This is a genomic window from Streptomyces sp. NA04227 (assembly GCF_013364195.1).
Classification (GTDB): domain Bacteria; phylum Actinomycetota; class Actinomycetes; order Streptomycetales; family Streptomycetaceae; genus Streptomyces.
On sequence record NZ_CP054918.1, the window covers coordinates 2,535,199 to 2,765,884 of the forward strand.

The 230,686-nt window shown below is 70.6% G+C and carries 181 protein-coding genes, 3 rRNA genes, 1 other RNA gene and 2 pseudogenes (2 of these 187 running past the window's edge); 60 read left to right on the plus strand and 127 right to left on the minus strand.

The features are described 5' to 3' along the window. The 5 genes from HUT18_RS10680 to HUT18_RS10700 all read right to left on the minus strand — a co-directional run. On the minus strand, positions 1 to 325 hold the 5' end (the start) of the coding sequence (locus HUT18_RS10680; protein ID WP_176099881.1) for an NAD-dependent malic enzyme. It extends 1,106 nt beyond the left edge of the window; 325 of the gene's 1,431 nt are visible here — the first part of the coding sequence; it begins with the start codon at positions 323 to 325; its stop codon lies off the left edge, out of view. Positions 326 to 805: 480 nt separating this feature from the next. Next, the gene (locus HUT18_RS10685) at positions 806 to 3,208 is read right to left on the minus strand and encodes a UvrD-helicase domain-containing protein (protein ID WP_254878972.1); all 2,403 of its coding nucleotides are present in this window, start codon (positions 3,206 to 3,208) and stop codon (positions 806 to 808) included. A gap of 172 nt (positions 3,209 to 3,380) precedes the next feature. Then, a complete protein-coding gene (locus HUT18_RS33665) occupies positions 3,381 to 4,610 on the minus strand; it encodes a zf-HC2 domain-containing protein (protein ID WP_254878522.1) in 1,230 nt (409 codons plus the stop codon). After that, positions 4,607 to 5,122: a sigma-70 family RNA polymerase sigma factor gene (locus tag HUT18_RS10695; protein WP_303246580.1), complete on the minus strand. Its 516-nt coding sequence runs from the start codon at positions 5,120 to 5,122 to the stop codon at positions 4,607 to 4,609. The genes HUT18_RS33665 and HUT18_RS10695 overlap by 4 nt, the downstream gene beginning before the upstream one ends. A 249-nt stretch (positions 5,123 to 5,371) precedes the next feature. Continuing rightward, positions 5,372 to 6,571, minus strand: a complete 1,200-nt coding sequence (locus tag HUT18_RS10700) for a CdaR family transcriptional regulator (protein WP_176099884.1) — start codon at positions 6,569 to 6,571, stop codon at positions 5,372 to 5,374. A 537-nt stretch (positions 6,572 to 7,108) separates the two neighbouring features. On the opposite strand from HUT18_RS10700, the gene HUT18_RS10705 reads away from it, so the two are divergent. Next, the gene (locus HUT18_RS10705) at positions 7,109 to 8,008 is read left to right on the plus strand and encodes an SGNH/GDSL hydrolase family protein (RefSeq protein WP_176099886.1); all 900 of its coding nucleotides are present in this window, start codon (positions 7,109 to 7,111) and stop codon (positions 8,006 to 8,008) included. Positions 8,009 to 8,191: 183 nt separating this feature from the next. Further along, on the plus strand, positions 8,192 to 8,647 hold the full coding sequence (locus tag HUT18_RS10710; protein WP_176099887.1) for a phospholipase: 456 nt from the start codon (positions 8,192 to 8,194) through the stop codon (positions 8,645 to 8,647). Between the two features lie 61 nt (positions 8,648 to 8,708). Here the strand turns inward: HUT18_RS10710 and HUT18_RS10715 are convergent, their stop codons facing one another. The 11 genes from HUT18_RS10715 to ftsE form a co-directional block, all read right to left on the minus strand. After that, positions 8,709 to 9,383 (minus strand): ABATE domain-containing protein, encoded by a 675-nt coding sequence (locus HUT18_RS10715; RefSeq protein WP_176099889.1) that lies wholly within the window; start codon positions 9,381 to 9,383, stop codon positions 8,709 to 8,711. Positions 9,384 to 9,658: 275 nt separating this feature from the next. Further along, entirely contained in the window at positions 9,659 to 10,873 is a 1,215-nt protein-coding gene (locus tag HUT18_RS10720; RefSeq protein WP_176099891.1) for a uroporphyrinogen-III synthase, read from the minus strand. A 119-nt stretch (positions 10,874 to 10,992) separates the two neighbouring features. Continuing rightward, a complete protein-coding gene (locus HUT18_RS10725; protein ID WP_176099893.1) occupies positions 10,993 to 12,396 on the minus strand; it encodes a NarK/NasA family nitrate transporter in 1,404 nt (467 codons plus the stop codon). A 554-nt stretch (positions 12,397 to 12,950) separates the two neighbouring features. Next, positions 12,951 to 14,183 (minus strand): acyltransferase, encoded by a 1,233-nt coding sequence (locus HUT18_RS10730; RefSeq protein ID WP_176099895.1) that lies wholly within the window; start codon positions 14,181 to 14,183, stop codon positions 12,951 to 12,953. Beyond that, positions 14,180 to 16,375, minus strand: coding sequence for a glycosyltransferase (locus tag HUT18_RS10735; RefSeq protein ID WP_176099896.1), 2,196 nt, complete (start codon positions 16,373 to 16,375; stop codon positions 14,180 to 14,182). The genes HUT18_RS10730 and HUT18_RS10735 overlap by 4 nt, the downstream gene beginning before the upstream one ends. Continuing rightward, entirely contained in the window at positions 16,372 to 17,076 is a 705-nt protein-coding gene (locus tag HUT18_RS10740) for a hypothetical protein (protein ID WP_176099898.1), read from the minus strand. The genes HUT18_RS10735 and HUT18_RS10740 overlap by 4 nt, the downstream gene beginning before the upstream one ends. Before the next feature lie 557 nt (positions 17,077 to 17,633). Then, positions 17,634 to 18,003, minus strand: a transfer-messenger RNA (tmRNA) gene (gene ssrA, locus HUT18_RS10745). Between the two features lie 137 nt (positions 18,004 to 18,140). After that, entirely contained in the window at positions 18,141 to 18,620 is a 480-nt protein-coding gene (gene smpB / locus HUT18_RS10750) for an SsrA-binding protein SmpB (protein ID WP_176099900.1), read from the minus strand. Positions 18,621 to 18,638: 18 nt separating this feature from the next. Continuing rightward, on the minus strand, positions 18,639 to 19,814 hold the full coding sequence (locus tag HUT18_RS10755) for a S41 family peptidase (protein ID WP_176099902.1): 1,176 nt from the start codon (positions 19,812 to 19,814) through the stop codon (positions 18,639 to 18,641). Between the two features lie 67 nt (positions 19,815 to 19,881). Next, positions 19,882 to 20,799, minus strand: coding sequence for a permease-like cell division protein FtsX (ftsX, locus tag HUT18_RS10760; RefSeq protein ID WP_176099903.1), 918 nt, complete (start codon positions 20,797 to 20,799; stop codon positions 19,882 to 19,884). 64 nt (positions 20,800 to 20,863) lie between these two features. Beyond that, positions 20,864 to 21,553, minus strand: a complete 690-nt coding sequence (ftsE, locus tag HUT18_RS10765) for a cell division ATP-binding protein FtsE (protein WP_176099905.1) — start codon at positions 21,551 to 21,553, stop codon at positions 20,864 to 20,866. A 360-nt stretch (positions 21,554 to 21,913) separates the two neighbouring features. On the opposite strand from ftsE, the gene HUT18_RS10770 reads away from it, so the two are divergent. Beyond that, positions 21,914 to 22,108, plus strand: a complete 195-nt coding sequence (locus HUT18_RS10770; RefSeq protein ID WP_176099907.1) for a hypothetical protein — start codon at positions 21,914 to 21,916, stop codon at positions 22,106 to 22,108. Between the two features lie 244 nt (positions 22,109 to 22,352). Here the strand turns inward: HUT18_RS10770 and HUT18_RS10775 are convergent, their stop codons facing one another. The 4 genes from HUT18_RS10775 to HUT18_RS10790 form a co-directional block, all read right to left on the minus strand. Next, positions 22,353 to 22,985: an LPXTG cell wall anchor domain-containing protein gene (locus tag HUT18_RS10775; protein WP_176099909.1), complete on the minus strand. Its 633-nt coding sequence runs from the start codon at positions 22,983 to 22,985 to the stop codon at positions 22,353 to 22,355. Between the two features lie 309 nt (positions 22,986 to 23,294). Continuing rightward, positions 23,295 to 24,401: a peptide chain release factor 2 gene (prfB, locus tag HUT18_RS10780; protein ID WP_176099911.1), complete on the minus strand. Its 1,107-nt coding sequence runs from the start codon at positions 24,399 to 24,401 to the stop codon at positions 23,295 to 23,297. A 92-nt stretch (positions 24,402 to 24,493) separates the two neighbouring features. Next, positions 24,494 to 25,792, minus strand: a complete 1,299-nt coding sequence (locus HUT18_RS10785; protein WP_176099912.1) for a serine/threonine-protein kinase — start codon at positions 25,790 to 25,792, stop codon at positions 24,494 to 24,496. Positions 25,793 to 26,133: 341 nt separating this feature from the next. Further along, positions 26,134 to 27,753 carry a serine/threonine-protein kinase gene (locus HUT18_RS10790; protein ID WP_176099914.1) on the minus strand — a complete coding sequence of 540 codons (1,620 nt, stop codon included), beginning with the start codon at positions 27,751 to 27,753 and terminating at the stop codon, positions 26,134 to 26,136. 306 nt (positions 27,754 to 28,059) lie between these two features. Here HUT18_RS10790 and HUT18_RS10795 point away from each other — a divergent pair, with 306 nt between their 5' ends. The 6 genes from HUT18_RS10795 (at position 28,060) to HUT18_RS10820 (ending at position 37,815) form a co-directional block, all read left to right on the plus strand. Further along, on the plus strand, positions 28,060 to 28,344 hold the full coding sequence (locus HUT18_RS10795; RefSeq protein ID WP_176099916.1) for a hypothetical protein: 285 nt from the start codon (positions 28,060 to 28,062) through the stop codon (positions 28,342 to 28,344). Between the two features lie 503 nt (positions 28,345 to 28,847). Then, a complete protein-coding gene (locus HUT18_RS10800; protein WP_176099918.1) occupies positions 28,848 to 32,417 on the plus strand; it encodes an FHA domain-containing protein in 3,570 nt (1,189 codons plus the stop codon). 394 nt (positions 32,418 to 32,811) lie between these two features. Further along, entirely contained in the window at positions 32,812 to 34,206 is a 1,395-nt protein-coding gene (locus HUT18_RS10805; RefSeq protein WP_176099919.1) for an ABC transporter substrate-binding protein, read from the plus strand. Positions 34,207 to 34,213: 7 nt separating this feature from the next. After that, complete coding sequence (locus tag HUT18_RS10810; RefSeq protein WP_176099921.1) at positions 34,214 to 35,563, plus strand: carbohydrate ABC transporter permease; 1,350 nt, start codon at positions 34,214 to 34,216, stop codon at positions 35,561 to 35,563. Then, entirely contained in the window at positions 35,560 to 36,471 is a 912-nt protein-coding gene (locus HUT18_RS10815) for a carbohydrate ABC transporter permease (protein WP_176099923.1), read from the plus strand. Before HUT18_RS10810 ends, HUT18_RS10815 begins: the two co-directional genes overlap by 4 nt. Positions 36,472 to 36,903: 432 nt before the next feature. Next, positions 36,904 to 37,815, plus strand: coding sequence for a class I SAM-dependent methyltransferase (locus HUT18_RS10820; protein WP_176099924.1), 912 nt, complete (start codon positions 36,904 to 36,906; stop codon positions 37,813 to 37,815). Between the two features lie 119 nt (positions 37,816 to 37,934). Here HUT18_RS10820 and HUT18_RS10825 read toward each other — a convergent pair whose 3' ends face one another. After that, the gene (locus HUT18_RS10825; RefSeq protein ID WP_176099933.1) at positions 37,935 to 38,345 is read right to left on the minus strand and encodes an organic hydroperoxide resistance protein; all 411 of its coding nucleotides are present in this window, start codon (positions 38,343 to 38,345) and stop codon (positions 37,935 to 37,937) included. A 189-nt stretch (positions 38,346 to 38,534) separates the two neighbouring features. Here HUT18_RS10825 and HUT18_RS10830 point away from each other — a divergent pair, with 189 nt between their 5' ends. Both HUT18_RS10830 and galE read left to right on the plus strand, forming a co-directional pair. Next, positions 38,535 to 39,002, plus strand: a complete 468-nt coding sequence (locus HUT18_RS10830) for a MarR family winged helix-turn-helix transcriptional regulator (RefSeq protein ID WP_254878974.1) — start codon at positions 38,535 to 38,537, stop codon at positions 39,000 to 39,002. Between the two features lie 98 nt (positions 39,003 to 39,100). Then, positions 39,101 to 40,090 carry a UDP-glucose 4-epimerase GalE gene (gene galE / locus HUT18_RS10835; RefSeq protein WP_176099937.1) on the plus strand — a complete coding sequence of 330 codons (990 nt, stop codon included), beginning with the start codon at positions 39,101 to 39,103 and terminating at the stop codon, positions 40,088 to 40,090. A 90-nt stretch (positions 40,091 to 40,180) separates the two neighbouring features. Here galE and HUT18_RS10840 read toward each other — a convergent pair whose 3' ends face one another. Beyond that, positions 40,181 to 40,969 carry a trans-aconitate 2-methyltransferase gene (locus HUT18_RS10840; protein WP_217710479.1) on the minus strand — a complete coding sequence of 263 codons (789 nt, stop codon included), beginning with the start codon at positions 40,967 to 40,969 and terminating at the stop codon, positions 40,181 to 40,183. A gap of 86 nt (positions 40,970 to 41,055) precedes the next feature. Then, positions 41,056 to 41,664, minus strand: a complete 609-nt coding sequence (locus HUT18_RS10845; protein WP_176099939.1) for a TetR/AcrR family transcriptional regulator — start codon at positions 41,662 to 41,664, stop codon at positions 41,056 to 41,058. Positions 41,665 to 41,871: 207 nt separating this feature from the next. Here HUT18_RS10845 and HUT18_RS10850 point away from each other — a divergent pair, with 207 nt between their 5' ends. Both HUT18_RS10850 and HUT18_RS10855 read left to right on the plus strand, forming a co-directional pair. Further along, a complete protein-coding gene (locus HUT18_RS10850) occupies positions 41,872 to 42,825 on the plus strand; it encodes an ABC transporter permease (protein WP_176099941.1) in 954 nt (317 codons plus the stop codon). 37 nt (positions 42,826 to 42,862) lie between these two features. Beyond that, positions 42,863 to 43,699, plus strand: coding sequence for an ABC transporter ATP-binding protein (locus tag HUT18_RS10855; protein WP_176104426.1), 837 nt, complete (start codon positions 42,863 to 42,865; stop codon positions 43,697 to 43,699). A 164-nt stretch (positions 43,700 to 43,863) separates the two neighbouring features. On the opposite strand, the gene HUT18_RS10860 is transcribed toward HUT18_RS10855, so the two are convergent. The 3 genes from HUT18_RS10860 to HUT18_RS10870 all read right to left on the minus strand — a co-directional run bounded on the left by HUT18_RS10860 (position 43,864) and on the right by HUT18_RS10870 (position 50,681). Beyond that, positions 43,864 to 48,798 (minus strand): NAD-glutamate dehydrogenase, encoded by a 4,935-nt coding sequence (locus tag HUT18_RS10860; RefSeq protein ID WP_176099943.1) that lies wholly within the window; start codon positions 48,796 to 48,798, stop codon positions 43,864 to 43,866. Between the two features lie 536 nt (positions 48,799 to 49,334). Then, positions 49,335 to 50,000 carry an HAD family hydrolase gene (locus HUT18_RS10865; protein ID WP_176099945.1) on the minus strand — a complete coding sequence of 222 codons (666 nt, stop codon included), beginning with the start codon at positions 49,998 to 50,000 and terminating at the stop codon, positions 49,335 to 49,337. A gap of 174 nt (positions 50,001 to 50,174) precedes the next feature. Beyond that, the gene (locus HUT18_RS10870; protein ID WP_176099947.1) at positions 50,175 to 50,681 is read right to left on the minus strand and encodes a hypothetical protein; all 507 of its coding nucleotides are present in this window, start codon (positions 50,679 to 50,681) and stop codon (positions 50,175 to 50,177) included. Between the two features lie 339 nt (positions 50,682 to 51,020). Here HUT18_RS10870 and HUT18_RS33670 point away from each other — a divergent pair, with 339 nt between their 5' ends. Then, on the plus strand, positions 51,021 to 51,917 hold the full coding sequence (locus tag HUT18_RS33670; protein ID WP_254878523.1) for an Rv3235 family protein: 897 nt from the start codon (positions 51,021 to 51,023) through the stop codon (positions 51,915 to 51,917). A gap of 94 nt (positions 51,918 to 52,011) precedes the next feature. On the opposite strand, the gene secA is transcribed toward HUT18_RS33670, so the two are convergent. Beyond that, entirely contained in the window at positions 52,012 to 54,819 is a 2,808-nt protein-coding gene (gene secA, locus HUT18_RS10880) for a preprotein translocase subunit SecA (protein ID WP_176099956.1), read from the minus strand. Between the two features lie 321 nt (positions 54,820 to 55,140). Here secA and HUT18_RS10885 point away from each other — a divergent pair, with 321 nt between their 5' ends. Next, positions 55,141 to 55,728: a GNAT family N-acetyltransferase gene (locus HUT18_RS10885; protein ID WP_176099958.1), complete on the plus strand. Its 588-nt coding sequence runs from the start codon at positions 55,141 to 55,143 to the stop codon at positions 55,726 to 55,728. Positions 55,729 to 55,913: 185 nt separating this feature from the next. After that, a complete protein-coding gene (locus HUT18_RS10890) occupies positions 55,914 to 57,152 on the plus strand; it encodes a winged helix-turn-helix domain-containing protein (protein ID WP_176099960.1) in 1,239 nt (412 codons plus the stop codon). 104 nt (positions 57,153 to 57,256) lie between these two features. Here HUT18_RS10890 and HUT18_RS10895 read toward each other — a convergent pair whose 3' ends face one another. From HUT18_RS10895 to HUT18_RS33675, 3 genes are all read right to left on the minus strand, one after another. Next, positions 57,257 to 58,006 carry a response regulator transcription factor gene (locus HUT18_RS10895; protein ID WP_176099962.1) on the minus strand — a complete coding sequence of 250 codons (750 nt, stop codon included), beginning with the start codon at positions 58,004 to 58,006 and terminating at the stop codon, positions 57,257 to 57,259. 265 nt (positions 58,007 to 58,271) lie between these two features. Next, on the minus strand, positions 58,272 to 59,045 hold the full coding sequence (gene raiA, locus HUT18_RS10900; RefSeq protein WP_176099964.1) for a ribosome-associated translation inhibitor RaiA: 774 nt from the start codon (positions 59,043 to 59,045) through the stop codon (positions 58,272 to 58,274). Between the two features lie 595 nt (positions 59,046 to 59,640). Next, positions 59,641 to 59,811 carry a phosphoribosyltransferase family protein gene (locus tag HUT18_RS33675; protein WP_254878975.1) on the minus strand — a complete coding sequence of 57 codons (171 nt, stop codon included), beginning with the start codon at positions 59,809 to 59,811 and terminating at the stop codon, positions 59,641 to 59,643. Positions 59,812 to 61,466: 1,655 nt separating this feature from the next. Here HUT18_RS33675 and HUT18_RS10910 point away from each other — a divergent pair. After that, a complete protein-coding gene (locus tag HUT18_RS10910; protein ID WP_176099966.1) occupies positions 61,467 to 63,176 on the plus strand; it encodes a carboxylesterase/lipase family protein in 1,710 nt (569 codons plus the stop codon). A 136-nt stretch (positions 63,177 to 63,312) separates the two neighbouring features. On the opposite strand, the gene HUT18_RS10915 is transcribed toward HUT18_RS10910, so the two are convergent. From HUT18_RS10915 to mtnA, 4 genes are all read right to left on the minus strand, one after another. After that, positions 63,313 to 65,067, minus strand: coding sequence for an LpqB family beta-propeller domain-containing protein (locus tag HUT18_RS10915; protein ID WP_176104429.1), 1,755 nt, complete (start codon positions 65,065 to 65,067; stop codon positions 63,313 to 63,315). Positions 65,068 to 65,164: 97 nt separating this feature from the next. Then, the gene (gene mtrB / locus HUT18_RS10920; RefSeq protein WP_254878976.1) at positions 65,165 to 67,354 is read right to left on the minus strand and encodes an MtrAB system histidine kinase MtrB; all 2,190 of its coding nucleotides are present in this window, start codon (positions 67,352 to 67,354) and stop codon (positions 65,165 to 65,167) included. Between the two features lie 445 nt (positions 67,355 to 67,799). Next, on the minus strand, positions 67,800 to 68,489 hold the full coding sequence (mtrA, locus tag HUT18_RS10925) for a two-component system response regulator MtrA (RefSeq protein WP_191870552.1): 690 nt from the start codon (positions 68,487 to 68,489) through the stop codon (positions 67,800 to 67,802). Between the two features lie 4 nt (positions 68,490 to 68,493). Continuing rightward, complete coding sequence (gene mtnA / locus HUT18_RS10930) at positions 68,494 to 69,675, minus strand: S-methyl-5-thioribose-1-phosphate isomerase (RefSeq protein ID WP_176099968.1); 1,182 nt, start codon at positions 69,673 to 69,675, stop codon at positions 68,494 to 68,496. A 140-nt stretch (positions 69,676 to 69,815) separates the two neighbouring features. Between mtnA and HUT18_RS10935 the strand changes: the two genes are divergently transcribed. The 5 genes from HUT18_RS10935 (at position 69,816) to HUT18_RS10955 (ending at position 75,428) form a co-directional block, all read left to right on the plus strand. After that, positions 69,816 to 71,180 (plus strand): glycerophosphoryl diester phosphodiesterase membrane domain-containing protein, encoded by a 1,365-nt coding sequence (locus HUT18_RS10935; RefSeq protein WP_176099969.1) that lies wholly within the window; start codon positions 69,816 to 69,818, stop codon positions 71,178 to 71,180. 4 nt (positions 71,181 to 71,184) lie between these two features. Beyond that, complete coding sequence (locus HUT18_RS10940) at positions 71,185 to 71,901, plus strand: DUF4129 domain-containing protein (protein ID WP_176099971.1); 717 nt, start codon at positions 71,185 to 71,187, stop codon at positions 71,899 to 71,901. Between the two features lie 80 nt (positions 71,902 to 71,981). Then, complete coding sequence (locus tag HUT18_RS10945; protein WP_254878977.1) at positions 71,982 to 73,127, plus strand: DUF4350 domain-containing protein; 1,146 nt, start codon at positions 71,982 to 71,984, stop codon at positions 73,125 to 73,127. After that, positions 73,127 to 74,107: a MoxR family ATPase gene (locus tag HUT18_RS10950; RefSeq protein ID WP_176104430.1), complete on the plus strand. Its 981-nt coding sequence runs from the start codon at positions 73,127 to 73,129 to the stop codon at positions 74,105 to 74,107. The genes HUT18_RS10945 and HUT18_RS10950 overlap by 1 nt, the downstream gene beginning before the upstream one ends. Before the next feature lie 10 nt (positions 74,108 to 74,117). After that, entirely contained in the window at positions 74,118 to 75,428 is a 1,311-nt protein-coding gene (locus tag HUT18_RS10955; protein WP_176099975.1) for a DUF58 domain-containing protein, read from the plus strand. A 138-nt stretch (positions 75,429 to 75,566) separates the two neighbouring features. Here the strand turns inward: HUT18_RS10955 and rrf are convergent. The 4 genes from rrf to HUT18_RS10975 form a co-directional block, all read right to left on the minus strand. Beyond that, positions 75,567 to 75,683 (minus strand): 5S ribosomal RNA (rrf, locus tag HUT18_RS10960). A 93-nt stretch (positions 75,684 to 75,776) separates the two neighbouring features. Then, positions 75,777 to 78,893: ribosomal RNA gene (locus HUT18_RS10965) — 23S ribosomal RNA — on the minus strand. 315 nt (positions 78,894 to 79,208) lie between these two features. Then, positions 79,209 to 80,733: ribosomal RNA gene (locus HUT18_RS10970) — 16S ribosomal RNA — on the minus strand. The 16S, 23S and 5S rRNA genes sit together here, the layout of an rRNA operon. Positions 80,734 to 81,327: 594 nt before the next feature. Further along, entirely contained in the window at positions 81,328 to 82,335 is a 1,008-nt protein-coding gene (locus HUT18_RS10975; protein ID WP_176099977.1) for a stage II sporulation protein M, read from the minus strand. Between the two features lie 95 nt (positions 82,336 to 82,430). On the opposite strand from HUT18_RS10975, the gene HUT18_RS10980 reads away from it, so the two are divergent. Continuing rightward, a complete protein-coding gene (locus HUT18_RS10980) occupies positions 82,431 to 83,498 on the plus strand; it encodes an RDD family protein (RefSeq protein WP_176099979.1) in 1,068 nt (355 codons plus the stop codon). Between the two features lie 18 nt (positions 83,499 to 83,516). Here the strand turns inward: HUT18_RS10980 and HUT18_RS10985 are convergent, their stop codons facing one another. The 8 genes from HUT18_RS10985 to HUT18_RS11020 all read right to left on the minus strand — a co-directional run bounded on the left by HUT18_RS10985 (position 83,517) and on the right by HUT18_RS11020 (position 92,664). Further along, the gene (locus HUT18_RS10985; RefSeq protein WP_176099980.1) at positions 83,517 to 84,131 is read right to left on the minus strand and encodes a hypothetical protein; all 615 of its coding nucleotides are present in this window, start codon (positions 84,129 to 84,131) and stop codon (positions 83,517 to 83,519) included. A gap of 177 nt (positions 84,132 to 84,308) precedes the next feature. Continuing rightward, positions 84,309 to 85,766, minus strand: coding sequence for an adenosylhomocysteinase (gene ahcY / locus HUT18_RS10990; protein WP_176099982.1), 1,458 nt, complete (start codon positions 85,764 to 85,766; stop codon positions 84,309 to 84,311). 312 nt (positions 85,767 to 86,078) lie between these two features. Next, a complete protein-coding gene (locus HUT18_RS10995; protein ID WP_176099984.1) occupies positions 86,079 to 87,059 on the minus strand; it encodes a cation diffusion facilitator family transporter in 981 nt (326 codons plus the stop codon). Between the two features lie 174 nt (positions 87,060 to 87,233). After that, a complete protein-coding gene (gene manA, locus HUT18_RS11000; RefSeq protein WP_176099986.1) occupies positions 87,234 to 88,385 on the minus strand; it encodes a mannose-6-phosphate isomerase, class I in 1,152 nt (383 codons plus the stop codon). A 231-nt stretch (positions 88,386 to 88,616) separates the two neighbouring features. Then, complete coding sequence (locus tag HUT18_RS11005; RefSeq protein WP_176099988.1) at positions 88,617 to 89,744, minus strand: SIS domain-containing protein; 1,128 nt, start codon at positions 89,742 to 89,744, stop codon at positions 88,617 to 88,619. 259 nt (positions 89,745 to 90,003) lie between these two features. Continuing rightward, the gene (locus HUT18_RS11010; RefSeq protein ID WP_176099990.1) at positions 90,004 to 90,174 is read right to left on the minus strand and encodes a Trm112 family protein; all 171 of its coding nucleotides are present in this window, start codon (positions 90,172 to 90,174) and stop codon (positions 90,004 to 90,006) included. Positions 90,175 to 90,430: 256 nt separating this feature from the next. Next, a complete protein-coding gene (locus tag HUT18_RS11015; RefSeq protein ID WP_176099992.1) occupies positions 90,431 to 91,828 on the minus strand; it encodes a phosphomannomutase/phosphoglucomutase in 1,398 nt (465 codons plus the stop codon). A 464-nt stretch (positions 91,829 to 92,292) separates the two neighbouring features. Next, positions 92,293 to 92,664 carry a DUF3499 domain-containing protein gene (locus HUT18_RS11020; RefSeq protein WP_176099994.1) on the minus strand — a complete coding sequence of 124 codons (372 nt, stop codon included), beginning with the start codon at positions 92,662 to 92,664 and terminating at the stop codon, positions 92,293 to 92,295. Between the two features lie 378 nt (positions 92,665 to 93,042). Here HUT18_RS11020 and HUT18_RS11025 point away from each other — a divergent pair, with 378 nt between their 5' ends. Beyond that, a complete protein-coding gene (locus HUT18_RS11025; protein ID WP_176104431.1) occupies positions 93,043 to 93,492 on the plus strand; it encodes a metallopeptidase family protein in 450 nt (149 codons plus the stop codon). 71 nt (positions 93,493 to 93,563) lie between these two features. On the opposite strand, the gene HUT18_RS11030 is transcribed toward HUT18_RS11025, so the two are convergent. From HUT18_RS11030 to HUT18_RS11045, 4 genes are all read right to left on the minus strand, one after another. After that, entirely contained in the window at positions 93,564 to 95,000 is a 1,437-nt protein-coding gene (locus tag HUT18_RS11030; protein ID WP_176099996.1) for an alkaline phosphatase PhoX, read from the minus strand. Positions 95,001 to 95,228: 228 nt separating this feature from the next. Then, positions 95,229 to 96,887, minus strand: a complete 1,659-nt coding sequence (locus HUT18_RS11035; protein WP_254878525.1) for a DUF5719 family protein — start codon at positions 96,885 to 96,887, stop codon at positions 95,229 to 95,231. Further along, positions 96,884 to 101,128, minus strand: coding sequence for a glycosyltransferase family 2 protein (locus HUT18_RS11040; RefSeq protein WP_176099998.1), 4,245 nt, complete (start codon positions 101,126 to 101,128; stop codon positions 96,884 to 96,886). Before HUT18_RS11040 ends, HUT18_RS11035 begins: the two co-directional genes overlap by 4 nt. Positions 101,129 to 101,422: 294 nt before the next feature. Continuing rightward, positions 101,423 to 101,686, minus strand: coding sequence for a WhiB family transcriptional regulator (locus tag HUT18_RS11045; RefSeq protein ID WP_040249407.1), 264 nt, complete (start codon positions 101,684 to 101,686; stop codon positions 101,423 to 101,425). A gap of 700 nt (positions 101,687 to 102,386) precedes the next feature. Here HUT18_RS11045 and HUT18_RS11050 point away from each other — a divergent pair. From HUT18_RS11050 to HUT18_RS11065, 4 genes are all read left to right on the plus strand, one after another. Then, the gene (locus tag HUT18_RS11050; RefSeq protein WP_176100000.1) at positions 102,387 to 102,950 is read left to right on the plus strand and encodes a cysteine dioxygenase family protein; all 564 of its coding nucleotides are present in this window, start codon (positions 102,387 to 102,389) and stop codon (positions 102,948 to 102,950) included. Positions 102,951 to 103,023: 73 nt separating this feature from the next. After that, positions 103,024 to 104,028 (plus strand): 2-phospho-L-lactate transferase, encoded by a 1,005-nt coding sequence (cofD, locus tag HUT18_RS11055; RefSeq protein ID WP_176100001.1) that lies wholly within the window; start codon positions 103,024 to 103,026, stop codon positions 104,026 to 104,028. Next, positions 104,025 to 105,317 carry a coenzyme F420-0:L-glutamate ligase gene (locus tag HUT18_RS11060; RefSeq protein ID WP_176100003.1) on the plus strand — a complete coding sequence of 431 codons (1,293 nt, stop codon included), beginning with the start codon at positions 104,025 to 104,027 and terminating at the stop codon, positions 105,315 to 105,317. The genes cofD and HUT18_RS11060 overlap by 4 nt, the downstream gene beginning before the upstream one ends. 232 nt (positions 105,318 to 105,549) lie before the next feature. Beyond that, a complete protein-coding gene (locus HUT18_RS11065; RefSeq protein WP_254878978.1) occupies positions 105,550 to 106,476 on the plus strand; it encodes a DNA-3-methyladenine glycosylase in 927 nt (308 codons plus the stop codon). Between the two features lie 122 nt (positions 106,477 to 106,598). Here the strand turns inward: HUT18_RS11065 and HUT18_RS11070 are convergent, their stop codons facing one another. Next, the gene (locus HUT18_RS11070; protein WP_254878526.1) at positions 106,599 to 108,029 is read right to left on the minus strand and encodes a peptidoglycan recognition protein; all 1,431 of its coding nucleotides are present in this window, start codon (positions 108,027 to 108,029) and stop codon (positions 106,599 to 106,601) included. 238 nt (positions 108,030 to 108,267) lie between these two features. Between HUT18_RS11070 and HUT18_RS11075 the strand changes: the two genes are divergently transcribed. The 4 genes from HUT18_RS11075 to HUT18_RS11090 all read left to right on the plus strand — a co-directional run bounded on the left by HUT18_RS11075 (position 108,268) and on the right by HUT18_RS11090 (position 114,730). Next, complete coding sequence (locus HUT18_RS11075) at positions 108,268 to 109,023, plus strand: TIGR03089 family protein (RefSeq protein WP_176100004.1); 756 nt, start codon at positions 108,268 to 108,270, stop codon at positions 109,021 to 109,023. A 450-nt stretch (positions 109,024 to 109,473) separates the two neighbouring features. After that, positions 109,474 to 110,652: an LCP family protein gene (locus HUT18_RS11080; RefSeq protein ID WP_254878979.1), complete on the plus strand. Its 1,179-nt coding sequence runs from the start codon at positions 109,474 to 109,476 to the stop codon at positions 110,650 to 110,652. A 546-nt stretch (positions 110,653 to 111,198) separates the two neighbouring features. Next, positions 111,199 to 112,935 carry an LCP family protein gene (locus HUT18_RS11085; RefSeq protein ID WP_176100008.1) on the plus strand — a complete coding sequence of 579 codons (1,737 nt, stop codon included), beginning with the start codon at positions 111,199 to 111,201 and terminating at the stop codon, positions 112,933 to 112,935. Between the two features lie 88 nt (positions 112,936 to 113,023). Further along, positions 113,024 to 114,730 (plus strand): LCP family protein, encoded by a 1,707-nt coding sequence (locus HUT18_RS11090; RefSeq protein ID WP_368661518.1) that lies wholly within the window; start codon positions 113,024 to 113,026, stop codon positions 114,728 to 114,730. Between the two features lie 428 nt (positions 114,731 to 115,158). Here the strand turns inward: HUT18_RS11090 and HUT18_RS11095 are convergent, their stop codons facing one another. Beyond that, the gene (locus HUT18_RS11095) at positions 115,159 to 115,662 is read right to left on the minus strand and encodes a hypothetical protein (RefSeq protein WP_176100010.1); all 504 of its coding nucleotides are present in this window, start codon (positions 115,660 to 115,662) and stop codon (positions 115,159 to 115,161) included. Positions 115,663 to 116,270: 608 nt separating this feature from the next. Here HUT18_RS11095 and HUT18_RS11100 point away from each other — a divergent pair. After that, on the plus strand, positions 116,271 to 117,500 hold the full coding sequence (locus HUT18_RS11100; RefSeq protein ID WP_176100012.1) for a glycoside hydrolase family 64 protein: 1,230 nt from the start codon (positions 116,271 to 116,273) through the stop codon (positions 117,498 to 117,500). A gap of 100 nt (positions 117,501 to 117,600) precedes the next feature. On the opposite strand, the gene HUT18_RS11105 is transcribed toward HUT18_RS11100, so the two are convergent. Then, complete coding sequence (locus HUT18_RS11105) at positions 117,601 to 118,671, minus strand: glycosyltransferase family 2 protein (RefSeq protein ID WP_176100014.1); 1,071 nt, start codon at positions 118,669 to 118,671, stop codon at positions 117,601 to 117,603. Positions 118,672 to 118,990: 319 nt separating this feature from the next. On the opposite strand from HUT18_RS11105, the gene HUT18_RS11110 reads away from it, so the two are divergent. Next, positions 118,991 to 120,508 (plus strand): LCP family protein, encoded by a 1,518-nt coding sequence (locus tag HUT18_RS11110; protein WP_254878528.1) that lies wholly within the window; start codon positions 118,991 to 118,993, stop codon positions 120,506 to 120,508. 523 nt (positions 120,509 to 121,031) lie between these two features. Here the strand turns inward: HUT18_RS11110 and HUT18_RS11115 are convergent. After that, positions 121,032 to 121,583, minus strand: a complete 552-nt coding sequence (locus HUT18_RS11115; RefSeq protein ID WP_176100017.1) for an acyl-CoA thioesterase — start codon at positions 121,581 to 121,583, stop codon at positions 121,032 to 121,034. Positions 121,584 to 121,832: 249 nt separating this feature from the next. Between HUT18_RS11115 and HUT18_RS11120 the strand changes: the two genes are divergently transcribed. Beyond that, entirely contained in the window at positions 121,833 to 123,086 is a 1,254-nt protein-coding gene (locus HUT18_RS11120; protein WP_254878980.1) for an LCP family protein, read from the plus strand. A gap of 121 nt (positions 123,087 to 123,207) precedes the next feature. Here HUT18_RS11120 and HUT18_RS11125 read toward each other — a convergent pair whose 3' ends face one another. Then, positions 123,208 to 124,365, minus strand: coding sequence for an acyl-CoA dehydrogenase family protein (locus HUT18_RS11125; protein ID WP_176100021.1), 1,158 nt, complete (start codon positions 124,363 to 124,365; stop codon positions 123,208 to 123,210). Positions 124,366 to 124,668: 303 nt separating this feature from the next. Between HUT18_RS11125 and HUT18_RS11130 the strand changes: the two genes are divergently transcribed. After that, positions 124,669 to 126,009: a UDP-glucose/GDP-mannose dehydrogenase family protein gene (locus HUT18_RS11130; protein ID WP_176100023.1), complete on the plus strand. Its 1,341-nt coding sequence runs from the start codon at positions 124,669 to 124,671 to the stop codon at positions 126,007 to 126,009. Between the two features lie 58 nt (positions 126,010 to 126,067). Here the strand turns inward: HUT18_RS11130 and HUT18_RS11135 are convergent, their stop codons facing one another. Continuing rightward, a complete protein-coding gene (locus HUT18_RS11135; RefSeq protein WP_176100024.1) occupies positions 126,068 to 127,186 on the minus strand; it encodes an NADH:flavin oxidoreductase in 1,119 nt (372 codons plus the stop codon). Between the two features lie 288 nt (positions 127,187 to 127,474). Beyond that, the gene (locus HUT18_RS11140) at positions 127,475 to 128,659 is read right to left on the minus strand and encodes a dipeptidase (protein ID WP_176100026.1); all 1,185 of its coding nucleotides are present in this window, start codon (positions 128,657 to 128,659) and stop codon (positions 127,475 to 127,477) included. Positions 128,660 to 128,746: 87 nt separating this feature from the next. Here HUT18_RS11140 and HUT18_RS11145 point away from each other — a divergent pair, with 87 nt between their 5' ends. Beyond that, positions 128,747 to 129,301 carry a Uma2 family endonuclease gene (locus tag HUT18_RS11145; RefSeq protein ID WP_254878529.1) on the plus strand — a complete coding sequence of 185 codons (555 nt, stop codon included), beginning with the start codon at positions 128,747 to 128,749 and terminating at the stop codon, positions 129,299 to 129,301. A gap of 49 nt (positions 129,302 to 129,350) precedes the next feature. Here HUT18_RS11145 and HUT18_RS11150 read toward each other — a convergent pair whose 3' ends face one another. Then, positions 129,351 to 129,569 carry a hypothetical protein gene (locus HUT18_RS11150; RefSeq protein WP_176100030.1) on the minus strand — a complete coding sequence of 73 codons (219 nt, stop codon included), beginning with the start codon at positions 129,567 to 129,569 and terminating at the stop codon, positions 129,351 to 129,353. 90 nt (positions 129,570 to 129,659) lie between these two features. Between HUT18_RS11150 and HUT18_RS11155 the strand changes: the two genes are divergently transcribed. Beyond that, the gene (locus tag HUT18_RS11155) at positions 129,660 to 130,046 is read left to right on the plus strand and encodes a hypothetical protein (protein ID WP_176100032.1); all 387 of its coding nucleotides are present in this window, start codon (positions 129,660 to 129,662) and stop codon (positions 130,044 to 130,046) included. Positions 130,047 to 130,109: 63 nt separating this feature from the next. On the opposite strand, the gene HUT18_RS11160 is transcribed toward HUT18_RS11155, so the two are convergent. Further along, the gene (locus tag HUT18_RS11160) at positions 130,110 to 130,319 is read right to left on the minus strand and encodes a DUF397 domain-containing protein (RefSeq protein ID WP_176100033.1); all 210 of its coding nucleotides are present in this window, start codon (positions 130,317 to 130,319) and stop codon (positions 130,110 to 130,112) included. After that, the gene (locus tag HUT18_RS11165; protein ID WP_176100035.1) at positions 130,306 to 131,193 is read right to left on the minus strand and encodes a helix-turn-helix transcriptional regulator; all 888 of its coding nucleotides are present in this window, start codon (positions 131,191 to 131,193) and stop codon (positions 130,306 to 130,308) included. Before HUT18_RS11165 ends, HUT18_RS11160 begins: the two co-directional genes overlap by 14 nt. A gap of 347 nt (positions 131,194 to 131,540) precedes the next feature. Here HUT18_RS11165 and HUT18_RS11170 point away from each other — a divergent pair, with 347 nt between their 5' ends. Beyond that, entirely contained in the window at positions 131,541 to 131,969 is a 429-nt protein-coding gene (locus tag HUT18_RS11170; protein WP_176100037.1) for an ATP-binding protein, read from the plus strand. A gap of 84 nt (positions 131,970 to 132,053) precedes the next feature. Here the strand turns inward: HUT18_RS11170 and purE are convergent, their stop codons facing one another. Together purE and HUT18_RS11180 are read right to left on the minus strand one after the other, a co-directional pair. After that, positions 132,054 to 132,623, minus strand: a complete 570-nt coding sequence (gene purE, locus HUT18_RS11175) for a 5-(carboxyamino)imidazole ribonucleotide mutase (RefSeq protein WP_254878530.1) — start codon at positions 132,621 to 132,623, stop codon at positions 132,054 to 132,056. After that, positions 132,620 to 133,771 (minus strand): 5-(carboxyamino)imidazole ribonucleotide synthase, encoded by a 1,152-nt coding sequence (locus HUT18_RS11180; RefSeq protein ID WP_176100039.1) that lies wholly within the window; start codon positions 133,769 to 133,771, stop codon positions 132,620 to 132,622. The genes purE and HUT18_RS11180 overlap by 4 nt, the downstream gene beginning before the upstream one ends. A gap of 343 nt (positions 133,772 to 134,114) precedes the next feature. On the opposite strand from HUT18_RS11180, the gene HUT18_RS11185 reads away from it, so the two are divergent. After that, positions 134,115 to 134,651 (plus strand): GtrA family protein, encoded by a 537-nt coding sequence (locus tag HUT18_RS11185; RefSeq protein WP_176104437.1) that lies wholly within the window; start codon positions 134,115 to 134,117, stop codon positions 134,649 to 134,651. A 191-nt stretch (positions 134,652 to 134,842) separates the two neighbouring features. On the opposite strand, the pseudogene HUT18_RS11190 reads toward HUT18_RS11185, so the two are convergent. Then, positions 134,843 to 136,066: pseudogene (locus HUT18_RS11190) on the minus strand (ATP-binding protein); the annotation flags it as partial. A 70-nt stretch (positions 136,067 to 136,136) separates the two neighbouring features. Beyond that, positions 136,137 to 136,514 (minus strand): VOC family protein, encoded by a 378-nt coding sequence (locus HUT18_RS11195; protein WP_176100042.1) that lies wholly within the window; start codon positions 136,512 to 136,514, stop codon positions 136,137 to 136,139. Between the two features lie 120 nt (positions 136,515 to 136,634). On the opposite strand from HUT18_RS11195, the gene HUT18_RS11200 reads away from it, so the two are divergent. Continuing rightward, positions 136,635 to 137,039 carry a helix-turn-helix domain-containing protein gene (locus tag HUT18_RS11200; RefSeq protein ID WP_176100044.1) on the plus strand — a complete coding sequence of 135 codons (405 nt, stop codon included), beginning with the start codon at positions 136,635 to 136,637 and terminating at the stop codon, positions 137,037 to 137,039. A gap of 46 nt (positions 137,040 to 137,085) precedes the next feature. On the opposite strand, the gene HUT18_RS11205 is transcribed toward HUT18_RS11200, so the two are convergent. Next, complete coding sequence (locus HUT18_RS11205) at positions 137,086 to 137,763, minus strand: response regulator transcription factor (RefSeq protein WP_176100046.1); 678 nt, start codon at positions 137,761 to 137,763, stop codon at positions 137,086 to 137,088. Positions 137,764 to 138,225: 462 nt separating this feature from the next. Between HUT18_RS11205 and HUT18_RS11210 the strand changes: the two genes are divergently transcribed. Next, positions 138,226 to 139,746, plus strand: coding sequence for a peptide MFS transporter (locus HUT18_RS11210; protein WP_176100048.1), 1,521 nt, complete (start codon positions 138,226 to 138,228; stop codon positions 139,744 to 139,746). A 186-nt stretch (positions 139,747 to 139,932) separates the two neighbouring features. Here the strand turns inward: HUT18_RS11210 and HUT18_RS11215 are convergent, their stop codons facing one another. Together HUT18_RS11215 and HUT18_RS11220 are read right to left on the minus strand one after the other, a co-directional pair. After that, positions 139,933 to 140,442 carry an ATP-binding protein gene (locus HUT18_RS11215; RefSeq protein ID WP_176100049.1) on the minus strand — a complete coding sequence of 170 codons (510 nt, stop codon included), beginning with the start codon at positions 140,440 to 140,442 and terminating at the stop codon, positions 139,933 to 139,935. 187 nt (positions 140,443 to 140,629) lie between these two features. Continuing rightward, positions 140,630 to 141,004: an STAS domain-containing protein gene (locus HUT18_RS11220; protein WP_176100051.1), complete on the minus strand. Its 375-nt coding sequence runs from the start codon at positions 141,002 to 141,004 to the stop codon at positions 140,630 to 140,632. Between the two features lie 240 nt (positions 141,005 to 141,244). Here HUT18_RS11220 and HUT18_RS11225 point away from each other — a divergent pair, with 240 nt between their 5' ends. After that, positions 141,245 to 142,168, plus strand: a complete 924-nt coding sequence (locus tag HUT18_RS11225; RefSeq protein ID WP_176100053.1) for an RNA polymerase sigma factor SigF — start codon at positions 141,245 to 141,247, stop codon at positions 142,166 to 142,168. Positions 142,169 to 142,428: 260 nt separating this feature from the next. On the opposite strand, the gene hutI is transcribed toward HUT18_RS11225, so the two are convergent. The 4 genes from hutI to hutU all read right to left on the minus strand — a co-directional run bounded on the left by hutI (position 142,429) and on the right by hutU (position 148,160). Next, positions 142,429 to 143,598, minus strand: coding sequence for an imidazolonepropionase (gene hutI / locus HUT18_RS11230; protein ID WP_176100054.1), 1,170 nt, complete (start codon positions 143,596 to 143,598; stop codon positions 142,429 to 142,431). A 124-nt stretch (positions 143,599 to 143,722) separates the two neighbouring features. Further along, positions 143,723 to 145,129, minus strand: coding sequence for a formimidoylglutamate deiminase (locus HUT18_RS11235; RefSeq protein ID WP_254878981.1), 1,407 nt, complete (start codon positions 145,127 to 145,129; stop codon positions 143,723 to 143,725). Positions 145,130 to 145,215: 86 nt separating this feature from the next. Beyond that, positions 145,216 to 146,424, minus strand: a complete 1,209-nt coding sequence (locus tag HUT18_RS11240; protein ID WP_176104438.1) for an allantoate amidohydrolase — start codon at positions 146,422 to 146,424, stop codon at positions 145,216 to 145,218. A 62-nt stretch (positions 146,425 to 146,486) separates the two neighbouring features. Beyond that, positions 146,487 to 148,160, minus strand: coding sequence for a urocanate hydratase (hutU, locus tag HUT18_RS11245; protein ID WP_176100056.1), 1,674 nt, complete (start codon positions 148,158 to 148,160; stop codon positions 146,487 to 146,489). Positions 148,161 to 148,330: 170 nt separating this feature from the next. Here hutU and HUT18_RS11250 point away from each other — a divergent pair, with 170 nt between their 5' ends. Next, positions 148,331 to 149,776 carry a diaminopimelate decarboxylase gene (locus HUT18_RS11250; RefSeq protein WP_176100057.1) on the plus strand — a complete coding sequence of 482 codons (1,446 nt, stop codon included), beginning with the start codon at positions 148,331 to 148,333 and terminating at the stop codon, positions 149,774 to 149,776. Positions 149,777 to 149,837: 61 nt separating this feature from the next. Here the strand turns inward: HUT18_RS11250 and HUT18_RS11255 are convergent, their stop codons facing one another. After that, the gene (locus HUT18_RS11255; RefSeq protein WP_176100059.1) at positions 149,838 to 150,701 is read right to left on the minus strand and encodes a MurR/RpiR family transcriptional regulator; all 864 of its coding nucleotides are present in this window, start codon (positions 150,699 to 150,701) and stop codon (positions 149,838 to 149,840) included. A 207-nt stretch (positions 150,702 to 150,908) separates the two neighbouring features. On the opposite strand from HUT18_RS11255, the gene HUT18_RS11260 reads away from it, so the two are divergent. The 3 genes and pseudogenes from HUT18_RS11260 (at position 150,909) to HUT18_RS11270 (ending at position 153,735) form a co-directional block, all read left to right on the plus strand. After that, positions 150,909 to 151,349 carry a hypothetical protein gene (locus HUT18_RS11260; RefSeq protein ID WP_176100061.1) on the plus strand — a complete coding sequence of 147 codons (441 nt, stop codon included), beginning with the start codon at positions 150,909 to 150,911 and terminating at the stop codon, positions 151,347 to 151,349. A gap of 76 nt (positions 151,350 to 151,425) precedes the next feature. Then, positions 151,426 to 152,438: pseudogene (locus HUT18_RS11265) on the plus strand (IS5 family transposase). Positions 152,439 to 152,634: 196 nt separating this feature from the next. Then, on the plus strand, positions 152,635 to 153,735 hold the full coding sequence (locus tag HUT18_RS11270; protein ID WP_176104440.1) for an ABC transporter substrate-binding protein: 1,101 nt from the start codon (positions 152,635 to 152,637) through the stop codon (positions 153,733 to 153,735). 170 nt (positions 153,736 to 153,905) lie between these two features. On the opposite strand, the gene HUT18_RS11275 is transcribed toward HUT18_RS11270, so the two are convergent. Further along, the gene (locus HUT18_RS11275) at positions 153,906 to 154,973 is read right to left on the minus strand and encodes a chitinase (RefSeq protein WP_176100062.1); all 1,068 of its coding nucleotides are present in this window, start codon (positions 154,971 to 154,973) and stop codon (positions 153,906 to 153,908) included. A gap of 303 nt (positions 154,974 to 155,276) precedes the next feature. Continuing rightward, positions 155,277 to 155,831, minus strand: coding sequence for an NlpC/P60 family protein (locus HUT18_RS11280; protein WP_176100064.1), 555 nt, complete (start codon positions 155,829 to 155,831; stop codon positions 155,277 to 155,279). Between the two features lie 151 nt (positions 155,832 to 155,982). Here HUT18_RS11280 and HUT18_RS11285 point away from each other — a divergent pair, with 151 nt between their 5' ends. Further along, positions 155,983 to 157,167 (plus strand): transposase, encoded by a 1,185-nt coding sequence (locus HUT18_RS11285; RefSeq protein ID WP_254878531.1) that lies wholly within the window; start codon positions 155,983 to 155,985, stop codon positions 157,165 to 157,167. 808 nt (positions 157,168 to 157,975) lie between these two features. Here the strand turns inward: HUT18_RS11285 and HUT18_RS11290 are convergent. Then, positions 157,976 to 159,373, minus strand: a complete 1,398-nt coding sequence (locus tag HUT18_RS11290) for a cystathionine beta-synthase (protein WP_176100066.1) — start codon at positions 159,371 to 159,373, stop codon at positions 157,976 to 157,978. Positions 159,374 to 159,621: 248 nt separating this feature from the next. On the opposite strand from HUT18_RS11290, the gene HUT18_RS11295 reads away from it, so the two are divergent. The 3 genes from HUT18_RS11295 (at position 159,622) to HUT18_RS11305 (ending at position 163,436) form a co-directional block, all read left to right on the plus strand. Further along, complete coding sequence (locus tag HUT18_RS11295; RefSeq protein ID WP_176100068.1) at positions 159,622 to 160,821, plus strand: SGNH/GDSL hydrolase family protein; 1,200 nt, start codon at positions 159,622 to 159,624, stop codon at positions 160,819 to 160,821. A gap of 308 nt (positions 160,822 to 161,129) precedes the next feature. Continuing rightward, the gene (locus tag HUT18_RS11300) at positions 161,130 to 162,350 is read left to right on the plus strand and encodes an acetyl-CoA C-acetyltransferase (RefSeq protein ID WP_176100070.1); all 1,221 of its coding nucleotides are present in this window, start codon (positions 161,130 to 161,132) and stop codon (positions 162,348 to 162,350) included. Between the two features lie 267 nt (positions 162,351 to 162,617). Next, complete coding sequence (locus HUT18_RS11305) at positions 162,618 to 163,436, plus strand: hypothetical protein (protein ID WP_176100072.1); 819 nt, start codon at positions 162,618 to 162,620, stop codon at positions 163,434 to 163,436. Positions 163,437 to 163,574: 138 nt separating this feature from the next. Here the strand turns inward: HUT18_RS11305 and HUT18_RS11310 are convergent, their stop codons facing one another. Continuing rightward, positions 163,575 to 163,886: a hypothetical protein gene (locus HUT18_RS11310; protein WP_176100074.1), complete on the minus strand. Its 312-nt coding sequence runs from the start codon at positions 163,884 to 163,886 to the stop codon at positions 163,575 to 163,577. 202 nt (positions 163,887 to 164,088) lie between these two features. On the opposite strand from HUT18_RS11310, the gene HUT18_RS11315 reads away from it, so the two are divergent. Beyond that, positions 164,089 to 164,319 (plus strand): DUF4287 domain-containing protein, encoded by a 231-nt coding sequence (locus HUT18_RS11315; protein ID WP_176100076.1) that lies wholly within the window; start codon positions 164,089 to 164,091, stop codon positions 164,317 to 164,319. A 93-nt stretch (positions 164,320 to 164,412) separates the two neighbouring features. On the opposite strand, the gene HUT18_RS11320 is transcribed toward HUT18_RS11315, so the two are convergent. Continuing rightward, positions 164,413 to 165,345 carry a Bax inhibitor-1/YccA family protein gene (locus HUT18_RS11320; protein ID WP_176100078.1) on the minus strand — a complete coding sequence of 311 codons (933 nt, stop codon included), beginning with the start codon at positions 165,343 to 165,345 and terminating at the stop codon, positions 164,413 to 164,415. Positions 165,346 to 165,586: 241 nt separating this feature from the next. Further along, complete coding sequence (locus tag HUT18_RS11325; protein ID WP_176100080.1) at positions 165,587 to 166,747, minus strand: LuxR C-terminal-related transcriptional regulator; 1,161 nt, start codon at positions 166,745 to 166,747, stop codon at positions 165,587 to 165,589. Between the two features lie 732 nt (positions 166,748 to 167,479). Here HUT18_RS11325 and HUT18_RS11330 point away from each other — a divergent pair. Continuing rightward, complete coding sequence (locus HUT18_RS11330; RefSeq protein WP_254878532.1) at positions 167,480 to 168,007, plus strand: RNA polymerase sigma factor; 528 nt, start codon at positions 167,480 to 167,482, stop codon at positions 168,005 to 168,007. A 196-nt stretch (positions 168,008 to 168,203) separates the two neighbouring features. On the opposite strand, the gene HUT18_RS11335 is transcribed toward HUT18_RS11330, so the two are convergent. The 11 genes from HUT18_RS11335 to HUT18_RS11385 all read right to left on the minus strand — a co-directional run bounded on the left by HUT18_RS11335 (position 168,204) and on the right by HUT18_RS11385 (position 182,317). Beyond that, positions 168,204 to 169,001, minus strand: coding sequence for a 4'-phosphopantetheinyl transferase superfamily protein (locus HUT18_RS11335; RefSeq protein ID WP_176100084.1), 798 nt, complete (start codon positions 168,999 to 169,001; stop codon positions 168,204 to 168,206). Beyond that, positions 168,998 to 171,208, minus strand: coding sequence for an anthranilate synthase component I (locus HUT18_RS11340; protein WP_176100086.1), 2,211 nt, complete (start codon positions 171,206 to 171,208; stop codon positions 168,998 to 169,000). The genes HUT18_RS11335 and HUT18_RS11340 overlap by 4 nt, the downstream gene beginning before the upstream one ends. 63 nt (positions 171,209 to 171,271) lie before the next feature. After that, the gene (locus tag HUT18_RS11345) at positions 171,272 to 172,921 is read right to left on the minus strand and encodes an FAD-dependent monooxygenase (protein WP_176100088.1); all 1,650 of its coding nucleotides are present in this window, start codon (positions 172,919 to 172,921) and stop codon (positions 171,272 to 171,274) included. Between the two features lie 7 nt (positions 172,922 to 172,928). Further along, a complete protein-coding gene (locus tag HUT18_RS11350) occupies positions 172,929 to 174,476 on the minus strand; it encodes a class I adenylate-forming enzyme family protein (RefSeq protein ID WP_176100090.1) in 1,548 nt (515 codons plus the stop codon). Position 174,477: 1 nt separating this feature from the next. Then, complete coding sequence (locus HUT18_RS11355; protein WP_176100092.1) at positions 174,478 to 174,741, minus strand: acyl carrier protein; 264 nt, start codon at positions 174,739 to 174,741, stop codon at positions 174,478 to 174,480. A 162-nt stretch (positions 174,742 to 174,903) separates the two neighbouring features. Next, on the minus strand, positions 174,904 to 177,156 hold the full coding sequence (locus tag HUT18_RS11360) for an MMPL family transporter (protein ID WP_176100094.1): 2,253 nt from the start codon (positions 177,154 to 177,156) through the stop codon (positions 174,904 to 174,906). A 59-nt stretch (positions 177,157 to 177,215) separates the two neighbouring features. Further along, entirely contained in the window at positions 177,216 to 178,226 is a 1,011-nt protein-coding gene (locus tag HUT18_RS11365; protein WP_176100095.1) for a transglutaminase domain-containing protein, read from the minus strand. A 14-nt stretch (positions 178,227 to 178,240) separates the two neighbouring features. After that, positions 178,241 to 179,797, minus strand: coding sequence for a class I adenylate-forming enzyme family protein (locus HUT18_RS11370; protein ID WP_176100097.1), 1,557 nt, complete (start codon positions 179,795 to 179,797; stop codon positions 178,241 to 178,243). Further along, complete coding sequence (locus tag HUT18_RS11375) at positions 179,794 to 180,084, minus strand: acyl carrier protein (protein ID WP_176100099.1); 291 nt, start codon at positions 180,082 to 180,084, stop codon at positions 179,794 to 179,796. Before HUT18_RS11375 ends, HUT18_RS11370 begins: the two co-directional genes overlap by 4 nt. A gap of 115 nt (positions 180,085 to 180,199) precedes the next feature. Next, positions 180,200 to 181,348, minus strand: coding sequence for an SDR family oxidoreductase (locus HUT18_RS11380; protein ID WP_176100101.1), 1,149 nt, complete (start codon positions 181,346 to 181,348; stop codon positions 180,200 to 180,202). A gap of 78 nt (positions 181,349 to 181,426) precedes the next feature. Next, positions 181,427 to 182,317: an alpha/beta fold hydrolase gene (locus HUT18_RS11385; RefSeq protein WP_176100103.1), complete on the minus strand. Its 891-nt coding sequence runs from the start codon at positions 182,315 to 182,317 to the stop codon at positions 181,427 to 181,429. A 573-nt stretch (positions 182,318 to 182,890) separates the two neighbouring features. Here HUT18_RS11385 and HUT18_RS11390 point away from each other — a divergent pair. Then, the gene (locus HUT18_RS11390) at positions 182,891 to 183,844 is read left to right on the plus strand and encodes a helix-turn-helix domain-containing protein (protein ID WP_176100104.1); all 954 of its coding nucleotides are present in this window, start codon (positions 182,891 to 182,893) and stop codon (positions 183,842 to 183,844) included. A 69-nt stretch (positions 183,845 to 183,913) separates the two neighbouring features. On the opposite strand, the gene HUT18_RS11395 is transcribed toward HUT18_RS11390, so the two are convergent. The 20 genes from HUT18_RS11395 to HUT18_RS11490 form a co-directional block, all read right to left on the minus strand. Then, the gene (locus HUT18_RS11395) at positions 183,914 to 184,276 is read right to left on the minus strand and encodes a CU044_2847 family protein (RefSeq protein WP_176100106.1); all 363 of its coding nucleotides are present in this window, start codon (positions 184,274 to 184,276) and stop codon (positions 183,914 to 183,916) included. 114 nt (positions 184,277 to 184,390) lie between these two features. Next, a complete protein-coding gene (locus tag HUT18_RS11400) occupies positions 184,391 to 188,671 on the minus strand; it encodes a trypsin-like peptidase domain-containing protein (protein ID WP_176100108.1) in 4,281 nt (1,426 codons plus the stop codon). A 565-nt stretch (positions 188,672 to 189,236) separates the two neighbouring features. Then, positions 189,237 to 189,548 (minus strand): MazG-like family protein, encoded by a 312-nt coding sequence (locus tag HUT18_RS11405; RefSeq protein ID WP_176100110.1) that lies wholly within the window; start codon positions 189,546 to 189,548, stop codon positions 189,237 to 189,239. Positions 189,549 to 189,566: 18 nt separating this feature from the next. Then, on the minus strand, positions 189,567 to 190,388 hold the full coding sequence (locus HUT18_RS11410) for an endonuclease/exonuclease/phosphatase (RefSeq protein ID WP_254878533.1): 822 nt from the start codon (positions 190,386 to 190,388) through the stop codon (positions 189,567 to 189,569). Positions 190,389 to 190,398: 10 nt separating this feature from the next. Next, positions 190,399 to 190,998 carry a dTMP kinase gene (tmk, locus tag HUT18_RS11415; protein ID WP_176100112.1) on the minus strand — a complete coding sequence of 200 codons (600 nt, stop codon included), beginning with the start codon at positions 190,996 to 190,998 and terminating at the stop codon, positions 190,399 to 190,401. Next, complete coding sequence (locus HUT18_RS11420; RefSeq protein WP_176100113.1) at positions 190,995 to 192,104, minus strand: radical SAM protein; 1,110 nt, start codon at positions 192,102 to 192,104, stop codon at positions 190,995 to 190,997. Before HUT18_RS11420 ends, tmk begins: the two co-directional genes overlap by 4 nt. Before the next feature lie 640 nt (positions 192,105 to 192,744). Next, the gene (locus HUT18_RS11425; protein ID WP_254878535.1) at positions 192,745 to 193,029 is read right to left on the minus strand and encodes a hypothetical protein; all 285 of its coding nucleotides are present in this window, start codon (positions 193,027 to 193,029) and stop codon (positions 192,745 to 192,747) included. Next, entirely contained in the window at positions 193,026 to 193,703 is a 678-nt protein-coding gene (locus HUT18_RS11430) for a hypothetical protein (protein WP_176100115.1), read from the minus strand. Before HUT18_RS11430 ends, HUT18_RS11425 begins: the two co-directional genes overlap by 4 nt. A 59-nt stretch (positions 193,704 to 193,762) precedes the next feature. Beyond that, the gene (locus HUT18_RS11435) at positions 193,763 to 194,017 is read right to left on the minus strand and encodes a hypothetical protein (protein ID WP_176100116.1); all 255 of its coding nucleotides are present in this window, start codon (positions 194,015 to 194,017) and stop codon (positions 193,763 to 193,765) included. Positions 194,018 to 194,295: 278 nt separating this feature from the next. After that, positions 194,296 to 195,525 carry a helix-turn-helix domain-containing protein gene (locus HUT18_RS11440; RefSeq protein WP_176100118.1) on the minus strand — a complete coding sequence of 410 codons (1,230 nt, stop codon included), beginning with the start codon at positions 195,523 to 195,525 and terminating at the stop codon, positions 194,296 to 194,298. A gap of 697 nt (positions 195,526 to 196,222) precedes the next feature. Further along, positions 196,223 to 196,555 carry a hypothetical protein gene (locus HUT18_RS11445; RefSeq protein WP_217710480.1) on the minus strand — a complete coding sequence of 111 codons (333 nt, stop codon included), beginning with the start codon at positions 196,553 to 196,555 and terminating at the stop codon, positions 196,223 to 196,225. Between the two features lie 31 nt (positions 196,556 to 196,586). Beyond that, positions 196,587 to 197,525 (minus strand): peptidoglycan-binding protein, encoded by a 939-nt coding sequence (locus HUT18_RS11450; protein WP_176100120.1) that lies wholly within the window; start codon positions 197,523 to 197,525, stop codon positions 196,587 to 196,589. Positions 197,526 to 197,608: 83 nt separating this feature from the next. After that, entirely contained in the window at positions 197,609 to 197,935 is a 327-nt protein-coding gene (locus tag HUT18_RS11455) for a hypothetical protein (protein WP_176100122.1), read from the minus strand. Positions 197,936 to 197,947: 12 nt separating this feature from the next. Continuing rightward, the gene (locus HUT18_RS11460) at positions 197,948 to 198,904 is read right to left on the minus strand and encodes a hypothetical protein (RefSeq protein WP_176100124.1); all 957 of its coding nucleotides are present in this window, start codon (positions 198,902 to 198,904) and stop codon (positions 197,948 to 197,950) included. 241 nt (positions 198,905 to 199,145) lie between these two features. Continuing rightward, positions 199,146 to 199,868, minus strand: a complete 723-nt coding sequence (locus HUT18_RS11465; RefSeq protein WP_176100126.1) for a hypothetical protein — start codon at positions 199,866 to 199,868, stop codon at positions 199,146 to 199,148. A 529-nt stretch (positions 199,869 to 200,397) separates the two neighbouring features. Further along, the gene (locus HUT18_RS11470; RefSeq protein ID WP_176100127.1) at positions 200,398 to 201,426 is read right to left on the minus strand and encodes a hypothetical protein; all 1,029 of its coding nucleotides are present in this window, start codon (positions 201,424 to 201,426) and stop codon (positions 200,398 to 200,400) included. A 103-nt stretch (positions 201,427 to 201,529) separates the two neighbouring features. Beyond that, on the minus strand, positions 201,530 to 202,960 hold the full coding sequence (locus tag HUT18_RS11475) for a hypothetical protein (protein WP_176100129.1): 1,431 nt from the start codon (positions 202,958 to 202,960) through the stop codon (positions 201,530 to 201,532). Position 202,961: 1 nt separating this feature from the next. Next, positions 202,962 to 206,216 (minus strand): hypothetical protein, encoded by a 3,255-nt coding sequence (locus HUT18_RS11480; RefSeq protein WP_176100130.1) that lies wholly within the window; start codon positions 206,214 to 206,216, stop codon positions 202,962 to 202,964. Between the two features lie 102 nt (positions 206,217 to 206,318). Continuing rightward, a complete protein-coding gene (locus tag HUT18_RS11485; protein ID WP_176100132.1) occupies positions 206,319 to 206,534 on the minus strand; it encodes a hypothetical protein in 216 nt (71 codons plus the stop codon). Between the two features lie 5 nt (positions 206,535 to 206,539). Further along, positions 206,540 to 207,085, minus strand: coding sequence for a hypothetical protein (locus HUT18_RS11490; protein ID WP_176100134.1), 546 nt, complete (start codon positions 207,083 to 207,085; stop codon positions 206,540 to 206,542). Positions 207,086 to 207,222: 137 nt separating this feature from the next. Here HUT18_RS11490 and HUT18_RS11495 point away from each other — a divergent pair, with 137 nt between their 5' ends. Both HUT18_RS11495 and HUT18_RS11500 read left to right on the plus strand, forming a co-directional pair. After that, positions 207,223 to 207,945: a hypothetical protein gene (locus tag HUT18_RS11495; RefSeq protein WP_176100135.1), complete on the plus strand. Its 723-nt coding sequence runs from the start codon at positions 207,223 to 207,225 to the stop codon at positions 207,943 to 207,945. Between the two features lie 94 nt (positions 207,946 to 208,039). After that, positions 208,040 to 208,885, plus strand: coding sequence for an endonuclease/exonuclease/phosphatase family protein (locus HUT18_RS11500; RefSeq protein ID WP_176100136.1), 846 nt, complete (start codon positions 208,040 to 208,042; stop codon positions 208,883 to 208,885). A gap of 9 nt (positions 208,886 to 208,894) precedes the next feature. On the opposite strand, the gene HUT18_RS11505 is transcribed toward HUT18_RS11500, so the two are convergent. Next, positions 208,895 to 209,419 carry a hypothetical protein gene (locus tag HUT18_RS11505; RefSeq protein ID WP_176100138.1) on the minus strand — a complete coding sequence of 175 codons (525 nt, stop codon included), beginning with the start codon at positions 209,417 to 209,419 and terminating at the stop codon, positions 208,895 to 208,897. 179 nt (positions 209,420 to 209,598) lie between these two features. On the opposite strand from HUT18_RS11505, the gene HUT18_RS11510 reads away from it, so the two are divergent. Both HUT18_RS11510 and HUT18_RS11515 read left to right on the plus strand, forming a co-directional pair. Continuing rightward, entirely contained in the window at positions 209,599 to 210,081 is a 483-nt protein-coding gene (locus HUT18_RS11510) for a hypothetical protein (protein ID WP_176100140.1), read from the plus strand. Between the two features lie 16 nt (positions 210,082 to 210,097). Further along, positions 210,098 to 210,736: a 2'-5' RNA ligase family protein gene (locus tag HUT18_RS11515; RefSeq protein WP_176100142.1), complete on the plus strand. Its 639-nt coding sequence runs from the start codon at positions 210,098 to 210,100 to the stop codon at positions 210,734 to 210,736. Positions 210,737 to 210,748: 12 nt separating this feature from the next. On the opposite strand, the gene HUT18_RS11520 is transcribed toward HUT18_RS11515, so the two are convergent. The 14 genes from HUT18_RS11520 to HUT18_RS11585 form a co-directional block, all read right to left on the minus strand. Further along, complete coding sequence (locus tag HUT18_RS11520; protein ID WP_176100144.1) at positions 210,749 to 211,126, minus strand: hypothetical protein; 378 nt, start codon at positions 211,124 to 211,126, stop codon at positions 210,749 to 210,751. Next, entirely contained in the window at positions 211,123 to 211,713 is a 591-nt protein-coding gene (locus HUT18_RS11525) for a hypothetical protein (RefSeq protein WP_176100146.1), read from the minus strand. Before HUT18_RS11525 ends, HUT18_RS11520 begins: the two co-directional genes overlap by 4 nt. A 16-nt stretch (positions 211,714 to 211,729) precedes the next feature. Next, the gene (locus HUT18_RS11530; protein ID WP_176100147.1) at positions 211,730 to 212,557 is read right to left on the minus strand and encodes a hypothetical protein; all 828 of its coding nucleotides are present in this window, start codon (positions 212,555 to 212,557) and stop codon (positions 211,730 to 211,732) included. Further along, positions 212,557 to 213,270: a hypothetical protein gene (locus HUT18_RS11535; protein WP_176100149.1), complete on the minus strand. Its 714-nt coding sequence runs from the start codon at positions 213,268 to 213,270 to the stop codon at positions 212,557 to 212,559. The genes HUT18_RS11530 and HUT18_RS11535 overlap by 1 nt, the downstream gene beginning before the upstream one ends. A 7-nt stretch (positions 213,271 to 213,277) precedes the next feature. Continuing rightward, positions 213,278 to 213,967, minus strand: coding sequence for a hypothetical protein (locus tag HUT18_RS11540; RefSeq protein WP_368661519.1), 690 nt, complete (start codon positions 213,965 to 213,967; stop codon positions 213,278 to 213,280). Positions 213,968 to 214,127: 160 nt separating this feature from the next. Then, the gene (locus HUT18_RS11545; RefSeq protein WP_176100153.1) at positions 214,128 to 216,176 is read right to left on the minus strand and encodes a glycosyltransferase family 4 protein; all 2,049 of its coding nucleotides are present in this window, start codon (positions 216,174 to 216,176) and stop codon (positions 214,128 to 214,130) included. Positions 216,177 to 216,337: 161 nt separating this feature from the next. Next, positions 216,338 to 216,841 carry a hypothetical protein gene (locus HUT18_RS11550; RefSeq protein WP_176100155.1) on the minus strand — a complete coding sequence of 168 codons (504 nt, stop codon included), beginning with the start codon at positions 216,839 to 216,841 and terminating at the stop codon, positions 216,338 to 216,340. A gap of 15 nt (positions 216,842 to 216,856) precedes the next feature. Then, on the minus strand, positions 216,857 to 217,720 hold the full coding sequence (locus HUT18_RS11555) for a cupin (RefSeq protein WP_176100157.1): 864 nt from the start codon (positions 217,718 to 217,720) through the stop codon (positions 216,857 to 216,859). 78 nt (positions 217,721 to 217,798) lie between these two features. Further along, on the minus strand, positions 217,799 to 219,433 hold the full coding sequence (locus HUT18_RS11560) for a major capsid protein (RefSeq protein ID WP_176100158.1): 1,635 nt from the start codon (positions 219,431 to 219,433) through the stop codon (positions 217,799 to 217,801). Positions 219,434 to 219,580: 147 nt separating this feature from the next. After that, a complete protein-coding gene (locus tag HUT18_RS11565) occupies positions 219,581 to 219,808 on the minus strand; it encodes a hypothetical protein (RefSeq protein WP_176100160.1) in 228 nt (75 codons plus the stop codon). Continuing rightward, the gene (locus HUT18_RS11570) at positions 219,808 to 223,596 is read right to left on the minus strand and encodes a phage minor head protein (protein ID WP_176100161.1); all 3,789 of its coding nucleotides are present in this window, start codon (positions 223,594 to 223,596) and stop codon (positions 219,808 to 219,810) included. Before HUT18_RS11570 ends, HUT18_RS11565 begins: the two co-directional genes overlap by 1 nt. Next, entirely contained in the window at positions 223,589 to 223,750 is a 162-nt protein-coding gene (locus HUT18_RS11575) for a hypothetical protein (protein WP_176100163.1), read from the minus strand. Before HUT18_RS11575 ends, HUT18_RS11570 begins: the two co-directional genes overlap by 8 nt. A gap of 74 nt (positions 223,751 to 223,824) precedes the next feature. Next, entirely contained in the window at positions 223,825 to 225,561 is a 1,737-nt protein-coding gene (locus HUT18_RS11580; RefSeq protein ID WP_176100165.1) for a hypothetical protein, read from the minus strand. Beyond that, the gene (locus tag HUT18_RS11585) at positions 225,561 to 225,899 is read right to left on the minus strand and encodes a DUF1360 domain-containing protein (protein WP_176100167.1); all 339 of its coding nucleotides are present in this window, start codon (positions 225,897 to 225,899) and stop codon (positions 225,561 to 225,563) included. Before HUT18_RS11585 ends, HUT18_RS11580 begins: the two co-directional genes overlap by 1 nt. A gap of 663 nt (positions 225,900 to 226,562) precedes the next feature. Between HUT18_RS11585 and HUT18_RS11590 the strand changes: the two genes are divergently transcribed. Next, positions 226,563 to 226,853 carry a hypothetical protein gene (locus HUT18_RS11590; protein WP_176100169.1) on the plus strand — a complete coding sequence of 97 codons (291 nt, stop codon included), beginning with the start codon at positions 226,563 to 226,565 and terminating at the stop codon, positions 226,851 to 226,853. A gap of 170 nt (positions 226,854 to 227,023) precedes the next feature. Next, positions 227,024 to 227,836: an NUDIX domain-containing protein gene (locus HUT18_RS11595; RefSeq protein WP_176100171.1), complete on the plus strand. Its 813-nt coding sequence runs from the start codon at positions 227,024 to 227,026 to the stop codon at positions 227,834 to 227,836. Between the two features lie 98 nt (positions 227,837 to 227,934). Here the strand turns inward: HUT18_RS11595 and HUT18_RS11600 are convergent, their stop codons facing one another. The 3 genes in view from HUT18_RS11600 to HUT18_RS11610 are tightly spaced (at most 6 nt apart) and all read right to left on the minus strand, a layout consistent with a single transcriptional unit that may run on beyond the window. Then, positions 227,935 to 229,518 (minus strand): hypothetical protein, encoded by a 1,584-nt coding sequence (locus tag HUT18_RS11600; RefSeq protein WP_176100173.1) that lies wholly within the window; start codon positions 229,516 to 229,518, stop codon positions 227,935 to 227,937. After that, complete coding sequence (locus tag HUT18_RS11605; protein WP_176100175.1) at positions 229,515 to 230,141, minus strand: hypothetical protein; 627 nt, start codon at positions 230,139 to 230,141, stop codon at positions 229,515 to 229,517. Before HUT18_RS11605 ends, HUT18_RS11600 begins: the two co-directional genes overlap by 4 nt. Before the next feature lie 6 nt (positions 230,142 to 230,147). Continuing rightward, a protein-coding gene (locus HUT18_RS11610) for a hypothetical protein (RefSeq protein WP_176100177.1) crosses the window boundary here: on the minus strand, positions 230,148 to 230,686 show its 3' portion. The gene runs 358 nt beyond the window's last position; only the last 539 of its 897 coding nucleotides appear in the window; the start codon falls outside the window, past its right edge; its stop codon occupies positions 230,148 to 230,150.

Here is a 230,686-nt window from a genome sequence, read left to right on the forward strand (position 1 = left end):
CGTCACGGTTGCGGATCGGATGCTTGGACTGCATCTCGATCTTGCCGCCCAGGTGCATCAGGAAGGTACGGTCCGAGACCTTCCCCAGCGTCACGCCCTCGATGCCGCGCAGCTTCGTCACGATCTCGTCGGCGTGCGCCGTCGACGAAGCGGCGATCGTCACGTCGATACGCAGCTTCTCGTGGCCCGAGGCGGTCACGTCCAGACCCGTGACCGACCCCCCGGACGACTCCACGGCCGTGGTGAGCTGCGAAACGGCCGTACCGCTCGCGGGCACCTCAAGACGGACCGTCATCGAGTAGGAGACGCTGGGCGCCGTTGCCATGACCGACTTCCTCTGCAATCAGCTCTGCGCGCGGGCTTCTCACCGCTGCGCGGGGAATGCCGCGGGGCTCCGCGGTCGCGGGCCGGGCGGCGTTGTCCGATCGTCGCACCTACTGCCCAGTACGTGCTAACGGCACCGGATTGCGTGCGTTCTGTTCCCCGCAGGACAGCGGAAGTCCGGGCGACGGCCACCACCGGGCACGCGCGCACGGGCACACACGCGCACACGCGGGCACACACGCAGGCACACAAAAAAGGTCCGTACCGCCGGGGGCGGAACGGACCTTCCTCGTGCTCACGAGCGTCTCGTGAGAAGTAAGTGACACCGACCCGCCATGCTCGCCTCGCGGCAAGTGGTCGCTCGTAGCGACGAAGGTTGGGCCCGGGGGCTTGGATCGGGCCGGTGCCACATCCACGGTAACAAACGATCCCCGTACGGCCATTCCTGTCACGGAAGTTCCTGTGCGGGGGCGGGGAGGGATCAGTCGCGCAGGAGTGCCGGTACACCCTCCGCGTCCGGGGCGTCGCGGTCCGTGGAGAGGATCGTGAGCTGCTGGGTGGCGCGGGTCATGGCGACGTACAGGGTGCGCAGGCCCACCGGGGTGCCGGTGGACTCCTCGCCCTGGCCCGCGCCGGCGATCTCGGCCGGGGAGACGACCAGGGTCGCGTCGTACTCCAGGCCCTTGGCCTCCAGGCTGCCGAGGGCCACCACGCGGTCGCCGAGCTCGGCCAGCGCCTTGCGCAGGCCGGACCTGCGTTCCATCGCGCCGACCACACCGACGGTGCCGTCCACCTGGTCGAGCAGCCGCCGTGCCTCCTCCCGTACCGCGTGGGCGAGGTCGTCGCCGTCCGGGACGGTGGCGAAGCGCGGGCGCAGGCCGGTGGAGCGGACCGCGCGCGGAGGCTCGGCGCCGGGCAGCGCCAGCGCGAGTACCCGGGCGGCGAGTTCGGCGACCTCGGAGGGGTTGCGGTAGTTGACGGTGAGGCTGAAGCGGCGGGCGCGCGCCGAACGGCCGGTGAGGGCGCGGGTGGTGGCGCCCTGGGCGTGGTGGTCGCCGGTGGGGACGACGGTGCCGAGGGCCTCGTCGCGGGCGGCGGCGGCCTCGTCCGGGTCGGACCAGCTCGACTGGGCCGGGTCGCCGACCACGGTCCAGGTGGCGTGTCGGCCGCGGCGGCCGATCATGCGCCACTGCATGGGCGTCAGGTCCTGTGCCTCGTCGACGATGACGTGGGCGTACTCGGTGCGCTCCTGGGCCAGGCGTTCGGCGCGTTCGCGCTGGGTCTCCTCGCGGCGCGGCATCAGCTCCTCCAGGCCGGTGAGCTGGTCCAGCGGGTCGGCCTCGCGCACCTTACGGGGCCGGGCGGGGGCGCCGAGGATCGCCTGGAGTTCGTCGAGCAGTGCGACGTCGTGCGCGGTCAGCGCCTCGCGGGCCAGGGAACGGGCCAGCCTGCGCGCCTCGTTCTGGTTGAGCACGCGCCGCGACCAGCGGGCCAGGCGGCGCTCGTCGGCCATCGCGGTCAGTACCCGGCGCGGGGTCAGCTCGGGCCACCAGGCGTCCAGGAAGACGAGGAAGGAGTCCTCGGTGCTGACGTCCTCGTCGAAGCCGGAGCGCAGCTCGGCCGCCAGCTCCGGGTCGGTGTGCCGGGAGCCCGCGCCGGACTGCTTCCACAGGGCGTCCAACAGCAGGCGGCGGGCGCGCGGGCGCAGCAGGTTGACGGGGGCGGTGCCGCCGAGCGCGGCGGCACGGATACGGGAGAGTTCCCGGGCGTCGAGTTCGAGGCGGCGGCCGAAGGCGACCACGCGCAGCCGCTCGGGCGCCTCGCCGAGGTCGAGCACCCCGCGGGCCGCCTTGCGCAGCACCTTGACCATCCGGGCCGAGCCCTTGACCCGGGCGGTGGCCGGGGTGTCGTACTCGGTGGCCTCCTCGCCCGGGGCCAGGTCCGGGCCCTCGTAGAGCGAGCCGACGGCGCGGATCGCGACCTGGCCCTCCTCGCCGAGCGAGGGCAGCACGCCCTCGGTGTACGAGACGAGCAGCGGGGTCGGCGAGACGATCAGGATGCCTCCGGCGTAGCGGCGGCGGTCCTGGTAGAGCAGATAGGCGGCGCGGTGCAGGGCGACCGCGGTCTTGCCGGTGCCGGGGCCGCCCTCCACGTACGTCACGGAGGCGGCGGGGGCGCGGATGACCAGGTCCTGCTCGGCCTGGATGGAGGAGACGATGTCCCGCATGGTGTGGCTGCGGGCCTGGCCGAGAGCGGCCATCAGGGCGCCGTCGCCGACCGCGGGCAGGACCTCGCCGCCGAGCCGGGCGGTCAGTTCGGGGCGCATCAGGTCGTCCTCGACGCCGAGCACCTTGCGGCCCTTGGAGCGCACCACGCGTCTGCGCACCACCCGGCCGGGTTCGACCGGGGTGGAGCGGTAGAACGGCGCGGCGGCGGGCGCGCGCCAGTCGATGACCAGCGGCGAGTAGTCGGAGTCCAGGACGCCGATCCGGCCGATGTGCAGGGTCTCGGCGATGTCGGCGGTGTTGTCCTCGCGCACCGCTCCCTCGGCGGGCTCGATCGCGGTGTACGCGCCGTCCGGACCTTTCTTGCCGTCCTTGCCCGCGAGCAGGTCGATGCGCCCGAACAGGAAGTCCTCGAACTCGTTGTTCAGCCGGTTGAGATGGACGCCCGCACGGAAGACCTGGGCGTCCCGCTCGGCGAGCGCGCCCGGGGTGCCGACCTGGCCGCGCTGCGCGGCGTCGTTCATCAGGAACTCGGCCTCGTGGATCTTCTCCTCGAGGCGCCGGTAGACCCGGTCCAGGTGCACCTGCTCCGCGGCGATCTCCCGGTCCCGCAGCGCGGTCCCCTGCTCCTCGGTGCCCGACGGGCCGGCGGCGCCCACCGGCCCCTCACCCGTGGACGTCCCACCAGTGGTTTCGACGGCTTCCTGCGCGGCCAACGAGGCCCCCTTCTGCTGACTCGGCGGCCGTCAACCGTACGCGAAAGGGAGCCCCGGTGCGCACCTCCCCGCCCCGGAAAATCCTGACTAGTACGGGATTCATACGGAAATTCCGTCAGCGATTACGTACCGTCACCAGCATCCGTCCGTCCGAGGTGCGCACCTCGAACCGCTCGATGGCGGTCCGGTCGTACGAGCTGCCGCCCTCGATGCTCAGGTCGGCCGCGGTGGCGGAGTCCTGGCCGGAGCCGTAGTCGCCGGTGCCGTGGCCCGCGCCCGTGCCCGTGCCGCCGTAGGCGCCGTATCCGCCGACCGGTACGGACCAGGTGGACACGGTCTCACGCCGTCCGCTGGTGTCCACCGCGAGCAGCGAGCAGGTCAACGGCCCCTTGACGCCTTTGAGTTGGAGCACCGTGTGAGTACCCCACACCCGGGAGTCCATGCCGATCACGGCCGTCACACGGGTACGGGGGTCGGTGGCCCGGACGGTCCGCTCGACCTCGTCGTCGGTCGGGTCCGGCGAGGGGTCGGGCGGGTACGTCGGATACGGCGGTGGGGTGGGATCGGTGGGCTTCGCCGTGGCCGGGGCGTCCTCGCGGTCCAGGGCGAGGACGGTGAGCGGCACTCCGGCGGCGATCACCGCGGCGGCCGTCGCGAGGGCGAGGGTTCGCCTGCGGCGGCGGGTGCGTTCGGTCGCGACCAGGTGCAGCAGGTCCTCGGCGGAGGGCAGGGGGTGCGAGGGGTGCAGGGGATGCGGAGGATGCAGGGCGTTCGCCGTTGCCGCGGGTTGAGGCATGGGGAGCGCGGTGTCCGGGGCGCTCGGGTCGTGAGCGCCGGGCGCGCGCTCGGTGCCGGGCGCCCTTTCGGTGCCGTCCGTCCTGTCCGCCCTGTCCGTCCTGTCCGTCCCGTACGTCCTGTCCACCCCACCCGTCCCCGGCGCTCCGAACCCTCCGGGCTCGCCCAGCAGGTCGAGCAGCGGACGCAGCGGGCCGAACTCCTCCAGGTGTGCCGCGCAGCGGTCGCAGCCCGCCAGGTGTTCCTCGAAGGCCAGCGACTCGGCCTCGTCCAGCAGCCCCAGGGCGTACGGCCCGACGCTCTCGTGGACCTCTGCCGCCGCACGCGACCCGTACAACTCGTGGGCCCCGTAAGCCTCGTGGGCCCCGTACGTCTCATGAGCCCCGTACGCCTCATGCGGCTCGTACACCGCGTGCGGCCCACGCACCTCATCGGCCCCGTGCGCCTCTCCGGCACCACGGACCCCGTGCGCCTCGTCGTCCGGGCGCCCGCCCTCGCCGTCCGGCCCGCCCGGGGGCCCGTTCTCCGCCCCGCCGTGCTCAGGACTCATCCCGTGACCCCCCGTTCCTCCAGTGCGAGACGCAGGGAACGCAGCGCGTAGAAGACGCGCGAGCGCACCGTGCCGCTCGGTATGCCGAGCACTTGGGCCGCCTCGTTCACCGTACGGCCGAGAAGATACGTCTCCACGAGCACGCCGCGGTGTGCGGGCGTGAGGTCCTGTAACGCGTCGGTGAGGGTCATCAGCGACAGGGCGCGGTCAATCTCGTCCTCGGCGGGGACGCCCTCCAGTGGTTCGGGGGCCACTTCGGCGGGGCGTGCCTGGCGGCTGCGGTGGCCGTCGATGACGATTCTGCGGGCGACGGTCACCAGCCAGGGACGCAGTGAACCCCCTTGCCCGTCAAGGGAGTTGGCGTTGCGCCAGGCGCGGATCAGGGTCTCCTGCACCACGTCCTCGGCGCGCTGGCGGTCACCGGCGACGAGCCGGAGCACATAGGCGTGCAGTGGGCGCGCGTGGTCGCGGTAGAGCGCGCGCATCAGTTCCTCGTCGTGCGTGCCCCGCACGGCCGGTCCCCCGCCCCTGGCCGGGAGGTGCCCACGGGGGCGTTCCTCGGTCACGGCGGCATCCTCCACCACGCACCTCCGCTGTCCCGCCTCGGGTCCGGTCCCCGCGTGGGTACGTACGGACGCGGGGCAGCGTTCAACGCGCGGGAAAATTCCGTACGGACGCGTCGCACGGGCCGGACGCGAGCGCCGGGGCGGCTGCGCCGGACGTACCGAAGGCTCCGGACGAACGGGGGATCCGGTGCGTACTCAGGCGGCCGGGGTGTGCCGCAGGGCCTGGAGGGCGACGGCGAACTCGGCCGTCACGCGCGGGTCGCGCAGCGAGCGGCCGGTCAACTCCTGGATGCGGCGCAACCGGTAGCGGACCGTGTTGGGGTGGCAGTAGAGCCGCCGGGCGGCGCGGGTCATGGAACCGGCGGCCGCGTACCAGTGCTCCAGGGTTTCGAGCAGCCGCTCGCGCTCCATCGGGTCGGTGTCGAGCACCGGGCCGAGGACCGTGCCCGCGATCCGGTGCGCCTCCTCGGGCGCCGCCGCGACCAGCAGGGCCAGGGCATTGTCGTCGAACTGCACGACCCCGGCGCCGGTGATGCCCGCGAGGGCGAGCCGGGCCAGCCGCAGCGCGCGCGGGGTCCGGCGCAGACTGTCGAAGAGCGGGCTGACGCCGATCCGGGACTCGGTGTAGCGGCCGAGCAGTCGCAGCAGCTCCTCCTCGCCGTCGGCGCCCCGCACCACCACGATCCCCACGTGCAGATCGGGCATCAGCCGCCAGGCGGACCGGGTCCGCTCGCCGCTCAGCCGGGCCTCGATGCCGGGCAGGGCTTCAGTGCCGGGCGCCGGTACGTCGGCGGCGACCACGGCGAAGGTTCCCTCGGTGGGCAGTCCGAGTGCCCCGGCCGCCTCCCAGAGGGTGGTGTGGTCGGTCAGCGCACCGGTGAACAGGGCCTCCACCAGGGCGGCCCGTTCGCGCTCGCGCTGGATGAGCCGCCGGGCGGCGGTCTCGCGGTAGGCGTCGCTGGCCGCGGTCGCCAGGCCCTCGTTCACCCACCAGGCGGCGAGGGTGACCACGGTCCGGGAGGTGACGCCCTCGGTCTTGAGCGCGGCCTCGGTCAGTTCGGACCACAGGAAGTGCGAGCCGACCCGGTAGGCGTGCAGCAGTTCGCCGAGCGGGGCGCCCTGCGCGGCCCGCAGCCGTCCGGTGTCCTCGGCCGGTCCCATGTCGGCGAGCTCGGCCAACTCCTCCTGCCCCTCGGCCAGTTGACCGAACACCAGTCGGGTGTTGCGGCGGCAGGAGGCGGTCAGTTCGGCCCAGGGCACCCGCTCCTCGCTGCCGTAGTAGTCGACCTCGGCGCGGATCCGGCGGGCCATCCGGGTACCCAGCGGACCGGCGTGCCGAAGCAGCGTGGCGGCCACCGGAGCGATCTCCGGCGGGGGGTGGGGCAGGCGGCTCATGGGCGCACAGTACCCACGCGAACGCGGCCTGGGCAGGGCCGTTGTACCCGGCGACAAGAGGGACCTGTGGCCCTTGTACGGGGGGACGAAACCGGTGGGTCCCGCCCGCCTCGGAGGGCACGGTCGCCCGGACCGCGCCCGGCCGCACGGACCCCGGATCCTGGCCCTCGGCGGCGTACGGGCGCTTGTACACGGCGAGCACGCAAGGGCCCCGGATTTGTCGTCCCGGACCAAGACGCGGGACCGGCGGCGTCCGCATCCTGGTCGCACCGCAGAGCCGCCGTCCATGTATCCCCCCTCCCACGCATCTGCCCGTTCCGCCTCTCCGGCGGCGGGCGGCGGTTCGCTCCGCCCCCTCTCCGAGCCGTACGACCGTGCGCTCCCCGCCCGACCGCCGACCGCCATCCGGTCGACGGACCGGCCGGGGCCCGCCACCAGGCGAGGTGGCGTTTCCGTATCCGGACCGTGCGGGTGACCCGTGTGTCACCCGCACCTGGTCCACAACAGTCCGAAGTCAGGTCCACAAGGAGGACACCCATGGCACGACACACCCGGCGCGGCCTTCTCGCGGGAGTCACCGCCACCGCCGCACTGGCCGCCGTCTCCCTCGGCATGGGCGGCGCGGCCACCAGCCAGGCCGCCGAGCCCGAGGGCGTCGACTACGTCTCGCTCGGCGACAGTTACAGCGCGGGTTCCGCGATCCTGCCGCTGGCCAGTGGCGCACCGGTCATCTGCGCCCAGTCCGCCAAGAACTACCCGCACCTGCTCGCGAGTTCGCTCGGCCTGAATCTCAAGGACGTGAGCTGTGCGCTGGCCGAGACCAAGCACCTGACCACCTCGCAGTACCCGGGGGTCGCACCGCAGCTCGACGCGGTGGGCTCCGGCACCGATCTGATCACCCTGAACCTGGGCGGCAACGACGGCAACGTCTTCGTCGGTTCGCTGCTCGCCTGCGGCTCCGCCGGTCTCGGCACGGGTGGCAAGGGCAGCCCGTGCAAGGACAAGCACGGCACCGAGTTCGACGACAAGCTCGAGAAGAACACCTACCCGGCCCTGAAGGCCTCGTTGGAGAAGATCCGGGCGAAGGCACCGGACGCCGAGGTGGTCGCGGTCGGCTACCCATGGATCCTGCCCGAGCGGGCGGTGGCGGGCTGCTTCGCCAAACTGCCCATAGCCGAGGGGGACGTGCCCTATATGCGCGCCCTCCAGGCCCACCTCAACGAGGTCGTCGAGCGGGCCGCCCGTGAGACCGGCACCCACTTCGCCGACCTGAGCGAGGCCTCCCAGGACCACGACGCCTGCCGTCCGGCGGGCACCCGCTGGGTCGAGCCCGTCCTGTTCGGCACCAACATCGTTCCGGTCCACCCCAACGCGGCGGGCGAGGCGGGGATGGCGGCTCAGGTGCGGACGGTGATCGAAAGGTCCCAAGTGGGTTGATTCCGAGCACGGTTGACCCTCACGCCTATCCGTGGATCCTGCACGCAAACCCCATCGGGAAAGGAGTTCACCTTCCCTTCACAAACCAAGGGCTGTACGCGCCAGTAACGTGACGGCAATATGTGCGTCCGTCCCCCGGTACGGACCGTGGGGGCATCCCCCACACACGTACGGAGTACACGTATGCGCCGTCGCCTTGCCCTGCCTCTCGCCGCCGCCGCTCTGGCGCTGCCGGCAGCCCTGATCCCGGCCACCTCGGCCTCGGCCGAGGTGGCCGACAAGGACCAGGTCCTCAGTTCCTTCACCCAGTCCGGCAGCGGGAGTTACGACGCCTGGAACTCCGCGCGCGCGGACCAGGGCTCCTGGGCCGAGTACGGCTTCGACTGGTCGACCGACTACTGCAGCTACTCGCCCGACAGCCCGGGCGGTTTCCCCTTCGCGGACTCGTGCGCGCGCCACGACTTCGGCTACCGCAACTACAAGGCGATGGGCACCTTCGAGGCCAACAAGGCACGTCTGGACTCGGCGTTCCTCGGCGACATGAAGCGTGTGTGCAGCGGTTACGACAGCGAGCAGAAGGCGTCCTGCGACAACTACGCCGATCTGTACTACAGCGCCGTCTCCACCTGGGGTTCCTGACCCCGGCCCGGGGGCGGCCGGTCACCACCGGCCGCCTCCGGCCACACCTTCACCACGACTTTCACCACGACCGCGACCGCCCCGCCGGACTTCGGCCCTCGGGGCGGTCGCCGCCGTTCGCGTCCCCGTACGGGGCGCGGCCGAGCGAGGCCGTACGCCTTCGGTGCCGGGCCACGCGTTCCCGGTTGCCGCAGACCTCGCTGGAGCACCACAGACGGCGGCGGCCGCGCGAGGCGTCCAGGTAGATGAGGCGGCAGTTGTCGCCCGCGCATTCCCGGAGCCGGGCGCGGGAGAGCGGGTCGGTGAGCAGGTCCACGGCGTCCCGGGCGAGGACGGCGAGCAGGGCGGCGCAGCCGGGTTCGGCGTGCAGGGCGCGGACCAGGGAGCCGTCGACGCCGCGTACCGCGCGGGGGGCCGGAGGTGACTCACGGGCAAGGGAGTTGACCCGGTCCAGGGCACCGGCCACCGGGGCGGCGCCGTCCACCGCCGCCCGGGCCAGCCGGCCGGTGTGTTCGCGCAGTTCGCGGAAGGCGGTCAGCCAGCCGGGGTCGGCCGCGAGCAGAGCGGTGCCGCGCGGGACCAGGCCCGCCTGGGCGCACCAGGCGCGCAGGCCGAGGACGGAGTCGAGACGTTCGGCGGGGTGGGCCGTGGCCAGGAGGTCGAGACAGATCCGGCCGGTGTCGAAGCGGAACTCGTAGGCGGACGGAAGGGCGCCGAGGACAGGGGTTGTCGACATGGACATGTCACCGCCATTTCGGTGGTCCGGTGCGAGCCGTCTGTCTACAGTGCCCGCCCCGGCGGCCGACCGGAACCCCCGCCACCGCCGTTTCACGCCGCGTACGCACCGCGGCGCGCGCCCCGCCGTCACGCGAGGCGCGCCTACGCCCGCGCGCGGGGCACACACGACGGGCAGCACTCCCCCAGCACAAGCCGGGGCCCGCGCCCGCGCGCGGGCCGGGCGTCCGCTCCCGCGCGCGAGGCACGACCGGGTCGCCCCGGCCGCGCTCACCCCTACGCGTCCGCCGAATCCCCCGTACCGTCCGCGCCATTCGAACCATTCGAACCATCCGAATCGTCCGAACTCCCCGCCTCTCCCGTGTACTTGCTGTCGGCGTGCGGGTCGAGCGCGAGCCGGTAGCCGCGTTTGACCACGGTCTGGATGAGCTTGGGGGCGCCGAGGGAGGTGCGCAGCCGGGCCATGGCGGTCTCGACCGCGTGCTCGTCCTTGCCCGCGCCGGGCAGGGACTTGAGCAGATCGGCGCGCGAGACGACCCAGCCGGGGCGGCGGGCGAGCGCGCGGAGCAGGGCCATTCCGGCGGGCGGTACGGGGCGCAGTTCCTCGTCCACGAGCACCGCGTGGCCGCGGATCTCGACCCGGTGGCCCGCTATCGGCAACACCCGTGCCCGGCCCGGCAGTTCACGGCAGAGCAACTGGACGAGCGGACCCAGTCGGAAGCGCTCCGGAGCGAGCGTGTCGATGCCGTGGGACTGGAGCGGCAGCGAGGTGACCGGGCCGACGCAGACGGCCAGTACGTCGTGCCCGAACGCCTCGACGACGGCGGGGAGTTGGCCGCGTTCCTCGGCGCGCGAGAGCAGCGAGGCGGCGGCCGGCGCACTGGTGAAGGTGACCGCGTCGACCTGGCGGGCCAGCATCGCGTCGAGCAGCCGGTCCACGGGGCCTATGTCCTCCGGCGGCATCCACCGGTACACCGGCACCCCGATGACCTCGGCCCCCGCCTCGCGCAGCGACTCGACGAAGCCGGGCAGCGGTTCGCCGTGCAGCTGTACCGCTATCCGGCGCCCGTCCACACCCTCCTCCAGCAGACGGTCGAGCACCTCGGCCATCGACTCGGAACTGGGCGACCACGTCTCGGTGAGTCCGGCCGCCCGGATCTGGCCCTTGACCTTGGGCCCGCGGGCGAGGAGCTCCACCCTCTCGAGCATGCCGAGGAGTTCGTCCCCGAGCCCCCAGCCCTCGGCGGCCTCCACCCAGCCGCGGAAGCCGATCGCGGTGGTGGCGACCACCACGTCCGGCGCCTGCTCGATGAGGTTCCTCGTCCCTTCGAGGAGTTCGCCGTCGTCGGCGAGCTGGACGATGCGCAGCGCCGGGGCGTGCACCACCGCGGCGCCGCGCCGTTCGAGCAGCGCGATGAGTTCGTCGGCGCGCCGCGCTGCGGTCACTCCGACCGTGAACCCCGCAAGGGGGCCGTGTTCGTTCTCCTGCATGGCTCTCGTCCCGCTCGTCCTGCTCGTCCCGTTCCTACGTCGGCTCAGGCGGCCGAGCCTGCCAACGGGGGGTGACAGGCTCGGATCCCGCACATGTCCGGCGTGTTACGCCTGCGACCTCACACCTTGGCGTACCCGAGTTGCTTCTTCGTACCACTTGCGGCGTTGTCAGGAGTGACAACCTGCTGCGGCCGCCGAAGGTATACGGCCCAGGTGATCACAAAACAGACGGCGTAGAAGGCGAGGAAGGCGACGAAGGCGCCGGTTCCGGTGCCCGCCGTCAGGAAGGACTGGCGGAAGGCCATGTTGATGGCCAGGCCGCCGAGTGCGCCGACCGCGCCGATGAGCCCCATCGCGGCACCGGACAGCCGCCGTCCGTAGGCCGCGGCCTCCTCGCCGGTGAGCCCGAGGGCGAGGGCCTTGGCCTGGAAGATGCCGGGGATCATCTTGTACGTCGAGCCGTTGCCGAGTCCGGTCAGGACGAACAGGGCGATGAAGGCCCCGGTGAACAGGGCGAGCGACTCACGTACCGAGGCGAGCACCACGACCGAGGTCGCGAGGCCCATGGCGACGAAGTTCCACAGCGTGATCCGGGCGCCGCCGTAGCGGTCGGCAAGGGTCCCGCCGACAGGGCGGATCAGCGAGCCGAGCAGCGGTCCGATGAAGGTGATCGAGGCGGCCTGCAGCGGGGTGCGGCCGAACTGGGTCTGCAGGACCAGGCCGAAGGCGAAGCTGTAGCCGATGAAGGAGCCGAAGGATCCCACGTAAAGCAGGGACATGATCCAGGTGTGCGGGTCCCGCGCCGCTTCCTTCGCCGCCCCGGTGTCGTTGCTGACCGAGGTGAGGTTGTCCATGTAGAGGGCGGACAGCACGGCCGCGACCAGGATCAGCGGGATGTAGATGCCGAGCAGGACGCGCGGTCCGCCGTTGGCACCGATCACCGCGAGCGCGACGAGCTGCATCACGGGGACGCCGATGTTGCCGCCGCCCGCGTTCAGACCGAGCGCCCAGCCCTTCTTGCGCAGCGGGAAGAAGGCGTTGATGTTGGTCATCGAGGAGGCGAAGTTGCCGCCGCCGATGCCGGTGAGCAGGGCGCACACCATGAACGTCGTGTACGAGGTGCCGGGCTCCATGACCCAGAACGCGGCCAGCGACGGTATGAGGAGCAGCGAGGCCGCGATGATGGTCCAGTTCCGGCCACCGAACTTGGCGACGGCGAAGGTGTACGGCACCCGTACGACCGCGCCGACCAGGGTCGCCATCGACACCAGGAAGAACTTTCCGGCCGGGTCGATGCCGTACTCGGGGCCCATGAACAGGACGAGCACGGACCACAGCGTCCAGATCGAGAAACCGATGTGCTCGGAGAGGATGGAGAAGAACAGGTTGCGGTGCGCGACCCGCTTGCCGCCCTGCTCCCAGAAGGCCTCGTCCTCGGGGTCCCACGCGTCGATCCAGCGTCCACCCGCTCGCTTCGCCTGGGCGGAGCGGCTCGGGGGCGCGCTCGGGCTCGGGGCTGTCATCTCTCGCCTCCACGGTTTTCGGCTGATGGTCTGAACTTAGAAAGAGGGAGTTTCAGCGCTGTGCCCTGCGGTGACCGTCGGGGAACGTTGACCTCACGGCCGGGGTGAGCGGCCCGTGAGGAAAATGGCCGAGACTGGTGCCCTGGTGGTCACTGCTCAGGGTTGGAGGACACCTGGTCGACGGCCGCGTACCCGGCGGTCAGGGAGCCGCAGGCGCGAAAGCGCGGTCGGTCGGGAATCAGGAACGAGGGGTGGCCGGAACCTACCGGGTCGTGCGCGTCACGCGGACCTCGTCCGCTCGGCCGCGGCCTCCCCGGCACGCGGCCCGCACGATGACCGCCTGGTCAGTCGGATTCACCGACGTCATTGGCATCACCGACGTCATTGACGTCATCGGCGTCACGGGCGAAGACCGCCCTGCCCCCGTCATCGGCGTACACCATGGCCCCCCTCATGGTCGTTGCCCGCCCACGCTACCTCCGCCTCATCCGCCACAAGGCGCACGGGCGATGAACTCCGGCCGTCCGCTTACGACTTGCCGACCCGGCCGCCCTTCACCGCCGGGCACTCCGCCGCCGCGCCTTGGCCACCCGTCCGTCCGGCCAGAGCCGTGGGCGGCGCTTCGCCGCCAGGTCCTCGACCCAGCCGGTCGCGAGCACGGTGAGCGCGAGCAGCGGCCACAGGAACACACACATCCACAGGGTGTACGTGCTGTCCAGGAAGGCGGTGAAGCCGTCGGTGGCGAACGGCAGACCGTAGAGGCGGTCGATCAGCGGGACGGTGGCGAGGATCAGCAGGTTGTGCCAGAGGTAGATGGTCACCGCCCGGTTGTTGGCCAGCGTGACCAGGCGGTCCCAGCGGGCGAGGCGACCCGGCAGCCGATTCCACATCGGCGCGTACGTGAGGAGGATCACCACGAACCCGAAGGACCAGGCGGCCTGGGCGAGCGGGATGTCGTTCAGGTCCCAGCCGTCCGGGCCGCGATGACCGGAGGCCCACCACAGAGCCAGGCCCATGAGCAGCGAGGCCAGCGAGACCGCGAGATACGGCGGCATCCGGCGCAGCGGCCCGCTGCGGTGGCCCATGCCGAGCACCCAGCAGCCGCCGTACACCGCGAAGTCGGTGACGGCGTTGCCGGTCTCGCCGGGGATCTCCACCAGCGAGGTGCCGACCACGGCGGTCAGTGCGAGGGGCGCGAGCAGGGTCGGCCACGGGAAGCGGCGCAGACACCACAGCAGCAGCGGGGAGGCGAGGAGGAACCACAGATAGGCCCGCAGGTACCACAGCGGCCCGGCCGCCTGTTCGGCCCAGGTGGCCTCCAACAGGCCGCCGTCACCGCCCAGTTCGAGGGGGTACGGGGGCGCGCCGAACGGCAGTAGGTACCAGCCGAGGCGCAGCCGGTCCCAGAGGGTCGCACTCCCCCCTTCGGGCGCCGTGTTCCAGCCCGCCGCAAACAGCAGGGCGAGCATCAGGGCGCCGAAGGCCCACAGCGGCGGCAGCAGCCGGCGCAGCCGGGCACGGATCACACCCGCCGCCGGGCGCCGCTCCAGGGAGCGCGCCATCAGCGAACCCGCCAGCGCGAACATGACCCCCATCGACGGGAAGAGCAGCGACAGCCAGCCCCAGCCGAGCAGGTGGTAGAAGGTCACCCTGAGCAGCGCGAGGAAGCGCAGCAGGTCGAAGTAGCGGTCGCGGGCGGGCGGGGCGGCCACGGGCGCCGGACTCGCTTCGCCGACCTCTCCGGTAACCGTCTCGGGCACGGCCGCCCGCTGGATCTGGCTGCTCATCCGACCGGATTCCGTTCTCTCGGAGCCCTGGCCCCCGGGCCCGACCCGGCCACCACCCGGCTCCCGCCCGGCGCCGCCGCGACCGCCCCCGTACGGCGCAGCTTCTGCCAGCGCAGCCGCCCACCGGTGAGTGCCGTTATCCACGACTGGAGGAGGACGACGTACATCAGCTGCCGGTACAGGAGTTGCTGCAACGGCAGCGAGAGAAGCGGAGTCATACGTTCCTTGTCGAGCCGGAACGCGTAGGCGGCGCAAAGGAGTTGGACCCCGAGCACACCGAGCCAGGCGGCCACGGTCTTGCCGGTCGGGCCGAAGACGAGACCGTAGAGCAGGAAGACGTCGATGAGCGGGGCGAGCAGCGGGGCGAGCACCATGAACAGCGAGACCAGCGGGAGCCCGACGCGGCCGAACCGGCCCGAGGGCCCGCGCTCGATCAGCGCGCGCCGGTGCTTCCAGATCGCCTGCATCGTCCCGTACGACCAGCGGTAGCGCTGCGACCAGAGCTGCTGCACGGTCTCCGGGGCCTCGGTCCAGGCGCGGGCGTTCTCCGCGTAGACCACGCGCCAGCCGTCGCGGTGCAGCGCCATGGTGATGTCGGTGTCCTCGGCGAGGGTGTCGTCACTCATGCCGCCGACGCGCTGCAACGCACTGCGGCGGAAGGCACCGACGGCGCCGGGGATGGTCGGCATACAGCGCAGGACGTCGTACATCCGGCGGTCGAGGTTGAAGCCCATCACGTACTCGATGTGCTGCCAGGCCCCGATGAGCGAGTCCTTGTTGCCGACCTTGGCGTTGCCCGCGACGGCGCCCACCCGCGGATCGGCGAAGGGCTGCACCAGCTCGCGCACCGTGGACGGTTCGAAGACGGTGTCGCCGTCCATCATCACGACCAGGTCGTAACGGGCGTTGGCCAGGCCCCTGTTGAGCGCCGCGGGCTTGCCGCCGTTGTGCTGGCGCACCACCCTGACGCCCGGCAGTCCCAGGTCCTCGACGATCCGCGCGGTGCCGTCGCTCGACCCGTCGTCGACCACCACCACCTCGATCGGATGGTCGCTCGCGGTCAGTGAACGGACCGTGTTCTCAATGCACTTGGCCTCGTTGTACGCGGGCACGAGCACCGAGACCGGCTCGGTGACCGGCGGCCCCCAGGCGAAGTCCCTGCGCCGCACCCGGCGGGCGTGCAGCCCGGAGAACAGCAGCATCAGCACGAACCGGCCGATCACCAGGACGCCGACGGCGGCGAGCGCCACCACCAGGGCGCCGGTGAGCGTGTCCGCGGCGGTGACCGCCCAGATCCAGGCCTTGCCCTTCCACAGGCCGAGCCCGGTGACCGGGGTGTGCGCGCTCGGTGCGCCCAGGGCGCCGGTCAGGTTGTCGAAGCGGTAGCCGCGGGCCTGCATCGTCGGCAGAAAGCGGTCGAGCGCGGCGACGGTCTGCGAGCGGTCGCCGCCGGAGTCGTGCATCAGGACGAGGGCGCCCTTGCCGTCCTCGGGCGTGGAGCGCCGCACGATCTCGGCGACACCCGGCCGCCGCCAGTCCTCGCTGTCGGTGTCGTTGACGACGGTGAGGTAGCCGCGGCCGCCGATGTAGCGGGTGACCGGCCAGGTCCGGTTGTCCATGGCGTCCGCGAACGAGGAGTACGGCGGCCGGAACAGCGAGGTCCGCACCCCCGCGGCCCCGGAGAGCGCCAACTGCCCCTGGGACAGCTCCCAGTCGATGCGCTGGTGGGACTGGTAGGAGAGATCGGGGTGGTTGAAGGTGTGCAGGCCGACCTCGTGGCCCTCGTCCACCATCCGCTTCACCAGCTCGGGATGGCGCGAGGTCATGGTGCCGGTGACGAAGAAGACGGCGTGCGCCCGGTGCTTCTTCAGCACGTCGAGCACCTTCGGCGTCCACTGTGGGTCCGGCCCGTCGTCGAAGGTGAGCACGAGCTTCCCGTCCGGCACCCGCAGGCTGCTCTCGCGCCCGTCGCGGGTGTCGATGACCGGCCCGCCGTCCAGGATCTTCTGCGGTACGCGGTCGGTGGGCGCCGGTGGCCGCACCCGGTGGTCGGCGAGGACCTCGCTGTGCACATAGCCGCGCAGCATCAGCATCGCGACGAGCGCGACCAGCAGGGACAGCGGCAGCAGATAGCGCAGCGGAAGCCCACGCCGGGGGGCAGGCGCCCCGGCGCGGGAGGTACGCGTCTTCATCGCCCGGGGCTCTCCGATACGGGCAGGGGCGCGCTGCCGCCGGAGGCGGGCGAGGGCGCCGGGGCCGGAGTGGTGGCCGCGCCGGTCGGGGACGGCCCTGGCGCGCTGGGCTGCACCGGGCCCTCCGGCTCCGGATCGGGGGTAGTACTGGGTCGTGCGGAGGGGGACGCACCGGGACCCGCACCGTCCGCGCTCGCACCGGCCGAGGGCCGGGCCGTCCCCAGCTCGTCGGCCTCGTCCCCGGGCCCCTGCTCCGGGGCCTGCGAGGACGCATCCCCGGAGGGACTGCCCGATTCCGCGGGACCGGGCTCCTCACCCTGTGCCGCCGGCGCTCCGGCGGTCGGCGAGGCACCGGTGACCGGTTCGACCGGCAACTGCGAGGTCTCGACCCGCGCGGGCGGCGCACCGCCCTCGCCGTGCCCCTCGACCGGCAGCCAGGGCGCCCCGGCGTTCCCGGACAACAGGGTCACGGCTATGACGGCCGCGTATCCGGCGCAGGCCAGTCCGACGAGCACGCCCAGGGTGCGGTACGTACGACCACGCCGCCCGCTCTCGTCGACGAACACCGGAGTGTCCGCCCCCGGCAACTCCTCACGATCGAGCAACTCCGCCAACCGGCGCCCCGCGCCGTCGAGTTGGACGGTGACCTCATTGGGATCATGAGTGTGCCCGGGTTGGGCGTCTTCACGCCAGAAATCCATGTGTACGCACATCCCCCCACGGGACAAAAAGCAGCACACATGCGGACGAAGCCGGGCCTTCACTCACGCAGCGGGCCCCCACCCACTCCGCGCGCCCCCCACCGCAACCGCACGTCAATCGGTCCCGAATGTAGCGCACACGACGCCGCCACGCCTTTCACGGAACCAACACCACCCCAAGCCCCTGACCCGCGGCCGGATTTCACCCCCGCCAACCCATACCGTCCCAAGAGCTCCAAATCACTTCATACGCCCGCACCAAAGGCTCACCCTGCGAGACCCCCCGGTCGAAACCCAGCAACAAACAACAAAGCCGCGCCCACCCGGACGCGACCCACCCCCAACGACGACCGATTTCCGTCCCCGCCCAATCCCCCCGCCAGACTCCAACGACCACCCGCGCAGAGGCCGGTGCCCGCCACACGACTTCAACGGCCACTCATCCAACCGAAGGGGGGTGTGGGTGGCGAAACCCCCACAACAGCGAGGCGAAGCCTCGCAAAAACGACGAGGACGACCCGGCCCGCGCTTTCCGCGGGCACAGATCGTCCTCGTCCGAGTGGAGATGGCGGGAATCGAACCCGCGTCCAACGGTGCGGAACCAGGGCTTCTCCGAGCGCAGTTCGCTGTGATTTTCTCAGCCCCGGAGATCACGCGAACAAGTCTCCGACGGGCTCAGTCACTGTTTGATTTCCCTCTCGACCCCGTGACCGGGCCTAGAGGTTTAGTTCCCTAGCTGATGCCAGGATCCGGGTCGGGAACACCCCCGGGCTGACACTTCGCAAGTCGCTACTTAGGCAGCGAGGGCGAAGGAATCGCGCTTGGTATTGGCGATTATTGGTTTCGGCCTGTGGTTTACGAGATCATGGCCGCTTCCTCGGCTCGCTTCCCCTGCTTCGACAGCCGCTGTCGAAACCGATCATCCCCATGTTGAGTTGAAAATCTCCGCCCCTTCATCGAGGGGCCACCCCTGTGTCAGCGGGCAGAGCCATCGTACGTGAACAACGGCGACAGGGGCCACTGTATTCCTGCGGGCCGCCCGCGCACCCGGCTCCCGGCGCGCCTCAGGCCTGCTGCTTGCGCCGTACCGCCGAGATCGCGCGCTCCGTCTCACGGCGGTCCTGCTTCTCGCGCAGGGTCTGCCGCTTGTCGTACTCCTTCTTGCCCCTGGCCAGCGCGATCTCGACCTTGGCCCGGCCGTCCTTGAAGTAGAGCGCCAGCGGCACGATGGTGTGCCCGGTCTCCTGCACCTTCGAGGCCAGCTTGTCGATCTCCGCGCGGTGCAGCAGCAGCTTGCGCTTGCGGCGGGCGCTGTGGTTCGTCCAGGTGCCCTGGCTGTACTCGGGGACGTGGACGTTGTGCAGCCAGGCCTCGTTCCCGTCGAGCTGGACGAAGCCGTCCACGAGGGAGGCTCTGCCCTGGCGCAGCGACTTCACCTCGGTGCCGGTGAGGACGAGACCGGCCTCGTAGGTGTCGATGATGTGGTAGTCGTGCCGCGCCTTCTTGTGCTGCGCGATCAGCTTGCGCCCTTTTTCCTTGGTCATAGTGCGTCCATTTTCGCACTAGGAGGGGTCGCCGAGGCCACTCAATACTGTCTCGGCCCGCTTCTCGGCACCTTCGGCCACCTCAAGGTCGGGTGTGATGCCGCGGTTGTCGACACTGTGACCCGAGGGTGTGCGGTAGTGGCCGACGGTCAGCTCGGCGACGGAGCCGTCCGGCAGTCGGCTCGGCATCTGTACCGAGCCCTTGCCGAAGGTCTTGGTGCCGACCACCACGGCCCGGCCGCGGTCCTGGAGCGCGCCGGTGAGCAGTTCGGCGGCGCTCATGGTGCCGCCGTCGACCAGTGCGACCACCGGCCGGCCGGTGTCCCCGCCCGGCTCGGCGTGCAGGGCCCGCTGCTCGCCCTTGATGTCGTACGTGGCGACCAGACCGCCGTCGAGGAAGGCGGAGGCGGCCCGGGTGGCCTCGGCGACCAGGCCGCCGGAGTTGCCGCGCAGGTCGAGCAGGACCCCGGCGCCCGCGGGTGCCTCGCGCACCGCCTCTCGCACCTTCTCGCCCGAGCCCTTGGTGAAGGAGCCGACCTTGATCCGTACGTCGCCGTCCGTGCCGACCGGTTCGACGGTGACCGGGCTGGTGCGGAGCACGGCCCGCCGCAGGGTCTCCTGCCAGGCGTGGCCTTCGCGCTGCATGCCGAGGGCGACGGTGCTGCCGGGCCGGGCCTCGCCCGCTGCGCCGCGCAGCAGCGCGACCACCTCGGTGACGGGCAGGTCGTCGACCTTGCGGCCGTCCACGCTGCGCAGCCGGTCGCCGGTCCTTATCCCGGCACGCTCGGCGGGGCTGTCCTCGTGCACCCGGGAGACCTCGATGCCGCCGTCCACCGCGCGCCGGGCCCACAGGCCGACACCGGTGTACTCGCCGTCGAGCGCCTTGGCGAACTCCTCGTACTCCTCGGGGGAGTAGACGGCGCTCCAGCGGTCGCCGCTGCGGCTGACCTCCTGCCGGGCCGCCTGTGCGGGCGACTTGCCGTCGGCCAGTGCCTTCGCGGCGGCCTCGTTCACGTCCTCGTCGTGCGCCGCCGGTGAGGTACCCACCGGTGTCGCCGTGCTCTGACCCGACTGCTGGTCACCACCGAAGGCGCCGCCCGCGGCACCCGCCGCGAGGACACCCGCGAAGACCAGAGTCAGAGCGGCTCCGCGGCCGAAGCGGCGGAGCTCGAAGCTGGTATCCGGACCCGACATGGCGGTGAGTCTAGGACAACCCGGTCCGCCACAGGGGGCGTTGTGGACGGTGACGGCCGGGGATGTCTCACACCTTGAGGTACTTGCGCAACGCGAAGAACGCGGCCAACGCGGGCATCAGCAGGCCGATCGCGAGGACGAGCGGCAGCTTGGCCAGCACCGCGTCCCAGCCGATGAAGTTGATGATGTTCAGCTTCTCGGACAGGGCAAGGCCGTTGTCGATGATGAAGTAGCGGCCGAGGACGAGCATGACGCACGCCACACCCGCACCGAAGAGACCGGCGACCGCCGCCTCGGCGATGAACGGCGCCTGGATGTAGAAGCTGGACGCGCCGACGAGCCGCATGATCCCGGTCTCGCGGCGCCTGCTGAACGCGGACACCCGCACCGTGTTCACGATCAGCATCAGCGCCACCACAAGCATCAGCAGCATCACCACGATCGCCGCCCAGTTCATGCCGTTCAGGAGATCGAAGAGGTTGTCGAGCGTCTCCTTCTGGTCCTGCACCGACTGCACGCCGTCCCGGCCGTCGAAGGCGGTGGCGATGACCGCGAACTTCTCCGGGTTCTTGAGCTTGACGCGGAAGGACTGCTGCAACTGGTCCGGGGTCAGGGAGCTGGCCAGCGGGGAGTCGCCGAACTGCTCCTTGTAGTGCTTGTAGGCCTCGTCGCTGGACTCGTAGTAGACCTCGTCGACGACCGGCATCTTCTTCAGATCGGTCTCGATCTTCTTCTTCTGCTCGCTGGTGACCGCGCCCTTGGCGCAGTTGGCGTCCGACTCGGCATCTCCCTTGTTGCACAGGAAGATCGAGACGTTGACCTTGTCGTACCAGTAGCCCTTCATCGTGCTCACCTGGTCGCGCATCAGCAGCGAGCCGCCGAACAGGGCGAGCGAGAGGGCCACGGAGACGATGACCGCGAAGGTCATCGTCAGATTGCGGCGGAGACCGACGCCGATCTCCGACATCACGAACTGGAGGCGCATGGCGTGGATTCAGGCCTTTCCGTGGATCACGTACGCAGATGCTTGGCTGAGGGCGAAGGGGCGCTCAGTGCTGGTAGCCGTAGACGCCGCGCGCCTGGTCGCGGACGAGGCGGCCCTGCTCCAGCTCGATGACGCGCTTGCGCATCTGGTCCACGATGTTCTGGTCGTGCGTGGCCATGACCACGGTGGTGCCCGTGCGGTTGATGCGGTCGAGCAGTTTCATGATGCCAACCGAGGTCTGCGGGTCGAGGTTGCCCGTCGGCTCGTCGGCGATCAGCAGTTTGGGCCGGTTGACGAAGGCGCGGGCGATGGCCACGCGCTGCTGTTCACCACCGGACAGCTCGCCCGGCATCCGGTCCTCCTTGCCGCCAAGACCCACCAGGTCGAGCACCTGCGGCACCGACTTGCGGATCTCGCCGCGGGACTTGCCGATGACCTCCTGCGCGAAGGCCACGTTCTCGGCGACCGTCTTGTTCGGCAGCAGCCGGAAGTCCTGGAACACGGTGCCGAGCTGGCGGCGCATGTGCGGCACCTTCCAGTTCGACAGGCGGGCGAGGTCCTTGCCGAGGACGTGGACCTGGCCGTGACTGGTCCGCTCCTCACGCAGGATGAGCCGCAGAAAGGTGGACTTTCCGGAGCCGGAGGACCCCACCAGGAACACGAACTCGCCACGCTCGACCTCAAGGGAGACTTCCCTGAGTGCGGGACGGTTCTGCTTGGGGTAGACCTTGGAGACGTTGTCGAATCGGATCACAGGTGCGCCTCGGAGCGTCTGGGGCGTCGGGGGTTGGTGAGCGCGACCATACGCGACGCCGGTGTACGTGCGCAGTCCCCGGCCCGACTTGGGCGGAGCTTGCGCGTTTTGTCACCGCTGTGGGCGCCGGTCGGTCCGCCCGTGATCCGCCCGTGAACGTAATCCGGGAAGCGGATTTCGGACGGTGCGTTGCGAGTCGTGGCGGGGAAGGGCGGGGCGTGAGGCGGGCGCCCCCGCGGATCGCGCCGAATTTGACCGGAGCTGGCACAGTGGTAGAGGGAACGGATGCGGTTTCCTGGGCGTTGTGCCCATGCAGAGCCGCAGCGGCTGATCCCGGGCCGCGCGGGAGGAGGAGTGCGCATGACCTACGACAGACTGGTGTGCGCGAACTGTGCGGCACCCGTGAGCGAGGGCCGCTGCCCCGTGTGCCGGGCCAACCGGGAACGGATGCAGCAGGAGGGCGAGGGTCCGTTCGGCGGGCTCAACCCGATGATGCTGATAGCCCTGCTGGCGATCCTGATCGCCACGCTGGCACTGGTCGCGCAGAACGCGTGAGCATCGCCCGAAGGTGAACGCGGGGCACGGTAAGTGAGCGGCGGCGTACGGAATTCGCTACGTAAGTGGACGATTACCGTACGCGTTTGTGCGACCGGGGCACGGAACGGGCCGTACCGGCACAGCATTTGAGAACGCCGAGCTTGAGAACGCGGAACCGAGAACGCAGACGAAGGGCCCGCGGTGACGTCGAGACGTCGCCGCGGGCCCTTTGTCAGCTCTGCCGACCGGGTCGGGTCAGTGCTCAGGCGGCGGTGCGGCCACCCACGAGACGGGGCAGCAGGCGGAAGCCCACGCCACCGGCGATCATGGTGGCGGCGCCGATCACCAGGAAGGTGGTGTTCTCGGCGGCACCGGTCTCGGCCAGCTCGCCGTCGTTGTTGCCCTGCTCGACCGGCTTGGAGCCGGTGTCGGTCAGGTCGTCCTTGCCCGGCTCGTCCGGCGTGGTGCCGCCGTTGTCCGGGTCGGTGTCGTTGCCCGGCTCGCTGGGCTCGTCGGTGGGCGTCGGCTCACCCGGCTCCGAGGGGTCCTCGGTGGGCTCGGACGGCTCCTCGGTGGGCTCGCTGGGCTCCTCCGTCGGCTCCGAGGGCTCCTCGGTGGGCTCGGACGGCTCCTCCGTGGGCTCGGTCGGCTCCTCGGTGGGCTCGGTGGGCTCCTCCGTCGGCTCGGTCGGCTCCTCGGTCGGCTCGGTCGGGATCGAGGTCGGCTCGTCGCCGGGCTCGCCCTCTTCGCACCCGAAGATGCTGCCGAGCAGACCGCAGTCCTGCGCCGTGCCGTCGTCGGCGGAGGCGACACCGGCCGCCGACAGCGAGGCACCGGCGGCGATCACCGCACCAGCGGCGACGCGCGCGATCCGGATCCGCGTCTTCTTGGTCATCTGCTTGCTACCCCCAGTAGCTGAATAGTCCATGGAGCAGCGCTCGGGTCACGGTCTCGAAGCGGCTCAACTGGCCCCCCGGTCACACACGCCCCTGAGATACGCATGCCGCGCGCCAGCCTTTCCCAGTGCGTGAACACCGTCAAGGCCGTTGCGACCGCGATGTCCGGGTTGGGGGCAGTTGCCCACGAACTCTCCACAGGACTGTGACGAATGCCGCAGCAAACAAGGCAACTGCCCCCGGACCAGGGGCAGTTGCCTTGTCGACAAAGCGAGCGAAGCGAACCGGCGTGCGGCGCGCGGCCGTTCCTACTTCTCCTGCTGCTTGCGCCAGCGAATCCCGGCCTCCAGGAAGCCGTCGATCTCACCGTCGAGCACCGACTGCGGGTTGCCCACCTCGAACTCCGTACGCAGGTCCTTGACCATCTGGTACGGGTGCAGGACGTACGAACGCATCTGGTTGCCCCAGGAGTTGCCGCCGTCGCCCTTGAGCGCGTCCATCTTGGCCTGCTCCTCCTGGCGGCGGCGTTCGAGCAGCTTCGCCTGGAGGACGTTCATCGCGGTCGCCTTGTTCTGGATCTGCGAGCGCTCGTTCTGGCAGGAGACCACGATGCCGGTGGGGATGTGCGTCAGCCGGACCGCGGAGTCCGTGGTGTTGACGCCCTGGCCGCCCGGGCCCGAGGAGCGGTAGACGTCCACGCGCAGTTCGGACTCGTCGATCTCGATGTGGTCGGTCTGCTCGACCACCGGCAGCACCTCGACACCCGCGAAGGAGGTCTGACGGCGGCCCTGGTTGTCGAACGGCGAGATGCGCACCAGGCGGTGGGTGCCCTGCTCGACGGAGAGCGTGCCGTAGGCGTAGGGGACCTGGACGGCGAAGGTGGTCGACTTGATGCCGGCCTCTTCCGCGTACGAGGTCTCGTACACCTCGGCCTTGTAGCCGTGCCGCTCGGCCCAGCGCAGGTACATGCGCTGGAGCTGCTCGGCGAAGTCGGCCGCGTCCACGCCGCCCGCCTCGGCCCGGATGTTGACCAGGGCCTCCCGGGAGTCGTACTCGCCGGACAGGAGGGTGCGGACCTCCATCTCGTCGAGCGACTTCTTCACCGCGGCGAGCTCCTGCTCGGCCTCGGCCTGGGTGTCCGGGTCGTCCTCGGCCTCGGCGAGCTCGAAGAGCACCCCGAGGTCGTCGATCCGGCTGCGCAGGGCCTCGGCCTTGCGCACCTCGGCCTGGAGATGGCTCAGCTTGCTGGTGATCTTCTGTGCCGCTTCCGGGTCGTCCCACAGGGACGGCGCGGCCGCCTGCTCCTCGAGCACGGCGATGTCTGCCCTCAGCCTGTCGAGGTCCAGAACGGCCTCGATGGACTCCATGGTCGAGGAGAGGGACTTGAGCTCTTCGGATACGTCGACGACTGCCACGCCCTCCAGCCTAACGGCTGTCGCGGTGGAGCCGCCCCGCCCGTGTGCCGGGGCCGGGAGGCAACCATGTCCGCACGGCTGCCCGCGGGCGCTCAGGGCCCGTCCGGCGCCGAGCTGCCGCTGTCCTGATCCCTGCTGTCGGGCTCGTCGCCGGAGGAGGCGGCCCAGGCGCCGACGCCGACCGCCGCCGCGATGACGACCGAGGCCGCGCCCAGGGTGAGGCGGCGCCTGCGGGCGGCGCCCCGGTTACGGGCCGAGCCGGGGCGCGGGGTGCCCGCCGCGCGCGGGGCGCGGGCGGTGCCGCGTGCGCCCCCGGCCAGTTCGTCGGGCGCCGGGACGCGCATGCTCGTATGGGTGTCCCGGTTGGAGTCCGGGGCCGCGCCCGGGACCAGCGGGACGGCGCCCCGGTGCACGGCCACGGGGCGCGGCGCGTGGGGGTCTGCGCCCTGTGCGGCCGCGCTCTCGCCGGACGCGACGGCGTCGTCGTGGTCGTCGTAGCCCGCGTCGGGCTCGTCGACGTCCAGCGGCGGCATCCCGGCGAGCAGGGGCAGCAGCTCGCGCAGGCGGACGGCGAGCTCGTGCGCCCGCAGCCGGGAGGCCGGGCCCTTGGCCAGGCACTGGATGATCAGCTGCCACAGCTCGTCGGGGATACCGGGCAGCGGGACCACGGTCTCGGTGACATGGCGGCGCAGCACCGCGCCGGGGTGGCCTCCGCCGAACGGCGTGAATCCGGCGAGGAGTTCGTACAGGACGGTGGCCAGGGCGTAGACGTCCACCGAGGCGGTGGGCGGCAGGCCCTCGATGATCTCCGGCGCCAGGTAGTCGGGCGTACCGATGATCTTCGTGGCCGGGGTGCGGCCCTGGCTCGCGGCGCCCTGGGGCACGGCACGGCGGTTGGCGTCGATCAGCTTGGCGATACCGAAGTCGGTCAGCAGGGCCGGGTGCGCACCGGCCGGGCCGAGCGGGCCCTGCATGTCGAGCAGGATGTTCTCCGGCTTCACGTCGCGGTGCACGACCCCGGCCTTGTGCGCGGCGGCCAGGGCCTCGGCGACGTCCGCGGTGATCGCGACGGCGGCCTCGGGGGCGAGTCTGCGCTCGCGCTCCAGCCGGGTGCGCAGATCCGTACCCCGTACGAGGTCCATCACCAGGGCGAGGTCGTGGCCGTCGACGACCAGCTCGTGCACACCGACCACGTGCGGGTGATCGAGGCTGAGCAGAGCCGTCCGTTCCTGCACGAACCTGCCGACGAGCTCCTGGTCGCAGGCGAGGTCCTCACGCAGCGTCTTGATGGCGACGGCCCCCTCGGGACCCTCGCCCAGCCACACCGTGCCCGCGCTGCCGCGACCCAGGATCTGGTTCGCGGTGTACCGGCTGCCGATCTTCCGTGCCAAGACTGCTCCTACCGACGCGGGCCCTCCCCCTCCGGAAGGACGCCTCCCGGAACCCCACGGTCGACAAAACTACGCGCCCCGGAGCCCAACCCGCGCCCCGGAACCCGAAATCACTCCCCGGATGTCGACAAGTCTCCTGATCAAAGCCCCTTTTGGGGCTCTCGGGGGCGGAACTCGGGGCTACGGATGTGGATTCGGGCGCGCAGTACGGAGATGAAAGGGGAGCGGAGTACGGAGATGAGAAACGGATACGAAAGGGCGGCCCGGCATCACTGCCGGGCCGCCCTCGTCCGTTACCGGTGCCTGCTGTGCGCGGTGCACTGTGCGCAGGCGCCATGTGCCTACTGCCCCTGTTTGGTCTTCTCCTCGGCGCCGTTGATCTTGTCCAGGAGGTCCGTGATCTTGTCGACGGAGTCGGTGATCTGGTCCCAGTAGCTCTTGGACGTGCCGATCCAGTCCTGGAGCGGGCTGAACTCCCACACCAGCCAGCTCGCCACGAACAGGAGCACCAACGTGATCAGGCAGCCCTTGAGGCAGCCGAGCCCGGGGATCCGCGCCGGGTTGGCGCTGCGCCTGCGCTCGCGCGGCTGCTGCGGCGGCGCGGGCTGCTGGGGCGGCGCGTAGTGCTGCGGCTGGGGCTGCGGCGCCGGGGCGGGCGCGTACCGCTGCGGCTGGGGCTGAGGGGCCGGGGCGTACTGCTGGGGCTGGGGCGTCTGCCTGCGCTGCGGCTGCTGGGGGCGGGCCGCCTGACGCTGCGGGCGGCGGCGCAGCGGGTCCTGTCCCGGGTCCAGGTACTGCATCTGGGTGTGCTCGTTGCGGTCGCGTGCCGCGCGGAGCTGGTTCTCCCAGGGGTGCGGGCCTTCGGGCTGCCGGGCCGGGCCCTCGCCGGGCGGAACCGGCGGCAGTACGGCCGTGGGGTCGGCGCCGCCGTGCGGGCCCTGGCCGGAGGTCTGCGGCAGCACGCTGGTGGCCGCGTTCGGGTCGTGGCCCGTGTGGCCGAGGACCTGGGTGGGGTCGGCGGCGCCCGGCACCTCCTGCACGGAGGTGGGATCCGGGTCGGGCGCGAGCAGGCCCGCGACGTTCTCCGCGGCGCCGATCTGCTCGGCGGTGGCGTGCACCCCGATGCCCTGGGCGACGACCCGCAGCCCGCGCGCGAGGTTCTCGGCGCTCGGCCGCTGCGCCGGGTCCTTGCGCAGGCAGCGCTCGATCACGGTCCACAGCGGGTCCGGCACGGTGGACGGGCGGCGCGGCTCGGCGCCGATGTGCTGGTGCAGCACTTCGAGTGCGGAACCACCGGCGAACGGCGGCCGCCCGGTGAGCAGTTCGTACAGCAGGATGCCCGCGCCGTAGATGTCCACGGCCGAGGTCTGCGGCCTGCCCTCGGCCGACTCGGGCGCCACGTACGCCGGGGTCCCGACGAACTCCTGGGTCCGGGTCAGCCCCGGAGAGTCGGCGAGGCGCGCGATGCCGAAGTCGGTCAGCATCGGGTGCATCTCGCCGTCGGTCTGCTTCAGCAGCACGTTCGCGGGCTTGAGGTCCCGGTGCACGACACCGTCCGCGTGGCTGGCCGCCAGCGCGTCCGCGATCTGCGCCGTGAGCAGCGAGGCGGCGACCGGGCTGAACGGGCCGTTGTCGCGCAGGTAGCGGTGCAGGTCGGGCCCGTCGATCAGGTCCATGACCAGGGCGAGCAGATCGCCCTCCACGACCAGGTCGCGCACCCGCACGATGTTCTCGTGAGTCAGCCGCATCAGGACCGAGCGCTCGCGCAGGAACCGCATGACGACGTCCGCGTCGCCCGCGAGTTCCTCCTTGAGGACCTTGATGGCCACGGTCTCACCGGGCCGCCCCTGTACGGCCGCCTCCGCGCCCGCGGTCTCCCTCTGGGAGGCCCGCCAGACGGTGCCCGTGGCGCCGCGGCCGAGCGGCTCCTCGAGGATGTACTTGCTGCCTACCGGCCGCACGTCATGCGCTCCCTGCTGATCCGGGTCCGTCTGCTGGGTCTGCCTGCTGGGTCTGCTGGTCTGTCCTGCCCCCTCGCACCCGCTCTTACGTGTGCGAGGGTGATGCCGTTGGTGCTCTGTGGTGCGGTACGCGCCCATGGCACCCGCGCCACGAGACCTCCGGCCCACTCTAGTGGCGCCCGACCAGGCGTCGAACGTACCCGCGATGGGGCCGTCCCGGACACCTGTGCAGGTGAGAGGGCTGGAAAGCGGGTGCCGGAGCCCGCTTCGGACCCCGTATGGGTCCTCTCACGTACGATCTCGGGCATGACCGACACCGCCCCCGGCTATACGCATGTGTTCTCCGTGGAGGCCCGCGCCGAGTACCAGGGGCTCTCCCCGCAGGACCAGGCGCTGGTCGAGCGCGCCATCGGCCTCCTGGAGAAGGACCCCTACCCCGACAAGGGCACCGCGCCGGAGGGCCCCGACGCCCGCCGCGCCTTCATCAACGGCGATCTCTCGCTGCGCTACGGCGTCCACCGTCACCACCTCGTCATCGCGGAGATCAACGGCCGCGCGGACCGCGATTTCCTCTTCGGCGGCGACCGCTGACCTGGGGCGGTTCCGCCTGACGGCCTTGTCCGGCTGCAGGACAGTGCTGCCTGGCCGCCTGTTCTGCCCGTCCGCCTGACAGCCCTGCCCGGCTGATCCCAGCCCGGCCGCTGCCTGGCCTGCGAGCGCCTTCGCTCCCTTGCGCGCTTCTACGCGCCCCTTGCCATTCGCCGCGCTCCCTCCATCTCCCCCTCCCTCTCCATGGACGTCTCCACGGACGTCTCGATGGATGTCTCTACGGATGTCTCTACGGGAAGACGCGGTGACGACCGACGGCGGTTGCCGTGCGGACGGACTCGCCTCGTCGTCGGCGGGGGCGGTCCGCTCCGGCCGGTTGTGGGTACGGACCCGGCCATTGATGATCATTCCTGGTCGTCCGGCGGGCAGGTTGTCCGTGGCAAGTGCGAGGATGCTTCTCTGTACTGGCCTACGTGTCCGGTGGGTTGGGGGATGAGCCGCGTCCCCGCGCAGGGGCACGACGCGCAGAAGGGACCGCCGCATCCATGCAGATCCGGCTGACCGTCCTCGGGCCGCGGTCCGACGTTCCGGGCCAGGAACGGAACGGCGACGTACTGGTGACCGCCCCGGCCGGTACGGCGCTCGCCGCCGTGGCGCCCGCGCTGGTGACGGCGGTCGCGGGCGGTGAGGCCCAGCCGGTCCTGTACGCGGGCGGCCGCCGCCTCGACCCGCAGCGCGCCACGCTCGGCGAACCGCCGCTGACCGACGGGGCGGTACTGCACCTCGGCAGCCCCGGCGCGCAGGGCCCCGACCTCGCGGACGGTGCGGCCCAACTGCACGTCGTGGCCGGGCCGGACGCGGGCGGCGTCCACCTCTTGCACGGCGGACAGATCCTGATCGGACGCAGCGCCGAGGCCGACGTACCCCTGGACGACCCGGACGTCTCCCGGCTGCACTGCGCGATCACGGTGGCCCAGGGCGGCCGGATCACCGTCACCGACCTCGGCTCCACCAACGGCACCGAGGTCGACGGCGCCCCCCTCGGCAGCGAGCCCGTCCCGCTGGCGCCCGGCACCCTGCTGCGTCTGGGCGAGTCGACTCTGCGCCTGGCTCCGGCGGGTGGCCTGGACGCCGTTCTGCACACGGCTCCGGATGGCGAGGGGCATCTGCGGGTGACGTCGGCGGTCGGGGGAACTCCCTCCGCCGGTTCCTCCGGTTCGGCTGTGAACTCCCGTGACGGGCAAGGCACTTCGGAGCAGTTGCCCGGCGCGGCGGTTCCGCACCCGGCTGCCTCCGCCGGCTCGGCCGGGCGGATTCCCCAGGCGCGTACCCCTGCGGACGACGGCACGTGGGCCGGGCCGACTCCGCCCGCTCCCCCGCTCGGTCCGCCGGTACGCAGCGGCCCGGGCGCGCCCGGCGAGAGTGGGCCCACGCGGCACCAGTACGGCGACTCGGTCTGGGACAGCTCCGGTGACGACGGAGGCGCGGCGGGCTTCGGGCGGGCGCCCCAGGGCGGGAACGGGCAGCGCGGTGCGGCGCTGCCCAAAGGCGGGCGCAGGCGTGGACTGGCCGCGTTCGCACGCAAGTTGACCGGTGGCGGTGGCCGCGGCGACACCCCGGCCGAGGACTTCGCGTACGCGCCCGAGGAACCCCGGGGCGCACGGGAGCGGACCGGTCCCGAGGTGTGCCCCGATCCGGCGGCACTGCTCCTGACGGCGCTCGGGCCCGGTACGCGGCTGTGGGAGCGCGGCGCGGGGCATCCGGAGGCGCTCACGGTACGGCTGGGCCTCGCCGAGGCGCCGGTGGGCGGCGGCGGGCGGCCGGTGCCGCTGACCGTCGGGCTGCGGCAGGCGGGCTCGCTGGGCCTCGCGGGTCCACGGGAACGGCTGACCGGTCTCGCCCGCTCGGTACTCGCCCAGCTGGCGGCGCTGCACACCCCCGACCAGCTGGAGATCGTGCTGCTCAGTACCAACCGGGCGGCCCCACAAGGGACTTCGGGCCAGGAACGGACTCCCGCCCCGTCCGGCGGGGCCGACTGGTCCTGGCTCGGCTGGCTCCCCCATGTACGTCCCGGCAACGGCCAGGACTGCCGCCTGCTCCTCGCGTACGACCGCGAGCAGGCCGCCGCCCGCACCGGCGAACTCCTGCGCAGACTGGACGACCGCCTCGCCGACGAGGCCAGGACGCCTGACGTCCCCGCCGCCCCTTCCGTCCTCGGCTCCGGCAGCAGTGTGCTCGTGGTCGACGGTGACCCCGGGTCGGCCACGCTGCGCGCGGCCGTGACGCGTCTGGCGGCCGAGGGCGCGGCCGCGGGGATCCACGTCCTGTGCCTGGCTTCGGTCCCGGCCGCCCAGGCCGGGACCTCGTGGGAGGCGATGTACGAGCAGGCGCGCGGCCTCTCCCCCGCCTTCGACGTCTGCGGCGCCACCGCGTTGCTCACCGGGGATGTCGCGACCACGCTTCAACTGCGGTACGCGGGGCGGGAGTCCGCCGCGAGTGCCCGCCCGAGGGGCTCGGATCACGGGTCCCGGGATCACCTGTCCGGGGACCTGCTGCCCGGGGACCCGCAGTCCCTGGTCTCGCAGTCCCTGGACCCGCAGTCCCTGGACCCACAAGCACCGGACGCGCAGTCCCTGGATACACGGTCCTGGGATGCACGGTCCCTGGATGCTCGGTCCCTGGATGCACAGTCCCCAGATGCACAGCCCCTGGATACACAGCCCCCGAACCCGCAATCCCTGGATCACCGGTCCCGGGTCCCCCACCCCCCACTCACCGGAACCGTCGACGCGGTCTCCCCGGCCTGGGCCGAGCGTTTCGCCCGGGCGCTGGCGCCCCTGCGTACGGACTCGGCGGGCGGCGGTCGGCCGAGGGTCAGTGCGCCGCTGCCCCAAACCGCCCGGCTGCTCGACGAGTTGGGGCTGCAACGGGCCACCCCGGCCTCGCTGCTCGCGCGGTGGGCGTCGGCCGCCGACGACACGGCTTCGCCGGGCGGCCGGGCGCTGGCCGTGCTTGGCGCCGGGCCGCGCGGTCCGGTACCGCTCGACCTGGTGGCCGAGGGCCCGCACGCCGTGATCGCGGGCCCGGCGGGCAGCGGGCGCAGTGAGTTGCTGCGGGCCGTGGCCGCCTCGCTCGCCGCGGCCGAACGTCCGGACCGGCTGGCCGTGGTCCTGGTCGACGGCCGGGACGGGACCGCCGCACCGGCGCGCGGCGAGGGCCTGCGGGCCTGTACCGACCTGCCGCATGTCACCACCCATCTGACCGCCAACGACCCGGTGCGCATGCGGGAGTTCGCCCAGGCGCTGACCGCGGAGCTCAAGCGCCGCGCCGAACTGCTCGGACGTACGGACTTCGCCGAGTGGCACACCGGCGGCGGTACGGACGGCTCGGCCCCGACGCCCGTACCGGCCCCCGGAGCGGGCGCCCCCGTCGGCTCGGGACCTGGCACCCGAGTCCCGTCCCCGAGGCAGGGCCAAGGCGCGACCGGCGCAGGCGGCGCGAGCAGCGCAGGTAGCACGAGCGGGGCGGGCGAGGACCTGGACGCGCCCCCGAGCACCACCCTCCGTCTGCGGCCGCCCGCCCGGGAGTCGCGCCCCGACCCGGGGCCGCCGCTGCCCCGGCTGGTCGTCCTGGTCGACGACGTGGACGTGCTGCTCGCCCCGCCGCTGGGCTCGCCGGGCCGGCCCGCCGCCGGTTCGGTGGTGCGGGCCCTGGAGGCGGTGGCGCGGGACGGCGCACGGCTCGGCGTGCACTTGGTGGCGGTCTGCGCCGCCCAACTGCCCGACTGGGCACCGGTGGTGGAGGCTCCCGTACGGGTGCTGCTCGAAGCGCCCGCGGAGGGTGCCGAGGATCCGGCGCCGGGGCGCGGGCGGCTGCTCGGCCGGGACGGGGCGGCCACGCCGGTGCAGTCGGGGCGGGTGACCGGACGCATTCCGCGTACCGCGACCCTGCGCCCGACCGTCGTACCGCTGGAGTGGGAGCGCATGGGCGATCCGCCCACCCGCAGGCCGGTGCGCGAGCTGGGCAACGGGCCCACCGACCTCGCCCTGCTCGCCAGCGCCCTGGAACGCGCGGCCCGTTCGGTCGACGCGGACCGGGTGCCGTCCCTGCTCTGACCCGGCTCTACCCTGCTCTGATCCTGCTCTGACCGGACTCCGCCCTGCTCCGAGCCCCGCCGCCGGTGCGAGCCCCGCCCTCGGTCCGCCGCGCCCGCCGCACCCGCCGCGAAAGATGAGCTCCGTACGCCTTTTCCGGACCGGATCCGTCCGCTGTCACATCTGGTCCGCCGAGCCCCAAGTGCCCTGTGTGGGCGGTGTTCCACGGCTTGTGGGGGCTTGATCACCGGCGGTGCGGCGCGGTGGGCCCGGGGAGATCACGACCCCGTCACGATCACCGAGTGCGTCACGCGGGCGCTCTTGCCGCCGTCGTCCGCGCGGGCGTACACCAGAGCGCACGGGACACCGCTCGCAGTCACGCGTGAGAGCGCGTGCAAAGGGACACGGGGCAGTCATGCGCACTCATCGTCAGGCACACCACACCGGCCGCGGCCGGAACCGGAACACCTTACGAGCGGGGGCAGTTGTGATCGCGGGCGCGCTCGCGCTGACGCTCGGCGCCTGCGGAGGCGACTCTGACGACGACAAGGACAAGGGCGGCAAGGACGCCAAGGAGAGCGCGCCGAGCGTCCAACTGCCCAAGCTGGACGGCGAGAAGCTCGAAGTCGCCGCGGTGTGGACCGGCGCCGAGCAGGCCAACTTCAAGAAGGTGCTGGACGAGTTCGGCAAGCGGACCGGCGCCGAGGTCACCTTCGTACCGGCGCAGGACCCGATCATCAACTTCCTCGGTTCGAAGATCGCGGGCGGTTCGCCGCCGGACGTGGCGATGCTGCCGCAGGTCGGTGCGATCCAGCAGGCCGTGGACAAGAAGTGGGCCAAGCCGGTCGGCAAGGAGGCGCAGGACCAGCTCGCCAAAAACTACGCGCGTGGCTGGCAGGACCTCGGCAAGATCGGCGGCACGCAGTACGGCGTGTACTTCAAGGCCGCGAACAAGTCCCTGGTCTGGTACAACGCCAAGGTCTTCGAGAACGCGGGCGCCCAGGAACCGAAGACCTGGAAGGACTTCCTGGCCACCTCCCAGACCGTCTACGACTCGGGCGTGACCCCGCTGTCGGTGGGCGGCGCGGACGGCTGGACGCTCACCGACTGGTTCGAGAACATCTACCTCTCGCAGGCCGGGCCCGAGAAGTACGACCAGCTCGCCCAGCACAAGATCAAGTGGACCGACCCGTCCGTGAAGGACGCGCTGACCACCCTCGGTGAACTCTTCGGCAAGAAGGACTACGTGGCGGGCGGCGCGGACGGCGCGCTGCAGACGGAGTTCCCGGCCTCGGTCACCCAGACCTTCACCGGCGGCGAGCAGCCGAAGGCGGGCATGGTCTTCGAGGGCGACTTCGTGGGCATCAACATCGCCGAGACCGACGCCAAGATCGGCACCGACGCGAAGGTCTTCCCGTTCCCGGCGGTCGGCGACAAGGCACCGGTGGTCAGCGGCGGCGACGCGGCCGTCCTCCTGAAGGAGTCGAAGGCGGGCCAGGCACTGCTGACCTTCCTCGCCTCGCCGGACGCCGCCGAGATCTGGGCCGGGCAGGGCGGCTTCCTGTCGCCGAACAAGAACGCGGACCTCGCGGCGTACCCGAACGACGTGCAGCGCTCGATGGCCAAGGCGCTGATCGACGCCGGTGACGACTTCCGCTTCGACATGTCCGACCAGGCCCCGCAGTCCTTCGGCGGCACGCCCGGCAAGGGCGAGTGGAAGGCGCTGCAGGACTTCCTGAAGAACCCGAAGGACGTGGCGGGCACCCAGAAGGCGCTGGAGGCCGACGCGGCCAAGGCGTACAAGGGCTGAGGGGCCGATGAAAACGGCTTCGGCGGGAGGCGCCGCTGCGGCGCCTCCCGCGCCCGTACCGTCGCGCAGGAGCGTGACGGGAACGCGTACCGCCATGGCGGTGCTGTTCCTGCTGCCCACGCTCGTCCTGCTCGGCGCGCTCGTGGTCTACCCGATCGGGTACTCGCTGGTCCGCAGCTTCCTGGACCAGTCCGGAAGCTCCTTCGTGGGCCTGGACAACTACGAGGAGTTGTTCACCGACAGCACCATCCGCACCGCGGTCAAGAACAACCTGATCTGGGTGGTGCTCGGCCCGACGGTGGCCACGGCGCTGGGCCTGATCTTCGCGGTCCTCACCGAGCGGGTGAGCTGGGGAACCGCGTTCAAGCTGATCATCTTCATGCCGATGGCGATCTCGATGCTCGCCTCCGGGATCATCTTCCGGCTCGTCTACGAGCAGGACCCGGACAAGGGCGTGGCCAACGCGGTCTGGGTGGGTGCCCACGACACCTTCGCCGAGTCGTCCGCATTCCCCAAGGCGCACCCGGGCCGTGAGTCGCCGCTGGCCCCGGCGGGCGGCGGCGCGTTCCTCACCAAGGAGCCGGTACGGGCCGGAACTCCCGTACTGCTGCCGCTGGTCGGCGTCGCCCCGGACCAGATGCCGGACGGCACGCTGCCCGCGAAGGCGGCGGCCACCGATCCGGGCCAGGTGACCGGGACGGCCTGGCAGGACTTCACCCGCGGCAAGGGCGTGGGCACCCTCAAGGGCATCGACGGCTCGGAGTCCGGTTACTCGGGCATGCGGGTCGAGGCGGTCAAGGGCGGCGAGGTCGTCGCGTCCACGACCACCGCGGACGACGGCAGCTTCACCCTGCCCAAGGAGGCGGACGGGGCGAAACTGCGGCTGCCCGCCGACAACTTCCGCGAGCCGTACAACGGTGTCGACTGGCTCGGCCCGTCCTTCGTCACCCCGGCCATCATCGGCAGCTACGTATGGATGTGGGCGGGCTTCGCGATGGTCCTGATCGCGGCCGGGCTCGCGGGAGTGCCGAGAGAACTGCTCGAAGCGGCGCGGGTGGACGGCGCCAACGAGTGGCAGGTCTTCCGGCGCATAACGGTGCCGCTGCTCGCGCCGGTGCTCGCGGTCGTCATGGTCACGCTGATGATCAACGTTCTGAAGATCTTCGACCTGGTCTTCATCATCGCGCCGGGCTCCTCGCAGGACGACGCGAACGTCCTGGCGCTCCAGCTCTACCGCTCGGCCTTCTCCGACGACCAGCCGGGTATCGCCAGCGCCATCTCGGTGCTCCTGCTGCTGCTCGTGGTGCCGGTGATGCTCTTCAACATCAGGCGACTGAGGCGGGAGGTACGGCGATGAGCGCACAGAGCGACGTGGCCGGCGGCGTGCCCGTCGTCACCGAGAAGGCCGCGGCGAAGCAGTCGGTGGCCACACGGCTCGCGGCGGCCGCGGGCGGCGGTCTGCTGCGGGTGTTCCTGATCGTGGTCGGCCTGTTCTGGCTGGTGCCGACGGTGGGCCTGCTGCTCGCCTCGCTGCGTACGCCCGAGGACACCGCGGCCAGCGGCTGGTGGAACGTGATCACCGAGCCGTCGAAGATCACCTTCGACAGCTACTCGACCCTGCTCGACAACTCCCAGATCACCGACTCGCTGTGGAACACCGTGCTCATCACGGTGCCCACCACACTGCTGGTCGTGGTGGTGGGCTCGCTGGCCGGATACGCCTTCGCGTGGATGGAGTTCCCGGGCCGCGACTGGTGGTTCCTCGGGGTGGTCGGGCTGCTCGTGGTGCCGGTGCAGGTGGCGCTGCTGCCGATCGCGCGGCTCTTCGGCGACCTCGGCATCTTCGGCTCCATGGTGGGCGTGGTCCTGTTCCACACCGGCTTCGGTCTGCCGTTCGCGGTGTTCCTGCTGCGGAACTTCTTCGCGGAGATCCCCCGGGAGCTCCTGGAGGCGGCGCGGCTCGACGGCGCGGGCGAACTGCGGCTGTTCTTCCGGGTGGTGATGCCGCTCGGCGGGCCCGCGATCGCCTCGCTCGGCATCTTCCAGTTCCTGTGGGTCTGGAACGACATGCTGGTGGCGCTGATCTTCGCGGACGCCGGCAGCCAGCCGATCACGGTGGCCCTGCAGACGCAGGTCCGCCAGTTCGGCAACAACGTCGACGTACTGGCGCCGGGCGCGTTCATCTCCATGGTGATCCCGCTGGCGGTGTTCTTCGCCTTCCAGCGGCAGTTCGTCACGGGTGTGATGGCGGGTGCGGTGAAGTAGCGCACGCCGCGCGGAGTCAAGGGGCGGGGGCGGACCGGACGATCGGTCCGTCCCCGCCCTTTTCGCGTTCCGTGGCCCGGTTGCCGGTATGCGTCCGGCTCGGCCGGGAATGCGTTCACCCGGTTCAGCGGCGCCCGGACGGCGCACGGAAAGGGCGTGAACCCCGCTGAAATGCGCCTTCGAAGCCTCGAACAGCTACTTCACTCTTTCATCTCATCCGATTACCTTGCCGTATTCCTTGAATTCGGGCACCTTTCAGTGAACCGAGCGAATACGCACGTGTGCTGCGGGCCGATGCTGGGCACCCGCCGCCAGAGGTCTCGTCTGCCGCCCGGCAGGGGGATCTCGAGCCCTGAGCGACATGTGTGCACGAAGCGCCACCGGTGCCGAGGCACCCCGCCATTGCCCGGAAAACCCACGTCTGGAGTCCTGATGACCAGCGCCACCACGGAGCTCCCCCGCCCCGCCTCCCTCGCGGAGGTGAAGGGCTGGTTCCGCCCCGTCGACCAGCAGCTGTTCCGATGGTTCCTGTCCCGTCAACTGGACCACGAGCAGCGCGGCGACCTGCTGGAGATGGGCGCCTACATGGGCAAGAGCGCCATTTTCATGGCCTCCTACCTGCGCTCTTCGGAAACGTTCACGGTGTGCGACCTGTTCGACTCCCCGGCGCCGGACGCGGCGAACACCAAGGAGATGAACAAGTCCTACTCCACGCTGACCCGGCGCGCCTTCGAGGCGAATTACCTCTCCTTCCACGAGAAACTCCCCGAGGTGGTCCAGGCCCCGACCTCGGTGGTCCCCGAGCACGTCACCGACGGCTCCTGCCGCTTCGTGCACGTGGACGCCTCACACCTGTACGAGCACGTGCACGGTGACATCGCCGCCGCCCACAAGGCCCTGGTACCCGAGGGCATCGTGTCCCTGGACGACTACCGCGCCGAGCACTGCCCGGGCGTCGCCTTCGCCACCTGGGAGGCCGTCGCGGTGGACGGGCTGCACCCGATCTGCGCGACCGGCACCAAGTTCTACGGGACCTGGGGCGACCCGGAGCCGGTGCGCGAGGCCCTGCTCGCGTGGCTGAAGGGGCGCGGCGACATGTGGCACGAGGTCCAGGGCTTGGGCGAGGAGCGCCTGATCCGTATCGACGGCAAGAAGGCGGCCACGCCGGACCAGCCCGAGTCCAAGCACACGGCGGCCGCACCGCCGGCCCCCGAGCCCAAGCCCGCCCCGGTGGCCGAGCCCGCCGCCGCCCGCCCCGCGATGAACCGCCCGAGCCGCGCCCGGCGCCTGGCCAAGGACATCCTGCCGCCCATCGTCACGCGCGCGGTCCGCCGCAAGCGCTGACCCGGGCGGGCCCGGGAGACAGGCAGCGGCAGAGGCAACAGCGACAACGGCGGAGGCGCCGCCCCGGTCCACGGTGACCGGGGCGGCGCCTCCGCCGTTTCGCGCCCGCGCGGGGTGCCTTACTCGACGACGAGCTCCACCGGGATGTTGCCGCGGGTCGCCTTGGAGTACGGGCAGGTCTGGTGGGCCCGGTGGACGAGGTCCTCGCCGACCGGCCCGGCGAGCGACTCCGGCAGTTCCACCCGCAGGGTGACCTGCAGTCCGAAGCCGTCGCCGTCGTCGCCGATGCCCACTTCGGCGGTCACGGAGATCTCACTGGTGTCCACCTTGGCCTGCCGGCCGACCAGGCCGAGGGCGCTGGCGTAGCAGGCGGCGTACCCGGCGGCGAAGAGCTGCTCGGGGTTGGTGCCCTTGCCGTCGCCGCCCAGGGCGGGCGGGAAGGCGAGCGGCAGATCGAGCTGCCCGTCCGAACTCACGGCCCGCCCCTCACGCCCGTTCGCGGTCGCCACGGCGGTGTACAGCGCGTTCATCCTGATCTCTCCGTCTCGTCGTTCCGGTGCTTCCGTTTCCGTCCTCCCTCCAACCAAAGCACACAATTAAGTTGCGCACAACTAAGTGGCGCCCCGAGTCCTCCCGGCTACCCTGAAGCCATGACCCCGACGACTCCCGCCACGGACACCGCCACGGACGCCTCCCTGGACTCGGTACCGGCCGGGGAGATGCTGCGGCTCGACCGGCAGATCTGCTTCTCCCTGCACGCGGCGGCGCGCGCCTTCAACGGCGTCTACCGCGTCCTGCTGAAGGACCTGGGCCTGACCTATCCGCAGTACCTGGTGATGCTGGTGCTCTGGGAACAGGGCGAGCTGCCCGTCAAGCGCCTGGGCGAGGAGCTACGCCTCGACTCGGGCACCCTCTCGCCGCTCCTCAAGCGCCTGGAGTCGGGCGGGCTGGTCACCCGGGAACGCTCCGCGCGCGACGAGCGCTCGGTCGAGATCCGGCTCACCGAGGAGGGCGAAGCCCTGCGCGAGCGCGCCCTGCTCGTCCCCCGCACCATCGCCGAGGCCACCGGTTTCGACATGGGCGAGATGCGGGAACTGCGCGGCAGCCTGGACCGGTTGATCACCGCCCTGGACGGCGTCGAGCTCACGGCCAAGGGCGCGGGCACCGCCGCGGAGCACTCCGGCTAACGCGCCACGCGAGCCCTGGGTGAACCCTCGGGACCCACCCCGTCTGGCACACTGCCGCACGCACACCCGGACCAACGACACGCAAGGCGGACGAGCGCATGACCTGGCTGATCACGGGCGGAGCCGGATACATCGGGGCGCATGTCGTCCACGCGATGACCGCCGCGGGCGAGGAGACGGTGGTCTACGACGACCTGTCCTCGGGCCGCGCCGAGCGGCTGCCCGAGGGCGTCCCCCTCGTCGAGGGCTCGGTGCTCGACGAGGACCTGCTCGCCCGCACGCTCGGCGGGCGCCGCTTCACCGGCGTCGTCCACCTCGCCGCGAAGAAGCAGGTCGGCGAATCGGTCGAACTGCCGCTGCACTACTACCGCGAGAACGTCGAGGGCCTGCGCACCCTCCTCAAGGCGGTGACCGCGGCGGGCGTCCCCTCCTTCGTCTTCTCCTCCTCCGCGGCCGTGTACGGCATGCCGGAGACGGACTCCGGCCTGGTCACCGAAGAGACCCCGTGCCTGCCGATGTCCCCGTACGGCGAGACCAAGCTGGCCGGTGAGTGGCTGGTCCGCGCCACCGGCCGGGCACACGGGCTCGCGACCGCCGGCCTGCGCTACTTCAACGTGGCGGGCGCGGCGGCCCCCGAGCTGGCCGACACGGGTGTGTTCAACCTGGTCCCGATGGTCTTCGAGAAGCTCACCGAAGGCACCGCGCCCCGTATCTTCGGCGACGACTACCCGACACCGGACGGCACCTGCGTACGCGACTACATCCATGTGGTCGACCTGGCCGAGGCTCATGTGGCCGCCGCCCGGCGGCTGTCGGGCAGCATCGCGGGATCCGATCTCACGGTCAACATCGGCCGCGGGGAAGGCGTTTCGGTCCGCGAGATGATCGACCTCATCAACGAGGTCACCGGTCACGAACTGCCCGCCGAGGTCGCCCCGCGCCGCCCCGGCGACCCGGCCCGTGTCGTCGCCTCGGCCGACCGCGCCCACACCGAACTCGGCTGGAAGGCCCGGCACGACGTCCGCGACATGATCACCTCGGCCTGGTCGGGCTGGCTGCGCAGCCACCCGGAGGCGCGCCGCGACTGAGCGGCGCCCCAGCTCTCGTCGCTCACCACCCCACCTCGCGTCTCTCGCCACCTCGCCCCCGTCGCGGCCAGTCACTCATCGGCTCGCGACTCACCACATCACCCCCATCCGCTCGGGCACCTTGCGCGCCACCAGGTACCCCTGCGGGGTGGGCTCCGTCGGCAGCGGCGCGCATTCCTGGCGCAGCCGTATCTCGAAACCGGCCGCCTCCAGTTCGGCGGTGAGCCGGTCGGGGTCGAGGCGGTGGAAGTCGAGGGAGACCCGGTGGCCGAACGCCTCCTCGTAGTGGACGAGTTCGCGGCCCGCCTGGAAGGCCAGCAGCAGATGGCCGTCCGGGGCGAGGGCACGGTGGAAGCGGGCGAGGACGCCCGGGTGGTCCTCGGGCGGGACGTGGATGAGCGAGTACCAGGCCACCAGACCGGCGAGCGAGTACTCCGGCAGGTCCAGGGTGGTCATGTCGCCCACCTCGAAACGGAGTTCGGGGTGGGCGGCGCGGGCACGGGCCACCATGGCCGGGGACAGGTCGAGTCCGGAGGCGGCCAGTCCGAGCGAGGCGAGGTGTGCGGTGATCCTGCCCGGCCCGCAACCGACCTCGACCACGGCGGGCGCACCGCCGTCGGTTACCGCGGACGCACCACCGCCGGCCACTGCGGGCGCGCCGCCCTCCGCCGCGCCGCCCTCCGCCGTCACGGGAGCACCGGCCTCGCCACCACCACGTATCAGCTCCGCGAAGGCGGCGAGTACCGCGCGCGCGAAGACGTTCCGCTCCAACTCGCCCCGGACGAGGTCGAGATAGCCCGGGACCATGACGTCGTAGGCACTGCGGGTGGCAGTCACGTAGGAAGGCTCGTCGGCCTGGTAGGACTCGCTGTCGATCATGCCCAAGAACGTAACGCGCACCACTGACAACGCGGAGTGACCAGCGGATTCTCGGAGTCTGCGACCGACTCGGGCTCGCCCCGCCGCTACAGCGCCCGCAGCCCCGCCGCGACACTCCCCGCGAGCCGGTCCAGGTAGCCGCCCGGCATGGTGCCGCGGGCGACCACGCCGCGCCAGTAGAGCGGGCCGGAGATCAGGTCGAGGGCGAGGTCCTCGTCGTAGTCGGGGCGCAGTTCGCCGCGGTCGGCGGCGGCGCGGACGATGCCGCTGGCCACACTGTGCTGGCTCTGCCGCAGTGCCGTCTGGAGCGCCTCGGCGATCTCGGGGTTGCGGGCCGCCTCGGCCTGGAGGTCGGGGATCACCTGGGAGGCGACGGGGTGGCGCAGCATCCGGGCCGTCAGCGCGTACAGCAGCCGCAGGTCGCCCTCCAGGCTGCCGGTGTCGGGGGCGGGCAGGCCCTGCACCGCCACCGCGGAGACCACGTCGAGCACGAGTTGCAGCTTCGAGCGCCAGCGGCGGTAGACCGCGGTCTTGCCGACCCCGGCGCGGCGGGCGATGCCCTCGATCGACATCCGGGCGTAGCCGACTGCCGCGAGCTCCTCGAAGACGGCCTCGCGGATGGCCTGCGTGATGTCCTCGCGCAGTACCGCCGCTCCCGCGGGCCGACGCCGTGGCCGGTTTTCGTCTGCGGTCATGCGGTCAGCATAGGGCGTCGCGACGTAACGGTTGCGTCCCGACGTAAATCCGCTCTACTCTCGACGTTGCGACGATACGGGTCCGTCCCGACGAAACGACACCCGGCCGCCACCCGGCCGACACCGGCGCCCCGGACCCCGCGCACCCCGACGCAGCACCCTCGCAGCACCCCTCGTAACGCCGAGCACCGCGGATGTGAGAGCCGGATGAGCCAGGCAGTCAACACCCCAGCCGCCAGCGCGGCCGGACAGCAGTCCGCCGCACCGCCGGGGCCCGGCGGGACCGGTGCCCGCGAGGACGCCGCCGCGCTCGCCGCCCGGTACGGGCTGACGGTCAGTGGTGCGCGTCCGACGCTGCGGGGGTATGTGCGGCAGTTGTGGGGGCGGCGGCATTTCATCGTGGCGTTCTCGCAGGCGAAGCTGACGGCGCAGTACAGCCAGGCGAAGCTGGGGCAGTTGTGGCAGGTGGCGACGCCGCTGCTGAACGCGCTGGTGTACTTCCTGATCTTCGGTCTGATTCTTCAGGCGGACCGGGGTATGGAGCGTGAGGTCTATGTTCCGTTCCTGGTGACGGGCGTGTTCGTGTTCACGTTCACGCAGAGTTCGGTGATGGCCGGGGTGCGGGCGATCGCGGGCAATCTGGGTCTGGTGCGGGCGTTGCACTTCCCGCGGGCGTCGCTGCCGATCTCGTTCTCGTTGCAGCAGCTTCAGCAGTTGCTGTTCTCGATGATCGTGATGGTGGCGGTCGCGATGGCGTTCGGGAGCTTCCCGACGTGGTCGTGGCTGCTGATGGTCCCGGTGCTGGTGCTGCAGTTCTTCTTCAACACGGGCCTCGCGCTGATCATGGCGCGGCTCGGCAGCAAGACCCCCGACCTGGCGCAGCTGATGCCGTTCGTGATGCGCACCTGGATGTATGCCTCGGGTGTCATGTTCTCCATCCCGGTGATGCTGGAGGACAAGCCGCAGTGGGTGGCCGACATCCTTCAGTGGAACCCCGCGGCGGTCTACATGGACCTGATGCGGTTCGCGCTCATCGACGAATACGGCTCCTCGAACCTGCCCCCGCATGTGTGGGCGGTCGCGCTGGGCTGGGCCGTCCTGCTCGCCGTGGGCGGATTCGTGTACTTCTGGAAGGCTGAGGAGAAGTACGGCCGTGGCTGACACCGAGACTCTCAACAACCCGAACCCGAACCCGACCATGAACACGAACCCGCACGCGGCCCGGGCACCGGGCAGCGCCTCGTCCGCGCCCGTGCCCGCGCCCGGTCCGGTGCCCACCGTGATCGCCGACAGCGTGGACATCGTCTACCGCGTGCACGGCGCCGCCACCGGCCGCGGCGCCGCGACGGCCGCGCTCAGCCGGATGCTGCGCGGCGGCCGCTCCGGCTCGGCCCTGGGCATCCGTACCGTCCACGCCGTACGCAAGGTCTCCTTCACCGCCTACCGCGGCGAGGCGATCGGCCTGATCGGCACCAACGGCTCGGGCAAATCAACCCTGTTGAAGGCGGTCGCGGGTCTGCTCCCGGTGGAGAACGGGCGCATCTACACCGACGGGCAGCCCTCGCTGCTCGGCGTCAACGCCGCCCTGATGAACGACCTCACCGGTGAACGCAACGTCCACCTGGGCGGGTTGGCCATGGGCATGTCGCGCGAGCAGATCCGCGAGCGCTACCAGGAGATCGTCGACTTCTCCGGCATCAACGAGAAGGGCGACTTCATCACCCTGCCGATGCGTACGTACTCCTCCGGCATGGCCGCCCGCCTGCGGTTCTCCATCGCCGCCGCCAAGGACCACGACGTCCTCATGATCGACGAGGCCCTCGCCACCGGCGACCGCTCCTTCCAGAAGCGCTCCGAGGCCCGCATCCGCGAACTGCGCAAGGAAGCCGGCACCGTCTTCCTCGTCAGCCACAACAACAAGTCCATCCGCGACACCTGCGACCGCGTCCTGTGGCTGGAACGCGGCGAACTGCGCATGGACGGGCCGACGGCCGAAGTCCTCGCCGAGTACGAGAAGTTCACCAACAAGAAGTAGGAGCGGCGCGGCGGCGGTCAGCACGTCGGGCGGGCAGCGAAATGCGCCCCGTACACGTCAGGAAACGACGTGTACGGGGCGCCTTCGTACGTGCCCTGCCTTGATGCTCGCCTGCGTGCGCGCTGCCACCGGCCCGCGCTCGCGGTCCGGTGGCAGCGCCCCGCTCAGCTGTGCGTGCGCAGCAAGGTGCGCATGGTGCGCATGGCCACCGAGAGGTTGGCCAGGTCGAAGGAGTCCGAGCCCTGGATCTCCTCGAGGGTGGTGCGGGCGCGGGCCAGGATCGCGGAGTTCTTCTCCTCCCACGCCTTGAACCGCTGCTCGGGGGTCGAGTCGCCGTTGCCGACGGCGAGCACGTCCGCGGTGAGCGCCGCGTGCGCCGCGAAGAGGTCCTCGCGGATGGAGGCGCGCGCCATGGACTGCCAGCGGTCGTCGCGGGGCAGTTCGATGATGCGGTCCATCAGCTCGGTGATCTTCAGGCGGTCCCCGAGGTCGTAGTAGACCTCGGCGACGGCCAGCGGCTCCTTGCCCATACGGTCCGCGATCGCCGCGATGTCCAGCGTCGGGAAGGCCGAGGAGAACCCGGCGACGCGCTGGGCCAGTTGGTCCGGCACGCCCGCGTCGGTCAGTTCGTCGCGGATGCGCTGGTACCACTCCAGGTCGGTGCCGCGCAGCAGCTTGGGCAGTTCGTCCCAGACCGCTCGGACACCGGCGCCGAAGAAGTCGACCGTCTCCCGCAACTGGAGCGGCTGCGGCCGGTTGTTGAGCAGCCAGCGGGTGCCGCGCTCGACCAGGCGCCGCGAGTGCAGCCGGATCCGGGTCAGCACATCGGCGGCGACGATGTTGTCCAGCGCCTCCACCGCGTCCCAGACCTCGCCGAGACCGAAGATGGCGCGGGCGGCCATCTGGGCCCGCACGATCTCCTCGAGCGAGGCGCCCGACTCCTCGCGCAGCCGGTGCAGGAAGGTCGAACCACCGGTGTTGACCGTGTCGTTGACCAGGATGGTCGTGACGATCTCGCGGTTCAGCGCGTGCGCGTCGATCTGCTCGGGGAACCGCTCGCGCAGCGCCGTCGGGAAGTAGGCGTGCAGCAGGCTCCGCAGATACGGGTCGTCCGGCAGCGTGGTGTGGATCAGCTCCTGCGCGGCGGTGATCTTCGTGTACGCGAGGAGCACGCTCAGCTCGGGCTGGGTGAGTCCCTTTCCGGCGCTCAGCCGTTCCTTGATCTGCCGGTCGGTGGGCAGGAACTCCAGGGCGCGGTCGAGGTGGCCCTCCTTGGTCAGGCGCCGCATGAACCGCTGGTGGGCGTGGAGCAGCGAGGCCGACTGCGCCTCGGCGTTGGCCAGCGCGGTGTTCTGGGCGTAGTTGTTGCGCAGCACCAGGGCGCCGACCTCGTCGGTCATCTCGGCGAGCAGCTTGTTGCGCTGCTTGACCGTCATGTCCCCTTCGGCGACCAGCGAGTTGAGCAGGATCTTGATGTTCACCTCGTGGTCGGAGGTGTCCACGCCCGCGCTGTTGTCGATGGCGTCGGTGTTGATGTGCCCGCCGTGCAGGGCGAACTCGATCCGGCCCAGCTGGGTGAGACCGAGGTTGCCGCCCTCGCCGACGACCTTGGCGCGCAGCTCGGAACCGTCCACCCGGATCGCGTCGTTGGCCTTGTCACCGACGTCCGCGTTCGACTCCAGCGAGGACTTCACATACGTACCGATGCCGCCGTTCCACAGCAGGTCCACCGGCGCCTGGAGCACCGCCCGCATCAGGTCGGCCGGGGTCATCTTGGTGACCGACTTGTCGATGCCGAGCGCCTCGCGGATGTGCGAGTTGACCTGGATCGCCTTGGCGCTGCGCGGGAAGACGCCGCCGCCCGCGGAGAGCAGGTCGGTGTTGTAGTCGGCCCAGGAGCTGCGCGGCAGTTCGAACAGGCGGCGGCGCTCGGCGTAGGAGACGGCGGCGTCCGGGTTCGGGTCGATGAAGATGTGCCGGTGGTCGAAGGCGGCGACCAGGCGGATGTGCTCGGAGAGCAGCATGCCGTTGCCGAACACGTCGCCGCTCATGTCGCCCACGCCGACCGCGGTGAAGTCCTCGGTCTGGCTGTCGTGGCCGAGCTCGCGGAAGTGGCGCTTGACCGACTCCCAGGCGCCGCGCGCGGTGATGCCCATGCCCTTGTGGTCGTAGCCCGCGCTGCCGCCGGAGGCGAAGGCGTCGCCGAGCCAGAACTCGTAGTTCTCGGCGACCTCGTTGGCAATGTCGGAGAAGGTCGCGGTGCCCTTGTCGGCGGCGACCACCAGGTAGGTGTCGTCCTCGTCGTGGCGGACCACGTCGGCGGGCGGCACGACCTCACCGGCGACCAGGTTGTCGGTGATGTCCAGGAGCGCCGAGATGAAGGTGCGGTAGGCGCCGATGCCCTCGGCGAGCCACGCGTCGCGGTCCACCGCGGGGTCGGGGAGCTGCTTGGCGACGAAGCCGCCCTTGGCGCCCACCGGCACGATGACGGTGTTCTTCACCATCTGCGCCTTCACCAGACCGAGGATCTCGGTACGGAAGTCCTCCCGCCGGTCGGACCAGCGCAGACCGCCGCGCGCGACCTTGCCGAAGCGCAGGTGCACGCCCTCGACGCGGGGCGAGTACACCCAGATCTCGTACGCGGGCCGCGGTGCGGGCAGGTCGGGGATGGCCTGCGGGTCGAACTTCATGGAGACGTAGTTGTGGTGGCCGCCACCGCTCGCCTCCTGGAAGAAGTTGGTGCGCAGCGTCGCCTTGATGACGGTGAGGAAGGAGCGCAGGATGCGGTCCTCGTCGAGGCTCGCGACCTGGTCGAGCGCGCCGTCGAGTTCCTCCAGGAGCCCGTCGGTCAGCTCGGTGCCCGCCCGCTGGTGGTCCGGCGACATCCGCGCCTCGAAGAGCGAGACGAGCAGCCGGGTGGTGTGGACGTTGTTGCGGAGGGTGTCCTCCATGTAGTCCTGGCTGAAGGTGGCCCCGGCCTGCCGCAGGTACTTGGCGTAGGCGCGCAGCACCATCGCCTGGCGCCAGTTGAGCCCGGCGCGCAGTACCAGCTCGTTGAAGCCGTCGTTCTCGGCCTGGCCGGTCCAGGTCGCCTCGAAGGCCTCCTGGAAACGGTCGCGGGCGTCGTCGCCGAAGTAGTCCCCGCCCGTCTGGGCGGTGGGCATGCGCAGACCGAAGTCGTAGATCCAGGCGGTGGACCGGTCCGAGCAGCGCAGCTCGTACGGGCGCTCGTCGGTGACCTCGACGCCCAGGCGATGCAGCACCGGCAGCACCGCGGACAGCGAGATCTGGCCACCCGCGCGGTAGATCTTGAACCGGCGCTCGCCGGGCGCGGCGCCGACCGGCTCGTACAGCGAGAGCGCGAACTCGTCGCCGCCGGCCGCGAGTTGTTCGAGGTGCACCAGGTCGGCGACGCCGGAGCGCGGCGGGTGGTCGGCCTTGTAGCCCTCGGGGAAGGCCTCCGCGTAGCGGCGCGCGAGTTCGGCGGCGCGCTCCTCACCGAGCTCGGCGTACAGGGCCTCGTTGAAGGCGTCCTGCCAGGAGCGGGCGGCCTCGGCGAGCCGGGCCTCGATCCGCTCCTTGTCGGCGTCGCTGAGCTGCGGCAGCTCGGTGCCGGAGGGTACGCGCACCACGAAGTGCAGCCGGGAGAGCACCGATTCGGTGTTCCAGGCGGTGAAGTCGACGGTGCTGCCGCCGAGCTCCTCCTTCAGGATGTCCACGATGCGCAGCCGTACCGCCGTGGTGTAGCGGTCGCGCGGCAGGTAGACCAGCGCCGAGTAGTAGCGCCCGTACTCGTCCTTGCGCAGGTACAGGCGCAGCTTGCGGCGCTCCTGGAGGTACAGGACGCTGGTGACGATCTCGCGCAGCTCGTCGACCGGGGTCTGGAAGAGCTCGTCGCGCGGGTAGGTCTCCAGGATCTGCAGCAGGTCGCGGCCGTCGTGGCTGTTGGGCGAGAAGCCCGCGCCCTCCAGGACCTCCTCGACCTTGCGCCGGATGACCGGCACCCGGCGCACCGACTCGGTGTACGCGGCCGAGGAGAACAGTCCCAGGAAGCGGCGCTCCCCGACGACGTTGCCCTGGCTGTCGAACTTCTTCACGCCCACGTAGTCGAGGTACGAGGGCCGGTGGACGGTGGAGCGGCTGTTCGCCTTGGTCAGGACGAGCAGCTTGTGCTCGCGCGCCTTGGCCCGGGCGTCGGCGGGCAGCCGGCTGAAGGACGGGCTGACGGGGTGGTCCTCGCCCGTGTGGTGCGGGTCGGCGCGCAGGATGCCGAGGCCGGTGCCGGGCACGGCGGCCAGCGAGTCGTCGTCGCGCAGCTCGTACTCGCGGTAGCCGAGGAAGGTGAAGTGGTCGTCGGCGAGCCAGCGCAGCAGTTCGCGGGCCTCCTCGACCTCCTGCTCGCGCAGGTCGTCCGCGGTGGGTTCCTTCGGCAGCTCGACGGCGATGTTCAGCGCCGCGTCGCGCATCTTCTCCCAGTCCTCGACGGCCTCCCGGGCATCCGACAGGACGCGCAGCAGATCGCCGGTGATCTGCTTGAGGTCGCCGCGGTCGGTCTCGCGGTCCGTCTCGACGTGGATCCACGACTCGATCAGGGCGTCGTGCGGCAGTGCCTCGCGAACGGCGGTCCGCTGGGTGCTGAGCACTTCCAGGAGGCGGCCGGTGACGTCGCGGCGGACCACCATCTGCGGGTGGATCACGACGTGGATGCCGCGGTGCTGGCGGGACAGCTCGTTGGTGACGGAGTCGACAAGGAAGGGCATGTCGTCGGTGACCACCTCGACGACGGTGTGGCTGCAGGTCCAGCCGTTCTCCTCGACCGTCGGGGTGTGGACCCGGACGTTCGCGGTGCCCTGGGGGCGATTCTCGGCCAGCCTCAGATGGGAGAACGCGGCCCCGAAGACGTCGTCCGGGTCACGCCCGACGAGGTCCTCCGGGGCGGTGTGGCGGTAGTAGCGCTGGAGAAACGCGAGGACCGCGGCCTGGCCGGTTCCCTCGCCCTCAGCACCGGTCGGGAGATGTCCTCCGACCGGGCTGTTCTCAGCTACCCGGGCGGCCCTGTCGAGCAGCTCGGCTTTGGCTTCGTCCAGCTTCGTCCGCATTGTCCTCTGACTCCTGTCGCGCGCCGTTGCGTGACGTTGAAGGAAATAGTGCTGCACGCACGACACGTCGCCACGGCGCGGAGTGCCCGCTCGGGATCGACGTTATGCCGCGCAGTGCGAGACGCGGGGCGTTCTCGGCCATTTTCCCGGCCCGGCTCCCGCGGGGATCGGCGAAAGCCCGGCGCCGGAGGTCCTCCGTACGCGCCGGGTGCAGCGCAGGGGCGACGGTGCCCCTGCGGGATATCGCACTGATCACGGCCCCTAGGCTATCTCCCCGCCCCGGGACGGCGTCACGAGCCGCATGTGTACAAATACCGGCCCGGAATTTTGACGATCTGCACAGATGCGGCCCCTGTCCACAGGGAGTCGAGCCAACTCCACCCCTGCGTCTCGGCCCCGACACCCCTCCCGGGCTGCGGGACGGGCATCGGTGGCGTCGGGTTCGACCGGTCGGGTGGGTACGCGAGGGCTCGGGGCCGGGCCGTCGGTGGGCGGTGCCTGTCGGTAGCCGGTGCCTGTCGGTGGCGCGGTGTGGTTCAGGCGGCGAGGCGGGTGGCCTCGGCGACGGCTTCGGCCAGGGTGTCCACGACGGGCACCCCCACCGACTCCAGGCTGGCCCTGCTGTGCGAGCCCCCGGTGTAGAGCACCGCGCGGGCCCCCACGTGCGCGGCGGCCACGGCGTCGTCGGCGGCGTCCCCGATGACGACCGTACGGGCCGGGTCGATGTGCGCCAGCGCGGCGAGGTGGCGCACCATCTGCTCCGACTTGCCGCCCATCAGGCTTCCCGTGCGGCCCTCGACCCGCAGGAAGTGCGTGTCGATACCGATCTTGCGTACCAGCGGCACCAGCGAGTCGTGCGGATACATGCTGAGTATCGACTGGCTGTGCCCGGCCGCGCTCCACTCGCCGAGAAGCGCCTCGACGCCCTCGGCGAGCTCGCAGACGGCGCTGTTCAGCGTGTACTGGGCGTGGAAGACGCGGTCCATGGCCGCGAACTCGTCGTCGGTGGGCCGCCGCCCCATCATGCGCTCCTGGAAACGTATGACGGGTACGCAGTACAGCTCGCGGTACCGCTCCAGCGTCAGCGGTCCGATGCCGACCTCGGCGAATGCCGCGTTGGTGGCCCCCACCACGGCGTCCGTGTCGTGGAAGAGCGTGCCGTTCCAGTCCCAGACGATGTGTCCTGCCTGCTTCATCCCCATGCACACGAAAGTACCGGGGCTCTCCGACAGAGCCTCGCCCACCCGGTATGGATCTGGTCACGGCTGGGCGTGTGCGGGGCTCGACGGGGGGCCACTGCGTGCGGCGAGCGGGGGTCGGCCGGTTCGGCGGCGGGCTCGGGGTGACCACGGCTCGGGGCCGCTACGGGCCACGGGTCAGCCCAGCAGGTTCGGGATCTCCTGTGTCGCGTACCAGAGCAGCTCGTGGTCCTCGGCGCCGTCGACGGTGAACTGGGCGTCGTCGTCGCCCTGATCCGCGGCTCCGACCGCGGCCGCGGCGGCGGTGACGTCGGCCCGGGCCTCGTCGGAGTCCACATGGACCGCGGCCGCCTTGGCGAGCGGCACGGCCTCGGCGATCCGCACCTCGCCGAGCGCCGCCGGGTCGAGCCCGCGGTCCGGGTCGGACGGAGCCGTGCCGTCGGGCACGTCCAGGGCGACCACGACCCGGCGGCGTACCGCGTCGGGGTCCAGGGCGAGCTGCCGCAGCGAGGCGAGAGCGGCCCGGCTGAGGGCGGCGTACTCCAGTTCCTCTATGTCGTCCGACAGGTACCACTCGCGCAGGCCGGGGGTCACCGCGTAGGCGGTCAGCGGGCCCGGTCCGAGCTCCCCCGCCTTGAACGCCTCGGCGAGACCGGTGAGAGTCAGGGGAACATAGACACGCATGTCGGCCGCTTTCTGTTCGTGACGGCTGCCCGCCAACTCGCCGACGGACTCCGGGACACGGACTCCGGGACGCAGGGACGAAGACCTCCAGAGTACGTGCCCCGAGTCCCCTTTCGGGGCCGGTCCCACAGCGCCCGCACCCCTCGTCCGTCTTCACCCGACCCCGGTGTGACCTGCGCTCTTCGGCCCGCCGTCACTCTGATAAGTGAATTTTCCCGGGCCGGACGCGACCACGGCCGGGTTGTGGCGGCCCGACGCCCCCTTGGCCAAGATCACCACAAGCGGAACTGCCCGGACTTTCCGGGCCTACCGGCATACGGGGCTCATGACATGACAGACATGACACACATGACAGACACGATCATCACCATCGGGACGACCGGAACGGATGCGGGGGCGCGTGTGGGGGCGGGTGCGGGGAGGAGCGCGGGGAGGAGCGCGGGGGCGGCTGCGGGAGGGGTCGCACGTACCGCGGCGGGGGCGAGTGCGGGGGCCGTCGTACGTACGGCAGCGGCGGCGGGCGCGGGTGCGGGCACAGGAGCAGTCGTACGTACAGCAGCGGCGGCGGACGCGAGTACGGCCACAGGAGCAGTCCTACGTACGGACTCGGGCGCGGTCGTCCGTACGACCACAGCAGCCGGGGCGGGAGCACCGGCGGCGGACGCGTACGTCGGTGCCGGGACCCACGGCGGCGGCGCGGCGCGCGGCGGCGGGAGCGGCCCGCGCGGGTCCGCGCCCGCCATCGCCAAGGTCATGACGCGCAACCGTCGCCGTCCCGGTGCGGGGCTGCGGGCGGGGGCGGGGGCGCGGCCGCCGGGGCGGCGGGACGGGCGGCGGCCTGGTGCCTCGGGTGCGGTGCGGCGGGCGCCCGCGCCCGAGCCGCGGCCCACGGACGTGTTCGCGGAGCGGCTGCTCGCCGTGCTCAGCGGACAGCGTCCGGTGCACTGGATGCTGCGGCACACGGCGGCCTGCGCGTACGACGAACTGGCCCGGCTCGCCGAGCAGTCCCCGTTGCGGGTGTGCGGGCGGCCGCCGGTGGTCCGGGACATCGGCTGGTTCCGTACCGAGGACGGCGCCGTCGAGGCGTTCGCGCGGATCAGCGCCGACGACCGGCTGCGGGCGATGGCCTACCGGCTCGAACAGGGCGAGGATCTGCGCTGGCGCTGCACCGCCGTGGAGATCGGCGCCGTGCCGCGCCAGCGCCCCGCCGGGTCACGGCCCCAGGCCCTGTCCTGAAGCAAGGGACCGGCGGCCCCCGAGGCCACCGGTCCCTTGATGTTTCGTTCTCCGGGCCGCAACCGCCGGGCGCCGCCCGGCAGTTGCCCCGCCACTACTTCTTGCGGCGGCGGCCGCCCTTCTGCTGCTTGCGGCGCTCGGCGCGGGTCAGGCCGTCGGACTCGGAGCGCGCCGAGCCGTCCGTGTCATCGGCGAAGTCGCCCTCGATGACGCCGCCTTCACCGTCGACCGTCGGCGCGGAGAAGTGCAGCCGGTCGGGGCGCTGTGGGGCCTCCAGGCCCTTGGCGCGGATCTCCGGGCGGCCCGCACCGGCCGGGACCGCGTCCTGCTTCGCGGGCGCCGCGTCCTCCACCGGGACCTCCTCGACCTGCTGCTCGACCTGGACCTCCAGGTTGAACAGGTAGCCGACGGACTCCTCCTTGATGCCGTCCATCATGGCGCTGAACATGTCGAAGCCCTCGCGCTGGTACTCGACCAGCGGGTCCTTCTGCGCCATCGCCCGCAGGCCGATGCCCTCCTGGAGGTAGTCCATCTCGTAGAGGTGCTCACGCCACTTGCGGTCCAGGACCGACAGGACCACGCGGCGCTCCAGCTCACGCATGATCTCCGAGCCGAGCTGCGCCTCACGGGCCTCGTACTGCTCGTGGATGTCGTCCTTGATGGCGTCCTCGATGAACTCAGCGGTCAGGCCCGCCCGGTCACCGGCCTCGTCCTCCAGCTCCTCGACGGTGACCTTCACCGGGTAGAGCTGCTTGAACGCGCCCCACAGGCGGTCCAGGTCCCACTCCTCGGCGAAGCCCTCGGCGGTCTCCGCCTGGATGTACGCCTCGATGGTGTCGTCCATGAAGTGCTTGACCTGGTCCTGAAGGTCCTCGCCCTCCAGGACGCGGCGGCGCTCGCCGTAGATGACCTCACGCTGCCGGTTGAGGACCTCGTCGTACTTGAGGACGTTCTTGCGCGTCTCGAAGTTCTGCTGCTCCACCTGCGACTGGGCGGAGGCGATGGCGCGGGTGACCATCTTGTTCTCGATCGGGACGTCGTCGGGGACGTTCGCCATCGACATCACGCGCTCGACCATCTGCGCCTTGAACAGCCGCATCAGGTCGTCGCCGAGCGAGAGGTAGAAGCGGGACTCGCCGGGGTCGCCCTGACGGCCGCTACGGCCGCGGAGCTGGTTGTCGATACGGCGCGACTCGTGGCGCTCGGTGCCCAGGACGTAGAGCCCGCCGAGGTCCTTGACCTCCTCGAACTCCGACTTCACCGCCTGCTCCGCCTTCTTCAGGGCGGCGGGCAGGGCGGCGGCCCACTCCTCGACGTGCTCCACCGGGTCCAGGCCGCGGCCGCGCAGCTCCGTCTCGGCCAGGTCGTCCGGGTTGCCGCCGAGCTTGATGTCCGTACCACGGCCGGCCATGTTCGTGGCCACCGTGACCGCGCCCTTGCGTCCGGCCTGGGCGACGATCGTCGCCTCCCGGTCGTGCTGCTTGGCGTTGAGGACCTCGTGCTTGATGCCGCGCTTGCTGAGCTGCTGGGAGAGGTACTCGGACTTCTCCACGGAGGTGGTGCCGACCAGGATCGGCTGGCCCTGCGCGTGCTTCTCGGCGATGTCGTCGACGACCGCGTCGAACTTGGCGACCTCGGTGCGGTAGATCAGGTCCGACTGGTCCGCACGGATCATCGGCCGGTTGGTCGGGATCGGCACCACACCGAGCTTGTAGATCTGGTGGAACTCGGCGGCCTCGGTCATCGCCGTACCGGTCATGCCGGAAAGCTTGTCGTAGAGGCGGAAGAAGTTCTGCAGGGTGATCGTCGCGAGCGTCTGGTTCTCGTCCTTGATGTCCACCCCTTCCTTCGCCTCGATCGCCTGGTGCATGCCCTCGTTGTAGCGGCGGCCCGCGAGGATACGGCCGGTGTGCTCGTCGACGATCATGACTTCGCCGTCCATGACGACGTAGTCCTTGTCCTTCTTGAACAGCTCCTTCGCCTTGATGGCGTTGTTCAGGTAGCCGACAAGCGGGGTGTTGACCGACTCGTAGAGGTTGTCGATGCCCAGCCAGTCCTCGACCTTGCTGACACCGGACTCGTGGATGGCGACGGTGCGCTTCTTCTCGTCGACCTCGTAGTCCCCGGTCTCCTCGATGCCCTTGAGCTGGTTGCCCGCCTCGCCCTTCTTCAGGCGGGTCACCAGCTTGGCGAAGTCGCCGTACCACTTGGTGGCCTGGTCGGCCGGGCCGGAGATGATCAGCGGCGTACGGGCCTCGTCGACGAGGATGGAGTCGACCTCGTCCACGATCGCGAAGTTGTGGCCGCGCTGGACCAGTTCGTCCTTCGACCAGGCCATGTTGTCGCGCAGGTAGTCAAAGCCGAACTCGTTGTTCGTGCCGTAGGTGATGTCGCAGCCGTACTGCTCGCGGCGCTGCGCCGGCGTCATGTTCGCCAGGATGCAACCGACTTCCAGGCCCAGGAACTTGTGGACCCGGCCCATCATCTCGGAGTCGCGCTCGGCCAGGTAGTCGTTGACCGTGATCAGGTGCACGCCCTTGCCCGACAGGGCGTTGAGATACGCGGGCAGGGTGCCGACCAGGGTCTTGCCCTCACCGGTCTTCATCTCCGCCACATAGCCGTTGTGCAGGGCGGCGCCGCCCATGATCTGCACGTCGTAATGACGCTGGCCGAGCACACGCTTGGCGGCCTCGCGGACCGTGGCGAAGGCCTCCGGCATCAGGTCGTCCAGGCTCTCGCCGTCCGCGCAGCGCTGCTTGTACTCGTCGGTGAGCGCGCGCAGCTCGGCGTCGGAGAGGCCGACGAAGTCCTCTTCGATGGAGTTGACCTGGTCCGCGATGCGGTGCAGCTTGCGCAGGATCTTGCCTTCGCCTGCACGCATGATCTTCGAGAGGACGGACACGGGGGTTGGTCTCCTTGCCGGTCGGGCCTGGCGCGGTCGGTTTCGCTTGTATGCGCTTCGAGCAACGGCCATCGTATGCGAGGACCCCACCGCGCCGGGAGGTCTGCCGCGACGACGACATTTGCCCACGGTACTGGGGCAACGGACACAGGTCTGCAAACGTGCCCACTCATCGAACGCGCGAGCCGGGCCCAAGGTGCCCACCCGGCGCGAAGAGTGATCAGAGGGTCACGCACCGCACCTCACGCGCCCCCTGGCCAGACCGTGCCATGTCGCCGCAACCCCTGGCACGGGCCACCCCCGAACACACACAATCGGCCAATGGAACCCGTCACCCTCGCCACCGGACGCCTGCTGCTGCGCACGGTCGGACCCGACGACGCCACCGCCGTGTACGAGGCCTGCCAGGACCCCGCCATCCAGCGCTGGACCACCATTCCCTCCCCGTATCTGCCCGAGCACGCCGAGGGGTTCACCCGCCGCATGGTCCCCGACGGCTGGCGCGACGGCTCCATGTTCACCTTCGGCGTCTTCCTGCGCGGCCGCGGCGCCGACCACGGCCCGCTCGCCGCGATGCTCGGCATCACCATGCGCGGCCCCGGCACCGGCGAGGTCGGCTACTGGGCCGCCCGCGAGCACCGCGGCCACGGCTACGTCGTCGAAGCCGTGCTTGCCGCCTGCCGCTGGGCCTGCACCGAGGTCGGACTCGACCGCATCGAATGGCGTGCGGAAGTCGGCAACCACGGCTCGCGCGCGACCGCGCTGCGCGCCGGATTCACCATGGAGGGCACCCTGCGCGCGGCCATCGACCACGCCGGACTGCGCCGCGACAGCTGGGTCGGCTCCCTGCTCCCCTCGGACCTCGAACTGCCCGGCACGACCCCCTACGTTCCCGCGCCGAGAGGCTGAACAGGCGCGGTCGCGTTCGCGGTTCGGGCGTTCGCGGTTCGGGCGGTTGAGGGGCGGGCGGTTGAGGGTCCGGCGCGACGGTGGAGGCCGGGTCGACGGAGGCCGGGGCGGGCGCACTGTCCGAGGTGGAGCCGCATCGTCCGAGGTGAAGCCGCACTGTCAGAGGCGGGTCCTAGGGTGCGGTCATGACCACTGAACCGCGTCCGACGACAGAGCTGTCCGCCGACGAGGCACGCCGCATCGCCCTGCGCGCACAGGGCCTGCTCGGCGCGCCCGACCGCAGAGCCTCGGTGCGCGGCATACTCCGTCACCTCGGCGCGGTCCAGCTGGACACCATCTCGGTACTGGCCCGCTCCCACGAACTCGTCCCCTACGCCCGGCTCGGCGCCCTCGGCCGCACCCACGTCGAGGACTCCTACTGGACACCCGACCAGGAACACGGCGAGCGACAGCCGCACGCCTTCGAGTACTGGTCGCACGCCGCCTGCATCCTGCCCCTCGAGGAATGGCCCCACTTCGCCTTCCGCCGCCGCGCCTACCGGGCCCGCCCGCACTGGAACCACGAACTGCCCGACGGCGCGTACGAGCAGGTCATCAAGCAGCTCGCCGAGCAGGGCCCGCTCACCGCCACCGAGTTGGGCGGTGCCAAACGCACCGGCGAGTGGTGGGACTGGTCGGCCGCCAAGGTCGCCGTCGAACGCGCCCTGATGTACGGCGAGGTCGTCTGCACCCAGCGCAAAAGCTGGAAACGGGTGTACGACCTCGCCGAACGCGCCGTGCCCGCGCCCCTGCTGCACGACGAACTCGACGACCGCGAATGCATACGGCGCCTGGTACGCCTCGCCGGACAGTCCCTGGGCGTCGGCACCCGCGCCGACATCGCCGACTACCACCGGCTCAAGGGCGAACAGGTCGACGCGGTCCTCGCCGACTCGGGCCTGGTACCCGTGACGGTTGAGGGCTGGGGCAAACCCGGCGGCGCGGGCCGCGGCTCACGCCCCGGACCCGGCCTGGCCTGGGCGGATCCCGAGGCCCTGCGGACACCGCCGCGCGGTCGGCACCGTACGACCCTGCTCTCCCCGTTCGACTCCCTGATCTGGGAACGCGCCCGCACCGAGCGGATCTTCGGCTTCACCCACCGCCTGGAGGCCTACGTCCCCCGCCCCAAGCGCATCCACGGCTACTTCGCCATGCCGGTCCTCGCGGGCGGCCACCTCGTCGGCCGGGTGGACCCCGGCCGCCAGGGCCACACCCTGCTCGCCAAACAGGTCTCCCTCACCGGCGCCTCCGCCGTACCGCACGTCGCCCGCGCCTTGGCCGAGGCCGCGAGCTGGGTGGACTGCACCCAGGTACGCGTCGAACGGCTGGAGCAGGAGGAGCTGCGGGCGGGGCTGGAGGCGGAGGTGAAGCGGTTGACCGGATGAGGCGTGGTGGGGCTCGCGGCCCTCGTCATCGGCTGGGCCCGCTCGTGGCTCCGGCCGCCGTCGGCGGCCGGTGGCGGTTGGTGGCTGGTGACGGCTGGCGGCGCTCAGCGGATTTCGAGGATCTTTTCGCGCATCGCGTAGACCACCGCTTCCATCCGTGAATGCAGCTGGAGCTTCTCCAGGATGTTGCGCACGTGGTTCTTCACCGTGTTCTCGCTGATGAACAACTCCTTGGCGATGTCACGGTTGTTCATACCGGTCGCGACGAGCTTGAGCACCTCCAGCTCGCGGTCGGTGAGCTTGGGCGCGGGCACCAGACGGCGCTCGTCGGTGCGCTGGATCATCGACTTGAACTCGGTGAGCAGCTTCGAGGCCATGGACGGGCTGATCTGCGACTGCCCGTCGGCGACCGCACGGATCGCGGTGGCCACCTCGTCCGTGGAGATCTCCTTGAGCAGATAGCCCGTGGCCCCTGCCTTGATCGCGTCGTAGAGGTCCGCCTCCTCGTCGCTGATCGTCAGCATGATGATCTTCGCGCTGGGCGCCACCTCCTTGATGGAGGTGCACGCCTCGATCCCGCCGCGCCTGGGCATCCGTACATCCATCAGCACGATGTCCGGCAGCAGATCCGCCGCCTTGTCCACGGCCTCCGCGCCATCCCCCGCCTCCCCCACGACAAGGATGTCCTCCTCGGCCTGGAGCACGATCTCCAGGCCGCGCCGGAAGAGCGCGTGATCGTCCACGACGAGCACCCTGATCGGCTCCTGCCGTGGTGAACCGCCCTGGGGGTCCACGCTCGCGACGCCGCCTAGATCGGCGCCCTGTTCACGCATCGGTCCGAAGCTGTCCGCCATCGTTCCTCCCCCTGAAGGCCATGGCCCTGTCTTCCAGCGCTGCCGGGTCGAAGGCACCAACCCCGGGCGGCAGCACCCCGGTTGGCCTTCCGGTCATGATTCCATGCCCGTACGACAGCGAGGCGACAACAGCATGTGCCCTCCCCCGGAGAGCACCGGCGCACCGGTGCCCCCGCGGACGCGGCAGCGTCCGCGGGGGCACCGGAACGAGGCGGTCACCTTCTTCTTCGCTCTTCTTCGCTTCTTCCTTCGCGTCTGTCCGGCCTCAGTGGCCGATCACGCCGCCTGCCGAGGACATGGAGACGTCCGCCGACCCGGAGGCCTCCGTCACCATCTGGTCGGTGGTGATGTGGATGACGCCGTAGTCGTAGGCGTGACGCCGGTAGACAACGCTCGGTTCCTTCGTCTCGGAGTCGACGAAGAGGTAGAAGTCGTGCCCGACGAGTTCCATCTCGTAGAGCGCCTGGTCGAGCGTCATCGGAGCGGCGATGTGGGTCTTCTCCCGGACGACGAGCGGGCCCTCGCCCTTGACCTCCAGCGGACCCATCCGCTTGACGGGGACGCCGTCGTCGAGCTCCTGCTCGTTCGTGGCGATGCTGCCGTCGGTGTTGAGGTGCGCCGCGTCGGGAACGCGGTCCGCCACCTCCGCCGCAGAGATCCTGCCGGTACCGCGGCGAGTGCGCCGCTTGTCGTGCTGCCTGCGCAGTCGCGCCTCGAGCTTCTCGGTGGCGAGGTCGAGCGCCGCGTACGGGTCGCTGGCAGCCGCCTCCGCCCGGATCACGGGGCCGCGGGAACGGAGCGTGATCTCCACACGCTCACAGCGGTCGTGCTGGCGGGGGTTGGGCTCCTTGGACACCTCGACGTCGAGGCTGATCACCTTGCCGTCGAGCTTCTGGATCTTGTCCAGCTTCAGCTTCTCGGCCACGTGCTTGCGGAACCGCTCGGGTACTTCGGTCTTGCGGCCTTTGACGACGATGTCCACGCAGAACTCCGTTCCCGGAAAGCCCCGCAACGGTGGCGGAGCGTCTCCCTTTCGCACCAGGCCCCGGCGACTTGCGGAGCCTCGGACTCGGTGACTTCCACCTCCTCCTCCCCCGCCGGCGGGATCTCCACCCCACCGGTCCGGGTGATTGCGAGAACCGGAAATTCACTGTCGTGCCCGCGTGCGCGGTCCGGCATTCGGTTGTCGGAGAGATCAGCGGGCCGAGTACGGGACCCGGCCTCCGCCATTCCTCACAACCGAACATATCTCGCCCGGAGGAAGTCGTCACCCTCTCTCGATGTCTACCTCCGTTCGGGTGTAACCGGTCTCTCTCTACCTGCAACGATGCGTGTGGTCGATGGGTTCCTGCGCGGTGATTCCCGCGGCGCGGAACGTGACGGACGGTTTTTCGGCCGGCTGATCCGGACACCTGGGGGCGGGGGCTTCCGGAGGCTTCCAGGGGCGGCTTCCGGGCCGTTGCCGGTGGCTCTGGTCGGGGCGGGGAGCCGTTCCCCGGCAGTTGTCCAAGAGCTTCGCCCCGGGGCGTGAGGCCCGGTTGTGGGGCGGTTGTGGGGCGGTTGTGGGGGTTGCGCTGGTGGGTGGCGATCGCGGTGGGGGTTACCGGCCGGTTGTTGTCCGATGCCGTCGTGGGTCAGTTGTGGGGGTCGAAGTGGTGCGGTTCGCCGGTATGCAGTTCGAAGGCCTCGGGCGGAGCCGCGATCACCGCTGATGCGATGCTCCTTACCCCGGCATCCGCCGACAATGCACGCGCGGCTTCAGCGATCGAGGAACCCGTTGTCAGGAGGTCGTCGACGATGATCACGGTGGGGGTGAGGGTGGGGGTCGGGGTGGCGATTTCGGAAGAGGTGAGGGTTCCGGAGGCGCCAGGTACGGCGAGGGTTCCGGGGGCGTGAATGGCGGGGCTTTGGGCAGGGGGCGGGGTGAAGGCGGAGGTGAGGCGCCGGGGAGGAAGTAGCGCGGAGTCGGGGGCATATTCGCACCTGTGTGCGCACTCATTCGCGGGGGTTTTCGGATGGCTCGCGGTCGGTGTGTACGGGTGCGGTTGCGGCGCGTATCGGTGTGTGCGGGATTGCTTTGTCTGCCCGGGAGTTGAGGGCTGCGGCGCCTGACAATCCCTTTGTGCGTGCGGCCGCATCCTGTGTGTGTCCGGCGGCGTCCAGAGCTGTTTCCTCTCGGCGAAGAAACGAATACCCCTCGCATTCACTTCCAGCGCTCCACGCAAATTCGCCTGCCGCTGACGGGAGTTGAGGCCCGACTGGTCGACGACGGCACGGCGCTGACGGAGTACGGGCAGTACGCGCACGGGGATGCCGGAGGCTCGCAGGTGCCGGGCGGCGGCAAGGGTCATGCGGTGGGTGGGGTGGTGGCCGCGGGATCTCAGGGAGTGGGGGGTGGAGGGGAGGGGGATCAGTACGCAGGGTGGGGTTGGGGTCGAGGTTCGGGTTTGGGTCGAGCTTCGGGTTTGGGTCGAGGTTCGAGTTCGGGTTCGGATTGAGGTCGGGGTCGGGGTCGGGGCTGGGGTGGGGGCCCCTCCCCCTCCCCTCCCCTCCACCCCCGCCGCACCCCTCGCCCGCCCCACGCCCACCGCCCCGCAGCGGCACCCGGTGCTCTCACCGAGGCCCCCGTTTCCCGCCGCCTCCAGCAAGGCCGCACGCACCGACACCGCCAGGGCGCGGCCCAGTGGTACGGCGAGCCCGAGTGCTCCCCGTTCCTTGTGGGCCAGCAACACGGCCCGCACTTCGTCCCGGTACGGCGCGACCGCGTGCGCCACCGGCAGTCCCGGCGGCGCCGGATCGGGACGTACTCGGCTCGCCCTACGTCCGTACAACGCCGACCGGCACCCCTCGCACAGCACCGTGCGTCGCACGCCGCAGCCCGCGCAGTCGGCGGGAAGTACCAGGTCGGCGAAGTCCTGCCAGAGGCTTCGCATGGCTCCACTTTGCGGGGAAAGGGAGTCCCCGGGAAAGGCCTGTGGATAACTCTCGGCATGGACTGGTCACGAGGGGACGTGCTGACGCCAACTCCCTTCCTGAGCGGCGGATACGGCACCAGCGACGCCTCGGAGCGGAACAGCGGTCACCGAGCCGAACCCCTGCCTCCGTCAGCCGCCCGTCCCACACACCACGCCACCGCGTCCACATCCCCAGCCGAACCCCACACGCCGCACCACCACGCCCGCACCCGAACCCACGCACCGCGCCCCGCCTCGCCCGTCCCCAGCCACCCCAACTGCCCGGCATCCCCCGCTCCCCAACCAACCCGCCGGGTTCGGCCCCGCCAAGTTCAGCCCCACCCCATTCGGCCCCGCCGAACCCCACCCCTCCACCCCACACCCCGCCGTACGATCGCCCCGCAAGTGCCCGCGCCACCTCCGCAGTCGACGCAAGCCACCCGCCCGTCCCCGCACGCACTCCCCGGCCCCAGCCACCCACCCCGCCCCACCCCCGCGAGGTCTCCGTGCTCAGCCACCCCCACCAGCCGACGAACACGCCCGACCACGCACCGCCCACCCCTCCCCCTCCCACACCACCGACCGCCCATCACCACACCCCAACTCCCCACGCCCACAAGCCACTCACCCCGGTTTCCGCCCCCACGCGCAGCCTCCGCACCCTCACCCGAGCCACCCTCCGCACCATCCCCCTCACCACCCTCCTCCTCACCGCCTGCTCCACACCCGGCGACGACTCGGCCCGCCCGCCCGGCGCCTCTGCCCCGGCCCTCACCGTCACCACCGACAAAGGCCGGGTGACCGGCACCGAGAAGGACGGCGTACGTCGCTTCCAGGGCATCCCGTACGCGGCGCCGCCGGTGGCGGACCGGCGGTGGCAGCCCCCGGCGCCCGCCGCCGCCTGGCGTGGGGTTCGGCAGGCGACGGCGCCGGGGCCGAAATGCGTGCAGGGAGGGCGCAACGGAGCGCCCGCGCCCGGGAGTTCGGAGGACTGCCTGTACCTGAACGTCACCGCGCCGAGCGAGACGCGGCAGGACCGGCCCCAACCCCGGCCGGTGGTGGTGTGGTTGCACGGCGGGTCGTTCAAGACGGGGTCGGGCGCCGAGTACGACCCGGCGCGCATGGCGCGCGACGGGGACGTCGTGGTGGTCACCGTCAACTCACGCCTGGGCGTCTTCGGCTTCTACGGGCACCCCGGCCTCGACGATCCTGGCGCCTACGGCCTGCAGGACCAACAGGCCGCCCTGCGCTGGGTGAAGGCGAACGCGTCGGCGTTCGGGGGCGATCCCGGGCAGGTGACGCTGATGGGCGAGTCCACGGGTGGCGCGAGCGTGTGCGCACAGCTCGTCTCCCCGCGGTCCGAGGGGCTGTTCCACCGCGCGATCATCCAGAGCGGCGCCTGCCATCAGAACTGGCCGAAGAACATGCTCGGCCCCGCAGCCGCCCCCTGGACCTACTGGGCCTCGCGCTCCACCGTGCGCGAACGCGGCCTGGCGGCGGCCCGTTCGCTGAACTGCCCCGACATCGCCTGCCTGCGCGGCAGAAGCACCAGCGAGGTGCTCCGCCTCAACAACCGCTTCAACCAAGCCGCTTACGGCACCCGCACCCTCCCGCGCCACCCGGCCCGCGCACTCGCCGACGGCGACTTCCACCGCGTGCCGGTCCTGATGGGCACCACCCGCGACGAACACCGCCTGTACGCGGCGCAGTTCGCCGTGGACCGGCCGATCTCCCGTGAGCGGTACGGGGAGTTGCTGCGTACGTCGTTCGGACCGGCCAAGGCGGCTCGCATCGCGCGGCAGTATCCGCCCGGCGACTCACCCGGAATCGCCTGGGCAGCCGTGGGTACGGACCGCACCTGGGTCTGTCCCTCACTCGAGTCGGCACGTCTGATGGCTCGTCATGTTCCGTTGCACGGCTACGAGTTCGCCGATCGTGACGCCCCGGGGCGCGACCTCGACCCCGGTTTCCCACTCGGCGCGTACCACGCCTCGGAACTGCCGTACTTCTTCGATATGCGCGGCATCACTCTCGACGAGTCACAGGCGGAACTGGCCGCGCGCATGCTGCGCCACTGGACGGACTTCGCCAAGTCGGGCTCTCCCGGCGGCACTTGGGACCGTTTCCCGCAGACCATGAGACTGCAACCGGGAGGCGACGCTCCCATCGACGCAGCGGCGGAGCACCACTGCGGATTCTGGTCGTCCCTGCGCTGACACCACCCGATCCGGGCACGGGCCCCAGCTCCCCAGCCTCCCAAGTCCCTTCCCCCGCAACCGAGTTACGACGGAGGGCGGATGCCTGCTGGCTGCTGGCTGCTGGCTGCTGGCTGCTGGCTGCTGGCTGCCCCGCCTACCCCGGATAAACCGGCGCCGTCCCCACCACACCCACCGTCTGCCATGGCGCCCCCAGCGGCAGGCGGACGATGCCGTCGTCGGAGTGGGCGACCAGGGGCTGGCTCTCGTCCTCGGAGGCGGCGATCTCCTCGACGCCGTTCAGGCCGGGTAGTACGCCGCCCTCGGGTGCGGAACCGTCGGCCTGCACGTACCGGATCTGCTGTACGCCGCCTTCCTCGCGGCCGACGACCACGAGCCTGCTGCCACCGGCCCAGGACATCGCCCTGACGTCCTCCATCTGCGGTGCGGCGACCCGGAGTTGGTGTACGGAGGCCTTGATGCTGCCGTCGTCGTCGACGGTGCGGTGGACGCGGCCGACCCGAAGGGTGCGCTTGCCGTCCTGCTCGACGAGCAGCGCGATGCGTACGCCGTCGGCGGCGACCCGCACCGCCTGCACATGTCCCTTGCCGAGTCCGGCGATCCGCACCTCGGACGGTTCGCCCGCGCCGTTGTGCAGGAGGTAGAGGCGGGGCGCGCGCGGATCGCGGTCGGCGACCCACAGGTCGCCGCGCCCGTCCCAGCTCGGCGGCGTCAGACGGTCGTCCTCGGCCTTGGCCCGGCTGGTGACCATCGGGTCGCCGAGTTCGGCGCCCTGGACGAGTGAACCGACGTACAGGGAACGGCCGTCGAGGGAGACACCCGCCGCCTTGTCCTCCTCGCGGGAGACCGCGGCGGCGCGCAGCTTGCGGTCGCCGTCGCCGAACGCGCCGGGTGCCGGGTCGGGCTCGCGACCGGCCGAGGTGCCGAAGAGCCGTACGAGCCGCTGCTGTTTGTCGAGGAAGTACTGGTACCGGGCCTTGCCCGCGCTGCGGTGCGGGGCGACGACCTCGGCTGCTTCGCGGTTGAGGGAGCACAGCGGCGAGCCGTCCGAGCCCAGCAGTTCGACCTCCTTGAGGCCCGCGGGCGTCAAGTCGTCGATACTGAACAGGATTTGGGCGGCCATCATGTGGCACTGGCTCTCGCCGACGGAGTCGGCGTGCGCGCTGAGCGGCACCTCGAGCCTGTTCTGGTCGTCGGGCGCGAGCGCCTTGGTGCCCTTCTGCAGGCCGGTGCCCGGCGGGAAGCTGGAGCGTACGGCCGACGACAGCCACGAGGTGGGCCCTTCGAGCAGGGCGCGCACGGTCTGGGTGACCGGGTCTATGCGTTCGCGTACGTAGACGGGGTCGGAGACGACAGCGGGCTGGCCGTCCTCGGCGCCCACCCCGGACGCGTAGAAGTACTTGCTGACCGAGCGGTAGATCCGCTGGAAGTCGGACTCGCCGAGCACCACTCCGCTCGGCGGCCTGTCTATTCGCCATTCCAGCTTGCCGTCCGCACCCGGCACCTGGGTGAGGTGTACGGCTTCGCTGTACGCGGCGGACCGGTTCGGGGCGTAGGCCCGCTGTGCGTCGACCCGGGCCACGCTGGTGCCGGTGAGCGCGAAGGCTCGTCCGTCACCGTCGCTCTCCGGGTCGCGGGCGACGTCCTGGACGCTGGGGCCGTCCGCGAGCACCGTGGTGGAGCTCTCGGGGCGCCAGTCGCGGGAGGCGTCCTCGGTCAGGTACTTGCGCGCCATCTCGAACCGCGGATCGTCGCTGGTCAGCGCCTCCAGGAAGCCCTGCACGATCTCGGTGGGCGCGGCGCCCTGCGGCGGCGGCATGGCGAAGACACGGACCTGCCCGTCCGGCTGCGGCGAGGCCTCGACCCCGCGTACGTCGCCGTGGTCGGGCATGGTCGCGCAGCCCGCGAGCAGCGTCCCCACACACCCGAGCAGGAGCCATCCCGGCCGTCCGATCGCCCGCGTACGCCGTGCTCGGCGCCCGTCACGGTCAGCGGCCACGACTGCTCTCCTGTTCTGCGGCGGCCCGCTCACGTCCAGCCGCGGCGGTGGGCTCGTAGTCCTCGGACGGAGAATCCTCGGACGCGGAGTCGTCGGACGCGGAGTCGTCGGACACGGGGTCGTCGTACGCGAGGTCGTCGGACGCGAGGTCCTGGGATCGGGAGTCCTGGGACTGAGAGACCTGGCACTGAGAAACCTGGGACTGAGAAACCTCGGACTGAGAAACCTCGGACTGAGAAACCTCGGCTCGGGGCTCCTGGGACTGAGAGTCCCCGGATTCGCGAACTTCGGATGCCCGAGCCTCGGATGTCCGACCCTCCGATGCCCGGCTCTCGGACACAGACACCTCAGAAGCCGCTCCCGCACCCGCAGCCCCCACAGGCCCTGCGGGCCCCACAGCCAACGCCGAAACCGGCGCGTTCTGCCCCTCAGCACCGAGTACGACCGGGCTGCTCTGCGGCACGGTGACCGCGCGGTCGGCGCCGCCGAGGGGCAGGCCCGCTTCGCGCAGCCCGAGGTTGCGCCGCGAGTCGTCGGGTTCGAGCGGGATCGGGGAGCCGCGCAGGGGCTCGTCGGCGGTACGGGGCAGGGTGAGGCGGAACTGCGAGCCGCCGCCGGGCTCGCCCCAGGCCTGGAGCCAGCCGCCGTGCAGCCGGGCGTCCTCCAGGGCGATGGACAGTCCGAGTCCGGTTCCGCCCGTGGTCCTGGCGCGGGCCGGATCGGCCCGCCAGAAGCGGCTGAACACGCGGCTGGCCTCGCCCGGTTTCAGACCGACGCCGTAGTCGCGTACCGCGATGGCCACCGCGCCGCCCGCGGCCGCGAGCCGCACCACGACGTCCTTGCCGTCGCCGTGCTCGACCGCGTTCACCACGAGGTTGCGCAGGACGCGCTCCACCCGCCGGGCGTCCGCCTCGGCGACCACGGGCTGTGCGTCGCCCATGACGCGCACCGTGCTGCCCTTGCGTTCGGCCAGCGGTTCCGCCCCGCCGACGACCCGGCGTACGACCTCTCTGAGGTCTATCGGCTCGGCCTCCAGTGCCGCCGCGCCCGCGTCGAACCGGCTGATCTCCAGCAGGTCGGCGAGCAGCGATTCGAACCGGTCGAGCTGGTCGGCGAGCAGTTCCGCGGAGCGGGAAGTGACCGGGTCGAAGTCCTCGCGGGCCTCGTGGATGACGTCCGCGGCCATCCGTACCGTCGTCAGCGGCGTCCGTAGTTCGTGCGAGACGTCGGAGACGAAGCGCCGTTGCATCCGCGAGAGGTCCTCCAGCTGCTGGATCTTCAGCTGAAGGCTCTGCGCCATCTTGTTGAAGGCCTCGCCGAGGCGGGCGATGTCGTCCTCGCCGGTGACCTTCATACGTTCCTGGAGGCGGCCCGCCGAGAGCCGCTCGGCGATCGAGGCGGCCATCCGTACGGGGGTGACGACCTGGCGCACCACCAGCCAGGCGATCGCCCCGAGCAGGACCACGACGAACAGCCCCGCCGTCGCCAAGGTGCCCTTGACCAGGCTCAGCGACTTCTCCTCCTGCGACAGCGGGAAGAGGTAGTAGAGCTGGTACGGATCGCTGTGCGGGTCGTTGAGGGTCTTGCCGATGACCAGTGCGGGCTGGGGGTCCTGGTCGTCGCCGCCGTAGACGATCCGGGTGTAGCTCTGGAAGGCGCCCGCGCCGTGCCGGACCCGCTCGCGCAGTTCCTCGGGGACGCTGGCGATCGGGTCGACGCCGCCGGAGGCGCGCGGGCCGCGCACGCTGGCGGTCTCCTCCTGGCCGACCGGGCTGAGGGTGACCACGTCGAAGGCGCTCTGGCCGCCGCTGGAGAGCTGCTCGACCAGGTCGTTCATCCACACCGCGGTGTTCTGTTCGGGGCGCCCGTCCGGGTTCGCCCCCTCCGGCGCGCCCTCGCCGGTGCTCGCGGCGTCGGCACGGTCCTTGGCCGCGCGGAAGCCGCCGTCGGCCTGGCTCTGGGACGCCTTCACCTTGGCGTCGAGCAGGCCGTTGCGTACCTGGCCGATGACCACGAACCCGAGCAACAGCACCACGCCGAGCGACATCAGCAGGGTGGTGGCGACGACCTTGACCTGGATGTTCCGCCGCCACAGCCGCACCGCGGGCAGCAGCGGGCGCCGCACCCAGCGCGTGAACAGCCGCAGCACGGGGCTGCCCTGCACGCCGCCCTGAAGCATCAGCCCGGTGTCCAGGAACCGCCCCAGCGAGGGCCCGCCCCGCCCGCCTTTACGCGCCCGGCCGCTCTTCTCCTGGCCTTGGCTTCCGCCCTGGGCGTGATTTCCGCCCTGGCTCTGGGCCTGGCTCCGGTCCCCGCCCACACTCGCGGACGAGGACACGGACTCGGGCACCGACACGGACTCGGGCTCGCGCTCGGACGGGGACATGATCGTGGACTCGGACTCGGGCTTGGACATAGACCTGGACGTAGACGTGGACGTGGGCATGGGCATGGACGGAAGCGCTCGTGACGGCGACGGCAAAGCCGAGGCACGGCCGCCCTTCGCCTCCCCGTGGCCGTCCCCGCCCCCGTCGTACCCGAGCCGGTCGCCCTCAGGCCCGACAGGCCGCCCGGCGCGGGCGCCCGACGCCCCCGCCGCAGCGGCACTGTCGTGCGAGGTCATCTCAGCTCGGTCCGGCCTTGTAGCCGACGCCGCGGACGGTCACCACGATCTCGGGGCGCTCCGGGTCCTTCTCGACCTTGGACCGCAGCCGCTGTACGTGCACATTGACCAGCCGGGTGTCGGCCGCGTGCCGGTAGCCCCAGACCTGTTCCAGGAGCACCTCGCGGGTGAAGACCTGCCACGGCTTGCGCGCGAGGGCGACCAGGAGGTCGAACTCGAGCGGCGTGAGCGCGATCGACTGGCCGTCCCGTTTGACCGAGTGCCCGGCGACGTCGATGACCAGGTCACCGATCGTCAGCTGCTCGGGCGCCGGTTCCTCGGAGCGGCGCAGCCGCGCACGGATCCGCGCCACCAGTTCCTTGGGCTTGAACGGCTTGACGATGTAGTCGTCGGCACCGGACTCCAGGCCGACCACGACATCCACCGTGTCGCTCTTGGCGGTGAGCATCACGATGGGCACGCCGGATTCGGCCCGGATCAGGCGGCATACCTCGATGCCGTCCCGGCCGGGCAGCATCAGATCCAGGAGCACCAGGTCGGGCTTGGTCTCCCGGAACGCGGCCAACGCCTTGTCGCCGTCAGCGACGAACGACGGCTCGAAACCTTCACCACGCAGCACAATCCCGAGCATCTCGGCCAGTGCGGTGTCGTCGTCGACGACAAGGACTCGTCCCTTCATGAATGACATCATCCCATTAGCGAATCGTTATCTGACGTGGCCTGGCACACAGCTCGGCCAGAGCCCCGGCTGTCACGGGCGACACCACGCCCTGTTCGGTGACGATCGCCGTGACCAACTCCGGCGGCGTCACGTCGAATGCGGGGTTGTACGCCTGGGTTCCCAGCGGCGCCACCGCCATCCCACCGCCTGCGGGCACCGGCGCGCCCACCCGAGGCGCTGTGACCTCTGTCACTTCCTGCGCCGCGCGCTGTTCCACCTCGATCGAGGCACCGTCCGCGGTGTCCAGGTCCACCGTCGTCAGAGGCGCCACCACAAGGAACGGCACATGGTGATAACGGGCCAGAACGGCCAGCGGATACGTACCGACCTTGTTGGCCACCGAGCCGTCGGCGGCGATCCGGTCCGCGCCGACCAGGACGGCGTCCACCTCCCCGGCCGAGAACAGCGAGCCCGCCGCGTTGTCGGTGAGCAGCGTGTACGGCATGCCCGCACGCGCCGCCTCCCACGCGGTCAGCCGCGCGCCCTGCAACAGCGGCCGGGTCTCGTCGACCCAGAGCCTGCGCAGCCGCCCCCGGTCGTGCGCCGCGTGCGCCACCGCGAGGGCGGTGCCGCGCCCGCCGGAGACCAGCGCGCCCGTATTGCAGTGGGTGAGCAGACGGTGGGTACCGCCCGGCAGCAGCTCGGCGAGCAGCGCGAGGCCGTGTTCGGCCATACGCTCGCTGGCCTCGGCGTCCTCCTGGTGCAGCGCCCGCGCGGCGGACAGGGCGGCCCGCGCCCCCGCCGCACGCCGTGCCTCCTCCCCGTGCGCTCCCCGCGCCTCCTGCGCGTCGAACTCGGCCAGCCCCCGGTGATGGGCCTCCAGCGCCCGGCGCACCCCCACCGCCAGGTTGACCGCGGTGGGACGGGCGGCCGCCAGGGCATCGGCGGCCTCCTCCACGTCGAAGCCGCGGGCGGCGGCGAGCGCCACCCCGTAGGCGCCCGCGATACCGAGGACGGGGGCGCCGCGCACCACCAGCGCGCGGATCGCCTCCACCAGGGAGGGCACGTCCGTGCAGAGGTACTCGGCCTCCTCGGCCGGAAGCCTGGTCTGGTCGAGAAGCACCAGTACGGGGCCCTCGGGGGGCTCGGCCCAGCGGATCGTGGACAGGGGGGCCATCGCCGCATCCGCGGGTGAACGCGCTTCGTGATCAGCCATCCGCACAGTCTGCCCGGTCGCCGCACGACAAATGAAGGTGCGCTGCCCCGGCAGCACCCCGTCGCACCACGGACGGCCCATGGCACGATGGGCGCCAACCCGCCGCCATTCGTGCGAACGGGCATCGAGAAGGAGCGACGATGAACGACTCTCCGGGCTGGGCCTCGCCCGGATCCTCTCCCTCCGACGGCCAGGAACCCGGCGCGTCCGACGGCCAGGAACCCGGCGCGTCCGACGGGCAGGAGCCCGGCGCGTCCGGTGCGGACGCGCCCTCCGGCTCGAACGGCCCCTCCTCGAAGTGGTCCGGCAACCAGCCTCCGCCCGGTCAGTGGACCGCCCCCGGTGGGCAGTCCCCGCAGGGCAACCCGCCCCCGCCGCCCGCCGGTTGGGGCTCCGCGCCCGGCGGCCCGCCCCCCGGAGCGCCCGGCGGCTGGGGAGGCCAGGGCGGTGGACCCGGCTGGGGCGGCGGCCCCGCGGGACCCGGCCCCGGTTGGGGCGGCGGTCCCGGCTTCGGCGGCTGGGGCGGACCGCCGCCCGCGGCCAAGCCCGGCGTGATCCCGCTGCGCCCGCTCGGCGTCGGCGAGATCCTCGACGGCGCGGTGGCCACCATGCGCAAGCACTGGCGCACGGTCCTCGGCATCGCCCTGGCCGTCGCCGTGGTCACCGAGGTCGCCGTGGTCCTGCTCCAGGGCCTCTACCTCAACGACCTGACCGACACTTCCGCCCTGGAGGACGAGTCGGCCAGCCTCGAAGAGGTCACCGACGCGATGGGCGAGGCCCTCCTCGGCTCCGGCATCGTGCTGCTGATCTCGCTGCTCGGCACGATCGTCGCGACCGCGCTGCTGACCACCGTCACCAGCCGCGCCGTCATCGGCCGCTCCGTGAGCACCGCTCAGGCCTGGCAGGACGCCCGGCCGCAGGTGCTGCGCCTGCTCGGACTGACCCTGCTGCTGCCGCTCATCGCACTGACCGTGGTCCTGGTGGGCATGCTGCCCGGCATCCTCGTCGCGGCGACGGCCGGCGGCGACGGCGCGATCGGGCTGATGGTGCTCGGCGGAATCGCGGCCGGTGGCGTCGCGGTCTGGCTGACCGTACGTTTCTCGCTGGCCTCGCCCGCGCTGATGCTGGAGAAGCAGAGCATCGGCAAGGCGATGCGACGCTCCGTCAAACTCGTCCAGGGCTCCTGGTGGCGGGTGTTCGGCATCCTGGTGCTCGGCGCGATCATCGCCAATGTGCTCACCTCGATCATCGTGATCCCCTTCACGCTGATCGCGGGCGCGGTGGGCGAGGGCGGCGTGGACAGCTTCCTGAGCAGCAGCTCGGACGACTACAGCTGGACGTTCCTGATCGTCCAGGGCGTCGGCTCGGTCATCGGCACCACGCTGAGCCTGCCGATCTCCGCCGGTGTGACCGTGCTTCTCTACATCGACCAGCGCATCCGGCGCGAAGCCCTCGACCTCGAACTGGGCCGCGCCGCGGGCGTCCAGGGCTACACCGGGAGCTGACCACGTGACGGTGACGGGGGGCCTGTTCGCGGCGGCGCCGCTCCTCGGCGTCTCCGGCGAGGAGCCGCCGGTGACCGACCCGCGTGTCCCGGCGCGGGAGGCCGCCCGGCGCGAACTGTCCGAGCGCGAGTACCGCGAGCACGAACCCGGACTCGTCCAGCGCGCCCTGGACGCGTTCTGGGACTGGCTGAACGACATCCTGGGCACCGCCTCCGGCGCCACCCCCGGCGGCGGGCTCGGTCTGACGGTCGTCGTACTGGCCGTACTCGCCCTGCTCGGCCTGCTCTGGTGGCGCCTGGGCACCCCGCGCCGCACCCCCGCCGCCGCCTCCGGCGCCGCCCTGTTCACGGACCGGCCCCGCAGCGCCGCCGAACACCGGGCCGCCGCCGAGGCACACGCCGCCCAGGCCCACTGGAACCAGGCCGTCCAGGAACGCATGCGCGCCCTCGTCCGCGCCCTCGAGGAACGCGCCCTGCTCGAACCGCGTCCCGGCCGCACCGCCGACGAGTGCGCCGACGAGGCGAGCCGCCCCCTGCCCGCGTTCGGGGAACGGCTGCGCGCGGCGGCCCGCAGCTTCGACGACGTCGCATACGGCGGCCGCACCGCCACCCGTTCCTCGTACGAGCAACTCGCCGCCCTCGACCACGAGGTGGAGCGCGCCAAGCCCGAACTCTCCGCCGCCGGGAACACCTCCGGCGGCCCCTGGAAGGCGGTCCGGTGACCGCGCCCGCCGCGCCCCCCGCGACCGCCCCCGCCGCCGGTTCGCCGACCGATCCCACCGCTGCGCCGACCTCGCTCGCGCTGACGCCGCGCGGGCTCTGGCGGCGCGCCCGCGGACTGCTGATCGCGCTCGCCCTGCTCCTGGTCGCCGCCGTGGCCATCGCCGCCGTACGCTCCGGCGCGGAGCACGGCCGGCTCGACCCGCGCGCCGCCGATCCGCGCGGCAGCCGCGCCGTCGCCCAACTCCTCGCCGACCGCGGGGTGTCCACCCGCGTCGTCACCACCACCGCCGAGGCCGAGGCAGCCGCCGGAGCGGACACGACCCTGCTCGTCGCCCGGCCCGACCTGCTCACCGCGACCCAGCAGCGCCGCCTCGCCGGGCTCGACGACCGCGGCCGCACCGTACTCGTCGCCCCGGGACCCTCCGCCGTCGGCAGACTCGCCCCCGGGACGACCGCGGACGCCTCCCCCAGCCTCGACTCCGTACTGTCGCCCGGCTGTGCCCTTCCCGCCGCCCGCCGCGCGGGCACCGCGGACATCGGCGGCCTGCGCTACCGCACCACGACCCCCGGCGCCGACCGCTGCTACCGGGACGAGGGCCACGCCTCCCTGCTGCGGCTGCCCGCGGCAGACGCCCGCGGCGACACCGTCGTACTCGGCTCCCCCGACATCCTCTTCAACGAACACCTCGACGAGCACGGCAACGCCTCGCTCGCCCTGCAACTCCTCGGCTCCCGGCCCCACTTGGTCTGGTACCTCCCCTCACCGTCCGACTCCGCCGCCGACACCGACGAACGCGGATTCTTCGACCTGGTCCCCTCCGGCTGGCTCTGGGGCACCCTGCAACTGACCCTCGCCGCCGTCCTCGCCGCCCTCTGGCGCGGCCGCCGCTTCGGCCGCCTGGTCCCCGAACGCCTGCCCGTCGCGGTACGCGCCTCCGAAACCACCGAGGGCCGCGCCCGCCTCTACCACCGCACCCAGGCCCGCGACCGCGCCGCCTCGGCCCTTCGCTCCGCCACCCGCTCCCGTCTCGCTCCCCTCCTCGGTCTCGCCCCCTCCCGGGCACACACACCCGAGGCCCTGCTTCCCGCCCTGGCCGCCCGGCTCCCCGCACCCGGCCAGGACCCCGCCACCCTGCTCTTCGGACCGCCGCCCGCCGACGACGCGGCGCTCGTCCGGCTCGCCGATCACCTCGACGCCCTCGAAAGAGAGGTACGCGTTTCATGATGGACCCGACCACTGACAACGCAGCCGACAACGCCGCCGCCCGCGCCTCCCTGGAGCGGCTGCGCGCCGAGATCGGCAAGGCCGTGGTCGGCCAGGACCCCGCCGTCACCGGCCTCGTCGTCGCCCTGCTGTGCCGCGGCCACGTCCTGCTCGAAGGCGTCCCCGGAGTCGCCAAGACCCTTCTCGTACGAGCACTGGCGGCGAGCCTCCAACTCGACTCCAAGCGGGTCCAGTTCACGCCCGACCTGATGCCCGGCGACATCACCGGCTCGCTCGTCTACGACGCCCGCACCGCCGAGTTCTCCTTCCAGCCCGGCCCCGTCTTCACCAACCTGTTGCTCGCCGACGAGATCAACCGGACCCCGCCGAAGACCCAGTCCTCCCTCCTGGAAGCCATGGAGGAACGCCAGGTCACCGTCGACGGCACCGCCCGCCCGCTGCCCGAACCGTTCCTGGTGGCCGCCACCCAGAACCCCGTCGAGTACGAGGGCACCTACCCCCTCCCCGAAGCACAGCTCGACCGCTTCCTGCTCAAGCTCACCGTTCCGCTGCCCTCCCGGCAGGACGAGATCGACGTCCTCACCCGGCACGCCTCCGGCTTCAACCCGCGCGACCTGCAAGCCGCCGGCGTACGCCCGGTCGCGAGCGCCGCAGACCTGGAAGCCGCGCGCGCCGCCGTCGCGAAGACCTCCGTCTCGCCCGACATCACCGGCTACGTCGTCGACATCTGCCGCGCCACCCGCGAATCGCCCTCCCTCACCCTCGGCGTCTCCCCGCGCGGCGCGACCGCCCTCCTTGCCACCGCCCGCGCCTGGGCCTGGCTGACCGGCCGCGACTACGTCATCCCCGACGACGTCAAAGCGCTCGCCCTGCCCACCCTGCGCCACCGCGTCCAGCTGCGCCCCGAGGCCGAGATGGAAGGCGTCACCGCCGACTCCGTCATCACCTCGATCCTCAGCCACGTCCCCGTACCCCGCTGACCGAGGAGCCATGGCACCCACCGGACGCGCCGCACTCCTCGCGGCACTCGGCACCCTCCCCGTCGGCCTGCTCGCACCGAGCTGGACGGGCATCCTCGCCGTCGACGGCGCCGTCGCCCTCGCCTGCGCCTGCGACGCCGCACTCGCCGCCCCCGTACGCCGCCTCGGCCTCACCCGCTCCGGCGACACCTCGGTACGCCTCGGCGACAGCGCCGACGTCACGCTCACCGTCACGAACACCTCCCGCCGACGCCTGCGCGCCCGCATCCGCGACGCCTGGCCGCCGAGCAGCTGGCAGCCCGGCACCGAGACCGCCGCCTCCCGGCACACCCTGGACGTGCCCCCCGGCGAGCGCCGCCGCCTCACCACCCGCCTGCGGCCCACCCGCCGCGGCGACCGCACCGCGGACCGCGTCACCGTCCGCTCCTACGGTCCGCTCGGCCTGTTCGCCCGCCAGGGCAGCCACGAAGTCCCCTGGACCGTGCGCGTCCTGCCCCCGTTCACCAGCCGCAAGCACCTGCCGTCGAAGCTGGCCAGGCTCCGCGAACTCGACGGCCGCACCAGCCTGCTCACCCGCGGCGAGGGCACCGAGTTCGACAGCCTGCGCGAATACGTGCCCGGCGACGACACCCGCTCCATCGACTGGCGCGCCACCGCCCGGCAATCGACCCTCGCGGTACGCACCTGGCGGCCCGAACGGGACCGGCACATCCTCCTGGTCCTCGACACCGGCCGCACCTCCGCGGGCCGCGTCGGCGACATCCCCCGTCTCGACGCCGCCCTGGACGCCGCACTGCTCCTCGCGGCCCTCGCCTCCCGCGCCGGTGACCGCGTGGACCTGCTCGCCTACGACCGTCGCGTACGCGCCCTGGTCCAGGGCAAGGCCGCCGGCCAGCTGCTGCCCGCCCTGGTCAACGCCATGGCCCCACTGGAACCCGAACTCGTCGAGACCGACGCCCGCGGCCTGTCCGCCGCCGCCCTGCGCTCGGCCCCGCGCCGCTCCCTGATCGTCCTGTTCACCAGCCTGGACCCCGCCCCCGTCGAAGAGGGCCTGCTACCGGTACTCAGCAGCCTCACCGACCGGCACACCGTCCTGCTCGCCTCCGTCGCGGACCCGCACATCGCCCTCATGTCCGCGGGACGCGGCAGTACGGAATCCGTCTACGGCGCCGCCTCGGCCGCCCAGTCCGAAGCCGACCGCCACCGCACCGCGGAACGCCTGACCCGCCACGGCGTCCACGTCGTCGACGCCCTTCCGGACACTCTGGCCCCCGCCCTCGCCGACGCCTACCTGTCCCTCAAGGCCTCGGGCCGCCTCTGATCCGACGATTACAGGGGTGGACCCCGAGAACCCGAAAAAGGGTCCGGAAACGGCTCCGGGAAAATGGTCTAGAAATGCGGAAAGCCCCCGTACCGTATCCCGGCACAGGGGCTCACACGCATTATTCTTCTAAAGTTAGTTCGGCGGCGTCCTACTCTCCCACAGGGTCCCCCCTGCAGTACCATCGGCGCTGTAAGGCTTAGCTTCCGGGTTCGGAATGTAACCGGGCGTTTCCCTCACGCTATGACCACCGAAACACTATGAAACACCAACCAGTATCACACCCAAACAATATGGGTGTGGAGGTTGTTCGTGGTTTCAGAACCAACACAGTGGACGCGAGCAACTGAGGACAAGCCCTCGGCCTATTAGTACCAGTCAACTCCACCCCTTACAGGGCTTCCATATCTGGCCTATCAACCCAGTCGTCTACTGGGAGCCTTACCCTCTCAAGGAGGTGGGAATACTCATCTCGAAGCAGGCTTCCCGCTTAGATGCTTTCAGCGGTTATCCCTCCCGAACGTAGCCAACCAGCCATGCCCTTGGCAGAACAACTGGCACACCAGAGGTTCGTCCGTCCCGGTCCTCTCGTACTAGGGACAGCCCTTCTCAATATTCCTACGCGCACAGCGGATAGGGACCGAACTGTCTCACGACGTTCTAAACCCAGCTCGCGTACCGCTTTAATGGGCGAACAGCCCAACCCTTGGGACCGACTCCAGCCCCAGGATGCGACGAGCCGACATCGAGGTGCCAAACCATCCCGTCGATATGGACTCTTGGGGAAGATCAGCCTGTTATCCCCGGGGTACCTTTTATCCGTTGAGCGACGGCGCTTCCACAAGCCACCGCCGGATCACTAGTCCCGACTTTCGTCCCTGCTCGACCCGTCGGTCTCACAGTCAAGCTCCCTTGTGCACTTACACTCAACACCTGATTACCAACCAGGCTGAGGGAACCTTTGGGCGCCTCCGTTACCCTTTAGGAGGCAACCGCCCCAGTTAAACTACCCATCAGACACTGTCCCTGATCCGGATCACGGACCCAGGTTAGACATCCAGCACGACCAGAGTGGTATTTCAACAACGACTCCCCCTGAACTGGCGTCCAGAGTTCACAGTCTCCCACCTATCCTACACAAGCCGAACCGAACACCAATATCAAACTGTAGTAAAGGTCCCGGGGTCTTTCCGTCCTGCTGCGCGAAACGAGCATCTTTACTCGTAGTGCAATTTCACCGGGCCTATGGTTGAGACAGTCGAGAAGTCGTTACGCCATTCGTGCAGGTCGGAACTTACCCGACAAGGAATTTCGCTACCTTAGGATGGTTATAGTTACCACCGCCGTTTACTGGCGCTTAAGTTCTCAGCTTCGCCACACCGAAATGTGACTAACCGGTCCCCTTAACGTTCCAGCACCGGGCAGGCGTCAGTCCGTATACATCGCCTTACGGCTTCGCACGGACCTGTGTTTTTAGTAAACAGTCGCTTCTCGCTGGTCTCTGCGGCCACCCCCAGCTCAGAGCGCGAAGCTCATCACCAGAAATGGCCCCCCTTCTCCCGAAGTTACGGGGGCATTTTGCCGAGTTCCTTAACCATAGTTCACCCGAACGCCTCGGTATTCTCTACCTGACCACCTGAGTCGGTTTAGGGTACGGGCCGCCATAAAACTCGCTAGAGGCTTTTCTCGACAGCATAGGATCATCCACTTCACCACAATCGGCTCGGCATCAGGTCTCACCCACGTGCCATCCGGATTTACCTAGATGACGGGCTACACCCTTACCCCGGGACAACCACCGCCCGGGATGGACTACCTTCCTGCGTCACCCCATCACTCACCTACTACCAGCTCGGGTCACCGGCTCCACCACTTTCCATTCCCCGAAGGGTCCGGAACGGCTTCACGGGCTTAGCATCACTGGATTCAATGTTTGACGCTCTACAGCGGGTACCGGAATATCAACCGGTTATCCATCGACTACGCCTGTCGGCCTCGCCTTAGGTCCCGACTTACCCTGGGCAGATCAGCTTGACCCAGGAACCCTTAGTCAATCGGCGCAAACGTTTCTCACGTTTGTATCGCTACTCATGCCTGCATTCTCACTCGTGAACCGTCCACCACTGCCTTCCGGCGCGGCTTCACCCGGCACACGACGCTCCCCTACCCATCACAGCCTCCGTTGGGAGTATTGCTGCAATGACACGACTTCGGCGGTACGCTTGAGCCCCGCTACATTGTCGGCGCGGAATCACTTGACCAGTGAGCTATTACGCACTCTTTCAAGGATGGCTGCTTCTAAGCCAACCTCCTGGTTGTCTCTGCGACTCCACATCCTTTCCCACTTAGCGTACGCTTAGGGGCCTTAGTCGATGCTCTGGGCTGTTTCCCTCTCGACCATGGAGCTTATCCCCCACAGTCTCACTGCCGCGCTCTCACTTACCGGCATTCGGAGTTTGGCTAAGGTCAGTAACCCGGTAGGGCCCATCGCCTATCCAGTGCTCTACCTCCGGCAAGAAACACACGACGCTGCACCTAAATGCATTTCGGGGAGAACCAGCTATCACGGAGTTTGATTGGCCTTTCACCCCTAACCACAGGTCATCCCCCAGGTTTTCAACCCTGGTGGGTTCGGTCCTCCACGAAGTCTTACCTCCGCTTCAACCTGCCCATGGCTAGATCACTCCGCTTCGGGTCTTGAGCGCGCTACTAAACCGCCCTATTCGGACTCGCTTTCGCTACGGCTTCCCCACACGGGTTAACCTCGCAACACACCGCAAACTCGCAGGCTCATTCTTCAAAAGGCACGCAGTCACGAGACACACAAAGTGTGTCCGACGCTCCCACGGCTTGTAGGCACACGGTTTCAGGTACTATTTCACTCCCCTCCCGGGGTACTTTTCACCATTCCCTCACGGTACTATCCGCTATCGGTCACCAGGGAATATTTAGGCTTAGCGGGTGGTCCCGCCAGATTCACACGGGATTTCTCGGGCCCCGTGCTACTTGGGTGTCTCTCAAACGAGCCGCTAATGTTTCAGCTACGGGGGTCTTACCCTCTACGCCGGACCTTTCGCATGTCCTTCGCCTACATCAACGGTTTCTGACTCGTCCTGCCGCCGGCAGACGACAGAAGAGAGATCCCACAACACCCCAAGCGCAACCCCTGCCGGGTCTCACACGCTTGAGGTTTAGCCTCATCCAGTTTCGCTCGCCACTACTCCCGGAATCACGGTTGTTTTCTCTTCCTGCGGGTACTGAGATGTTTCACTTCCCCGCGTTCCCTCCACATGCCCTATGTGTTCAGGCAAGGGTGACAGCCCATGACGACTGCCGGGTTTCCCCATTCGGACACCCCCGGATCACAGCTCGGTTGACAGCTCCCCGGGGCCTATCGTGGCCTCCCACGTCCTTCATCGGTTCCTGGTGCCAAGGCATCCACCGTGCGCCCTTAAAAACTTGGCCACAGATGCTCGCGTCCACTGTGCAGTTCTCAAACAACGACCAACCACCCACCACCCCGAACCAGAGTCCGAGTTCACTGGGGCCGGCATACCGAAGGGCGAGCTCACGCTCGCACCCTCAGACACCCAACAGCGCGCCCGGCACAGCCAGTTGACGATCTCCACGTTCCACGCTCCGAAGAGCAGTACTAGTGAACCCATCCAACTGTCTGTGCCGAATAGTCAACGTTCCACCCATGAGCGACCATCGCAGGACGTTCGCCTGCGTTATGGCTCTGGACCACCAAGCAAGCTTGGCGGCCTAGATGCTCCTTAGAAAGGAGGTGATCCAGCCGCACCTTCCGGTACGGCTACCTTGTTACGACTTCGTCCCAATCGCCAGTCCCACCTTCGACAGCTCCCTCCACAAGGGTTGGGCCACCGGCTTCGGGTGTTACCGACTTTCGTGACGTGACGGGCGGTGTGTACAAGGCCCGGGAACGTATTCACCGCAGCAATGCTGATCTGCGATTACTAGCGACTCCGACTTCATGGGGTCGAGTTGCAGACCCCAATCCGAACTGAGACCGGCTTTTTGAGATTCGCTCCACCTCGCGGTATCGCAGCTCATTGTACCGGCCATTGTAGCACGTGTGCAGCCCAAGACATAAGGGGCATGATGACTTGACGTCGTCCCCACCTTCCTCCGAGTTGACCCCGGCGGTCTCCCGTGAGTCCCCAGCACCACAAGGGCCTGCTGGCAACACGGGACAAGGGTTGCGCTCGTTGCGGGACTTAACCCAACATCTCACGACACGAGCTGACGACAGCCATGCACCACCTGTACACCGACCACAAGGGGGCGACCATCTCTGGCCGTTTCCGGTGTATGTCAAGCCTTGGTAAGGTTCTTCGCGTTGCGTCGAATTAAGCCACATGCTCCGCCGCTTGTGCGGGCCCCCGTCAATTCCTTTGAGTTTTAGCCTTGCGGCCGTACTCCCCAGGCGGGGCACTTAATGCGTTAGCTGCGGCACGGACAACGTGGAATGTTGCCCACACCTAGTGCCCACCGTTTACGGCGTGGACTACCAGGGTATCTAATCCTGTTCGCTCCCCACGCTTTCGCTCCTCAGCGTCAGTATCGGCCCAGAGATCCGCCTTCGCCACCGGTGTTCCTCCTGATATCTGCGCATTTCACCGCTACACCAGGAATTCCGATCTCCCCTACCGAACTCTAGCCTGCCCGTATCGACTGCAGACCCGGGGTTAAGCCCCGGGCTTTCACAACCGACGTGACAAGCCGCCTACGAGCTCTTTACGCCCAATAATTCCGGACAACGCTTGCGCCCTACGTATTACCGCGGCTGCTGGCACGTAGTTAGCCGGCGCTTCTTCTGCAGGTACCGTCACTTTCGCTTCTTCCCTGCTGAAAGAGGTTTACAACCCGAAGGCCGTCATCCCTCACGCGGCGTCGCTGCATCAGGCTTTCGCCCATTGTGCAATATTCCCCACTGCTGCCTCCCGTAGGAGTCTGGGCCGTGTCTCAGTCCCAGTGTGGCCGGTCGCCCTCTCAGGCCGGCTACCCGTCGTCGCCTTGGTGAGCCACTACCTCACCAACAAGCTGATAGGCCGCGGGCTCATCCTGCACCGCCGGAGCTTTCAACCCTCTCCCATGCGAGAGAGGGTGTTATCCGGTATTAGACCCCGTTTCCAGGGCTTGTCCCAGAGTGCAGGGCAGATTGCCCACGTGTTACTCACCCGTTCGCCACTAATCCACCACCGAAGCGGCTTCATCGTTCGACTTGCATGTGTTAAGCACGCCGCCAGCGTTCGTCCTGAGCCAGGATCAAACTCTCCGTGAATGTTTTCCCGTAATCGGGATGACACATCACGAGAGCGGTGCGAGAGCAAGGAATAATCGCTCTCGCACACAGCGTCCTCGCTGTGTTTTCTTCAAAGGAACCTCGCCCCAGCTAATGCTGGAGACGGGGTATCAACATATCTGGCGTTGACTTTTGGCACGCTGTTGAGTTCTCAAGGAACGGACGCTTCCTTTGTACTCACCCAAGCTTTTCTCTCGGGCTTTCCTCCGGGCGCTTCCCTTCGGTGTTCCAGACTCTACCAGACCGTTTTCCCGTCCCGTTACCGGTCCGAATTTCGATCCAGTGGCCTCTGGAAGGCCTTTGCCTATTCGCTCGCCTTGCGGCTCCCTTTCGGCTGAACCGACTTTATCAGAGGTTTTCCACCGGATTGACCGGGAGAGAGTGTCTGACAAATCGGAGAAGCTCCGTTGGAACTGAATCCGTGGAGCGATAGATGTTCTCAATGTACCGATGAGTGAGCGCCATCACGCTCTGCTCTAGGCAACTGTTCAAATCTACCTCCTCGCACCACCCGTGTCAACGGTTGCTGCGAGGTGTAGAGGACATTAGCAGCTCTGGACCGGCCGACGCACATCAGGCGGCCAGTGGCACGCTCGCGCTTCGTTCCGAGGCCTCCACGTCACCCGTCTCGCCCCGCCGTACCGCCCTGCGCCCCAGGCCGTACACGTAGAGGAGGAAGACAGCCTCGGCGACGACCCCGATGGTGATGCGGGCCCAGGTGGGCAGGCCGGACGGAGTCACGAAGCCCTCGATGGCGCCCGAGACGAAGAGCACCAGGGCGAGGCCGATGGCCATGCCCAGCGCGGAACGGCCCTCTTCGGCCAGGGCGGCGCGGCGGGTGCGGGGGCCCGGGTCGATGACGGTCCAGCCGAGCCGCAGCCCGGTACCGGCGGCGACGAAGACGGCCGTGAGTTCGAGGAGGCCGTGCGGGAGGACCAGGCCGAGGAAGGTGTCCAGGCGTCCGGCCGAGGACATCAGACCGATGCCGACGCCGAGGTTGAGCATGTTCTGGAAGAGGATCCAGATCACCGGCAGGCACAGGAAGGCGCCGAGGACCAGGCACATGGCGGCGGCCTGGGCGTTGTTCGTCCAGACCTGGGCGGCGAAGGAGGTCGCGGGGTGGCTGGAATAGTAGGTCTCGTATTCGCCGCCGGGCCGGGTCATCTGGCGCAGTTCGTCCGGTGCCCCGATCGTCGCCTGTACCTCGGGGTGCGTACCGATCCACCAGCCCAGCAGCGCCGCGACAGCGGTGGAGAGCAGTGCGGTGGGCACCCACCAGTGGCGGCTGCGGTACACGGCGGCGGGAAAACCCTCGAGCAGGAAGCGGGTCACATCGCGCCACGAGGCGCGGCGGGTTCCGGTGACCGTGCTGCGGGCCCGTGCCACGAGCTGGGTCAGTCGGCCGGTGAGCTGGGGGTCGTGGGCGCTGGACTGGATCAGGGAGAGATGGGTGGCGGCCCGTTGGTAGAGGACGACGAGTTCGTCGGCCTCGGCTCCGGTGAGGCGTCGGCGGCGGCGCAGCAGCGCGTCGAGCCGGTCCCACTCCGGTCGGTGGGCGGCGACGAAGACGTCGAGGTCCATCGGCTGCTGCTCCTCGGGCTGCGTGCGGCGCTGTGCGGCTCAGCTTGGCAGACTGGCGGTACGAGGGGCAGGGCAGGGCGGAGGAGGGTGGGGGCATGACGGAGTTCGTGACGGGTGAGGCGGTCGCGCTGGAGTTGCGGCCGGCACGGTTGCCGAGCCGTGCGCTGGCGGTGCTGCTCGATCTGGTGGTCGTCCTCACGGCGTTCGCGCTCGTACTCGCGGGGCTCGCCGCGGCCACGGCCTCGCTGGACGAGGCCGCGCAGGCCGCGATAGCGGTGGCGGCGTTTCTGCTGCTGCTCGTGGGGGTGCCGATAGCGGTGGAGACGTTGAGCCACGGGCGTTCGCTCGGGAAGCTCGCGTTCGGGCTGCGGGTGGTGCGGGACGACGGCGGGCCGATCCGGTTCCGGCATGCGCTGGTGCGCGGGGCGATGGGGATGGTCGAGATCCTCATGACGATGGGCGTGGTGGCCTGTATCGCCTCGTTCGTCTCGGCGCGGGGGCGGCGGCTGGGCGATGTATTCGCGGGCACGCTGGTGGTAAGGGAGCGGATTCCGGCCGCGCGGGCCGGTTTCGTACCTCCTCCGCCGCCGCAGGTGGCCGGGATGTTCGCGGGGCTCGATCTGTCGGGTGTGCCGGACTCCGTGTGGCTGGGGGTGCGCCAGTATCTGGGGCGTATGAACCAGCTCGACCGGCAGATCAGTTGGTCGATGGCCACACGGCTGGCCGGTGAGCTGGCCGCCCGGACGAGTGCCTCGGTGCCGCACGGCATGCCGCCCGCCATGTTCCTGGCGTCGGTACTCCAGGAACGTCAGGCCAGGGACGCGCAGCGGGCGTTCGGCGGTTTCGCGGGGCCGCAGGGATTCGCGCCCGGGCCGCAGCCGTACGGATCAGGCCCACAGCCGTACGGTCCAGGTCCGCAGCCTTACGGGCCGACTCCGACGTACGGGTCGGCTCCGGCGTACGGTCCGCCGACCATCACTCAGCCCCCGGCCGGTCCACCTTCCACCGGCCCTTCCCCTTCCCCTTCCCCGTTCCCGGCCGCGTCGTCCCCTTCCCCGGCCGCGTCCGCGCCTCCGGCGACGTCCCCGGCCTCGGCCCCGTCCCCATCCCCGGACGGCGAACAGCCGCCTCCTCCCTCCACCGGGTTCGCCCCTCCCTCTTGAGAGGGGGCGTACGCCCCCTCAGCCGAAGGAAGACGGCGGCGACTCCAGGTCCTCCAGCTCGATTCCGGGGGCGGCGAGGACCACGTCGCCGGTGAGGTGGACGGTCTGTTGTTCGCCGGTGTCCAGGGCTGTGACCTGGTAGGTGTCCACGGTCAGGGGGCCGCTGTCAGAGGCGTGTGCTTCGCTCGTGAGCAGGGCCCAGGACTGGTCGAGAGTACGAGGGGCGAGCACGGGATCCGTGAGGGCGACGAGCCGGACACGGGTCGCGGGAGCGCCCGGAGTGAGTTTCAGCAGGCGTGCGGTGGCGATGAGGAACGCCGGTGAGGTGCCGGTGAAGGCGTGGGCGGGTGCGTTGCCCTCGGTGGCGTGGGTGCCGGTGGGATCGGTGCGCACCCAGGTCACGCCGTCGATGGCGGCGCCCCTCACCTGCCACTGGGACGCGTGCAGTTCGAGGCGGATGGGGCGTCCGAGGGCGTCCAGGGCCAGGTCGACGGAGCCGGTGTCGGTGCCGTCGGGTCCGGTGCGCCGGGCGACGTAGCGCCAGCCGGAGGGTCCGGGGGCGCAGTGGAAGTGTTCCTCGCCGAGGGGGGTGTGATCGTGGGTGTCGTACAGGGAGTAGCGGCCGCGGGGCATGGCGTGCGGGTCCTTGTCGGCTGGTTCGGCCGGTGCGCGGCCTTGCTGGGTGCTGCGGCTCCCGGGCGGGCGGGTGCCCGCGGGGGCGCCGGGACGAGGGCAGGCCCCCGCCGAAGGTGGCGAGGGCCTGCACAGGGCCGTCCGCCGGACCCGGGGCTGTCGGGTCCGGTGGGGCGGTCAGTAGCGGTAGTGGTCCGACTTGTACGGACCCTCGACCTCGACGCCGATGTACGAGGCCTGCTCGGGACGGAGCGTGGTGAGCTTGACCCCGAGGGCGGCCAGGTGGAGGCGGGCGACCTTCTCGTCGAGGTGCTTGGGCAGCACGTAGACGTCGGTCGGGTACTCGTCGGGCTTGGTGAACAGCTCGATCTGGGCCAGGGTCTGGTCCGCGAAGCTGTTGGACATCACGAACGAGGGGTGGCCGGTCGCGTTGCCCAGGTTGAGCAGGCGGCCCTCGGACAGCAGGATGATCTTCTTGCCGTCCTTGAAGGTCCAGGTGTGGACCTGCGGCTTGATCTCGTCCTTGACGATGCCCTCGATCTTGGCGAGGCCGGCCATGTCGATCTCGTTGTCGAAGTGGCCGATGTTGCCCACGATGGCCTGGTGCTTCATCTTGGCCATGTCGGCGGCCATGATGATGTCCTTGTTGCCGGTCGTGGTGATGAAGATGTCGGCGGTCTCGACGACGTCCTCGAGCGTGGTCACCTGGTAGCCGTCCATCGCCGCCTGGAGGGCGCAGATGGGGTCGATCTCGGTGATGATCACGCGGGCGCCCTGGCCGCGGAGCGACTCGGCGCAGCCCTTGCCGACGTCGCCGTAGCCGCAGACGACGGCGGTCTTGCCGCCGATGAGGGTGTCGGTGGCGCGGTTGATGCCGTCGACGAGGGAGTGGCGGCAGCCGTACTTGTTGTCGAACTTCGACTTGGTGACGGCGTCGTTGACGTTGATCGCGGGGAACAGCAGGTCCCCGTCGCGGTGCATCTCGTACAGGCGGTGGACGCCGGTGGTGGTCTCCTCGGTCACGCCGCGGATCTCCGAGGCGAGCTCGGTCCACTTCTGCGGCGTCTCGGCCACGGTGCGGGTGAGCAGTTCGAGGATGACGCGGTGCTCGTCGCTCTCGGCGGTGTCGGGCGAGGGGACCTTGCCGTCCTTCTCGTACTCGACGCCCTTGTGCACGAGGAGGGTGGCGTCACCACCGTCGTCGAGGATCATGTTCGGGCCGCCGGTGGCCGTGCCGGGCCAGGTCAGCGCCTGCTCCGTGCACCACCAGTACTCCTCGAGCGTCTCGCCCTTCCAGGCGAAGACGGGCACGCCCTGCGGGTTGTCGGCGGTGCCGTTCGGGCCGACCGCGACGGCGGCGGCGGCGTGGTCCTGGGTGGAGAAGATGTTGCAGGAGGCCCAGCGGACCTGGGCGCCGAGGGCGACCAGGGTCTCGATCAGTACGGCGGTCTGCACGGTCATGTGCAGGGAGCCGGTGACACGGGCGCCCTTCAGGGGCTGGGTGGCGGCGTACTCCTCGCGGATCGCCATCAGGCCGGGCATCTCGTGCTCGGCGAGGCTGATCTCCTTGCGGCCGAAGTCTGCCAGGGCAAGGTCGGCGACCTTGAAGTCCTGTCGGTTGTCGACAGTCGTCATGTCGAGCTGCTCCTCGTGATGGGTCGAGGGTGGGTACGGCTGGCTGAGCGGCGGCGGACACAGGCAGAGCTGTGGCCGGGCGCACGCAAAGCAGTCCGTCGGAGGCCCTCTCTCCCTCGGCCGGCCCGCACTGCGGGTCGCCCGACCGCCATCAGCAGCGACGTCTGGCTCTGGTCACGAATCTACACCGATCGCCCCAGCCGTCATCAGCCCGCCCCGGGAATTCGTGCCCCTCCGACGGCCGCGGGAGCGCGGAAAGTGGCGCCATTTCCGGCATTCCGTCGTATCGGCTCCGGGCCGGGCGGCCGAGGGTCAGTGCCCCGGGTCGCCGTCGGCCGGACCGCCCGGGCCGGCCTTGGGGTCGGTGCCCGCGGCGGCGCGGGTCTCGCTGTAGATGTCCGGCTCCAGGTAGATCACGCGGGCGATGGGGACGTCGGTGCGGATGCGGGCCTCGGCGGCGTCGATGGCCTGGGCGACCTGGTCGGCGGTGTCGCTGCCGCGGACCGCGATCTTGGCGGCGACGAGGAGTTCCTCGGGGCCGAGGTGCAGCGTGCGCATGTGGATGATGCCGGTGACCGTCTCGCCGTCGACGACCGCCTTCTCGATCTTGTCGACGTCTTCGGTGCCCGCGGCCTCGCCGAGGAGCAGCGACTTGGTCTCGGCGGCGAGGATGATCGCGATGGCGATGAGCAGGACACCGATGCACAGCGTGCCGATGCCGTCCCAGACGCCGTCGCCGGTGGCGAGGGCGAGGCTGACGCCGCCGAGCGCGAGGATCAGACCGACCAGGGCGCCGAGGTCCTCCAGGAGGACGACGGGCAGCTCGGGCGCCTTGGCCCGGCGGACGAACTGGGTCCACGTGAGCTTGCCGCGCAGCGCGTTGGACTCCTTGATGGCGGTACGGAAGGAGAAGGTCTCGGCGATGATCGCGAAGACCAGGACGCCGACCGGCCAGTACCAGTGGTCGATGTCGTGCGGGTGCTTGATCTTCTCGTAGCCCTCGTAGATCGCGAACATGCCGCCGACCGAGAACAGCACGATGGAGACGAGGAAGGCGTAGATGTAGCGCTCGCGGCCGTAGCCGAAGGGGTGTTTGGGGGTCGCCTCGCGTTGGGCCTTCTTGCCGCCGAGCAGCAGCAGGCCCTGGTTGCCGGAGTCGGCGAGCGAGTGCACGGACTCCGCGAGCATCGAGGACGATCCACTGAAGACGAACGCCACGAACTTCGCCACCGCGATGGCGAGGTTGGCCGCGAGCGCCGCCACGATCGCCTTGGTGCCGCCTGAAGCACTCATGTGTTCCCGAAGTCCCTTCGTACGTGACGCACTTCGCCGGTGCCCCGCGAGTGGGGCTGCCGCGCCGTGCCTGTCGCCGTTCCGGAATTTTGCCCGGCCTTTGCGGTGGGCCATTGTTGCAGCCCCGGCACCCGGGTGGGTTCAGGCCACCCGGGTTAACCGGAACGTAAGGGCTCAGGCGACGACGGTGGCCCGGAAAAGTGTGCCGGTTCCGGACACTTCGGCGCTCTCCCCGGCGGTCACGAAGAGCGACTCGCCCGGGACGAGGGTTTCTTCGCCGACCTGTACGCGCCCGGCGGTGCACAGCAGGATCTGCGGCAGCGGGGCGCTCAGGTCACGGGCGGCGCCGCTCTCGGGCAGCACGTAGCGGGAGAGCCGGAACTCGTCGATCGGGGTCTCGTAGACCTCGGCGCCGTCGGTACCGGCCTCGGGCCGCAGAACGCCCGCGTCGCCGGACTCGAAGCGCACGATACGCAGCAGTTCGGGGACGTCGACGTGCTTGGGGGTGAGGCCGCAGCGCAGGACGTTGTCCGAGTTGGCCATGATCTCGACGCCGAGGCCCTCGATGTAGGCGTGCGGGATGCCCGCGCCCAGGTAGAGGGCCTCGCCGGGCTGGAGCGTGACGTGGTTGAGCAGCATGCCCGCGAGGACGCCCGGGTCGCCCGGGAAGTGGTGGGCGAGGGTGGCGTAGGGCGCGTAGGCACCGCCGAGGCGCTCGGCGGCGGCCGCGGCCTCGGCGACGGTGGCCGCCATCTCCTCGGGGTCGGCGCTCAGCAGTGCCGTGAGCACCTCGCGCAGCGCGGCCTCTTCGGGGTGCGCGTGCAGCAGGTCGACGTAGGGCTTGAGGGAGTCGACGCCGAGCCCGGCGATCAGGTCGGCGGCGGCGACCGGGTGCTGGAATCCGCACAGCCCCTCGAACGGCGTGAGCGCGCAGATCAGTTCGGGCTTGTGGTTGGCGTCCTTGTAGTTGCGGTGCGGGGCGTCGAGGGGCACGCCGCGCCGCTCCTCCTCGGCGAAGCCTTCCTGGGCCTGGCCGAGGTCGGGGTGGACCTGGAGGGAGAGCGGGGCTCCGGCGGCGAGGACCTTCAGGAGGAAGGGCAGCCGGGGCCCGAACTTGGCGACGGCGGCGGAGCCCAGGGCGGCCTCGGGGTCGGCGTCGATGACCTCGTTGAGCGGCCCGCGCGCGGTGCGCGAGGGGGCTCCGGGGTGGGCGCCCATCCACATCTCCGCCTGCGGCTCTCCGGTCGGCTCCACGCCGAGCAGCTCGGGCAGGGCGGTGGCCGAACCCCAGGCGTAGGGGCGGACGGTGTTCGCGAGACGGTACATGGGGGGCTCTTTCTCTTCACGAGGTTCGGACGGCCCGGCCCCGGGGCTCGGCGCCCACGGGCCGCGGGCCTCGGACGTCCTGCCCACGGGGTGCCGACGGCACGCCTTGCGTCACCGCCCGGAGGGTCTGACGGCGGCGCTCGCGCACCGGCCCGTGACGCCGTCGCGCTCCGGGACCCCGGTCCTGGGGACCGCGGGGCGGTGCCTGCGGCCCGCCGGGTGGTGTCAAGATCAGACCCCCGAGGCGAGCGCCAGGTAAACGGCGGCGAAATCGGTGATGGCGATCAGTTCCGCGAGGCGTTCCAGTTCGCCGCCCTCGCCGGGTTCGAGTTCGCTGATCGCGGTGTCGTGGCCGAGGGCGAGTTCGCGGGCGGCGGGGGCCGCGCTCAGGCCGCCGGGCAGCGAGTCGCGCAGCAGCACCACGCGGGCCCGCAGCGCCTGGGCCTCCTCGACCCGGTCACGGAAGAAGTCGTCCGGGTCGCCCCCGGCGGCGAGCGCCCCGGTGAGCAGGGCGCCGTGCGCGGGCAGGGCCTCGGGCAGTTCGGAGGTGAGGGCGGGGCGGCCCGCGAGTTCGGCGAGCGCCCCGGCGAAGCGGCGCCCGGCCGGGCCCGCGCACAGGCCCTCGGTCCAGATCAGCGGGAGGGCGTCGGCGAGTTCGGCGGCCAAGCTCTTGGCCGGGTTGTGGTACGTGGCGATCGCGGGCCCGCAGCGCTGGGCGGTCTGGTCGAGCCGGTCGGCGACCTTGGCGAGTTCCTCGGCGGGCGCGGTGATCAGACCGGTCCGGTCGAGCAGTGCGAGCAGCGGGGTGAGCAGGGCCCACAGCGCGCCGGGCGCGGAGGCAGCGCCGACCTCTTCCTCCTCGTACGGCGCGGTGGCCATCGGCACCGCGAGGCCGTGCACCGTTTCGACGGCCTCGGTCAGCGGTGAGCCGTGCGGGGCGACCGCGACGACGCTGCAGCCGCGCCGGTAGGCCTGGTCGGCGAGGACGGCGAGTCCGGGTTCGGTGCCGTCGGGGGTGGCGATGAGCAGGACGTCGACGGGGCCCGCCCAGCCGGGCAGCGCCCAGCGCAGGGCGCCCGGCGCCGGGGCGACGCCGGTGGCGTGCAGTCTGGTGACCGGGCAGCCCACGCCCGCGAGGCGGCCGAGCAGGTCGGCGGCGCAGATCGCGGCGGCGCCCGGGCCCGCGATGAGTACGGCGCGCGGCCGTCCCTCGGGTTGCAGCTCGGCGATGCCCGCCTCGGCGGCGTGCCGCAGCGCGGTACGCACCCGCGCCCCGGCCTCGGCCGCTCCGCGCAACAGCCCGCGCCGGTCGGCACGGGCGAGCGCCTCGGGATCCTCAAGGAGGGTTTCGTCCAGCATGACGGGGCCTTCCTCGGCCGTCCGCGTCCCCGATTCGCACCCCCGGTCCGGTGGTCCGCCGCGGCTGCTGCTGTGCCTCGGCGGCCCGGTCCGCCCGGTGCGTCCTGGGCTCGCGCTTCCTCGGCCGTGCGTAGTGGGCCGTGCGGTGCGGGCCTCGTGTGGCGGTCTCGTTGCGGGCCTTGGGTACGTACGACGTGCGTACGGCGTATGTACCGGCGGCGGGCGTGCCCCTGGACGGGACGTCGCGCGAAAGGACGCCCTAGGCGGGGCGGCGGGCCTCGTCGACCAGGAGTACGGGGATGCCGTCGCGGACCGGGTAGGCGAGCGCGCAGTCCTTGCCCGTGCAGACCAGTTCGCCGTCCTGCTCTTCGAGCGCGGAGTGGCAGGCCGGGCAGGCGAGGATCTCCAGGAGGCCGGCTTCCAGCGGCATGGGGTGTCCCTTCGGAGGAGCAGCACTGAGGCCACACGGGTGCGGCCTGGTCAGAGTACCGCTGTGGGCCCTTGTGCGCCGGGCCAGCCCGCCGTCACGGAGGGGCGGGCTCGGGTGCTTTCGCCGCCGCCGGGCGCGGCCGCTGTTCGCGGCCTCGCCGGTGGGGAGCCGAACCGATGGGGAGCCGGGGCGATGGAGGACAGGCCGGTGGAGGACAGGCCGGTGGAAGTCGTCCCCACCGGCCCGCCCCGTGTACTCAGCCCCGGACGAGCGCGAGCACCTCGTCGCGCACCTTCGCCAGGGTGGCCTCGTCGCGGGCCTCGACGTTCAGGCGCAGCAGCGGCTCGGTGTTGGAGGCGCGCAGGTTGAACCACCAGTCCTCGGCGGTGACGGTGAGTCCGTCGAGCTCGTCGAGGGTGAGGCCCTCGCGGCCCTCGTACGCGGACTTCACGGCGGCGGCGCTGGCGGCCTGGTCGGCGACGGTGGAGTTGATCTCGCCGGAGCCCGCGTAGCGGTCGTACTGCGCCACCAGCGCGGACAGCGGCTCGTCCTGGCCGCCGAGCGCGGCGAGGACGTGCAGGGCGGCGAGCATGCCGGTGTCGGCGTTCCAGAAGTCGCGGAAGTAGTAGTGCGCGGAGTGCTCGCCGCCGAAGATCGCGCCGGTACGGGCCATCTCGGCCTTGATGAACGAGTGGCCGACCCGGGTGCGCACCGGGGTGCCGCCGCACTCGCGCACCACCTCGGGCACCGACCAGGAGGTGATCAGGTTGTGGATGACGGTGCCGGTGCCGCCGTTCCTGGCGAGTTCGCGGGCGGCGACGAGCGCGGTCACCGCGGAGGGCGAGACGGGGTCGCCGTTCTGGTCGACGACGAAGCAGCGGTCGGCGTCGCCGTCGAAGGCGAGGCCGAGGTCGGCGCGCTCGGCGCGCACCCGCTCCTGGAGGTCGACGATGTTCTTCGGGTCGAGCGGGTTGGCCTCGTGGTTCGGGAAGGTGCCGTCGAGCTCGAAGTACATCGGCACCAGCTCGATCGGCAGGCCCTCGAAGACGGTGGGCACGGTGTGGCCGCCCATGCCGTTGCCCGCGTCGACGACGACCTTGACCTTGTCGCCGCCGGTCCGCTGCCCGGCCGCCGGGGGCCGGATGCCGGAGAGGTCGACCAGCGAGCGCAGGTGCGCCGCGTAGTCGGTGAGGGTCTCGCGGCGGGTGACGGTGCCCGGCTTCTCGACCGGCTCGGGGGCGCCCGAGGCGAGCCAGCCCTCCACCAGTTCGCGGATCTCGGCGAGCCCGGTGTCCTGGCCGACCGGCGCGGCACCGGCCCGGCACATCTTGATGCCGTTGTACTGCGCCGGGTTGTGCGAGGCGGTGAACATGGCGCCCGGCAGGTTCAGCGCGCCCGAGGCGTAGTAGAGCTGGTCCGTCGAGCAGAGGCCGATCTCGGTGACGTCGGCGCCCCGGCCGGCGGCACCGCGGGCGAAGGCCCCGGACAGGCCGGGCGAGGACGGCCGCATGTCGTGGCCCGTGACGATCGCGTCGGCGCCGGTCACCTGGACGAAGGCCGCGCCGAAGAGTTCGGCGAGTGGCTCGTCCCACTGATCCGGAACCACCCCGCGTACGTCGTACGCCTTCACGATCTGCGAAAGATCAGCAGCCACGGCCGAGCCCTTCTGGAGTTCCTGTGGTCACGGCCAAACTACCCGTTTCCGTTCCGGGACCCCTGTTGGCCTGTGGACAACTCCCGTTGCGGGCAGTTCGGCCTGGCACCGGACAAAGCACCGCATGTAAGGCGACACAAATACGGTCAACTCACCCATACGTTCCCTGTGTTCACTGTCGCGTAAGCGCAACGCCGGGAAAAGTACCCGGCCAGGAAACGGATCCGAGCGCCAAACGTACGCAACTGGAAACGTTCCGGAGGCTGTTGAGGGGGTGCTGGGCGGTGCTGCCGGAGGGCTGGGCGCGGTTGTACTGCCCGGCGCCACCGTCCGCCCGGTGCCGGTCGCGTCGACCATGCCCACCGGATACGGAAGCCGTGGACGAACAGCCGGTGGAGGCACGGCAGTTGACGACACGGCCGCCGAGGGGGGTGCGCGGTAGGAGGGGCGGACTGGCCGCCGGTTCAGGAGTCCGGAGAGCGCAGTACGCGGAGGTGGCCACGGCGGGCGACCTCCATCGGGTCGGCGGTGCGGCCGCCGCCCGCCTCCGCGGCGCGCTCCTGTGGGCGCGCCGCCTCGCGTACGGCGTTGGCGAGGGCTTCGAGATCGTCACCGCTCGGCCGGGTCGGCGCGGAGGCATCCGCGAGGCGGACGACCTCCCAGCCGCGGGGGGCGGTCAGCCGTTCCGAGTGCTCGGCGCACAGGTCGTAGCAGTGGGGTTCGGCGTAGGTGGCGAGCGGACCGAGGACGGCCGTCGAGTCCGCGTAGACGTACGTCAGCGTCGCTACGGCGGGACGGCCGCAAGCGGTGCGCGAACAGCGACGTACAGGGCTCACGACGTTGGACGGTACCGCACTCCTGAGCGGGCCGCGACGACTCTCCCCGAGCTCACTCCACCGTGTCGTCGTGCGTGTGTGCCACCTTTCGCGGCCCCGGCCACCGCACCCACCTGGCGCTACCAGGACATGTCACCACCACGACCGAGCGAGACCGGTCATCAAGGGGGCGGGTTCTTGCCAATCGGCTCGCCCGCGACGGGCAGGACCGATACCGGATCGAGCCCAAGAGCGACTGGAACGGTCGGGATGCGACAAGGGCCCGCGGCATACGGTCGCGCCGTACCGGAGGGTGCGGGCAGGGCACCGGCGGCTGTTCCGGCGGCGTACACCGTGATGTCGGCAGCTCACGCCCGCGGGGACTACGCTTCGTCGGTGATGGACAACCCCGTACCGCCGCCCCCGTCCGAGCCGCGGCCTCGCCGTCGCGACCGTCACGGCAGAGGCATGCGCGGCCCCGTCGCGCCGCCGCAGGTGCCGCTGTCGGCGCCGCGCGCGCAGGTCTTCGCCGATCTCGTACAGGATTCCGTGGAGCGCCTGGAGCGGCGCTGGCCGCAGCTCGCGGAGGTCGAGTTCCTGGTGGTCGAGGTGCCGCGTCTGGACCGGGAGGCCGACGGGCTCGACGGGCAGTCGGTGCCGCTGGGCGGCATCGTCCCGGCCCGCGAGGGGCGGCCCGGGCGGATCGTCGTCTACCGGCGGCCCGTGGAGATCCGTACCAAGAGTCGCGAGGAGCGCGCCGAGCTGGTGCACGAGGTCGTCGTGGAGCAGGTCGCCGAACTCCTCGGCCTTACCCCGGAGACCGTCGACCCGCGCTACGGCGAGGACTGAGAACTCCGAGGGCGCCGGGTCCGGTTCCGGCCGCGCGGCAAGGCGCACGACCGGAACCGTCTGCCGCTACGTCACCGTCGCCAGGGACCGGTCACCGCGAAGGTCGTGCCCGGGTTGTAGACGTTCACGTACATGGTGTCGCCGTCCGGGGCGAAGGTGACTCCGGCGAGCTCGCCCCACTCCGGCTCGTCGTCGGTGCCGAGGTTCTGGCGGTTGCGGGCCATGGGGTACACCTCGCCGCGCCGGGTGAGGCCGTAGACGTGCTGGGCGCCGTCGCCGTCCTCGCAGATCATCAGGCCGCCGCCGGACGCCAGGCAGATGTTGTCCGGGGACTCGCCGGGCAGTTGGATGTCGGTGTCCGGGCCGAAGACGATCACCAGGGTGAGCCTGCGCGCCTCGGGGTCGTACCGCCAGACCTGCCCGAAGTGGTCGGCCCCCGAACCGTCCTCGCTGCGGGCGAAGGACGAGACGAAGTAGACGCAACTCCCGCCCCAGTAACAGCCCTCCAGCTTCTGGGCGTGGGTGATGCCGCCCGCGCCGAAGTCCTGGAACCGGATCGGGGTGGACTTGGCCAGCGGGTCGGGGACGTCGATCCACTCGATGTGCTCGAAGACGGTGCCGGTCTCCTGGACGGTGGACAGGTCCGGCACCCCGGGCACCCGCATCGCCTGGAGGCGGCCGCCCGCGCGCAGCGAACCACGCCCGCCCTCGGGCCGGTTGGGCAGGAAACGGTAGAAGAGGCCGAAGGGCTTCTCGAAGGCGTCCTCGGTCTCGTAGACGATGCCGCGCCGGGGGTCGACCGCGATCGCCTCGTGCTGGAAGCGGCCCATGTCGGTCAGCGGTACGGCGCCCGAGCCGTGCGGGTCGGCGGGGTCGACCTCGAAGATGAAGCCGTGGTCCTTGGTGTAGCCGTTGGTGCCGGCCTTGTCCTCGGTCTCCTCGCAGGTCAGCCAGGTGCCCCAAGGGGTGGGCCCGCCCGCGCAGTTGACCGCGGTGCCCGCGATGGCGACGCGTTCGTCGAGGACCTTTCCGTCCCGGCCGAGCGTCAGCGCGGTGCAGCCGCCCTTGCCCGCGGGGTCGTAGGTGAGGCCGTCGACGGTCGGGACCTGGATCTTGGCATCGGCGCGGTTCTCGTGGTTGCGCACGAGGTGAACGCGGCCGCGCGCGCCCTGAAGGGCCGTCATGCCGTCGCAGTTGCTGGGCACCTTGCCCTCGCCGGAGCGCAGCCGGTCGCCCTCGCGGGACAGCACCCGATAGCGGAAACCTTCCGGCAGGTCGAGCAACCCCTTGGGGTCGGGGACGAGCGGGCCGTAACCGCCGCGCCCCTGCGGCTGGGCGAGGGCGGTACCCGCGAAGAGTTCACCGAGGCTCCCGGTGAAGGCGAGCGCGGCGCCCACCGCGCCGGTGCGGGCAAGCACCTGACGGCGGCTCGCACCGGCCGGGGCGGGAGAATTCACGGTCTCGGCGGGCTCGGGCGGCTGCGAAGACGTCGATGACGTACGGGACATGGGAAAACCTCCTGTTGGCGGACAGGAAATGACATGGAGATAACGCCCGTGTGTATCACGCCGCTGGTCCCACGGGAACCGGACGCGACATCCCGCCCCTGACGTACCGCCAGTCACACCCGGGGTGTCCCCCGAGCGCCGCAGTCCGGCGCCCGCCGCCGTTCACGGCCTTCACGGGAGACGCGCCCGTCCCCGTACTCCCGTCTCGATCCGGGGCAGACGGCGGTCTCAGTCCCGCGGCCGCCCCTGCACCACCGACAGGTCCTCCGCCGCCTCCGGTACCGACACCGTGCCCCGGTCGTCGGACAGGGTCTGCACGGTGAACATCGGGACGCCGTCCTCGGGGGCCTCGTACATCCGGGAGGCGTAGACGGCGCCGCCGGACACACGCTCCACGGTCAGGGCGTACGTGCCCTTCAGGCCCTCGGGCCGCGGCGGGGTCACCGCGAGGGTGCTGCCCCGCTTGACCGTGTAGACCTCGCTCGCCGAGGTGCCGCCCTCGCTGCCCGCCGAGGCGGTCACCCTGACCTTGGCGCCCTCGCCCGGCGCGACCAGCGACAGGCTGGTGCCCTTGGCGTGGTTCCCGGCCACCGAGGCACGGTCACCGACCGCCGGGCTCGCCGGGATGAACGCCGTCTCCTGCTTTCCGCCGTTGCCACGGACGATCCGTACCGCCGCGACCACCGGGACGGAGTCGTCCGTGGGTTCGAGCAGCAGCGAGCCCGGCTGGCCGCGGGTGATGTCCGGCAGGTCGGTGGAGGCGGTCATGCCCGCCTTGACGTGCAGGGACTCGTGTCCGGCCGGGGTGATCGAGCCGGTGGGTGTGGCCAGGCGGAGCCGCAGGTCGGCGTCGTCCTCGCCGGGCGCGAAGATGACCAGCCGCGCCGAGATGGTGTCCTTGGGCAGACCGGGCAGCACCAGGCTGCCCGCGGGGGCGCCCGCGGCGGGCAGCCAGTCGCCGCCGAGTTCGTCGTCGGCGCTGTGCACTGCCGCGGAGACCCGGCCGCTGCGCACCGCGACATGGGCGGTCACGGTCTCCTCGGCGCTCTCGCTCAGGGTGGAGAGCAGCAGCGGTACCGAACCGTGCGGCGGGACCTGGATGTCCTCGCCCGCCTGGGACTTGAGCTGTCCGTCGGGACCGTAGAGCTCGATGTCCACGATCGCGGCGGAGTCGTCCGGGTTGGTCACATGGACGTAGTCGCTGCGGGACTCGGCGGTACTGACGGCCGGGAACCAGAAGTCGGTGTCCGGCGCCGAGCAGGTGACACCGGAGATGCCGCGGCCGGTGCCCGCCGCCACCTCGGTCGTCTGCTGCACCGTCCAGCCCGGCGCGAGCCGCCCCTCGGCGGTACCGATCAACGCGGGCTCCGAGCCGCCGGAGACCTGGTGCTCCACCGGCTTGCCGGGTTCCTTGACGTCGAGCACGGGCTTCGGCGCGGCGCCACCGTCCCGCGCGGCCTCGCCCTTACGGGAGTCCTCGCGGCGGTCGCCCTTGCCGTCCTCGCTCCGGTCCTTGCCGTCCCCGTCCTTCGGGTCGTCCTTGGCGTCGTCCTTGGAATCGTCTTTCGGACGCTCGTCGTCCTTACCCGTGTCGGCGCCGTCGTCGGCCGACTTCCTTTCGGCGGGGACGAGTTGGGCCCTGCCGCCGTCCTCGGCGCCCTTCACCACAGGGGTGAAGGAGGAGTACGCGGTCTCGGCGAGGTCGGAGTTGCCGGGTGTCGGGCAGAGCAGGCTGCTGCGCTCCACGGGCAGCCGCGCGGGGGCCTCGGCCCGCTCGGCCGACTCCTCGGGAGCCGCGAGCGCGGCCACGCCGGTGAGGACGAGCAGCGCCCCGGTGACCGCGAACAACGGCAGGGGCAGGGACAGGGGCAGGCTCTTGCGGTTCACTGCTGGCTCCCGTCGGAACGCTCACTGTCGTTGCCATGGCCCTCGGGCCCTTGGCCGGGCGACGGCTCGCCACCGGCGGCGCCGCCCGCGCCATAGGCGGTGTCGTACCCCGCGCCGTACCCGGCCCCGGGGTCGTACCGCCCGCCCGCGTACGCGTCCGGCTGGTACGTCTCGGCCTGGTACGCCTCGGCCTGGTACTGCACGCCCTCGTAGCTCTGCTGGTACGTCCCGGTGGCGTACGGGTCCTGCTGTCCGTACTGGCCGTCGTTGGGATACTGCTCCCCGAACTGAGCCTGTCCCGGGTCGAATTGGCCCTGACCGGCTTCGAACTGCCCCTGGCCAGGCTCGAATTGCCCCTGGCTGGACGCGAACTGCCCCTGACTCGCCTCGAATTGGGGCTGGCCCGCCTCGAATTGACCCTGCTGCTCCCCGTACTGCCCCTGGCCGTACGTCCCGTAGTCCTCGACCTGCGGCAACTGCTCGGTTCCGTAGGGCTGTTGGGGCGTGTAGGCGGGCGGCGCCGGGGGCGCGGGCGGTACGGAGCCCGAGGACTGTCCCGGGATCACGGGAGCCTGCGGGGGCGCGGCCGGTGGCTGCGGCGGCATCGCGGGGGCGGGCGGCGGTGTGGCGGGGGCTGAGGGGGCGGGGGCCGTGGGGGCGGCGTGCGCCGAAGTCCCCTGATCCGTCGGGCCGTTGGCGCCTGGTCCGGTTCCGGGGCCTGCGCTCGGGTCGGCGTCCACCGCGAGGTCCGTACCGCCGTGCCCGGCGAAGTCCGTATCGCCGTGCCCGGAAAGGCCCGCGCCCGCAGCCCCGTGCGGAGCTGCTGCCGCGTGCGGGGCCCCTGCCGCGTACGCGGCCGTTCCGGCCTGCGCCTCTCCCCCGGCCCCGCCTCCGGCCTCCGCCTCCGCTTCGGCCTGGGCCCGGAGCCTGCGCGCCCTGCGGCCCTCGCCGGCGACGGCCTGGGCGGGCACCACGGGCTCCTCGGGCAGGTCGTCGTCGACGTCGCGGCGGCGGCCCGGCAGGGCCATGACGACCAGAACGAGGGCGAGGAAGGCCTGGACGAAGAGCCAGCCGGTGTGGCCCGCCGAGTCCTCGTAGGTGACGTCCAAGGTGCCGCCGGTGGCGGGGAGTTCGAAGCCCTGGGCCCAGTCGTCGAGGGTGACCTTGGTCAGCGGGCGGCCGTCGAGCGTGGCCTGCCAGCCCTCGTCGGCGGTGTCGGCGAGCCGAAGGACACGGCCCTCGCCGCCCTTGGGCAGTTCGGTGTGCAGGTCGACGGGGCCCGCGGCGACCGGCAGCGGCTCGCCGGACTTGGGCACCACGACGGCACGGGCGACCTGTCGGTCCACCCGCCACAGGGCGCTGCCGTCCTGCTGGCTGAGGCGGGTCAGGCCGGGGGTGGCGTCAAGGACCCGGCTCATCTCGCGCGGGGCCCCGTCCCGTACCAGGACGTAGCGCACCGCGAACCCGCCGAGCTGGTCGGCCTGGTTGGCGCCGGAGCCAGCGACGAGGTTGGCGACGACCTTGTCGAGGTGGGTGTTGCGGTCGGCGGCGTCGGTGAGTTCGGCGTCGGCCATGCGCGCGCCGGAGCCGCGCAGCAGCGTGTAGGCGACCTCGGCGGGCGAGTCGCTGCCGAGGACGAGGGTGCGGGGCTGGTCGCGGGTACTGCTCTCCTCGGCCACGAAGGCCGGGACCTGTACCGGGTCACGGCGCTCCAGCGGGCCGTCGGCGCCGTCCGTCATCCAGCCGAGCGCGGCGATCAGCGGGCCGAGGGCGGCGGCCAGTGCGATGAGCGCGGCGACCGGCTGGCGCCAGCCGAAGCTCTGCTCGGCGACCCGGCCGCGCGCGCCCTCGGCGCCGAGTACGGCCGCGGCGAGCAGGGCGATGCCGTACACCAGGGTGGCCGGGCCCGCCCAGGCCGAGCGGTTGGCGAGGACCGCGAACAGGAAGCCGGTCAGGGCGACGGCCCAGGCCACGCGGATCGCGAACTGCCGCTCGCCGCGCAGCAGTGCGGCGAGGGCCGCGAGGAGGAAGCCGATCAGGAGCAGTCCGCCGACGGTGCCCGGGCCGCCCGGCGAGGCGCCGAGCAGATCGGTCACCGAGGCCGCGCCCTCGCCGTACTCCAGACCGGCCTCGCGGAAGAAGCCGAACGGGAGCAGCGAGAGCGACCAGGGTGCGAGCACCAGAAGGGGGGAGCCGAGGGCGGCCACGAACCGGGGCCCGTAGGCGCGCAGTTCGGTGCGGCGCAGCACCAGGACGGCGAGGCCCAGGACCAGGGCCACCGGCCAGACGAGCGGGGTGAAGGCGGTGGTGACGGTGAGCAGCAGCGCGTACGCACAGGTCGCGCGCCAGCTGCCGCGGCCGCCGGAGGTCAGTCCGGCGGCGGCGGTGCCCGCGCGGGCGAGCAGCGGCAGCAGGATCGCGAGGACGGCGGTGCCGATGCGGCCGCCCGCGAGCGCGCCGGTGGCGGCGGGCAGGAAGGCGTAGGCGACGGCGCCCCAGGCGCGCAGCAGTCGCGAGCCGACCAGCGGCCGGGACGCGAAGTACGCGCTGAATCCGGCGAGCGGGACGGAGCAGACCAGGAGCACTGTCACGGCGAGCCCGGTGGAGCCGAGGAACGCCGTGGCGAGCAGGGCCACAAGGGCGAGGTAGGGCGGTGCGGTCTGGGTGCCGCCGGTGCCGACCGGATGCCAGCCGTCGGCGTACCGCGACCACTGGTCCGTGGCGTCGCCCGGCGCGGGCAGCATGGCCCCGCCGGTGAGCGCGCCGCTGCCGAGCAGCGAGCGGCAGGCGATCAGCGAGACGAAGAGCAGGACGAAGAAGAGCACCGGACCGGGTTTGCGGGCGATGCGCTTGAGCCGTGCGAACTGTTCGACCTGGACGAAGTCGTCGTCCTCGCCGGGTCCCGACTCGACCGCGCCGCCGTGCCGTCCGGCGGCGAGCACCTCGGGGTCGGAGCGTCCGACGAGGTTGCTCGCGACCTGTTCCACCGTCAGCCGCACGGTGGCGCCGGGCGGCGGGAACAGCGGCCGCAGTTCGCCCTTGTCCAGTACGGAGCCCTGGCGCCTGCGGCGCCCGGCGAGGATGCGCTCGGGCCGCAGCAGTACCGCGAGGAGTCCGGCGATCTCGTCCACCGCCTGGCCGGGCACCTTGCCAACCAGATAGGCGAGGGTGCGCACCAGGGTGCCGAGAACGAGGCGCAGCAGCACCCAGGGCAGTACGGCGCCACGGGAGTTGACGAGCAGGGTGTGGACGGCGCCCGCCTTGTCGACGCGGTGCGGGCTGGCGCCGGAGCGGCCGAAGCGCCCGGGGGTCGTGGCGGTGCGGCCCACGCAGTCGACGGTGCGCCGCTCGCGCGAGGCGGCCTCGGCGTGCCGGACCACGGCGTCGGGAGCGATGAGCACCCGGTGGCCCGCGTCGTGCGCGCGCCAGCACAGGTCGACGTCGTCGCGCATCAGCGGCAGCCTGCGGTCGAAGCCGCCGAGCTGCTCGTAGACGTCGCGCCGGATCAGCATGCCCGCGGTGGACACGGAGAGCACCGGGCGTACGTGGTCGTGCTGGCCCTGGTCCTGTTCGCGGCGGTCCAGGCCGGTCCAGCGGCGGCCGCTGTGGGCGATCGAGACGCCGACTTCGAGCAGTTGCCTGCGGTCGTACCAGCCGCGCAGCTTGGGTCCGACGATCGCGACGTCATTGCCGAGTTCGCGTTCGGCCTCCACCACGCGCAGCAGTTCGGCCAGCGCGTCGGGCTCGGGCGCGCAGTCGTCGTGCAGCAGCCACAACCACTGCTCGGGCTCCCCGTGAGGGAGTTCGGGCATGTCGTAGGCCTCGTCGCGCCAGGTCCGGGTGACCGGGTCCCAGCCGCTGGGGCGCTTGAGGTACGGCAGGTCGTCGGGGGTGAGCGCACCGGCGGTGCGGGCGGCCTCGTCGACGGCGGCGCCGAAGCCGGTGCGCCGGGCCAGGTGCAGGACGCGTTCGTCGCCGAGGGTTTCGCCGACCAGCCGGGCGGAGTCGTCGGCGCTGCCGGTGTCGGCGGCGACGGCGTTCTGTACCGGCCGTTCCTGGCCGAGGAGTCCGGACAGGGCCTCGGGCAGCCATCGGGCGCCGTCGTGCGAGACCAGGACGGCGGTGACCACGTGGCGCGGGAACTCGGGCGCGCGGGTGGGGTCGGACAGCGGCCTGCGGACGGGATCGAGGCCCGCGGAGGCCGGATCGTGATGGGCTGCCGTGTGGCTGTGCGCAAACATCGCGGGACGGGCCCCGGTTCGGTGGACTGCGGTGGACGCCCGGCCCCGCTGGGCGCCGCGCGTACTCGGACGAGGGCCCACACTAACGGCTGCAAAACACCTCGGCCCGCCGCCTGTGGACAACCAGGTGCGACGGGCCGTGCGTTACGACGAGGTGTGTGGCTTTTGGTCAAGGCGGCCGGACTTCGGCCGGGGCGCGCGCCGGGCGCGCGGGCGTCCGCGACGCGAGCCCCCGGCAGCGGCCGGGCCCACGGCGCCGGGCGGGTCAGCGGTGAAGCGGAGGCCCGGGCCGTCTCAGACGGCGGCCTTCTTCAGGCGGCGGCGCTCGCGCTCGGACAGGCCGCCCCAGATGCCGAAGCGTTCGTCGTTGGCGAGCGCGTATTCAAGGCATTCGGAACGGACTTCGCAGGCCAGGCACACCTTTTTGGCCTCCCTGGTGGAGCCGCCCTTCTCGGGGAAGAAGGATTCGGGGTCGGTCTGCGCGCATAGCGCGCGTTCCTGCCAGCCGAGCTCCTCCTCGGCCTCGTCGACCAGCAGTTCCTCAAACAGCTCGGTCATGTGCGCCCCTCGTCCGTCTTTGCGTCCCCGCGATGTCGTCGTTCTGGTCATTTTTCGGCCGAACGACACGAGTGAAATTACAAGTGTGCGGCTCCGAGCGAGTCAAGCCGAGATCTGCTAATGAGCCCGTTATTCACTCTCCGGAACCAGCACAGCACGGTAAGTGTTGATATCCGCCTAAACTCTGACACATCACCCTGGCCGATTTACACCCTTCTCACTCCCGTACGTCCACGCCATCGGCGGAGCCGTACGAGAAGAGAAACGCGCCGGGTACCGGTCACGTTCCGCTGCGTACGCCTGTCCGGACAACCTCCCGCCAGCAGAAGCGGAAGGAGTCGCGGCCGGGCCGTACGACACGCCGGTAGAGCGCCATTTCTCCCCGTGGGCACCGCACAAACCTTTCGGCGGTCACTGCGACCGGATGGGGTGAAACATGTCCCACAAAGCGGGGTGTGAGTTGACACGGAAGGTGTGAGCCGCTGTCCTTGTGGGCATGCTCGCGCCTTCGGCCATCACCCCGACCCGCACCGCCGGGTCCCCTGATGCTGCCCTCACGCGCCACAGCTGTCGCTGTTGCTGTCCCTGCTGTTGAGCCGTCCCGCTCCGGCATCCCACCGCCCACAGTCCCGGGCGGACTCCCGCGCCCGTTAACGGCGCATCCGTGACACTCCCGCATCGGCCGAGGACACCCGTACCCATGAACAGCGACAGCGACCTGCAGATCGCCGGCGACCTGCTCGAAGTGCTCCACCTCCTGCAGCCCGCCCCTGAGCACCCCTCCACGGTGGGCGGCTTCGTGGGTCTCGCGCGCTCGATCGCCGCGGACACCGCGCGGTGGCGGCACTTGGTGCGCTACGACGCCACCACCCGCTGGTACCACCGGCTCAGCACCGGGCCCGGCTACGAGATCTGGCTGCTCTCCTGGGTGCCCGGCCAGCGCAGCGGGCTGCACGACCACGGTGCCTCCAGCGGCGTACTGACCGTCCTGGAAGGGCAGTTGACCGAGCGCACCCCGCGCCGCGACCGGGTGCTCGGCACCGGCGCCCAGCGGGTGTTCGCGCCGGGTTACGTCCACGAGGTCGTCAACGACTCCCTCGAAGGAGCGGTCAGCCTGCACATCTACTTCCCGGGCCTGACCGAGATGCCGATGGTCCCCGCGGACGGCCGCGCCGGTGCCGCGGACCAGGCGCCGCACCACGACGCCGCACCCGCCGCCCGCTGCGCCGCGCACCCCGGGCCGGAGCCCGCGCCGGTCCGCTGAGGCACGTGCCCGCAAGGGACGGCACCCGGCGGCCACGGGCCGTGCTGTCGGTGCGGGCTGACACACTGCACGCATGCGCATTGTGGTTCTGGCAGGCGGCATCGGCGGTGCCCGGTTCCTGCGTGGTCTGAAGAAGGCGGCACCCGAGGCCGAGATCACCGTCATCGGCAACACCGCCGACGACATTCATCTCTTCGGGCTCAAGGTCTGTCCCGACCTCGACACGGTGATGTACACCCTCGGCGGCGGCATCAACGAGGAGCAGGGCTGGGGCCGCTCGGAGGAGACCTTCCGCGTCAAGGAGGAGCTCGCGGCCTACGGCGTGGGCCCCGACTGGTTCGGTCTGGGCGACCGCGACTTCGCCACCCACATCGTGCGTACGCAGATGCTCGGCGCGGGCTTCCCGCTCAGCGCCGTCACCGAGGCGCTCTGCGACCGGTGGCAGCCCGGCGTACGGCTGATCCCGATGACCGACGACCGGGTCGAGACGCATGTGGCCGTCGAACTCGACGGCGAGCGGCGGGCGGTGCACTTCCAGGAGTACTGGGTGCGGCTGCGCGCCTCGAAGCCCGCGCTCGCGGTGGTGCCGGTCGGCGCGGAGCAGGCCAAGCCCGCGCCGGGGGTCCTGGAGGCGCTCGCCGAGGCGGACGTGGTGCTGCTGCCGCCGTCCAACCCGGTCGTCAGCGTGGGCACGATCCTCGCCGTGCCCGGGATCCGCGAGGCCGTCGCGGGAGCGGCGGCGCCGGTGGTCGGTCTGTCGCCGATCGTCGGGGACGCGCCGGTGCGCGGGATGGCCGACAAGGTGCTCGCGGCGGTCGGGGTCGAGTCCAGCGCCGCGGCGGTCGCCGAGCACTACGGACACCGTGGGGCGGCCGCGCCGCAGGGCGACACCGAGGGGCCCGAGAAGGCGGGGCTGCTCGACGGCTGGCTCGTCGACACCGTGGACGCCGGTCTCGTGGAGCGCGTCGAGTCGGCGGGGATCCGCTGCCGCGCCGTACCGCTGCTGATGTCGGACCTGGACGCCACCGCGCGGATGGCCACCGAGGCGCTGGCGCTGGCCGAGGAGGTCCGCGGGTGAACTCCTACCGGGTCTGGGCCCTTTCCGGGATTCCCGAGGTCCGCCCCGGCGACGACCTCGTCAAGCTGATCGCCGCCACCTCACCCGCACTGGTGGACGGCGATGTCCTGCTCGTCACCTCGAAGATCGTCTCCAAGGCCGAGGGCCGCGTCGTCGAGGCGGCGGACCGCGAGGCCGCCATCGACGCCGAGACGGTACGGGTGGTCGCGCGCCGCGGGACGCTGCGGATCGTCGAGAACCGGCAGGGCCTGGTGATGGCCGCGGCCGGGGTCGACGCCTCCAACACCCCCGCGGGCACCGTGCTGCTGCTGCCCGAGGACCCCGACGCCTCCGCCCGCGCCCTGCGCACAGGTCTGCGCGACACCCTCGGCGTGGACGTCGGCGTGATCCTCACCGACACCGTCGGGCGGCCCTGGCGCTCCGGGCTCACCGACGTCGCGATCGGCGCGGCCGGGGTACGCGTCCTGGACGACCTGCGCGGCGGCACCGACGCGCACGGCAACCCGCTCAGCGCCACCGTGGTGGCCACCGCCGACGAACTCGCCGCCGCCGCCGACCTGGTGAAGGGCAAGGCCTCCGGCTGCCCGGTCGCGGTGGTGCGCGGCCTGGGCCACACCGTCGGCGAGACCACGGCGGGCGGCCGTGACCTGGTCCGGCTCGCCCGCGACGACATGTTCCGCCTCGGCACCTCCGAGGCCATCCGCGCGGCGGTCACCCAGCGGCGCACGGTACGGGAGTTCACCGACGAGCCGGTCGACCCCGGCGCCGTCCGCCGCGCGGTCGCCGCCGCCGTCACCGCACCCGCCCCGCACCACACCACGCCCTGGCGCTTCGTCCTCCTGGAGTCCGCCGCCGCGCGCACCCGGCTGCTCGACGCGATGCGGGACGCCTGGATCGCGGACCTGCGCCGCGACGGCAAGAGCGAGGAGTCCATCGCCAAGCGGGTACGCCGCGGCGAGGTGCTGCGCCGGGCCCCGTACCTGGTGGTGCCCTGCCTGGTGACGGACGGCGCGCACCACTACGGCGATCCGCGCCGGGACGCCGCCGAGCGGGAGATGTTCGTGGTGGCGGCCGGTGCGGGCGTGCAGAACCTCCTGGTGACGCTCGCCGCCGAACGGCTCGGCTCCGCCTGGGTCTCCTCGACCATGTTCTGCCGCGAGGTGGTCCGCGAGGTGCTCGAACTCCCCGCGGACTGGGACCCGATGGGTGCCATCGCCGTCGGCCACCCGGCGAGCGACCCGGCGCCGCGGCCGGGCCGGGATCCGGAGGACTTCGTACGGGTGCGGTAGGCAGCCCACCCGCGGACCTCACGCCGCACTTCTCCCCCATCTCCCACTCCGCCCGCCCACCGACCCGAAGGACCGGACCCCAGCCGTGGCAGGACGTTTCGCCCCGCGCAGCACGCCGGGCACCGGTGCGCCCGGTGGCGGCAGCGGCAGCCCGACCACCCGGACGACGGTGCGCGGCGGGCACGTCCCGGTGCCCGCCGCCCGGCGCGCCGCTGCGGACGGCACGGCGGACATGCGGCAGCGGAGCTGGACGCCGCCCGAGGGGCACGGCCCGCTCGACCTCGGCCTGGTGCTCGGGCCGCTGCGGCGCGGCCCCGCCGACCCCTGCTTCCGCGCGGGCCGCGACGGTTCGGTGTGGCGGACCTGTCTGACACCGCTGGGCCCCGGCACCCTGCGCGTACGGGCGAGCGGCCCGGCCGCCGAGGCACAGGCCTGGGGCCCGGGCGCCGCGTGGCTGCTCGACGAACTGCCCGCGCTGCTCGGCGCCGAGGACGACCCCGCCGCCTTCGTGCCGCGCCACCGGCTGCTCGCCCACTGCGCGCACCGGCGCCCGGGCCTGCGGCTCACCCGTACCGGACGGGTGCTGGAGTCGCTGATCCCGTCCGTACTCGAACAGAAGGTGACCACCGACGAGGCGTACCGCGCCTGGCGGTTGCTCGTGCGCCGGTACGGGGTGCCCGCGCCGGGCCCCGGCCCGGAGGCAGGGATGCCGGACCTGTACGTGATGCCCGAGCCGCGCACCTGGGCGCTGATCCCGTCCTGGGAGTGGCACCGCGCGGGCGTCGACGACAAGCGTGCCGCGACGATCCTGCGCGCGGTCCGGGTCGCCCGGCGCCTGGAGGAGGCCGTCACCATGCCGCCGCCGCAGGCCAGGGCACGGCTCGAACTCGTCCCGGGCATCGGCCCGTGGACCTCGGCCGAGGTGATCCAGCGCAGCCACGGCGCCCCGGACGAGGTGACGGTGGGCGATCTGCACCTGCCCCACATCGTCGGCTACGCGCTGGCGGGCGACCGCGACGCGGACGACGCCGCCATGCTGCGCCTGCTCGAACCGTACGCGGGACAGCGGCACCGCGCGGCCCGGCTGATCCTGCTCTCGGGGCACGCGCCGCCTCGCCGCCGACCGAAGATGCGGCGGACGGACATCAGCAAGTGGTGACGTGAGACAGAGGCCGGAGCACCATCGCTCCGGCCCCTGTCGCTCCCCCTCCCCTGCCGCCGACTTCCTTGTCCGGCAGGGCAGTTGAACATCCCCCCACCCAACCCTCGGGCCCCGGCCGACTAGCTCGGCTGCTCCGGCTGCTCCGGCTGGCCCTCGCCGGGCTGGCCCTCCTCCGGCTTGCGCCCCTGATGCTCGGCGGCGCCGGTGCGGATCTCGTCGAGCTTCTCGTAGAGCTTCTCGCCGGGGCACTCGGTGCTGAACCCGTCGCGGTGTCCGGAGATCACCTTGAGCTTGACCTTCTGGCCCTTGGGGAAGCGGTTGCCGCCGCCGGAGACCAGTTCGGTGGTGCCCGCGGGGTCGGCGCCGTGCAGGCCGAGCTTCCAGGCGGTGAGCTTCTTCAGGGCGTCCAGGGCGGGGGCGGGAGCCTCGTCCTCGGAGTGGGTGCCGAGGACGGCGACGCCGGTGCTGTCCTCGTTGAAGCCGAGGGTGTGCGCGCCCATCACGGGCTTGGCGACGCCGCCCGCGCGGCCCTCGTAGACGGTGCCGCACTTGTCGACGAGGAAGTTGTAGCCGATGTCGCGCCAGCCCTCGCTCTGCACGTGGTAGCGGTAGATGCCGCGGATCAGGGCGGGCGCCTCGGCGCAGCTGTAGTTGTTGCCGGAGGCGGTGTGGTGCACGAACGCCGCCTTCACGGTGTCCGTGTAGAGGAAGTCGCCCTGCCGGATGCTCTCGTCGGCGCCCCAGCCCTTGCGGGTGACGATCCGCGGCTGCGGCGCGGCGTACGGCAGATCGGTCGCGCCCTGTTCGGCCCTGACCTCGGCGGCACTGCGGGCAGGCACCTCGACGGCGCCGACTTCGGCGAGCGGCTCGTTGGTACGGGAGACCGCGGTCTCGGCCGAGGTCAACGCGCCCTGCCCGCCGGGCTGCCCGCCCTCGGTGCGCGGGGTCTCGCCGGGCAGGGTGCCGGGGTCGACGAGTTCGAGGCGCAGCCCGGCGGGCAGTACGGACTCGCCGGTCGGGTCCGGCTTGTGCTCGTGGCTGTGCGCGCCGGTCGCGGCGCTCACCTCGCCGCCGGGCCGTACGCGTACCTCCACACCGTCGCTGGTGCCGACCCAGAGCGGGGCCGTACCGCCGTGCAGCCGCCGGGCGTCGCGCTCAGCGCCCGCCGGGTCGGCGGCGTGCTCGTGGTTGTGGGTGGACAGGTGCTGCCAGCCGGACCACCGACCGGTGCGGGTGTCGCGGGTACGGACCTCCACCCGGCCGGCGAGTTCCGCGTCCGGGTCGTCCCAGACCACGCCGAGCAGGGCGAAGGGGCGGACGCTCTGCCGGGCCAGGCCCTGGGCGGCCGGGTTCCCGAGGGCGCGGTCGCCGGCGAGCGGCGCGAGCCGCAGCGACTGGGTGCTGCCGCCCGCCGCCGCGGGGGCCGCCGGCCGCGCCGGACCCGCCGGATCGCGCGGGGCGGCGGCGCCGGGACCGGCGGACAGTACGGGCAGGGCCAGGGCGGCGGCGCAGCAGACGCCGACCGAGGCGAGCGCGCGCGAGGAGAGCACCGGGCGGACCCGGCGCGCGCGGCGGGCGGACCGGGACGAGGTCGCGGACGGGGCATCGTTCGGGAGGGTCGAGCGAGTCGAGGGCGTCGACCGAACACGGAATCCACACATGTGGACGATCTTGAACATGAAGCAATAAATCTGTCCATTGCGGAATTGACGGTTCGTCGGGCTTCCACGCGCCCGGCGCAGTGAGGGGCGTGGGCCCCGCGCCCGCGCTCCCACGTACGCTTGCGCCGTGAACGCCACCGATCGCACCCCCGCCGACCTGCTGCGATCCGCGCTCGCCGCGGACCCCGCGCGCCCCCTGGTGACCTTCTACGACGACGCCACCGGCGAACGCGTCGAACTCTCCGTGGCCACCTTCGCCAATTGGGTGGCCAAGACGGCGAACCTGCTCCAGGGCGAACTCGCCGCCGAGCCCGGCGACCGGCTCGCCCTGCTGCTGCCCGCGCACTGGCAGAGCGCGGTCTGGCTGCTGGCCGCCGCCTCGACCGGTGTGCTCGTCGACGTGGACGGCGACGCGGCCAAGGCCGACCTCGTCGTCGCCGGTCCCGACCGGCTCGAGGACGCCCGCGCCTGCCGCGGCGAGCGCATCGCCCTCGCACTGCGCCCGCTGGGCGGCCGCTTCCCGCAGCCGCCGGAGGGCTTCCTCGACTACGCGGTGGAGGTGCCGAGCCAGGGCGACCGTTTCGCGCCGCTCGCGCCCGTGGACCCGGAGGAGCCCGCGCTGATCGTGGCCGGTGCCGAGCTGTCCGGCTCCGAACTGGTCGACCGCGCCCGCCTGGACGCCCCCGGCCTCGGCCTGACCGGCCCCGGCGACCGCCTCCTGTCCACCCTCGGCTACGACACCTGGGAAGGACTGAGCGCGGGCCTGTACGCGCCGCTGGCCTCGGGCGGCTCGTTGATCCTGTGCCGCCACACCGACCAGGCGGCCGAGAACGTCCTCCAGGACCGCATCGACAGCGAGCGCGTCACCGCGACGGCCCGCTGAGCCCAGGGCCCGCGCCCCCGCCGAGTCGGGGCCACCGCCGTACCCGGGCCGCCGTCGGATCGCAGCCACCGTCGAGTCGCGACTGCCGTCGAATCGGGGCCGCGCACCCGCCGAACCGCAGGTCCGCGCCCCCAAGCCGGGCCCGCGCCCTCCCCTTTCCCTCACCCGACCGGCCGAGCCGCGCCCCTGACCGCGCGCCCCGCGGCCGGGTCCGGGCCATCGTCGTACGAGAGGCGTTGACCCGGACCCCCACGAGGGAGGCGTCACGTGAACGGCTCCGCGGACAGGCGGCCCGGGGACATACCCCCCGAAGGCCCGGAAGGTTCCGGCAGTTCCGACGGCTCCGAGAGCCGGGAGGGCAGGGAGAACGGACACGGCACCTGGTCGTCCGGCGACCGGAACGCCTGGGCGCGGCGCGAGCAGCCGCGTACCGGCGCGAAGCCGCCCCCGCTGCCCGGGGGCGCGAGCCCGACCGGCACGCGCGAGCGGCAGCGCAGGCGCTGGATCAAGGGCACGGCGCTGGGCGGCGCGGCGGTCGTACTGCTCGCGGGCGGCACCGGCTGGGTCGTCTACCACAAGCTGAACGGCAACATCACCGCCGACGAGGCAGCTGCCGAGGAACTCGCCCGCTACGAGAAGGAGCGGCCCACGGCGCTGGTGCGGGGCGCGCAGAACATCCTGCTCATCGGCTCCGACACACGGGCCGGGCGCGACAACGGCAAGTACGGGCGCAACAACGGCACCGAACGCTCGGACACCACGATCCTGCTGCACCTGGCGGCGGACCGGCGCAGCGCCACCGCCGTCTCCATACCGCGCGACCTGATGGTCCAGGTCCCCGGCTGCCGGGGCCGGGACGGCAAGCAGACCCAGCCGATGTTCGCGATGTTCAACTACGCCTTCCAGAAGGGCGGTTCGGCCTGCACGATCCGTACCGTCGAGAAGCTCACCGACATCCGCGTCGACCACCACATGGTCGTGGACTTCGTCGGCTTCAAGAAGGTCGTGGACGCGGTCGGCGGGGTCCGGCTGTGCGTGCCGAAGCCGATCAAGGACGACAAGGCCCACCTGAGGCTGGCGGCGGGGCGGCAGAAGCTGAACGGCGAACAGGCCCTTGGCTACGTACGGGCGCGCAAGAGCCTCGGCAACGGCAGCGACACCGACCGGATGGACCGCCAGCAGCGCTTCCTCGGCGCACTGGTGCACAAGGTGCAGAGCAACGACGTCCTGCTCAACCCCGCGAAGCTGTACCCGGTCCTGGACGCGGCGACCTCCTCGCTCACCACCGACCCGGGCCTGGCCAGCCTGCGCGAGCTGTACCAACTGGTGCGCGGGATGCGGAAGGTGCCTTCCGACGAGGTGCGCTTCTTGACCGTGCCGCGGAGCGCCTACGTCCATGACGCCAACCGTGACCAGCTAGTGGAGCCTGAGGCGCGACGCCTGTTCGAGCGGCTGCGGCACGACCGGAACGTGGTGGTCGAAAAGCGCGAGCGGCAGCGCGAGGCGGAGCCGCGCGAGCAGGCACTGGAGCCCGGCTCCGCGCGCGCGGGCGAACGAGAGGGCGACGATCCGGTGTCCCCCGCTCCCACCTTCCGGGGAAACACGGCGGAGCAGGACGCCTGCGGGTAGACGCAAGTTCGGGGTGAATCGGACAGGTCGGACGTGCCGCTCGCAGGCGGGCCGACACAGTACGAGGGCGGCCGGGCCCCGGTGTGCGTCCGGTGGGTGCGCGGTGCGGGGCCGGTGCCGGGTACGGCATATGACCTCCACCGTTCGCCGCGGGCGAACCAGGACTCCCCTCCGGCACGGAGCGACTACCTGCACCGACCACCGAGAGTGCCGAGCATCGAGTCTCAAACCCGCGCAAAGAGGGCAGAGTTCGGCCCGGTCGTGCGCCGGTCGGAGCGTCGCGCGGGCGACACGCGCCCCTTCCTCCGGTAAAGGCAACCTCAAGGGCGCCTCAGCAGTCCCATGAATTGGGGCGGAATGCCCAATTGTGAGCGCGTGGAATGTGTCACCGCCGGTCGCTCCACGCTGAGCTGGGCGGATAGTGTGACCCGATCCAGTGCAGCGGCCCCGGCGCCGCGCACGGAAGAGCACGAGTGACCTGGCGAGTGACCTGGCGGCCCCTGGGGGAGGGACGCCGTGTGGCCCCGACGGAGGACACAGACAAACGTGGACACGCAAGGCCGAGGGCGGGCGGACGGCATCGATCCCGCGGACCAGTGGGTGCTCAATCCCCACACCGGCGATTACGAACTGCGACTGAGCCCTTCCTCAGAGCAGCGTGTCCCCAGCCCCCGCAGACCGGGCGGCAGGGCGGCGAACCGCAGGGCCGCGCGCGCCCAGAACGCGGACTCCGGCCCGGCGGCAGCGGGAGCACCACCGAGCGGCCCGCCCGGCACACCCCGCCGGCGCCGCGCCGCACCCGCGGAGGAACCGACGAGCACCGGCCGCCGTAAGCAGAAGCCGAAGATGGCCCGCTGGAAGAAGGTGCTGATCTGGACCGGCGGCACCATGGCGTTCGTACTGTTCGCCGCCGCGGCCGCCGGATACCTCTACTACCAGCACCTCAACAACAACATCACCTCGGTCTCCGACGACGGCGCGGGCACCGGCGGGTTCAGCAAGGACCGGGCGATCAACGTCCTGCTGATCGGTACGGACAAGCGCACCGGCAAGGGCAACGCGGGCTACGGCGACAACGGCAGCGCGGGCCACGCGGACACCACGATCCTGCTGCACGTCTCCAAGGACCGTACGAACGCGACCGCGTTGAGCATCCCCCGGGACATGATCACCGACATCCCGGACTGCCCGACCACGCAGGAGGACGGGTCGAGCAAGGTCATCCCCGGCTCGCAGGGCAAGCGGTTCAACGAGAGCCTCGGCCAGTCGGGACGTACGCCGAGCTGTGCGATGCGCACCGCGACCCAGATCACCGGCATAAGGATCGACCACTTCATGGTGGCCGACTTCAACGCGGTCAAGACGCTCTCCAGCGCGGTCGGCGGCGTGGACATCTGCCTGGCCAAGGACATAGACGACCCGAAGTCGCACCTGAAGCTGGACAAGGGCAAGCACACCATCGAGGGCGAAGAGGCACTGGCCTTTGTACGCACCCGGCACTCAGTGGGCTTCGGCGGCGACCTCAGCCGTATCGAACTGCAGCAGCAGTTCCTCAGCTCGCTGATGCGCAAGCTGAAGTCGAACGACACGCTCACCAGCCCCCGCAAGATGTTCAAGCTGGCGGAGGCGGGCACCAAGGCCCTCACCGTCGACGACGGGATCGGTGACATCGGCAAGCTGCGCGACCTCGGTACCGAGATCGGCAAGGTCGACACCAAGAACCTGACCTTCGCCACCACCCCGGTCGTCGACAACACCGACGGGGCCACCGTGCTGCTCAACGAGGCGAAGGCCGATCCCCTCTTCCAGATGATGCGCGCCGACGTCTCGCTGACCGAGGTGAAGAAGCAGGAGAAGGAGAAGAAGAAGGAGCAGGACGCGCGGCTCAAGGGCCCGCAGTCCGAGGCCTCCGAGGTCCGCGTCGACATCTACAACGGCGGCGCCAAGGCGGGCTCGGCCTCCAAGACGCTGAGCTGGCTCCAGCTCGAACAGGGCGTACTGAAGTCCAGCCAGCTCGGCAACGCCCCGAAGCCGCTGGCCAAGACGCAGTTGGAGTACGACCCGGACCAGGCGGACCAGGCACGCAAGCTGGCCGAGATCATGGGCCTGCCCGGCTCCGCGCTGAAGCCCGGCAAGAGCGAGGAGAACGCGCAGGGTCTGCCCACGATGAAGCTGACGCTGGGCAAGGACTTCAAGGGTGCGGGCATTCCACTCGTTCCGCCGAAAAAGGCGCCGGACGACATCCAGCGGGTGGAAGCGGACAAAAAGATGTGTGCCAAGTAATTTCAGGTAACCTTCGGGGCTTCTCGTGCGTCAAACAACGCAAGAGAGGCCCCGTTGGGGTACTCGGCACCAAGGGGGCGGGGGAACAGTGAGGCAAGGCAGCGTGCAGGGGGAGGGGACCCGGGAGCACGTCGGGCACACCGACGACCCGGGCCGCACCGCGCCCACGGACACCGCGGAGCCCACCGCTTCCGACGAGACTTCCGGGGCTTCCGGGGCTTCCGGCAGTGGCGGCCCGGGCTCACGCCGGAGCAGGCGCCGCCGGCGCCCGCGCCGTCGTCTGCGCTATCGAATACTCAGCTGGGCGGCGGTCTGTCTGGCCGTGCTCATCCTCGGCACCGCGGGCGCGGGTTATCTCTACTACCTGCACCTCAACGGCAACATCAAGAAGGAAAAGCTCAACCTCGGCGACCACGAAATCGCCGGGCCGAAGCCCAACGCCGCGGGCCAGACCCCGATGAACATCCTGCTGATCGGCTCGGACGCCCGTGACTCGAAGGCGAACCAGGAACTGGGCGGCGCCAAGGAGACCTTCGGCGCGACCCCGCTCGCGGACGTACAGATGCTGGTGCACCTGTCCGCGGACCGCAGCAACATGTCCGTGATCAGCATGCCGCGCGACACCCTGCTGCAGATTCCCAAGTGCACCGCCCCCGACGGCGAGGTCTACAAGGCCTCCGTCAACCCGCAGATGACCAACACCTCGCTGGGCCGCGGCGGCCCGGGCTGCACGGTGGCCACCTGGCAGGAGCTGACCGGCATCAGGATCGACCATTTCATGATGGTCGACTTCGCGGGCGTGGTCTCCATGGCGGACGCCATCGGCGGCGTCCCGGTCTGTGTGGACGCCAACATCCACTCCCGGGACCGCAAGGGCCACGGCTCGGGCCTGAAGATGAAGAAGGGCACCCACCCGGTCAAGGGCGAACAGGCCCTGCAGTGGCTGCGTACGCGCTACGGCTTCGAGGACGGCACCGACATCGGGCGCGCCAAGGCCCAGCACATGTACATGAACTCGATGGCCCGCGAGATGCGCGCGAACGCCACGTGGCACAACCCGGGCAAGCTCCGCAACCTCGCCGAGGAAGCCACCAGCGCGCTGACCGTGGACGAGGGTCTGGACACCGTCAAGAAGCTCTACGACCTCAGCGGCGAGTTCCGCAAGATCCCGCCGAAGCGCATCACGATGACCACGATGCCCTGGCAGCAGGCCGTCTCCGACCGCAACCGCGTCGAGCCCAAGCCGGGCGACGCCGAGCAGCTCTTCCGCCTGGTCCGCGAGGACATCGCGCTGGACGGCAAGGACAAGAAGGACAAGAAGGAGAGCGGCAAGGGCGGCGACGCGGAGAAGGAGAAGGTCTCCGCCGATCCGGCCGCCGCCGACGCGGAGATCGCCGTCCATGTGCAGAACGGCACCCGGAGCGCCTCACAGGCCGCCGTGTCCGGACGCGCGAGGGATGTGGCCACCCTGCTCGCGGGCAAGGGTTTCGTACAGTCCACCGCGGACACCACGGCCATGCCCGCCCAGGACCGTACGGTGATCCGCTTCCCCAGCGCCGAACTGGAGGGCGACGCCCAGCGGGTGGCCAAGCAGCTGGGCATTCCGCTGAGTTCGGTGGAGCGCTCCACGCAGGTCTCCGGAGTCACCCTGGTGGTCGGCGCCGACTGGCGCGAGGGCGAGACCTACACCCCCGCACCGGCCGAGAAGGACGACAAGACCCCCGAGTCGGCGGACGTCCTCAACGGCTCGGACGACTCGGCCTGTATGCACGTGGACCCGAACTTCACGTTCTAGCCGAGGAGTTGGGTAACGCAACCCGGCGCCCCTCGGACGGTTGGGCAACTGCCTCTGGTGACAGGGTGGTTGCCCAACTGTCTTTCTGGGCGGGCCACTATGCGACATGCGTACACGTGATGTCCGTCAAGCTTTCGAAGGGTGTCACGAGCGGACGGTAGCCCAAGGCTGTGGGGCCCGGCGGAGGTTATCGGCTCTCGACGGAGTGGGAGTTGGGACTACGTGGGTGAAGCAGTCAGGGGTCTGTGGCAGTAGTGCCAGTCAAGGCCATGCTCCTCGATTCCGCCGGAGGTGAGGACTCACAGCCAGCCGTCGCGGGTGATCCGCTAGGGGTGCGTGGGCGCGGCCGGGTGCGTCTGTGCCGGCGGCGGGGCCATAGTGCAGGTCGGATCGCGTCGCTCATGGCCTGACAACGAAGCAGGGGACCGTCAGGCGACGGTCGTCTCTCCCTGCGCCAGCTCAATGAAGGCTTCCAGAGCCTCGTTCATCTTCTGCCCGGATGCCTGCCACCCAGTTTCCTCTTCGGGAAGGTGTCCGGCCGACGTTCCGGCCTCGGCCTTCTGTGTAGCCGCAGCGCGGAAGCGCGCCGCACCGAGCGTGAAATCCTTGGCAACCCGCCCGATCGTCGCCGGTCCTTCGAGACATACAACCTGAGACTTCTCGTACAGGTCGTCATAGCGCTCCGTGAGAGTGGCAAGGAGATCTCGGAGGCGGGTTTCCTCCTCCGTGGTGAGCGCCCGCTGCGCGGAGTCATGCAGCGCTCTGGCCAACGGCAGGATCATGTGCCGAAACTTCTCACCGGCGACTATGAAGTCCACGTATGCCTGTCGCCTGACCTCGCGATGCCACTTTTGGAGTTCACGCTTGCTTTGGTCTTCAGCCTGCCTTCTTGCAGCTCGTTGCGCCACTTGTTGGCTGACGAGAAGGAACACACCGGTTACGAGAGAGCCTCCGAGTGTCCAAAAGGGCGCCCAGTCAGCCGCGTTCAAGTTCCCCCCTGCTTGCCGCTGCCAGAAGCAGACCTACCCAAAGCTAGAGCCACCGAGCAGCGAGGTCGACCAACTCGGCGCGACCGGGAAGGCTGGACCCGCGGTGGGGCGCGGGCCCGGGGTCAGGCAGTAGCTTCGGCTCTGCGAGCGGTCCCTCGGCGGTCTTGCGCTGCCGGATGGCGGTGGTGAGTGCCTGCTCGCTGTCGATCGAGCCGGGCGGCGGAGTTCCCGTTCGCGGGACGTTGCACCCGGCCGCCCTCCCTCCGCTTTTCGTGAAAATTTCTCAACTCTCTTTCGGGGCCCCCTACTTCCGCCACCGCGCGGACCGCCCCTCCCCCACCGTCTTCAAGCCCCCGCCGCCACCTGCGCCGCGCGCGTTCACCCGGCGCCGCTCACCGTAAGTAGGCGCTCTCTCAAGGCAGTTGCGCACGTCAGCGGGCCGTCGCGGGGAGTCTTGACGGGCCGGTCACGCACCGCGACTCTTGGGCACCTGCCGCGGCGGGCCGCCGCACGCCCGCCGTGGCACCCACCCCCCACCCCCGGAGGCTTCCGTGATCACACGCAGAGTGTTCCTCACCGGTTCGGCGACCGCGGCCTCGGCGGCCGTCCTGCTGGGCTCCCCCGGCGCGGCCACCGCCCTGACGCGCGGCCGCACGGCGGGCCCGCAGACCTGTGAACTCGCCCTGGAGAACGCCTCGTTGCCGGGCAAGGTCCACGCCTACGTCACCGGCCATGACGGCGCCACCGACGCCTGGGTGCTGCTGCGCCCGGACGGCAGCGTCTACCGCCCCGAGTCCCCCGCCCAGCCGAACACCCCGCTCCCCGTCGACTGCGCGATCCCGCTGCCCGCCGCGGGCTCGGGTCCCGTCGTCCTGACGCTGCCCCAGATGTACGGCGCCCGGGTCTACTTCGTCCGCGACGACACCCTGGACTTCTTCCTCAACCCGGGCCCCGCCCTGGTCGAACCGGCCTTCGCCGCCCCCGAGGACCCCAACTACCGCCGGGTGTGGTCGTTCTGCGAATTCACCTTCAACACACAGCAGTTGTACGCGAACATCAGCTACGTCGACCTGGTCACCGCCGTGCCGATCGGGCTGGTCCTGGAGGGCGACGCCCGGCACGAGGTGGCCCCGTTGCCGGACGGCGCCGTGGACCGTATCGCCGCCGGGGTGCGGGAGCAGGCCGCCGACGGGCAGCCCTGGGACAGCCTGGTGATCACCGGCGACGACGGCAAGGTGCTGCGGGTGGTGTCACCGCAGTCGGTGATGGCGCCCTGGTTCGACAAGCCGGACCAGATGCCGTTCCGCGACGCCTTCGACTCGTACATCGACAAGGTGTGGGAGAAGTACGGCGCCGAGGACCTGCGGATCGACCTCCAGGGCGGGCGCGGCGTACGCAAGGGCCGGGTCAGCGGCGACGTGCTCACCTTCGAGGGTGGGCACAGTTTCCCCAGGCCCGTCTCGCGGGACGTCTTCACCTGCAACCACGGCCCGTTCGCCAACAACCCGGGCGACCCCGACGACAAGAAGGGCCTGCTCGCCCGGCTCGCCGCGGGCTTCAACCGCAGCACCCTGCTCACCCACCCCGACCAGCCCGGCGGCGGCTCCGAGGACTACTACCGCGACCCGGTGACCAACCACTGGGCCCGCGTGGTGCACGCCAACTCGCCCATCGGGTACGCCTTCCCGTACGACGACGTACGCCCCGACGGCCAGCCGGACGTCTCGGGCGCCGCCTTCGACCCGAACCCGCGCCGGTTCACCGTACGGGTGGGGTCGTGAACGGCCCCGGGACGTCCTGAACTCCGGTCGCTGGGACGTGAGTTGACAACGATGCCTTCGGTGCGGGCGAGGCCCGCGCCGAAGGCATCGGCACCAGGTCTCAGGCCTGCCGCGCCTCGTCGAGCACCGCCGGGCGGCGGCTCGCGATGACTTTCCTGGCCAGGGCGCGCGGGCTGGTGAGGAAGCCCCAGCCCCAGGACATGTGCATGGTCGCGAGGGCGAGGGGGATGCGCAGCCGGGCGGCGAGCGGAAGCCCGCGTCCGGCGGGCACCGAGCCCGCGCAGATCGCCGCGAGATAGCCGCCGGGGATCACCAGCGCGTACGGGGTGAGCAGGGCGCCCGCCACCAGGCCCGCCGCGATCGCGCAGACGGCGACCGGCGGGGCGAGGTAGCGCAGGTTGATGGAGCCGGAGTGGTAGCGGGCGACCACGTGCCGCCAGCGCCCGTAGTTCTTGTACTGCTTGGCCAGCGCGCGCACCGAGGGGCGCGGCCGGTAGGAGACCTTCAGCTCGGGCGAGAACCAGATCAGGCCGCCCGCCTCGCGGATGCGGAAGTTGAGCTCCCAGTCCTGGGCGCGGATGAACTCCACGTTGTAGCCGCCCTGTTGCTCCAAGGCCTCGCGGCGGAAGACGCCCAGGTAGACGGTCTCGGCGGGACCGGCCTGGCCGCCGGTGTGGAAGGCGGCGTTGCCCACGCCGATCTTCGAGGTCATCGCGGCGGCGACGGCGTGCTCCCAGTCGTTCTCGCCCTCGGCGTACATCAGACCGCCGACGTTCTGCGCGCCGGTCTCGTCGAGCAGCCGTACCGCGGTGGAGATGTAGCCGGGCGAGAGCATGCCGTGCCCGTCGACGCGGACCACCACCGGGTGCCGGGAGGCACCGATCGCGGCGTTGAGCGCGGCGGGGGTACGGCCCGTCGGGTTGGGCACCGTGTGCACCCGGGGGTCCTCGCTCACCAGGGCGGCGGCGATCTCGTCGGTACGGTCGGTGGAGGGGCCGAGCGCGATCACGACCTCCATCTCACCCGGGTACTCCTGGGCCAGGATCGCCTCGACGGCGCCGCGCAGGTGCCGCTCCTCGTCGAGTACGGGCATGATCACGGAAACGGCGGGGTGCTGCTCACCAGGTGTGGCACCGGACGTCGCACCGGACTTGGGGGCTTCGGCTTCCATCTCGTCTTTCGCTCCGTGGTCCGGGAGGTCCCGGACGCTGCTCCAGCCACCCGGGCCCGGCTTCGGAAAGCGGCCCGGAAACTGCTGCGCGGACTGTGCGCGCACCGAGGGGGTGACCTCGCGCTGCCGCCTGACTGCATCACTGCATCGGACGTCACGTTACCGCTTACGAGGGACTGGGACGCGCGCCGTACGGCGGAATGGGCCGGGCAGCATTTCGTATCGGCCTACTGTGTGTCCCTGCCGCGTCACCGGCCCTCCCCCAGGACTGAGTCCGGGGGCACCCCCAGCCCCGCAAGGAACCGCGGAGGTCCACCCCGTGCCCCACCCGCCCCGCCCCCGGCCCTCCGGGGGGACTCCCGCTCCGCCGCCGCGGCGGCCCGGCCGTCCGAGGTCCGGGCCGCGGACGGGAGCGCCACCGGACGGCGCCCGGAGGTCGGCCGCGCCCCCGCGCGCACGCCGGGCGCGCTGGCCGATGCGGGCGGTGACCGGCTGTTCCGTGCTGGTGCTCACGGTCGCGGGGGTCGGGCACGCGCTGCTGAGCAGTGTCGGCTCGGGCATCGGCCGGGTCGACCCGTTCCGGGACATGAAGAACCGGCCCGCGGCGGGCGACGGCACGAACATCCTGCTCGTCGGCACTGACGGCCGGGACAAGATCTCGCAGGAGGAGCGCAAGAAGTACCGCCTGGGCGGCGCGCCCTGCCACTGCACCGACACGATCATGATCGTGCACATCTCCGAGGACCGGCGCCGCGCCAGCGTGGTCAGCCTGCCCCGTGACTCGTACGCGCGGATCCCCGCGCACACCGACCGGGCCACCAACAAGCACCACCCGGCCCGCCCGGTGAAGCTGAACGCGGCCTACGCGCAGGGCGGTCCGCAGCTCACCGTGCGCACCGTCGAGCACATGACCAAGGTGAAGATCGACCACTACCTGGAGGTCGACTTCACCAGCTTCATGCGGACCGTCGACAAGGTCGGCGGGGTGGAGATCTGCACCGCCAAGCCCCTGAAGGACTCCCACACCGGCCTCGACCTGACGCCCGGCAAGCACCGGCTGAACGGCGGCGAGGCCCTTCAGTACGTGCGCTCGCGGCACATCGACGCCGACTCCGACCTCGGCCGGATGCAGCGCCAGCAGCGCTTCATGGCCGCGCTCATCCAGCGGGCGACCTCCTCCGGGGTGCTCCTGAACCCGATGAAGTTCCGTGAGGTGACCGGGTCCGTGCTGGGTTCGGTCCGGGCCGACAAGGGCTTCGGCTCGGAGGAACTGCTCACCCTGGGCCGTGCGATGCGCCGCTTCACGCCCTCGTCCTCGGAGTTCCAGACGGTGCCGATCGGCACGGTGGGCTACGCGGTCCGGGGCGTGGGCTCCACCGTCAAATGGGACCCGGCGGGGTCGCGCCGTCTGTTCGCGGCACTGCGCGCGGACCAGCCGATCGCCTCGCCGACGGTGGGCCCGCGCAAGACGGTCGTGGACGTCGACCCGCGCACCATCCGCGTCCAGGTGGAGAACGGCACCGGCACCAAGGGCCTCGGCAAGCGCGTCGACGGCGCCCTGCGCGCCACCGGCTTCCGTACCACCGGCGCACCCCGCGACGCGAAGAAGCGCGACGTCCGGCAGACGGTCGTGCTCTACGACCCCCGCTGGGACCGCTCCGCGAAGTCCCTGTCCACCGCCCTGCCCGGCTCGAAGCTGCGCGCGGTCAAGGGCCAGGGCGCCACTCTCAAGGTGCTCGCCGGTGCGGACTTCGAGAAGGTCCGCCAGGTGCGGGCGCAGAAGCCGCGCGACGACGGTTCGTCGGCGGTGCGCGGGGACGAGGTGGAGTGCGGCTGAGCGGCGCCGGGGTGCGTACGGGGCCGCCCCTCTCCCCTCTTACGTACGAGAAGTGCGGCCGGTCCTACGTACGAGAGGTGCGGCCGGTCTTACGTACGAGAAGTGCGGGCGGTGCTCGATGTGGGCGGCCCGGGGCCGGGAGCGGGAGGGCCGGGGGGCTCGGCGACCCCGGACACGACAGTCCCCGGGAGTCCTCGTCGATCCATCCGCCTCAGTCGTCGCTGGGGTTCCGGTATCGAGGGTCTCTCGGGGGCCTGGCCAGAGCCTTCAAGAATCTCTTGTCCTGTGAACGTCTCCACAGACGGTGGGACTCTCCGGTTTTCTGGTGTAATGACCAGTTTCCTCCGGATGACGGCAGTGTCAACAGGCTGACGTCAGAAAGTTCGACGGAACTTCACTTCGCGCCTGCGGGGCGCCCGAAGACACCCAAAGGCGCGCGAAGCGCATAAGGCGCCCCTTCACGCCCATGTGCGCCTGAACACGCCCAAGTTGCCCCGCAGTTGCCCCACCCAAAGCGCCTCGCCTACAGGTCGTCGAGCCCTTCGGCCGCCCGCTTCTCGCGCAGGTCCAGGATCGCGCGACGGCGCGCGAGCCGGTGCGTACGCCGGATCTGTGCCTCCTGCCAGCGCCGCTTGTCGCGCTCGGTCTCCGGCAGTACGGGCGGTACGGCGCGCGGCCTGCCGTCGGAGTCGACCGCCGCGAACACCAGATAGGCGCTGCCGACCTGCTGCGCGGGCTCGGACTCGTTCCAGCGTTCGGCCAGGACCCGGACGCCGACCTCCATCGAGGTCCGGCCCGTCCAGTTGATCTGCGCCTTCACATGGACCAGGTCGCCCACCCGTACCGGCATCAGGAACGCCATCTCGTCCATCGAGGCCGTCACGGCGGGACCGCCGGAGTGCCGCCCGGCCACCGCGCCCGCGGCGTCGTCGACCAGTTTCATGATCACGCCGCCGTGCACCGTGCCGAGGAGGTTGGTGTCGTTCTGCGTCATGATGTGACTGAGGGTGGTTCGTGAGGCGGAAGTGGGCTTGCCCGGAATACCGGCATCCGAGGCGCTGGCCTGGTCTGTCATACCGCCCACCATATGCCTGGCCCGCTTTGCATCAGCTCTGCAACAGCCTCGCCCCAAGGCTCCACCCGCCCTGTAATGCGCCGTGGGCCGTCCCGCACACTGTGGGCCATGAGCAACTGGCGTGGAGACACCTCCCGGCCGAGCGGAGCCGAGAACGGAGGTGGGTGGACCGGCAGCGGCGACGCCGCCCGCCCCCGTCGCGGCTACGGCCGTGGCAGCGACGACGACCAGCCCGAGAGCGCGCGCGTGATGCGCCATGTGCGCCCCGGGGACGGGCCCTCCCCACAGCGCCCGGGCCCGCCCGGGACGGGCGTACCACGCCAGCCCGCGCACGGCCCCGGCGACGGCGGCGGCCCGGACCAGTTCGACGCCTTCCGCCCGGTACCCGAGCCCGCGTACGACAGCGGCTACAACACCGGCCAGGTCTACGAGTCCCAGGGCGGGCGCCGCAGGCCCGGCGGGGGCGACGGCGACGGTGGCGGTCCTCAGGGCCCCACTCGTCCCGGGCGGCAGCGCCCGCCGGGTGCCGCCCCGAACTGGCGGCGCCGGATAGGTTTCACCGCTCTCGGCCTGACCATCGTGCTCCTGGTGACCAGCGTCATCACGTACTTCTGGGCGGACGCCAAGCTCAAGCGCGAGGTCGACCTCTCGAAGGTCATCGAGCGGCCCGAGGGCGGCAAGGGCACGAACTACCTGATCGTCGGCTCCGACAGCCGCGAGGGCATGACCGAGGAGCAGAAGAAGGAACTGCACACCGGCTCCGCCGAGGGCAAGCGCACCGACTCGATGATGATCCTGCACGTCGGCGAGAACGGGAACACGATGATCTCGCTGCCGCGTGACTCCAACGTCGAGATCCCCTCCTTCATCGGCTCCGAGAGCGGCAAGCAGCGCCCGGCCATGGGCACCAACAAGCTCAACGCCGCCTACTCGATCGACGGCCCCCAGCTCCTGGTCCGCACCGTCGAGCACAACACCGGCCTGAAGATCGACCACTACGCCGAGATCGGCTTCGCGGGCTTCGCCAACGTCGTGGACGCGCTCGGCGGCGTGGAGATGGACCTGGAGAAGGGCTTCAAGGACAAGTACTCCGGCGCCGACTTCCAGGCGGGCAAGCAGACCCTCGACGGCAAGCAGGCCCTCGCCTTCGTCCGCACCCGGCACGCCTTCACCAGCGACCTGGACCGCACCAAGAACCAGCAGAAGTTCCTGGCGACGCTGGCCAACCAGGCGGCGACCCCGTCGACGATCATGAACCCGTTCAAGCTGTACCCCGTGATGGGCGCCGGTCTGGACACCCTGATCGTCGACAAGGAGATGAGCCTGTGGGACGTCTCCTCGATGTTCTGGGCCATGAAGGGCGTCACGGGCGGCGACGGCAAGTCCATGAACATGCCGATCAACGGCTCGGTCAACGGCAACCTCGTCTGGGACAAGGCCAAGATGAAGACCCTGGTCGAGCAGCTCAAGAACGACGAGAAGGTCACCGTCTCCGACCAGTGAGCACGCCGGCCGGGCGGTGAACACATGCCGGAGGGCCCGTCGTACGCGATGACTTCGCGTACGACGGGCCCTCGTCGTTTCCGGGGCCGGGGCGGCGCCTGCGGCCCGCTCCCCCTGTGCCCTACGGCAGGTTGCGGGCCATGACGATGCGCTGGACCTGGTTGGTGCCCTCGTAGATCTGCGTGATCTTCGCGTCACGCATCATCCGCTCGACCGGGTACTCCCGCGTGTAGCCGTAACCACCCAGCAACTGGATCGCGTCGATGGTCACCTCCATCGCGACATCCGAAGCGAAACACTTCGCCGCCGCCCCGTGGAAGGTGAGGTCGCTGTCCTCACGCTCCGACTTCGCCGCCGCCGCGTAGGTCAGCTGACGGGCCGCCTCCAGCTTCATCGCCATGTCGGCGAGCATGAACTGCACACCCTGGAAGTCCCCGATCGGCTTGCCGAACTGCTTCCGCTCGCGGACATACTCCTTCGCGTAGTCCAGCGCGCCCTGCGCGATACCCACCGCCTGCGCCGCGATCGTCACCCGCGTGTGGTCCAGCGTGCGCATCGCGGTCGCGAAACCCGTGCCCTCCGCACCGATGATCCGGTCCGCCGGAATCCGCACATTGTCGAAGTACACCTCACGCGTGGGCGAGCCCTTGATGCCCAGCTTCTTCTCCGGCGCACCGAAGGACACACCCTCATCGCCCTTCTCCACCACGAACGCGGAGATCCCCTTCGAGCGCTTCTCCGGATCGGTGACCGCCATCACCGTGTAGAAATCACTCACCCCGGCATTGGTGATCCACCGCTTCACACCATTGAGCACCCAGGTGTCCCCGTCACGGACGGCCTTGGTCTTCATCCCGGCGGCATCCGATCCGGCCTCGGGCTCGGACAGGCAGTACGAGAACATGCCCTCACCACGCGCCAGCGCACCGAGGTACTTCTGCTTGATCTCCTCACCACCGGAGAGCACCACCGGCATCGAACCCAGCTTGTTCACCGCCGGGATCAACGACGAGGAGCCGCACACCCGCGCGACCTCCTCGATCACGATCACCGTCGCGAGCGCGTCCGCACCCGCACCGCCGTACGACTCCGGAACATGCACCGCGTGCAGATCCGCGCCCAGCAACGCGTCCAGGGCCTCCTGCGGGAAACGGCCCTCCTCGTCGACCTCGGTCGCGAACGGCGCGATCTTCGCCTCGGCCAGCGCACGCACCGTCTCCCGAAGCATCTCGTGCTCCTCCGACGGCCGGTACAGATCAAAAGCCGGGTTGCCCGCCACGCTGCTCACTCTCCAAGAGGTCTGGGACATCTCCGGGCGCCGGGATGCCTGCGGTTCTGGTGGATCTGATGGATCTGGTGGATCCGGGTTAACTGAGGGTTCTGCGGTCAGGACGGTACGTACGCCTCATTGCAGACACGCTAACTACTGTTAAGTAACCCAACTTTAAGCGGCCGGTCCAGCGCTCGGACACGTGAGCTTGCCGACAAGGCGGAGGGTCGGCGTCAGGCGCTCGCGACTATGCTCTGGGCGCGCGCCGAACCGTGTGCGACACACCGCCCCCGACGGAGCACTGGAGTTTCCATGGCCCTCAAGATCACCGTGATCGGCACCGGCTACCTCGGCGCCACCCACGCCGCGGCCATGGCGGAGCTGGGCTTCGAGGTGCTGGGTCTGGACGTGGTGCCGGAGAAGGTCGACATGCTGGGCCGGGGTGAGGTCCCGATGTACGAGCCGGGTCTCGAAGACCTCCTGCGCGCCCATGTCGCCGGTATCGAGGGCTCCTCGGGTCGGCTGCGGTTCACGATGGACTGGGCCGAGATCGCCGACTTCGGCGATGTGCACTTCGTCTGTGTGAACACCCCGCAGAAGCACGGCGAGTACGCCTGTGACATGAGCTACGTCGACGCCGCGATGGAGTCGCTGGCCAAGCACCTGACCAAGCCCGCGCTGGTGGTCGGCAAGTCCACCGTCCCGGTCGGCAGCGCCGAGCGCCTTGCCACCCGTATCCGCGAGGTCGCGCCCGCGGGCGACGGGGTGGAGCTGGCCTGGAACCCGGAGTTCCTGCGCGAGGGCTTCGCCGTACAGGACACGCTGCACCCGGACCGGATCGTCGCCGGTGTGCGCAGCGAGCACGCCGAACGGCTGCTGCGCGAGGTCTACGCGAAGCCGCTCGCCGAGGGCACCCCCTTCGTGGTCACCGACTTCCCCACCGCCGAGCTGGTGAAGACCTCCGCGAACTCCTTCCTCGCGACCAAGATCTCCTTCATCAACGCGATGGCAGAGGTCTGCGAGGCGGGTGGCGGCGACGTCGCCAAGCTGGCCGAGGCGATCGGCCACGACGACCGGATCGGCGCCAAGTTCCTGCGCGCGGGCATCGGGTTCGGCGGCGGCTGCCTGCCCAAGGACATCCGGGCGTTCATGGCCCGCGCCGGTGAGCTGGGCGCGGACCAGGCACTGACCTTCCTGCGCGAGATCGACTCCATCAACATGCGCCGCCGCGGCGCGATGGTGGAGATGGCCCGCGAGGCGGTCGGCGGCACCTTCCTCGGCAAGCGGGTCGCCGTCCTCGGTGCCGCGTTCAAGCCGGACTCCGACGACGTACGCGACTCCCCCGCCCTCAACGTCGCCGGCCAGATCCACCTCCAGGGCGGACAGGTCACCGTCTACGACCCCAAGGGCATGGACAACGCCCGCCGCCTGTTCCCGACCCTGGGCTACGCGGACAGCGCGCTGGAGGCCGCACGCGGCGCCGACGTCGTCCTGCACCTCACCGAGTGGCGCGAGTTCCGCGAACTCGACCCGGCCGAGGTGGGTGCCGTGGTCGCGGGCCGCCTGATCCTGGACGGCCGCAACGCCCTGGACCCCACGCTGTGGCGCGCGGCCGGGTGGACGTACCGGGCGATGGGCCGTCCGGCTGCCTGACCCCGTGCGACCTGCCGGTGCGCGGCAGGTCGCCTCAGGTGGGGGCCACGGCCCGCGCTCAGTGCAGGGTCTGCAGGGCCTCGGCCTCGAAGGCACGGTGCTCGTCGGTACGGCCCTCCAGAAGCTTGCGCGCCCACTCGGGGTCGGCGAGCAGGGCGCGGCCGATGGCGACCATGTCGAACTCCTCGCGCTCCAGCATGTCGAGGAGCCCGTCGACCTTGGTGACCGCGCCGCCCTGGCCGGCGAACGACTCCAGGAACTCGCTGTCCAGGCCCACCGAGCCGACGCTGATCACGGGCAGCCCGGTGAGCTTCTTCGTCCAGCCCGCGAGGTTGAGATCGCTGCCCTCGAACTCCGGGGTCCAGTAACGGCGGGTCGAGGCGTGGTAGACGTCGACACCGGCCGCCGTCAGCGGAGCGAGCAGGGCGTCGAGTTCCTCGGGGGTCTCGGCCAGCCGCGCCTGGTAGTCGCTCTGCTTCCACTGCGACAGGCGCAGCGCGATGGGGAATTCGGGACCGACGGCGGCGCGGGCCGCGGCGACGATCTCGGCGACGAAGCGGGTACGGGCGACGGCGTCACCCCCGTAGGCGTCGGTACGGCGGTTGGTGCGGGCCCAGAGGAACTGGTCGAGCAGGTAGCCGTGGGCGCCGTGGATCTCGATGCCGTCGAACCCGTGGGCCTTGGCGGCGGCGGCCGACTCGGCGAACGCGGCGATCACGGCGTCGATGTCGGCCAGGGTCATGGTGTACGCGGTGGCCGAGTGCTCCTCGTCCAGCGCGATCCCGGAGGGGCCCATCGAAGGCGCCTCGGCCACCGGCCCCGCTCCGGCCTTGCGGGCGGTACCGACGTGCCAGAGCTGCGGGAAGATCGCACCGCCCTCGGCGTGCACGGCCTCGACCGTTCGCTCCCAGCCCGCGAGGGCGTCCGCACCGTGGAACCGGGGCACGCTGTTGCTGGTGCCCGCCGCGTCGTGGCCGACGTAGGTGCCCTCGGTGACGATCAGCCCGACCCCGGCCGCCGCACGCCGCGCGTAGTACCGGGCGACGTCCTCACCGGGTACACCGCCCGGCGAGAACTTGCGGGTCATCGGCGCCATCGCGATCCGGTTGCGCACGGTCAGGCTGTTCAGGGTCAGGGGCCGGTCGAGGATCTCGGCAGCGCGCATCCGGTTGCTCATGTCGCTCCTGGGACGAGGGCGGTAGGTACGGGGCGGCGCGAGGGGCCGCAGTCCGTAACAGCCGTCGGGGGCGGACAGCCATTCCCGGACGCGGGTGTTGCGTGGCGCACGTCGAGACGTGTCGACGCATGCCGAGACATCTCGGCGCATGCCGACGGGTCTCGGCGCATGCCGACGCCTCTCGGCGCATGCCGACGTGTGCTCTGTGCGGCCCGCGGCACGCCGCCCGCCGCCCGCCGCCGGGTACGGCGGAGCGGGCGACGTACCGCCCCGACGTACCGCCCCCGCTCAGCCGTCCAGTTCCTCGATCGTCGCGTTCGACACCGCCGTACGGGACTGGAGGTCCGCCGCGACGTCCTCGGCAGCGCCGAGTACCCGTACCGCGTTCTGCCAGGTGAGCTTGGCGAGATCGGCGCGGGACCAGCCGCGGCCGAGGAGTTCGGCGATCAGGTTGGGGTAGCCGGAGACGTCGTCGAGGCCCTCGGGGGTGAAGGCGGTGCCGTCGTAGTCGCCGCCGATGCCGATGTGGTCGACGCCCGCGGCCTCGCGCACGTGGTCGAGGTGGTCGGCGACCGTGGCGGCGGTGGCCGCGGGGCGCGGGTTGCTCTCCTCGAAGGCGCGGTGCAGCTTCATCGCCTCGGCGGTGGTGTCGAGGTGGTGGAAACCGTGCGCGCGCAGGTTCTCATCGGCCCGCCGGGTCCACTCGCTCGCCGCCGGGAGCACGAACTTGGGCACGAAGGTGACCATCGCGACACCGCCGTTGGCGGGCAGCCGCTCCAGGACGTCGGTGGGGACGTTGCGCGGGTGGTCGCAGACGGCCCGCGCCGAGGAGTGGCTGAAGACGACCGGCGCCACGGACGCGTCGAGCGCGTCGCGCATGGTGCTCGCGGCCACGTGCGAGAGGTCCACGAGCATCCCGCAGCGGTTCATCTCCGCCACGACGGCACGGCCGAAGTCGGTCAGGCCCCCGGCCCGGGGCTCGTCCGTGGCGGAGTCGGCCCAGTCGATGTTGTCGTTGTGCGTGAGCGTCATGTAGCGCACGCCGAGCGCGTACAGGGCGCGCAGGGTGGCGAGCGAGTTGTTGATGGAGTGCCCGCCCTCGGCACCCATCAGCGAGGCGATGCGGCCCTCGGACCGGGCCGTCTCCATGTCGGCGGCGGTACGGGCCCGGCGCAGGTCCGCCTCGTAGCGATTGGTCAACTGCTCGACGCAGTCGATCTGTTCGAGCGTCGCGCTGACCGCTTCGTCGCCCCGCAGGTCGGTGCGTACGTACACGGACCAGAACTGCGCGCCCACCCCGCCCTTGCCGAGCCGCGCCAAGTCGGTGTGCAGATGGGCACTCTGGTCGGTCGCGATGTCGCGTGCGTCGAGGTCGTAGCGCACCTGCTCACGCAGGGCCCAGGGAAGGTCGTTGTGACCGTCGACGACGGGGAACTCTCGCAGGAGGTCATGTGCATCGTCCAGGAAGCTCATGACGGTCAACTTACCGGGGCGCCGCTCCGGCCGTCGCCGGTGACTTTGTGGATGGCTAGGCTGGTCACAGATCCTGTGGAGGACACCGTGAGCGTCGAGCCCCGTCACCTCGAACTATTCGAAGAGGCCCGGCGAATCGCCCCCAAAGGCGTGAAGGTGGAGTACACCGACGGGACGATCATCATGCGGCCGGCCCCGTCCGCGATCCACCAACGCAACCTCTTTCACCTCCGCTCCCAGTTCGACACGCACCGGCCGGAGGAATACCTCCCCACGGAGAACTCCGACCTCCAGTCGCCACAAGCCGCGAAGGTCAGGAACCCCGACCTGACCTATCTGCCGGACGAGGCCATGACAGGGGAGCAGGGCATCTTCGATGCCGACCTCGCCCTGATCGCCATCGAAATCGTCTCCCCCTCGAACCCGGAGAACGACTGGGTGGGCAAGCTGAGGGACTACGCCGTGATGCACATCCCGCTGTACCTCATCGTCGACGCCCGCGACTCCACGGTCACGCTCTTCTCCCAGCCCAACGGCGCCAAGTACCACACGCGTACGGACCAGAAGTTCGGCGAGACCATCCGCATCCCCGAACCCTTCGGCTTCGACCTGGACCTCGCACGGCTCATCCCTTACGTCTGACAGCGAACGGGGGCAGCCAGGGCTCCGTTTCCGAGGCGACGGTCGACCATCACTCCGGAAGCTTCCGGGCGACCTTCCGCGTCTGGACGGCGTCCGCTTCGGGCTCGTCGGCGTTCACGCTCACCACGAGAGAAGCGGGTCGTCCGGCGCAGGTGAGGACGACGCCGGTGTCGCTGAAGTCGGTGTAGCCCTGCCAGCCACCGCCGAGAGCGACGGGCAGGTGGTCGGAGTTACCGCCCCCTCTGAATCCGCGCCGTCGGCTCGGCATGACGCACCGCCACGAAGACAGGCCAGAGGGAACACTCTTGGTAATCTCATGGTCGCTTTACGTGACATCAGAGCCAGAGAAAGGATCCCCGTGCGCTCATCCAGCCGGGCCACCCGCATCGCCCTGACCGTCGGATTCACCGCCGGCCTGCTCGCCGCCGTACCCGCCGTCGCCGTGGCGGACGCCGAACCGGCGTACACCTGCAACGTGACCCTGCCGTCAAAGCCCGCCCACCCGCCGGTCGTTGACGGCGCGGACTGCACGCCGTCCCAGGGCGCGCCCGCCTCGGGACCGGTCGAGGGCCCGGTACACATCATCCTCAACCAGCCGGGGTCGCCCCTCCCGGCGGACAGCGACGGAAAGACCCGGGTCATCTGCAAGACGGCGACCCTGCACGCCGACGCGGTCAAATCGGTCGACGGGAACGACGCCAAGAACAGGATCAAGGGCGAGGACTGCGAGCTCGCGGACGACTGAACGGGCACGCCGCGAGGCCGCACACGGCAATGCCCCGACCAAGTGTCGGGGCATTGCCGTGCTCTACGACGCGTCGAGCGTGCCCGCCGCCGCTCCGGAGATGAACGCCTGCCAGGCTCCCGAACCAGCCATCAGGACGGGGCCGGTGCCGTGCAGTTTGCTGTCGCGCGTCGCGACAGCGTTACCGAGGACGGCGACCTCCACACAGTCATGGGTTCCGTTGCTGTGGCTCGACTTGAACCACATTGCGTTTTCCAGATCAACCGTGTTCATAGCTCCCTGCCACATCTGAAAGCAGGCGTTGCGATGCCCGCTCGTCGAGTGCAGCCTCCCAGATTCCCTGGAACGCCGCTTCGTACTGTTCCACCTCGTTCGGCTTGTCCAAGTACAAGCCTCCTGTGTACCCATCCGAGTACACCGTCGGGGGCTCCGTCTCCTTCCCGTCGCCGTTGAGCGGGAAGCGAAGGAGGTTGAAGGGTCCGGTCATGAGACCCGGATGTGTGCCCACCGAGAAGGGCACCACTCGGATCGTCACGTTGGGCAGCTCGGACACGTAGACGAGGTGCGCCAGTTGGCGAGCCATCACCTTGGGTCCGCCGACGGGATACCGCAGCACCGACTCGCTCAAGGCAACTCGCAACGTCGGCGGGTCGGTTACCCGCGTGAGGAGCGTCCCACGCGCGATGCGCAGGCGCACACGCCGGTCAAGCTCCTCCTCGCTGATCTCGGCAAGGTGGGTGCGGATGACGTCGCGCGCATACCCGTCGGTCTGGAGCACTCCCGGGACGAGATCACTGTGGTAGAGGCACTGGCTTGCCGCAGCCTCTTCCAAGCCGACGTACACGTTGAAGGTTGCCGGAATGACGTCCCCGTAGGCATGCCACCACCCCCGCGCCTTGGTCTCCTTGGCCAGGCCCATCAGCGCCTCGGTCATCTCCGCCGAAGCGCCGTAGATCTCGCACATCGTCCTGACATCGTGGCTTCGCATCGATGTCTGCCCGGTCTCGATGCGCCAGATCTTCGGCTCGGACCATTCGAGTTGGCGCGCCGCCGCACGGACAGTGAATCGAGCCTGCCCTCGAAGCTCGCGTAAGTACCGCCCGAGTTGGCGCCTCGGCACTGTCGATCCGGTCGTTCCCTCCGCCACCGGTCATCCCTTCCTCTGCTCCGATTTGTAGCACCGCCAACGCCCGGAATGTAGTGGTGCGTTGACTCGATCCGTAATGCACTTCAAACGTTCGAGAAGTAAATCCCGGATCCTTGAAATGTAGTCTTGCATCCACGCTCGCGATCACGGCAGGCTGAAATCCGGTCACGGTGCGTAAGCCGCCAACTGCGCGCCGAGCAGGGCCGCTTGGCGTGCCGTCAGCTTGCGCCGGAAGAGGAACGCGCGAGCGCAGCAGCGGCCGTCATCATCCGAACGCCCACTAGCCCCAGCCGAGTTGGGGCAGAGCAGTCAGGGAACGTGATGTGACTGAGCAACGGCAATCCCCCATGCCATCCCCCCACCACTCGCAAGTCCCCGAACTCCCCCCACCCGCCAGCCTCGTACTCCCCGGCACACCCCAATTCGCCCGCATCGCAAGGGAGTTCGCGCGCGTGTACGTCGCACGCCATGCGCCCTTCGCACACGAGGACTACCTCGACACCGTCGTCCTCATCACCAGCGAACTCGTCACCAACGCCATCCGGTACGGCACCGAGCCCGGTGACTCGTTCCGCCTCCGCCTCGATACCGATCTCGTCCGTACGCGTATCGAAGTGCACGACCCCGTACGGCGCCGCCCCCGTGCCCGGCCCACGTCCGACACGCGGGAACGCGGGCGCGGGCTGGCCATCCTCGACGCGTTGTGCCCGGGGCTGTGGGGCATCTACGACATCCCGTTCGGCAAGGCCGTCTGGGCGCAGGTGAAAGCGCGATGACAGCCACGGACGCCGGCATACGAACGCCTCGGCGGCCGGGTACGAAGACCCGGCCGCCGAGGCGGAATGTCGAATGCCCTGGGGCTACTTACCCGTCACGAACCCGAACCCGCCCCCCGCGCCCTCGACCTTGGCGCGCAGCCGCTTGCCCTTCTCCGTGGCCTGTTCGTTGAGTTCCTGCTGGAACTCGCGCATGCGGGCGCTGAGTTCCTCGTCGAAGGCGGCGAGCATGCGGGCGGCGAGGAGGCCCGCGTTGCGGGCGCCGCCGACCGAGACCGTGGCGACCGGGACTCCGGCGGGCATCTGGACGATGGAGAGCAGGGAGTCCATGCCGTCGAGGTACTTCAGCGGGACGGGTACGCCGATGACCGGGAGCGGGGTGACCGAGGCGAGCATGCCGGGGAGGTGGGCCGCGCCGCCCGCGCCCGCGATGATCGCCTTGAGGCCGCGGCCGGCCGCCTGCTCGCCGTACGCGATCATCTCGCGCGGCATGCGGTGTGCGGAGACGACGTCGACCTCGTAGCGGATCTCGAACTCGTCGAGGGCCTTGGCGGCGGCCTCCATGACGGGCCAGTCGGAGTCGGAACCCATGACGATGCCGACCTGCGTGATCTGCGACGCGTCCTGGCCGGAGGTGGTGGGGGCGGGAGTCATTCGGTGATCGTTCCTCTGAGATAGCCGGCGGCGTGACGGGCGCGCTCCAGGACCTCGTCCAGGTCGCTGCCGTACGTGTTGACGTGGCCGACCTTACGGCCGGGCTTCACGTCCTTGCCGTACATGTGGATCTTCAGCTCGGGGTCGCGGGCCATGCAGTGCAGGTACGCGGTGTACATGTCGGGGTAGTCGCCGCCGAGGACGTTGGCCATCACGGTCCAGGGCGCGCGCGGGCGCGGGTCGCCGAGCGGCAGGTCCAGTACGGCGCGTACGTGGTTGGCGAACTGCGAGGTGACGGCGCCGTCCTGGGTCCAGTGGCCGGAGTTGTGCGGGCGCATGGCCAGCTCGTTGACCAGGACCTGGGGGTTGCCGTCGGCGTCGCGCACCTCGAAGAGCTCGACCGCGAGGTGGCCGACGACGCCGAGTTCCCGCGCGATGCGCAGCGCCAGTTCGCTCGCCCGCAGGGCCAGGTTCTCGTCCAGGCCGGGGGCGGGGGCGATGACGGTGTCGCAGACGCCGTCGACCTGCTGGGACTCGACCACCGGGTAGGCGACGGCCTGGCCGTGCGGGGAGCGGACCACGTTGGCGGCCAGTTCCCGTACGAAGTCGACCTTCTCCTCCGCGAGAACGGGCACCCCGGCGCGGAAGGGCTCGGCGGCGTCCGCCACGGAGCGGACCATCCAGACGCCCTTGCCGTCGTAGCCGCCGCGCACGGTCTTCAGGATCACCGGGAAGCCGGAGCCCTCGGCCGCAAAGGCCTCCACGTCCGCCGGGTCGGTGACGATGCGGTGGCGCGGCGAAGGTACGCCGATCTCGTCGAGCTTCGCGCGCATCACGCCCTTGTCCTGGGCGTGCACCAGCGCCTCGGGCCCCGGCCGGACCGGGATGCCGTCCGCCTCCAGGGCGCGCAGATGCTCCGTCGGGACGTGCTCGTGGTCGAAGGTGATCACGTCGCAGCCCTGGGCGAAGGCACGCAGGGTGTCCAGATCGCGGTAGTCGCCGACGACGACGTCGCCGACCACTTGGGCCGCGGAGTCCTGCGGGGTGTCGCTGAGCAGCTTGAACCTGATGCCGAGCGGGATACCCGCCTCGTGGGTCATACGGGCGAGCTGTCCGCCGCCGACCATGCCGATTACGGGGAATGTCACGACCCCAGGGTATCGGCCATGCGAACGGGTCCTTTCCAGTCCGATTTCCGGGGCCTGTCCGGAACCGCTCCGGAGCCGGTCCGGAGCGGGTTCTGGGCGGGGCCGGAACCGGTCCAGGGCCGGTCCGGGGCAGCCCCGGCCGCGCAGGACCCGGGTGAATCCGGGTCGCCACCGGTCGCCGCCCGGCGCCTTTCGTACCGTGTCCGCCGACGAGCTCTTCGTCACGTCCTTGCCACAGGCATCAACTACCGCTGAGCGCGGCTCGCGCCCCGTGGTTAGCATGGCCACGTCCGCATTTCGCGGCACGACACTCCAGATTCCGACGGACGGGGGCCGGGCGACCATGGACCACGGTGGTCACACGCCAGGCGCACTACGGCTGCGCGTCAGTGTGCTGACGCGTGAGCTGGCGAAGTTCGGTGCCGTGGGCGGCGCCGGACTGCTGGTCAACCTCGCCGTCTTCAACCTGGTGCGGCACTTCACCGATCTCCAGGTGGTGCGGGCCAGTGTGATCGCCACGGTGGTCGCGATCGCGTTCAACTACGTGGGGTTCCGCTACTTCACCTACCGCGACCGCGACAAGAGTGGCCGTACGCGTGAGATGAGCCTGTTCCTGCTGTTCAGCGCGGTGGGCCTGGTCATCGAGAACGGTGTGCTCTACACCGCCACGTACGGCTTCGACTGGGACAGCCCGCTGCAGAGCAACGTCTTCAAGTTCCTCGGTATCGGCATCGCGACCCTGTTCCGCTTCTGGTCGTACCGTTCCTGGGTCTTCCGCGCGCTGCCCACCGGCGAGGGCGAGGCGGTCACGGCGAGCGCCGAGGCCATCCTGGAGAGCGAGAGCGAGCGGCGCGAGCCCGCTTCGCAGCGGGGCCGCTGAGTCCCCGCCCTCTCGTCTCTAACGGCCTCGTCTCTCTCACGGCCGTCCCTTACGGCCTCCCCCCTTACGGCTCAACGCGGCCCGAGCAGTCCACCCGTACCGCCATCGCCGTCCCCGCGCTCCCGCTCCCGCTCCGGTGCGTTTCCTTCCTCCGGTTGATCCGCGGCGAGCCTCCTTCGGCTCTTCGTGGCGCGGGAGAGGAACAGGCCGAAGACCGGGGGGCCGGTCTGGAGCATTTCCAGGCGGCCGCCGTCGGCCTCGGCCAGGTCGCGGGCGACGGCGAGGCCGATGCCGGTGGAGTTGCGGCCGCTGATGGTGCGCTCGAAGATGCGGGCGCCGAGGTCGCCGGGGACGCCCGCGCCCTCGTCGGTGACCTCGACCACGACCTGGTTGCCGCGTACCCGGGTGCGCAGGGCGACGGTGCCGCGGCCGTGCATCAGGGAGTTCTCGATGAGGGCGGCGAGCACCTGGGCCACGGCGCCCGGGGTGCCGACCGCGCGCAGGCCCCGCTTGCCCGAGCTGACGACCGCGCGGCCCTCGTTGCGGTAGGCCGGGCGCCACTCCTCCAGTTGCTGCTTGATGACATGGTCCAGGTCGAAGGAGACGGCCGAACCGGTGCGCGGGTCACGGGAGTTGGTGAGCAGCCGCTCGACCACGTCGGTGAGCCGCTCGACCTGGGTGAGCGCGATGGAGGCCTCCTCCTTCACGGTGTCCAGGTCGTCGGTGACCGTGATCTCCTCCAGCCGCATCGACAGTGCGGTGAGCGGGGTGCGCAGCTGGTGGGAGGCGTCGGCGGCCAGGCGGCGTTCGGCGGTGAGCATACGGGCGATGCGTTCGGCGGAGGCGTCCAGGACGTCGGCGACGCGGTCGAGTTCGGGCACCCCGTAGCGCCGGTGCCGGGGCCGGGGGTCGCCGGAGCCGAGGCGTTCGGCGGTCTCGGCGAGGTCGGTGAGCGGTGAGGCGAGCCGGTTGGCCTGGCGCAGGGCGAGCAGGATCGCGGCGATCACGGCGAGCAGCGCGACCGCGCCGATGATCAGCAGGGTGCGGCCGACCTCACGGGTGACCGTGTCCCTGGAGTCCTGGACCGTGACCCGCTCGCCCTGCTCCCCCTTGGCGGAGGACTCGATGACGCCGCCGCCGGGCTTGTCGCCGATCCGGATGGGCGCCCGCCCCGGGATCTCCACGATGGCGTACCGGCCGTGCTCGATCTGGTCGCGCAGGATCTCCGCGCTGATGTTCTCCTTGCCGAGCAGCCGGCTGTCGACGATGCTCACCAGGCGCACCGCCTCGGAGTCCACGCGCTCCTGCGCACTGGTGCTGATGGTGCGGGTCTCGACGATGACGAGCGAGACCCCGAACACGGCGATCACCACGAGCACCACGGCGAGCGTGGAGTTGATCAGTCGGCGGCGCATGGACCCGAGGGTGCCACAGGCAGGGGGCGGGCAGGGCCGGGGCGGTGGGGTTCGCGGTGAACCGGCGACGCTATGCGCGGATGAGTCTGTCGACCAGTTCCGGGTGCCATTCGACGTACTCGACGCCCGCTCCGTCCGCGTGCCGGGCGTACAGGAACCGTCCCGTCGGGCCGTGGGTCGTGGGAGTGGTGACGGTGGCGCCTGCGGCCTCCAAGGTCGCTCGCAGGGCGTCGAGATCGTCGACGACGACGGTCGCGGAGGCGTCGGCGTACTTCGCGCGCTCCTCGGGCGCCCCCGCGATGACCAGGAAGTCGCCGATGGCCGCGAGGCCGACCGCGTGGAACGACAGCCGCAGGTGGGGCTGTTCGCCGGTGAGCTGCTCCAGCAGCGGCAGCGCACGGTCCAGGTCGTCGGTCCACAGACGTGCGTAGGTCCTCAGGATGGTCACCGCTGCCCCCGTTGCTCTCGTCCGGGGCTCTGGCCCCGTGCTCTCTTCCGGTTACTCGGGAACCGTAGGTGAGTAGGCTCTGACGTGGAAGAACGCACTTTTAGGTGAGAGAGGCACCCGATGGAAACCCAGCAGGCCCGGGATGTGCCCGAGGACGCGGACGTACTGCGCGCCGATTCCCTGGCACGCGAGATCTTCTCGGGGGTGGCCAACAAGTGGGCCCTGCTGCTCATCAACGTCCTGGGGACGCGCACCCTGCGGTTCACCGAGCTGCGGACCGAGGTCGAGGGCATCAGCCACAAGATGCTCACGCAGACCCTGCGCGGACTGGAGCGGGACGGAGTGGTGCACAGGACCGTGTACGCGACGGTGCCGCCCCGCGTGGAGTACCGCCTCACCGAGGCGGGCGAGGCCCTGCGCGACACCGTGAACGGCATGTGCGCCTGGACCCGCCGCTACCTGGACGAGATCGAGGCCGCACGCCGCCGCTTCGCCGCGCGGGACGGTGACGCGGCAGGGCGGTGACACGGGAGGACGGTGACGCCCGGCTCGTCCGGCTCTCCCGGCTCCGCTAGCTCTTCTCGAAGCGGAAACCCACGCCCCGCACCGTGGCGATGTAGCGCGGGTTGGCCGCGTCGTCGCCAAGCTTCTTGCGCAGCCAGGAGATGTGCATGTCGAGGGTCTTGGTGGAGGACCACCAGGTGGTGTCCCAGACCTCGCGCATCAGCTGGTCGCGGGTGACGACCCGGCCCGCGTCGCGCACCAGGACCCGCAGCAGGTCGAACTCCTTGGCGGTGAGCTGGAGTTCCTCCTCGCCCATCCAGGCGCGGTGCGACTCGACGTCGATCCGTACGCCGTGGGTGGCGGGCGCCTCCTTGGGCTCGGCGGAGCCGCGCCGCAGCAGGGCCCGTACCCGGGCGAGGAGTTCGGCGAGCCGGAAGGGCTTGGTGACGTAGTCGTCGGCGCCGGCGTCGAGCCCGACCACCGTGTCCACCTCGTCGGCGCGGGCGGTGAGGATCAGGATCGGCACGGTGTGCCCCTCCGCCCGCAGCCTGCGGGCGACTTCGAGGCCGTCCATGCCGGGCAGCCCCAGGTCGAGGACGACCAGGTCGACGCCGCCCTTGAGTCCGGCGTCGGCCGCCGCGGGTCCGTCCTCGCGCACCTCCACCTCGTACCCCTCCCGGCGCAGAGCGCGGGCCAGCGGCTCCGAGATGGACGCGTCGTCCTCGGCGAGCAGTACTCGGGTCATGAGCTGATGGTAGTCCGCGCCGCTCGGGCCCCGCCCGGAGATCGGCTCTGCTCACGGTGCATCAATTCGCACCCTGCGGCATAGCGATGAGAAGGTGTGATGAACCTTCGAATCTGGGTATGCGATTCCCCGGCTACCTGTGATCCATCTCTCAAACCCTTCCATACGCCCCCATGTCGTGCCGTATGGTGACGCGGAATTACTGCACTGCTCAAGGACCTTTGGCCCGTATTTTGTGCCAAGGGTCTCTTTTGTGCCGGGCTGGAGCCCCTTCAGTCTTCAAGTGCAAGAGAAGTCAAGAGAATCTGTGGCCGGTCCACGACGTCGGGAAGCGCCGTGGCACGGACCCCGGTGCCGTCACCCTCACCCGGAACGCGGGGCGGCGAGCGCCCCGGTACCGGCCGACCCCCACAAGGGCGCGCCCCCGCTTGTGCGGCGCGTCCCGAACTCAAGAGGATCGACATGGCGCCCAGCCTGACGAAGGACTCGTCACGCGCCGGAACCCCCGGCTCCGAGAAGACCTTCTTCGGCCACCCCCGCGGTCTGGCCACCCTCTTCATGACGGAGATGTGGGAGCGATTCAGCTTCTACGGCATGAAGGCCCTGCTCCCGCTCTACCTGATCGCCGGTGGCCCGGCGGAGGGGGCCGCGGAGGGCGGCCTCGCGATGACCGCCGCCACCGCGACCGCGATCTACTCCATCTACCTGGCGATGGTCTACCTGCTCGCCATGCCCGGCGGCTGGTTCGGCGACCGGGTCTGGGGCCCGCGCAAGACGGTCACCATCTCCGCCTCGATCGTGGTGCTCGGCCACCTGACCCTGGCCATCCCCGGCCAGGGCGCGTTCTTCGCCGGTCTGGCCCTGGTCGCGATCGGCTCGGGTCTGCTGAAGGCCAACGTCTCGACGATGGTCGGCCACCTCTACGACGGTCCCGAGGACCCGCGCCGCGACGGCGGTTTCACCGTCTTCTACATCGGCATCAACATCGGTGCCTTCGGTGCGCCGCTGATCATCGGCACCGTCGGCGAGAAGGTCAACTGGCACTTCGGCTTCGCCCTCGCCGCCCTCGGCATGGCGCTGGGCCTGGCCCAGTTCCTGCTCGGCACCCGGCACCTGAACCCGCGCTCCAGCGAGGTCCCCAAGCCGCTGAGCCCCGAGGAGCGCAGCTCGGTCCTGCGCAAGACGCTGGCCATCACCGGCCTGGTCGCGGTCTTCTACGCGGTCGTCGTCTTCACCGGCGTCTACACGCTCAACTGGGCCCTGATCCCGATCACCATCGCCGGCCTGATCATCCCGATCGGTGTGCTGGCGCGGATCAAGCGGGACAAGGACCTCTCGCGCGACGAGCAGTCGAAGATGAACGGCTACATCTGGTTCTTCGTGGCCGCCGCCGTCTTCTGGATGATCTACGACCAGGGCGGCTCGACCCTGTCGATCTTCGCCGAGTCCAAGACCAACACGGTCATCTTCGGCTTCGACTTCCCGGTCTCCTGGTTCCAGTCGGTCAACCCGGTCATGATCATGGCGCTCGCCCCGGTGATCGCCTGGATGTGGCTCTACCTGGCGAAGAAGGCCAAGGAGCCGAGCACGGTGGTGAAGTTCTCCGCCGGTCTGGGCCTGGTCGGTCTGTCCTTCGTGCTCTTCCTGCTGCCGCTGGCCGCCGCCTCTCCCGACAGCAAGGTCAGCCCGATGTGGCTGGTCGGCATCTACCTGATCCAGACCGTCGGTGAGCTGTGCATCTCGCCGGTCGGCCTCTCGGTGACCACCAAGATGGCCCCGGAGAAGTACGCCTCGCAGATGATGGGTGTCTGGTTCCTCGCGGTCACCGCGGGCGACTGCACCACCGGTCTGCTGTCCATCGCCGGTGTCGACCTCAACAAGTCGAGCGTGGTGGCCACGGAGGCGATCCTTGCCCTCATCGCCGCGTTCGCCGTGTACATGTACCGCAAGACGGTCCGCTCCCACATGGGCGAGGTCCACTGATCCGCTCGCACGGAAAAGGGTCTCGGCGCTCGGCGAGCGTCGAGACCCTTTGTGCGTTCACGCGCCTTCACGTGCGTTCACGGCGGGAGGCCTGGTGCGTCCACGGGGGCCTTGCGCGCCCACAGAGGCCTGTGCGTCCACGGAAGGAACGTACGTATACGGGTGGACCCTTGGGCCCCGCTCCCCTCAGGAAGGCGCGCCCAGCTCCGCCCAGACCGTCTTGCCGGTCAGGCCCGGGGTACGGACGATGCCCCAGTCCAGGCAGAGCCGCTGCACGATGAACATGCCGTGGCCGCCGGGGCGGCCCGCGCGGTGCGGGGTACGGGGTGCGGGGTTGCCGGTGCCCTTGTCGCGGACCTCGATCCGCAGCACCTTGCCCTCGCAGGAGATCCACATCTCCTCGGGGCCGCCCGCGTGCAGGCAGGCGTTGGTGACCAGTTCGGAGACCACCAGCAGGACGTCCTCGGCGGCGGCCCGCCGGTCCGCTCCGGTGGCCGGGAGCCAGCCCCAGGCGTAGAGCGCGTCACGGGTGAAGTCGCGGGCCATCGGCACGATGCCACTGGCGTCCTCGAAGCCGAGTCTGCGGACCTGGCGACCGGTGGCCGAGGTCGTGGGCGCGCCCTCGGCCCCCGCGGGAGCGGCGACGCCCGGTTCCGGGCCCCGCTCGCCCGGCGAGAAAGGCCGGGTGGTGCTCATCAGCACTTCACCTCACCGATTCACCAGTCGTGGCACTACTTGCCGTTATGCCTGTTGACAGATCCAGAATGTCTTCTGCCCGGTCGCCGCGTGAGAACACCCACGTATTTGCCGGGGCGCGTGTGACGCTCGTAACGCGTCCGTCACACAGCGAGAGAAGGCCCGCGAACAGCGGGGGAACGCGGCTTCACGCGCCCGGCCGCAGTGCTTCTTCGACGGTGTCGTGGAGGGTGAAGACGGCCTCGGCACCGGTGATTTCGAAGACCCGGGCCACCACCGGGAGCATGCCCGCGAGATGGACGCCGCCGCCCTCCGCCTCCGCCTTCAGGCGGGCGCCGAGCAGCACGTTGAGCCCGGTGGAATCACAGAACTCCAGCCGCGAGCAGTCGACGACCAGGCGGCTCAGGCCGCGGTCGACACACGCTTCGAGCGGCTCGCGCAACAGATCCGCGGTGTGATGGTCCAGCTCGCCTGCCGGGGTGACGACGGCGCTGCTGCCCTCATCCCGTACCTCGACAAGGAGCCGGCCCCGATGGGTACTGCCGACCGTCCCGCGGTCCATGCCGTCACTCTCTCCCGACAGTCGTGGATGTGGATTGACGCTGTTGAACACTACGCCCTCTTGTCGGCCTTCCAACACCCGAACAACCTGAGCAAAACGGACATTTGACAGCTAAACGCACTTGCAAGACCCGCCGAAAAACGGGTAGGGCTAGTAGGGACACATGACCGACACGGCCGGCTCGGAGGCGCCGCAAACCGCACCGCACGCACTGGCACCGGCAGCCATATGCCGAGAATCATGGAGGACATCCCGATGTCACCGGCCCCCCGGCTCGACGAATCGCACACCGACAAGGCGACGTCGGCACCCCCGCCGGAACTCCGCGCCGAGACCTTCGGGCCCGCAGAGGCCCTCGAAGACCTCGACCTCCCCGAGATCCCGCCGTACGACGAGGTGGGACCGACGGACGCGCGGGCTCTGTCCAAGACCCTCTTCGACCGCCTCGGTTCGCTCGAAGAAGGCACGCACGAATACGCGTACGTACGCAACACACTGGTCGAACTCAACCTGGCCCTGGTCAAGTTCGCCGCCTCCCGGTTCCGCTCCCGCAGCGAGCCGATGGAGGACATCATCCAGGTCGGCACCATCGGCCTGATCAAGGCGATCGACCGCTTCGAGCTCAGCCGCGGCGTCGAGTTCCCGACCTTCGCGATGCCGACCATCGTCGGCGAGATCAAGCGCTTCTTCCGCGACACCAGTTGGTCCGTACGGGTCCCGCGGCGGCTCCAGGAGCTGCGTCTGGACCTGGCCAAGGCGGGCGACGAACTGGCGCAGAAGCTCGACCGCGCGCCCACCGTGGCGGAACTCGCCGAGCGCCTGGACCTGAGCCGGGACGAGGTCATCGAGGGCATGGCGGCCAGCAATGCCTATACGGCCAGCTCCCTGGACGCCCAGCCCGAGGAGGACGACTCCGAGGGCGCGCTCGCGGACCGGATCGGCTACGAGGACCACGGCCTGGAGGGCATCGAGTACATCGAGTCCCTCAAGCCCCTGATCGCCGAACTCCCGCCGCGCGACCGCAAGATCCTCTCGCTGCGCTTCGTCGCCAATATGACGCAGTCGGAGATCGGCGAGGAACTCGGCATCTCCCAGATGCACGTCTCCCGCCTCCTGACCCGCACGCTGGGCAGGCTGCGCAAGGGGCTCACGGTCGAGGAATGACAGCGGGCACGGCAAGAGACATGACGACGACGCACTGACCGAACGGCGGCCGACGACCTGCCCCGCGGAATCTCGCTCCCCGAACGGGGGCGGGGTTCCACCGGGCAGTACCTCGGCCGCCGGGGTCGGCGGTCGGCATGTGCACAACGGATGACCGGGGGTCGCCTCTTGGGAGGCGGCCCCCGGTCATCCGTTTGTGAACCCGCAGCAGCTCCTCTCGCCGAGCCGCGTCACGGCGGCGGGCGCGCGCGGGACCCTGCTCAGAAGACCCGCACCCCCTCCCGCCACACCTCCCCCACCAACGGAACCCCCGGCCGGTACACCAGGTGGACATGGCTCGGGGCGTCCAGGACGGTGAGGTCGGCCCGGGTGCCGGGGGTGAGGCGGCCGACGTCGGTGCGGCGCAGGGCCGCGGCGCCGCCCGCGGTGGCGGACCAGAGGGCCTCGTCCGGGGTCATGCCCATGTCGCGCACGGCGAGGGCCAGGCAGAACGGCACCGACGAGGTGTACGAGGAACCGGGGTTGCAGTCCGTGGACAGGGCGACCGTGGCACCCGCGTCGAGCAGGCGGCGGGCGTCGGGCCACTCGGCGCGGGTGGAGAACTCGGCGCCGGGCAGCAGGGTGGCCACCGTGTTGCTGTGGGCCAGGGCGTCGACGTCCGCGTCCGTGAGGTGGGTGCAGTGGTCGGCGCTGGCGGCGCCGAGTTCGACGGCGAGCTGGACGCCGGGGCCGTAGCCGAGCTGGTTGGCGTGGACGCGGGGCACCAGGCCCTTGGCGATGCCCGCGGTGAGGATCGCGCGGGCCTGGTCGCCGTCGAAGGCGCCCCGCTCGCAGAAGACGTCGACCCAACGGGCGTGCGGGGCACAGGCGTTCAGCATCTCGCCGGTGACCAGGTCGACATAGCCCGCCGGGTCGTCGTCGTACTCGGGGGCGACGATGTGCGCGCCGAGATAGGTGACCTCGTCGGTCTGGGCGGCGGCGATGCGCAGGGCGCGTTCCTCGTGCTCGACGCTCAGGCCGTAGCCGGACTTCGTCTCGAAGGTCGTGGTGCCCTGGCGCAGCGCCTCGCGCAGGTGCCGGGCGAGGTTCGCGGCGAGTTCCTCGTCGCTGGCCGCGCGGGTGGCGGCGACCGTGGTGCGGATGCCGCCTGCCGAGTAACTCCGTCCGGACATACGGGCGTTGAACTCCGCGGTGCGGTCGCCCGCGAAGACCAGGTGCGAGTGCGAGTCCACGAAGCCGGGGATCACGGCACGTCCGCCGAGGTCCTCGGCCGTGTCCGCCGCGGGCGCCTTCGCGGCCGGGCCCGCCCAGGCGACGCGGTCGCCGTCGAGCACGAGCGCCGCGTCGGTCAGCAGACCGAGCGGGCCCTCGCCGAGCCCCGGGTCGTTGGTGACCAGGCTGCCGATGCCGGTCAGGACGGTGGTGCTCATCGAGTGCCTCTGTCTTTCTGCCGATGGTGGCGGCGTTCCTGGCGTTCCTGGCTTCGCGACCGGGTTCCTGGCGTTCGCGACCGGGTTCCCGGCGTCGTTGCGTGTGCGGCGCCGGACGGGACGCCTACGAGCTGTCCCGCAGCGCCCCGATGGCCTCCGCCAACGCCCTTGGTACGTCCGGGACTTGGGTGTGCCGACCGTCCCGTACGAGAGGGCGGCCGCCCACCACGACATGGCGTACGTCGGCGGCGGTGGCCGCGAAGACGGCGGTTTCCGCGCCGAGGCGGGGGATCGTGCCCGCGGTGCGGACGCTGTCGAGGGCGATCGTGGTCAGGTCGGCGAGGGCGCCGCGCTCCAGGGTGCCCGCGTCGGGGCGGCCGAGGGCGGTGTGGCCGCTGTGGCTCGCGGCGCGCAGCAGGGCGGCGGCGGTCCAGTGGCCGCGGGTGCGGGTGCGCAGGCGTTCGTCGAGTTCCATCGCCCGCGCCTCCTCGAAGAGGTCGATGACGGCGTGGCTGTCGCTGCCCAGCGAGAGCGGGCTGCCCGCGGACTGGAGCCGGGGGGCGGGGCCGATGCCGTCGGCGAGGTCGCGTTCGGTGGTCGGGCACATGCAGGTGCCGGTGCCCGAGCCGCCGAGCAGGGCGATGTCCTCGTCGGTGAGATGGGTGTTGTGGACGCCGGTGGTGTCCGGGCCGAGCACGCCGTGGTCGGCGAGCAGCCGGGTGGGCGTGCGGCCGTGCGCGGCCAGGCACGCCTCGTTCTCGGCGGTCTGCTCGGAGAGATGGACGTGCAGCGGTACGGCGCGCTCGCGCGCCCACTCGGCCACGGTCGCCAACTGGGCGGCGGGGACGGCCCGTACGGAGTGCACGGCCGCACCGACCAGGACGTCGGCGGCCTCGTCCGGTCCGCGCACGGAGCCGCCCGGCACGAGCGGAGAGCCGCCCGGCGCGCGCACGGCACCACCGGGCCCGCTCGCGCGGTCCGCGAGGTCCGTGGCGCGGGCCGCCCAGGCCTCGGTGTCCCCGTCGCTGAAGCGCAGTTGGTGCCGGTTCGGGGACTCGCCGAAACCGGCCGCGACGTAGGCGGTGTCGAGGAGGGTGAGGCGGATGCCCGCCTCACGGGCGGCGGCGATCAGTGCCTCGCCCATGGCGTTGGGGTCGTTGTAGCGGGCACCGCCGGGCGCGTGGTGCAGGTAGTGGAACTCGCCGACCGCGGTGATCCCGGCGAGCGCCATCTCCGCGTAGACGGCGCGCGCGAGCCGGAAGTACGTGTCGGGGGTGAGCCGTTCGGCCACCCCGTACATGGTCTCGCGCCAGGTCCAGAAGGTGCCGCTGCCGACCTGGACGGTGCCGCGCAGCGCGCGGTGGAAGGCGTGCGAGTGCGCGTTGGCCAGGCCCGGCAGGGTCAGCCCGCGCAGCACCACCGCGCCGGGCGGCGGCGTCGGCACCGAGGTGCGCACCGCCGAGATCCGTCCGGCGCGCACCTCCACGACGACATCCGGTTCGACATGGCTGCCGAGCCAGGCGTGCTCCAGCCAGTAGACCGCTTCCGGCGGGCCCGGATCTGCGGCCCGACTGCCGTACGGGTCAAGGGAGTTGCGCGGGTCGGGTGCCTGTTCGCTCAGGTGCACGCGAGACCTTTCAGTACGTCGGCCAGGGCCATCACCCCGGCCACGCAGTCGTCCTCCTCGGCGAACTCGGCCGGGGAGTGCGAGACGCCGGTCGGGTTGCGGACGAACAGCATGGCGGTGGGGAGGGACTCGGACAGGATTCCGGCGTCGTGTCCCGCGCCGGTGCCGAGCACCGGCACCCGGCCACCGTCGGTGCCCAGGATGCGGGTGAGCTCGTCGCGCAGCGCGTCGCCGAACTCGACGACGGGCGTGAAGGATTCGCGCACCACGTCGAGTTCCACGCCGTGCCGGGCGGCGTACTCCTCGGCCGAGCGCCGTACCGCGTCGACCACGGTGTCCAGGTCCCGCTGGTCGGCGGCGCGCGAGTCGAGCCAGCCGCGGACCAGGGAGGGGATGGCGTTCACGCCGTTCGGTTCGACCGCGATCTTGCCGAACGTGGCGACGGCGCCCGCGAGTTCGGCCTCGCGGCGGGCGGCGAGCACTGTCTCCGCATACGGCAGCATCGGGTCGCGGCGGTCGGCGAGCCGGGTCGTACCGGCGTGGTTGGCCTCGCCCCGGAAGTCGAAGCGCCAGCGGCCGTGCGGCCAGATCGCGGAGGCCAGGCCCACCTGGGCGGCGTTCTCGCCGGGCAGGGCGAGCGCGCGGCCCTGCTCGATGTGCAGTTCCACGAACGCGCCGATACGGGCGAGGCGTTCGGGGTCGGCGCCGATCGCGTCCGGGTCGTACCCGGCGCTCTCCATGGCCCGCGGCAGGGTGATGCCCTCGCCGTCGGTGAGGGCGAAGGCCTGCTCGCGGGTCAGGCGCCCGGCGCTCAGCCGGGAGCCCACGCAGGCGAGCCCGAAGCGGGCCCCCTCCTCGTCGCCGAAGTTGACGATCGCCACCGGCCTGGTGAACCGCGCTCCCCTGCGGCGCAGTTCGTCCAGGGCGGCGAAGGAGGAGACCACGCCGAGCGGCCCGTCGAAGGCACCGCCGTCGGGCACCGAGTCCAGGTGCGAGCCGGTGACGACGGCGTCGCCCGCGGCCGGATCGCCCAGCCAGGCCCACTGGTTGCCGTTGCGGTCCAGCTCGCAGGCCAGGCCACGGGCGGTGGCCTGGGCGGTGAACCAGTCGCGGCACTCGGCGTCGGCGGGCGTCCAGGCGTAGCGCCGGTAGCCGCCGCTGTCGGCGTTCCTGCCGATGGCCGCCAGCTCCTTCCACATCGCGTGGAAGGAGGGCGGGTCGCCGGCGGACGCCGGGGTCGCGGCAGGCACGGTGGACTCCGTCACGCGGATTCCTTCGGCTCGGATTCCTTCATCGGGATACGGACGTCCTTGGCCTCGGCGACCGTCTCGGCGCCCTCGTAACCGGCGTCGACGTGCCGGATCACGCCCATGCCCGGGTCGTTGGTGAGCACCCGGCGCAGCTTCTCGCCCGCCAGCTTGGTGCCGTCGGCGACGGAGACCTGGCCCGCGTGGATCGAGCGGCCCATGCCGACGCCGCCGCCGTGGTGCAGGGAGACCCAGGAGGCGCCCGAGGCGACGTTGACCATGGCGTTGAGCAGCGGCCAGTCGGCGATCGCGTCGGAGCCGTCGAGCATGGCCTCGGTCTCGCGGTACGGGGAGGCCACCGAGCCGCAGTCCAGGTGGTCGCGGCCGATGGCGAGCGGGGCCTGGAGCTCGCCACTGGCCACCATGTCGTTGAAGCGCTCACCGGCGCGGTCGCGCTCGCCGTAGCCGAGCCAGCAGATCCGGGCGGGCAGGCCCTGGAAGTGGACACGCTCCCCGGCCATCTTGATCCAGCGGGCCAGCGACTCGTTCTCCGGGAACAGGTCGAGGATCGCCTTGTCGGTGGCGGCGATGTCCTTCGGGTCGCCGGACAGCGCGGCCCACCGGAAGGGGCCCTTGCCCTCGCAGAACAGCGGGCGGATATAGGCCGGTACGAAGCCGGGGAAGGCGAACGCCCGCTCGTAGCCGTGGAGTTTGGCCTCGCCGCGGATGGAGTTGCCGTAGTCGAAGACCTCGGCACCGGCGTCCATGAAGCCGACCATGGCCTCGACGTGCTTGGCCATCGACTCCCGCGCGCGGGTGGTGAAGTCGGCGGGCTTCTCGGCGGCGTAGGCGGCCATGTCCTCGAAGGCGATGCCGAGCGGCAGGTAGGCCAGCGGGTCGTGGGCGCTGGTCTGGTCGGTGACGATGTCGACGGGCGCGCCCTCGGCGAGCATCCGCGGCAGGAGTTCGGCGGCGTTGCCGAGCAGGCCGATGGAGAGCGGGCGGCGGGCGTCGCGGGCCTCGGTGGCGAGCTGGAGGGCGTGCTCCAGGGAGTCGGCCCTCACATCGAGGTAGCGGTGCTCGATCCGGCGCTCGATGGCGCGCGGGTCGCAGTCGATACAGATCGCGACGCCGTCGTTCATGGTCACGGCGAGCGGCTGGGCGCCGCCCATGCCGCCGAGTCCGGCGGTCAGCGTGATGGTCCCGGCGAGCGTGCCGCCGAACTTCTTCGCGGCGACGGCGGCGAAGGTCTCGTAGGTGCCCTGGAGGATGCCCTGGGTGCCGATGTAGATCCAGGAACCGGCGGTCATCTGGCCGTACATGGTCAGGCCGAGCTGTTCGAGGCGCCGGAACTCCTCCCAGTTCGCCCAGTCGCCGACCAGGTTGGAGTTGGCGAGCAGCACGCGCGGCGCCCACTCGTGGGTCTGCATCACACCGACCGGGCGCCCCGACTGGACCAGCATGGTCTCGTCCTGCTTCAGGGTCTTCAGGGTGCGCACCATCGCGTCGAAGGAGCGCCAGTCGCGGGCGGCCTTGCCGGTGCCGCCGTAGACGACGAGCTTGTCCGGGTGCTCGGCCACCTCGGGGTCGAGGTTGTTCTGCAGCATCCGCAGGGCCGCTTCCTGCTGCCATCCCAGGGTGCTCAGTTCCGTACCACGCGGCGCTCGTACGGGCCCAGGTCCTGACATGGCTGCCTCCTCGCGGATTGTTTGATCGGTTATTCACATCCTGATCGGATGAATAGAGTTAGTCAATACGGCGTCGGGGGCGGCCTGCGCAACATTCGCGCGCGCCCTTCCCCGTACGGACTCTCACCATCCGCCGGGACGCCCGCACCCGTACGTGGTTGGCTGGCGGCATGACCGACAGCGCGGATGTACGGGATACGGCACACGCGACGGACGCGGCGAACTCCGCGGACGCGGCGGACCTGGGCGGACCGGGGCGGCTGCCGCTGACCCTCCGGCGCGAGCGGGCGGTGCGGGCCGCGGTGGCCCAGGGCCTGATCGGCGCGCACGCGCCGGTGGCCGGACTGCTCGACGTCACCGGAATCCGTGAGGACGCCCGCGCCCTGCACGCCGCCTTCGCCGAGGCCACCGCCCCCGGCACCCCCGTCCTGCACGCCTTCGCGGTGAAGGCGGCCCCGCTGGTACCGGTGCTCGAACTGCTGCGGGCGGAGAACATCGGCGCCGAGGTGGCGAGCCCGGGCGAACTCGCGCTCGCCCGCACGGCCGGGATCGAGCCGGAACTGACCGTGCTCGACTCCCCCGCCAAGACGACCGCGGAACTGCGCGAGGCGCTGGACCTGGGCATCGCGGTGAACGCCGACAACCCGCAGGAACTCGCCCGTCTGGACGCCCTGTTGACCGAGCGGGACCCGGCCGCCGCGCCCCCGCGGCTGGGCATCCGGATCAACCCGCAGGTCGGCGGCGGCAGCATCGAGGCACTGTCCACGGCCACCGCCACGTCGAAGTTCGGTGTCGCGCTGCGCGACGAGGGCGCCCGCGACTGGCTGGTGCGCGCCTTCCTGGACCGCCCCTGGCTGACCCGGCTGCACACGCACACCGGCTCCCAGGGCATCCCGCTCGACCTGCTCGCCGCCGGGCTCACCGAGACCGTCGCGCTCGCCGAGGAGATCAACCACAAGGCGGGGCGCCGTCAGATCGACACCCTCGACATCGGCGGCGGCCTGCCGGTCAACTTCCACTCCGACGACCGCACCCCGGACTTCGCCGCGTACGCACGCCTGCTGCGCCGCGAGGTCCCCGTGCTGTTCGGCGGCGGCTACGGCCTGGTGACCGAGTTCGGCCGCGCCCTGCTCGCCAAGCACGGCACCGCGCTCGCCCGCGTCGAGTACACCAAGACCGCGGGCGGCCGCCCCATCGCGGTCACCCACGCCGGTGCCCAGATCGCCGCCCGCACGGTGTACGCCCCCGAGTCCTGGCCCCTGCGTATCGCCGCGTACGACGCCGAGGGCCGCCCCAAATCGGGCCCTGCCGTCGCCCAGGACGTCGCGGGCCCCGCCTGCTTCGCCGGCGACCTCCTCGCCCGCGACCGCGCCCTCCCCCTCCTCGAACCCGGCGACCACACGGCGGCCCTGGACACCGGCGCGTACTACTTCGCCCATCACTACGCGTACAACTCCCTTGTACGGCCGCCCATTTACGGCTTCGTGGCGGAGGGCGACCCGTCCGCCGAGGGGGCCGACGAGGTGCGGTTCGCGGTGGTGCGGGAGCAGCAGGGGCTCGCGGAAGTGGTGGCGGAGAGTGGTGGGGGGTTGCGGGGGGCGTTGGTGGGGTTCTGAGCTGGCGGTGCTCGCCCTTCACGGAGGGGGGAACCCCAACGAGGGACAACGCCGGCCGCCCTCACTCCACGAACAACCCCCGCTCAGCCGCCCCCACATCGAACTCCTCCAGCCGCGACTGCGCCTCCGGCAGGTCGTCGCACATCGCTTCCAGGAGGGCGCGGCCGAGGAGCATGGGGGCGCAGGCGGTGTCGAAGGCGAGGCCGGTGCCGACGGCGGCGGGCAGGAGCAGGTCGCTGACCTTGGCGACCGGGGCGAAGGCGCTGTCGGCGACGGTGACCACCTTCAGGCCCGCCGCGCGCGCGTGCGTGAGCGCGTCCACGACCTCGCGCGGGTGGCGGGGCAGCGCGAAGCAGAGCAGGGCGCTCGCCCCGGCCCGTACCGCGCCGTCGATCCGGTCCTGGAGCATGGTGCCGCCCTCGTGCAGCAGCCGGATGTCGGGGTGCACCTTGGCGGCGAAGTAGGCGAAGCCGTACGCCTGCGCGGCGGCGGCGCGCAGGCCGAGGACCGGCAGCGGGCGGGAGGCGGCGAGCAGGCGTCCCGCGCGGGCGACCGGCCGCGGGTCGGCGAGCGCCTCGGCGAGGTGGCGCAGGTTCTCGATCTCGGCGAGTACGGCCTGCTGGTACTCGTTGCCGGGCGCCGCCCCGGCCGGGGCCGCACCGCTGCTCAGTGCGGCGGCGCTCTCCGCGGGGGCCATCTCGCGCAGGCTGCGGCGCAGCGCCGGGTAGCCGTCGAAGCCCAGGGCCACCGCGAACCGGGTCACCGAGGGCTGGCTGACACCGGCCAGTTCGGCCAGTTCCACGCTGGACAGGAAGGGCACGTCGGCGGCGCGGCGCACCATGCAGTGCGCGATGCGGCGCTGGGTCGGCGTGAGCCGGTGCCCCTCGAAGAGCCGCTGGAGCCGTGCGCCAGGACTGTCGTTCATGCCTTCCTCCCCGGCCCGGTCCCACGCGCTCACGCCCGCGGCCTCCCGCTACCGGGACCCGTATTCACGTGCTCAGAACTCTGCATGAACTTATGCAGAGCGGCAAGCGGGGTCCGGATCCCGGTACGGGGACAGGAGAGGGAGGGCCGCGAAGAGGGGGGCTACCCCCACTGCCCACGGCGCGCGCGGACCGTACCGTATGGCCTCATGGACGCCCACGACGCCGATCTGAAGAAGGAACTCGACGCCACCCTGCGGGCCCGCGGGGAACTCGGCGACGAGTACGAGTCCGCGCTGGTCGACTCCTTCCTGGAGAAGGTGGAGCAGCGAGTGGACAGCACAGTCGATCGCCGGGTGCGGCGACAGCTCGCCGAGCAGCAGATGGTGGTGGCCCGCGGCCCCCGCCCGCAGACCCCGCCCACCGACTCCTGGGGCGAGCGCTTCGGCTTCGGCATGGTGTCGATGATCCTGGCCATCCCGCTCTCCGCGATCGGCGTCGCCAACGAGGGCCTCGCCGGTCTCGTCGTCGCCTGGGCGGGCATCGTCGGCGTCAACCTGGTGCACGCCGCCCGCTTCCTCCCCCGCTTCGGCCGCCGCCGCGAGGACCGGGACGGACGGTCGGGGCAGGACTCGGACTGGGAGGACTGAGGACTAGGAGCTGTTCGGGGTTCGGATCTTGGTGAGGCCGGGTGGTGTGCTGGTCGGGGCTGGTAGAAAGCGGCGTGTGGCACGTTTTGATGTGACGGATGCTGAGTGGGCATTGCTGGAACCACACCTGCCGGTGGCCGCTTCCGGGCCGCTGCCGCGTCGGGTACGGGACCAGTTCAACGGGGTGTTGTGGCGGTTCCGCACCGGGTCGGGCTGGCGTGACGTGCCAGAACGCTACGGCCCCTGGTCCACGGTCTACTCCCGTTTCAATGCCTGGGCCAAAGCAGGGGTGTTCCAGGTGTTGATGGAAGCTCTCATCGCTGAGGCCAGCATGCGCGGGCAGGTCGGGCTTGAGCTGGTCAGCGTGGACTCCACCATCGTGCGGGCTCACCACGAAGCAGCGGGCCTGGCGGTCGCCGGGGAGACCCTGGATGCGCTGGAGCAGGCGCTGACCGAGGAAAAGGGGGCTCCGCTGGACGATCAGCCGCCGGTGTGGAGGGTGGTGCGCGCCCGTCCGCGACCGGTGCGGACACGCCGCCGGGCCAGGACCGTGCTCGCGCACGCCGCCGCACCAGGGCCCGGGCCAAGGCGGCCGGACTCGGCCGGTCCCGCGGCGGGTTAAGCAGCAAGATCCACGCCGCTGTCGATGCCCGGGGCCTGCCGCTGGCGTTCGTCCTCACTGCCGGCCAGGCCGGGGACTGTCCGCAGTTGCCGACACTCCTGAACAAGATCCGGGTGCCCGGACCGGCGGGCAGGCCCCGCACCCGCCCCCGGTCGGTGGCCGCGGACAAGGCGTACTCGTCGAAAGCGAACCGGGCCTATCTGCGCCGTCGGCACATCACCACGGTGATCCCTGAGAAGGCTGACCAGCAGGCCAACCGGAAGAAGAAGGGGTCGGCCGGTGGCCGGCCTGTCACCTTCGACCCAGAGCGCTACAAGCAGCGCAACACCGTCGAGCGCTGCTTCCAGAAACTCAAGACCTGGCGCGGTCTGGCCACCCGCTACGACAAAGCCCCGCAGAACTACGAAGCCGGACTCCACCTGCGAGGCTCAATCATGTGGTTGAAACTCCTCACCTCCACCACATGATCCGAACCCCAAACAGCTCCTAGGGGGCGGGGGCGGGAGCAAGGGCGAGGGCAGGGGCGAGGGCGGATGATTCGCCTGCTCGGCTCGATTCACTTGGTTCACTCGATTCACCTGATCTCTTGACTCGCCGATCCGCCTAATTCGCTTGCCGCCCGGCGGAGTTGCTGGTTCCAATGCCGACGTGAGCACCCTCCCGATGAACACACCGCCCGCACTGCCCCTGCGCCTCGGCGCCCTCGTCCCCCTGACCCGGCCCGGCTGGGCGGAGGCGGGGCGGCAGCTGCTCGCCGGGCTCGACCTGGCCGTGCGCGAGGTCAACGACGCGGGCGGGATCGGCGGCCGGCCGCTGGAGCTGGTGGTGCGGGACACCGCGGCCGATCCGGAGCGGGCCGCGGCGGCCGTGGCGGAGTTGGCCGGTCTGGGGGTGGCGGCCGTCGTGGGCGAGTACCACAGCGTCGTCGCCCGGGCCGCGGCCGCCCGGGCCGACGCCCTAGGGGTGCCGTTCCTCTGCTCGTCCGCGGTGCTCGACTCGCTCACGGAGGAACCGACCCAGTGGGTCGCGCGGGTGGCCCCGGCCCAGTCGCACGGCTGGCGGATCTACGCGGACTTCCTGCTCGGAGCGGCCGCCGGCACCGAGGGGGCGCCCCGCATCGCCGTGGCGACCCAGCCGAGCGTGTACTGGGCCTCCGGCACCCGCATCCTGCGGGACCGTCTCGCTCCCCACGGCGGCACCGTCGTCGAACTCGACGCGAACGCACTCACCCCCGAGGCCCTGTGCGAGGCGCTGGCCGAACAGGGCGCGACAGCACTCCTGTTGCTGGTCGGCCACCCGGAGCCCGCGGTGCCGCTCGTCAGGGCCGTACGGAGCGATCCACGGCTGGCGCGGGTCCTGATCGGCGCGCCCGCCGGACAGCCCGAGTTCGCCGGGTGGGCCGAGGCGCTGGGCAAGGACGGCGCCGGGATCCCGTTCCTGCGCTACCTCCCCGAGCAACTCGGCCCGCTCGGCGCGCGCGTCGGCAAGGAACTCCGCGAACGGCTCGGCGAGGCGCCCTCGTTCGTCGCCTTCGAGGGCTGGGACACCGTCACCGTCCTCGCCGAGGCGCTGCGTGCGTACGGCACGGACCGGGCACAACTCGCGGCGTCATGGCCGGAGTTGGCGGTCGAGGGTACGCGCGGAACGGTCCGCTTCTCCCGTACGCCGGACCTCGGCCTCTGGCAGTGGGCCTGGGCACCGGTCCAGGTCGTCGACCGGGACCCGGCCGACCTCGACCGCTTCCGGGTCCTGCACAGCGGCTGACGTACGGCCGACTCACGACCCACCCACCACCGGCCCACAACTGACGTACGTACGAGGCGGGGCGCGGCACACGGGGCCCGGACTGACCTGACGGACCTGACCGGCCTGACGGACGAACCGGACCCCGCATCGTTCGTTCGTCCGGCCGGAGCCGGATCACGCACCGGAACCTACGGCAGGCCGTGGACGTGCGGGCCGACCGCGTTCGACCAGGCGTTCTGGGCGCTCGCGTCCCAGTTGGTGGACCAGGTCATCGCGCCCCGGAGGCCGGGGTAGGTCCTGACGGGCTTGAACGAGCCGCAGTTGGTGCCGCGGGTCAGACAGTCCAGGGCGTTGTTGACGATGCCCGGATCGACGTAACCGCTGCCCGCGCCCCGTGGAGAGGCGGGCACGCCGAGGCCGACCTGGGAGGGGTCGAGGCCGCCTTCCAACTGGATGCAGGCGAGCGCGGTGAGGAAGTCGACCGAGCCCTGCGCGTAGACCTTGCCGTCGCAGCCGAGCATCGAACCGCTGTTGTAGTACTGCATGTTGACCACCGTGAGGATGTCCTTCACGGCCAGCGCGGTCTTGAAGTACTCGGTGCCGGTGCTCTGCATGTCGAGGGTCTGCGGCGCCATCGTGAGCACCATCGAGGGTCCGGCCGCCTGGGAGAGGCTGCGCAGCGCCTTGGTCAGATAGGTCGAGTCGACGCCGTGTTCCAGGTCGATGTCGATCCCGTCGAAGCCGTACTCCCCCATCAACGCGTGGGCGCTGGCGGCGAAGGCCGCGGCGGAGGCGTCGCTGTTGATGGTGACGTTGCCCCGCTCGCCGCCGACGGAGAGGATCACGGACTTGCCCGCGGCCTGCTTGGCGGCGATGTCCGCCTTGAACTCGTCGACGGAGGGGTAACCGACCGCCGGGTCGAGCCGGAAGGTGACCTCGCCGGGCGTGGCCGTGGCGTCCGCGAACGACACCGCGATGATGTCGTACTCCTGCGGCACCTCGCGCAGCTTCTGCACCTGCGCGCCGTTGTCGAAGTTCTGCCAGTAGCCGGTCACCGCGTGCTTCGGTACGGCGAGGCGCTGCGGTACGTCCTTACTGTCGCCCGGCGCTTGCCGGGTGAGGTGCGTCCCGGCGGCCTGCGCCGACCCGGCACCGGCCGGACCGAGTACCGCGAGGCCCGCGGCGGCGGTGGCGCAGGCGAGGCCCACTGCGAAGCAGGTGCGGGTCAGGGTCCGTCTGTGTGTGGAGAGGTGCATGTGCAACCTCCGGTGGGAGATGGGGGGTTGGGACGGCGGCCACCGTGGGGGAATAGTTGGTCCAGACCAATAGAGTTGTCAAGAACCTGTCATGAGCTGGCGCATAACAAAGCCCGGACGCCCCAACAATGGCCCGACGCGCAACCCGGAGCAAACAAAGCCCGGAGGGCGGCCGGCCACAGGACCGCCCGCCCTTCGGGCTCACACGTTCGGCGACCGGGTACGGCACGAGCAGCCCCAACTACCCCCGCCCCAGCCTCGGTTGATCGACTCGGCCGTACTTCTTCTCAGCCGTACTTCTTCTCAGCCGTACTTCTTCGGCCGGTAGGCGTCGTACTGGTCGGCGCCGACGCCGTAGCTGCGGATGCTGTAGTCGGTGCCGTAGCCGCCGCGCTGCTCGTAGGCGTAGTACGACTTGTGGGCGCTGCTCGTCCAGCGGACGAAGATGACCACGTGGCGGCTGGTGGAGGTGCCGTTGGCGTCGATGATCAGGTCGCCCTTGCGCAGCGAGGACATCGCGATCTTGCGGGTGTACGTGCTGGTGGCGAGGCCGACCGTGTTCGGGCCGGGCTTCGGCAGGGACAGCGCCATGCTCACGTAGCCGGAGCAGTCGGTGCGGTAGCCGCCCCAGGTCTTGGTCTGACTGTAGGGGACCCGGCCGCCGTTGTTGGCCGTGAGCCAGCGCTTGGCGCGGTTGATGGTGGTGTCACGGCTGTACGCGGCGGTGGTGAACTCACCGCTGGTGACGGTCTGTTGAGTCTTCACCGGCGCCGGTGCGGCCTCGGCGGCACCGGCGAGCGGGACCAGGAAGGCGGCGCTCAGGGCGAGCGGAAGGAGTGCGCGGGCGGTTCGTTTCATCTGAACTCCCTTGTGTGGATACCCCCGTCTTCAGGCGGGGGAGGAAACACATGCTGTTTGCGTGCTCCGGAGGAGCGCGGAGATATTGCCGCGAAGTGGCACATTGCCGGGTCGGTTGTTGTTAGCGTTCCCGGTTGTGGAAGTTCCTTGTGTGAAGCGGGCGTTCAAGTACCGCTTCTACCCGAGCGTGGCGCAGGCGGCTGAGTTGTCGCGGACGTTCGGTTGTGTGCGCAAGGTCTACAACCTCGCTCTGGAGGCCCGGTCGACGGCCTGGGCCCGTGACCAGCGGCGCGTCTCCTACGCGGACACTTCCGCCATGCTGACCGGATGGAAGCAGAGCGAGGAGCTCGGCTTTCTGGCCGAGGTGTCGTCGGTGCCGTTGCAGCAGACGTTGCGGCATTTGCAGTCCGCATTCACCGGCTTCTTCACGAAGCGTTCCGGTTATCCGAGGTTCAAGTCGAAGAGGAAGTCGCGGGCGTCGGCGGAGTACACGCGCTCCGCGTTCCGCTGGCGCGACGGAAAACTGACCCTGGCGAAAATGGACGCGCCGTTGGACATCCGCTGGTCGCGCCCCCTGCCCGAAGGCACACAGCCTTCGACGGTGACCGTTTCCCAGGACCGAGCCGGACGCTGGTTCGTGTCCATCCTCGTCGAAGCACCCATCACCCCGCTTCCGGTGACAGACGGCCGGGTGGGCGTGGATGCGGGCCTGACCAGCCTGGTCACCCTGTCCACCGGCGAGAAGGTCACCAACCCCAAGCACGAAAAGAAAGACCGTGACCGGCTCGCGTGGGCGCAGCGGCAGACGGCCCGCAAACAGAAGGGTTCCAAGAACCGCGCCAAAGCCAATCGGAAGGTGGCGCGGGTCCATGCCCGGATTACGGACCGGCGCCGGGACTTCGTCCACAAGCTGACCACTCGGCTCGTTCAGGAGAACCAACTGATCGTGATCGAGGACCTTAAGGTCGGCAACCTCCTCAAGAACCACCACCTCGCACGCGCCATCAGCGACGCGGCCTGGCGGGAGTTGCGGGAGCAGTTGGAGTACAAATGCGCCTGGTACGGGCGTGAACTGGTCGTGGTGGACCGGTTCCTCCCCTCCACCCGCACCTGCTCCGCCTGCGGACTCATCCGCGAACGCCTCCCGCTCGATGTGCGGGAGTGGACGTGCGAGGGCTGCGGCACCCTGCACGACCGGGACGTGAACGCCGCGAACGTGCTTTTGGCCGCCGGGCTGGCGGTATCGGCCTGTGGAGCCGGTGTAAGTCCCGCATGGACAGTGTCTGTGCGGGCTGTCGGTGACGAAGCAGGAAAGCTCCGAAGGAGCGCCGCGTAGCGGCGCAGAGTCGGAGAATCCCCTTCGTTCGCGAAGGGGAGAAGTCAAGGAGGTACGTCCGTCCTCGTATCGTGGGGGCGAAATCGACGAAGCCCCGTCGGCCGGGCACAGGAAACCTGGGCGCACCCCCCGACGAAGCGGTGGCCGGTGGCGGCCGCTTGTCTACGCGTGTCGACCAGCGTTCAGGTCGGACATGAACACGTCAAGAAGGGGTTTCGGCCATCGGCCGACATTCGACAGACAGGGCGGGCAGGAGGGAACGTCGGCCGCTGCTTTCAGACCCGATAACCCCACTCAACCCAAGCCATCGATTGAGGAACCCCCACCGGCCTCAGCCACCTCCGCGAAAGCGGCGCCGGTTCAGGCGCAAAAAGGTGGGCGGGGACCGCCGCACCCCCCTGTTAGGAGGGGCGGGACGACGGCGGTCCCCGCGGGGACGCGTGGCCGGGTCAGGGCCGGCACTTCGCGTCCTGGGCGACCAGGGAGGTCCGGGAGCCGCTCCGGAGGTCCATGGCGCCGTTCTTCGGTGTCGAGGGTTCGGGGCGGTTCCACGGGCGCTGAACGCCCGGCCGGAACTCGTGCCCTTGCCCCTGTCGACGCCCACCAATCTGCCGGAGCTGTGTTAAGCCGGTGCTGCGTGAACGTGACGCGCTCGTACCACTTCCGCGAAGTCGTGGAACCGACGACGGCCGCCGTACGACGCGCAGGTGAACGCGCGTAGGACGACGGCCGTGCGGAGACATGGCGTCGGGGTCCGGGCGGTGCCCCTACGCGCCGCGCGAGCGGCGCGGGGCGAGGCCCGCCCTGGTCAACGACCCTGCTGGTGCTGTCCCTTGGCGAGGAAGGCGAGCAGGTCCTGGCGGCTGACCACACCGGTCGGCTTGCCCTCGACGAGGACGATCGCGGCGTCCGCCTCGCCGAGTACGGACATCAGGTCGGCCACCGGCTCGCCGGAGCCGACCTGCGGCAGCGGCGGGGACATGTGCTTCTCCAGCGGGTCGGCGAGCGAGGCGCGCTGGGTGAACAGGGCGTCCAGCAGCTCGCGTTCGACGACCGAGCCGACGACCTCGGCGGCCATCACGTCGGGGTGGCCCGCGCCCGGCTTGACGATCGGCATCTGCGAGACGCCGTACTCGCGCAGCACCTCGATGGCCTCGCCGACGGTCTCCTCCGGGTGCATGTGCACCAGCGAGGGCATGCCCTCGCTCTTGTCGCGCAGCACGTCGGCGACCCGGGCGGAGGGGCCGAGGTCCTCCAGGAAGCCGTAGTCCGCCATCCACTCGTCGTTGAAGATCTTGCTGAGGTAGCCGCGGCCGCTGTCCGGCAGCAGCACCACCACGACGTCGTCGGGGCCGAGGCGCCGTGCCACCTCCAGCGCGCCCACCACGGCCATCCCGCAGGAGCCGCCGACCAGCAGGCCCTCCTCCTTGGCCAGGCGGCGGGTCATCTGGAAGCTGTCCTTGTCCGAGACGGCGACGATCTCGTCCGCCACGGTCCGGTCGTAGGCGGTCGGCCAGAAGTCCTCGCCGACGCCCTCCACCAGGTACGGACGGCCGGAGCCGCCGGAGTAGACGGAGCCCTCCGGGTCGGCGCCGATGACCTTGACCCGGCCCTCGCTCGCGTCCTTGAGGTAGCGGCCGGTGCCGGAGATGGTGCCGCCGGTGCCCACACCCGCCACGAAGTGGGTGATCTTCCCCTCGGTCTGCTCCCACAGCTCGGGGCCCGTGGAGTGGTAGTGCGAGAGCGGGTTGTTGGGGTTGGAGTACTGGTCCGGCTTCCAGGCGCCCGGCGTCTCACGGACCAGACGGTCGGAGACGTTGTAGTACGAGTCGGGGTGCTCGGGGTCGACGGCGGTCGGGCAGACCACGACCTCGGCGCCGTACGCCCGCAGCACGTTGATCTTGTCCGTGGAGACCTTGTCGGGGCACACGAAGATGCACTTGTACCCCTTCTGCTGGGCCACGATGGCCAGGCCCACACCCGTGTTGCCGCTGGTCGGCTCGACGATGGTGCCGCCCGGCTGGAGGGCGCCGCTCTGCTCGGCGGCCTCGATCATGCGCAGGGCGATGCGGTCCTTCACGCTCCCGCCCGGGTTGAAGTACTCGACCTTCGCCAGGACGGTCGCCTGGATTCCCGCGGTCACGTTGTTGAGCCTCACCAGCGGGGTGTTGCCGACGAGACTGATCATCGAATCGTGGAATTGCACCGTTGTCTCCGGAGCTGCGCAAGAAATTTGGGCTGGACACCGTCAGCCTAACCGTGAACTTTCCCGCCCGGCCGTTGTCGGCCACCACCGGCCATCCGGTCCGCCCCGGCGGGTGCGGTTCACCCCCGAACCGGGATTGACCGGACGGCCCGACGGGGCAAGGAGTCGTTGTACGACTCCGCAGCCATACGGCTCCGCAGTCATACGGCTCCGCGGTCAACAGGGCAGTCGGGAGGTGAGGACCGGACATGTCGTCGAGAGCGAGGGTGGCACGACGGATCGCCGCGGGAGCGGCCTACGGTTCGGGCGGTATCGGTCTCCTCGGGGTGGCCGCCGTCGGGGTGGTGCTGACCGAGGTGGAACTGGCGAAGCGTCAGGTGGGCAACAGCGTCGCGGGCGGCGGCGACCCCCCGCCGACGGCCGACGGCCTGTACGGCAACGGCATCGCCGCCCACCACGCGCCGCACGAGGTGCTGCGGCTGGCGATGCTCGGTGACTCCACGGCGGCGGGCCAGGGCGTACGGCTCGCCCGCGAGACACCGGGCGCACTGCTCGCCTCCGGCCTCGCCGCGGTGGCCGAACGCCCTGTCCACCTGCGCAACGTGGCGCAGCCGGGCGCCTGCTCGGACGACCTGCGGCGCCAGCTCAAGGTGCTGCTCGACGACCCCGGCCCGGTACCCGACGTCTGCGTGGTGATGATCGGGGCCAACGACGTCACACGGCGGATGCCGTTCACCGAGTCGGTGCGCGCGCTGTCCGAGACGGTACGAGGGCTGTGCGAGGCGGGCTGCGAGGTGGTCGTCGGCACCTGCCCCGACCTCGGCACCGTCCAGCCCGTCTACCAGCCGCTGAGCTGGCTGGCCCGGCGTGCGTCGCGCCAGCTCGCCGCCGCGCAGACCATCGGCACGGTCGAACAGGGCGGACGTACGGTCTCGCTCGGCGATCTGCTCGGCCCGGAGTTCGCCGCCAACCGCGACCTGTTCGGGCCCGACCGCTACCACCCCTCCGCTCAGGGCTACGCCACCGCGGCGATGGCGATGCTGCCGACCGTCTGCGCGGTCCTCGGCCTGTGGCCGGAGGGGGAGCGCCCGGACACCTCGCGCCGCGAGGGCTTCCTGCCGGTGGCCCGCGCCGCCGCCGAGGCCGCGGCGGAGAGCGGTACGGAGGTCGCGGCCGTGACCACGACCGGCCCGCGCGGCCCCTGGGCCCTGCTCAAGCGCCGCCGTAGGCGCCGTATCCACTCCCCCGGACCGGAACCGGAGCGGGACGCGGGCGCGGGTGACGAGCAGGACGCGCACGAGACAGGTGACGGGAACGACGGCAGCGGCGGCAGCGGCAGCGGCAGCGGCGGGAGCAACGCGAACGGGCGGAACGGCGGCAAGGGCGAGGACGCCCGGCCGGACCGCCGGGCGACGGTCACGGAGGAAAGCGGACCCGGCGGCGGCTGAGCGGACCCGGCGGCGGCTGAGCGGTGGCGGCCCGGCCGCCGCTCGGCCCCGCCGCGATGTGCGGGACGCGGGCGGGGTGCCGCCCGGCCTCGGCGCGAGGTGTCGGACGTCGGGCAGGTGCCGTAGCCCACCCACCCCGCCCCTGGCACTCAGTGCCTTCGCGTGGCACGCTGGGGGTGAGCAAGCGCTTAGAAAAATGCGGCAGGTGTCACATCCCGGGACCGGTGACCCACGTGCTACGCACGGGTAACTTCGGCTGGACGTCTGCCCTTCCGGTCAGTTCCGCCCGCACACACTCTGGAGCCGTGATGCCCGAAGCCGTGATCGTCTCTGCCGCCCGCACCCCGATCGGCCGCGCCGTCAAGGGCTCCCTCAAGGACATGCGCGCGGACGACCTGGCCGCCTTCATCGTCCAGACCGCCCTGGACAAGATCCCCGCGCTCGACCCCAAGGACATCGACGACCTGATGCTCGGCTGTGGTCTGCCGGGCGGCGAGCAGGGCCACAACCTCGGCCGCATCGTGGCCGTGAAGATGGGCATGGACCACCTGCCCGGCTGCACCATCACCCGCTACTGCTCCTCCTCGCTGCAGACCAGCCGGATGGCGCTGCACGCCATCAAGGCGGGCGAGGGCGACGTCTTCATCTCCGCCGGTGTCGAGACCGTCTCCCGCTTCATGTACGGCACCTCCGACGAGATGCCGGGTACGCACAACCCGTTCTTCGCCGAGGCCGAGGCCCGTACCGCCAAGGCCACCGAGGGCGGCGTGAGCGAGTGGCACGACCCGCGCGAGGACGGCGTGGTGCCGGACGCGTACATCGCCATGGGCCAGACCATGGAGAACCTCGCCCTGCACAAGGGCATCACCCGCGCGCAGATGGACGAGTTCGCGGTCCGTTCGCAGAACCTCGCCGAGGCCGCCATCGCCAAGGGCTTCTGGGAGCGCGAGATCACCCCGGTGACCACCCCCGACGGCACGGTCGTCAGCAAGGACGACGGCCCGCGTGCCGGAGTCACCCTGGAGGGCGTCTCCGCGCTCAAGCCGTCCTTCCGCCCCGACGGCCGGGTCACCCCGGGCAACGCCTGCCCGCTGAACGACGGTGCCGCCGCGCTGGTGATCATGAGCGACACCAAGGCGCGCGAGCTGGGCCTGACCCCGCTGGCCCGCATCGTCTCCACCGGTGTCACCGGCCTCTCCCCCGAGATCATGGGCCTCGGCCCCGTCGAGGCGAGCCGTCAGGCCCTAAAGCGCGCCGGTCTGAGCACCTCGGACATCGACCTCGTCGAGATCAACGAGGCCTTCGCCGGCCAGGTCATCCCCTCCTACCAGGAGCTCGGCTTCGACCTGGACCAGGTCAACGTCAACGGCGGCTCGATCGCGGTCGGCCACCCCTTCGGCATGACCGGCGCCCGGATCACCAACACCCTGATCAACAGCCTCCAGTTCCACGACAAGCAGTTCGGTCTGGAGACCATGTGCGTCGGCGGTGGTCAGGGCATGGCCATGGTCATCGAGCGTCTGAGCTGACAGACTGCGGGCCGTGTCCGGCGGGCCCCGCCGGGCCGCCCCCTGACGGGGCGGCCCACGGGAGTCCCGCCGCCTGGCCGTGACCCAATCTCCCCCAGGACGTGACCTGCGCCTGGGGGAGCCCGGTTTTCGCAGGCCATACCGTTACGGGGGACTGTTCGGGCCGAAAGGCCCGCCCAGTTGGTGACCAAACGCACTGACAGTGGGTCGTCCACGGCTTCAAGCTGTTGTAGGAAGTCGGGGGTCGACTGATACGGGAGTCATTCAGTGAGCGCCATCCCCATAGCTCTTGTGCTCGCCACCGCCGCCGCCACGGCCGTGGGCACCGCTGCCCTGCACAGCATGCGCGGCCTGCGCAAACAGGTCGCCGCGCTGCACGAGGAACTGGCGCGCGGCACCGAGCTGAGCGAGCTGGCGGCCCGGGTGCCGCAGGCCCGCCAGGTCTCGGACGCCGAGCAGATACGCACCGCGGTCGCCGAGGCACTGGCCGAGGAGCGTGAGCGCGAACTCGCCGAGGCGCGTGCCTTCTGGGCCGCCCAGGAAGCGCGCGACGCCTCCGACAGCATGCCGCTGCTCGGCCTGCCCGCCGACGACCTGTTCCTGCCGCGCCAGTCCGACTTCGTGGGCCTGGACCACCTCGCCGAGGCGACGGTGGAGTACGAGGAGGGGGCCCAGGGCTCCGCCTCGGGCACGCACGAGTACGCCGGTGACTCGCCGGAACTCGCCGCCGCCCGCCGCCGCCACCCCTCGCACCCGGACTTCGTGCCCGCCCAGTCGCCGGTGCACGGCGACCACGAGCGCACGGTGGCCGCCCTTGAGGAGCTCGCCGAGGCGGGCATCGAGCTGGCCGACGTCCGCCCGGGCCCGCTCGGCACCCTCGACGTCTACGTCTTCGCGGACGGCACCACGCTGTGCATGACGCCCGGCCACCGCGAGACCGCACAGCAGCTCGCCGCGGCCCTGGTCGCCGGTGAGGCGCCGGTCCTGCTCGGCGGCTCCGGGGTCTCCGGCGCGTACTCGCTGACCTTCGCCTGCGGCGAGGAGAACGTCTACGTCCTCGCGGACCGGGTCATCGCCTCCGCCTGAGCCGAGCGCCTGCCGGGGGCCTGAGCCCCCAGAGCCTGTCCGGGCCGAGAGCCTGCCAGGGCCCAGAGCCTGTCCGGGCCGAGAGCAGCCCGTCCGGGCGAGCCCGGGAATTACGCACCTGCCGACGCGCCGGGGTACTCACACCCCGGCGCGTCGGTGTGCCTGCTCCACGAGGTCCACGGCCTGTCCGAGGCCGTCCCGATCGGTCAGTGCCAGGGCCAGGTCGCGCCCGGCGACGACGAGCTGGTCGGCCACCGCGAACATCCCGGCATCCGGCATCCGCCGCGGCTCACGCCCCGGCTCCTCGATCCGCTGCGCCCTGGTGGCCAGCTCCCGGGCCAGCGCCAGGCCCTCGGCGGCGGCGCCCTTCTGGAGCCTGCTCTGCGGGGCCGCCCGCAACCGGTCGGCGAAGCGGGTCACCGCGTCCATGAGTGGGGTCGTATCGAGCACGTCGTGACCCTACAAGGCCCCGGCGTACGGGCCGCCCGGAGCGGGCCGCCACGGGCGCCGCGCACGCCGGTCGCCGGGCGGGCCGAAGCAGACCGAAGGGGCCGCACCTCCGCGCGCCGGTGCGGGACTGTTGCCAACAGGCCAACGCTCAGGCACGGTGACGTGAAGGACGGACCTACAGCGACCGCGTCCGGAGGCGCCGATGTCCCTGCTCTTCTCCGAGGAAACCCACCGCAACCTGATCTCCCGGATCCCCGCGTGCACCGGACGCGAGATGTCCGAGTGGATGAAGGCCGTGGAGGACGGCCCCGCCTTTCTCCGCTTCGAGGACAAGGTGAGCTGGCTCCGCACGGAGCACAGCCTGTCCTACGGCTACGCCAAGGCGATCGTCCACGAGTACGACCTGCGCCGGGCCGCCCGAAAGTTCGGCTGACCCGCCCTGGGACAGACCCCAAGACCCCGCCCGTACGACGACGAAGGGCCCGCGGCAGGCGCCGCGGGCCCTTCACTGTGTCAAGCCGCCGGGTCAGTCGTCACCCTGGAGGATGGCGATGATCCGGAGGAACTCCATGTAGATCCACACCAGGGTCATGGTGAGGCCGAAGGCCGCCATCCAGGACTCCTCGCGCGGGGCGCCGTAGGCGATGCCGTCCTCGACCTGCTTGAAGTCCAGGGCGAGGAAGGCGGCACCGAGGAGGATGCCGATCACACCGAAGACGACACCGAGCGCACCGCTGCGGAAGCCGAGGCCGTCGCCGCCGCCGAAGGCCATGAACAGCAGGTTCACGACCATCAGGAGCAGGAAGGCGACCGCGGCGGCCATCACGAAGCCGTAGAAGCGGCGGTTGACCCGGATCCAGCGCGCCTTGTAGGCGAGCAGGACCGCGCCGAAGACGCACAGCGTGCCGATCACGGCCTGCATGGCCGCGCCGGAGGCGATGCGGTTGTCGACGACGCTGGAGACGACGCCGAGGAAGACGCCTTCCAGGGCGGCGTAGGTCAGGATCAGCGCGGGCGAGGCCTTGCGCTTGAACGACTGGACCAGCGCGAGCACCATCGCGACCAGTCCGGCGCCGATGGCGATGCCGTAGGAACGGTTGATGTTGGCGTCGTCCACGGGAAGCAGCGCCCAGGCGAGCGCGGCGGTGACGACAAGCAGACCGAGCGTGCTCGCGGTCCGCATGATGACGTCGTCCATCGTCATGCGGCCGGGGGCGGCCGGCGCCTGCGGGGCGCCGTACTGCTGGTCCTGCGGGGCGTACGGGTTCTGCGCGTACGGGTTGGTGGGCGCCTGCTGCGGGGCGGCGGCGTACGGGTTGCCACCCGCCTGCTGGCCCGCGTAGGGGTTGCCCTGCGTCGCGACTGCGGGGCCCCCGGCCTGCGGCGCGGCGTTGAAGCCCGCGTGGCCGTTGTCGCGGCTGAACCCCCGTCGCGAGAAGACCGGGTTACTGCTCCTCATGTCACTCCTCCATGGCCGCACGGCACGGCCTTGGCTCAAGAGTAATGGGTAGGCAAAAGTCTGACTCTACTGCTTGGGGAGGATCTTCCCCCACTCGGGAGGGGGACCCGCCTCTCGCGCAGAGCCGAACCGGACTCCACCGTACGCGAGGAGAGGGCGAACCGGACGGGCTGTCCACCACCGGATTCCGCGGCCCGGTTTCCGCCGTGGCGCGCGGCGGTGGCGCACAGCACGTCCGGTGTCAGGCGCCCAGGAGTTCCTCCGGGTGGTTGCCGGTCTTGTTGTCGTCGGGCGTGCTCTCGGACCGCGGGTCGAGCAGGCCCAGTTGCGCGGCGCGAGCACCGGCCGCGAACCGGCTGCTCACGCCCAGGTGGTGCATGAGGTCGGAGATCTTGCGGCTGACGGTCCGCACCGAGATGCCGAGGCTCCGGGCGATCTTGCCGTCCTTGACGCCCTCCGCGAGCATCCGGACGATCGCGATCTGTTCCTCCGTCAGCTCCACCTGGTCCCGGCCCGGCACCCCCGGCGTGAACGGCGTCGCCTGCTGCCAGAGGTGTTCGTACAGGGCCAGCGGTGAGCGCACCAGGGTCGCGCCCCGGAGCACCGCCATGCCCTCCTCGGGTTCGTCGGGTGCCAGCGGGAGCACGGCCATGCTCGTGTCGGCGATGAACATGTACATCGGTACGACCGGCGCCAGGCGTACCTCGACGCCGGACTCCAGGGCCGCCTCGAAGTGGACCACCGCGTCCGTGGAGAGCGCGTGCCGCTGGAGGTGCAGACGCCGTACGCGGATTCCGCGATCGGTCAGATAGCGGTCCTCGTTGAGGCTGCGCCGCAGCTCAAGCAGCGACGGGGTGGGACCGTCGTGCATGACGGAGACGGTCTCCTGGGCGGACTCGAAGAGATCGCGTACCGCCTGGCGCAGTTCACCCGGGCCCGAGGCGATGCTCATCCTGACCTCGGAGCGGGTGGCGGTGGCCGCGGGCAGATAGACGTCGATGAGGGCTTCCAGGGCCCGTTCCAGGTCCCGGGACTCGCGCAGGTAGTGCGTGGTCAGGCTGCGGTGGTGGCGCAGTACGCGCAGCAGGGCCGCTTCCGGCGAGACCGGGATGAGCTGCCCCGTCTCGCTCCTGGCACTCTCCAGGCTCGGCGGACCGCCGTGACCGGGGGCCTGGCCGTGACCCTGCGGCTGACCGTGGTTCTGGCTGTGGTTCTGGCTGTGGCTCTGCGGCTGGCCCTGGCTCTGGCGCAGTCGGCGCAGCAGGCCGAGCGACTCCAGGGACGACCAGGCGCCCTCCGCCTCGGCCGGCGAAAGCCCTAACTCCGCCGCGAAGACGGCCGAATCGGCCTCACCCCGCGCCATCAGTTCCAGATAGATGGCCAGCTTCGATGCCTCGGACATCCGGCCCCGGAGGGGCCCTTCCACAGGTACCACGAACAAGTCCCCCGTATACGACCGCTCAAGGGGAGAGCTTGGCACGGGGTGGCCGTTCGGCGCAGGGACACCTGACCATTGAGAGCCAAATCACCGTGCGTCAGCCCCTGACAACGGATCGCGATGAACCGGGTGTTTCGGCGGCATGGCTGCCCGGCGGCCGCGCGGGGGCTCACAAGCGCCGCTGACCTGCGAAGATCATCCGTTCTCCGGGCCCTTTCGGCGCCGACGGGCCACGCGAACGCCGGACAAAGAAGCGCCGCGGAGCCTGCCAACAACCGCCGGACCAACCAGGAAACAATCCGCCGGACCGGCTGGAAACGCCAAGGCCAATGACTGCATTACGGACAAGTGGCAGCAAAAACATTGCGTGGCGCAGTTCTGCCATGACCGGTTCTCAGCAGGAGGAGGGGCAGCTTCCGCATTTGCGGCCTCCATAAGGTGAGAGAACGCGGATCGAACCGGGGGGTTTGTCGGCGACCACGCAGTGGCGCTGTCTCTTACGCGACTTTTTAACTCGCTGTTCAGCATGGGGGATGGAACACGTTGATCCGTGGCTGCTCCGGGCGTTTGTCTGACGCCCCGTGTGCGCCGCTTAACACCCGCACGCCTCGATGACCATTCGTCATGTCGTGCGGGTGGCCAATAACCCGGTTTTACGAGCTATTGGACAACGCAAAGTTCAGGAGCACGCTCAAAGTGAGTAAGGCTGAAGACCCGGGTGTCGGAAACATCACGGCTCTGTTGCCGCGCGCACAGGCCGGTGACCAGCAGGCCATGAACGAACTGCTCGAACACATCAATCCCTTCGTCCGGCGGCTCTGTCTGCCCATCGCACATGGTCACAGCGCCGACGCGGCCCAGGAGGCGATGCTCGCGATATTCCGGGGAATACCCGCACTCCGCGAACCGGGCGCCTTTTACGGCTGGGTTCGTTCGGTGACCGTGCGGGTCGCCCTGCGTACGTCGAAAAGACTCAGCCAGAGCACCACCGACGAACTGGCCGAACTGCCGCAGCACACCGACCAGTCGGTGTCCGTCGACATCTCGGACGTCATGGACCGATTGCCTGATCATCATCGGCAGGTACTCACCCTTCACGCCGTGTACGGAATGGAGGAGCGGGAGATGGCCGCGGTCCTCGAACTGCCGGTCGGCACGGTACGGTCCCGGCTGTTCCGCGCGCGACGCAATTTCCAGGACGCCTGGCGGCCACGCTCGGCTTGACACGCGGCTCGCCGTGCGGCCTGAAGTCGGCTTGAAATTCGGCTTGAAATTCACTCTCGCTCGACCTGAATTCATCATTCCGCTCGACCGGTATTTACGGCTGCCCCGGGCGCCCCGTACGTCACTCGTCCGGGTACGACCGTCGGCGGACCGGCGCCGCCCCCTGCCCTGACCAGGGTGCGGGCCGGATCCGGTCTCAGGCGGGCTGTGGGTCCGCCCGCTGTGCGTCGGCCAACTTCCCGCCCCGCGCGCCGGATTGGCCCGAGGCGCCCGGGTGCGGGCGGCCACGGCTGAGTCCGGTGGACGGCAGGGTCACCGCCGCCACCATGTGGGTGCCGATCACGGCGCAGCGTGCCTCGGCGCCGGGGGCCGGTCCGGTCACGGCGACCAGGGTCGAGGGGGCGTAGGGGGCCGCGGGTTCGGACCAGTCCAGTTCCACCGAGCGCATCGACAGGCCGCGCTGGTCCCTGGCCGGAAGCGCCTTGTAGAGGGCTTCCTTGGCGCAGAACACCCGCAGGACCGCCTCGGCCGGCCGGGCCGAGGCGGCGACCCGCTCACGCTCGGCGGGCGTGCACACGTACCGCACCGCCGCGTGCAACTCCCCCGCCGAGTCGAGCGGTTCGATGTCCACGCCGAGCCCGGTGTCGGGGGCGACGCTGGTGACGCACAGGGCGATCTCGTTGGTGTGGCTGAGCGAACCCCAGGTGCCCACGGGCCACGCGGGGATGCCGTGCTCGTCGGCGCCGAGCCACTGCGGCAGGCCGGTGACGGCGGCCGTGGCGCGGGCCGCCGCGAGCCGGCCCGCGGTGTAGGTACGGCGCCGCAAGGGCACCGTGAACCCGGTCATCCGGTCGCGGGCGGGCGCCGGGAGCTCGCTGAACGCGAGCTCCCCGACGTGCGCCTGGGCGACCACCACGACCGGGTCGAACAGTGCGGCGACTGCCGCCGGGTCGACCCACGGGGCGCCCTCGGTGGCGGGTGCCCCCGTTGTCATCGCGCGGCCCCGCCCGACGGCCGGCGCAGCCTGGTGACCGCGTTGCTCACCACGGCCCGGCCGATCACCTCGGCGTCCGTCATGATCGATTCGGGGTGGAACTGCACGGCGGCGAAGCCGCGTTCGGGCGCCTCCACGGCCATCGCCACCCGGCCGTCCTCGGTCTGCGCGGTGACCGTCAGATCCTTGGGCAGGCTGCCGGGCGTCGCGTACAGGGAGTGGTAGCGGCCGACCTCGAAGGAGTCCGGCAGCCCGTTGAGCAGTACGGAATCCTCGGTGCCCGCGGTGGTGCGCACCACCCGGGACGGCTTGCCGTGCATGGGCGCGGGCAGCGTCTGGAGCTCGCCGCCGAGGTACTCGACGATGCCCTGCAGACCGAGGCAGACGCCGAAGGCGGGTATGCCGAGCCGCTCGGCCTCGGCCAGCGTAGCGGCGGTGCCGAAGTCGGAGGGGCGGCCGGGTCCCGGCGAGAGCACCACGAGATCGGGCCGCTGCTCCTCGATGAGGCGCAGATGACCGCCGCTGCGGTAGGTGTCCACCCGCGCACCGGTCTCCCGGAAGTACCCGGCCAGGCAGTGCACGAAGGAGTCGCGGTGGTCCACGAGCAGCACCCGGCGCCCGTTGCCGGGCCGTTCGCGCACGGTGACCCGCATGTTCTCGCGCAGCAGCGGCTCGTCCAGGACCGCGAGCATGGCCTGCGCCTTGAGCTCGGTCTCCTTCTCCTCCGCCTCGGGGCTGGAGTCGAACAGCAGGGTGGCCCCGGCGCGTACCTCGGCGACCTGGTCGCGCAGATGGATGGTGCGCAGGGTCAGGACGGTGTCCAGGGTGCCGTCGAAGCCGATCTGCCCGACCGCGCCGCCGTACCAGCGCCGCGGCGAACGCTCGTGCTTCTCGATGAACTCCACCGCCGCGAGCTTGGGCGCGCCGGTGACGGTGACCGCCCACAGATGGGCCATGAAGGCGTCCAGGGCGTCGAGTTCGGGGCGCAGTTCGCCCTCGACCCGGTCCACGGTGTGGATGAGCGCGGAGTACATCTCGATCCGGCGGCGCGCGGTGACGCGCACGGTGCCGGGGACGCAGACGCGCGACTTGTCGTTGCGGTCCACGTCCGTGCACATCGTCAGCTCGTTCTCGTCCTTGCCGGAGTTGAGGAGCGTACGGATGCGGTCGGCGTCCTCCAGGGCGTTGCGGCCCCGGCTGATGGTGCCGCTGATCGGCGAGGTCTCGACCAGGTTGCGGTCGCCGCGCGGGCGGACCTTGACGAACATCTCCGGGGAGGCGCCGACCAGGTACTCGCCCTCGGCGAGGTTCATCAGCAGGCTGTGCGGGGCCGGGTTGAGCTCCCTGAGCCGGCGGAAGAGCTGGGCCGGGGTGCGGTTGGCGGCCCGCCGGAACACCTGGCTGGGTACGGCCTCGAACAGTTCGCCGGACTGGAACAGCGGCATGGCCGACTGCACCACCTCGGCGTACTCGCCCGGTGCGTGGTCGCGGTCGCGCTCCGGCACGCGGCCGGGCACGAAGGGACGGGCCGGGGTGGAGCGGTCCAGTCCCTCGGTGCGCAGTCCGCCGACGGTGAACTCGTAGCGGTGGCAGACCGCTTCCTCGCGCGGCAGGTCGAGCTCGTACACGGTGTCCGGCAGGTGCAGCACCATGTCCCGGTCCGTGGCGGGCCGCGGGTGCCGCAGTTCGACGGGGTCCACCTGGAAGATCAGGTCGTAGCCGAACGCCCCGTACAGACCCAGGTGCGGGTCGTCGGGGACCCTGAGGCCGCGCACGATGGAGCGGATGGCGGCGAAGACGCCGACCTGCCGGGTGCGGTCCTCCTCGGCGAAGCCCTCGGCGGGCGGCGCGCTGTGGATACGGACGCGGTCCCCGTCCGCCTCGACGGTGTCCGGCGAGACGGCGAAGAGCGTGCGCAGTGCGGGCAGCAGCACCCGGCCGCGGTCGTTGAGGGCCTTGAGCTCCACGACGCTGCCGCTGGTGGTGATCTCCAGCGGCGGGTCGGTGTAGCCGACGATCTTGTCGGAACCGCGGAAGAGCAGCATGCCCCGCCGCTGGTCGATCGCCGCCTCCAGGGCGGCCCGGGTGGCGAAGGCGCTGCCGACCCGCTCGGTGGTACGGACGATCTCCACTCCGGCCGGTGTGGTCCACCGGCCGGTCTCCACAGCCTTCTCCGGCCGGGCCAGAACCGTTGTAAGCCAGGTCATCCCACAGCTCCTTTCACACCCGGGAACGCTCCCGGTGACAGGGGACAGGCGGCCCGTGGGCCTTCAGACGGCGGTGGCGGCGGTCCAGACGGCATCGGTCCGGCGGGCCTGCACATGGGTCCAGCCCTGGCTCAGCTCGCCCGGACCGCAGACGTACGCGGTGCGCAGCCCGGCGGCCCCCAGCCGCTCGGCGAGCACCATCTGTGCCGTGCGGTTCTCGACCGGCGGGCTCTGGCCCGCGGCCACCGCGACCACGTCGAGCGGGACGGCGTCGGCCAGCTCGATGACGGCGGCGACAAGCTGCCGTACGGGTTCCTCGACGGGCTCGGGAGCGCGCAGGAGCACGCCGACCGGGGTGTCCGGGCGGGTGTCGCGCAGGGCGCGGACCAGTTCGGCCACGCCTTCCAAGTCCGCGTCCACGGAGGGAAGTTCGACGACGACAGGGCCCTTGTGGTCGTCCGGCGCGAGGGACTCGGCGGTGCCGGGCCCCGCCACCAGGAGGACGTCCTCGGGTCCGGCCGGATCGCCGGTGCCCACCAGGGCGGGCACCGGGCCCTCGGGCTTGGGCGTGAGCGGCAGTCCGGTGGCCTCCGGCAGCCCGCGGTCCAGCCGCAGCAGCAGGTCGGCCGGGGACTGCCCGGTGCGGGTGAGCAGACGCAGCATCAGGGTGCCGACGTCCAGGTCCCGGTGCTCCTGCGGGTGCTCCCACATCCGCAGGCTCGCCCAGGCGGCGAGCTGGATGCCCTCCACCACGGGGCGGCGGGCGCTCTCGTACGCGGCGAACGCCTCGCGCACGGTGATCTCGGGGACCCGGGCGAGCTGGCGGGCCAGTTCGGCCGCGTCCTCAAGCGCCATGGTGGTGCCCGAGCCGACGGAGAAGTGGGCGGTGTGCACGGCGTCGCCGAGGGCGACCAGGCGGCCCGAGGACCAGCGCTCGGCGCTGATCTGCGGGAAGCTCAGCCAGCGCGAGCCGTTGCCGAGCAGCTTGGCACCCCCCAGATCGTCCGCGAAGACCTCGGCACAGAAGTCCATCGCCTGCTGGTCGTTCCAGCCGGGAGCCTGGGTGTGCCCGTCGATGAACCCGGCCGACTGCCAGGCCTTCTCGCCGAGTTCGACCAGGAAGGTGCTGCGGTCCTCGGTGTACGGGTACACGTGCGCGCCCAGCGGGCCGTGCGCGCTGTCCGCGAACAGGAAGGTCATGGCGTCGAAGGCGCGGTCCACACCGAACCAGGCGTAACGGCCCGCGCGGGTGGCGACCTTGGCGCCGAGCTGGTCGGCGAAGGCGCCCCGGGTCCGGCTGCCCGCGCCGTCCGCGGCGACCACCACGTCGTAGCGCTCGAGCAGGTCGGCGGCGTCCGCCTGGGAGTCGAAGTGCAGCCCCGCGCCCGCCTCTTCGGCGAGGCGGTACAGGGTGGTGAGCAGGGTCCTGCGCTCCACGGCGGCGTAGCCGTGGCCGGAGGAGCGGCTGGTCTCGCCGTCGCGGCTGACCACGACGTCGTCCCAGCGGGCGCCGTTGTCCACGAGGGCGGAGACCACGTCGGGCGCGGCGCGGCGCAGCCGGGCCAGGCTCAGCCGGGAGAAGACCACCCCGAAGCCGTAGGTGGCACCGGCCGGGCTGCGCTCGTAGACGTCGACGTGGTGGCCGCCGAGGCGGCGCAGCAGCAGGGCCAGCATCAGCCCGCCGGGGCCGCCGCCTATGCAAGCGACTCGCATGTGGTTCTCACGCTCCCTGTGCGCGGGCGGGTTCGGCGGCGGCGGCCTTGGACTTCTCCTCGGCCAGGCCGTCGCGCAGTACGCGGCGGAGGATCTTCCCGGCGGCGCTGCGCGGGATCTCCTCGATGAACTCGTAGCGCACCGGCCGCTTGTAGCTGGCCAGTTCGGCGACGCAGGTCTTGACCAGGACGGCCTTGGTGGGCGGCTGTTCGCCGGTGGCCACGAAGGCGATCGGGACCTCGCCCCACTCCTCGTCGGGCACGCCGACGACCGCGACGTCCTGGACGCCCGGCACGCCGGAGATGACGCGCTCGATCTCGGCCGGGTAGACGTTCTGCCCGCCGCGGATGAGGACGTCGTTGAGGCGGTCGACGAGGAAGATGTAGCCCTCGGCGTCCGCGTAGCCGACGTCACCGGTGCGCAGCCAGCCGTCGCGGATGCTGCCCTCGGTGGCCTCGGGGTTGTTCCAGTAGCGCAGCATCATGCCGTCGCCGCGGACGCAGACCTCGCCGATCTCGCCGTCGGGCACCCGGGCGCCGGTCTTGTCCTGTACCTCGATGTGGCAGCCGGGCAGCATGTGGCCCGCGGTGCGCAGCCGCAGCTCCCAGGTGGGGTCCTCGACGCCCTCGGCGGGTGCGTTGAAGACGGTGGTGGCGATGGGGCCGCCGCCCTCGGTGATGCCGTAGATGTTGCGGAAGTGGCAGGGGAAGCGGTCCAGCGACTCGCGCAGCAGCTCTTCGGTGATCGGCGCGCCGCCGAACATGATCTCGTTCAGGCTGGACAGGTCGGTGGTCTCGAACGCCTTGGCGCGCATCGCGAAGCGGACCATCGAGGGCACCAGGAAGGCGCGCGTGGCGCGGTACTTCTCGGTGTCGGCGAGGAAGCGCTGCGGCTGGAACTCCCGGTGCAGGACGAGCGCGCCACCGGCGGCGAGCAGCGCCAGGCCGATGACGGTGCTGCCGTGGAACAGCGGGCACGGGTTGATCATGACGTCGTCCGGGCCGAAGGAGGCCTCGGCGGCGAGCGCGGTGTAGCAGGCGGAGATGGAGCGGTGGGTGACCACCACGCCCTTGGCCCGGCCGGTGGTGGCCGAGGTGTGCAGGATGGCGAAGATGTCGTCCTGCAGCGGCAGCGGGAGCCGCCGGGCCGGGACGGAGGCCATCTCCTCGTACGCCGGGGAGTCCAGGGCGATCTGCCAGGCCTCGCCGAAGGACGCGCCGAGCCGGTCGAGCACGGACTGCTCGGCGAAGACGCCGAGCGGGCCGGAGTTGCCGACGACGTGCTCGACCTCGGGGGCCGGGAAGGAGTGGTTGACGGGGCAGACGATGACACCGGCCTTGGCCGCCGCGATGTACAGCTCCAGAACCTCGATGCGGTTCGGGGAGCTGACGGCGATCCGGTCGCCCTTGGCCAGGCCGCGGTCGACCAGCGCGGTGGCCAGGGAGTCGGTGCGCTCGTCGAGCTCACGCCAGGTGACCTGACGGTCCGCGTCCGCGAGCGCCATTGCGTCGGGGCGCAGTTGGCGGTTGCGGGTGATGAAGTGGGCCATCCACATGTCAGCTCGCCCCCTCGGCGGTGGCGGTGGCGCCGCGTGCGGTGAGCACCTGGTCGATGCCGTCCAGGGTGTGCAGCGCGGTGAGTTCGTCGTCCTCCAGCGGGCTGCCGGTCTGCTCCTCGATGGCGAGGGCGAGCCGGATGAGGTCGCCCGAGTTGAGGCCCGCCGACGTCAGGTCGGCGTCGCGCTCGATTCCCTCGAGGAGTTCCGGCATGTCGAGGAACTCCAGCAGCAGACGGTGGCCCGGAGTCAGCTGGTCGCTCATTACTTCCCCTTGCGGTTGCGTGGTGGTTCTACCAGGCGGTGTTTCCGTGAAGCGGTGGTGCTGCGAGGCAGTTGTGCTGCCAAACGGTGGTGCTACGAGTGGGGGCGCCGGCGAGCCCCGCGAGCCGATGCGGGGCTCGCCGGCGCGAAATACGGGGTGGAGCTAGCTGCCGACCTCGGAGGACTCGGCCTTGGCCGCGCCCGCACCGGCGGTGGCCAAGGCGGGCTCGTCGTCGCCTTCCTTCAGGCCGTACTTGGCGTGCAGCTTGGCCAGCGGAGCCGGTGCCCACCAGTTGAAGCGTCCGGCGACCCGCATGAACGCGGGCACGAGGATGCCTCGGATGAGCGTGGCGTCCATGATCACGGCGAGTGCCAGGCCGAGGCCGAGCAGCTTCATGTACGTGATGCCGGAGACCAGGAAGGAGATGAAGACCAGCGCGATCAGCGCGGCGGCCGCGGTGACCAGGCCACCGGTGCGCTCCAGACCGCGGGCCACGGAGCTGGTGTTGTCGCCGGTGCGGTCGTACTCCTCCTTGATCCGGGAGAGCAGGAACACCTCGTAGTCCATCGACAGACCGAAGGACAGGCAGAACAGCATGATCGGGGTGGTGGCGACGATGCCGCCGGTGAGGGCGAAGTCACCGACCAGCCACTGCATGTGCCCGTCCTGGAAGATCCAGACCATGGCGCCGAAGGTGGCACTGAGGCTGAGCAGGTTCAGGACCACTGCCTTGACCGGCATCACCAGGCTGCCGGTGAGCAGGAACAGCAGGATGAAGGTGCTGAGCGCGATGAGGCCGAGGCTCCACGGCATCTTCTCGGTCAGCGAGTCCATGGTGTCCCGGAAGGACGGTCCGGTGCCGCCGACCTCGACGTCGAAGGGTGCCTTGGCGTCCCGTACGTCGCGGACCAGGTCCTGGCCCTCGTCGGAGAAGGAGCCGACCTCGGGCACGATCGACATCCAGGTGCCGCTGTCGTTGGCGTAGCGCTTGCTCAGGTCGCTGGCCGGGGCGACCTGCTTGCCGCCGACGTAGGTTCCGGTGAACGCGTCGACCCGGGCGACGTTTTCGAGCTTGGACAGCTGCTCGGCATAGGCGCCGATGTCCTGGGTCTTGTCCTCGGGGCTGCCGCCGACCTTCTCGGCGACGACCATGAGCGGTTCCATCTCGCGGGCCGAATAGTCCTGCGAGAGCGTGGTGTTGACCTTGTGCGCCTCGGCGTCCTTGGGCAGCGTCCGCTCGTCGGCCAGGTTGAGGCTGATGTTGAGGAACGGGGTGCCCAGGAACAGCAGCAGCGCGATGACGGCGGTGGCCAGCGGCAGCGGGCGGCGCATGACCAGGGTGGCCAGGCGGTGCCAGAAGCCGTTCTCCACCGGCACGTTGGACTTGTTCTTGTTCCAGGACCACTTGTTGATGCGCAGCCCGATCCAGGCGAGCAGCGCGGGCAGCAGCACCAGCGCGGCGAGCGCGGCGAAGGCCACCACGGCGATACCGGCGTACGCGAAGGACTTGAGGAAGTACATCGGGAACAGCAGCAGCGCGGACAGCGAGAGCGCCACGGTGATCGCCGAGTAGAGCACGGTACGGCCCGCGGTGCGCAGGCTGATCCCGATCGCCTCTTCGACGCTGTGGCCCTTGCCGAGTTCCTCTCGGTACCTCGCGACGATGAAGAGGCTGTAGTCGATACCCAGGCCCAGCCCCAAGCCTGTTGTCATGTTGTTGGCGAACACCGACACGTCGGTCACTTCGACCAGGACTGTCAGTACCGCGTAGGTGCCGATGATGGAGACGATGCCCAGCGCGAGCGGCAGCAGCGCCGCGATCACGCCGCGGAAGATGAAGATCAGCAGCAGCAGCGTGAAGGGGATGACCAGCATCTCGGCGAGCAGCAGGTCCTTCTGGGTCTGCTCGTTGAGCTCACGGTAGGCCTCGGCCCGGCCGCCGAACTGGATCTCCAGGCCCTCGAAGCCGTCCTCGTAGTGCGGGAGGAGCTTGTCCAGGTAGTCCTCGACCTCGTCCTCGTTGCCCTTGAGGTGGGCGAGGACCAGCGCGGAGTCGCTGTCCTTGCCGCGCAGCGAGGGGGTCTGCCCCAGGGTCCAGTACGAGGCGGCTTCAGCGACGCCCTCTTCGGTGCCGAGCTTCTTGGTGAGCTCGGTGCCCTTCTTGACGGTTTCCGCCTTGTCGGCGCCGCCGGGCGTCTTCACCAGCATCACCAGGTTCGGCTCACCGGTGCCGAACTTGTCACTGAGGGTGTCGCGCGCTTCGGTGGATTCGGCGCCCGGTACCTCGTAGCCGCCGGATGACAGCTTCGTGGCGACGGTGCCGCCCACGCCACCGGCCACGACGCAGAAAAGCAGGCTCAATATGAGCACCAGCTTCCTGCGTCCGGTGGCCAGCGCAGCCAGCTTGTTGAACATGGGGTGGTTCCTCCCGGAGGGTTTCGGGGCGGGGGTGGCCCCTCAGGTGTGTCTGTCCGTCAGACCACAGTGGGGCTCGGTAGTTGCCTGCAGTCGACGCGACTGCGTCCGCCCGCAGGGCAATTGTGGTCGGCCAGGGGCTCCTCGATGGACCGGCCCCAGGCAAGCAGCCGGTTGTGTACGGAACCTCGGCTGAAATCGCCGAAATCGGGATTGCTCGCCTTGTGCCGCTGGGCCAGGAACGCCAGCACCGGGTCGAGCGGCAGCCAGCGGTCCTCCTCCAGGACCTCGGTCCAGGCGTGCTCGACACCGACGAGTCCGAGCAGGAAACCGCGGCGGGTACGGGCCTCAAGCCCCGCCTGCTCGGCCCAAGTGCGCATCTGCCAGGCGGCGATGACACAGTCGAAGGCCCCGGCCGCGGCGGCCTCGGCCGGGCGCTCGCGCAGTCCCGCGGGCAGCCAGCCGTACTGGTACTCGCCCGAGAGCAGCGAGCCGTACAGGTCGTCGTGGATCTGCCGGACCACGTCGCTGCGGGGGGTGTCGCGCGCTCCGACGGTGGCGAGCACGGCCACCATGGAGCCCGGCTCGGTGTCGTTGTCGTTGGAGGGTTGCCATTCGATGAGCGTTCCACCGAGCAACTCCGGCTCCGGGACGGCCGGTCGGGGCTCGATGGTGCAGGAGGTGCAGTCCTCGTTGGTGCACGAGGCGGTCAGCCGGATGCGCCAGGTGCGCTTCTCCAGCCACTTCTCGGGGTCGCCCGCGGCCATCCGCATGCACTGGCGCTCGCCGAGCTCGGCCAGCGAGCGGCCGGTGCCGGAGCGCAGGCCGAGGTTCATCACGTCGTGATAGTCGAAGCGAAGCCCCTCGGGGGTCTCGTCGGCGGGCAGGCCCGCGGCGACGAGTTCCTCCAACAGCGCCTGGTCGACGCTGAGTTCACGGCAGGCCTCGGCCAGGCCCAGCTTGGCCTCGCGGTACTTGTCGGGTACCGGCACCAGGCGCTCGACGGCGGACAGCCAGCTCGCCCTGAGCTGTGCCGCGCGGTCGCCGCCCGCGGTGGATGCGGTCGTCATCTGCTGTTCTCCTCTCAGCGCTCGGTGAGCTGGACCAGTTCGCCCGCGGCGAGCCTGCGGGCGACTTCGAGGCGCTTGACCTTCCAGGTGGCCGTGTGCGGGATGTCGTCCCAGCGGCACTGCACGGGGTCGGCCAGGGCGGGCATGTCCGCCACGGCCTTGCGCCAGGCGTCCATGTCCAGCGGGGCGTCGCGGCGGGTGCACACCAGCGGCACCGGAAGCGAGCCCTCGACCGAGATGAGCACGGCCTCGGTGAGCTGCGGCAGGCTTTCGAGGATCTCGTCCTCGGTGGCCAGCAGGCTGTCCACGTCGCCGCTGCGGTCCACGATCCGGTCGTACAGGTGCAGGCAGCCGCGCTTGCTGATGACGCCCCAGTCGCCCATGGCCCACCAGCCCTCCACACGCTGGTCGGGGGTGCCCAGGTAGCTGGGGGTGACCCCGGAGGAGCGGGCGAAGATCGGACCCGCCGTCTCGCGCGGGACCTGGCCGTGGCCGTTCTCGTCGGTGATGCGCACCTTGGTGTGGCCGATGACGGGGCGGCCCACGCAGCGCCCGTCCTCGCACTTCATCTTCAGGCGGTGGACCTTGACCGTGATGGGACCGGTCTCGGTCTGCCCGTAGGCCTGCATGTAGCGGGCCTTGGGGTGGGCGGCCTTCAGGAGGGTGTTGATGGTGCGCGGGTGGGCCGCGTCGAAGGAGCTCACGAACATCCGCACATCGGCGAAGAGTTCGGGCTGCTGCTCGGCGATCTCCTCCCAGCGGATGAAGGCGTTGGGCACCGTCTCGACCAGGCCGGGCCTCAGCTTCTTCAGCATCGCGACCGCGTTGTCCGGCTCGGGGTCGGTGAGGAAGCCGAGCTCCAGGCCGAGCGAGAACACCGCGAGCAGCCCGGACATGGTGCGGGCGTGCACGGGCGAAAGGCACAGCAGGTACGGGTAGTTGACGCGCAGCAGCTTGCCGATGAAGACCTGCGGCTTGGCGTGTCCGGAGAAGCTGTCCACGGTGTGCAGGACCAGCTTGGGCACACCGGTGGTGCCGGAGCTGTGCGTGACCAGCTGCGGGGTGTCCTTGGCCGGGGCGAGAAGCGGGGGCAGTTCCCCGGCGGTCACGTCCAGGAGCGAACGGCCGTGCTCGCCGCTCTCGCCGACGTACCAACGCGGCGTCGACAGCGGCACGTTGTCCAGCACGCCGGCGGCCTCGGTGGCGGCGTCGGTGATCAGCGCGGCGGCCTCGGCACGCTCGGCCATCACACCGAACGGCTCGGCGCCCACGGCGGCGTGCACGGGCACCGGCACGGCGCCGATCCGGGCGCAGGCGAAGACGAGCAGCGGGGTGTTGAAGTTGGGCTGCTGCACCAGCATGACGCGCTGGCCCGCGGTGATTCCGGCACCGGTCAAAAGCCCGGCCGCGCGGTCCACGAGTTCGGCGAAGCTGGTGTAGTCGAGTTCGGTGCCCGCGTCCGGGAACAGGTCCAGCGGACGGTCCAGGTGCAGCGGCACCCGGCCGTGGCGGCGGGCCGCCTCGTGCGGGGCGGTGGCCAGCGCCAGATGGGGGCGGATACGGCCGCTCATCGCGCCTCACCCGCCGCGGCCCCGCTGGGCAGACGCTTGGCGTTCTTGGCGACGTGCTCGACCAGCGCGTCGAAGGACGAGACCGCGTCGGAGGAGTCGTCCAGGTCCCACTCGACGCCGAAGCCGTCCTCGACCTCGGCGAGCAGACGCATGAACGCGGCCGAGGTCAGACCCAGGTTCCACAGCGAAACCGTGCGGGCGCCCGGCTCGTCCAGCGGCAGCTTGGTCCCGACGACGCTTTCCAACAGGCCACGCAGTTCGGTCGCGACCGCCGTGTTGTCGTACATGTTTCCTCCGGTGACGGCCCGCAGCACAGCGCAGGCTCTGGGGATCGGGCTGGCTCTGGGTGGGGACGTGCACCGGGCGGCCGCGCCGAGCCGGGCGCGGCCGCCGGTGCCGTGATCAGGCCGCGGTTTCGTGGAGAACCCGGCCGGTGCCGGCGTTCTCGTCGAAGCCGCGCAGCGTGCCGCGCATGTAGTACAGGAGGTAGCCCTCCAGGTCCTCGCGCGTCATCGGCGCGTAGGTGGAGCCCTCGCCGCAGACACTCTCGGTGTTGCTGAGGTCGAACTTCTTGTCGTAGTGCATGTACGAGCGGTAGAAGGTCATCCCGCTGTCGAGCTGCTCGTCGATGGCGGTGAAGCCGTCCGTGTCGCTCTCCCACAGCGGCTCACGCAGACCGACCAGGTCGGTGATGAGCTTGACCGTGTCGCGGACCGTGGGACCGGCCGAGTTGCCGAGGTGGAAGTAGGTCTCGGGCGAGTCCGACAGCGCGACGGTGACCGCGTTGCGGGCCACGAAGTCGACCGGGACCAGGTTGAGGATGGTGTCCGGCTCGGCGAGCAGGCGGATCCGGGCGTGCGACAGGAAGGTGCCGAGCTTGCGCGCGGCGTGCTTCTTGAAGACGAACATCTGGCGCGCGAAGCCGTACATGCCCGACCAGTTGAGGCCGTGGCGGGTCACGCTGTGCCCGATCACAATGGTCGGACGCAGGATCCGGATGCGCATTTCGGAGGCGGCGGCCTCGACCAGGCGCTCGGCCTTGATCTTTGTTTCCTCGTAGCAGTTGTTCGCCACCTCGACGTCGTGGGAGCTGGCCTCGGTGATCTCACCGACGCGCGAACCCGCGGTGTAGGCGGTGCTGACGTAGTTGAACGTCTTCACGCCGAGGGTGCGGGCCAGGGCCAGGACGTTGGTCGTACCGCCGACGTTCTGGTCCTCGATCTCCTCGCGGTACTCCTCCTCGTAGCGCAGCGAGGCGGCGGAGTGCCACAGCTCGTCGATCTGGGGAAGCTGCGAGACGTCGGCGCCACAGCCGTCCACCGTCATGTCACCGCGGATGGCCTTGGTCCGGCTGACGATCGCGTCCTTCAGATCGGCGCGGTCGTAGCCCTCCGCCATGCCGATCAGCGCGTCGTGCAGGCGCTGCTGCGCGTCGTCGTCGTTCTTGCCGCGGACCAGTGCGTAGATCGGTTCCTCGGTCCGGTCGAGGAGCTCCAGAACTATGGCTCCGCCGACGAAGCCGGTGACCCCGGTCAACAGACGTGTCGTCATGAGTGCTTCTCTCCAACGTGGTGAGCGGTGCGTACGTGCGGTGAGTGAGTCAAAGCCCTGACCCGGCCTGGGGCGGACTCAGCCGGCGTTGGCGGCGGCCGGAACGGTGGAGTTCTTGGCCTCCAGCTCGCGGACGAAGTCGCCGACCGCCTTCTGGAAACCGTCGGGGTCGTCGAAGAACGGCACGTGGCCCGCACGGGGCAGGGTGACCGCGCGGCTGTTGGGGATGCGGTCCAGGGCGTCCTGGGTCACCGACTCGCTCCAGGCGAAGTCGCCGTCGCCGTTGATGATCAGCGTCGGGGTGGTGATCGTGGACAGCGCCTCCGGGTCGTCGTCGACGTCGAGGGAGGCGAGGAGGTTCTCGCGGATGGAGCTGACGGACAGCAGGGACAGGAAGTTGTCCTTGAGGGCCAGGTAGGCGGCCGTACCACCCTGGTGGATCATCTGGTCCGGGAAGACCAGCGGGTACAGGTGGTCGAAGAGCCGCTTGGTGCCACCGGCCTCCAGGCTGGCGAGCCAGGAGCGGCTGACGAGCTTGCGGCGCAGCGAACCGTTGGGCGAGAAGGCCGGGCCCACCAGCGTCAGACCGGCGACGCGCTCCGGGTAGCGGAGCGTGAACTCACGGGCGATCAGCGTGGAGATGGAGGTGCCGACCAGGTAGGTCTTCTCGATCTCCAGGTGGTCGAGCAGACGGCGGAGGTCCTCGACGTGGTCCAGGAAGGAGACCGGCTCCGAACCGGGGTTGGAGGCACCCTGGTTGCGCAGGTCGAAGTGGACCAGACGGAAGTCCTTGGCCAGCTCGCCGGTGAAGTTACGCCAGATCGGGCTGACGATGTAGAAGTTGTTCAGCAGGGTGACTGCCGGGCCCTCACCGCTGTCCTCGTAGTAGAGCTCGCCGCCGCCGGGAAGCGCGAGCGCGGCGTGGTTGAGGTAACGGACGTCGAGCTGCCCGAATTCCTGGTCCGCCATGGGACTCTCCTTGGGTGTGTCTGTGAGTGAGCGGTGTCGGGATGGATGGCCGAGGATCGGTTCACGGCGTCCTTAAGAGAAGTGACGCCCGATCGGCCTCACACTCCATGGCCGAACGAGGTGCTCGTCACAGCGCGAGGCGCCGCCGGTCTCGCGGCGCCCCCGTCCGGACAACTGCCGGGGCCAAGGTCGTCAAGTACCCGTGAACAGGGCATGAACCGGGAAACCCCGCTGTCGGAGGCCATCCGCCTGTCCTGCGCAACTCCTCACCGACCCCCTCGACTTGGGGTTCCCCAGGGCCCCGGAGCGGGTGGCTCCGGATGCACCCCGACGTGACCGACGTCACCGGAGTACGAGGGAGTGCGAGGGAGTGCGAGCGGGCGCGGACGAGCCGCGGGGCGTCGCCGCGGACTCCCTGAACGCGCCGCCCGCCCCCGCCCCGGCGGCAATCGTGAGCAAGGTCAAAGCCACTAAGCATCCGGCCCGCCGGTATGAGACGTTGGAGCACAGCGCCTTCACTGATCTCCGCGCAAGGACAAGCCACTCACGCGGGAACAACGGGGGAATTTCCGGATGATGCAGACGGTGTTTCACGGCGACGAGCTACCCGAAGGGGAACGGTTCGTCCGCTGGAACGCGAGCTCCGACGAGTTGTGGATGCCCACGCGTCTGCAAAGTGAGCGCACCGAGGACTTCGGGGCGAGCATGAAGCTGATGGAGCTCGGCGCCGTACAACTGTCCGAGGTGACCCTCGCGCCCGTGGAGTCCCACCGGGACCCCAAGCTCATCCTGCAGTCCGACCCGGAACAGCTTCTGCTCGCCTTCATCCTCAGCGGCAGCGCGGGCCTCGAACAGTCCGGCCGACAAACCCCGTTGGACGCCTACGACCTGACGATCTACGACACCTCGCGACCGTTCCGCGCCTGGACGACCAGCGAGCAGAACACCGTCATGGCCCTCCATGTCCCGCGCGCCCTGGTGCCGTTGCCCGCCCACCGCACCGAACGCCTCATCGCGACGCGCATGCCCGGCCAGGAGGGCGCGGGCGGCCTGCTCACCAAGTTCCTCACCGAACTGCGCTCGGACACCACCCAGTACCGCCCCACCTCGGCCGCCCATCTGGGCACCGTCCTGGTGGACCTGCTGACCGTGCTGCTCGGCCACCACAGCGACACCGACTCGGCGGTGCCGCCGGAGTCCCACCGCACCGCGCTGATCCGCCAGATCCAGGACTTCGTCCAGAGCCACCTGGCCGACCCGGACCTGACCCCGGGCTCCATAGCCTCCGCGCACCACATATCCACCCGCTACCTGCACCGCCTCTTCCAGGACCAGGGCCTCACCGTCGCCTCCTGGATCCGCTCCCAGCGCCTGGAGTCCTGTCGTCGCGACCTGGCCGACCCCCGGCTGCGCGGCGAACCCCTGCACCTCATCGGCGCCCGCTGGGGCTTTGGCGCGGCGCAGTTCAGCCGGGCGTTCCGGGCCGAGTACGGGATGTCGCCGAGCGACTATCGGCAGGGGCGGTAGGGGGACCTGGCGGGCGGGCCCGCCGAACGCGCCGGCCGGCGCCCTCCCCGCGGCTCTGCGCGAACCGGGCTACGCCTCCGGCTTCCAGGTGGCGGTGACCGTCAGATGGGCCTGGCCGTTGCCGTTGACGATGCCCAGTTTCAGGTCCTGCCCGAGCTGCACTCCGAAGGTGACGGTCACCTCGGCGGGTGGCGTGGGTCCGGCCGTCACCGCATCGTGCACCTCTTGGATCACGGGGCCGAGCGGTTGGAGCGTGGTGCGCAGCACGGCGACAGCGACATCGGCGACGGCCTGCCCGCGCCGGGCCACGGGGTCGAGCGGGCCCATGGCGTCCGAGGAGTCCTCGCGCTCCTGGGCGGACCGGTCCTCCTCCGCGAGCAGGAACCGAACTGTTGTGGCGTCGTCGAGACGGAACTCCTGTGAACCGGTCATGAGCAGAATTGTGCGGAAGAAACATACGGCGGGCCGGGCCGGGAGCAACTCGGTTACAGGTTCGTGGCAGTGCGGTGGGCGGGCACCGCGCGCCGTGCAGCGGTCGTACGACCGTCAGGCGCAGGGCGGCTTCGACGGCGTCCCCTCCGGAAGCAGCTCACGTTCGGCTGCGGTGTAGTCGCGTCCTGCGGCTGCGCACAGGGTGCGGAACTGGGTGTCGGGGTCCAGGTCGAGGGTCTGGCTCACAGAGTAGGAGTCCACTGTCAGTCTGTTGCCGCGTACCGAGATCATCGCCGTTTCACCACCGTTCACAAGCACCTTCAGCGGAGGGTCGGTATTGCCGCGTGTCAGGCGGTGGAACTGGACCGTGTCCTTCATGTAGTCGTGCGTGACGACAGTGCCGCCGGGGCCGAAGCCGACGAGGTAGCCCGAAACGTCGGGTGCGCCGACCGTCAGTCGCTTCTTGCGATCCACATTCCACACCTCGACCTGTACGCCATCGACGGTCACGGCGAGGTGTGCGCCGTCCGCGTCGAAGGCGAAGGACCGCACGCGGGTAGCGGAGGTGAACGGCACGTAGAGGGCCGATCCGGTCAGGGAGGCGAGGCGCCGTCGGCCGGGAACGTCCCAGAGCAGCATCTGGCCGTTGTGGCTTCCCTCCGCGGTGGCCACGACGACCTGTCCCGGGTGTCCGGGGCGGGCGAGTAGCTGGCCCCTGTAGGAGATAGAAAGCCCACGGGCGGGATTGTCCACGGAGTTGGGGCCGGGGTGGGCCAGGAACGGCCGCGTGAGCAGGGTCCCGTCGGCCGCGTCGACACGGGTGAGTGAGCCGTCCTTCGTCAGCAGGGCGATCTCGCTGCCCTCCAGGGGGGCCACGTCGTCGAGTTCCTGGGCCTGCGGAGCCGCGTTGACGAGTGACACGCTGTCGTTCAGGTCCGAGACGGGAAACGAGCGGTAGAGGTTTCCTCCTTCTTGCCACACCACGATGCGCTGGGAGTCGGCGGTCCACACTCCCACCCGGCTTCCGCCGGATTCCGGGAACGGCACCTGCGTGTGGCGTCTCCGGGGGACGTCGAGAACTTCGAGATGCGTGCCCGAGACGCGGGCGATGAAGCGCCCGTCGGGTGACACGGAGAAAGTCTCGCCGTCGCCCTCTCCCCTGAACTCCTCACCACCGGCTGCTTCGGCCCGCACCGCCATCAGCGCTGTGCCCACCGGCACAAGGACGGTAAGTTCGCCACTGCCTCGCGGTGCTGCCGCGAGCGAAGGGGCGCCCATGCCACCCGCGGTCGGCAGACGAGTGCGATAGCTCTGCCCGGAGTGCAGGTCGGTCAGACGAACTTCGCTGTAGCCGCCGTCCTCCGGCCCGTCGATATCGGTGCTCACGCCGTAGTTGTTGGCGTCCGCAGTGGAGTCGGCCGGAGAGAGCCGGGTCTCCCGGCCGACCGTACGGCGCAGCGTGCGGGTGTACGTGGCCGAGGCGGAGGGGTCGGCAGCGGAGGCGTCCACTTCACGCGTGAGCAAGACCTCACCACCGGCCCGGAGTTCCAAGTCGTTGTAGTCGCCGGAGGTGCTCGGGGTGAACCGGTCCCTCACCCGGCCGGTTGCCAGGTCCTTGAGCTCGATGTGCCAGGTGCGCTTGCCTTGCTTCCGCGTGCTTCTGACGATCGCGACCGTGTCACGGTCTGAAGTGAAGGCAGCCTGCGACAGCCCCCGGTCGGGCAGCAGCTCCTCGGCGGTACGGATGGGCGCGCCCGAGGACGTCTGCCATACCTCGGCGAAGGCGGGAGAGCACTTCTCGGGGGTGTTGTAGCACGGCCCGGAGTTGTCGTCCGTCGTGAGCAGCAGCCTCGTTCCGTCGCCGCTGAAGTCCAGGTGCCCGCCGGGCTTCTCGGGAAGCCTGCGGTCGGTGTGGTCCAGTACGCGAGGATGCTTCGGGTCGCTCAGGCGCCACAGCCGCACACCGCTCCCGGGGTCGGCGATCGCCGCGAAGTAGCGTCCGTCCGAGCTTGCCGCCGTCAGCAGATCCCCTTCGGGGACCCCGCCAAGCTTCTGGGTCCGGGGCTTTCCGTCGAGGGCTCCCGTGACCACCGTGATCGTCAACCGGGCACCCGACGTCTTCGACCGGACGAAGAGGGTGCGCCCGTCCGGTGTTGCGTCCATGCCGGCGTAGCGCCCCCGCCACAGCGACGGGTAGCTGCCCACGAGGTACTGCCCCCGTGTGTACTGGGTCAGCAGTGCCTGGCGGGTCTCGTCGGTCTGCTTGGTCTTCCACCCGGCCAGAGCGAGTTGCAACGCGGTGGTGGGGTCGCTGAGCGGACGGTCTTCGGCTGCTTGGGCGAGCAGGCCCGCGGCCTGCGCACGCAGGTGCTGCTCGGTGCGCCTCAGGCTCTGGAAGGTGGTCAGCGCCAGGACGAACGCGGTCACCATGAGCACGGCCAGCGTCCCGACCGTGGCCTGCCGCAGACGGGTACCCCGTCGGGAGTGCCGACGGCTGAGCTGGATGTACCGGCGCTCCTCGTCGGAGATGTCCAAGGAGTGCCCCATCAACGTGCGGTCGGCCTTCTCCAGGTCGGTACCGCTCAGCAGTCGGGCCGGCTCACGGTTCTGCGTCCGCCAGCGGCGCAGGTCGTCCCGTAACTGCTCCTGCCAGACCCGGAAGTCACGGGAGTCGGCGAGCCGTTGCCTCAGAGTCGGCCAGAGTCGCGTCAGTGCCTCGTGCGCCAGGTCGACGATCTCCTCGGTCTCCCCGCCGCCCGCGGCATGGGAGAGGACAACGAGTTTGCCGAGGGCCAGTTCCCCTGCCACAGCACGGAGTTCGGGTGCGAGATCGGCCGTGCGGACAGGCCTGCGCGAGAAGGAGTCACCGTCACCGGGACGGGCCAACTGAACGAACAGCCGCCAGGCACAGTCCTGTTGGGTTCGGGTGAGCCGGGCAACGGCGTCGTCGGCGTAACCGACGAGGGCACCCGCGACGCCGCCCATCGCGTCGTAGGCGGCGTGGGTGAGCATCGAGCGGGTGCGGCGGTTCCACAGCTCGGTCAGGGCGAACTGGACCAGCGGCATCCGTCCGGGCTCCGCGCCCGCGTCCGCGACGATCCGCTCGGGCAAACCCGGCTCGAACCACAGCCCCGGCACAGCGTCGACAGGCGCGGTCACGGCTTGTTCCAGGTCGTCACCGGCCAACGGGGCGAGGAACTGCACGCAGTCGCTGACCAGGTCGGAGGTGACGGCCGTGACGAGCGCGTCGAGGGAATCGGCCCGTGCGGTGGCGACAACCCGCAGCGTCTTCTCGCCGTCCTGGCCGGCCAGCGCGGTGAGCAACTCGAACAGGTCGCGCGCGGCGACCGGTCCGGCTGCCGCGTACTCCTCGAACTGGTCGACGAAGAGGACGTGCCCGGCGCCGTCCGAGCGGGCGAGGACCTGGCCGCGCAACTCGGCCGGGAGATCATCGGCGGTCTCCAGCAACCCGGCCAGCTCCTCGGCTCGGGCGAGCCGTTCGATCCCTTCGACGCCCGGGGCCAGGATCCCTGTCAGCGCACGCGCCAGCACCGCGGAAGGCCGAGCACCGGGCACAGGACGCAGTTCGGACACGCTCATGCCCTCGGCTCGCAGCCGGGGCAGTATCCCTGCCCGTACGAGGGACGACTTCCCGCACCCCGAGGGCCCCACCAGCAGCGTCACCGGCCGTCCGCAGACGGCCGTGTGCACACGGGCGGTGGCGCTGTCACGGCCGTGGAAGAACTCCGCGGCGCCCTCGGAGAACGCCTTGAGCCCCTGGAACGGGCAGCGCGACCTCAGCGTCTGCTCGTCGACCAGTTCGGCCGACGGCAGCAGATACGCGGTGCTCTCGCCCCGGTGCGCGGTGACCGTCATCCCGACCACGCCGTCCTGTACGTCGTCCCAGACCGGCGCCCCGCTGAAACCTCCCGCGATCCGCGGCCCCGGCTCCTGCGCCTCCATCTGCACCCAGCCCGAGCCCTGCCCGGCCCGCAGCGTGCCCGAGGACCACACGCCGCCGTCGGCGCCGGACGGATAGCCGAGCGCCCGAAACGTGTGCCCCCAGACGTCGGTTCCGTCGACGAGCGGCACCGGGCGAGCACCCTCAACGGCCGCATCGAGCCGCAGCAGCGCCACATCCGCCCCGCCGCGACGCCAGGACACCACGGTCGCTCGCACCGAGGGGCGATGGCCCAACAGCGGAAAGTCGAGGGTTACGGGCTCGTTCGGCGCCCGCTCCGCCCCGTTGGGCATCCCGAGGGCCCTGGCTATGACATGCGCGCAGGTGCACACCACATCCGAGGCGATGAGGAAACCGGCGCCGACCACTTCACCGGCAGCGGAGCGGATCCGCACCTGTGAAGACTCAAGGACGTTCACCCGTACGGAAGTCATGAAATCCCCATCGCCACCACGTTGCAAAGGACGTGACATGCCAGCATCTCCGGCTCAACGGCTGTGCACAACAAGGGGGTTGCGCAGCGTGTCGAGGTGATCGGAGCTCCCGCGCGGGGACGTGGAAGGCAGGAGCAGAAGCATGTCGCCGACCTGGCGGGCCGCCCGATCAGATGGCGATGCGGTGGAGGTGGAAGTGCCCGGAACCGGACTTGAAACGGACCCGCCGCACTCTCTGACCTGCGGCGATGCTCTGACCTTGGCGAATCGGCCCGCCCTGACCCGAGCTACCCCGGACCAACCCGATTCAGGGGGCGATCCGTGCGCCAATGGCGCACGGGTTGGCGCACCGTCCCGCGCACCCGCCCCCGAACGCGCGGAAGCCCGACACCAGATGGCGCCGGGCCCCCATGTGCCCTGGTTGCTTGCGGAGCATGGCCAGGGCCGCTGCCCGCCGTGGGCTCTCTTGCCGGGGCGGCCGGAAATTCAACGATCAACCACGGCCGAAGCTACTCCCTGCGGGATATCGTCGCCACGATGCGGGAGTTGATGTCACTCGGCCGGATTACGATAGCGAGCGGTCGGCGATCTGACGCAGCCGCTCGTCGAAGACTCCAGCCGCGTCAGGGGTGAACGAGGCGAGCGCGACCATGCTCGTCAGGATCACATCGCACAGCTCCTTTCGGACGTCGTCCTCGGTATGGCTCGCGCCCTTCCTCGGGTTCGCGGCGAGCATCCCGTGCATCGCTTCGGCGACCTCTCCGGCTTCCTCGGTGATCTTGAGGACCCGCATGATCCGCGCGACGTCCGGAGCGAGCGGGCTCTCTGCGTCCAGCCACTCGCGAAGCCGCTCAACCGTCTTCCATGTCTCTTCCATGACGATCCTCCGGGTGTCTCAGAACAGGACAGGTACCAGCTCGACTTGCTCGGTCGGGTCGCCCACGGACAGCAACACGGCAGGGAGCAGAGCAAGCGACACCGTCAGGGCAGAGTGGTCGGTGAGCCGGTCCGATCCGGTACGCGGCTCGTGGACGTACGAGCAGCCGCGCAGCTCGGCCGCCAGGCGCGCGGAAGCGTGAGCGTGGTCGTACCGGTAGCCGTCGCCGGTGCGACCCACCCACGAGTATTCGGCCGCCTCGGGGTGGAGCGTACGGAAGGCATCGCGGTACCCGGCAGTGCCCAGCCACTGGTAGAAGCCATACTCGAACGGCTGGAAGAACCGGTACGCCGGCTGGTGTTGGGGTTCAAGCACATTGAAGTCGCCGAGCACCAGCCGCAGCCCGTCCCGACCGTCAGGCAGGCCCGTGCGGCAGTGGTCGAGAAACATCCGCTTGCGCTCGGTCTTCGCCTCCGACGCGTCCCGCGACGGCACGTACAAGCCGATGACGTCGAGCGGCCCTTGGTCGGTGTCCACGGTCACCGAAACCGCTCGGTGCGACAGGTAGCCGACGGCCGCCGGGCCCGGCCGGACAGGGAGGCGGCTGACGATCATCGCGCCGCGTTCGCCGCGCTCGGGCCTCGGGAACACGACCTCGTACCCGGCGGCTTCGAACCGTGAGGCCAGGAAGGCGCAGCCCGCACTGTCGACCGTCTCGGTCAGCACAAGCACCTGCTCGGGCCGAGCCGCGAGGTACGCGAGCTGACGTCCCGCGCGTTCTCGGGACGGGTTGTTGAGGTTGAACGTCAGCACGTCGAGTGTGCTGGCCTGCCTGGTCATGAGCTGCACCTCATTCACGGTTCTTGATCGCCGCGACGATGCCACGAGCGATGCTGTCCGGTCCGTCGGCGGTCGCGTCGAACTGGGCGACCCGCACGCCGGCAGCCATGAGGAACCTAGCTGTTTCACGGAACAACGCGCACTCCCGCTCACTGCTGTCGGGCATCCGCTCGTAGCGGCTATGCGCCCCGCGACCGGTCAGCCGTTTCTCGACGACGTCGGCACGGGCGTTGAGGATGACGGCGAGGTCGGGCATGTCCGCGTGCCGGTTGAGTTCCCACACCACGTCGCGGCTGACGCCGTCGATCACTTGGAGCACCAGCGACGAGGCGATGTACCGGTCACACACGACGATGTCGCCGCGCGCCACAGCCGGGCGGATCTCGCCGTCGAGATGCTGGTACCGGTCCGCGGCGATCAGGCACGCCATGGCCATGCCGCGGTAGTCCTCAGTGCCGTTGCGGGCGAGCTGCCCCAGCGCGGTGTCGCTGGGCTCTCGTGTCCCGTACACCGGCAGGCCAATGGCGCGCAGTTCGTCGACGACGGCAGCCGTCACAGTGGATTTGCCGACACCGCCGGGCCCGTCGATCGTCACGAACAGGCCGGTCACGACACACCGACCACGGGCAGCACACGCGACTGCTTCGGCACGACCGGGCACTGCTCGCTGTCGACGGCGCCGATGCGCTGTCCGGCGGCCACGACGGCCGCAGGGCAGCCCTTGCCGCAGCGGTTTGCGAGCGAGCAGCCGCCGCAGGTGTCGTTGCCGCCCAGGTCCCACCGGTCGCTGAAACGGCCGTACCCGTCCAGCCGTTCGGCGATGTCGTCGTGCTGCCACACGTTCCCGACGAGGAAGTCAGTGTCGGGGTGCTGGCTGACCTTCGTGCGGGCGGCGAACGCCAGGTACGGGCAGACGGCGACCTCGCCCTTCGTGAAGACGTAGATGATCGTGCCCGCCTCGCATCCGGCGAGCGGCTTGTCCTCATTCGGGAACCGGATGTGCACCATGTCCACGCCGTCGTCGACGAACGGCAATGTCAAGTCGCGGATGTGTCTCATGTGGTCGTCGGGGCGGCGCAGCTTTCTTGAGGAGTTCGCTCCCCGGCCCATCTCGCCGAGCGGGTTCATCAGCACGTACTTCGCGCCCTGGTCGCGCGCGAAGGCGCACAGCTCGGCGTACTCCTCGTCCTGGGCGAGGTTGTTCGGCGTGCACAGCAGCCCTTGGAGGATGCCCGCTTTCGCGAACCGCTTCACCGTCTCCACGGTTTCGTCGAAGCCCTCGGGTCGGCCTCGGAACTTCCCGTGCGAGTCGGCGGAGAACCCGTCGAGGCTGACGTTCATGTGCGTGTCGAGCGCGGCGAGTTCCCGGATCTGATCATCGTTGACCATCGTCGCGTTGGTGCACACGCCGACGCCCATCCCGGCCGCGCGGAAATCGGCCGTGATCTGGAGCAGGTCAGGATGCATGAACGGTTCCCCGCCGGTCAGCGTCACCCGGTTCACGCGGGCTGCGGCGAGTTGCGGGATCAGCCGATCCCGCACTTGGTCGAGCGGCATGTACTCGCCGCGCTTCGTAGCCGAGACGAAGCAGTGGGCGCACTTCTCGTTGCACGGCTCGCACACCTGGATCAGCGCTTTACGGTGCGGATGGTCGACGGTCGTGCGGAAGTAACAGGACGCGGCCTGCTCAGAGTTGATGATCGGACGTGCAGTCATGCCAGCCTCCATCATTCTCGGGTGTGCCCGCCCCCGGGCCGTGCGCCATCACACGACACGGCCGGGGACGGAGTCAGCGGGCGGGCGCCTGGTCCTGCGCCTCGCGGTATCGGCGCGCCTTCAAACGCAGCCGGTTCAAACAGTCCTCGCACGCGTAGATCGGAGCGCTCTGCCCGTCTTCTTGGATTGGGCCGACCCACAGCACCGAAACTCCGGAGCGCTCGCAGTACAACCAGCACTCGCCGGTCGTCCACTCCCGGGTCGCCATGTCGTCCTCTCTGCTGTGCGGGCGTGGCCCCGGGCCTGCCTCCGACGGGGGGGGCGGTTACAGACCCGGGGCCGTCTCAACCCTCCTCCGGACCCTCCCGGCCCGTCTGAGGGGAGCTTTCACGACCTCGCGATGCCGTAGCCGACCGCCGCCATCAAGGCGAACACCACGAGGACGTAGACCACTTGGCCGCGCAGCGGAGTCAAGAGCTGGCCTCCAGCTCAGACCGCACGCGCTTTCCCCAGCGCAGGACGTCAACGCCCAGTCCTCGGATTTGATGGCGCCGATGGCCAGCCCACGGCCCACCACATCGTCCGGCCCCGCGTGACAGAGGAGCGGCAGGCCGCCGGACCATTCGGTGACCGCACACGCTCACTGCCAGGCCCCCGGCTGGAACCGGTACGGGCGCTGCACGATATGCCGGTACGTGAAGTGCTCCGGGTTCGACCGCAGATGCCGGACCGCCCACGCCTTCGCCGCCGCCAGGTCCGTCTTCGCGTCACCCTGGTCCTCGCACACCGCGCATTGCAGCGCATGTGTGACCGGTTCGGCATCCGGGAGGTCATCGGGGATGAGGGTGAACTCACGGAACCGGTACGAGCGTGACTTGCCGCCGGTGCCGGTCTCCGAGGGGCGTTGAGGCAGGAACGTTTTCACGGGCGGGCTCCCTCGGGGACGACGGCAGCGAGTTCGGGTTGTGTACGGGCAAGGTTGGTGACATCGGCGGTCGTGATCGGCGTCACCCCGTGGAGAGCCACGACGAGGGCACTGGCGAGAGTCCAGTTGAACTCCGGCGCTGAGAACGGCTGAAACGTCGCGGCACCGTCATCAAGCGGCTTGAGTGTCTTCGGGTGGATCAGTGCGCCGGAGACTCCCCAAAGCGGGGTCTCGCGGACGAGTGCGGTGACGTGGCGGGACAGCTTCGGGCAGGCGCCGATCGCCTCCAGAGCGCACTCCGGATGCGTCGGTGGTGACGTCGAGCGCTCTCCGTCCGTGACGGGGGTGTAGCCGCCGACGACGTAAAGCCGCGCCTCCTCATCGGGGATGAGGGGTACGTAGTTACCGCACACCTGGCAGAGGTCATTGAGAATCGCCTGCCGTTGACGCATGGGGTGCACGCGCACGAAGTCGGGGGCACCTCGGCCTCGGCCAATCCTGCTGCGCACCCACAGGGCTCCCTCACGCCGGTCGGCCTGGTGCTCCTGCGCGTACTCGATACGCTCTCCGGCCGGGCCTAAACGGGCGGTGAGCCGTCCGGAATCGCCCTGCTCGGATGACCATTGGGTGATGTAGGGCACGTGGATGCCGTGCCAATAGAACTGCTGCCGCATGATGCTCCGTCGGGTGTAAGGGACGCCTTGCAAGCGGGGCTCGGGCTGGTGACCAAAGGTCATGCGGTTGCCGCGCGGCCGGTGAGCGCGTCCCGTAGCCGCCCCGGGTCCACCAGTGCTCCGAGTCCGTCCGGGGGGCGCACCCAGTAGGGGCCGGGCGGGTTGGTGCGCTCGGGGGCCGGGATGAGGAGCCAGCAGGCGGCGGCAAGCAGCTCGGTGCCGGGAACGTCGACCCAGTCGGCGTCAGGCGGCACGAGGAAGTACACGCACTGGCCTCCGGGGTCATGGATGACCGGGCCGGGGACGTCATGCACGGCGGAAAGTCCCTGATGCTGCGCGGCTTTCACCGCCGCCCATTTGCTACCGAGGGGCAAGAGCACGAGCTGAGTGCCCTGTAGCCAGCGCCGAGCGTGGGCCGGGTCCGGGTCAGCTTCCGCGAGCCATGCCGCAGCGCGGCGGGCGGGGTGGGCGGGCAGCATATGAGAGATCCCCTCACGCGTCTGTTTTGCGTGAGGGGATCGTCTCTCTACGTGCTGTGCGGTTTGCTCACAAACTGTGCGGAGTCAATATGGCAGAACCGCTTGACAGGTAGTCAGGCTCCGGTCCATCGGGCGAAGGCGGCCAGTGCCTCATCCTGCGTCCGGTCCAACCGGACTAGCGCGCCGGTGACGTGACGGGTCGTCGGATGGAAGCGCGTATGCACGGGGCTGATCCCCCGGGCCGTCGCGAGGTCCGCGAAGGCACCGCGGCGGTCGCCTTCGGTGAGCCGGGCCGCCGCGACGTCAATGTGGTGGTGCGATGCCCGCTCGCGGGCGATGCCGGACGGCAGCTCCCACTCCGTACGGTCCTGCTCAGCACCCCACTCCCGGAGCCGAGCCAGGGCCTGCTCCGTGTCCCCGGAGTCAATCAACGTCGCAACCTCATGGATGCGCACGTTCGTCGGGCCGAACGACATCTCGTAGTGCATCGAGTCATCGCGGAGCAGTGCGGCCGTCTCCCGTGCCTCGGCAAGCCGCTCCCACGCCCGTTCCGGATGCCCGTCCCGCACCTCGACCATCGCGAGCTTGAGGAGGAGAGCACCGCTCACGGCCAGCGCCTGGTCCGTGTACGAGTTCTCTGGCTGAATCCGATCTACCTCGACCATGAGCCCTTCGAGGAGCCGCCTGGCCGAGGAGAAGGACCCCATCCGGACCATGGCGCCCGCCTTGAGGTAGGCGGCCGTGACCTGCATCAGCGAATCGCCGGACCGATCGGCGGCCCAGTGCACTCGCTCTACCGCCGTGAGGGAGAGGTCGTGGTACCCGAGCTTGTGAGCGAGGGAGTTCGTCGCCCGGTAGCCGCGGGCGAGCCACCAGTACGCTTCCCGACGCTCCCGATCATCCCGGGCCGTGAGCGCGGCATGCGTCAGCTCTGTGAGCACACCGGGGAGTAGCGGGCCCATCGGTACGTACTGGCCGTTCTGCCGCATCTCCGAGATGAGGTCCATCTCCGCCGCGAGGACCGGTAGAGGGCGGGCCGCCGCCTGAAGGTCATCGGGGTTGTCATAGGTCAGCAGGACACGGCGCAACTCCGGGATCACCGCCTGCACTTGGTCCTCGGATTCGGCACCGTTCATGTAGGGCTGACCGGTGAGGCGGTCCGGGCCGACGCCGAGAGCCCGTGCAAGGTTGGCGAGGAGGCCAGCGGTCGGCGTGCGCGACCCGGCCTCGAACTTCTCAAGGAGGCTGACAGAGATCGATACGCGGTCAGCGAGCCCGCGCACCGTGAGCTGTCGGACCTTCCGCAGCTCTCGGATCTGCTGGCCTACGTGCGGCATGCCCATGCTGGCCCCCTCACTATGTGGTGCGGCCAGCGTACGGGCGCTAGGCCCGTATCTACGCGCCGAGTTCGTAAACTCCCGGTGTCGCCCGCCCCTCGGGTGTGAACCTTGGATCGCTGCGCGCGCAGGGTGTATCCTCCCGCGCGCTCCGGCTTGGACGAACTTCGCGATCACGCAGTGGAGTTCGCCCACTGCTGATTGTCAGGGGTGGCGCTTAGCCTCACCGTCATGGATTTCCCGGCCACGGCGCCCGCCCCTGCGGCATGCCGAGACACCCTCAACGACCGCATCCGGGCGTTGATGTCGACGCCCAGCCCTCACGGGCACGCCGCCGAGTACGCCCGGCTCCTTGTCGAGTGGACGGCTGCCGACCGTGCGCAAAGACCGAAGGCGCCCCGACCGGATTCCGACGGTGAGACGCCCTCGCGCAGCAAGCCAACAGCAATCTGCGTGGACTTCAAGCAGGATACGGGCGCAGCGGACAGAACTCGTGTTAGGAAGACGCGGAGCCCGACCGCACGGGATGTGGGACGTACGGCCGGGCTCTCGCACCGCAGGGGTAGTGCGGCGTCGCCGATCTCGGGGGGCGTCGATCAGCGCTACTCCCAGTCTCCCGCACCAACCAGCACGCGTGCATGCACATCGCTGAAGTCGCCCTGAAGGGTGGCCGCTTCATGACCCGTGGAGCGGGCCACTCGTCTCATTCCCCGCTACTGAGCGGCCCCTCAGGGCAGAGCCGTGCGAGCTGCCGGTTCGCGTGGTCGACCGCGTCTCGCAGGCTGTCGCCCGAGTTCGGGTACAGCTCGTGCTCGACACGGCTCAGCCGCTCCTCGATGAGCGCGACCCGCTCCAGGAGACCCGGCCTGGCAGGAACTCCCGGCCGCTCCAGCTCGCCCTGCCAGTCGTCCATGAACTCGTCTACGCGCCGCCAGGTGCGGCCGGCCGCGCGCAGCCCGCCCCACCCCATCGCCGCCACCCCACCGAGGAGCGTAACTGCCCCGGCCCACACCAACGCGACGTCGAGCCACGTCACTCCGGTTGCCTCCACGCCAGGCATCTGCCCCTCACCCGGGCAGGGTGTGCGCCAGCTCCCACGTCACCGGCCCCGGATACCCGTCGGGGTCACCGGACAGCTCGGGCCGCGAGCGCTGGAGGTCGGCGACGTTCCGCCGCGTGTATTCGGTGAACAGCGACCCCGGGGTGTACCCGTCGCCGTCGTGGTGCCGGTCGAAGCCCAAGCGCACCAGTTGCTTGTCGAGCCACGTCACCGCCGGGTGCCGCTTTCCGAGCCGAAATGCCTCCCTGCCGGGATAGGGCGGCACCTCCTGCCCAACGGCCTTGTTCGGCACGTGGAGTTCCTGCCCGACGTACACGGAGTACGGCGGTCTGAGCCCGTTCACCTTCGCCAGCTCTCGCCAGTCGACATCGAGGCGCCGCGCGATGGCCAGCAGCGTGTCCCCGGGCCGCACCGTGTAGTTGCCGTCACCGCCGTCCTGGCCGCCGCCGGGCCGCAGAGCGCCGCGCTGCACCCACGCGTACAGACGGGCGCCGGGGCACTCAGTCGGATGGCCGTCGCGGTGCCCGCCGACCCAGTCCCCGGCGTCCCCGTACTTCCGCAGCCACTCGATCGCGTCCCGCAGCCCATGCAGCATCGCGTCCGACGGCTTCGTGAGCCCACTGGACCCCAGCAGGGCACACACCGCGTAGTCCTTGCGGTTCAGATTTTGATCTCCGTTCGCGCCAGTCCGCTTGTGCAGGCCACGCCCTTCGTACACGTACCCGTGCTCGCACACGAGGGCGTTGTACGCAATGTCGACATAGCCCTCGGCCTCGTTCGCCAGGTGCTCGGCGCGAATCCGGCGTACCTGGTCGTCGCACAGCGAGTGCACCCGGGACTCGTACGCCATCCCGAGGTAGTGGATTTTCACCCCGCGGGTCGAGGACTGGTGCGCGGCAGGGGAGCCCGCGGGAGCTCCCCACGCTTCGCGCTGAACGAGCCTCACGACGCAGGGATTTGCGCAGCAGGGGTGGTCATGAGTGGTCGCCTCCTAGGCGTCATAGATGACGAGTTTGGCCTCGGCGAGCGTCATGACTGGGCCCGTCGAAGTTCTGGGCCGACCGCACGGCGGGCGGCTTCTGTTTCCTCTGCGGTGAGGCCGAGAAGCCGTTCGGCAGTGGCGAGCGGGATACCGGCGGCGGCCAGCGCGGCGACGTCTTCGGCCTTCGAAGTGCGGACCGCCTCGTGCATTTGCTCAATGTGCGTTTCGTGGGCGGTAGTCCAGGCGGCGACGAGTGCCTGGTAGGCGATCTCTGTGATCACCGTTGCGCCCACGGGGAGCGTCGGCGGCTCCTCGCCGTCGTAACTCACCGCGCCGAAGGACTCGTCCGCGTACTGCACGTGCAGCGTGTTCATCGGGTGCCTGCCTTAGAGGGAGATGAGGAGGGCGCGGATGATGATTTGGATCAGCGAGTACGTTGCGCCGCCGGAGCCGCGCCCGACCATGACGTCGAACCCGACGGTGACCGTGCCGCCGGGGTCGACCATGCTCGGGGCGTTCGGGAGGGTCTTCGCGGGCTGGATGTGCACGCCCGTGTTCGCAGAGCTGCCAGAGTTCCGCTGGTACCACATCTCGTCACCGGAGTAGCCCATCGCGGCACTCGACCCGGGCGGCATGTCGAACCACACGTCTGCTTCGCGGAACGCGACGACAAATGCGGGTCGACACGGGTCCGGGTTGGTGAACTTGGTCTCGAAGTGGGCGGCTACCTGCTGAGCCGCCGTTGGTACGGCGACATCAGCGAACCGGCGCTCGTCGAAGAACGACTGCATCCCGACCTGGCCGCGCGGTTCGGAGCGGAGCACGCCGTCTTCATCACAGACGACGACGCCGCCACGCGTCGCGACGTCACACGGGTAGGGCCACGTGCCGGTAGAGACGATGAGGGGTGTCGCTGCGGCCCCGTCGCCGGTGAGCCCACATCCAGTCGTCACGGTGGCAGCACCGGTAGGGACGAAGAGGCCGCCGTCCGTGCCGGTCGTGATGTTGTTCCCGGCGTCGTCGGAGATGTTCGGGGTGAACACTCCGGTCGCTTGGTCGTAGGCCAGGCCGTCCCCGGCGGAGACGCACGGCCGGACCTGAGCGCAGGTGACCTCGGGGGGTGTCGGCACGAGGAGACCACCGTCCGCGCCGAACGCGACAGTGTTCCCGGCATCGCTTGACGGGCGGGCGGTGATGACGCCGGTCGTCGGGTTGTACGTGATGCCGTCCCCGGCGGACAGGCACGACCGTACGGCGGTGCAATTCACCGCCTCGGCGCTGATGACATACGGGTTCGCGGTGCTTCCCGTGCCCGCGACGTCGATACCGTTCCCGGCGATCATGGAGCAGTTGCACTGACCGCCACCACACCCACACCGAGCCAAGATGATCAGCCCCTTCGGGGGAAGTCTTGGCCCGGCCCACAACCAGCAGCGGCCACCCAGTCTACGGCTGGCCCGCCGCCACCCGGCCGGTGTCCCACAACTGTCCGGGACGGTGTCCGGACACCTCCCGCCGGGCAGTCCGAGGCAGCGCCCTGACCTGCCCGGACAGCGTCCGGACACCGCTACTGGCAGTGTCCGGTCAGCCGTAGAGTTCGACGATCACGATGCCGTCCGCTCCGGATGTCCCAGGGGACGTCTCGCCATCTCGCGCGAACGCTCCTGCCGCGCCGCCGCCGTAGCCGCGCGGGGCGCCGCCGCCGCCGTCCGAGGAGCGCGGAAAACCACCGTGGCCGAGGTGTGATTCGCCACCGTTGCCGGACTGGCCCTGGAACCCGGTGAGGCGGATAGCGCCGCCGGAGCCGCCTCCGCCGGTAGCCCAGTCCCCTGTGCCGGCCAGTGGCCCGGCGATACCCGAGAAGCACGCCGAGCCCGTACCGGACGCCATGCCCGTCGTGCCACCGCCGCCACCGTTCGAGGTGACGGTGCCACCGAAGGCGCTGTTGCCGCCCGCTCCACCATCACTGTCCGTTCCGCCCGCGTTTCCACCCGCTCCGACGAGGACGGTCTCGATCGCGCCGAGCGCGGACACGTCGATCAGAGCCTCCGCGTATCCGCCGCCTGCACCGCCGTTGCGCACCACGAGTTCGCCCTGAGCCGCCCGAGCCCCGGCAGAACCACCGCCAGCCGCTTGCACGCGCACACGGATCCGAGCCAGCCAGGGGTAGTCAGCAGCCTGGAACTGGAAGGTCCCGGGCTCCTTGAAGTACAGGACTTGCCGCAGACCCATCGTGCCCGGGTTGAGGCACAGTTCGCCCTCATCGTTGACGTTGAAGTACGTGCTGCACACACAAACACTGGCCATCGGGACTCACCTCGTATGACGGAAGGTGAGCCCGGCCCACAACCAGCGGCTACGGCGCCCAGGGTAGTCGTTAGCCGCGGCGGGGCGTCGCAGTCATGTGCACTGCTACGCCCGGCCCGGCCGCGGTGAGCCCTCCGCCGTCGACGAAGACCAGGACGCGGATGACGGCCCGTGTAGCGCTCGCCTCCTCAACGTGCACGAGATACCCCGACACGACGCCTCCCGGGGCATCTGGGGGAAGGGTGGGGACCGCGCTGAGGACCGGGACGGCGCCGAGGCCAGCAGCCGGGTAGTCCCACACCGCGCGGCCGTCGTCCCCTGTCTCGACGACCGTCGCCAACGGTCCCGGTACGCGCAGTGGAGCCGCGTCCCGCGCTGGCAGCTCCTCCCCCGCCTGCTCCTGGACGCTCCGTGGCGGCCTGCTGCGCCTGGTCGTGGTCCTCGTCCGCCGGTCCACGTCCCGCAGAAGACTCCCCATGGGGTTGCCGACGAGTTGCCGTGCCGCTCCGCCTCGCAGCGCCACCGTGCCTCACACCCCTGCCATCATCGGCGTCGCGGTATCCGAACCTGTCGCCGCTACCTGCACTTGCACCTGTTCCGAGCCCGGCGTCGACTCGGTGCCGCCGTCCTCGGCCACCTTCAATCCCACAATTTTGAGGCGCTGAGAGATCGGACGGCACGTGACCTGAGTGGTGATGTCCAAGCACCAGCCGGGGACCAGAAGCGGCACCTCTACGGCCGCGTCTGGACTGATCGTCACGTCCTGCGTGTCGATGAACACCGGAACCGGCAGCGAGGACCGCAGCCGCGACTTCGCGGCTTCCGTCGCGGCGGCGTCCGTCGTGATCGTCGTCTGCTCTACGTACCGCTCCAGCAGCCCGTAGTACGGGTCCGCGCCGCCTGCCTCCCCAAGAACGTCGCCCTCGTCGTCTCCAGCTACGACCCATCGCGTACCCAGCGCGGTACCGTCCTCGGCCACGATCAGGCCCTCCGGCAGGTCTGCGTCGCTGAGACGGCCGACGCTCACCGTGTGGTTCTCCGGCATGAGCACGATCCGCGAGCCGACCGCGGTGTAGTCGAGACCGGTCTCCGCGAGGTCCCGCAGATGATCGCCGGTCTGCCCCACGTTCCTCAGGTACTTCCTGCCGCCGCGCACACCAGACCGCCCAAGGATCTGGATCTCGTGACCCGGATCGTCCGGGGCGAACCCGTCGGTGATCAGCCACTCGGCGATGTCCGTGAGGTCCGAGCCGCCGAAGGTGATGTCCTGGTGCGGCACCCGCCGGTCCAGCCACGCCAACAGGTCCCCGGCCCAAATCTCGATCTTCCCCAGCGACCATTCCACCTGGAGGACCGGACCAGACCAGACCGGCACCCCGTCGCGCCAGATGTTCAGGTAGGAGCGCCAGGCCCGGACCTCGCCGAGGCGTTCACAGCAGTCCCCATCGGGCTGCACCACGACACGGGCCGTTGAGGTGTCGTCCAGGTTCCTGGTCCACTCCACCTCGGTGAGCGTGTGGACCGGGGTCAGCGTCGCCCCGCTCCGGTCAGTGATCAAGGCGGCATGAGTGCCGCACCCTGCGACGGCCATAGGGCACCCCCGGCGTGAGGAAAGAGGTGCCCGGCCCACAACCAGCGACCCGCTCAGGGTACGACGGTGGTCAGTACCCCCTGCCGGACACCGACAACGTCAGACGCGCGTCCTCGGCCGGAGGATTCAGCGCATCTGTCTCCACGCACACGCAGAAGTTCGCGCACTCGAACGACGTGAACGACGGCGGCGCCCCGTCGTAGCCGTACACGTCCCGCGACGTCTCGCACTGCCCACCGCACTCAACGATGGCCCGCCCGATCTGCCCGTCGATGAGGACCGAACCCCCGGCCGGAACGTACGCCACGGTGTACTGGCTGTGCGGCTCACACCGCTGGAACTCGGCGACTTCGTCGCACGTGAGGTCATCCCCGCCCGGGGGCCGCTCGTAGAACGTGATGGTCACGTTCCGCAGGTCGTCCGCCCCGGCACGCAGCGAGATCATCGGCACGTCCACCGACCATGCTGGCCTGTCCGTGAGGTCCATCTCGAGGCACTCGGTCTCGACCGCGAGGGCCAAGCAGAAACACGTGTCCAGGGCGGCGGGCTGCGGCGGCGCGGGTGGAGCGCACGACGGGTCGGCACACCCGATGGTGGGGTCCTCGCACGCCGCCAGGCGGCACACCCCGTCGCACTGGTCAGGCGGGTTCTCCGTCGTCGGCCATGCCAGGTCGCAGGCCGCGTCATCGTTGACGACCGGCGCTGCGAGGGAGCCCCTGCACGTCTCGCGGGTTTCCACACACAGCACTTGTGGCGCCTGCCCGGTCACGCACCACACCACGCACTCGTTGTCGTCGGCGTTGCCCGGCAGAGGCACATCCAGGATCGGCGTGGGGTCCGTCCACGCCCACGGTGTCGCCGCCGTCAGGACGATCTCGACGGTGAGGACATCGGCGCCCGCGCTGCACTCCCCGGACGTACAGCCGTCGCCGTGCCGGGCGGTCACCGTTGGCCCCTGTGTCAGCGCGACCCGCCGGTAGGTGCGCAGCCTGTGCGCCCGGAACTCCTCCGGTGTCTCTTCCTCACCCGGACAGCACGAGAACAACTGGAGGCAGTCCCCGTCGCAGGTGCCGCCCGTGCAGCCGGTCATGGCCTCCGCGAGCCAGTGCAGCCCGTACTCCACGGCGCAGCACGTCGCCCCGAGCAGGATGCCGGTGATGGTGATGGTGCGCGGCATCGCCCTGGCTGGCCCGAGCGCGGCACCGCCCGTCACGGCGTTCGTGACGCTGCGCCGCATTGGGTAGTCGTCGAGTCCGTCAACGGACAGCACCAGGAAGCCGGTGAACTCGGCGCTCTCGGGGACGTCCGGGTCGTACCAGGGGGCGCCGTCGTCGGCCGGGTTGGTGTATGGCAGGTCGCCGACCATCTCCGCAGTGAACGTCGGGCACGCGCACGTACCGGCGTCGGCGAGCGGCGACCCGACGGACTGGAGATATGCCTCCAGCCGGGCAGAGTTCGCGAGCTCGACACCGCCGAGCGCGAGGTACCCGTCCATCGCCATATCAGATCACTCCCGCCGCGAGGGCCAGCCTGGACGCGACGCGGTGCGCAGTCGCCCGCGCGTCGCCCGCCTCGTAGATGTGGAATACCGCGCCCGGGCCGCCAGGCAGCGGCGGCGGCTTCTCCTTGCTGCGGCTGCTGTCGCGGCCGTTCATCGCGCCAAGCATGTCCATCAGCCCCGACTTCTCCGCAAGATGCTGCGCGCGGCGGGGCTTCGTCAGCGGGATGATCACCTCGGGCCCGGCTTCGCCGACGAGCCCGACGACAGGGCTGTTGACGATGCCGCCCTCCGCGAAGGGCAGCACCTTCCGCACCGCGCCCGGCAAGCCGCCCTTGATCTTCGACACGATCCGGCTCCCGATGTTGCCCAGCGAGGCAACGATCTTTCCAGGCAGCGACGAGAACAGGTCCACGATCGCCGAGATCAGTGAGGACACCGCCGAGCGGGCGGAGCCCGTCGCCGACCGGAACACCCCAGCAATCCGGTCCCCGAGGCCGGACAGCGCAGACACGATCCGGCCCGGCAGGGTGGAGAAGAACGTGGCGACCGACGAACCAAACGTGTGGGCAGCCGCGAGGCCGGAGGAGCCAGCAGACCGGAACAGAGAACTGACCCGTCCGGGCAGTGCGGCCAGCGCGGACCCGATCCGGCCGGGGAGCGCCGCGAAGAACGACACCGCCGACGAGACGAACAAGCTGATCGCCGACCGGGCAGCGGACACACCACGGGAGAAGGCGCCGCCGATCGCCGACCCAAGCGACGCGAGCGCGGCGACGATCTTCCCCGGTAGCACCGTGAACAGGGCGATGATCCCCGCCAGCGCGGTCAGCAGAGCGATACCCAGCAAGGCGACCGCGTTCACGAACAAGTCGACGAGCAGGCCGGGTAGCGCCACCAGCGCGGCGATGATGCGGCCGGGCAGCGCGGTGAAGAAGCCCACCACTGCGGTGAAAGCGCTTGTGATGCCCGTGACGATCGTGGTGACCAGCGTCGTGAACGTGGTCGTGATCAGCGACCCCAGCGCCGACAAGCCGGACACGATCAGTGTCGGCAGTTGCGTGATGAACGTGACGAGGTTCGACAGGCTGGAGATCAAGAACGTCAGGACGTTCACGACCCCGGTGATGATCGGAACGACGACGTTGATCGCGGCCCACGACAGGAACGCGGCAGCTACCTGGAGGACGGGGCCGAGGAGCCGCACAACGAGAACAACCAGCGGCGCCAGCGCCTCGACTAACTGCGCGACGGACGGCAGCAGCGGCACCAGCGCCAGCAGGATCGCGTTGAACGCCTCCACGATCGGTGGGAGCACCGGCAGCAGCGCGTTCGCCAACGCGGTGTACACCGGCACCAGCGCGCTCGCGATGCGAACCAGGACCCCGGCCAGGGTTTTAAGCACGGGGGCGAGGGACTGGAAGACCTGAGCGACGGCCTGCCCTGCACCGGCCGCGAGCGGCGCCATGGCCTGCACGAGCATCGAGAACGCCTGACCGATCTGCGGCAGGACCGGCAGCAGCGCCCCGACGAGCGCCTGAATGATCGGCTGGAACAGGCTGACGAGGTTCTGGAGAACCGGCGCGAGGGCCTGCCCGATGACGGCGACGATCTGCCCGACGAGCGGCAGCAGAGGCGCGAGCGCGGACACCGCGCCGCCGATCGCGGCGCCGAGCGGCGCAAGGGAGGGGCCGATGATGCCGAGCCCTTGGGCAAGGGCCTGGCCGACGGCCGCCAGCGACGGCGCGATGGCCGCCAGGGCGGGCCCGAGCGCGTTGATCAGTCCGGTCAGGGCGGGCCCGACTGCGGTGAAGATGGGGGCCAGGGCAGGGGCGATGGCGCCGAGCTGCGTCACCAGCGCGCTGAGGATCGGGCCGAGCTGCGCCGCGATCGTGCCGATGGTGCGGAAGATGTTCCCGATGGCCTCTTGGCCCTGGGCGGAGTTGACGAACTCTCGGAAGCTCGCGGTGATCGTCTGAATGTTGTTCAGCAGTCCGCCGCCCGCGCCGTCGGCGGCTCGGAACACCCCCGCGAGGATGCTGCCGACGTTCGAGGCGATGGCGCCGAGCTGCTGGAAGACGGCGACCGCGCCGCGCACCCAGGCTACGGCCTGCCCACCCTCGGCGATGCGGGTCAGGAACTCGCCGAACCGTACCGCGAGCCCGCCGACCGCCTGTCCGAGCTGCGTGCCGAATGCCTGCGAGACGGCGGCGGCGACGTCCAAGAAGCCCTGGGCGAGCGGCCGTGTTCCCTGGGCGAGGGCGTCGACGGCGGACTTCGTGCCCGCGATCACGGTCTGGATCTGGGAGAACGCGGCCTGCGTCGACAGGAACCGCAGGCCCGCCGCTGCGGCACGGCCGAATCCGGCGGCGACATCCTCCAGGCCCTTGCTGAGGGGCAGCAGGTTCTTGATCGCTCCGCTGACCTGCGACGCGAACTCCTCGAAGAACGCCTGCTGGACAGCCTGTTGAACCTCTTTGAGCTGCGGCGCCAGCTCCTTGACCGCCCCGACGGCTGTCCTCGCGGCCGGGGCCAGGCCCTCGATCGCCTCCGCGTACTTCGCGGCGTCCCCGGAGAACGCCGCCACCAGCGCGTCGCCGACACCAACGACCGCCAGGCGCAGGGCGCCGAGCGCGATCTGCGCCCCGGCGATAGCCGCAGGGAACGCAGCGACGATCCCAGCCGCGGGGGCGAGCGCGGCGACCAGCGCCCCGATGGAGGAAGCCGCCCCGGCGGCGGCGATACCGACGGCTCCGAAGGCGAGGAGGCCGCTCAGCGCGCCGCCGACCCGGCCGGCGATACCGCCGAGCCTGCCCAGCGACCGGGACAACCGGTCGGTGTCGACGTTCGCGTTGACCGTGACGTCGGGCGGCCGGTGCTCCCGGATACGGGCGTCGAAGCCGTCCAGGTTCGGCACGACCCGTACGGGGATCGGGACGCCGGCCAGGACGGCGCGGACCCGCGCGACGAACCCCGTCAGGTCGGGGACGACGGGGACGTTGATGCTGCCCAGGCTGCGGAGCCCGGTCAGCAGCGCCGAGTCGAACCGGCGCAGGTCCGGCTCTACTTGGACCGTGACGGCAGCGGCGTTCAGGCCGCGCTGGATGTTCCGCCGGATCTGGGCACCGATGTTGCGTGTGCCCCGGTCCAGGCTGTTCTGGATGCGGTTGGCGACCTGTCGCGAATCCGACGTCGTGTCGCCGTCGTCGAGGACGATTGTGATCCGTGCTGACCCGTAGTCGACGTCCTCGCCAGCCACCGGGCAACCTCCGCAATTGCGTGTGGTTGCCCGGCCCAAAACCAGCGGCGACGCCTCCGGTCCCCGTGCCCAGGGTCCGGAGGCGTGACCCCAGGTTAGCCGCTACCTGCTACCGGTCATCCGAGCGTCCTCGGCCGCGAGTTGGGCGGCGAGAGCCTGCGCCCCAGCCCGGTCCAGCGCCGTGCCTGGCGGGCGCCCCCGGCGACGGCCTCGGCCGCGTTCGGACGCGGGCGGGGCGTAGAGCTTCGCCCGGTTTCGCTGCCGCTCGGCGTCGTCTTCCGCTGAGGCGTCCATCGCGGCCTCTGCGGCGTTGAGCATCGTCCTCAGCGTCCACGTGTGCGGGTCGACCCCTTGGAGGACGAGACCGCCCTCCCACGAGTCCCAGGAGGCGGCGACGCTGCCGCAGAGCCTCCAGACAGCCCAGTAGGGCGCTGGCCGCCCCCATACAGCTCGACAGCCCACTCCAGCAGCTCGACCAACACCCGGTCCGGGAGTCGCATCCCCGAGTCGCGCACCGTGGAACCCTTGCTTTCGGCGGCGTGCGCGTCGGCCTCTTCGCGGGTGCCGAACGACTCGACCGCCTTGCCGCCCTTGACGACCTCCCAGCGAGCGAACACCTGCGCCGACTCCGGGAGCATCAGCTTCGCGAGGAACACACGGAGGGACTGCACGATCGCCCGCAGCTTATCCGGGGCGATTCCGGACAAGTTGTTGATGTCGACGCCGAGCTGCTTCTGCGTCTGCTGCAAGTCCTCGTACGCGTCGAGGAACTGGTCGCCCATCACCTCGGGCTGGAACAGCAGCTCCACGTCGCCGATCTCGGCGACGTGCGGCTCGGTGTTGATCGTGAACTGGCGGCGCTGGCTCATCGGGTCGCTCCCGCAGTGTGCTCGTGACGGCGCCCGGCCCACAACCAGCGGCGCGGACCGAAGGGTACGCGGTCGGCAAGAACCTGCCTGGGCGTCAGCTACACGCCCTACCGTGAACGAGCAGGGGAGGAACCGGTATGGGGAAAGCTCAGCAGGCATGGGGCGGGCTGAATGCTCGTCAGCGCATCTACATGGAGGTCATGTACGGCGAGGACCAAGGACTGGAGGAGGAGCAGCGGCAGCTCGGCACTCAAGGGCGGTTCACCAAGGCCCCCGCGCAGGTGTGGCGGCGGATCTTCCTCTCCGGGCGGGATGCGCCCACCCCGAGAGCGTTGCGGGCGCGCGGGTTGTGGGAGTCGGGCGCCGGGTCAACCCTGGCCGCGCTCGCCGACCGGGGGCTGATCGAGCTGGGCACCACCGACACCGGCGCCCCGTACGCGCTTCTCACCCGGGCCGGCCGCGCCGCCACGCGTGCCGGGCTGGGTATCGCTCCGATGCCCAGCAAAGCTCCGTGGGAGCTGTCCGAGTGGCTCTGGCGCGAGATGGCCAAGGTCGCCAGGGCCGGGGAGGACGGCCTGCCGCCCGAGGAGCTGTTCGGGTCCGCGCACCTGTACCTCGTCACCGGATACGACAGACACCGGGGGAACCGGCCCTACTTGGACGTCCACGAGGAGAGCGTCACATACACGCCCCGGGACTTTAGCGGCAACCTTCGCGCCGGCCACCAGGCGAGCCGCACCGTGCGCCGCTACCGGTTTACCGAAGCGGGGCGGGCGCACTACGTCGACCACGTCGAGGACTACCGCAAGTTCTACCCCGAGATCGAGGCACCCGACCTGGCCGTGGTCCCCCGCAGCTAGCGGCCGTGGTGAGTTTCGCGAATCGGCCACGGCGACCGCGCTCCGCAAGGAAACTTCCCTGGTCAAGAACTTGTCGGTAGATCAGGAGATTGCGGTGCATTCAGTCCTGCGAGTCGTCACGTTCAACACGCTCTTCGGTGGTCATTCCGACTCTGGTCTTGGGCTAGCCGAACGGTGGGACGGTCAAGTCGAGTTCCTGCGGTCACTGCGGGCGGACGTGCTGGCTCTCCAGGAGTGCAACTTCTGGGACCTGCTGGGCCGAAGGCGCCTGCATCGGATGGTGACCGCGCTGGGCATGGCTCAGGGCTTCCTCGCAGAGGCCAACGTGACGACGGCCGGACATCGCTTTCACTCCGCGATCCTGCTCAGCGAACGGGTTGCGGTAGACGCCGAGGACGCGGACCGTACGCGTTACCACCACGTCATGGGTTGGGCGAACCTCACGGTGCCCGGCATGGAGGGCCTGGTCGAGCTACGTAATCTCCACCTGGACCCCTTCGACCCACGCAACCGAGCGCGCGAGGTAGCCCCGTTGGGGATCTTGGCCGCTCCTGGGCGACGGTCCTTGGTCGTCGGCGACTTCAACACCGTCGGGCTCGGTTTCGCGGAGCCTGACTGGTCAACGCTCCCGCCGCATCTCCGCAACGGGCACCTGCACTTGCCTGGTCAGGCAGAGAGCTCCGATCGCGATGCGCTTGAGCTGTTGGCCCGCGCCGGCTTCGTGGACACTTCGAGCCGCTTCGGGCAGGAAACGGCGGCGACGGCCGCGTTCGGCGATGGTGACGTGCCTCGGCGCCAGGACCTCATCCTGGCGAGCCCCGCTATGGCCGCGGGTCTCGTGCGCTACCAGGTGCACATGGAACCGGTAGATATGGGGCTGTCGGACCACGCTGCCGTGAGCGCGGACTTCGACCTCGGTGTGCTGGCGCAGGGGGCGTGACGGGTCTGGTCAAGTGCGGCTGTTGGCGCTGATGTGGTGGTGGGCGAGCGAGTGTGCCGCCCACCGCGCCGACTCCTCCATCATCGTGCCGCCAGGCCAGTTGTCGGCGGAACTCAGTTCCACGCCGGTCGCGGTGTAGGCGAGAGGCGGGTGGCGGGTGGTGAGTTGGCGGAAGAGGGCGCTGAGGGGGGAGTCGTCCTCGAGGTCGTGTCCGTGCTGGGTCAAGCCGTCGCGGACGGTGTGCTCAAGCGAGGCGTCGGTCGCGTCACCGGGGCTTGGGGTGAGCGCGACGACAAGCTCGTCGACCGATACCTCCTCGGGATCCTGGTCGAGGGGGCGTGCGTACAGCAGGAGTGCCACGGTCGGCAGGGCGTGGGTGAAGGGGCCGGCGCTGTAGTGCTTGGGCCACGTCGGCTCAAGGAGGGTGGCCGAGGCGCGAAGGGCATGGTGCCACCGCACAGTTGCCTGTTCGCCTGTCGACAATGCGAAGGCCATCCGGCCCGCCGCCCACCACAGATTCCGCATGTCCGCCATGGCCGTCAACCTATGGTCTCGAAGGCTCCTTTGTCTCCCCGCATCCCCCTGTGGCCCGGGTAGTTGGGGTAGGGCGCCAAGGCGCCCTACCTGAGGGCCCCGGCTCTGGCATCTTGCCTCTCGGCGTGGATCGGGCATGACAAGCTCGTACGAAGCGACACCGATGATGAGGGGGACATGTGAGCACCGTTGTCGATCGGCTCCGTACGTGGCAGGCGGCTGGCGGACCGGATCTGTGGCAGCGCTCCTGGGACCGAGCAATCAGCGTGGTGGAGGGTCCACTCGCCGGGTACGAGATCCGGCTCGACGGAGTTGTCATCGCTGAAGGAGCTGCCGGTCTCGCTACCGCGCTGTACATTCTGTCGGCAGAGCACGGCATCGACCCGGATCAAGTCGTCGACGAGCAGGTCCGCGAGCTGTACGACGGCGAGATGGCCGGAGAGGAGCGCCAGGCTCTTTGGGAGCGGCGTCTTGCTGCGCTCGGCCATGACCTGACGGACACGTGCGACCCCGTGGTTCAGGTATGGACGATCATCACCCACACCTACACCACCCCGGGCGCCGCGTGGGATGACGCGTTCGATGCGTCCATGACGCGCTGGGGCCGCGGCTACACCGACGGAATGACGCGACTGCGTACGCGCTTCGGCATCAGCCTCTGACTCGGGGGAGCTTGAGGTGCAGCCGTTCAAGTTCCAGCATGGGACGGACGCTTGGAAGGCCGACAGCGTCCTGCATGTCTACGGGATCGTCGATCTCGTCGACCCTCGCCACGAGCCTTTGATCACCCTCTTGACCAAGGCGACCGAGGTCCTGCTCGACGCGGGTTTCCCGGTATGCCCGGTGGAGCCGCAGTGGCTCCACATCACGCTCGATCAACTGTCAGGCCGCCCCGCATCGGCCGTGCCCCAAGAGGAACGAGAGGCCTTGGTCGAAGCCCTGAACCGGCGCCTGTCCGACGTCGCGCCGCTCGACGTCGTCGTGGGGTCCATGCTGGCGTACCACTCCGGCGTGATCGGGGACTTGCATCCCGATGAGGAGATCGCTGCTCTGCACACCGCAGTGCGCAGCACTATCCGGAGCGTCTGCGGGGAAGCCGCCACCCGATACCTCTGGGGAGTGCAACACCTGACGGCGGCCTACGCCTACGACCACGCCGACTCCGACGCGGCTCAGCGTCTGCTGCGACGCGTCCGGCCGAGCCACGCTCACCTGCACATCTCCGCTGTCCACCTGGTGGACGTCACCGCGACGACCACCGAGCAGTCGAAAACCATTACCTGGGAACACCTAGCTGAGATCCCGCTCGGTGGATAAAGCCCAGCACACCTAGCGGCCTGCGCGTAGCGCCCGTCCCAGGAAGTCGTTCGGGCGGGTGCCGGGGTGGTGCACGACGGCAGCGAAGACCGTGCGCCCGCCTGCGTCGAACCGCAGCGCCTTCGCACGCCGAGGCCGGATGATGTGCGGCCGGGTGCCGTACAGCACGAACAGCGTCGCGGGGTGGTCGCAGACGATGACGCCTTCCAGGCCCCGGGCGCCGGGCTGCACCTTCCAGTCGATGTAGGAACCCATCCGGCCGGGGGCCTCGCGGCGGGCGATGTCGGCGACACGGCGGGTCCGGCGCGCGAGGATGCGTTCGGCGATGCCTCCCCGGGCGTTCAGGGCTCGGGCGAGGCGGCCCTGCTCGATGCGCATCTCGACGGTCACACCGACTCCTCACCGGGGCAGGGCGCGCAGCCGGGCAGCGCGACCAGGACGCGCTGCTCGATGCCGACGCATCCGCCCTGCGGGCCGATCGTCTTCTGCTGGCTCATGACGAATTTCCGGCCCCGGCGCCGGCCGGGCTGGGTGCCGCGCAGGCAGCAGTACAGCCCGTTGTAGACGGTGACCGCGTCGACGTGCAGGACCCGCGCCGCCTGGTCCAGCTCGTCGCACGAGGGCGGGCATCCCTGCTCGTCCGGGGTCGGGGCGCAGCGCAGCAGCGTCACCGCCAGCTCGGCCGCGGTGGTCGTCGGCAGCGGGCAGTTCCGCATGCCCATCACGGTGCGGTCCTCGTTCGGGAACGGGTTCGTGGGGAACAGGCGGATCAGGTTCACAGAGAGCTGGCCGCCGTCGCCCTTGCCGTCGCACGGGTCGTCGCACGAGTCCCACGCCACGAGCCCGGGGACGACGCACGCGCGGCACGGGCATCCGGGCTGCCCGTCGACCTGCTGCGCGGTGTCTTGCAGCGCGGCGCAGATGCAGCCGAGGATCGTCTCGGTCAGGTCGTGCACGTCCAGCGGGTTCAGCGGCATCAGCGGGGCCTCCTCGTCACGGCCAGGTCGTCACGCGAGGGCGCCGAAAGTCCGGCGAGTACACGCGACTTGCGGAGGCGAGCCGGCCGGGGTTCACGGCTGCGAGCCACGCGTCGGCCATGGGCAGCCCGGTGCGGCCCTCGCTGTAGATGACCGTCGGGTCGGCGAACTCCATCTCGAAGCCCTGCCGGTTCAGGCGGGAGACGTTCTTGTTGCCCTTGCAGCCACAGGAGCCGCCGCCGCAGCCCTTGATGTAGTGGCACGTCAGCTCGGAGACGGCGGCGATGGCGGCCTCGTCGAGCGGCAGCCCGGTCCGGTACGTCACCGTGAACGTCCCCGGGGTGCTGGGCGGCGCGGCCATGTCCTGGCAAGAGGGCCAGCACTCGCCGTCGGTGCGTACGAGCATCCCCGGCGCGTCCACTCGGTAGCCGCCGATCACGTCGTTGTCGGGGTCGGGCCGGGCCAGTACCTCGCCGTCGATGTCGACGCTGACGATGTCGTAGACGGGGCCGGGCAGGTACACCTCGCACAGTTCCCCGCACGAGCAGCCCGACGAGCAGCCGCACACGGACGCGTTGCGCCATTGCCCGTCGACGCCTTTGTACGGCACCCACGGCCCGTACGAGTTCCAGCGAATGCCGAAGGCGTAGTCGTCCAGGCATGACCGGCGGCACGGTCGCACCGAGACGGGGCAGGAAGGTCCCCAGCGCATGCCGGACAGGCGCCACAGCATGATGGTGGCGACTTTCGTCCACCGTTCGATCACTTCTGTCTGGGTGTCGTCGGGCAGGTCGCAGCACGACAGGTCGACCGGCCAGGGGTCACACGGCGCAGTGGAGAGCATCAGCGGCCTCCGGCTTCGTACCGGCAGGCCCGGGGGAACGAGCGGCGGATGTGGGCGCCGACGTAGCCGTGCGCAAAGGTGTCGGGCATGGTCGACAGGAACGCCGACTCTTGGTCGAAGCGGGGGCTGCGGTTGAGCATCTTCACGTCGCGGATCTCGTCCCCGCCGAGCCCGGCGAGGTTGCCGTACAGGGTCCGCTTGTGCACGACGGTCAAGTGCCGACCGACGTCGAGGGCCTTGAGCATCTGGTCCTTCGCGACCGGCAGCGGCACATGCAGCTCGTACGACATCGGGTTCTCGTGCCCCAGGGAGACCAGCAGGTCGCGGGTCTCCCGTAGTCCGGCCAAGTACCGGCCCGATGCGCGGCTCGCGTAGTACGCCTCCACGCGGGATACCGGCCCTCGGTGCAGCACTGGCATCCCGTCAGGCTGCGGCGTCATGACGAAGAAGTCGTCGTTGCACAGTAGGAACACATCGGAGACGTCACCCGACGAGCAGGCGGCGCGCACCGCCGCCGTGGTGTTCTGGTACTTCGTGCCGTTCTGCCGGGTCGGGATGTGCTTCACCCCGCGAACCCACGTCGGCTTGTGGCCGACGATCCACACGTGCCGATGCGGGAGATTTGCCGCCCAGGATCGCAGCGCGAACCGCAACTGCTCGTTGGTGGCGCCGACCCGCACCGGCACGACGATGTCGACCTCGGGTGTGGTCATGGCCGGCTCAGGACGGAGAGGCGTCGCACAGGACCGGCGTGTACTCGCACACCGGCTCAGGCGGGGCCACGGTCGTTACGAATGTCCGCCGGTGGCACGCCCCTCCGAGTGGCGTGAGCAGCGGCCCGGGCGTGCCGGCCGCGTCGATCGGCATGATGTCGTACGGGCCAGTTCCCCAGCCGCCCCCGGCCCGCGTGGCACCGTTCAGGACGAGGGACACGGCCTCGTTGCCAACCTCCAGGTCTCCGAGCTGACCGTTGGTTACCCACGGCATCAGGAAGTAGATCCAGGCGCCGTCACCGGCCGCGTCCGGATCGCACACATCCTCGCCGAGGACTTCGGCCCACAGCTCCAGCGCGAAGCCCGAGTTGCACTGGACCGAGCAGTCGTCGTAGCCGATCGGCTTCCCGTCGTAGCCGTACACCACGGGGTTGCCCGTCGTGATCTCCACGAACTCGGGGCTGACGGAGAAGAAGTTCAGCTCGATGTCGTAGCCGTTGAACGTGGGGCAGCCGCGCTTGAATCCGCACTGGCGGCCGTTCGCCGCGGTGTACGCGACGTCTTCGCCTTCCTCGACGTTCGCGTTCATCGAGAGGGTGGCGAAGCAGTCGAAGGTGAAGCCGTTGTCTTCGCCGCAGACGGGTCGACCGCATCGGTCCACGCGGGTCACACGGATCACGTCCGCGTTAGCGATCAAGGGGCAGGGCATCCCGGGCCTCCAACACACGTGTCGGCCCGGCCCACAACCAGCGGCTACACCAGAAGTGTATCCGCGCGCACTCCGCATCGGACGACGCCGGAAGGACGGGGTTACCGACCGGTTCGCCTCGGACCGGGCAGCGTTGTGGTCGAGGACGTCAACGGGCGCAGGTGGTGCTCAAAATGTCGCGCACGGCGTCCATCCAGACAGCCATTTCTGTACGGGACTCCGCGGCAAGGGCCCTGCTCCGGGCGCGCGCTGCGGCGCTAGCCTGCGCGCGCTGGCTGCCGTCCGGATATAGCTCGCGGATTGCGTCCGCCCACAGGGCCGTGTCGGCACGGTCGATGAACCGCGCCGCGTCCCCGAGGGCTTCACGGAGCCCGGGGGTGGGGTGGGCGATGACGGGGATTCCGGACGCAAGGGCCTCCACTGCGGCCATGCCGAAACTCTCGTAGATGCTCGGCACGAGCAGGACGCGGGTGCGGGCCCAGACGTCGCGCCGCATGTCGGACGTCTGCGGGATGATCCGCGTGTTTCTCCGTACGGGGCGGAGGACTTGCGGACCGTGGGCGCCGGTCACTCCCAGAAACGGCAGATGAGGCAGCGCCCGGGCGGCGGCACGCCAGGTGTCCACGCCCTTGTCCCTGTTCAGGTTGACGAGCGCCACATGATCACCGGCCCGGTGCGTGCGGTGCTCTGCGGGCACAACAGGGGGGTGTACGACGAGAGAGCGCACGCGGTCGATCTGCGGGTACCGGGCAGTGAGGGACGCCTGCACCCAATGCGTGTTGTAGACGCACAAGTCAGGGCCAGCCAGCAGGGGTTCAGCGACCAGGTCGAAGTCGCTGTGGGCGAGGAGCACTGACCGGGAGCCGATGTCGCGGGCCAGGTGGACCGCGCGGGTCGCGTAGTCGTGGTGGGAGACGACCAGGTGCGGGCGAGCCGAGCGGATGAACGCTTCAGCGGTCTGCGCACCGACGCTGGCGTACGGCACCCCATCCGTGTGCCACGAGGGGGGCGCCTCGGGCATCGCCGAGCACAGCACCCGTACGGGCACACCGGCGTCGTGGAGTGTCCGCATCATCGTGTGCAGCATCGTCTCCGATCCGGCCCGCCGGTACGGCACGCCGAAGTGCACCCACGCCACAACGTCCGGCTGTCTGGGCGTCGTACTCGCGGGTGCCGGACGTGCGGGTGCCGCCGTGGAGTGCCGGACCGCTGTTGTGGACCGCTTCGCGGGCTGCTGGAGGAGACGGCGGCAGGCCCGTTCGAACGCGGCCAGGCGGGCGGCTGGGTCGAGGTCGTTGGTGTGTTCGCGGGCGCGCGCTGCGGCGGCGGTGTAGGCGTCGGGCGCGTCGAGACGCTGGATCTCCTCCGCCCAGCGGCTGGTGTCGTCGCGGTCGACGTAGGTGGCCGCGGTGCCGAGCGCTTCGCGGATACCGGGGAGGGGCGCAGCGATGACCGGGATGCCCGACAGCATTGCTTCGACGCCGACTCGGCCCCATGACTCTGTCTGCGACGGCATCAGCAGCAGCCGCGTTCGGGCGTAGAGCGAGCGGGGGTCCGTACGGTCGATGACGTTGACGTTGTCCGGGAGCAGTACTCCCTCGTGCCAGGGGGTGCGCACGGCGAGGAACTGCCGGTCGGGCATCCGCTCGGCGACCGCAGCGACGACGTCGGCACCCTTCGCCGCGGTTGTGCCGTTGACCGTGATGAGGCGGCCGGGCTGGGTGCGGTACCGGGCCGGAGTGATCGGAGGCGGCAGTACGAGCGGCCGGACACCGATGTCGGGGTAGTGGTCGCGGCAGGCTTGTGAGGGGAACCAGGCCGTCGACGGCCTGCCGAGGTCGCGGTCGTCCGACAGGCCGTGCACCATCAGCAGGTGCGGTACGCCCGGCGTTTGGGCGACGATCCGTGCGCCCCTTCGGTCCCCGTGGTGGGAGATAAGCACCTGCGGGGCTGATACTCGTGCGGCATGCCGCCACCGCCGCAGAGGCCATACCCGTACTCCGGCCTCGGTGTAAGGCTCCCAGTTGTCCTTCGACGTGGTCACCACGTCCACGATGTGACCGGCGGCGGCGAGTCCGAGTGCGTACTCGCGGGTGGTGATGAACGCGCCTGCGGCCGGTAGCGGGCTCCAGGAGGGCAGGAGTACCAGCACCCGCATGCGGTGGGTTCGGCGCCGCAGAGTCTGACGGTCGTTCATCACCTGTCCATTGGGGGGTGTACGGGGCCGTCTGCGGCCCGGCCCTCGGAAACCAGGCCGCAGACGGGGACAAGGGGCCGCTACGTCGTCGTGCTGTGGGTTGACGTCTGGGGCGGCGTACAGGATGCCGATCGCGCGACCGGAGCTACACGGGGTGGTGGTCAGCCCTCCGAGTGCTTCTGTCGATGGTGGGTGTTACGGCCCCGCTTGGTGGCGAACCGGCGGCTGCATCGGTCGCAGGGAAAGCCGCTGCCCTGGGTGGGTAGAGGTGCCGGCCTTGGGCTGGGCAGAGCGGCGATAACGTCGGACGGCGGCTCGGTGGGCAGCGGCGCCGGGGCAGCGCATCCGGCGGGTGCAGCGATGACGTGGGGTGGCTCCGGTTCGGCCGTGTGCTGTTCGGCTGCGTGCTCGGCCAGGCCCTCGGCGGTGGCCACGCCGAGCAGGTCGGAGGGCGGTGGAGCACCGGCGGCGTCGTCCTCGCTCACTGGCCTGTATCGGTAGCCGTCGACCTCGGCGCCGATGAGTACGGATTCGGGCATGTCGGGGAACAGGCGGGCGGGGACCGCGAAGGTGTTGGGCCCGGCCGTGCGGACCTTCGGGCTCTGGGCGACCGCCCACGCCGCGAGCGGCTGCCGCTGCTCGGGCGCAGGGCGCACGTGAATCATCTCGGCAAGCTCTCCTCAGCGGATCTGGACGTTGACCGCGCACACGGTGCACGTCGTACCGACGACGAAGGTGCGCTCGATCAGCACGCGGCGGTCGTTCGTGCGGATGTTCACGGACGGGCCGGGCCGGTCGGGGGTAGTCACGGACGGGCCGCGGCGGATGACGAGCGGGCCGGTGATGTAGAGCCAAGCCGTACCTGGGTCGGCGGGGGTTCCGCCGGGCCCGGTGTTCTCCGCCGAGTAACCGGCGCCGATCACCACGCAGTTGCCAGCCAGCGTGCTCAGTGCGCCCGTCGCCGGGTTCTCAAGCGCGAGGTCGCAACAGCCGAGCAAGGCGGCGGCCGAGGCCGGGATGTGGATGACGCCGACACCGCCGTACGACTCCGCGAGGCAGCCCTCCAGCGCGGCGACGCCCTGAGAGACGGTCAGCGGCCCGCCGTCGGGTGTGAGGTCGATGGCGTAGCGGGTCAGCTTCCTCCGCCAGAACGCGGCCTCAAGCGCCTTCTGTTCACCGAGGGCAAGAGTCGCTTCGGCGTGTTCGCGGGCCTCTTCGTACGACCAGCCGATCGTCGAGCACTCGGCACCCGCGTACAGCGTGATCGGCTCGGCGTACTCGGTCTCGGGGCGGCAGAACTGCTTGGAGCCCGGAGACTCGTCCCCCGGCGATTCATCGCCTGGTGACTCGTCTCCTGGCGACTCGTCCAGGCACGGGTCCGTCCAGGACCGGACGGGGCAGCAGCCGAGCGCCAGCCACTCGACCCCGAGCAGCTCGTGCTCGTCAGCGACGTCACGCACGTCCGTACACGGGGTGGTGAGGATGCCGTGTGGCAAGGGCGTCCCGTCGATCGCTTCGACCTGCTTCCGCAGTCCTGCGGCCACGTGCTCAGCTCCTTCGGTATGGGGCGGTGGGCCGGCGCCACCCGAAGCACCGGCCCACCGCGGTCTGGGTGCTGGACGTCAGGAGGCGTCGCAGACCATGAGCGACTGTGCTCCGGTCTCACCGGTCGGGCAGACGGGCACGGTGACGGCGCGGGTGTCCACTGAGCGATCCACGAGGGCGACGCATTCCTCTGCGAAAAGTGCGGTGTAGTCGTTCGTGGAGAACTTCGTGCTGTCGTGGACGACGCCGAGGTTGACCTCTTCGCCACGGCCGATCTGGAGCTGACCGGAGGGGTACATGAGGAACGTGACCTCGTCCGGCCATTCCACAGCGGCGGCCGGCCCGCCGATGTCGGCGGGGACGGCCGGGGTGAGGCCGCGGGCCCACTGCACCATCACGCCGAGCGGCGTGAACATGTCCTGCACCATCTGCGGATCGACCTGATCGGTCGTCACGCCGTTGCGGCGTGCGAGGTCGGCCAGGAAGAGGTTCCGGGACCACCACGGGAACACGACCTCGATGGCCGTGCTCTCGCACAGGCTGTGACGCTCGATCATGTCGGCGGCCTGGAGGGCGACCGCTGCGTACACGGCGGACAGGGCGCCCATCGTCGGCGGGAGGGCGACGGGCGTTGCGCCGGCGAGCGCCTGCTGGAACAGGGCCTGCCTGATCCTGATCTCGTGCGCGACCATGGTGTTCCTGAGGTACCAGGCGACCAGCTCCGGGAAGTGGCGCTGCGTCAGGATGCCCGCCTCAAGGCACACGCCGACGGCGTCACATCGGACCTCGACCGGGTCCGGGCAAGGGATCTTGAAGCAGGGCTTCGTCGCGCCGGAGATGTCGTCGGCTTCAGTGTGGATCCACGTCATCGAGGCGACGTCGAGGCTCGGGGTCTTGTAGTAGCGCAGTCCACCACGGGCGAGCTGGATCTCGGGGGCGTCCCACAGCATGTCAGGGCACGCCACATCGAGCAGGTCGTAAACCGTCTCGGAGGGCGCGCACCAGCCGCCGGACGCGATGAGGTCCTGCTGCGGCAGTCGCCGCTGGTTCGCCGCCTGGATGGCCACGGTGGTGCCCTCCGGCGCGCTGCTGGAGTCCGTGACGATCAAGTCGTGGGTGTACGGGTGCCGGTAGGAGATGACCTGCCCGACGCCTCCACCGGCGGTCTTGAGCGCGTTGGCGCGAGAGATGATCCCGGCGGTGATGTCGCCGAAGTCGAGCGCGGCGCCCGGAGTGTAGCCGGGCACGTCGACCGCCGCGGTGATGCTGGTGGTCGGCGCGGGGGGTTCGGGCAGTACGCGCGGCTGGCGGCGCCGCACACCGGACAGGTTCAGGGCCGGCCGCTGCGCGATGGCGGCGCTGACCGTCTTCACCTGCTCCGGCTCGGGCTCCGGCTCGGCCGCCGCGGTGGCGGTGTCGTCGGCGGGCTCCTCGTCGGCGGGCTCCTCGGGCTGAGCATCGCCGCCCCTCACCTGCGCGGCGAGCGAGTCGATCTCCGCAGCGGCCTTCTCGGCCGCCTTTCGGCGTGCGGCCTGCTCGGTGCGGATACCGTCGACCGTCGTGGCGAGGGACCGAAGGGACTCAAGGTCCTTGGTCGTGACGCTGGTGGACTGCGACTTGGCGTCGAACGCTGCCACGGCGCCCTCAAGCGCTTCGTTCAGCTCGTCGTCCGACAGTGCGGTGACGTCTTCGGGGATCTCGAACTCAGCCATGAAAGCCGGGCCTCCGGTGTCGCTTCGTGGAGTGCCCGGCCCAGAACCAGCGGCTTTGCGGGGCGGCCCGGCAATGGCCGGACGGCCGCCCCGCATCAGTTTAGCCCGAACCGTTCACGCTGCTCGGGCATGTGTCAAGCCGCGCTGTCAGGCGCGGTTGACGGTCTTCGTCGTCGTGCTCGTCGTCCTGGCGGTGGTGTTCGCCGAGGCGCTGGTGGTGCTGTCGCCCGGCTTGGCCTTCGGCCTCACGGACGAGCCTTTGTAGCGCTTCGATACTGCGTTCGCGGTCGGCTGTGACCCGGAAGTGAACACGACCTTCCCGGCCTCGGTGACAACCTCGAACTGTTCGCGCTTCCCCTTGCAGGCACAGGGCATCAGACGGCTCCTTCCTTCTCGACGTGCCCGGCGGCGATCTCCTCGCGGGCCGGGGCGATAACAGATGCGGCGAGCCGGGCCGCCTCGTCGCGGGCGGCTTCCTCGCGCTGCTCCTGGCGGCGGTCCATCGCGGTCAGGAGCGCGTCGACGAACGGGACGCTGGACAGCAGTGACCTGGCGACCTGGTCAACGTCGCCGCTCGCCGCCGGGCGGTGCCCGGACATGTCCGGGCCGGTGTCCGGACGCTGCCCGGCGATGCCAGGAGTCGTGCGTGCGGACATGTCCGGAACGGTGTCCGAGGTGTCCAGGACAGCGGCGGCGGCCGACGCCGCGAGGGCAAGGTTCGAGCGCTCGGCGACCGCGGTTGCGAGCAGTGGCGAGGAGTGGCCGGGGACGGGCACGGACAGCACGGCACGGAGCTGCCACCGGCCGCCGCGCTGCTTCATGTGGTAGCTCGGCTGGCACGCCGCAAACACGTTCCGATCCCACTCGGACAGCCAGGGGGCGGCGGCGCCGCTGAACCACATGCCCCTGCTGTTCATGCCGACCGTGATGATCGCGGCGACGGTTCGGGTGTCGTCGAACTGGCAGGCAGCCGACTCGCATTCGGCCCCGTCCCTGTGATGCGGAGCGTTCATGGTGAACGCCCCGGCCTTGACCATCCTGCCGTTGTCGAGCTTGAACCTGGCCCGCAGGAAATGCGTCGTGTCGATGCGTCCCAGAGACTCGATCGTCAGGTTCTTCCCGGGGTACCCGGCGTGCGGCTCACCGGCCTGCGCGACCCAGCCGTAGACCCGCCCGTTCGCGTAGTGCACCCCACCCGAACCAGGGGGCAGTTCCTCGGCGGTGGGCTCACGGAACCAGGCGGCGGGCATCGGATCGGCCTCACGCATCGCGGACCAGGCCGACGCCTCCAGCTCGCTAATCGACGCCATCGCCTCGTCGCCGTTGTCGCCGTTGCCGTCGCCGTCGTCACCGATCCACGGCGGCACGATCGACGGGTCGTCGTACGCCTTCGCGATCCGCTCGTACAGCGTCTCGACTCGGCCGCGTACGGCCTCGCGGTCGTCCTCAGGCAGGTCAACACCGCCCCGGCCGCCCTGGAGCACAGCAGCGATCGCGTACACCCCTGCCGGGATGACCTCCAGGTGGTCGTCGACGACATCGGCGAACGGCAGCTTGTACGCGGCTGCCGTCGCCGGGTCGGCGTCGTCGTCGCGGTACAGGAACCCCGAGGCGAGCTTGTCGGCGTCGACCTCGTCTCCGTCGGTCGCCCACGCCAGGATCGCCTTCTGCGCGGCGGGGCCGTCCCACTTCCGGTCAGGGTCGGCGTGCACCGGCAGTTCGAGGTCACCGGACACCGACGCGGCCAGCTCGGCGCCCTCGTTGGCGGGGCCGATATACAGGCCGCGCGCCAGACGCACGAGCCGCCCCGCCTTCACCGCCCGCGCGAGGTGCCCGCGCGCGGTCTCCATGCGGATACCGAGTGCCTTAGCGACCTCGCGCGCACCGACCGGCACAGGGGCTGCCTTCACGTAGTTCACGATCCGCAGGTGCGCCGCAGACGGCCCGGACCCGGCGGCCAGCGCGTACTCGCCGTCGTCGGCCGGTGCTTCGGCCGGTAGGTCGTCGAGGACGATGCGAGCCTGGGCGTACGCGGGCATCGCGACGAGGGTCGCGCCACGCAGCCGCGCCCGGGTCACCCGCAGCAGCAGATCTCCGCTGTGCTCGGAGTGCAGGACAACCCCGTCCGGGCTGTCCGGGTCACCAGCCCCGGCGGTGAGGATGCCTGCCGGGCCGAGCGCAGCCCGTACTGCGGCCGCCGGTACCCGACCGTTGCGGCCAGTGATCAGCTGCGTGCCAGTCGCAGTGCGGGAGAGCGCGGCACCGGAGGCGGTCCACTGGGCGGTCGCCGTCGCGGTGATCGACCACGACCCGTCGTCGAGGCGGAGGAACGACGCGGACGGCAGCGACGCGGCGAACAGCACGACCTCGTCGTCTGGCTCGTCGACTCGTTCACTGCTGTTGTCGACGAACTCCACCGAGACATCGTCGAGGTCGACCGAGACGCCCAGTGGTGCCTTCTCTTCGAGCAACATCAGGGCGTCGGCACCGGCCGGTCGCCCCGGGTAGATGACGCCGGTTCCGGTGATGCGGTCGCCGTCTCGGCCGATGGTCTGGATGGACCCGGCCAGCTCGGCGCCTTCGTGGCCCATCAGCATCTCGTCGGCGTGCTGGAGCGGCCACGGCCCCGCGCCGTCCCAGTACAGGCTGTTGGGACGGAACACGCGGCCGTCGCCGGTCTGCTGGTTTTCGAAGGCGAGGGCGGTGTCATCGGGTGTGGACCAGGGGCGCGCCGCGGGGCCCTGCCCGGTCTCTTGGTCGTCCATGGGGTCCTCCTTGTCCTGGTCGAGTGGGATGTCGGTGTGCTCTCCAGCGAAGGCGACGCGCAAGCGGTCGAAGCGGACCGGGCCGAGGCGTTCGTTCATCGCCGACAGCAGGGCGGGGCTGCGCGAGTAGGCAGCGCACACGTGGGGCTGCCACGGCGAGTGCTGGGCGGGCAGCTCGGGCTGCCGGTGCATGCCCTCCAGGGCGTACGACGCGGCCTGCCGGGCGGCGTCGAGGCCAGGGCCGTCCACTTCCCGGTCGTCGCCGACGGACCACACCCAACAGGGGTCGTCGCCATCCGCGTTCCACTGGTTCGCGCCGAATGCCCGCCCTGCGAAGGCTTCCAGGTCGGCGCTGATGGAGCGGAGCCGGTCGACGAGGTCGGAGCGGTGCTCCTCGTCCCAGTCGGCGGCCTCGCCCAGATAGACCAGCGTCAGGTGCAGCTCGCGGGCGGGTTCGGCGCCGGGTGCGGCGAGCGCGAGACGTTCGGCGTCCTCTTCGGTCGGTACCAGGGCGATCATGGCGCCCGTCTGCGCCCCGGCGGCGGCGGTCACGTCTGGCATCACGCGGTTCTCCCTTGGGATTGAAACTCCGGCCGGTGAGGCGCCTTGAGATTCCAAGGCGGCTGTCTGCTGCTCGGGGGCGATACCGAGGCGGCATCGGCAGTTCACGACAAGGGAAGCCGGGGCAGTCGGGTCGCCGGGGGCCTGCATCTGTACGCCGCCGACGGTGAACGTCTCATCGAGGAGGCGGAGTTGCCCGTCCACCTGATCGTGGGAGTCGCGTACGCGGACGTTGTTCCGGGTGATCCACTGCTTGACCAGTGCCCGGCCCGGGCCGGTGGTGGCGCGGGCGGCTTCCAGCGTCGCGGTGTTCCAGGCGCGGGTCGCTTCGGTCGCAGCGACGCGGTGTTCTCGGCCGGGACCGAGCTGCGCACGGTCGCGGGCGAAGGCGTCGCGGAGGCGGGCGCGGAGCTGGTCGATGGTCTCCCCGGCGTCGAGCCCTGCGGCGAGTTCGCGGCGGGTGGCGTCGGCCAGGCGGTCGCCGACGGCGCGCAGCAGGTGCTCGGTCGTCTCGGCGTACTGGCCAAGCCCGTCGGGCAGGGTGCCGTTGTCGTACCGGCCGGGCAGATCGTCCCAGCCGTCGGGGAGTTCGGCGTCGGCATCTTCGGCTGCCGCGGTGGCAGCGGTTTCGGCGAGCCTCAGCAGGCGCCGCACGAGGCCGGTCACGTGGCTGTGCCACATGCGGGCGATGCGGCCGACGGAGAACCGTGCGGCGACAAGTTCGGTGGCGTCAGCGAGGGCGTCGGCGAACTCGTCGGCGGTCGCAGTGAGTGCGGCGGCCACCGCCTTGGCGAAGTCGCGCTCTGCGGCGTCGAGTTGCGCGTTGCGGTCAGGCACGGTTGATCCTCCTCACCGGTAGCGGGCTGTCGGGGTCGTCGCAGATTTCGCACCACGTCCAGATGCCGACGGTGGCGACACCGCCGGGGCTGAGCAGCAGCAGCGGTGTGGTGATCTGCGTCCACGCCTTGCAGTCCGCGCACCAGCCCGTCACCAAAGTTCCGGCGTGCAGGGACAAGTCCCCGCCGGTTGGGGCCTGTAGCGGCAGCTGAGGGCCGCGGGGCCCGGTCACTGGGCGCCGCCGACACACGAGGTGAGGACGGTCGACACCAGCCGGTATTCGTGCTCGATGCCGGCCGCGATCAGCTCCCGGGCGTAGTTGTCGAGCGACGCGGTCAGGCACTCGACGTCGAGGCCGTAGCGGATGGCGATCTCGGGGGCGCGGGACCAGGCGCCATCGAGGAGCCGCCACTGTTCGACCTGCGTGGGCTCGACCGGGAGCAGCGTGTGCAGGCGGGCTGAGTCGACGTCGCGGGCCTTCGCGCGCTCACTGCGGGGGCAGGCGGGCGTCTTCCGCAGCTTCTCCCCGGCGGCGGTCAGCGCGCACCAGATCAGACCGTCCGCGGCGGCGAGGAGCCCGTCACTGGCGCCAACCGTGGCCGAGGCGGGCAGGGTGTCCGGCTCTGCCTCCGTCTCGTCGACGGGCAAGTCGGGCCCGCCGGGCGCCTCCTCGGTGTCGTCGGCGTTCTCGTCCTGGTCGTCGTTGTTGGTCTGCTGCTCGGCTTCGGTGGGGGCGTCGCTGTCGTCGAAGCCGGTCTCGCGGCGGAGGGCGTCGGCGGAGATAGCGCGTCGGTCGAAGACCTGCAACGCGGTCTCCGACCTGTTCGTACGGACGCGGAGTGGGCTGGTGTCGTACCAGACGAGCCAGCGGTGCCAATCCGGATCGCCTTCGGATTCGAGAATGGGGCGGAGCCACTGCTGCGTGAGGGCGTAGGAGACCGTCCGCAGCTTCGGTTCGATGCCCAGGCGGATCGCCTCGGAGGTGAGTGCCCAGGCGCCCCAGTGGTTCACGTCGCCGAGTCCGAGCAGGATCTCGGCGGGGATCTCAAGGCCGGTCGCGAAGCGTCGCACGGCCTCTTCCCGCAGCTTGAGCGCGAGTTCGTCAAACTGCGACTCGAAGGTGATGTGCTTGAACTCGGCGATGGTGTCCGGCGGCAGCTCCAGCACGATCGGCACCGTCGCGGCGGCGCTCTCGGGGTCGCGGATCGCGGTTTCGGCGATCGTCATGAAAATCTCGATCAGGTCGTCCTCGCCTGATCCCTGCTGCTGTGACGACGGGAACCGTGTGCCCTTGGGGACGAGGAGCAGTCCCCGGCCGGTGATCCTGCTGCGGGCGATGGCCTTCACAGCGGCGTTGAGGAGGAGCAGTTCCTCCAGAAGCTCCAGCGACGACCTGACCGGGCTGTCGGCGTCGATGGACCGCTCGGGGTCCGGCTCCCACACGCGGAGCGCCACCGGCCCGTCGGGGTCCATCGTGTCGGGGTCGCCCTCGGGGATCGGGACGTCTTCGCCGTCGATCTCCGCTGTGAGCTTGCCTTGCTGCTGGCGGACCTCGCGTACGGACAGGACACGCCAGTCGTGGCCGTCTTCCGGCGCGTACGGCGAGAGGACTTCGGCGTTGGGGCGAATGACGATCCAGCCCTCGCCGGGCACGGTCAGGTGTTTCCCGAACTGACCGAGCATCTTGGCCTGTCCGTCGGCGCCTCCGGCGATCTGGTCGACGATCTCGGCTGCGCGGTGGCCGGCCGGGGCCGGGTCGATCGAGCCGTCATCGTCCCGCCTGCCCGCGTAGAGGCGGGCGCCGGACATGGCGTTGCCGATCCACGAGGCGGCGAACCGCACTTCGGGGACCTGGTGGTACATGTCGTAGGCGCGGTGCTGCCATGACTGGTCGCCGGAGCCTTTCCCTCGGATCTTCCTGGAGGTGTAGCGGGATGCGGCGGCGACGATCTCCTTACGCGGCATCAGCCGTCAGCCTTCCGCTCGTCGTCCCAGCGGTTGAGGAGGACGGCGGCTCCGGCGACGGCCAGCCACTCGACGCCGTGCACGAGGACCGGGGCGTCCGGCCAGGCGTCGTTCACCAGCAGCCAGGTCGCGAGGAGCGCGCCAGAGATCCACCAACCCATGCAGTAGACGCAGGAGATCAGCGTCACGACGAACGCGCGCACCTTGGCTTCGGGCTGGGCCTCGTGCCAGGCGAAGATCCGGTCACGAAGCGGATCGAGGATCGTGTCATGGACCGCGAGCTGCGTGCCGCGGTACCCGGCCAGGGCCAGGAGGGCGAGTTCGGGGAGTTGGAGCACTGCCGCCCCCTATGCGGAGATCATCCGGGCAACGTCAGCGGGTGATGATAGACCACCTCGCAGACCCTCCCCCGGCGTAATTTCCGCAGGCCAGACCGCATTTTTAGATCACGCTGGAGGTGTATCGGCCCCCGGCGGGCGGAAGGCGGGGCAGCGGGGGCAAGGTCAGAACAGGGCCCACGCATCCTCAGCCTGACCGCGCTGCGGTGTCTCGTCATCGGAGACATCGTCAAGTTCGAGCTGATGAGCGGGCGGCGGCAGCTCGACGACGTTTAGGGAGCCGGGACACGACACCAGTGGCCCGTCCGGGGAGCGCAAAGCCCCGGGGTCGTCGTGCCGCCACAAGCGGCCCATGGAGAGACGACCGGCGACCGGTCCTGCCGCGGTGGGTCGGCCGCAGCTCGGGCACAGGACACGGGGCAGCTTCATGGTGCCCAGTGTGGCGCGCCCAGACAGCGGACGTACGCACTTCCCGGCCACAGCGGTCAGCCTGGATTGGCAGCCAACCTGCTACTGCTGGAGGTTGCAGGCTCGCGTGCTCGTCTCGTCGAGTACCGAGGCAGTCGGCGGCCACCAGGCTGCCCCTGACCACGGTTCGCGCCCCTTCGTCCATACTCGTTGGCCGCCGCAGCGAGGACGGCAGGCGGCTCGTATGCTCCAGGGGTGTATGAGTTCCCGCAAGACCTGGTCGAAGCGTCCCGCACCTGCCGGAAGCTGACCGCCCGCATTGACGAGCTCCCATACCGGGCAGTCACACTCGCCGACGGGACGCCGGTGGAGCGGCGCCGCCCAGCAATCGACTACGACCAGGCGCTTGAGGACGAGTTGGCCGAGCTGCGCCGCGAACGGCTCGCCGCAGCGGTGGACGTGGTCACGCACACGTTCTGGGTGTCGGTGGACGCCGGGGACCGGACTACCGCGCGAACCGCGCTCCACGAGGCTGTTCGAAGCTGAGCCGAAATTCCCCTCCCTGTCTGCGGACCTTCTGTGACGATCGATCGCAAGTCGTCAGGCTCAGGGGGTAGTTCGTTGATCACGCTCGGCGTAGTGGGCGGTGATCGCCCCCTCGATGCGTGAGCATATGGCTTTCGCGCGTTCGTCGGCGGCTCGCTACGGTCGTCGCCATGGGCGAAGGGCGATGGCAAAAGCGAGGCGGGAAAGTCCTCTACGAAGGCGGGCCACAAAACCGGATCCGGCTCACTGTCGACACCGCAGTCCGGCCGGACGGGGCCACGGTGGATTATCCGTACGTCGCGGCGCCGGACTCGGTGCGTGTGCTGGCGGTGCATCAGGGGCAGGTTGCGGCGGTGACCCAGCACCACTACCTCCACGACGCGCAGATCACTGACCTGCCCGGAGGTTACGTCGACGAGGGGGAAGATCCGGCCGCTGCCGCCCTCCGGGAGCTGGAGGAGGAGACCGGTCTCCGGGCTGCCTGGCTGCACCCGCTTGGCGCGGTGGCTACTGCTCGTGCGACCAGCGCCGAGAAAGCTCACCTCTTCCTCGCGTACGGCTGTACCGAGGGGCCCGTCTCGCTGGATGCGGGCGAGTCAGTGCGTTGCTCGTGGCTGACGTGGCCAGACTTGACCGAGATTGATCTCGCAATACCGGTCGCGCTACCTCAACCCTTGGCTGACGCGGCATCGTTGGCCGCGATCGAGAGGGCACGGGCGCTGCTGCGGGCTGTGGGCGGAGACCTTCCAGCCGCCCGAGACGACCTCCCTAGCGCTGCTTCGGCGGCGTCTACGGTGGCTGCGCTCCGCTGCCCGTTCGCGGACGACCGCCTCAGCCTGGTCTGGATGGACCTGGCGGTGGGCCGGACTGCGGAGGGTGCCGCGATCCTGGCTGAGCTAAAAGGGGCGTATGACGGGCCGCGGGCGGACGGTGCGTGGCAGCACGCGGCCGACCGGTTCTCGGATCTGGCGCGGCGTTCGTAAGCCTGCCGCTGATCACACCGAGGAGTATCGCCGCCCACCATCTCGGCCAGCGTCTTGCGCAGTCACGTCGATACGTCATCGCGGCAGTGTCGCATCGGTCACTTGCTGATGCGGCGGCCGTACAGCCCGGCGGAGGACGGTGTTTGCCGCCCGGCGGTGGGCTGCGGGGCGGTTGGGAGCGGGGCGTGGACGATCGCGCCGCGGTTCGCCTCGGGGATCAGGCCGTACACGAGGATGCACGAGGCGTCGATCCGGCCCGGTGAGTCCGGGTCGGTCGGCTGCCAGGTCGCCCACTCGTTCTCCAGATCGGCGAACGCGCCGCGAAGGCGCACCCGGTCCTGGACCATCTGTTGCGCCACGGGCTCGGCCCTGAGCAGCTTGCCTTGCTTGGCGCGCACGGGGTCGATCAGCGGCATCAGGTGGCTCTCGGGAATGGCGCCTTCGCGTTGGAGCGTTTCCCACGACGTCTCCAGGGCGAGGACGGCCATGTCTCTGCCGAAGTTCCACTCGACGTAGATGATCGCCGCGTTCGTCTCATAGGCGAGCAGGCAGGCTGTCTTGGACCACTCGGCCGACGACATGGGCGCCGATCGGTCGTGGGTGATCCAGACGCGCTTGTCGTCGCCGAGGAAGCCACTGACGACGCCGGCGGTGTCCCGGCCGCCGCCCGAGGGATCGATCGCGACGGCGATCTTCTGCGGCTCGACCTTCGTGGACCCGTCCCGGATGAGCCGCAGCAGGTCGCGTGATACCAGCGCGCCTTCGGACGGCTGCGGGTCGCCCTGCGCCATGGCGTGCCAGTCCCGGACGCTGGACGTCTTCTTGACGTCCGCCCACCACGCCAGGAGCTGCTTCCGCTGCCTTGTGGGGATCTTCGGGTGCGGCAGCGGCTCCCCGTCCTGGCGGCCGAGCGGGTCGGGGCCGAACTTGCTGGGGTTGGCGATGGCGGGCAGGTGGACGACCGCCCACCGGCCGCCGTCCTCCAGGCGGCCTTCATCCTCCAGGCGCCGGCCGGAGAAGTCGTCGGGGTGCCAGCGGGTCTGGATCGCCACCACGGCGTTCCGGTCCGGCTGCAACCGCTTGAGTGCGGCCGAGCTCCACCAGTCGTGGACTTGCTCCCGCAGCCGGGCCGACTCGGCTTCGCTGCGGTCCTTGTGCGGGTCGTCGACGACGAGGAGGTTCACCGGGAAGCCGGTGAGGCCCGAGCCAATTGACACGCTGCGGACGCCGCCGCCCTTCGTGGTGTCGTAGTCCTGCGCGGCCGACGAGCCTGCGAGGAGCGCCAGGTCGTACTCGCCGCCGTGCTCGGCGATGTACCGGCGAATCGCCTTGCCTCGCCGCATCGCCAGGTCGTCGCTGTAGGACGTGACGGCGACACGGTCCTCGGGGTGGAGGCACAGCCACCAGAACGGAAACCATTCGGCGACCGTCGTGCTCTTGCCGACCTGGCTCGGCGTGAACACCATCAACCGGTCGTAGTCGCCGCGCTCCAGGCCCACCAGGGCCTCGCTGATGACCCGCAGGTGCGGGCGCATCCGGAACGAACCATCGAGGCCCCGGGCAAGGGTGACCGGGTCACGCAGGAGGTCCTGCCCGATCGCTCGCTCGGCGGCCTGGAGCCGCTGATACACCTCGGCGTCCTCCAGATGCTCAAGGCCGGTGGCGTTTATCACCGCGGTCATGGGGTCTCGCTCTCGTCATCGTCGTCGGCGGGGCCGTCTTCCTCATCGTCGCCGTCGACCGCGCGGACGCGGCGGGACACCGACGCCGCGAGGCCAGCCAGGCGTACCCGCCGCTGCTCCGGCGGCATCTGCGCGAACTCGGCGAGCTGCACCGCGAGCGGGTTCCCGCCGGTGCCGGTGACCGCGATCGTCGCCGCCGGGTCACCGAAGAGGACGCGCCGGTGCCGCATGGCCACGTCCAGGAGCCGGATGAAATCGCCGACGGACATCGACCCGGCGTCGAGGGTGCCGAGGCGTTGCGCCAACTTGCCCACCGCCGCGCCCAAGATCCGTGCGTCGGTCTCGGCCGCCTTGCGCCGCTCCTCGACCCAGCCGGCCTCGTACAGCCGGTCCAGGTGTCGGTCCCACGAGTCGGCGCGCTCGCGCCACCGGTAGGTCGCCGCCGCCTTCCGGACCGTCACCGGGTGAAGCTGTAGCCCCTCCGCAGCCTTCTGTAGGGTCCGCGTGCGCCCGAGATCGCGGTAGGTGACGAACTGGCCGTGCTTGCGGGCAGTCTCGTCGGGTTGCTGCTCCCAGGGGTCCAGGGTTGGACTGAGGCTGATGGGGGGCTTGTTGGCGCTCACGGTGGCCTACGCAGGGGTGTCGAGGTACTGGTTGGCCCACAGCTCCAGTGCCTTGTACCGGTGCTCTGCGGGGACATCGCCACGGGCTACAGCCTGCTGGAGGGCTTTCTCGACGATCGCGGCGGACTTCGTGGGCATCGCGTCGGTGTGGAACAGGGTGAGGAGCGGGGCCATGCCGTGATGCTTGGGCTCCCCCGTGTCCCGGTCGAACCAGGCGTCGACGAGTTCGGCGGCGTGGTCCTTGAAGCTCTCCAGGATGAGGCCGAAGGCGGTGGCGACGTTGGTGACGTCGCTGCTCTTGGAGGCGAGGTCGAGGGCAGCCATGGTCTGGTCGTACTGGCGGAGAGCGGCGACCCAGACGGCGTCGGATGAGGAGGCGAGGCCGAGGGCGTCGCGGATGACGTCCTGGGCGTCCTTGAGGTCGTCGGGGAGGAACACGATCGCGAGGGTCTGGAAGCTCAGGTTGGCCTCGCCGAGGCTGGGGCTGTCGAGGTCGGCGAGGAGTTCCAGGGTGGCGTCGTCGAGTCCAGCGTACTGGCGGAGGT

What these genes read in the sequence shown, in the direction of transcription:
- HUT18_RS33665 (WP_254878522.1), bottom strand. Translation starts at nt 4,610, where the DNA reads ATGAGTCCTGAGCACGGCGGGGCGGAGAACGGGCCCCCGGGCGGGCCG.
- HUT18_RS10700 (WP_176099884.1), bottom strand. Translation starts at nt 6,571, where the DNA reads ATGAGCCGCCTGCCCCACCCCCCGCCGGAGATCGCTCCGGTGGCCGCC.
- HUT18_RS10705 (WP_176099886.1), top strand. Translation starts at nt 7,109, where the DNA reads ATGGCACGACACACCCGGCGCGGCCTTCTCGCGGGAGTCACCGCCACC.
- HUT18_RS10710 (WP_176099887.1), top strand. Translation starts at nt 8,192, where the DNA reads ATGCGCCGTCGCCTTGCCCTGCCTCTCGCCGCCGCCGCTCTGGCGCTG.
- HUT18_RS10715 (WP_176099889.1), bottom strand. Translation starts at nt 9,383, where the DNA reads ATGTCGACAACCCCTGTCCTCGGCGCCCTTCCGTCCGCCTACGAGTTC.
- HUT18_RS10720 (WP_176099891.1), bottom strand. Translation starts at nt 10,873, where the DNA reads ATGCAGGAGAACGAACACGGCCCCCTTGCGGGGTTCACGGTCGGAGTG.
- HUT18_RS10725 (WP_176099893.1), bottom strand. Translation starts at nt 12,396, where the DNA reads ATGACAGCCCCGAGCCCGAGCGCGCCCCCGAGCCGCTCCGCCCAGGCG.
- HUT18_RS10730 (WP_176099895.1), bottom strand. Translation starts at nt 14,183, where the DNA reads ATGAGCAGCCAGATCCAGCGGGCGGCCGTGCCCGAGACGGTTACCGGA.
- HUT18_RS10735 (WP_176099896.1), bottom strand. Translation starts at nt 16,375, where the DNA reads ATGAAGACGCGTACCTCCCGCGCCGGGGCGCCTGCCCCCCGGCGTGGG.
- HUT18_RS10740 (WP_176099898.1), bottom strand. Translation starts at nt 17,076, where the DNA reads ATGGATTTCTGGCGTGAAGACGCCCAACCCGGGCACACTCATGATCCC.
- smpB (WP_176099900.1), bottom strand. Translation starts at nt 18,620, where the DNA reads ATGACCAAGGAAAAAGGGCGCAAGCTGATCGCGCAGCACAAGAAGGCG.
- HUT18_RS10755 (WP_176099902.1), bottom strand. Translation starts at nt 19,814, where the DNA reads ATGTCGGGTCCGGATACCAGCTTCGAGCTCCGCCGCTTCGGCCGCGGA.
- ftsX (WP_176099903.1), bottom strand. Translation starts at nt 20,799, where the DNA reads ATGCGCCTCCAGTTCGTGATGTCGGAGATCGGCGTCGGTCTCCGCCGC.
- HUT18_RS10770 (WP_176099907.1), top strand. Translation starts at nt 21,914, where the DNA reads ATGACCTACGACAGACTGGTGTGCGCGAACTGTGCGGCACCCGTGAGC.
- HUT18_RS10775 (WP_176099909.1), bottom strand. Translation starts at nt 22,985, where the DNA reads ATGACCAAGAAGACGCGGATCCGGATCGCGCGCGTCGCCGCTGGTGCG.
- HUT18_RS10795 (WP_176099916.1), top strand. Translation starts at nt 28,060, where the DNA reads ATGACCGACACCGCCCCCGGCTATACGCATGTGTTCTCCGTGGAGGCC.
- HUT18_RS10800 (WP_176099918.1), top strand. Translation starts at nt 28,848, where the DNA reads ATGCAGATCCGGCTGACCGTCCTCGGGCCGCGGTCCGACGTTCCGGGC.
- HUT18_RS10805 (WP_176099919.1), top strand. Translation starts at nt 32,812, where the DNA reads ATGCGCACTCATCGTCAGGCACACCACACCGGCCGCGGCCGGAACCGG.
- HUT18_RS10810 (WP_176099921.1), top strand. Translation starts at nt 34,214, where the DNA reads ATGAAAACGGCTTCGGCGGGAGGCGCCGCTGCGGCGCCTCCCGCGCCC.
- HUT18_RS10815 (WP_176099923.1), top strand. Translation starts at nt 35,560, where the DNA reads ATGAGCGCACAGAGCGACGTGGCCGGCGGCGTGCCCGTCGTCACCGAG.
- HUT18_RS10820 (WP_176099924.1), top strand. Translation starts at nt 36,904, where the DNA reads ATGACCAGCGCCACCACGGAGCTCCCCCGCCCCGCCTCCCTCGCGGAG.
- HUT18_RS10825 (WP_176099933.1), bottom strand. Translation starts at nt 38,345, where the DNA reads ATGAACGCGCTGTACACCGCCGTGGCGACCGCGAACGGGCGTGAGGGG.
- HUT18_RS10830 (WP_254878974.1), top strand. Translation starts at nt 38,535, where the DNA reads ATGCTGCGGCTCGACCGGCAGATCTGCTTCTCCCTGCACGCGGCGGCG.
- galE (WP_176099937.1), top strand. Translation starts at nt 39,101, where the DNA reads ATGACCTGGCTGATCACGGGCGGAGCCGGATACATCGGGGCGCATGTC.
- HUT18_RS10840 (WP_217710479.1), bottom strand. Translation starts at nt 40,969, where the DNA reads ATGATCGACAGCGAGTCCTACCAGGCCGACGAGCCTTCCTACGTGACT.
- HUT18_RS10845 (WP_176099939.1), bottom strand. Translation starts at nt 41,664, where the DNA reads ATGACCGCAGACGAAAACCGGCCACGGCGTCGGCCCGCGGGAGCGGCG.
- HUT18_RS10850 (WP_176099941.1), top strand. Translation starts at nt 41,872, where the DNA reads ATGAGCCAGGCAGTCAACACCCCAGCCGCCAGCGCGGCCGGACAGCAG.
- HUT18_RS10855 (WP_176104426.1), top strand. Translation starts at nt 42,863, where the DNA reads ATGAACACGAACCCGCACGCGGCCCGGGCACCGGGCAGCGCCTCGTCC.
- HUT18_RS10860 (WP_176099943.1), bottom strand. Translation starts at nt 48,798, where the DNA reads ATGCGGACGAAGCTGGACGAAGCCAAAGCCGAGCTGCTCGACAGGGCC.
- HUT18_RS10865 (WP_176099945.1), bottom strand. Translation starts at nt 50,000, where the DNA reads ATGGGGATGAAGCAGGCAGGACACATCGTCTGGGACTGGAACGGCACG.
- HUT18_RS10870 (WP_176099947.1), bottom strand. Translation starts at nt 50,681, where the DNA reads ATGCGTGTCTATGTTCCCCTGACTCTCACCGGTCTCGCCGAGGCGTTC.
- HUT18_RS33670 (WP_254878523.1), top strand. Translation starts at nt 51,021, where the DNA reads ATGACACACATGACAGACACGATCATCACCATCGGGACGACCGGAACG.
- HUT18_RS10885 (WP_176099958.1), top strand. Translation starts at nt 55,141, where the DNA reads ATGGAACCCGTCACCCTCGCCACCGGACGCCTGCTGCTGCGCACGGTC.
- HUT18_RS10890 (WP_176099960.1), top strand. Translation starts at nt 55,914, where the DNA reads ATGACCACTGAACCGCGTCCGACGACAGAGCTGTCCGCCGACGAGGCA.
- HUT18_RS10895 (WP_176099962.1), bottom strand. Translation starts at nt 58,006, where the DNA reads ATGGCGGACAGCTTCGGACCGATGCGTGAACAGGGCGCCGATCTAGGC.
- HUT18_RS10915 (WP_176104429.1), bottom strand. Translation starts at nt 65,067, where the DNA reads ATGCCCGACCACGGCGACGTACGCGGGGTCGAGGCCTCGCCGCAGCCG.
- mtrB (WP_254878976.1), bottom strand. Translation starts at nt 67,354, where the DNA reads ATGCTTCAGGGCGGCGTGCAGGGCAGCCCCGTGCTGCGGCTGTTCACG.
- mtrA (WP_191870552.1), bottom strand. Translation starts at nt 68,489, where the DNA reads ATGATGTCATTCATGAAGGGACGAGTCCTTGTCGTCGACGACGACACC.
- mtnA (WP_176099968.1), bottom strand. Translation starts at nt 69,675, where the DNA reads ATGGCTGATCACGAAGCGCGTTCACCCGCGGATGCGGCGATGGCCCCC.
- HUT18_RS10935 (WP_176099969.1), top strand. Translation starts at nt 69,816, where the DNA reads ATGAACGACTCTCCGGGCTGGGCCTCGCCCGGATCCTCTCCCTCCGAC.
- HUT18_RS10950 (WP_176104430.1), top strand. Translation starts at nt 73,127, where the DNA reads ATGGACCCGACCACTGACAACGCAGCCGACAACGCCGCCGCCCGCGCC.
- HUT18_RS10955 (WP_176099975.1), top strand. Translation starts at nt 74,118, where the DNA reads ATGGCACCCACCGGACGCGCCGCACTCCTCGCGGCACTCGGCACCCTC.
- HUT18_RS10975 (WP_176099977.1), bottom strand. Translation starts at nt 82,335, where the DNA reads ATGGACCTCGACGTCTTCGTCGCCGCCCACCGACCGGAGTGGGACCGG.
- HUT18_RS10980 (WP_176099979.1), top strand. Translation starts at nt 82,431, where the DNA reads ATGACGGAGTTCGTGACGGGTGAGGCGGTCGCGCTGGAGTTGCGGCCG.
- HUT18_RS10985 (WP_176099980.1), bottom strand. Translation starts at nt 84,131, where the DNA reads ATGCCCCGCGGCCGCTACTCCCTGTACGACACCCACGATCACACCCCC.
- ahcY (WP_176099982.1), bottom strand. Translation starts at nt 85,766, where the DNA reads ATGACGACTGTCGACAACCGACAGGACTTCAAGGTCGCCGACCTTGCC.
- HUT18_RS10995 (WP_176099984.1), bottom strand. Translation starts at nt 87,059, where the DNA reads ATGAGTGCTTCAGGCGGCACCAAGGCGATCGTGGCGGCGCTCGCGGCC.
- manA (WP_176099986.1), bottom strand. Translation starts at nt 88,385, where the DNA reads ATGTACCGTCTCGCGAACACCGTCCGCCCCTACGCCTGGGGTTCGGCC.
- HUT18_RS11005 (WP_176099988.1), bottom strand. Translation starts at nt 89,744, where the DNA reads ATGCTGGACGAAACCCTCCTTGAGGATCCCGAGGCGCTCGCCCGTGCC.
- HUT18_RS11010 (WP_176099990.1), bottom strand. Translation starts at nt 90,174, where the DNA reads ATGCCGCTGGAAGCCGGCCTCCTGGAGATCCTCGCCTGCCCGGCCTGC.
- HUT18_RS11025 (WP_176104431.1), top strand. Translation starts at nt 93,043, where the DNA reads ATGGACAACCCCGTACCGCCGCCCCCGTCCGAGCCGCGGCCTCGCCGT.
- HUT18_RS11030 (WP_176099996.1), bottom strand. Translation starts at nt 95,000, where the DNA reads ATGTCCCGTACGTCATCGACGTCTTCGCAGCCGCCCGAGCCCGCCGAG.
- HUT18_RS11040 (WP_176099998.1), bottom strand. Translation starts at nt 101,128, where the DNA reads ATGTTTGCGCACAGCCACACGGCAGCCCATCACGATCCGGCCTCCGCG.
- HUT18_RS11045 (WP_040249407.1), bottom strand. Translation starts at nt 101,686, where the DNA reads ATGACCGAGCTGTTTGAGGAACTGCTGGTCGACGAGGCCGAGGAGGAG.
- HUT18_RS11050 (WP_176100000.1), top strand. Translation starts at nt 102,387, where the DNA reads ATGAACAGCGACAGCGACCTGCAGATCGCCGGCGACCTGCTCGAAGTG.
- cofD (WP_176100001.1), top strand. Translation starts at nt 103,024, where the DNA reads ATGCGCATTGTGGTTCTGGCAGGCGGCATCGGCGGTGCCCGGTTCCTG.
- HUT18_RS11065 (WP_254878978.1), top strand. Translation starts at nt 105,550, where the DNA reads ATGCGGCAGCGGAGCTGGACGCCGCCCGAGGGGCACGGCCCGCTCGAC.
- HUT18_RS11105 (WP_176100014.1), bottom strand. Translation starts at nt 118,671, where the DNA reads ATGGAAGCCGAAGCCCCCAAGTCCGGTGCGACGTCCGGTGCCACACCT.
- HUT18_RS11115 (WP_176100017.1), bottom strand. Translation starts at nt 121,583, where the DNA reads ATGACAGACCAGGCCAGCGCCTCGGATGCCGGTATTCCGGGCAAGCCC.
- HUT18_RS11120 (WP_254878980.1), top strand. Translation starts at nt 121,833, where the DNA reads ATGCGCCATGTGCGCCCCGGGGACGGGCCCTCCCCACAGCGCCCGGGC.
- HUT18_RS11130 (WP_176100023.1), top strand. Translation starts at nt 124,669, where the DNA reads ATGGCCCTCAAGATCACCGTGATCGGCACCGGCTACCTCGGCGCCACC.
- HUT18_RS11135 (WP_176100024.1), bottom strand. Translation starts at nt 127,186, where the DNA reads ATGAGCAACCGGATGCGCGCTGCCGAGATCCTCGACCGGCCCCTGACC.
- HUT18_RS11140 (WP_176100026.1), bottom strand. Translation starts at nt 128,659, where the DNA reads ATGAGCTTCCTGGACGATGCACATGACCTCCTGCGAGAGTTCCCCGTC.
- HUT18_RS11150 (WP_176100030.1), bottom strand. Translation starts at nt 129,569, where the DNA reads ATGCCGAGCCGACGGCGCGGATTCAGAGGGGGCGGTAACTCCGACCAC.
- HUT18_RS11160 (WP_176100033.1), bottom strand. Translation starts at nt 130,319, where the DNA reads ATGAACACGGTTGATCTGGAAAACGCAATGTGGTTCAAGTCGAGCCAC.
- HUT18_RS11170 (WP_176100037.1), top strand. Translation starts at nt 131,541, where the DNA reads ATGCCATCCCCCCACCACTCGCAAGTCCCCGAACTCCCCCCACCCGCC.
- purE (WP_254878530.1), bottom strand. Translation starts at nt 132,623, where the DNA reads ATGACTCCCGCCCCCACCACCTCCGGCCAGGACGCGTCGCAGATCACG.
- HUT18_RS11185 (WP_176104437.1), top strand. Translation starts at nt 134,115, where the DNA reads ATGGACCACGGTGGTCACACGCCAGGCGCACTACGGCTGCGCGTCAGT.
- HUT18_RS11200 (WP_176100044.1), top strand. Translation starts at nt 136,635, where the DNA reads ATGGAAACCCAGCAGGCCCGGGATGTGCCCGAGGACGCGGACGTACTG.
- HUT18_RS11205 (WP_176100046.1), bottom strand. Translation starts at nt 137,763, where the DNA reads ATGACCCGAGTACTGCTCGCCGAGGACGACGCGTCCATCTCGGAGCCG.
- HUT18_RS11210 (WP_176100048.1), top strand. Translation starts at nt 138,226, where the DNA reads ATGGCGCCCAGCCTGACGAAGGACTCGTCACGCGCCGGAACCCCCGGC.
- HUT18_RS11215 (WP_176100049.1), bottom strand. Translation starts at nt 140,442, where the DNA reads ATGAGCACCACCCGGCCTTTCTCGCCGGGCGAGCGGGGCCCGGAACCG.
- HUT18_RS11220 (WP_176100051.1), bottom strand. Translation starts at nt 141,004, where the DNA reads ATGGACCGCGGGACGGTCGGCAGTACCCATCGGGGCCGGCTCCTTGTC.
- HUT18_RS11225 (WP_176100053.1), top strand. Translation starts at nt 141,245, where the DNA reads ATGGAGGACATCCCGATGTCACCGGCCCCCCGGCTCGACGAATCGCAC.
- hutI (WP_176100054.1), bottom strand. Translation starts at nt 143,598, where the DNA reads ATGAGCACCACCGTCCTGACCGGCATCGGCAGCCTGGTCACCAACGAC.
- HUT18_RS11240 (WP_176104438.1), bottom strand. Translation starts at nt 146,424, where the DNA reads ATGTGGAAGGAGCTGGCGGCCATCGGCAGGAACGCCGACAGCGGCGGC.
- hutU (WP_176100056.1), bottom strand. Translation starts at nt 148,160, where the DNA reads ATGTCAGGACCTGGGCCCGTACGAGCGCCGCGTGGTACGGAACTGAGC.
- HUT18_RS11250 (WP_176100057.1), top strand. Translation starts at nt 148,331, where the DNA reads ATGACCGACAGCGCGGATGTACGGGATACGGCACACGCGACGGACGCG.
- HUT18_RS11255 (WP_176100059.1), bottom strand. Translation starts at nt 150,701, where the DNA reads ATGAACGACAGTCCTGGCGCACGGCTCCAGCGGCTCTTCGAGGGGCAC.
- HUT18_RS11260 (WP_176100061.1), top strand. Translation starts at nt 150,909, where the DNA reads ATGGACGCCCACGACGCCGATCTGAAGAAGGAACTCGACGCCACCCTG.
- HUT18_RS11270 (WP_176104440.1), top strand. Translation starts at nt 152,635, where the DNA reads ATGAACACACCGCCCGCACTGCCCCTGCGCCTCGGCGCCCTCGTCCCC.
- HUT18_RS11275 (WP_176100062.1), bottom strand. Translation starts at nt 154,973, where the DNA reads ATGCACCTCTCCACACACAGACGGACCCTGACCCGCACCTGCTTCGCA.
- HUT18_RS11280 (WP_176100064.1), bottom strand. Translation starts at nt 155,831, where the DNA reads ATGAAACGAACCGCCCGCGCACTCCTTCCGCTCGCCCTGAGCGCCGCC.
- HUT18_RS11295 (WP_176100068.1), top strand. Translation starts at nt 159,622, where the DNA reads ATGTCGTCGAGAGCGAGGGTGGCACGACGGATCGCCGCGGGAGCGGCC.
- HUT18_RS11300 (WP_176100070.1), top strand. Translation starts at nt 161,130, where the DNA reads ATGCCCGAAGCCGTGATCGTCTCTGCCGCCCGCACCCCGATCGGCCGC.
- HUT18_RS11315 (WP_176100076.1), top strand. Translation starts at nt 164,089, where the DNA reads ATGTCCCTGCTCTTCTCCGAGGAAACCCACCGCAACCTGATCTCCCGG.
- HUT18_RS11320 (WP_176100078.1), bottom strand. Translation starts at nt 165,345, where the DNA reads ATGAGGAGCAGTAACCCGGTCTTCTCGCGACGGGGGTTCAGCCGCGAC.
- HUT18_RS11325 (WP_176100080.1), bottom strand. Translation starts at nt 166,747, where the DNA reads ATGTCCGAGGCATCGAAGCTGGCCATCTATCTGGAACTGATGGCGCGG.
- HUT18_RS11335 (WP_176100084.1), bottom strand. Translation starts at nt 169,001, where the DNA reads ATGACAACGGGGGCACCCGCCACCGAGGGCGCCCCGTGGGTCGACCCG.
- HUT18_RS11340 (WP_176100086.1), bottom strand. Translation starts at nt 171,208, where the DNA reads ATGACCTGGCTTACAACGGTTCTGGCCCGGCCGGAGAAGGCTGTGGAG.
- HUT18_RS11345 (WP_176100088.1), bottom strand. Translation starts at nt 172,921, where the DNA reads ATGCGAGTCGCTTGCATAGGCGGCGGCCCCGGCGGGCTGATGCTGGCC.
- HUT18_RS11350 (WP_176100090.1), bottom strand. Translation starts at nt 174,476, where the DNA reads ATGTGGATGGCCCACTTCATCACCCGCAACCGCCAACTGCGCCCCGAC.
- HUT18_RS11355 (WP_176100092.1), bottom strand. Translation starts at nt 174,741, where the DNA reads ATGAGCGACCAGCTGACTCCGGGCCACCGTCTGCTGCTGGAGTTCCTC.
- HUT18_RS11360 (WP_176100094.1), bottom strand. Translation starts at nt 177,156, where the DNA reads ATGTTCAACAAGCTGGCTGCGCTGGCCACCGGACGCAGGAAGCTGGTG.
- HUT18_RS11365 (WP_176100095.1), bottom strand. Translation starts at nt 178,226, where the DNA reads ATGACGACCGCATCCACCGCGGGCGGCGACCGCGCGGCACAGCTCAGG.
- HUT18_RS11370 (WP_176100097.1), bottom strand. Translation starts at nt 179,797, where the DNA reads ATGAGCGGCCGTATCCGCCCCCATCTGGCGCTGGCCACCGCCCCGCAC.
- HUT18_RS11375 (WP_176100099.1), bottom strand. Translation starts at nt 180,084, where the DNA reads ATGTACGACAACACGGCGGTCGCGACCGAACTGCGTGGCCTGTTGGAA.
- HUT18_RS11380 (WP_176100101.1), bottom strand. Translation starts at nt 181,348, where the DNA reads ATGACGACACGTCTGTTGACCGGGGTCACCGGCTTCGTCGGCGGAGCC.
- HUT18_RS11385 (WP_176100103.1), bottom strand. Translation starts at nt 182,317, where the DNA reads ATGGCGGACCAGGAATTCGGGCAGCTCGACGTCCGTTACCTCAACCAC.
- HUT18_RS11390 (WP_176100104.1), top strand. Translation starts at nt 182,891, where the DNA reads ATGATGCAGACGGTGTTTCACGGCGACGAGCTACCCGAAGGGGAACGG.
- HUT18_RS11395 (WP_176100106.1), bottom strand. Translation starts at nt 184,276, where the DNA reads ATGACCGGTTCACAGGAGTTCCGTCTCGACGACGCCACAACAGTTCGG.
- HUT18_RS11400 (WP_176100108.1), bottom strand. Translation starts at nt 188,671, where the DNA reads ATGACTTCCGTACGGGTGAACGTCCTTGAGTCTTCACAGGTGCGGATC.
- HUT18_RS11405 (WP_176100110.1), bottom strand. Translation starts at nt 189,548, where the DNA reads ATGGAAGAGACATGGAAGACGGTTGAGCGGCTTCGCGAGTGGCTGGAC.
- HUT18_RS11410 (WP_254878533.1), bottom strand. Translation starts at nt 190,388, where the DNA reads ATGACCAGGCAGGCCAGCACACTCGACGTGCTGACGTTCAACCTCAAC.
- HUT18_RS11420 (WP_176100113.1), bottom strand. Translation starts at nt 192,104, where the DNA reads ATGACTGCACGTCCGATCATCAACTCTGAGCAGGCCGCGTCCTGTTAC.
- HUT18_RS11430 (WP_176100115.1), bottom strand. Translation starts at nt 193,703, where the DNA reads ATGCGGCAGCAGTTCTATTGGCACGGCATCCACGTGCCCTACATCACC.
- HUT18_RS11440 (WP_176100118.1), bottom strand. Translation starts at nt 195,525, where the DNA reads ATGGGCATGCCGCACGTAGGCCAGCAGATCCGAGAGCTGCGGAAGGTC.
- HUT18_RS11455 (WP_176100122.1), bottom strand. Translation starts at nt 197,935, where the DNA reads ATGAACACGCTGCACGTGCAGTACGCGGACGAGTCCTTCGGCGCGGTG.
- HUT18_RS11460 (WP_176100124.1), bottom strand. Translation starts at nt 198,904, where the DNA reads ATGATCGCCGGGAACGGTATCGACGTCGCGGGCACGGGAAGCACCGCG.
- HUT18_RS11465 (WP_176100126.1), bottom strand. Translation starts at nt 199,868, where the DNA reads ATGGCCAGTGTTTGTGTGTGCAGCACGTACTTCAACGTCAACGATGAG.
- HUT18_RS11475 (WP_176100129.1), bottom strand. Translation starts at nt 202,960, where the DNA reads ATGGCGATGGACGGGTACCTCGCGCTCGGCGGTGTCGAGCTCGCGAAC.
- HUT18_RS11485 (WP_176100132.1), bottom strand. Translation starts at nt 206,534, where the DNA reads ATGCTCAACGCCGCAGAGGCCGCGATGGACGCCTCAGCGGAAGACGAC.
- HUT18_RS11490 (WP_176100134.1), bottom strand. Translation starts at nt 207,085, where the DNA reads ATGAGCCAGCGCCGCCAGTTCACGATCAACACCGAGCCGCACGTCGCC.
- HUT18_RS11495 (WP_176100135.1), top strand. Translation starts at nt 207,223, where the DNA reads ATGGGGAAAGCTCAGCAGGCATGGGGCGGGCTGAATGCTCGTCAGCGC.
- HUT18_RS11505 (WP_176100138.1), bottom strand. Translation starts at nt 209,419, where the DNA reads ATGGCGGACATGCGGAATCTGTGGTGGGCGGCGGGCCGGATGGCCTTC.
- HUT18_RS11525 (WP_176100146.1), bottom strand. Translation starts at nt 211,713, where the DNA reads ATGCCGCTGAACCCGCTGGACGTGCACGACCTGACCGAGACGATCCTC.
- HUT18_RS11530 (WP_176100147.1), bottom strand. Translation starts at nt 212,557, where the DNA reads ATGCTCTCCACTGCGCCGTGTGACCCCTGGCCGGTCGACCTGTCGTGC.
- HUT18_RS11535 (WP_176100149.1), bottom strand. Translation starts at nt 213,270, where the DNA reads ATGACCACACCCGAGGTCGACATCGTCGTGCCGGTGCGGGTCGGCGCC.
- HUT18_RS11545 (WP_176100153.1), bottom strand. Translation starts at nt 216,176, where the DNA reads ATGAACGACCGTCAGACTCTGCGGCGCCGAACCCACCGCATGCGGGTG.
- HUT18_RS11550 (WP_176100155.1), bottom strand. Translation starts at nt 216,841, where the DNA reads ATGATTCACGTGCGCCCTGCGCCCGAGCAGCGGCAGCCGCTCGCGGCG.
- HUT18_RS11560 (WP_176100158.1), bottom strand. Translation starts at nt 219,433, where the DNA reads ATGGCTGAGTTCGAGATCCCCGAAGACGTCACCGCACTGTCGGACGAC.
- HUT18_RS11565 (WP_176100160.1), bottom strand. Translation starts at nt 219,808, where the DNA reads ATGCCCTGTGCCTGCAAGGGGAAGCGCGAACAGTTCGAGGTTGTCACC.
- HUT18_RS11580 (WP_176100165.1), bottom strand. Translation starts at nt 225,561, where the DNA reads ATGCCGCGTAAGGAGATCGTCGCCGCCGCATCCCGCTACACCTCCAGG.
- HUT18_RS11595 (WP_176100171.1), top strand. Translation starts at nt 227,024, where the DNA reads ATGGGCGAAGGGCGATGGCAAAAGCGAGGCGGGAAAGTCCTCTACGAA.
- HUT18_RS11600 (WP_176100173.1), bottom strand. Translation starts at nt 229,518, where the DNA reads ATGACCGCGGTGATAAACGCCACCGGCCTTGAGCATCTGGAGGACGCC.